The sequence below is a fragment of the Burkholderia sp. IT-111MI5 genome (genome assembly GCF_949752865.1).
GTDB classification, from domain to species: Bacteria; Pseudomonadota; Gammaproteobacteria; order Burkholderiales; family Burkholderiaceae; genus Burkholderia; species Burkholderia pyrrocinia_C.
Genome location: NZ_CATKIF010000002.1, coordinates 1 through 230,686, shown reverse-complemented (window position 1 = coordinate 230,686; position 230,686 = coordinate 1). Strand labels below are relative to the sequence as shown.

Annotated in this window: 159 protein-coding genes, 6 pseudogenes and 2 riboswitches (1 of these 167 cut by a window edge); of the genes and pseudogenes, 87 read left to right on the top strand and 78 right to left on the bottom strand. The window is 64.6% G+C overall.

Annotated features, from left to right (window positions below; genetic code table 11):
• Window positions 1–3,380: the 3' portion of a YadA-like family protein gene (locus tag ACM6JT_RS01950; RefSeq protein WP_414855896.1), read on the top strand. 214 nt of this gene lie to the left of the window's left edge; 3,380 of the gene's 3,594 nt are visible here — the last part of the coding sequence; its start codon lies off the left edge, out of view; it ends in the stop codon at window positions 3,378–3,380.
• A gap of 179 nt (window positions 3,381–3,559) precedes the next feature.
• On the opposite strand, the gene ACM6JT_RS01945 is transcribed toward ACM6JT_RS01950, so the two are convergent.
• On the bottom strand, window positions 3,560–3,979 hold the full coding sequence (locus tag ACM6JT_RS01945) for a DUF1810 domain-containing protein (protein ID WP_034182299.1): 420 nt from the start codon (window positions 3,977–3,979) through the stop codon (window positions 3,560–3,562).
• Between the two features lie 326 nt (window positions 3,980–4,305).
• Between ACM6JT_RS01945 and ACM6JT_RS01940 the strand changes: the two genes are divergently transcribed.
• Entirely contained in the window at window positions 4,306–7,065 is a 2,760-nt protein-coding gene (locus tag ACM6JT_RS01940; protein WP_414855895.1) for a UPF0182 family protein, read from the top strand.
• Between the two features lie 19 nt (window positions 7,066–7,084).
• On the opposite strand, the gene ACM6JT_RS01935 is transcribed toward ACM6JT_RS01940, so the two are convergent.
• Together ACM6JT_RS01935 and ACM6JT_RS01930 are read right to left on the bottom strand one after the other, a co-directional pair.
• Window positions 7,085–8,455 (bottom strand): MFS transporter, encoded by a 1,371-nt coding sequence (locus ACM6JT_RS01935; RefSeq protein ID WP_034182297.1) that lies wholly within the window; start codon window positions 8,453–8,455, stop codon window positions 7,085–7,087.
• A gap of 132 nt (window positions 8,456–8,587) precedes the next feature.
• Window positions 8,588–9,121, bottom strand: coding sequence for a toxin (locus ACM6JT_RS01930; RefSeq protein ID WP_034182296.1), 534 nt, complete (start codon window positions 9,119–9,121; stop codon window positions 8,588–8,590).
• 197 nt (window positions 9,122–9,318) lie between these two features.
• Here ACM6JT_RS01930 and ACM6JT_RS01925 point away from each other — a divergent pair, with 197 nt between their 5' ends.
• The 4 genes from ACM6JT_RS01925 (at window position 9,319) to ACM6JT_RS01910 (ending at window position 20,104) form a co-directional block, all read left to right on the top strand.
• Window positions 9,319–9,771, top strand: a complete 453-nt coding sequence (locus tag ACM6JT_RS01925; RefSeq protein WP_131946031.1) for a type II toxin-antitoxin system HicB family antitoxin — start codon at window positions 9,319–9,321, stop codon at window positions 9,769–9,771.
• A 50-nt stretch (window positions 9,772–9,821) separates the two neighbouring features.
• Window positions 9,822–18,452, top strand: coding sequence for a GH36-type glycosyl hydrolase domain-containing protein (locus tag ACM6JT_RS01920; RefSeq protein ID WP_414855894.1), 8,631 nt, complete (start codon window positions 9,822–9,824; stop codon window positions 18,450–18,452).
• A 160-nt stretch (window positions 18,453–18,612) separates the two neighbouring features.
• Window positions 18,613–18,831: a glycine zipper 2TM domain-containing protein gene (locus tag ACM6JT_RS01915; protein ID WP_034182587.1), complete on the top strand. Its 219-nt coding sequence runs from the start codon at window positions 18,613–18,615 to the stop codon at window positions 18,829–18,831.
• Window positions 18,832–18,922: 91 nt separating this feature from the next.
• Window positions 18,923–20,104 carry a fatty acid desaturase gene (locus ACM6JT_RS01910; protein ID WP_034182294.1) on the top strand — a complete coding sequence of 394 codons (1,182 nt, stop codon included), beginning with the start codon at window positions 18,923–18,925 and terminating at the stop codon, window positions 20,102–20,104.
• A 301-nt stretch (window positions 20,105–20,405) separates the two neighbouring features.
• On the opposite strand, the gene ACM6JT_RS01905 is transcribed toward ACM6JT_RS01910, so the two are convergent.
• Window positions 20,406–20,678, bottom strand: coding sequence for a hypothetical protein (locus ACM6JT_RS01905; protein WP_243567431.1), 273 nt, complete (start codon window positions 20,676–20,678; stop codon window positions 20,406–20,408).
• 537 nt (window positions 20,679–21,215) lie between these two features.
• Between ACM6JT_RS01905 and ACM6JT_RS01900 the strand changes: the two genes are divergently transcribed.
• Window positions 21,216–21,530: a hypothetical protein gene (locus tag ACM6JT_RS01900; RefSeq protein ID WP_414855904.1), complete on the top strand. Its 315-nt coding sequence runs from the start codon at window positions 21,216–21,218 to the stop codon at window positions 21,528–21,530.
• Between the two features lie 135 nt (window positions 21,531–21,665).
• Here the strand turns inward: ACM6JT_RS01900 and ACM6JT_RS01895 are convergent, their stop codons facing one another.
• Window positions 21,666–21,842 (bottom strand): CsbD family protein, encoded by a 177-nt coding sequence (locus ACM6JT_RS01895; protein ID WP_131946028.1) that lies wholly within the window; start codon window positions 21,840–21,842, stop codon window positions 21,666–21,668.
• A gap of 591 nt (window positions 21,843–22,433) precedes the next feature.
• Here ACM6JT_RS01895 and ACM6JT_RS01890 point away from each other — a divergent pair.
• The gene (locus tag ACM6JT_RS01890) at window positions 22,434–22,580 is read left to right on the top strand and encodes a DUF3096 domain-containing protein (RefSeq protein WP_081938516.1); all 147 of its coding nucleotides are present in this window, start codon (window positions 22,434–22,436) and stop codon (window positions 22,578–22,580) included.
• Window positions 22,581–22,773: 193 nt separating this feature from the next.
• Here ACM6JT_RS01890 and ACM6JT_RS01885 read toward each other — a convergent pair whose 3' ends face one another.
• The gene (locus ACM6JT_RS01885) at window positions 22,774–24,063 is read right to left on the bottom strand and encodes a cation:proton antiporter (RefSeq protein WP_414855893.1); all 1,290 of its coding nucleotides are present in this window, start codon (window positions 24,061–24,063) and stop codon (window positions 22,774–22,776) included.
• Window positions 24,064–24,412: 349 nt separating this feature from the next.
• Here ACM6JT_RS01885 and ACM6JT_RS01880 point away from each other — a divergent pair, with 349 nt between their 5' ends.
• On the top strand, window positions 24,413–24,631 hold the full coding sequence (locus ACM6JT_RS01880) for a hypothetical protein (protein ID WP_081938515.1): 219 nt from the start codon (window positions 24,413–24,415) through the stop codon (window positions 24,629–24,631).
• Between the two features lie 44 nt (window positions 24,632–24,675).
• Here ACM6JT_RS01880 and tkt read toward each other — a convergent pair whose 3' ends face one another.
• Together tkt and ACM6JT_RS01870 are read right to left on the bottom strand one after the other, a co-directional pair.
• On the bottom strand, window positions 24,676–26,751 hold the full coding sequence (gene tkt, locus ACM6JT_RS01875; RefSeq protein WP_414855892.1) for a transketolase: 2,076 nt from the start codon (window positions 26,749–26,751) through the stop codon (window positions 24,676–24,678).
• 81 nt (window positions 26,752–26,832) lie between these two features.
• Window positions 26,833–27,618 (bottom strand): PRC-barrel domain-containing protein, encoded by a 786-nt coding sequence (locus ACM6JT_RS01870; RefSeq protein WP_105390913.1) that lies wholly within the window; start codon window positions 27,616–27,618, stop codon window positions 26,833–26,835.
• 433 nt (window positions 27,619–28,051) lie between these two features.
• Here ACM6JT_RS01870 and ACM6JT_RS01865 point away from each other — a divergent pair, with 433 nt between their 5' ends.
• The gene (locus ACM6JT_RS01865) at window positions 28,052–28,234 is read left to right on the top strand and encodes a hypothetical protein (protein ID WP_407972883.1); all 183 of its coding nucleotides are present in this window, start codon (window positions 28,052–28,054) and stop codon (window positions 28,232–28,234) included.
• Window positions 28,235–28,491: 257 nt separating this feature from the next.
• Window positions 28,492–28,920: a PRC-barrel domain-containing protein gene (locus ACM6JT_RS01860; RefSeq protein ID WP_034182584.1), complete on the top strand. Its 429-nt coding sequence runs from the start codon at window positions 28,492–28,494 to the stop codon at window positions 28,918–28,920.
• Between the two features lie 95 nt (window positions 28,921–29,015).
• Here the strand turns inward: ACM6JT_RS01860 and ACM6JT_RS01855 are convergent, their stop codons facing one another.
• The 6 genes from ACM6JT_RS01855 to ACM6JT_RS01830 form a co-directional block, all read right to left on the bottom strand.
• A complete protein-coding gene (locus ACM6JT_RS01855; RefSeq protein WP_034182288.1) occupies window positions 29,016–29,735 on the bottom strand; it encodes a Crp/Fnr family transcriptional regulator in 720 nt (239 codons plus the stop codon).
• A 467-nt stretch (window positions 29,736–30,202) separates the two neighbouring features.
• A complete protein-coding gene (locus tag ACM6JT_RS01850) occupies window positions 30,203–30,790 on the bottom strand; it encodes a YSC84-related protein (RefSeq protein ID WP_034182583.1) in 588 nt (195 codons plus the stop codon).
• Window positions 30,791–31,495: 705 nt separating this feature from the next.
• Window positions 31,496–32,047, bottom strand: a complete 552-nt coding sequence (locus tag ACM6JT_RS01845; protein ID WP_034182582.1) for a DUF1003 domain-containing protein — start codon at window positions 32,045–32,047, stop codon at window positions 31,496–31,498.
• A 175-nt stretch (window positions 32,048–32,222) separates the two neighbouring features.
• The gene (locus ACM6JT_RS01840; protein WP_034182581.1) at window positions 32,223–32,642 is read right to left on the bottom strand and encodes a hypothetical protein; all 420 of its coding nucleotides are present in this window, start codon (window positions 32,640–32,642) and stop codon (window positions 32,223–32,225) included.
• 71 nt (window positions 32,643–32,713) lie between these two features.
• On the bottom strand, window positions 32,714–33,196 hold the full coding sequence (locus ACM6JT_RS01835) for a Spy/CpxP family protein refolding chaperone (RefSeq protein WP_254640707.1): 483 nt from the start codon (window positions 33,194–33,196) through the stop codon (window positions 32,714–32,716).
• A gap of 233 nt (window positions 33,197–33,429) precedes the next feature.
• Window positions 33,430–35,412 (bottom strand): AI-2E family transporter, encoded by a 1,983-nt coding sequence (locus tag ACM6JT_RS01830; RefSeq protein WP_414855891.1) that lies wholly within the window; start codon window positions 35,410–35,412, stop codon window positions 33,430–33,432.
• 598 nt (window positions 35,413–36,010) lie between these two features.
• Here ACM6JT_RS01830 and ACM6JT_RS01825 point away from each other — a divergent pair.
• The 12 genes from ACM6JT_RS01825 to ACM6JT_RS01770 all read left to right on the top strand — a co-directional run bounded on the left by ACM6JT_RS01825 (window position 36,011) and on the right by ACM6JT_RS01770 (window position 44,097).
• A complete protein-coding gene (locus ACM6JT_RS01825) occupies window positions 36,011–36,166 on the top strand; it encodes a DUF3309 family protein (protein WP_034182285.1) in 156 nt (51 codons plus the stop codon).
• Window positions 36,167–36,407: 241 nt separating this feature from the next.
• Window positions 36,408–36,854, top strand: coding sequence for a hypothetical protein (locus ACM6JT_RS01820; RefSeq protein WP_034182284.1), 447 nt, complete (start codon window positions 36,408–36,410; stop codon window positions 36,852–36,854).
• A gap of 298 nt (window positions 36,855–37,152) precedes the next feature.
• Entirely contained in the window at window positions 37,153–37,599 is a 447-nt protein-coding gene (locus ACM6JT_RS01815; RefSeq protein WP_161785066.1) for a BON domain-containing protein, read from the top strand.
• Between the two features lie 216 nt (window positions 37,600–37,815).
• A complete protein-coding gene (locus tag ACM6JT_RS01810) occupies window positions 37,816–38,067 on the top strand; it encodes a hypothetical protein (protein ID WP_105390911.1) in 252 nt (83 codons plus the stop codon).
• 299 nt (window positions 38,068–38,366) lie between these two features.
• A complete protein-coding gene (locus ACM6JT_RS01805; protein WP_105390910.1) occupies window positions 38,367–38,837 on the top strand; it encodes a PRC-barrel domain-containing protein in 471 nt (156 codons plus the stop codon).
• 141 nt (window positions 38,838–38,978) lie between these two features.
• Window positions 38,979–39,152 (top strand): CsbD family protein, encoded by a 174-nt coding sequence (locus ACM6JT_RS01800; protein ID WP_034182579.1) that lies wholly within the window; start codon window positions 38,979–38,981, stop codon window positions 39,150–39,152.
• A 760-nt stretch (window positions 39,153–39,912) separates the two neighbouring features.
• Window positions 39,913–40,083, top strand: a complete 171-nt coding sequence (locus tag ACM6JT_RS01795) for a hypothetical protein (protein ID WP_175749121.1) — start codon at window positions 39,913–39,915, stop codon at window positions 40,081–40,083.
• 247 nt (window positions 40,084–40,330) lie between these two features.
• Complete coding sequence (locus tag ACM6JT_RS01790) at window positions 40,331–40,525, top strand: hypothetical protein (RefSeq protein ID WP_175749120.1); 195 nt, start codon at window positions 40,331–40,333, stop codon at window positions 40,523–40,525.
• A gap of 201 nt (window positions 40,526–40,726) precedes the next feature.
• Window positions 40,727–41,152 (top strand): PRC-barrel domain-containing protein, encoded by a 426-nt coding sequence (locus ACM6JT_RS01785; RefSeq protein ID WP_034182280.1) that lies wholly within the window; start codon window positions 40,727–40,729, stop codon window positions 41,150–41,152.
• A 178-nt stretch (window positions 41,153–41,330) separates the two neighbouring features.
• Window positions 41,331–41,519 (top strand): CsbD family protein, encoded by a 189-nt coding sequence (locus ACM6JT_RS01780; protein WP_034182279.1) that lies wholly within the window; start codon window positions 41,331–41,333, stop codon window positions 41,517–41,519.
• Window positions 41,520–41,605: 86 nt separating this feature from the next.
• On the top strand, window positions 41,606–42,541 hold the full coding sequence (locus ACM6JT_RS01775) for a hypothetical protein (protein ID WP_034182278.1): 936 nt from the start codon (window positions 41,606–41,608) through the stop codon (window positions 42,539–42,541).
• 158 nt (window positions 42,542–42,699) lie between these two features.
• Window positions 42,700–44,097 (top strand): phospholipase D-like domain-containing protein, encoded by a 1,398-nt coding sequence (locus ACM6JT_RS01770; protein WP_235212525.1) that lies wholly within the window; start codon window positions 42,700–42,702, stop codon window positions 44,095–44,097.
• Window positions 44,098–44,234: 137 nt separating this feature from the next.
• Here ACM6JT_RS01770 and ACM6JT_RS01765 read toward each other — a convergent pair whose 3' ends face one another.
• Window positions 44,235–45,266: an ABC transporter substrate-binding protein gene (locus tag ACM6JT_RS01765; protein WP_243567385.1), complete on the bottom strand. Its 1,032-nt coding sequence runs from the start codon at window positions 45,264–45,266 to the stop codon at window positions 44,235–44,237.
• 136 nt (window positions 45,267–45,402) lie between these two features.
• Window positions 45,403–45,525: riboswitch (guanidine-I (ykkC/yxkD leader) on the bottom strand.
• 468 nt (window positions 45,526–45,993) lie between these two features.
• Window positions 45,994–46,129, top strand: a riboswitch (guanidine-I (ykkC/yxkD leader).
• Window positions 46,130–46,187: 58 nt separating this feature from the next.
• Here ACM6JT_RS01765 and ACM6JT_RS01760 point away from each other — a divergent pair.
• The 6 genes from ACM6JT_RS01760 to ACM6JT_RS01735 all read left to right on the top strand — a co-directional run bounded on the left by ACM6JT_RS01760 (window position 46,188) and on the right by ACM6JT_RS01735 (window position 55,225).
• On the top strand, window positions 46,188–46,943 hold the full coding sequence (locus ACM6JT_RS01760) for an urea amidolyase associated protein UAAP1 (RefSeq protein ID WP_217590984.1): 756 nt from the start codon (window positions 46,188–46,190) through the stop codon (window positions 46,941–46,943).
• A gap of 11 nt (window positions 46,944–46,954) precedes the next feature.
• Window positions 46,955–47,608 carry an urea amidolyase associated protein UAAP2 gene (locus tag ACM6JT_RS01755; RefSeq protein ID WP_034182276.1) on the top strand — a complete coding sequence of 218 codons (654 nt, stop codon included), beginning with the start codon at window positions 46,955–46,957 and terminating at the stop codon, window positions 47,606–47,608.
• Window positions 47,609–47,690: 82 nt separating this feature from the next.
• Window positions 47,691–51,287 carry an urea carboxylase gene (gene uca, locus ACM6JT_RS01750; RefSeq protein ID WP_414855890.1) on the top strand — a complete coding sequence of 1,199 codons (3,597 nt, stop codon included), beginning with the start codon at window positions 47,691–47,693 and terminating at the stop codon, window positions 51,285–51,287.
• Entirely contained in the window at window positions 51,284–53,242 is a 1,959-nt protein-coding gene (gene atzF, locus ACM6JT_RS01745) for an allophanate hydrolase (protein WP_414855889.1), read from the top strand. The genes uca and atzF overlap by 4 nt, the downstream gene beginning before the upstream one ends.
• 48 nt (window positions 53,243–53,290) lie before the next feature.
• Complete coding sequence (locus ACM6JT_RS01740) at window positions 53,291–54,265, top strand: ABC transporter permease (protein ID WP_414855888.1); 975 nt, start codon at window positions 53,291–53,293, stop codon at window positions 54,263–54,265.
• Between the two features lie 45 nt (window positions 54,266–54,310).
• A complete protein-coding gene (locus ACM6JT_RS01735) occupies window positions 54,311–55,225 on the top strand; it encodes an ABC transporter ATP-binding protein (RefSeq protein WP_105390957.1) in 915 nt (304 codons plus the stop codon).
• Between the two features lie 72 nt (window positions 55,226–55,297).
• Here the strand turns inward: ACM6JT_RS01735 and ACM6JT_RS01730 are convergent, their stop codons facing one another.
• The 3 genes from ACM6JT_RS01730 to ansP form a co-directional block, all read right to left on the bottom strand.
• Entirely contained in the window at window positions 55,298–56,140 is an 843-nt protein-coding gene (locus ACM6JT_RS01730; RefSeq protein WP_175749115.1) for a formate/nitrite transporter family protein, read from the bottom strand.
• A gap of 336 nt (window positions 56,141–56,476) precedes the next feature.
• Window positions 56,477–57,832 (bottom strand): nitrate- and nitrite sensing domain-containing protein, encoded by a 1,356-nt coding sequence (locus ACM6JT_RS01725; protein ID WP_414855887.1) that lies wholly within the window; start codon window positions 57,830–57,832, stop codon window positions 56,477–56,479.
• A gap of 112 nt (window positions 57,833–57,944) precedes the next feature.
• Window positions 57,945–59,435, bottom strand: coding sequence for an L-asparagine permease (gene ansP / locus ACM6JT_RS01720; protein WP_034182575.1), 1,491 nt, complete (start codon window positions 59,433–59,435; stop codon window positions 57,945–57,947).
• Between the two features lie 229 nt (window positions 59,436–59,664).
• On the opposite strand from ansP, the gene ACM6JT_RS01715 reads away from it, so the two are divergent.
• Window positions 59,665–59,910 (top strand): hypothetical protein, encoded by a 246-nt coding sequence (locus tag ACM6JT_RS01715; protein WP_414855886.1) that lies wholly within the window; start codon window positions 59,665–59,667, stop codon window positions 59,908–59,910.
• Window positions 59,911–60,026: 116 nt separating this feature from the next.
• Here the strand turns inward: ACM6JT_RS01715 and ACM6JT_RS01710 are convergent, their stop codons facing one another.
• Both ACM6JT_RS01710 and ACM6JT_RS01705 read right to left on the bottom strand, forming a co-directional pair.
• The gene (locus tag ACM6JT_RS01710) at window positions 60,027–61,724 is read right to left on the bottom strand and encodes a M4 family metallopeptidase (protein ID WP_034182269.1); all 1,698 of its coding nucleotides are present in this window, start codon (window positions 61,722–61,724) and stop codon (window positions 60,027–60,029) included.
• 558 nt (window positions 61,725–62,282) lie between these two features.
• Window positions 62,283–63,674, bottom strand: coding sequence for a PLP-dependent aminotransferase family protein (locus ACM6JT_RS01705; protein ID WP_105390903.1), 1,392 nt, complete (start codon window positions 63,672–63,674; stop codon window positions 62,283–62,285).
• A 381-nt stretch (window positions 63,675–64,055) separates the two neighbouring features.
• On the opposite strand from ACM6JT_RS01705, the gene ACM6JT_RS01700 reads away from it, so the two are divergent.
• From ACM6JT_RS01700 to ACM6JT_RS01645, 12 genes are all read left to right on the top strand, one after another.
• Window positions 64,056–64,538: an MSMEG_0572/Sll0783 family nitrogen starvation response protein gene (locus ACM6JT_RS01700; protein ID WP_006405208.1), complete on the top strand. Its 483-nt coding sequence runs from the start codon at window positions 64,056–64,058 to the stop codon at window positions 64,536–64,538.
• 19 nt (window positions 64,539–64,557) lie between these two features.
• On the top strand, window positions 64,558–65,580 hold the full coding sequence (locus ACM6JT_RS01695) for a Nit6803 family nitrilase (RefSeq protein WP_414855885.1): 1,023 nt from the start codon (window positions 64,558–64,560) through the stop codon (window positions 65,578–65,580).
• Window positions 65,573–66,643, top strand: coding sequence for an MSMEG_0568 family radical SAM protein (locus ACM6JT_RS01690; RefSeq protein WP_407973054.1), 1,071 nt, complete (start codon window positions 65,573–65,575; stop codon window positions 66,641–66,643). The genes ACM6JT_RS01695 and ACM6JT_RS01690 overlap by 8 nt, the downstream gene beginning before the upstream one ends.
• 2 nt (window positions 66,644–66,645) lie before the next feature.
• Window positions 66,646–67,206, top strand: coding sequence for an MSMEG_0567/Sll0786 family nitrogen starvation N-acetyltransferase (locus ACM6JT_RS01685; RefSeq protein WP_105390900.1), 561 nt, complete (start codon window positions 66,646–66,648; stop codon window positions 67,204–67,206).
• A complete protein-coding gene (locus tag ACM6JT_RS01680; RefSeq protein WP_414855884.1) occupies window positions 67,203–68,189 on the top strand; it encodes a sll0787 family AIR synthase-like protein in 987 nt (328 codons plus the stop codon). The genes ACM6JT_RS01685 and ACM6JT_RS01680 overlap by 4 nt, the downstream gene beginning before the upstream one ends.
• A complete protein-coding gene (locus ACM6JT_RS01675; RefSeq protein WP_414855883.1) occupies window positions 68,186–69,370 on the top strand; it encodes an MSMEG_0565 family glycosyltransferase in 1,185 nt (394 codons plus the stop codon). Before ACM6JT_RS01680 ends, ACM6JT_RS01675 begins: the two co-directional genes overlap by 4 nt.
• A 9-nt stretch (window positions 69,371–69,379) precedes the next feature.
• Window positions 69,380–69,664 carry an MSMEG_0570 family nitrogen starvation response protein gene (locus ACM6JT_RS01670; RefSeq protein WP_105390897.1) on the top strand — a complete coding sequence of 95 codons (285 nt, stop codon included), beginning with the start codon at window positions 69,380–69,382 and terminating at the stop codon, window positions 69,662–69,664.
• A 56-nt stretch (window positions 69,665–69,720) separates the two neighbouring features.
• Complete coding sequence (locus ACM6JT_RS01665) at window positions 69,721–71,022, top strand: MSMEG_0569 family flavin-dependent oxidoreductase (protein WP_414855882.1); 1,302 nt, start codon at window positions 69,721–69,723, stop codon at window positions 71,020–71,022.
• A gap of 5 nt (window positions 71,023–71,027) precedes the next feature.
• A complete protein-coding gene (locus ACM6JT_RS01660; protein ID WP_414855881.1) occupies window positions 71,028–71,861 on the top strand; it encodes a Pnap_2097 family protein in 834 nt (277 codons plus the stop codon).
• Window positions 71,858–73,999: a methylmalonyl-CoA mutase gene (gene scpA, locus ACM6JT_RS01655; protein WP_414855880.1), complete on the top strand. Its 2,142-nt coding sequence runs from the start codon at window positions 71,858–71,860 to the stop codon at window positions 73,997–73,999. The genes ACM6JT_RS01660 and scpA overlap by 4 nt, the downstream gene beginning before the upstream one ends.
• A gap of 468 nt (window positions 74,000–74,467) precedes the next feature.
• Complete coding sequence (locus tag ACM6JT_RS01650; RefSeq protein ID WP_414855879.1) at window positions 74,468–75,790, top strand: sensor histidine kinase; 1,323 nt, start codon at window positions 74,468–74,470, stop codon at window positions 75,788–75,790.
• The gene (locus tag ACM6JT_RS01645) at window positions 75,790–76,815 is read left to right on the top strand and encodes a response regulator (protein ID WP_131946417.1); all 1,026 of its coding nucleotides are present in this window, start codon (window positions 75,790–75,792) and stop codon (window positions 76,813–76,815) included. The genes ACM6JT_RS01650 and ACM6JT_RS01645 overlap by 1 nt, the downstream gene beginning before the upstream one ends.
• Before the next feature lie 42 nt (window positions 76,816–76,857).
• On the opposite strand, the gene cqsA is transcribed toward ACM6JT_RS01645, so the two are convergent.
• Together cqsA and ACM6JT_RS01635 are read right to left on the bottom strand one after the other, a co-directional pair.
• Window positions 76,858–78,135: an alpha-hydroxyketone-type quorum-sensing autoinducer synthase gene (gene cqsA / locus ACM6JT_RS01640; protein ID WP_414855878.1), complete on the bottom strand. Its 1,278-nt coding sequence runs from the start codon at window positions 78,133–78,135 to the stop codon at window positions 76,858–76,860.
• A 254-nt stretch (window positions 78,136–78,389) separates the two neighbouring features.
• Window positions 78,390–78,556, bottom strand: a pseudogene (locus ACM6JT_RS01635) (IS110 family transposase); the annotation flags it as partial.
• Window positions 78,557–78,566: 10 nt separating this feature from the next.
• Here ACM6JT_RS01635 and ACM6JT_RS01630 point away from each other — a divergent pair.
• Together ACM6JT_RS01630 and ACM6JT_RS01625 are read left to right on the top strand one after the other, a co-directional pair.
• The gene (locus ACM6JT_RS01630; protein ID WP_034182265.1) at window positions 78,567–79,286 is read left to right on the top strand and encodes an autoinducer binding domain-containing protein; all 720 of its coding nucleotides are present in this window, start codon (window positions 78,567–78,569) and stop codon (window positions 79,284–79,286) included.
• Window positions 79,287–79,444: 158 nt separating this feature from the next.
• Window positions 79,445–80,650 carry an MFS transporter gene (locus ACM6JT_RS01625; RefSeq protein ID WP_034182264.1) on the top strand — a complete coding sequence of 402 codons (1,206 nt, stop codon included), beginning with the start codon at window positions 79,445–79,447 and terminating at the stop codon, window positions 80,648–80,650.
• Here ACM6JT_RS01625 and ACM6JT_RS01620 read toward each other — a convergent pair.
• Window positions 80,647–81,540, bottom strand: a complete 894-nt coding sequence (locus tag ACM6JT_RS01620) for a LysR substrate-binding domain-containing protein (RefSeq protein WP_217590994.1) — start codon at window positions 81,538–81,540, stop codon at window positions 80,647–80,649. The genes ACM6JT_RS01625 and ACM6JT_RS01620 overlap by 4 nt on opposite strands.
• Before the next feature lie 95 nt (window positions 81,541–81,635).
• Between ACM6JT_RS01620 and ACM6JT_RS01615 the strand changes: the two genes are divergently transcribed.
• From ACM6JT_RS01615 to fumC, 5 genes are all read left to right on the top strand, one after another.
• Entirely contained in the window at window positions 81,636–82,832 is a 1,197-nt protein-coding gene (locus ACM6JT_RS01615; RefSeq protein ID WP_414855877.1) for an MFS transporter, read from the top strand.
• 37 nt (window positions 82,833–82,869) lie between these two features.
• Window positions 82,870–83,691, top strand: coding sequence for a hypothetical protein (locus ACM6JT_RS01610; protein WP_131946411.1), 822 nt, complete (start codon window positions 82,870–82,872; stop codon window positions 83,689–83,691).
• Window positions 83,692–83,819: 128 nt separating this feature from the next.
• Window positions 83,820–85,049: a pyridoxal phosphate-dependent aminotransferase gene (locus ACM6JT_RS01605; protein WP_414855876.1), complete on the top strand. Its 1,230-nt coding sequence runs from the start codon at window positions 83,820–83,822 to the stop codon at window positions 85,047–85,049.
• A gap of 124 nt (window positions 85,050–85,173) precedes the next feature.
• Window positions 85,174–86,004 (top strand): hypothetical protein, encoded by an 831-nt coding sequence (locus tag ACM6JT_RS01600; RefSeq protein ID WP_131946409.1) that lies wholly within the window; start codon window positions 85,174–85,176, stop codon window positions 86,002–86,004.
• Between the two features lie 177 nt (window positions 86,005–86,181).
• Window positions 86,182–87,567: a class II fumarate hydratase gene (gene fumC, locus ACM6JT_RS01595; RefSeq protein ID WP_414855875.1), complete on the top strand. Its 1,386-nt coding sequence runs from the start codon at window positions 86,182–86,184 to the stop codon at window positions 87,565–87,567.
• 175 nt (window positions 87,568–87,742) lie between these two features.
• On the opposite strand, the gene ACM6JT_RS01590 is transcribed toward fumC, so the two are convergent.
• Window positions 87,743–89,491, bottom strand: coding sequence for a cholesterol oxidase substrate-binding domain-containing protein (locus tag ACM6JT_RS01590; RefSeq protein ID WP_414855874.1), 1,749 nt, complete (start codon window positions 89,489–89,491; stop codon window positions 87,743–87,745).
• A gap of 1,289 nt (window positions 89,492–90,780) precedes the next feature.
• Here ACM6JT_RS01590 and ACM6JT_RS01585 point away from each other — a divergent pair.
• A complete protein-coding gene (locus ACM6JT_RS01585; protein ID WP_414855873.1) occupies window positions 90,781–91,593 on the top strand; it encodes a helix-turn-helix transcriptional regulator in 813 nt (270 codons plus the stop codon).
• 10 nt (window positions 91,594–91,603) lie between these two features.
• Here the strand turns inward: ACM6JT_RS01585 and ACM6JT_RS01580 are convergent, their stop codons facing one another.
• Together ACM6JT_RS01580 and ACM6JT_RS01575 are read right to left on the bottom strand one after the other, a co-directional pair.
• Complete coding sequence (locus tag ACM6JT_RS01580) at window positions 91,604–91,795, bottom strand: hypothetical protein (RefSeq protein ID WP_414855872.1); 192 nt, start codon at window positions 91,793–91,795, stop codon at window positions 91,604–91,606.
• A 110-nt stretch (window positions 91,796–91,905) separates the two neighbouring features.
• Window positions 91,906–92,931, bottom strand: coding sequence for a helix-turn-helix transcriptional regulator (locus tag ACM6JT_RS01575; RefSeq protein WP_414855871.1), 1,026 nt, complete (start codon window positions 92,929–92,931; stop codon window positions 91,906–91,908).
• Here ACM6JT_RS01575 and ACM6JT_RS01570 point away from each other — a divergent pair.
• A pseudogene (locus tag ACM6JT_RS01570) lies at window positions 92,900–93,025 on the top strand (AMP-binding protein); the annotation flags it as partial. The gene ACM6JT_RS01575 and the pseudogene ACM6JT_RS01570 sit on opposite strands and share 32 nt — an antisense overlap.
• A gap of 135 nt (window positions 93,026–93,160) precedes the next feature.
• Here the strand turns inward: ACM6JT_RS01570 and ACM6JT_RS01565 are convergent.
• From ACM6JT_RS01565 to ACM6JT_RS01495, 15 genes are all read right to left on the bottom strand, one after another.
• Window positions 93,161–94,861, bottom strand: coding sequence for a cyclic peptide export ABC transporter (locus ACM6JT_RS01565; RefSeq protein ID WP_414855870.1), 1,701 nt, complete (start codon window positions 94,859–94,861; stop codon window positions 93,161–93,163).
• Between the two features lie 16 nt (window positions 94,862–94,877).
• Window positions 94,878–95,357, bottom strand: coding sequence for a hypothetical protein (locus tag ACM6JT_RS01560; protein WP_414855869.1), 480 nt, complete (start codon window positions 95,355–95,357; stop codon window positions 94,878–94,880).
• 63 nt (window positions 95,358–95,420) lie between these two features.
• Window positions 95,421–96,077: a glycosyltransferase family 25 protein gene (locus tag ACM6JT_RS01555; RefSeq protein WP_407972840.1), complete on the bottom strand. Its 657-nt coding sequence runs from the start codon at window positions 96,075–96,077 to the stop codon at window positions 95,421–95,423.
• On the bottom strand, window positions 96,074–105,574 hold the full coding sequence (locus tag ACM6JT_RS01550; RefSeq protein WP_414855868.1) for an amino acid adenylation domain-containing protein: 9,501 nt from the start codon (window positions 105,572–105,574) through the stop codon (window positions 96,074–96,076). The genes ACM6JT_RS01555 and ACM6JT_RS01550 overlap by 4 nt, the downstream gene beginning before the upstream one ends.
• Before the next feature lie 87 nt (window positions 105,575–105,661).
• On the bottom strand, window positions 105,662–114,748 hold the full coding sequence (locus tag ACM6JT_RS01545; protein ID WP_414855903.1) for an amino acid adenylation domain-containing protein: 9,087 nt from the start codon (window positions 114,746–114,748) through the stop codon (window positions 105,662–105,664).
• Window positions 114,745–118,659, bottom strand: coding sequence for an amino acid adenylation domain-containing protein (locus ACM6JT_RS01540; protein WP_414855867.1), 3,915 nt, complete (start codon window positions 118,657–118,659; stop codon window positions 114,745–114,747). The genes ACM6JT_RS01545 and ACM6JT_RS01540 overlap by 4 nt, the downstream gene beginning before the upstream one ends.
• On the bottom strand, window positions 118,647–120,263 hold the full coding sequence (locus ACM6JT_RS01535; protein ID WP_414855866.1) for an MBL fold metallo-hydrolase: 1,617 nt from the start codon (window positions 120,261–120,263) through the stop codon (window positions 118,647–118,649). The genes ACM6JT_RS01540 and ACM6JT_RS01535 overlap by 13 nt, the downstream gene beginning before the upstream one ends.
• A gap of 10 nt (window positions 120,264–120,273) precedes the next feature.
• Window positions 120,274–133,671 carry an amino acid adenylation domain-containing protein gene (locus tag ACM6JT_RS01530; RefSeq protein ID WP_414855865.1) on the bottom strand — a complete coding sequence of 4,466 codons (13,398 nt, stop codon included), beginning with the start codon at window positions 133,669–133,671 and terminating at the stop codon, window positions 120,274–120,276.
• Entirely contained in the window at window positions 133,668–136,991 is a 3,324-nt protein-coding gene (locus ACM6JT_RS01525) for a type I polyketide synthase (protein WP_414855864.1), read from the bottom strand. The genes ACM6JT_RS01530 and ACM6JT_RS01525 overlap by 4 nt, the downstream gene beginning before the upstream one ends.
• Window positions 136,988–141,391 (bottom strand): beta-ketoacyl synthase N-terminal-like domain-containing protein, encoded by a 4,404-nt coding sequence (locus ACM6JT_RS01520; RefSeq protein WP_414855863.1) that lies wholly within the window; start codon window positions 141,389–141,391, stop codon window positions 136,988–136,990. The genes ACM6JT_RS01525 and ACM6JT_RS01520 overlap by 4 nt, the downstream gene beginning before the upstream one ends.
• Before the next feature lie 196 nt (window positions 141,392–141,587).
• On the bottom strand, window positions 141,588–142,574 hold the full coding sequence (locus tag ACM6JT_RS01515; RefSeq protein WP_414855862.1) for a TauD/TfdA family dioxygenase: 987 nt from the start codon (window positions 142,572–142,574) through the stop codon (window positions 141,588–141,590).
• 78 nt (window positions 142,575–142,652) lie between these two features.
• Entirely contained in the window at window positions 142,653–143,963 is a 1,311-nt protein-coding gene (locus tag ACM6JT_RS01510) for a diaminobutyrate--2-oxoglutarate transaminase family protein (RefSeq protein WP_414855861.1), read from the bottom strand.
• Window positions 143,964–144,161: 198 nt separating this feature from the next.
• On the bottom strand, window positions 144,162–145,112 hold the full coding sequence (locus ACM6JT_RS01505) for a UDP-glucuronic acid decarboxylase family protein (protein WP_034182242.1): 951 nt from the start codon (window positions 145,110–145,112) through the stop codon (window positions 144,162–144,164).
• A gap of 156 nt (window positions 145,113–145,268) precedes the next feature.
• On the bottom strand, window positions 145,269–146,108 hold the full coding sequence (locus ACM6JT_RS01500; protein WP_414855860.1) for a thioesterase II family protein: 840 nt from the start codon (window positions 146,106–146,108) through the stop codon (window positions 145,269–145,271).
• 796 nt (window positions 146,109–146,904) lie between these two features.
• Window positions 146,905–147,549 (bottom strand): TetR/AcrR family transcriptional regulator, encoded by a 645-nt coding sequence (locus ACM6JT_RS01495; protein WP_131947384.1) that lies wholly within the window; start codon window positions 147,547–147,549, stop codon window positions 146,905–146,907.
• 265 nt (window positions 147,550–147,814) lie between these two features.
• On the opposite strand from ACM6JT_RS01495, the gene ACM6JT_RS01490 reads away from it, so the two are divergent.
• The 10 genes from ACM6JT_RS01490 (at window position 147,815) to ACM6JT_RS01445 (ending at window position 155,763) form a co-directional block, all read left to right on the top strand.
• Entirely contained in the window at window positions 147,815–147,973 is a 159-nt protein-coding gene (locus ACM6JT_RS01490; RefSeq protein ID WP_347813512.1) for a hypothetical protein, read from the top strand.
• Between the two features lie 74 nt (window positions 147,974–148,047).
• The gene (locus ACM6JT_RS01485; RefSeq protein WP_096476076.1) at window positions 148,048–148,836 is read left to right on the top strand and encodes an SDR family NAD(P)-dependent oxidoreductase; all 789 of its coding nucleotides are present in this window, start codon (window positions 148,048–148,050) and stop codon (window positions 148,834–148,836) included.
• 40 nt (window positions 148,837–148,876) lie between these two features.
• The gene (locus tag ACM6JT_RS01480; RefSeq protein WP_414855902.1) at window positions 148,877–149,731 is read left to right on the top strand and encodes an alpha/beta fold hydrolase; all 855 of its coding nucleotides are present in this window, start codon (window positions 148,877–148,879) and stop codon (window positions 149,729–149,731) included.
• Between the two features lie 463 nt (window positions 149,732–150,194).
• Window positions 150,195–151,445, top strand: coding sequence for an NADH:flavin oxidoreductase/NADH oxidase family protein (locus tag ACM6JT_RS01475; protein WP_096476425.1), 1,251 nt, complete (start codon window positions 150,195–150,197; stop codon window positions 151,443–151,445).
• Window positions 151,446–151,488: 43 nt separating this feature from the next.
• The gene (locus ACM6JT_RS01470) at window positions 151,489–152,070 is read left to right on the top strand and encodes a TetR/AcrR family transcriptional regulator (protein WP_414855859.1); all 582 of its coding nucleotides are present in this window, start codon (window positions 151,489–151,491) and stop codon (window positions 152,068–152,070) included.
• Between the two features lie 72 nt (window positions 152,071–152,142).
• Entirely contained in the window at window positions 152,143–153,129 is a 987-nt protein-coding gene (locus tag ACM6JT_RS01465; RefSeq protein ID WP_126365540.1) for an MDR family oxidoreductase, read from the top strand.
• A 23-nt stretch (window positions 153,130–153,152) separates the two neighbouring features.
• Window positions 153,153–154,016 (top strand): alpha/beta fold hydrolase, encoded by an 864-nt coding sequence (locus tag ACM6JT_RS01460; protein ID WP_131947381.1) that lies wholly within the window; start codon window positions 153,153–153,155, stop codon window positions 154,014–154,016.
• 187 nt (window positions 154,017–154,203) lie between these two features.
• Window positions 154,204–154,365, top strand: a complete 162-nt coding sequence (locus tag ACM6JT_RS01455) for a zinc-binding dehydrogenase (protein WP_226229036.1) — start codon at window positions 154,204–154,206, stop codon at window positions 154,363–154,365.
• Window positions 154,366–154,421: 56 nt separating this feature from the next.
• A complete protein-coding gene (locus tag ACM6JT_RS01450; RefSeq protein WP_414855858.1) occupies window positions 154,422–155,423 on the top strand; it encodes an NADP-dependent oxidoreductase in 1,002 nt (333 codons plus the stop codon).
• A gap of 115 nt (window positions 155,424–155,538) precedes the next feature.
• Entirely contained in the window at window positions 155,539–155,763 is a 225-nt protein-coding gene (locus ACM6JT_RS01445; RefSeq protein ID WP_414855857.1) for an alpha/beta fold hydrolase, read from the top strand.
• 239 nt (window positions 155,764–156,002) lie between these two features.
• Here the strand turns inward: ACM6JT_RS01445 and ACM6JT_RS01440 are convergent.
• The 8 genes and pseudogenes from ACM6JT_RS01440 to ACM6JT_RS01405 form a co-directional block, all read right to left on the bottom strand.
• A pseudogene (locus ACM6JT_RS01440) lies at window positions 156,003–156,578 on the bottom strand (alcohol dehydrogenase catalytic domain-containing protein); the annotation flags it as partial.
• Window positions 156,579–156,751: 173 nt separating this feature from the next.
• Window positions 156,752–157,276: a DUF2147 domain-containing protein gene (locus ACM6JT_RS01435; RefSeq protein ID WP_096476069.1), complete on the bottom strand. Its 525-nt coding sequence runs from the start codon at window positions 157,274–157,276 to the stop codon at window positions 156,752–156,754.
• A 222-nt stretch (window positions 157,277–157,498) separates the two neighbouring features.
• Entirely contained in the window at window positions 157,499–158,227 is a 729-nt protein-coding gene (locus ACM6JT_RS01430; protein WP_096476068.1) for an OmpW/AlkL family protein, read from the bottom strand.
• A 246-nt stretch (window positions 158,228–158,473) separates the two neighbouring features.
• Window positions 158,474–160,138, bottom strand: coding sequence for a GMC oxidoreductase (locus ACM6JT_RS01425; RefSeq protein WP_414855856.1), 1,665 nt, complete (start codon window positions 160,136–160,138; stop codon window positions 158,474–158,476).
• Window positions 160,139–160,258: 120 nt separating this feature from the next.
• The gene (locus ACM6JT_RS01420) at window positions 160,259–161,125 is read right to left on the bottom strand and encodes an SDR family oxidoreductase (RefSeq protein ID WP_243566885.1); all 867 of its coding nucleotides are present in this window, start codon (window positions 161,123–161,125) and stop codon (window positions 160,259–160,261) included.
• Between the two features lie 151 nt (window positions 161,126–161,276).
• Window positions 161,277–162,740 carry a class I adenylate-forming enzyme family protein gene (locus ACM6JT_RS01415; RefSeq protein ID WP_207921085.1) on the bottom strand — a complete coding sequence of 488 codons (1,464 nt, stop codon included), beginning with the start codon at window positions 162,738–162,740 and terminating at the stop codon, window positions 161,277–161,279.
• A gap of 38 nt (window positions 162,741–162,778) precedes the next feature.
• Complete coding sequence (locus tag ACM6JT_RS01410; protein WP_131947002.1) at window positions 162,779–163,711, bottom strand: alpha/beta hydrolase; 933 nt, start codon at window positions 163,709–163,711, stop codon at window positions 162,779–162,781.
• Window positions 163,708–164,682: an enoyl-CoA hydratase/isomerase family protein gene (locus ACM6JT_RS01405; RefSeq protein ID WP_096476065.1), complete on the bottom strand. Its 975-nt coding sequence runs from the start codon at window positions 164,680–164,682 to the stop codon at window positions 163,708–163,710. The genes ACM6JT_RS01410 and ACM6JT_RS01405 overlap by 4 nt, the downstream gene beginning before the upstream one ends.
• Window positions 164,683–165,050: 368 nt before the next feature.
• Between ACM6JT_RS01405 and ACM6JT_RS01400 the strand changes: the two genes are divergently transcribed.
• Both ACM6JT_RS01400 and ACM6JT_RS01395 read left to right on the top strand, forming a co-directional pair.
• A complete protein-coding gene (locus ACM6JT_RS01400; RefSeq protein WP_126365528.1) occupies window positions 165,051–165,770 on the top strand; it encodes a TetR/AcrR family transcriptional regulator in 720 nt (239 codons plus the stop codon).
• Between the two features lie 207 nt (window positions 165,771–165,977).
• Window positions 165,978–166,360 (top strand): annotated as a pseudogene (locus ACM6JT_RS01395) (TetR/AcrR family transcriptional regulator); the annotation flags it as partial.
• Window positions 166,361–166,532: 172 nt separating this feature from the next.
• Here the strand turns inward: ACM6JT_RS01395 and ACM6JT_RS01390 are convergent.
• Window positions 166,533–167,297 carry a TetR/AcrR family transcriptional regulator gene (locus tag ACM6JT_RS01390; RefSeq protein ID WP_414855855.1) on the bottom strand — a complete coding sequence of 255 codons (765 nt, stop codon included), beginning with the start codon at window positions 167,295–167,297 and terminating at the stop codon, window positions 166,533–166,535.
• A gap of 342 nt (window positions 167,298–167,639) precedes the next feature.
• Here ACM6JT_RS01390 and ACM6JT_RS01385 point away from each other — a divergent pair, with 342 nt between their 5' ends.
• The 7 genes from ACM6JT_RS01385 to ACM6JT_RS01355 all read left to right on the top strand — a co-directional run bounded on the left by ACM6JT_RS01385 (window position 167,640) and on the right by ACM6JT_RS01355 (window position 177,983).
• On the top strand, window positions 167,640–168,806 hold the full coding sequence (locus ACM6JT_RS01385; protein WP_131947003.1) for an efflux RND transporter periplasmic adaptor subunit: 1,167 nt from the start codon (window positions 167,640–167,642) through the stop codon (window positions 168,804–168,806).
• Entirely contained in the window at window positions 168,803–171,973 is a 3,171-nt protein-coding gene (locus ACM6JT_RS01380; protein ID WP_414855854.1) for an efflux RND transporter permease subunit, read from the top strand. The genes ACM6JT_RS01385 and ACM6JT_RS01380 overlap by 4 nt, the downstream gene beginning before the upstream one ends.
• The gene (locus ACM6JT_RS01375; RefSeq protein WP_414855853.1) at window positions 171,973–173,439 is read left to right on the top strand and encodes an efflux transporter outer membrane subunit; all 1,467 of its coding nucleotides are present in this window, start codon (window positions 171,973–171,975) and stop codon (window positions 173,437–173,439) included. Before ACM6JT_RS01380 ends, ACM6JT_RS01375 begins: the two co-directional genes overlap by 1 nt.
• A gap of 128 nt (window positions 173,440–173,567) precedes the next feature.
• The gene (locus tag ACM6JT_RS01370; RefSeq protein ID WP_243566889.1) at window positions 173,568–174,902 is read left to right on the top strand and encodes a paraquat-inducible protein A; all 1,335 of its coding nucleotides are present in this window, start codon (window positions 173,568–173,570) and stop codon (window positions 174,900–174,902) included.
• 36 nt (window positions 174,903–174,938) lie between these two features.
• Window positions 174,939–176,534, top strand: coding sequence for an intermembrane transport protein PqiB (locus ACM6JT_RS01365; RefSeq protein WP_414855852.1), 1,596 nt, complete (start codon window positions 174,939–174,941; stop codon window positions 176,532–176,534).
• On the top strand, window positions 176,531–177,166 hold the full coding sequence (locus ACM6JT_RS01360; protein ID WP_243712286.1) for a membrane integrity-associated transporter subunit PqiC: 636 nt from the start codon (window positions 176,531–176,533) through the stop codon (window positions 177,164–177,166). The genes ACM6JT_RS01365 and ACM6JT_RS01360 overlap by 4 nt, the downstream gene beginning before the upstream one ends.
• 298 nt (window positions 177,167–177,464) lie before the next feature.
• Complete coding sequence (locus ACM6JT_RS01355) at window positions 177,465–177,983, top strand: TetR/AcrR family transcriptional regulator (protein WP_414855851.1); 519 nt, start codon at window positions 177,465–177,467, stop codon at window positions 177,981–177,983.
• 144 nt (window positions 177,984–178,127) lie between these two features.
• On the opposite strand, the gene ACM6JT_RS01350 is transcribed toward ACM6JT_RS01355, so the two are convergent.
• Window positions 178,128–178,877 carry a TetR/AcrR family transcriptional regulator gene (locus ACM6JT_RS01350; protein WP_131947009.1) on the bottom strand — a complete coding sequence of 250 codons (750 nt, stop codon included), beginning with the start codon at window positions 178,875–178,877 and terminating at the stop codon, window positions 178,128–178,130.
• A 136-nt stretch (window positions 178,878–179,013) separates the two neighbouring features.
• Here ACM6JT_RS01350 and ACM6JT_RS01345 point away from each other — a divergent pair, with 136 nt between their 5' ends.
• The 14 genes from ACM6JT_RS01345 (at window position 179,014) to ACM6JT_RS01280 (ending at window position 196,031) form a co-directional block, all read left to right on the top strand.
• Window positions 179,014–179,424, top strand: coding sequence for a hypothetical protein (locus tag ACM6JT_RS01345; RefSeq protein WP_243712288.1), 411 nt, complete (start codon window positions 179,014–179,016; stop codon window positions 179,422–179,424).
• Window positions 179,425–179,436: 12 nt separating this feature from the next.
• A complete protein-coding gene (locus ACM6JT_RS01340) occupies window positions 179,437–180,507 on the top strand; it encodes a VOC family protein (RefSeq protein ID WP_414855850.1) in 1,071 nt (356 codons plus the stop codon).
• Window positions 180,508–180,544: 37 nt separating this feature from the next.
• Window positions 180,545–181,501 carry a fumarylacetoacetate hydrolase family protein gene (locus ACM6JT_RS01335; protein WP_414855849.1) on the top strand — a complete coding sequence of 319 codons (957 nt, stop codon included), beginning with the start codon at window positions 180,545–180,547 and terminating at the stop codon, window positions 181,499–181,501.
• A complete protein-coding gene (locus ACM6JT_RS01330; RefSeq protein ID WP_414855848.1) occupies window positions 181,498–183,492 on the top strand; it encodes an acyl-CoA synthetase in 1,995 nt (664 codons plus the stop codon). Before ACM6JT_RS01335 ends, ACM6JT_RS01330 begins: the two co-directional genes overlap by 4 nt.
• 114 nt (window positions 183,493–183,606) lie before the next feature.
• A complete protein-coding gene (locus ACM6JT_RS01325; RefSeq protein ID WP_243566898.1) occupies window positions 183,607–184,344 on the top strand; it encodes an OmpW/AlkL family protein in 738 nt (245 codons plus the stop codon).
• Between the two features lie 55 nt (window positions 184,345–184,399).
• Entirely contained in the window at window positions 184,400–187,378 is a 2,979-nt protein-coding gene (locus tag ACM6JT_RS01320; RefSeq protein WP_414855847.1) for a molybdopterin-dependent oxidoreductase, read from the top strand.
• A gap of 10 nt (window positions 187,379–187,388) precedes the next feature.
• Window positions 187,389–188,258 (top strand): 4Fe-4S dicluster domain-containing protein, encoded by an 870-nt coding sequence (locus ACM6JT_RS01315; RefSeq protein ID WP_414855846.1) that lies wholly within the window; start codon window positions 187,389–187,391, stop codon window positions 188,256–188,258.
• Window positions 188,259–188,401: 143 nt separating this feature from the next.
• A complete protein-coding gene (locus tag ACM6JT_RS01310; RefSeq protein WP_414855845.1) occupies window positions 188,402–188,647 on the top strand; it encodes an NAD(P)H-dependent oxidoreductase in 246 nt (81 codons plus the stop codon).
• Window positions 188,648–189,087: 440 nt separating this feature from the next.
• On the top strand, window positions 189,088–189,687 hold the full coding sequence (locus tag ACM6JT_RS01305; protein ID WP_414855844.1) for a LysE family translocator: 600 nt from the start codon (window positions 189,088–189,090) through the stop codon (window positions 189,685–189,687).
• 562 nt (window positions 189,688–190,249) lie between these two features.
• Complete coding sequence (locus ACM6JT_RS01300; protein WP_347814859.1) at window positions 190,250–190,429, top strand: hypothetical protein; 180 nt, start codon at window positions 190,250–190,252, stop codon at window positions 190,427–190,429.
• Window positions 190,426–192,042: a tryptophan halogenase family protein gene (locus tag ACM6JT_RS01295; RefSeq protein ID WP_217589260.1), complete on the top strand. Its 1,617-nt coding sequence runs from the start codon at window positions 190,426–190,428 to the stop codon at window positions 192,040–192,042. Before ACM6JT_RS01300 ends, ACM6JT_RS01295 begins: the two co-directional genes overlap by 4 nt.
• Window positions 192,042–193,127 (top strand): monodechloroaminopyrrolnitrin synthase PrnB family protein, encoded by a 1,086-nt coding sequence (locus ACM6JT_RS01290; protein WP_414855843.1) that lies wholly within the window; start codon window positions 192,042–192,044, stop codon window positions 193,125–193,127. Before ACM6JT_RS01295 ends, ACM6JT_RS01290 begins: the two co-directional genes overlap by 1 nt.
• Before the next feature lie 51 nt (window positions 193,128–193,178).
• A complete protein-coding gene (locus ACM6JT_RS01285) occupies window positions 193,179–194,879 on the top strand; it encodes an NAD(P)/FAD-dependent oxidoreductase (protein WP_414855901.1) in 1,701 nt (566 codons plus the stop codon).
• A 24-nt stretch (window positions 194,880–194,903) separates the two neighbouring features.
• Window positions 194,904–196,031: a Rieske 2Fe-2S domain-containing protein gene (locus ACM6JT_RS01280; RefSeq protein ID WP_034184325.1), complete on the top strand. Its 1,128-nt coding sequence runs from the start codon at window positions 194,904–194,906 to the stop codon at window positions 196,029–196,031.
• A gap of 311 nt (window positions 196,032–196,342) precedes the next feature.
• Here ACM6JT_RS01280 and ACM6JT_RS01275 read toward each other — a convergent pair whose 3' ends face one another.
• From ACM6JT_RS01275 to ACM6JT_RS01160, 24 genes and pseudogenes are all read right to left on the bottom strand, one after another.
• Window positions 196,343–198,508: a glycoside hydrolase family 70 protein gene (locus ACM6JT_RS01275; RefSeq protein WP_414855842.1), complete on the bottom strand. Its 2,166-nt coding sequence runs from the start codon at window positions 198,506–198,508 to the stop codon at window positions 196,343–196,345.
• 561 nt (window positions 198,509–199,069) lie between these two features.
• A pseudogene (locus ACM6JT_RS01270) lies at window positions 199,070–199,201 on the bottom strand (carbohydrate-binding module family 20 domain-containing protein); the annotation flags it as partial.
• Between the two features lie 222 nt (window positions 199,202–199,423).
• Window positions 199,424–199,861 carry an Lrp/AsnC family transcriptional regulator gene (locus ACM6JT_RS01265; protein WP_414855841.1) on the bottom strand — a complete coding sequence of 146 codons (438 nt, stop codon included), beginning with the start codon at window positions 199,859–199,861 and terminating at the stop codon, window positions 199,424–199,426.
• Window positions 199,858–200,787 carry a homocysteine S-methyltransferase family protein gene (locus ACM6JT_RS01260; protein WP_414855840.1) on the bottom strand — a complete coding sequence of 310 codons (930 nt, stop codon included), beginning with the start codon at window positions 200,785–200,787 and terminating at the stop codon, window positions 199,858–199,860. Before ACM6JT_RS01260 ends, ACM6JT_RS01265 begins: the two co-directional genes overlap by 4 nt.
• 104 nt (window positions 200,788–200,891) lie before the next feature.
• The gene (locus ACM6JT_RS01255; RefSeq protein ID WP_414855839.1) at window positions 200,892–202,796 is read right to left on the bottom strand and encodes an ABC transporter permease subunit; all 1,905 of its coding nucleotides are present in this window, start codon (window positions 202,794–202,796) and stop codon (window positions 200,892–200,894) included.
• A gap of 13 nt (window positions 202,797–202,809) precedes the next feature.
• A complete protein-coding gene (locus ACM6JT_RS01250; protein ID WP_407972819.1) occupies window positions 202,810–203,487 on the bottom strand; it encodes an ABC transporter permease in 678 nt (225 codons plus the stop codon).
• Window positions 203,488–203,559: 72 nt separating this feature from the next.
• Window positions 203,560–204,339 (bottom strand): transporter substrate-binding domain-containing protein, encoded by a 780-nt coding sequence (locus ACM6JT_RS01245; protein ID WP_414855838.1) that lies wholly within the window; start codon window positions 204,337–204,339, stop codon window positions 203,560–203,562.
• A gap of 31 nt (window positions 204,340–204,370) precedes the next feature.
• A complete protein-coding gene (locus tag ACM6JT_RS01240) occupies window positions 204,371–205,168 on the bottom strand; it encodes an ABC transporter ATP-binding protein (protein WP_407972817.1) in 798 nt (265 codons plus the stop codon).
• Window positions 205,169–205,249: 81 nt separating this feature from the next.
• Window positions 205,250–206,680 carry an aldehyde dehydrogenase family protein gene (locus ACM6JT_RS01235; protein ID WP_414855837.1) on the bottom strand — a complete coding sequence of 477 codons (1,431 nt, stop codon included), beginning with the start codon at window positions 206,678–206,680 and terminating at the stop codon, window positions 205,250–205,252.
• Window positions 206,677–207,756, bottom strand: coding sequence for a homoserine dehydrogenase (locus ACM6JT_RS01230; protein WP_414855836.1), 1,080 nt, complete (start codon window positions 207,754–207,756; stop codon window positions 206,677–206,679). Before ACM6JT_RS01230 ends, ACM6JT_RS01235 begins: the two co-directional genes overlap by 4 nt.
• Before the next feature lie 151 nt (window positions 207,757–207,907).
• On the bottom strand, window positions 207,908–208,405 hold the full coding sequence (locus ACM6JT_RS01225) for an Lrp/AsnC family transcriptional regulator (RefSeq protein ID WP_407972814.1): 498 nt from the start codon (window positions 208,403–208,405) through the stop codon (window positions 207,908–207,910).
• Between the two features lie 31 nt (window positions 208,406–208,436).
• On the bottom strand, window positions 208,437–209,117 hold the full coding sequence (locus tag ACM6JT_RS01220; protein ID WP_414855835.1) for a hypothetical protein: 681 nt from the start codon (window positions 209,115–209,117) through the stop codon (window positions 208,437–208,439).
• 531 nt (window positions 209,118–209,648) lie between these two features.
• Window positions 209,649–209,993, bottom strand: coding sequence for a DMT family transporter (locus tag ACM6JT_RS01215; RefSeq protein ID WP_414855834.1), 345 nt, complete (start codon window positions 209,991–209,993; stop codon window positions 209,649–209,651).
• A 218-nt stretch (window positions 209,994–210,211) separates the two neighbouring features.
• Window positions 210,212–211,915, bottom strand: coding sequence for a GMC family oxidoreductase (locus tag ACM6JT_RS01210; RefSeq protein ID WP_414855833.1), 1,704 nt, complete (start codon window positions 211,913–211,915; stop codon window positions 210,212–210,214).
• A gap of 94 nt (window positions 211,916–212,009) precedes the next feature.
• Entirely contained in the window at window positions 212,010–212,849 is an 840-nt protein-coding gene (locus tag ACM6JT_RS01205) for an ABC transporter permease (RefSeq protein ID WP_414855832.1), read from the bottom strand.
• A gap of 4 nt (window positions 212,850–212,853) precedes the next feature.
• Window positions 212,854–213,261, bottom strand: a pseudogene (locus tag ACM6JT_RS01200) (ABC transporter permease); the annotation flags it as partial.
• A 219-nt stretch (window positions 213,262–213,480) separates the two neighbouring features.
• Window positions 213,481–215,151, bottom strand: coding sequence for a phage integrase family protein (locus ACM6JT_RS01195; protein WP_414855831.1), 1,671 nt, complete (start codon window positions 215,149–215,151; stop codon window positions 213,481–213,483).
• Window positions 215,152–215,248: 97 nt separating this feature from the next.
• On the bottom strand, window positions 215,249–215,653 hold the full coding sequence (locus tag ACM6JT_RS01190; protein WP_414855830.1) for a hypothetical protein: 405 nt from the start codon (window positions 215,651–215,653) through the stop codon (window positions 215,249–215,251).
• Between the two features lie 91 nt (window positions 215,654–215,744).
• Window positions 215,745–217,370, bottom strand: coding sequence for a hypothetical protein (locus ACM6JT_RS01185; RefSeq protein WP_414855829.1), 1,626 nt, complete (start codon window positions 217,368–217,370; stop codon window positions 215,745–215,747).
• A 46-nt stretch (window positions 217,371–217,416) separates the two neighbouring features.
• Window positions 217,417–217,704, bottom strand: coding sequence for a PAAR domain-containing protein (locus ACM6JT_RS01180; RefSeq protein WP_082729073.1), 288 nt, complete (start codon window positions 217,702–217,704; stop codon window positions 217,417–217,419).
• A gap of 11 nt (window positions 217,705–217,715) precedes the next feature.
• Window positions 217,716–218,756, bottom strand: a complete 1,041-nt coding sequence (locus ACM6JT_RS01175; RefSeq protein ID WP_414855828.1) for a T6SS immunity protein Tli4 family protein — start codon at window positions 218,754–218,756, stop codon at window positions 217,716–217,718.
• A complete protein-coding gene (locus tag ACM6JT_RS01170; protein WP_414855827.1) occupies window positions 218,750–220,690 on the bottom strand; it encodes an esterase/lipase family protein in 1,941 nt (646 codons plus the stop codon). Before ACM6JT_RS01170 ends, ACM6JT_RS01175 begins: the two co-directional genes overlap by 7 nt.
• Before the next feature lie 35 nt (window positions 220,691–220,725).
• Window positions 220,726–223,512: a type VI secretion system Vgr family protein gene (locus ACM6JT_RS01165; protein ID WP_414855826.1), complete on the bottom strand. Its 2,787-nt coding sequence runs from the start codon at window positions 223,510–223,512 to the stop codon at window positions 220,726–220,728.
• A 91-nt stretch (window positions 223,513–223,603) separates the two neighbouring features.
• Window positions 223,604–224,443: an Imm75 family immunity protein gene (locus ACM6JT_RS01160; RefSeq protein ID WP_414855825.1), complete on the bottom strand. Its 840-nt coding sequence runs from the start codon at window positions 224,441–224,443 to the stop codon at window positions 223,604–223,606.
• A gap of 50 nt (window positions 224,444–224,493) precedes the next feature.
• On the opposite strand from ACM6JT_RS01160, the gene ACM6JT_RS01155 reads away from it, so the two are divergent.
• The 3 genes from ACM6JT_RS01155 (at window position 224,494) to ACM6JT_RS01145 (ending at window position 225,607) form a co-directional block, all read left to right on the top strand.
• Window positions 224,494–225,069, top strand: a complete 576-nt coding sequence (locus ACM6JT_RS01155) for a recombinase family protein (RefSeq protein WP_414855824.1) — start codon at window positions 224,494–224,496, stop codon at window positions 225,067–225,069.
• Window positions 225,050–225,292 carry a hypothetical protein gene (locus ACM6JT_RS01150; RefSeq protein WP_414855823.1) on the top strand — a complete coding sequence of 81 codons (243 nt, stop codon included), beginning with the start codon at window positions 225,050–225,052 and terminating at the stop codon, window positions 225,290–225,292. The genes ACM6JT_RS01155 and ACM6JT_RS01150 overlap by 20 nt, the downstream gene beginning before the upstream one ends.
• Window positions 225,293–225,358: 66 nt before the next feature.
• Window positions 225,359–225,607, top strand: coding sequence for a hypothetical protein (locus ACM6JT_RS01145; RefSeq protein ID WP_414855822.1), 249 nt, complete (start codon window positions 225,359–225,361; stop codon window positions 225,605–225,607).
• A gap of 195 nt (window positions 225,608–225,802) precedes the next feature.
• Here ACM6JT_RS01145 and ACM6JT_RS01140 read toward each other — a convergent pair whose 3' ends face one another.
• The 3 genes from ACM6JT_RS01140 to ACM6JT_RS01130 form a co-directional block, all read right to left on the bottom strand.
• A complete protein-coding gene (locus tag ACM6JT_RS01140; protein ID WP_414855821.1) occupies window positions 225,803–228,736 on the bottom strand; it encodes a Tn3 family transposase in 2,934 nt (977 codons plus the stop codon).
• 155 nt (window positions 228,737–228,891) lie between these two features.
• Window positions 228,892–229,758 carry an ABC transporter permease gene (locus tag ACM6JT_RS01135; protein WP_414855820.1) on the bottom strand — a complete coding sequence of 289 codons (867 nt, stop codon included), beginning with the start codon at window positions 229,756–229,758 and terminating at the stop codon, window positions 228,892–228,894.
• A gap of 17 nt (window positions 229,759–229,775) precedes the next feature.
• Window positions 229,776–230,686: extracellular solute-binding protein (locus tag ACM6JT_RS01130; RefSeq protein WP_414855819.1), on the bottom strand; the 911-nt coding region annotated here is incomplete at its 5' end.

Below are 230,686 nucleotides of genomic sequence, written 5' to 3'. Positions count from 1 at the left end.
CGAATGCCAGGGCCGGTACCAGCGGTATCGCGATCGGCGACCAGTCGAATGCAAGCAGCAAGGGCGGCAGCAGCAGCGGCGGTGCAATCGCGATCGGCGTCGGCTCGCAGGCGCTGGCGAACTCGGCCATGGCGATCGGCACGGTGGCGGTCGCGCAAGGCAATACGTCGCTCGCGGTCGGCCGCCAGTCGGCTGCGGTCGGCGATTTCTCGATGGCGCTCGGCAACGTCGCGGATGCGCACGGCACGAGCTCGATCGCGCTCGGCCACTCGGCGCTGGCCAGCGGCGATCGCTCGATCGCGATCGGCGGCGCCAACCCGACGTCGAGCGACGGCGTATCGAACGGCGCCGCGTACGACGCGGCGACGCAGACGCGCGCCGGCGGCACGCAATCCGTGGCGATCGGCGCGGGCGCGCAGACGAACGACAACAACCAGGTGGCGATCGGCTCGGGCAGCGTCGGCGCGAACAACGGCGGCACGCCGGTATTCGGCGGCACGGCCGCACCGGTCGGCGGCGCGGTGTCGTTCGGCGCGATCGGCAGCGAACGCCAGCTGAAGAACGTCGCGGCGGGCGCGGCCGATACGGACGCCGTCAACGTCCAGCAGTTGAAGAACGTGAACAGCACGCTCAGCACGGGCATCGGCAATGTCGACGCACGCGTGACGTCGGTCGGCAATTCGTTGTCGACGTCGATCACGAATGTCGACCAGCGCGTGACCAATGTGGGCAACAGCCTCAGCACGAGCATCGTGTCGGCAACGCAGAACGTCGTGAAATACACCGACGATTCGCATGCGGCGATCGCGCTCGACGGCAGCAACGGCACCACGATCGGCGGCGTCGCGGCCGGCGTGGCCGATACCGACGCGGTGAACGTCGGCCAGTTGAAGGGCAGTGTCGCGCCGCTGCAAACGTCCATTTCGACGGCGGCTTCGAACATCGCGAACCTGCAGAACAGCGTCTCCGGCATCAACACGTCGCTGAGCACGGCCGCCTCGAACATCGGCAACCTGCAGGCGGCCGATACGCGCAACGTGAAGTACGACGGCGCGAGCGGGTTCGACTCGGTGACGTTCGCCGGCACCAACGGCACCACGCTGCACAACGTCGCGGACGGCAAGGACGTGCACGACGCCGTCAACGTCGGGCAACTGAACGGCGGCCTCGCATCGCTCAGCACGAGCGTGACGAACAACCTCAGCACGACGCTCGGCAACCTGAGCACGTCGATCACCAGCCAGATCGGCGCCGCGACGAAGAACGCCGTGCAGTACGACGACGACGCGCACGGCGGCGTCACGCTCGGCGGGCAGGGCGCGCAGGCGCCGGTCGGCCTGCACAATGTCGCGGACGGCATTGCCGCGGGCGACGCGGTGAACGTCGGCCAGCTCGGCAAGGCGACCGACACGCTCAACCAGTCGATCACGACCGTCGGCAACCAGGTGACGACGAACACGGGCAACATCGCCGCGCTCCAGCAGGATGAGCTCCAGTGGAACGCAAGCCTCGGCGCGTACGACGCGCGCCACGGCGGCAACGGCCCGCAACTCATCAGCAACGTCGCGGCCGGCAAGAACGGAACCGACGCGGTCAACGTCGATCAGTTGACCGCAGCGATTCACGACGGCACGAGCCAGCTCGATGCGCTGGCCGTGAAGTACGACGATGCGAGCAAGCGGCAGGTTTCGCTCGGCGCGGGCAACGGCGGGAGCCCGGTGCGCGTGACCAACGTCGCGGAAGGCAACGTGGCGTCCGGCAGCACGGACGCGGTGAACGGCGCGCAATTGCGCCGCGCGATCGACGGCACCGCGGCCGCGCTCGGCGGCGGCGCAACGGCGAATCCGGACGGCTCGATCGGCGCGCCGGCTTATAAGGTCGGCGGCGGCTCGTTCAACAACGTCGGCGACGCGCTGACGAACCTCGACGGCCGCGTCGGCAGCAATACGACGACGCTCGAGAATCATGAAACGCGCCTCGGCAATGCCGAAACGAACATCGCCGGCAATACGGCCGCGATCGCCGGGCTGCAGCAGGACGCGCTGCAGTTCGACCCGAAACTCGGCGCCTACAGCGCGGCGCGCGGCGGTGCACCGACCAAGCTGACGAACGTGGCCGACGGCAACGTCGCCGCGGGCAGCACGGACGCGGTGAACGGCGGCCAGCTGTCGGGCGTGAAATCCGCTCTCGAACAGCAGATCACGCAGGTGTCGAACCAGACCGGCGAAGCCGTGAAGAACGTCGTCAAGTATGACGTCGACACGAACGGCAACCGGCTGAATTCGGTTTCACTCGTCGGCGGCGACACGAACTCGGCCGTCGTGCTCAAGAACGTCGCGGCGGGCACCAGCGACACCGACGCGGTGAACGTGAAGCAACTGAAGGACGTGCAGTCGAATCTCAATCAGCTCGGCGCGCTTGCGGTGCAGTACGACGACAGCTCGAAGAGCACGATCACGCTCGGCGGTGCCGGCGGCACGCGCATCACCAACGTGCAGGCAGGCACGCTCAGCGCCACCAGCACGGATGCGGTAAATGGCTCGCAGCTCTACGCGACCAACCAGCAGGTGTCGAAGAACACGACCGACATCTCGAACCTGCAGGGCAGCGTGACCAACATCGCGAACGGCAAGGCCGGCCTCGTGCAGCAGCAGGACCCGAACGGTGCGATCACGGTCGGGAAGGACACGGGCGGCACCAGCGTGAACTTCTCCGGCACGGCGGGCGACCGTACGCTGACCGGTGTCGCGGCGGGCGTGAACGACAACGATGCGGTCAACGTCGGCCAGTTCAACAATGCGATGAAGAGCGTGGCGGCCAACGACAAGATCCGCACGGCGGCAACCGATGCGAACACGACGTGGATCGCGCGTGCCGATGCGGGTTCGATCGGGTCGACGGCGACCGCGACCGGCAAGAATGCGGTGGCGGTCGGCCAGGGCTCCGTCGCCGATCGCGACAATTCGTTCTCGGTCGGCGCGAAGGGCAGCGAACGCCAGATCACGAACGTCGCGGCCGGAACGGCGCCGACCGACGCGGTGAACGTGCAGCAGCTGAACGACAACCTCACGGCCGCTTCGACGCAGGCGAAGAGCTACACCGACCAGCGCATCGGGCAGGTGTACAACTCGTTCAACGACCTGAAGAAGGACATGTACGGCGGCGTCGCGTCGGCGATGGCAGTGGCCGGCCTGCCGCAGCCGACGGGTGCGGGTCGCTCGATGGTGTCGGCGGCAACCGCGAACTATCACGGTCAGCAGGGTTTTGCCGCCGGCTACTCGTACGTGACGGAGAGCAACCGCTGGGTCGTCAAGGCATCGGTGACGGGCAACAGCCGGTCTGACTTCGGCGCGGTGGTGGGCGCGGGTTATCAGTTCTGACGTCGTTCGCGCGGCGTAGCGCGATCGGTGGTGCCGGGCAATGCATGCGATGCCCGGCACCCCGGCGGGACATCCCTGGCCCGGGGTCTGTCGGTTGACCCCGGGCCATCGTTGTTCGACGCGTCGCTCAAAATCACCGCCCATGTTGTTACGTGGAGGTTCATTCGCGCCGCCCCCGCCTAGATTCGCGCGAGCGTGTCGTGATCGGCCTCACCGCCGAAATATTTCTCGAGCGCCTCCACGAACACCGCGTTGTCGGCAGTCGCATGCGCAAACAACGTGACCGACGACCGGAATTTCAGGTAGTCCGGATACCCGAAAATCGTCTGGATCGAACTGCCTTCGACCTGATTGACCAGCCGTGTGCATTCCCGCAGCCTTTCGCCGAGCAGCGGATGCTGAAGATACGCGACGGCTTCGGCCAGTGTCGCGATCGCATACCGTTGCGCCATCGCGCTGTTGCCAAGCCCTTCGATCTGCGGAAACACGAACCACATCCAGTGGCTTCGCTTGTGTCCGTTCTTCAGCTCGTCGCATACCTGCGCATACACCGAATCCTGTGCGTCGACAAAGCGCTGAAGATCATGGGGATCGTCCATTTCGCCCTCCGTCCGTTCCGGCGCGGCAAGCCGCCCGAACGCTCATTGTGAGCGTGACCCGGATGGCGTGCAAACGCCCCGTTGATCGTGTGCTCACCCGGCTTCGCATCGCGTCCCGCGAGTGGGAGCGAGCGGATTTGCTGCAGTGCAGTGCACTGCGATCGATCGCCCGCGAGTGACGTCGCGCATGCCGTCGGATGGCGACGTGCCGGCAACGAGCGTAGCATTCAGACATGCGGCCGGCCGCGATCCCGACCGACGGATCGGCGGCACACCCCGATCCGGCCGCAGCCGGCCTCGCATGACGGCCCGGCAAAGGAGCATCGATGCGCTCGCAAGCAATGTCCGTCTCGCGCCTGAGGCGCTATGGGATCATGGCTGCGGTCGTCGTCGCGTGCCTGATCGTCATCGGGCGCATCACCGGTATCCTGGTCGACTGGCTTTGGTTCTCGTCGATCGGCTATGCCGGCGTCTTCTGGACGATCCTGTCCGCGAGGGTGCTGCTGTTCGTCGCGGTGCTCGCCGTGTCGGCGGCCGCGATCGGCGCGTCGGGGTTGCTCGCGCATCGTTTTGCAAGGCCCGTCGATGTCTGGCAGGTAGAGGAAGCTTCGTCGACGCGTGCGGAGGATGTCCTTCGGGCGCTTGCAGCCGAGGTCGCATCGCGCGTTCCATGGCGCGCGGTCATCGCCGCGGGTGCCGTCTTCCTCGGGCTTGCGATCGCCGCCGGTGCGATGTCGAGCTGGGATGTCGCGCTGCGCTTTCTGCATCGGGTGCCGTTCGGCGCGCGCGATCCGATCTTCGGCAACGACATCGGTTTCTATCTGTTCGCGCTGCCCGTCTGGATCGTACTGAAGAACCTGCTGCTGCAAGTGGTCGCCTGCTGCGCGATCGTCGCAGGCAGCGTCTACTGGCTGCGCGGCGACATCATGCTGCGCCCGCAGAAGGGGCTTTCGTCGGCTGCCGCCGTTCACGGCTCGGCGCTGCTGGCGCTGTTCTTCCTGCTGAAAGCCTGGTCCTGGTGGCTCGAACGCTTTCTGCTGCTCTACGACAACAACGGTGTCGTGGTCGGCGCCGGTTATACCGATATCCACGTGATGCTGCCGGTGCTGTGGCTGCTCGTCGGCCTCGCCACTGCGTCGGCCGTTGCGATGCTGGTCAACCTGCGCCGGCCCGGCTATCGGCTGCCGGGCGCTGCGGTGCTGCTGGTGTTCGGCACGTCGTTTGCGCTCGGCATCGTCTATCCCGCGCTGTTCCAGCGCTTCTACGTCAAGCCGAGCGAGCTGCAGCTCGAGACGCCCTATATCCAGCACAACATCGCGTTGACGAGGCAGGCTTACGGTCTCGCGCAGATCGAGGTCAAGCCGTTTGCGGCCGGGCAGGGCCTGAATCTCGCGTCGCTGCAGGCCAATCGCGCGACCGTCGACAACATCCGGCTGTGGGATGTGCAGCCGCTGATGGATACCTATGCGCAGTTGCAGGAGATCAGGACTTACTACAAGTTCTTCTCCGTGGATATCGATCGCTACCGGCTCGACTCCGGCTACCGGCAGGTCATGCTGTCGGCGCGCGAGCTGGAGCAGTCGATGCTGCCGGAGAACGCCCGAACCTGGGTGAACCTGCATCTGCTGTTTACCCACGGCAACGGCGTCGTGATGTCGCCGGTCACCGAGAAATCCACGGAAGGCCTGCCGTCGCTGTATCTGCGCGACATTCCGCCTGCCGCGGACGGCGGGCCGGCGATCCACGAACCGCGCATCTACTTCGGCGAAGGCGGGCAGGGTTATGTGATCGTGAAGGGCAGCATGCCCGAATTCGACTACCCGAAGGGCGACAGCAACGTCTACACGTCCTACAGCGGGCGCGACGGTGTCGCGATCGGCGGCGCGGCGCGGCGCGGCCTCTTCGCATGGCAGTTCGGCGATCCCAACATCCTGCTGACGCACTACATCACGAACGACAGCAGGATCCTGTTTCACCGCAACATCCGGGACCGGATCCGCACGATTGCGCCGTTTCTCGCGCTCGACCACGACCCGTATGTCGTGGCAAGCAACGGACGCCTGTTCTGGATGCAGGACGCCTATACGACCAGCCGCTGGTTTCCGTATGCGCCGCCCGGTGTCGGCGACGGCGCCAACTACATTCGCAACGCAGTGAAAGTGGTGGTCGACGCGTACAACGGCACGGTCGACTTCTACGTCAGCGATCCTTCCGATCCGCTGGTGCGGACTTACGCGCGCATCTTCCCCGGCATGTTCAAGCCGCTCGACGCGATGCCGCCGGATCTTCGGCAGCATATCCGCTACCCCGAGGATCTGTTCCTGATCCAGGCGAACCTCTACCGTGCTTATCACATGGATGCGCCGGAAGTGTTCTATAACCGCGAGGACCTCTGGCAGTTTCCTCGCGCGCTGGGCGATATCGACGGGGGCGACGCAGCGAACGCGCAGATGGCGCCGTACTACACGATCATGAGGCTGCCCGGCGACGCGCAGGCCGGCTTCGTGCTGATGCTGCCGATGGTGCCGAGCCAGCGCGAGAACATGATCGCGTGGCTGGCCGCACGTTGCGATCCGCCCGGGTACGGCAAGCTGATCGTCTACGCGTTCCCCAAGGACAAGCTGATCTACGGGCCGTACCAGATCGAGGCGCGCATCCAGCAGAGCACGGAAATCTCGCAGCAGATCTCGCTGTGGAACCAGATGGGCTCGCGCGTGATCCGCGGCCATCTCGTGGTCGTGCCGATCGAGAATTCGATTCTGTACGTGTCGCCGCTTTATCTGCGCGCGGCGTCGGGCCAATTGCCCGAGCTGAAGCGGGTGATTGCGGCCTACGGCGATCGCGTCGTGATGGAGGAAAACCTGAGCGCAGCGCTCGCGGCGCTCTTCAAGGAGACGGGGCCGGGGCCGGTGGCGGCGCCGGCCCGCGGCGCGGCGGATGCACGCGCCCGCGAAGCGCTGGCCCATTACGACCGCGCGATCGAGCGGATGAAGGCGGGGGACTGGGCCGGCTTCGGCGCGGAACTCGATGCGCTCCGGCCGTTGCTCGAAGCGCTGGGCGCCGTTCGCGCGGACAACAAGAAGTGAGGGGCGCGCGGCCGGGCCGTCAAGTTACCGGCGGCGCGTGTCCGTGATCCCCCAGATCCCGCGCTTCGTCGTATTCCCGCGAAATATCCTTGTTCGTGTAATCCCCGAGCTTCGACGCGGCGACCAGGCTCAGCACCGCACACACCAGCACGTACACCGCGATCGCATACCCCGAATGGTAGTAGGCAAACAGCGCCGTCGCGATCAGCGGTGCCGGGCCGCCTGCGATGACCGAAGCGAGCTGATACCCCATCGACGCACCGCTGTATCGCAACCGCCCGGTAAACGACTCGGCAATCAACGCAGCCTGCGGCCCGTACATCATCGAATGCGGGACCAGAGACAGCACGATGGCCGCGAAGATCCATACCGGATTCCGGCTGTCGACCATCGCGAAGTAGAGGAATCCGAACACACCGACGGCAGCCGCGCCGATCATGTACATCCGCCGCCGCCCGATCAGATCCGACACGTGCCCGAACAGCGGGATGGTGACGAATTCGACCACGGATGCAACCAGCACCGCCGTCAGCAGCAGTTCGCGCGTGACGCCGAGCGCCGTGATCCCGTAAGTGAACACGAACGCCGTAAAGATATAGAACGGCGCCTGTTCGGCCATCCGCGCGAACGCCGACAGCACGATATCCCTCGGCTGCTTGCGCAGCACTTCGAGCATCGGCGTCTTCTCGATCCGGCGCTCGGCCAGCAGCTTCGCGAAGATCGGCGTCTCGAGAATATTCAGGCGGATATAGAGCCCGATCGCGACCAGCAGGATGCTGAGGAAAAACGGCACGCGCCAGCCCCACGCGAGGAAACTGCTGCCGGAAAGCCAGCTCATGGCCAGCACGGCGAGGTTGGCGAGGAACAATCCCGCCGGCACGCCGAACTGCGGCCACGACGCGACGAAGCCGCGATGCGCATTGGTGCGCGCCCATTCCATCGACATCAGGACCGAGCCGCCCCATTCGCCGCCGACGCCGACGCCCTGGATGAAGCGCAGCACCGTGAGGAGAACGGCGCCCCAGATGCCGATCGTCGCGTAGGTCGGGACGAAGGCCACGGCGAACGTGGCGAGCCCCATCAGCAACAGGGTCACGATCAGGGTGGCCTTGCGTCCGATGCGATCGCCGTAATGGCCGAAGATCGCGGCGCCGACCGGCCGCGCGACAAAGCCGACCGCATAGATCAGGAACGCCTGCAGCGTGCCGACGAGAGGGTGGGACTGCGGGAAATAAAGCTTTGCGAAGACCAGGCCGGTGACCGTGCTGTAGAGGAAAAAGTCATACCATTCGATCGTGGTGCCGATCGTGCTGGCGATGACGGCGCGGCGCAGCTGGCGCCGGGCTTCCTCGTCGGAGAGGGGCGTGGCCGCGGATTGCATGGCAGCCATTTCGATATCTCCCCAAAAAGGGCGACAGAGAAATAAACCATACGCCCGGCGATGGGTTCCGGCAAGGGCAGGCCGCGAATGGTTTGCACGGCGTCCGGGACTTTCAGTCAGAAGTCCTGATATATCGAATGCTCAACTGCCGGCGCGGGCGTGCCTTTCGATGAACGCGCGGGTACGCGATGGCCCGGTGATCTCCGTCCATTGCAGATGCGCGTATTTCGGATCGTCTCGCAGGGCGGCGAATTTGACGCGGTTCCTGGCGAAGGTGGTGTATGACCACAGCAGTACCGAGTCTTTGGAGCAGAACGCCATCCGCAGCGACTCCCGGTTGCCGTGAAAAAGCTCGGTGCGCATGAGCCCGCGGCTTAGCGTGCGCCAGAGCACCCGGGAGAACACAGTCCATCGCCCGAAGTTGAGCCAGACGACGTGCGTGGCTCTCGACCAGAGCACGTCGCGTACGGCGCTGTAGTTCCCGTCGGCGACCCACCGGTCGCCTGCCGTCGCGGCAAGCACGGCATTCTCGAACTGTTCGGGCGGTACGGCTGTCCAGTCGGGGCCCCAATAGAGTTGATCCAGTTCGATGTATGGGCAACCCGCAGCGGCCGCCAGCGCACTGGAGAAGGTGGATTTCCCCGACCCGCTTGTTCCGACGACGACGAAGCGCATGTGTTTGACCGCGGTCGAATTTCTCAGCCGCGTATTGTGCCTGATGCGTCGAAGCGGCGGATCGTCACCGATCGGTTCCAGGCCATTCGAGAAGTCACCACTAAACCTGCCCCGAAGACTGTTCTTCAGCGTACCGACTCACCGGGCGGTCGCGATGCACGATAACGTTCGTCGCATTCTTCTGTCTGGAGCGGTTCATGAAATATCCGATCTATATCACGCGGCACGGGAATCCCCGCTATCGCGGCGCGCTTGCGGATTTTCCCGAGGTCGACGTGGAGGGCGACTCGTATGGCGAGTTGCAGGCGGCCGCCGCGCAGCGGGTCGTGGCCCGTTATGACCGGTCCGCGCGTCTCATTCCGCCGCCGACCACGGACATGTCCGTATTGCAGGCGTCGGAGGTCGATGCCGGCGACGGGATCTGGCGGTTCTTCGACATCGACCTGACCGGGGTGACGTCGAGTTCCGTGCGGATCGAGCTGTGCCTGCCGAAGCGCATCGTGCACGACATCGATCGGACGGCGGGCGCGCTGCACACGACCCGCGATGCGTTCGTGTCGATGGCGTGCGAGCACGCCGTCGACCGATCCGCGCAGCACGGCGGCTTGCGTGGCGAACCTGTCGCGACATCGCTGTCGGAAGCGGTTTGACGGCCCGGGCGCGCCTGGCCGAGCGGTGCAGCCATCTGGGAGAAAGCCTGTTGAAGATTCACGTTGCGCGCGTTTCGCGACGCCGGACCTCGCCGTGGAGCAATGCCCGGCCGATTCGCGAGGAGTTCTTCGGCGACGAGCGACTCGCGCAGCATGCGGGCAGCCTGGCTCGCGCGCAGAAGGTGTTGCCCGGTGCGGCGTCGGGCCCCTCGCTGGCCACACGGCTGAAGGACAATGCGGATCATCTGCTGAAGGCCTACCGGAACACGGTGGCCGCAGATGCGCGCGGCGAGGAAATCACGCCCGCGGCGGAGTGGCTGCTCGACAACTACTATCTTGTCGCGGAACAGGTGCGGCAGATCCGCGACGATCTTTCCCCTCGCTATTACCGGCAACTGCCCAAACTGAGCAACGGCCCGTTCGCCGGTTATCCGCGCGTGTTCGGGATCAACTGGTCATTCGTCGCCCATACCGACAGTCGTTTCGATCCCGATGCGCTATGCCGTTTCATGCTTGCCTACCAGGCCGTGGAACCGCTGACGATCGGCGAACTGTGGGCGGTGGCGATCACGCTGCGGATCGTGCTGATCGAAAACCTGCGGCGGCTCGCGGATCAGATCATCGACGACCGGCGCGCGCGGCTCGATGCCGACGCGCTCGCCGATCGCCTGCTCGGCGAAGGCGGGCAGGCGCGGCTGGAGACGGCGCCGCTCGTCGCCCGTTATGAGCAGGCCGTATTGCACGATGCGTTCGCGGTGCAGCTGATTCAGCGGCTGCATGATCCCGATCCGGCCGTCGCGCCGGCACTCGCGTGGCTGCATCGGCACCTGGCGGCGCGCGGCGCGACGCCGGACCAGATCGTTGCGTCAGTCAACCATCAGCAGGGCGCCGCCAGCCTGACCGTGCGCAACGTGATCACCAGCATGCGGCTGATTTCGGAGGTGGACTGGACCGATCTGTTCGAACGCATCAGCCTGGTCGATCAGGTGCTGCGCAGCCACCCGGGTTTCGCGGAGATGGATTTCCCCACGCGCAACCTGTATCGCGACGCCGTTGAAGCGCTTGCGCGCGGCGCGCCGGTCAGCGAGCTCGAGATTGCCCGCCGCGTCGTCGCCGATGCGGCAGCCCGCGCACCGGCCGCAGGCGCGGTGCCGGGCCGCGAGACCGACCCCGGTTACTACCTGCTGGCCGACGGCCGCGCCGCACTGGAAGCGGAGATCGGCTATCGGCCGCCCGTTGCGTTGTGGTTGCGGCGCCTGACGCGCCACGCCGGCCTCGGCGGTTATCTCGCCCGTATCGGGCTGATCGCCGCACTGCTGCTGGCGGGCATGCTGGCGTGGCTCACGCGCGTCGAACCGCCCGGCCACTGGCTGATCTGGCTCGGCCTCGCCGGCCTGCTGCCCGCGCTCGACGCCGCGCTCGCACTCGTCAATCGCAGCGTGATGCGCGATGTCGGCGCGAAGATCCTGCCCGGCCTCGCATTGCTCGACGGCATCCCGCCGGACCTGCGCACCCTGGTCGCCGTGCCGGTGCTGCTGACGACGGAAGCGGCGCTCGCCGAGCAGATCGAGCAACTGGAAATTCACCATCTGGCGAGCCCCAACGGCGCGCTGTACTTCGCCTTGCTGTCCGACTGGGTGGACGCGCCCGCCCCGCACGCCGACAGCGACGACGGGCTGCTGGCATTCGCGGCGGCCGGCATCGACCGGTTGAATCGCCTTTATCCGGCGGCACCGGGTGAAGGCGAGCGCTTTCTGCTGCTGCACCGCAAGCGCGTGTGGAACGACGGCGAACGGTGCTGGATGGGCTGGGAGCGCAAGCGCGGCAAGCTGCACGAGCTGAACCGCTTGCTGCGCGGAGCGCAGGACACGACGTTCGTCGCGCGGGAAGGCCGGCCGCCGCGCGTGCCGCCGGACGTGCGCTACGTGATCACGCTCGATGCCGATACGCGGCTGCTGCGCGATACCGTGCGCCGCCTGGTCGGCAAGATGGCGCACCCGCTCAACCGGCCGGTATTCGACTCGGCGAGCCGGCGCATCGTCGAAGGCTACGGCGTCCTTCAACCGCGCGTCACGTCATCCCTCGCGAGCGGCGACGAGGGCTCGCTGTTCCAGCGCGTGTCGTCGAGCGCGCACGGCATCGATCCTTACGTGTCGGCCGTATCGGATGTCTATCAGGACCTGTTCGACGAAGGCTCGTATGCGGGCAAGGGCATCTACGACGTCGATGCGTTCGAGGCAGTGCTCGCCGGCCGCGTGCCGGAGAACACGGTGCTCAGTCACGATCTGTTCGAAGGCATTTTCGCGCGAGCCGGGCTGGCGTCGGATGTCGAGGTCGTCGAAGCGTCGCCGTCCCGCTACGACGTCGCGGCCGGGCGCCTGCACCGATGGGCGCGCGGCGACTGGCAGCTCCTGCCGTGGTTGATTTTCGGCCATGAGCCGCTGACGGCGGTCGGCCGCTGGAAGATGCTGGACAACCTGCGCCGCACACTCACGGCGCCCGCGATGATGGTCGCGCTGCTGGCTGGATGGATGCTGCCGCTGCCCGTGTCGCTCGCGTGGAGCGCGTTCGTGCTGACGACGATCGCGCTGCCGTTCCTGTTGCCCGTGTTGAGCGGGCTGGTGCCGCGCTGGCGGCGCACGCACGTCAAGATGACCACGCGCAGCGTGCTCTATGCATGGTCGATAGAGCTGCGGTTCGCGTTGACGCGGTTCGGCCTGTCGATCGTCATGCTGCCGCAGCAGGCGTGGTCGATGGGCGACGCGATCGCGCGCACGCTGTTTCGCGTGGGGATCAGCCGTCGCCACCTGCTCGAATGGACCACGGCGGCCGAAGCCGGCGCGCGCGAGCGGCGGACCCTGGCGTTCACCTATCTGCAGATGCGCGGCGGCGTGACGCTCGCGCTGCTGGCTGCGGCTGCCGGCCTGGCGGCGGGCTGGCGCTTCGATCGTGATGCGGGCTGGCTGGCCGTTCCGTTCGCGCTGGTCTGGCTCGCGGCGCCCGCGATCGCCTACTGGCTGAGCCGCGCACCGCGGCCGGCGGGCGAGCTCGCGGTGGCGCCGCACGATGCGCGCCAACTGCGGCGCGACGCGCGCCGGACCTGGCGTTATTTCGAGACCTTCGTGACGGCGGACGATCAGATGCTGCCGCTGGACAATTTCCAGGAGGACCCGAAGCCCGTTGTCGCGCACCGGACCTCGCCCACCAATATCGGGCTGTACCTGCTGTCCGCCGTCAGCGCCCGCGAGTTCGGCTGGCTCGGCACGCTGGACGCGGTGTCGCGGCTGGAGGCGACCCTCGCGACGATGCGGCTGATGGCGCGCTATCGCGGCCATTTCTACAACTGGTACGACACGCGCGACCTGCGGCCCCTCGAGCCGCGGTACGTGTCGTCGGTCGACAGCGGCAATCTCGCCGGCCACCTGATCGCGCTCGGCAACGGTTGCCGCGCGTGGGCGAATCAGCCCGCCGGCGTGGGGCGGCAGGCCGCGTATGAAGGGATCGGCGATACGCTCGCGCTGCTGCGCAACGCCGTGTGCCGGGAAGGCGACGCCCGCACGGCCTTGCACGGCGAATTCGAGCGGGCCGCGACCGAGCTGGAGGAGGCGCTCGCCGCGCCGGCCGGGGACGACGCCGCACCGGACGGCCGCGCCGCGCCGGAATGGCCCGCGATCACGGTCCTCGCCGCGACGGTCGCCGATGTCGCGCGCGCGCTGATGGACGATATCGGCAGGGTGCGGGGCGGCGACGTCGACGACGTGCTGTTCTGGGCGCAGGCGCTGGAGCACACGGTGCAGGGACATGGTCGCGACGCGACGCGCACGCCGGACGAAGCGGACGTGTTGAACAAGCGTCTTCATGCGCTGGCCGATACCGCGTTGCAGATGGCCTATGCGATGGAGTTCGGCTTTCTGCTCGACCCGGTGCGGAATCTGCTGTCGATCGGTTATGCGGTGGCCGACGGACGGCTCGATCCGGGCAACTACGACCTGCTGGCGTCGGAGGCTCGGCTGGCGAGTTTCGTCGCGATCGCGAAGGGCGATGTCCCGGCGCGGCACTGGTTCCGGCTCGGCCGCCTGGCGACGCCGATCGGGCACGGCGCGGCGCTGATCTCGTGGTCGGGATCGATGTTCGAATACCTGATGCCGTCGCTGGTGATGCGCGCGCCGGACAGCAGCCTGCTCGCGCGCACCAATCACCTGGTGGTGCGTCGGCAGATCGCCTATGCCGACGGGCTGCGCTTGCCGTGGGGCATGTCCGAATCGGCATACAACACGCGCGACATCGAGCTGACCTATCAGTATTCGAGCTTCGGCGTGCCGGAGTTGGGGCTCAAGCGCGATCTCGACCAGAACCTGGTGGTCGCGCCCTATGCGACCGCGCTCGCGGCGATGGTCGCGCCGGACGCCGCCGCGCGCAACTTCGAGCGGCTGCGCGCGGCCGGCGCGTGCGGGCGCTTCGGCTTCTACGAAGCGCTCGACTACACGCCCGCACGCGTGCCGGAAGGCATGCCGGTGGCCATCGTGCGGGCGTTCATGGCGCATCACCAGGGCATGTCGATCGTGTCGATCGCCAATGCGCTGCTGGGTGGACGCATTCGCGCGTTCTTCCATGGCGAGCCGGCCGTCCGCGCCACCGAGCTGCTGTTGCAGGAGCGGGTGCCGGGCCGGGTCGCGGCAGGGCGGCCGCGGGTCGACGCGAGCCCGGCCGGCAGGATGCATGGCATCGATGCCGGCGTCGCGCGGCGCCTGCTGTCGGCGGACGATCCCGCGCCCGTCACGCATCTGCTGTCCAACGGCCGCTACGCGGTAATGCTCACGGCCGCGGGTTCCGGCTACAGCCGCCGCGACGATCTGGCCGTCACGCGCTGGCGGGAAGACGCGACGCGCGACGATTGGGGCAGCTATCTGTATCTGCGCGACGTCGACAGCGGCGACGTCTGGTCGGCCGCATGGCAGCCCACCGGGGTGGTGCCGGACAGCTACGAAGTGACGTTCACCGAGGATCGCGCCGAGTTCGTGCGGCGCGACGGCACCTTGACGACGTCGCTCGAGGTGGTGGTCTCCGCCGAGGACGACGCGGAGGTGCGGCGGGTGTCGGTGGCCAATGCGGGCACCCGGGCCCGCGTAATCGAATTCACGTCCTACGCGGAAATCGTGCTCGCACCGCCCGCCGCCGATCACGCTCATCCCGCGTTCTCGAAGCTGTTCATCGAGACCGAGTACGTGCCGGCGTCCGGCGCGATTCTGGCGACGCGGCGCAAGCGCGCGCCGAACGAGGCGGAGGTCTGGGCCGCCCATCTGGCGGTGACGTCCGGCGAAACCGTCGGCGCGGAAGAATTCGACACCGATCGATTGCGTTTCATCGGGCGCGGGCGCGGCGTTCGACTGCCGCTTGCGCTGACCGAACGGCGTGCGCTGGGCGCTTCCGAAGGCGCGGTGCTGGACGCGGCGTTCACGTTGCGGCGGCGTCTGCGCATCGAGCCGGGCGCGAAGGCGAGCATCGTCTACTGGACCATCGTCGCGGATTCGCGCGCGCAACTGCTCGACCTGGTCGACAAGCATCGCGACGGCGAATCGTTCGCGCGTGCGGCGATGCTCGCGTGGACCCAGGCGCAGGTGCAATTGCGGCATAGCGCGGTGAGCCTCGACGAGGCCGCGTTGTTCCAGCAGCTGGCCGGATACATGCTCTACAGCGATGCGTCGATGCGGCCGGGTTCCGCCGCACTGCTGCGCCATGCGGCGGCGGTGTCGGCGGCGGGCGGCGTGGGCGCGTCGCCGCTGTGGACGCATGGCGTATCCGGGGATCTGCCGATCCTGCTGGTGCGGATCGACGACATCGAGCACATCGCGATGGTGCGGCAGTTGATCCGCGCGCACGAGTATTGGCGGATGAAGCGGCTCGAGGTCGATCTGGTCATCGTCAACGAGCGCGCGGCGTCGTATGTGCAGGATTTGCAGGCGGCGCTCGAGGGGCTGGTGCGGGCCCGGCAGCAGCCGGACGAAGCCGGGCGCGGCAGTATTTTCGTGCTGCGCGACGACCTGATGGCGGCGGCGGCGCGCGCGCTGTTTCCGTCGGTCGCTCGCGCCGTGCTCGCCGCGCGCAACGGCCGGCTGGTGGACCAGTTGCGACGGCTCGCGGGTTCACCGCTGCCCGCCCGCGCGGATGCCGCGCACCCGCCGCTGCCGCCCGCGTTACTGCCGCCGAAGGGGGCGCAGGCCGGCGCCGGTCTCGAATACTTCAACGGCATCGGCGGTTTCGCGCGCGGCGGCCGCGAATACGTGGTGATTCTGCAACCCGGTCAATGCACGCCGATGCCGTGGGTCAACGTCGTCGCGAACCCGTCGTGCGGCTTCCTGAGCTCGGCGGAAGGGGGCGGCTATACCTGGGTGACGAACAGCCGCGAGCATCCGCTGACGCCATGGTCGAACGACCCGGTCACCGATCCGCCCAGCGAGGTGTTCTATGTTCGCGACGACGAAACCGGCATGCGCTGGGGGCCGCAGGCGAACTCGATCGGCGACGATGCGCCGGGTGCGACTCCGTTCGTGGCGAGCCATGGCCAGGGCTACAGCCGGTTTGCGCATACCGCCGCCGAGGTCGCCGTCGAATTGCTGCAGTTCGTGCCGCTGGCCGATCCCGTCAAGATTTCCCGCCTGACCCTGCGCAACCTGTCGGACCGGACCCGCCGGCTGTCCGTCGCAACCTATGCGGAGTGGGCGCTGGGCGCGTCGCGCAGCGCCGCGGCGCCGCACACCGCGAGCGAGATCGATCCGGCCACCGGCGCGCTGTTTGCCCGCAACGACTGGAGCCACGCGTATCGCGGCAGGGTGGCGTTCGCCGATCTGTGCGGCCTGCAAACCGCCTGGAGCGCGGACCGGCGCGAGTTCATCGGCCGCAATGGCGTGCTGAGCGATCCCGCCGGTTTTCCGGGCAGCGTCGGCGCGCCGCCGCTGTCTGGCCGGGTCGGCGCCGGGCTCGACCCGTGTGCCGCGTTGCAGACCACGGTCGATCTCGAACCCGGCGGTGTCGTCGAAATCGTCTTGCTGCTCGGCGAAGGCGCCGATGCGGCGGCGGCGCGACAGTTGGTCGAGCATTACCGTCAGGCGGATCTCGATGCGATATTCGCCGCGGTGACGGCGTTCTGGGACGAGACGCTCGGCGCGCTCCAGGTCGAGACGCCGGACCGCGCGATGGATCTGATGCTGAACCGCTGGCTGCTGTACCAGACGCTGTCGTGCCGGATCTGGGCGCGTGCGGGCTTTTACCAGGCCAGCGGCGCGTACGGTTTTCGCGACCAGCTGCAGGACGGCATGGCGCTCGCGGCCGCCCGCCCGGCCCTGACGCGCGAGCATCTGCTGCGGGCGGCGGCGCGCCAGTTCCCGGAGGGCGACATGCAGCACTGGTGGCTGCCGGAAAGCGGCAGCGGCGTACGCACGCGGATCTCCGACGATCGTGTCTGGCTCGCCCATGCGGTCGCGCACTACGTCGACGTCAGCGGCGACCGGGCGATTCTCGATGCGTCGATCCCGTTCATCGACGGGCGACCGCTGGCGGCGGACGAGCAGGACGCGTTCTTCGTCCCGCGCATCTCGGAAACGAGCGCGTCGCTGTTCGAGCATTGCGTGCGCGGGCTGGAATCCAGCCTCGCGCATGTCGGCGAGCATGGCCTGCCGCTGATCGGCACGGGCGACTGGAACGACGGCATGAACCGCGTCGGCGAAGCCGGGCGGGGCGAAAGCGTGTGGCTCGGGTGGTTCCTGCATGCGACGCTCGCGGCGTTCGCGCCGCTCGCCGCGGCGCGCGGCGCGGGCGAGCTGGCGGCGCGCTGGCTGACGCGCGCCGACGCGTTGCGCGACGCGCTCGCCGATGCGGGATGGGATGGCGAGTGGTATCGGCGCGGCTACTTCGACGACGGTACGCCGCTCGGCTCGGCCGGCAACGCCGAATGTTCGATCGACGCGATCGCGCAGTCGTGGAGCGTGCTGTCGGGCGCGGCGGACCCGGCGCGCGCCGCGCAGGCGATGGATGCGCTGGACGCGCGGCTGATCCGCCGCGACGATGGCCTGGCGCTGCTGTTCGCACCGCCGTTCGATCGTTCGCCGGTCGATCCCGGCTATATCAAGGGTTATCCGCCGGGCATCCGGGAAAACGGCGGCCAGTACACGCATGCGGCCACGTGGTCGGTGCTCGCGTTCGCGCAAATGGGTGACGGCGATCGCGCCGCGAAGCTGTTCGCGCTGCTCAATCCGGTCAATCGCAGCCGCACGCGCAGCGGCGCGAATCGCTATCGGGTGGAGCCATACGTGGTCGCGGCCGATGTCTATTCGGTCGCGCCGCATGTCGGCCGCGGCGGATGGACCTGGTACACCGGCTCGGCGGGCTGGCTGTATCGCGCGGGCGTCGAAGGGCTGCTCGGCCTGCGCAGGCATGGCGACATGCTGTCCATTCAACCGTGCATCCCGCGATCCTGGCCGGGCTTCCGGGCAACGCTGCGTCATGGCGCGTCGCACTACGACATCGTCGTCGAGAATCCGGACGACGTCAGCGGCGGCGTGTCGCGCTTCGTCGTCGATGGCGTGCGGCTCGCCACCGGCGAAGCGGCGGTGCGGCTCGTGGACGACGGTCGGCGGCACAGCGTGGTCGTGACGCTGGGGGCTGCGCAAGCGGTGCTGCTGTGAGCGGCAGGCCGGCATCCGGGCCGGTACGTTAGCGGACGGACTGTGCGCGATTCACCGTCCATCATGAACCGACGTCTCGAATTCCATCGGGATGTCGGCGCATGGGTTTCCATGCGTCGTGCCGGATCGGCCGACGCGGCGGCAACCCGAGGAGATGATCATGAGAAAGCTACATTCCGTTGCAGTCGAGATGACGATAGTCACCATGACGATTGTCGTGCTGGCGGGTTGCGGCGATATGTCTCGCCGCGGAAGGGATACCGTGATCGGGGCCGGTGTCGGCGGCGTCGCCGGTGCGGTCCTGACGGGCGGCAGTGCGTTGGGCACGGTGGGCGGCGCGGCCGTCGGCGGGGTTGTCGGCAATCAGGTCGGGAAATAGGCCGGCCGGTTGAAGGGCAGGGAATCGGCACGCGCATGCGCCGTTACGGCGAAGCGCGCGCGATACGCGCGTGGCTTGGAGTACGACCGGTATGTCGGCATTTCTCCTGAACGGCGAGCTGAGGCTGTCCTGGTGGCAGCTTGCGTGGGTCGTGCTCGCGCTCACGCATGTCACCATCATCAGCGTGACGGTGTACCTGCACCGCTGCCAGGCGCACCGGGCGCTGGATCTGCACCCGGGCGTCAGTCACTTCTTCCGGTTCTGGCTGTGGTTGACGACCGGCATGCTGACCTCGCAGTGGGTCGCGGTGCATCGCAAGCATCACGCGAGGAGCGAGACCCCGGAAGATCCGCATAGCCCGCGCACCCGCGGCCTCGCGGCCGTGCTGCTGCGCGGCGCGGAACTGTATCGGGCGGAAGCGCGGAACGAGGAAACGCTGCGCAGATATGGCTCGGGTACGCCGGACGACTGGCTCGAACGCCATGTGTATGCCCGCTATCCGAATCTCGGCGTCGGGCTGCTGGCCGTGCTCGACGTCGGGCTGTTCGGGCTGCCCGGCGTCGCGGCGTGGGCGATCCAGATGATGTGGATTCCGTTCTGGGCCGGCGGCGTGGTCAACGGTTGCGGCCACTTCAGCGGTTACCGGAATTTCGCGACGCCCGATGCGAGCACCAACCTTTTCCCGCTGGGCATCCTGATCGGCGGAGAAGAGTTGCATAACAATCACCACGCATACGTGACGTCCGCCAGGCTGTCGAACCGCTGGTTCGAGTTCGACATCGGCTGGCTGTACATCCGCCTGCTGGCGGCGTTGAGACTCGCGACCATTCGGCGAGTCGCGACGAAGCCGCGCCTGCTCCCGCACAAGGCGGTGGCCGACGACGCGACGCTGCAAGCGATCATCCGCAACCGGCATGCGGTGTTGGCCGCCTATGCGCGCATGCTCGAGCCGGCCTGCCGGCGGGAGCTGCGCCGCATCGAGGACATGAGCCGCGACGACAAGCGCGCGTTCGCGCTCGGCATGAAACGCTGGCTGCGCCAGGCCTGGGGCCATCGGGACAAGCCCGATCTACGGGCGCTGACGAGCCCCAATGCGAACCGGCGAATACGCGTGTACGTGGATATGTACGAGACGTTGCTCGAGCTATGGACGTGGTCGCACGCGTCGCACGAGCAATTGCTGGTTCAGTTGCAGGATTGGTGCCGTAGTGCGGAGCAGAGCGGCATCAAGGCGATCGCCGATTTCTCGATGCGCCTGCGCCGGTATGCGTGATCGCGGCACGCCGGCGTGCCCGCGATGCGGGATCGGCGTGCAACGGTGCGCAGTTCATCTCGCCCGATTGTCGGGACGCGAATAACGCCACTTGCTCGCATTGGAATCGATGCCGGCATCGTGTCGGATGCGCTTTTCGGCGCGTTCGACGTCGGCACGGGCCAGATCGTCCCGCTGCTTTTGCCGGGTCGCGTCATCGCGCCGGTCCATCGAGGGGCCTGAGTAAGATTTCATGGATCGCTCCTGAGTGAGGTGTGCTCGCGTCGCGAGACGCCGCGTCGAGCCGGATGCGGCGGACGGATCAGATCGCCGTAGCGGCGATCTTGCCGTCCACGATGTCCTTGCCGAATTGCATCGCCAGGTCGAGTGCGAGCGCCGCCGTTTGCGGAGCGCCATGCTCGAAAATGGTCGAGTAACGCGGTGCCGTTGCCGAGGTCGCCGGAATCGTGTCGATGCGCACGATCGAACCGAAGCGCTTCAGGCCGGGGGCGTGGGGATCGCCGAACGGCGGGAACAGGATTTGCGAATAGACACGGAGTTCACGTCCGCGATATTCGAGAGTGGGGATGGTCATGATGTGCTCCTGACAGAGCAACCGTTGGCGCCGAAGGATTCGAGGGCGCCGATGCCTTGACAACATACCGGCAGGTGTCTTCAGTGTGCGCGCTCAATACCGGTTTGGCAACGAACATATCGGATGCCGAATCATATTTCGATGCAGATGAATCACCGGTTTGCAATAGGCAGTCAATTGCGCTGCAGGAATACCCGATTCCGAATAGTCGATACCGTACAGACGCCGGCGTGTCGTGCGGTTCACGATGAACTCAACACCGAGGAGGCAGCCATGTGCATCCCACTTTCACCCGAGGTCGTCGAGACCCTCAAATCGCTTGATCGAATTCCGGATTCCCAAGCGGATATTCCACGCACCATAGCCAACGAACTGTTGACTCACGGGCTTGCATACGAGTCGCGCACCGGCGGCTCGATCAATATGACGGCCGCAGGCCGGCTATGGCTGAATCGGTGCGCCGATTAGCGCGCGCATTGACCGGACGAGACGGGAGTTTTGTCGCGTACAACGCTCCAATGGACAAGTGAGGCAATGATGAAAATCCAATCTACACGATGGTTTCCGCTGGACCGATATGCACCGGTTCGCGACGGATGGTATGAGGTTCGACTGGTGAGCGGCGACACGGCATTTGCGAAGTTCGGCGGCGGCGAATGGACCGAAAAGCCGGTGCTCGCCTTTACGCGCTGGCGAGGCTTGTGCTCCGATCCGGCCAAGTCGGGCGACCAGGAGACGTTTGCCGCGGATGCGACCGCAGCGAAAGGTGTCCGGGACGCGTGGGATGCATTCTTTCCCGGCGTCGGAGACGAGCAGCACAAACCACGTGCCACGCACGGCGATCACACCTGACGCATTGCGGCATCGTGACGCTCGGTCGGGAAGCGGGTATCGCCGGATGCATGCACGCACGCGCCGTCGACGCCCGCCGAATCCGCGGCATGCTGCCCGATCGCGCGGCGCTTCGGAACCGTTCGCGCGAACGCCCTACGGCCGCTTCTTGAAGTGCTCTTTCGCGTCGCCGAATGACGCCTGTGTCTTGCCGACGACCTGCTCGACCTTGCCCTGCATTCTGGTCGAGCGATTTCCCATGACCTTGCCGACCATGACCTTCAGCTTGCCTTTCGCTTCCGCGATGCGGCCTCTCACCTGATCCCTGTTCATGACATTGCTCCTTGACATGGGGCGCCCGTTTCACCGGTACGAAACCCGGAACCATCGAAGCGTCGTATCGGGCGCTTTGGCGCGGGACACTCAGGACGCCCGAAAACACACTGCGCGCGATCGTGACGGAAGTCGGTACGATGCCGTACGCGAGTCGGCGCCGGCGCACCAGCGGATGCATGCGGGCGGCGATCGGGGCGATCGCCGCGACGAGGGCTTGTATAGGTTGTCTGTTTTAGCACGCTCGGTACGCTTTCGTACCGCATTCGCATTCGCCCGTGTGTAGCGTCAGTATATCCACGAACAATCCGTGGCGAATCAGGCTGCGACGAACATTTCCATGAGGTGCGCCGGGATCGATCCTTGCTATCGGTGTAGTAGTTCCGGGATGCACGACGACCGGCACCGCCGACGCCAGTGGCAGCCAGATCGACCAACGCCACACCATCGACGCGGGCGCCGGCCCGACCCTTGCGCACCGTTGCACGACTGCCGAAGGCTCGCGTGTCGCCGGGCTCGAGCCGCTGTCACGAACGTCGGAGGCGGGGCGGCTTTGTATTCATGTGTTGTTTTCAATCTTGCGGAGGGCGTATGAACATCCTCACGAGCGCGGGACCACTGGTTTCGCTGATCGCCGGCATTCTGATTCTTGTGGTGCCCCGTCTGTTGAATTACATCGTCGCGATCTACCTGATCGTCATCGGGTTGCTCGGGCTGTTCGGCGGACATATCCACTGAGCCGGGCCAGCCACGAAAAAGCGGGTTTCGAACCTTGCAGGCGGCACCCGCGATCGTCGAACCGCTGCCGTCGCCAGGTCTGCACGGAGTCGACCGCGCAACGATGTGCCGGTGCGTTGCCCGGTTGCGCCGTCGCGTGCCGATTGCAATCGAGGTCGCGCGGCCGGAATGATGCGCCGCGACGTTCGCGATTTCACGCATAGCGGCGCATCAGCGGCGCCGCTGAAATGCCGTGCAGCACGATCGACACGGCGATGATGGCCAGCACCCACGGCACCAGCGGCAACAGGTCCGCGCGCGGCCCTTGCTCGAGGGCCAGCATCAGGTAATACAGCGAACCCACGCCGCGAATGCCGAACCAGCTGATCAAGCGGCGCTGGCGGTGCGACGCCCGGGACCCGATCAGCGCGAGCTGGATGGCTGCCGGCCGGATCACGAACAGCAGTGTCGCGACCACGGCCACGCCCGTCCAGGTCAGCATGCCGGCCCAATAGCGGGACACGAGCGCGCCGATCAGCAGGATCAGCACGGCTTCGGCGATGTGTTCCAGCTCGGCCGTGAATCCCATGACCGATTCCGCGACGAACGCATGGGCTTTGTCGGGATCGGTGGCGGTGGCTTCGACATCCTCGCTGTCCACGACGCCGACCGTCTCCTTCGGCGTCTTCCGGCCGCTCGTTCGATGCTCGACGCGCCGCATCGCGACGCCCGCCGCGAATACGGCCAGGAACCCGTAGCCATGAATGGCGAGCGTCACGCCGTACGACAGCATGATCAGGCCCAGCGCGAAGAACCCCTCGAAGCCGAGCGCCTGGCCGTGACGGCTGCGCAGGAATGCGACGAGCCGGGCGGTGACGAAGCCGAACAGCCAGCCGGTGCCCACGCCGGACGCGATGCCCCATGCAATGCCGCCGACCATGCTCCAGTGAAGCGCCGACGTCGTGCCGGAGCTGCACAAAAGCAGGCCGAGTACCGCGCACGGGTAGGCCGTGCCGTCGTTGATCCCGCCTTCGCCGGACAACGAAAAACGCACCAGCTCGACGTCGCCCGCGTCGCGCACGCCGACGTCATGAGCAAGTACCGGGTCCGTCGGCGCGATCATCGCGCCCAGCAGTACCGCGACGCCGACACTCAAATGCAACACCAGCACGCCGAGTGCGGCGATCGACGCGACGGTGAAGATCATCGCGACGACGCCGAGTCGCAGCGGCAGCATCCAGCGGCGATCGGCGGGCGGGACACGCAGCTTCAGGCCGATCGCGAACAGCGAGATCAGCAGGCCGATTTCGGCGGCGATGCGCAACCGCGCGACGTCGTCCGGCAATGTCATGGACAGGATGCCGATGCCGGCCGGGCCGATCAGAAAGCCGATCCCGAGATACACCATGGCCGCACTCAGCGGCAGGCGCTCGAGCGACGATCCGATGAGTCCCATGAAAATCAGCAGGGCTCCGAAGATGAGGCATCCGATCGTTTCGGTCAATTTGCATTCCCCGCATGAATAACGTCGCGCTCGCCGCGCTTCGGTTGCAGGTCGCCATGTGGCGTCGTGGAGCTGTACGTGGGGCACGCTCGGGGCGTCGAGGCCTCGCACTCATCGCACAGTATCGCGCCGATCGTCCCACGTTCGCAGCGAGGCGGTTCGGCGTCGGTCGGATGGCGGACAAAGGACCGGGCATGACCATTGCATTCGCCGCCACGCGTGCCCGCGGCTGAAGCGCTCGGGAACGCGTACCCGAAACGGCACGCATACGATGTACGGTAGCGGGCAGAGCGGCGCCGTGGGTCGTCATAGACTGTTCCCCGACCCTGACGACCACCGGAGCACTGCCATGGCCCACACAGCAATCGAGGGAGACCTGCGTTCGCTCGAACGACTCATTGCACGCGTCGCGCCCGGTGAGCCTGCGCCATGGGCACTCTGGCGAATCCGGCTGGAATCGATTCTGGAACACGGCAGTCTGACGCCGTCGGAACGCACGCATTTCGTCAGCATCATCGCCCTTATCCTCATGCTCGAGCGTCGAGCGGGCAAGCCGGCCGCGCATTGAGCACGGCCGGCCATCGGGTACCGGGGATCTCTATCGCCGATGGCTCAAGCGAGCAGTTTCATCGCGCGGTCGCAGACGTTTTCGACCGTGAAGCCGAAATCGCGCATCAGCTCGGCGCCCGGCGCCGACGCGCCGAAACCCGCGACGCCGAGCACGTCGCCACGATCGCCGACATAGCGGTGCCAGCCTTGCGACACCCCCGCTTCGATCGCCAGCCGCGCGCCGACCGCCTTCGGCAGCACGGCGTCCTGATACGGCTGGGGCTGGGCGTCGAACAATCTCCAGCAGGGCAGCGACACCACCCGAACCGCCACGCCGCGCGCGAGCAGTTCGACTTGCGCCGCCAGCGCCAACGCGACTTCCGAGCCCGTCGCGATCAGGATCAGCGCGGGGCGGCCGTCGGGGGCATCGGCCAGCACGTAGCCGCCGCGCCGCAAGCCCTCGGCCGGCGCGAAGCGGAGGCGATCGATGGTCGGTACGTCCTGACGGGTCAGGACCAGCGCGGTCGGCCGCTCCCGCGCTTCGAGCGCCACCCGCCACGCGACGGCCGTCTCGTTGGCATCGGCCGGTCGAATCACCAGCAGGCCCGGGATCGCGCGCAGGCCGGCCAGCTGCTCCATCGGCTGATGCGTCGCCCCGTCCTCGCCGATCGCGAGGCTGTCGTGCGTGAATACATAGATCACCTGCAGGCGCATCAACGCGGCGAGCCGGATCGGCGGCCGCATGTAGTCGGAAAAGATCAGGAAGGTCGCGCCGAACGGCAGGATGCCGCCGTGGGTCGCCAGGCCGTTCAGGATGGCGCCCATCGCATGCTCGCGCACGCCGAAATGCAGATTGCGGCCGCTGCGGCTCCAGCCGCCGCCGTCGGAGCCTTGCCGGTCGAGCGCATTCATGCCGGCGGCCTCGAAATCGCCGTGCCCGGTCAGCGCGGTGAAGGTGGAGGGATTCAGATCGGCGGAGCCGCCGACCAGCGACGGTACGCGGGAGGCGAGGGCATTCAGCACCTGGCCGGATGCGACCCGCGTCGCGATGCCTTTCGGATCGGCCGGAAAGACCGGGATATCGCGGTCCCAACTGTCGGGCAGCGTGCCGCGCACCGTCTTCAGCAGCATCTCGGCCAGCTCGGGAAACGCGCGCGCATAGGCGGCGAATCGCGCGTTCCAGTGATCTTCCCGTGCCCGCCCCTCCGTCAACGCACGACGAAAATGCGCGAGCGCCGGTGCGGGGATATGAAATGCGGGGTCGGGCGGCCAGCCGAGGTTGTGCTTGGTCAGGCGCACCTCGGCATCGCCGAGCGGCGATCCGTGAGCCTGGTACGTGTCCTGCCGGTTCGGCGAGCCGTAGCCGAGATGCGTGCGCACGAGGATCAACGACGGACGCAGCTTCTCCGCACGTGCGTTGGCCAGCGCCGCGTCAATGGCGGCCAGGTCGTTGCCGTCGTCGACCGTTTCGGTATGCCAGCCGTAGGCGTCGAACCGTTGTGCGCGATCTTCGGTGAAGGTGATCGCGGTGCCGGCGGACAGCGTGACGCGATTGTCGTCGTACAGGCAGATCAGCTTGCCGAGCCGCAGATGGCCGGCAAGCGATGCGGCTTCCGCTGCGACGCCTTCCATCAGGTCGCCGTCGCTGACGAGTGCGTAGGTGTGGTGATCCACGATCTCGAAGCCGGGACGGTTGTAGCACGCGGCGAGCTGCGCTTCCGCCATCGCCATGCCGACGGCGTTGGCGAAGCCCTGGCCGAGCGGGCCGGTCGTCGTCTCGACGCCCGGCGTGAGGCCGCGCTCCGGATGGCCGGGCGTGAGGCTGCCCGATTGCCGGAAGCGCCCGATCTGATCGAGCGGCAGGTCGTAGCCGGTCAGGTGAAGCAGGCTGTACAACAGCATCGAGCCATGTCCGGCCGACAGGATGAAGCGATCGCGATCGAACCACGCCGGGTTGGCGGGGTGATGCTTGAGATGGCGCATCCATAACGCATAGGCCATCGGTGCGGCGCCGAGCGGCAAGCCTGGATGGCCGCTCGCCGCTTTCTGCACGGCATCGATCGACAGGAAGCGCAGCGTATTGATGCAGAGTGCATCGAGTGCCGAACCTTCGGTTGGCGGGAAATCGGTTGAGGTCATGCAGTTGCTCCCTGGCGTCCGGTCACGGGATATCCCGCACGGGATGGTGGTTGCGTTGGCTAGCCATTGCGCGGGTCAGCGTTATCGGTCGCCGTGCCAATAGCCGTGCTTGCCGTAGAACTCGTGCAACTCGATCTCGTAGCTGCGATGCACGAGCTGCGAGTCGTCGTATGGAGGGCTGCGGCGGATCGCGTCGCGCGTGAGCGTGGTCGATACCGTTTCCGTCGGCCAGTCCACCTGGTCGAGCCAGTGAGTCGCGATCAGCACTTCCTTGCCGGTCGACCACCAGCTCGACGTGTCGATCGCCAGATAGCGGATCACCCAGGCTTCATCGTCGTAAATGAAGTCGGACACGTGGCCGATATGTCCGTCCTTGACTTCGAGCCGATATCCGTCGACCTCGCGGGTGCTGTGCAGATGCGTATCCGCCGCTGCGCTGGCCGGCGCGGTGCGAGAGACGAGCGGATCGCCCGCTTCAGGATCCTGCGACGGCCCGGCGGGATCGAAAGCCGGATACGCGCCCATCCCCCAAAGGTTCGGGCCGCCCCAGTAAGTCGGGTAGTTGTAGTAACGCAGGTACTCGATCTCGTGCTGGCGCGATACCGGTTTGTGCGTGTCCACGTTCGGGCTGTCTCTCACCTGCTGTTGCGTGAGGCTGACGTATAGCGTGCGGGTTTCGGGGTCGGCATGCGTGACGGAATACGGCGAGACCAGCACCTGCCTGTCGTGCAGCCAGTCGCCCGTCTCGACGACGAGGTAGCGGATGCACCAGTTGTCGTCGTCGAAGTAGGCCTGGTGGATGCGCCCGATATCGCCGTCCTTCGCTCGAACCGTGTCTCCGTGCAACCTTCGGATGCTTCGTAACATGATGTCCTCGCCAGATCGATGCTCGGCACGTCGGTGATCCGGCTGGCATGCCTGCCGTGCGGCGGCGTCCAGCCGTTCGTCCGTCGGTGCGGAGCGATTCCTGCCGAGCGCGTCCCCTCGGATGGCCGGCATGCTTGAGACGCTACACGCGACGAATGGCCGATGCGGTACGAAACCGTACAAAGCGTGTGCGGGGGCGATCCGGCGGCGAACCGTCCCCCTCCCGACATGTCGCGAAACATCCTGTCGATTTTTTGTCATCAGGATCACGAAGCGGTGAAGATCGCCGGGGTCCGCTCGTGCCCTGCGTAATTTTCAAATGGGGCCTATGCTGGCGTCGTGACCGGCGGTATTCCACATTGGCGGGCCGGCCGCAGGCGGCCAGTCGAATCCGGGGCAGCCCGGTCCGACCATCAGCTCCATGGAGGCGGTTATGCGCAGCAGGTATCGAGAGCAGCATACGAACGGCAGCAAGAGCGAGCGCAATGTCGACGACGCGGTCGAGGGGACGTTCCCCGCCAGCGATCCGCCGTCGATAGGCGGTGTCACCCGGATGATTTCCCGCCCGGCCCATCGAAAGCATCACCGGAAATCGTCACACATCAAGCACCGTTAGCGCAGGTTGCGCGATGCGTGCCAACGCCTTGCGTGACCGGGATCCATCGAGTCGTCGCCGGCATTTAGCGATATCGATGAACGCGGAGGCATCAGTCAGAGCGACGGCGAGCCGATATTCCCGGTCTTCCCGGGTACGGAACCGTACCGACTTCCGATGCCGGTGCGCGCAGCGTTTTCTCGTGCGTCGAGTGTCATTGTCGATGTCGACGCTGCGCACGAGACGGATATTCCCGGATCTTGTCCAAGGAGGACATCATGACGACGCTTCACCCCCCCGATCGACCTGTGGATGACGGCAACGGGGGCAAGCTTGTCGAACGCGATTCAGGCGACGAGCCCGGTCCTATGGTGAGGACTGCGGATGTACTGAAGGGCAGCAAGATCGTTGCGTCGGACGGTGAGGATGTTGGAAGTGTTTTCGACATCGTGCTCGACTTGCACCACGGCAGAATTGCCTATGCGGTTGCTTCCAGCGGAGGAACGGGCGAGATGCTTTGCGCCATTCCGTGGAGTGCGATGAAATACGATATCGGCGACAAATCTTTCCATCTGGATGTGACCGCCGCGCATGTCAAAGGCACCCCGGGCTTCGACGACGAGCATTGGCCGGTGATGACGCAATCACGGTGGGGAATGTCGCTTCACCAGTACTACAACCGGACGCCGTACTGGGTAGCCGGATGAAACGATGTCACGCAGAGGTTTCGTCGCGCCGACAGTCGTATGCTCACTGAATATCGCATTCGGGCCGTTCGCGCCACGGTGCGTCGCAGTCGCGGCTAGAGGCGCTTCAGATCAGGAAGCAGGCGATCGAATTCGCGTTTGACCACGCTGTAGCATTCGCACACGCGCTTTTCGAGCCCCGGCCGATCCAGCACCTCGATATGACCGTAGTTGTAGCGGATGAGGCCCGCGTCCTGCAGCTTCAATGCCGCTTCCGTCACGCCCGACCTGCGCACGCCCAGCATGTTGGCGATCAGCTCCTGCGTCATGCGCAGCTGGTTCGACGGCAGACGGTCGAGGCTGAGCAGCAGCCAGCGGCACAGTTGCTGATCGATCGAGTGATGCCGGTTGCATACCGCGGTCTGAGCCATCTGCGTGATCAGCGCCTGGGTATAGCGCAACAGCAGGCGCTGCATTGAGTTGCCGCGCCGGAATTCTTCTTTCAGGATGCCCGCGTCGAGCCGGTAGGCCTGCCCCGCGCTTTGCACGACGGCTCGGCTCGGCGTCGTTTCGCCGCCCATGAACAGCGACACGCCGATCATGCCTTCATGGCCGACGATCGCGATTTCCGCGGACGAGCCGTCCTCCATCACGTACAGCAGCGACACGATCGACGTGGTCGGAAAATAGACGTGATGAAGCTGGCCGCCCGACTCGTACAGCACTTTCCCCAACGGCATGTCGACGAGCGTCAGGTGTGCGGCGAGGTGGGCGCGCTCGTTTTCCGGCAGCGCGGCAAGCAGGTGGTTTTCGATAATGGGCGGGTTGTCCTGCATGCGTGGCTCCTGCGCTTGCACTCGGTTGACGATGGAGACTCCGGCCGACGTGGATGCAGCGGGAATCGGTGGGAGCGGCCAACCATCATACGTTATCGATCCGGCGACCGGACGGGAGGGTGACGACAATGTGTCCCTTTTCCCGATGAGTTCGGGATGACCGACCGTTCGAATGCGAATCGACCTTCAAAAATTATAGTGCCGATACATGTCTCATCAAGGTACGCGCAATCGCGCGCGCTCGATACGGAACCGATATCTCACGGCGCGATTGACGGGAAATCGCGGTCGCCAGGCCTGGGCGGCGTCGACCGCGGAATGACGCGCCGCGATGATTCGCGTGCATCAGGTACATTGCCGGACAAGCGCCACGCACGAACACGCTTGCGCTTACGTGCGTATCAGGCGAGTTGAGTCCAGATTCGCCGCCGCGTTGGCCGCTCGTTCGCCTGGCTGGCTTTTGAGCGCTACAGCGCCGTCAGCTTGGTGATCTTCGTTCCTTCAAGCGTCACACCCGCCATCAATCCGCTGTTCGTCAGCACGAACGCTTCGATCGGCGCGGTCGCGGTGCTGGTGTCGATGTTGCCGTTCGCGCCGACTTTCAGTACTGCCACCGATGCGTCGCCGCCCACCGACCAGCCTTCGCTGTTACGGAACCGGTCAAGCGCGTCCTGGGTCATGAACAGGAAAATGATGGCCTTCGATTGCGCGCCGATCTGCAGCCCGATCGAGCCGGTCGTGGTGCTGTAATACCCGACCGTGCTGCCGGCAACGCGCAGCGAGCCTTCGCCGTACTGACCGCCGATCCAGAATCCGGCCGCGATGACCGACGGGAACACCAGCACGCCACGCGCCTTGCCGACGAGTTCGCGCGAGCCTTTGGCGCTGGTGTAAAGACGTGCGAGGGTCGAGTCGACGCCTGCATCGATGGTGTGGCGCTTGTCGACCTGGTGGCCGCTCGCGTCGGATGTACCGGTCGTCGTGCATCCCGAGACCGCGAGGCCGATCGCCAGGATGGATCCCGGCGTGCCCCACAGGAATGTTCGTCGCAGCATCATCGTCTCCTGGTTGTTCGTGGAGCTTCGACGCTACGCCAGGGCGGCCGCGGACGCGGTACGACAGCGTACAAAGACGCGACATCCGCGTCGGCCGGTGTGTCGTTCAGCTTCGCAGCACGTGCGTCGTGTGCGGGTGAATGTCGGTCGATGTCGCGCAACCGGCCCGCCTCCGCAAGCGTCCTTCACCGTACAGACACGCGATCTCGTTGACCGGAGGATATCTGCTGAAACCATCCATTCGTGCGTGATCTTTTCACGAACATCGACGTGGGTCACATCGGCGGCGAACGATTCCGTCATGCGTCTCCGGTCGATCGAACGAAGCGCCACACTCGAATGCGACTGGCAAGGAGAGCAACATGCGTGCGTCTATCTATGTCTGTCTTGCGGCTATTGCAACCGTGCTTGCCGGATGCCTTTGGGTACCCGGCGACGGCTATCGCGGTGATCGAAATGGGGGGTACGGCGGCGCGTACGGCGGCGGTTACGAAAGCGGATGGAACCGAGGCGGCGCTTCCCGCGACCACATGAATCATTCCTGGCATCCCGATGACCGGTGGCCGCATAAGGACGGGCAGCGGGAAGGATGGTAGGTCGGCCGCGGTCATCACATGAACATCGCCGGTCAGCGTTCGCCCGGCGCGCGTCATCATGACCGATTCGCGTCGTTTCGCGACGCTGGCGAACCTGATGCCCCATCGCTCACGTCCTGCCGGACTCGAGCAGGTTCTTCAGCGCCGCCATCTGTTCCTTCTGCATGTTCAGCAATTCAGTCCATTGCTCCTCGCGCAACCCGTCCAGCTTTTCATGGAGCAACATGATCTCGAGTTCGGCCTTCAGATTGATTTCGTAATCATGTTCGGCAGACACCCGGTCCTTGTATGACTGCCTGTTCTGGGCCATCAGGATAATGGGTGCCTGGATCGCTGCCAGCATCGAGAGAAACAGGTTGAGCAAGATATACGGGTAAGGATCGAAGGCCTTGCTGTACGTTGCCAGAATCAGCGAATTCAGGCCGACCCACACGACCATGACGACAATAAAGCACGTGATGAATATCCACGACCCGCCGAAGGCGGCAACGGCATCTGCCGCGCGCTGGCCGCGCGTTGCCGCTGCATCCAGTTCTTTCGTGGAGTCTCTCGCTATGCGCTTTCGTTCCGAAACGAGACGTGCAACATTCTTCGCGCGCTCGTCCAATGATTCATAGGGTACGCCAAAGAATTTTTCGGCAAGCTCCGCAGGTTTATGCATGTTGTCCTCCGCGCGGTCGCGCAATCCGAACAGAATGGAATCGCAATAAGGTCACCGCAAAAGGCTGGTTGCGCGGCAATCGCGAAGCAAAGAAACCGAGACAGCCCGAACAGCGGTCTCTCCCGGTTTCGCTGCCATCCGACCCAGCGGACAAAGCCCCGTGCGATCCCGCACCCTACCGGAACCGGAGCGGTATGAACAGGCTGACGCCCGGCGACGACTGCGGGGCATAGACCACGGGTGGTGGCGCATACACCACGGGTGGTGGTGCATACACATAGTCCCGGTTGTCGTAGTAGTCGCCGCGACGGTAGTCATTGCCCGGATGTCGATAAACCTGCCGATTGCGGTGATCCCACTGATGCCCGTGGTTCTGCCAATAACCGTCACCCATGCGATGTTGCTGTGGTTGGCTTGGGTAACGCTGATAGCCGTCATTCGCGCCATACTGCTGTTGGTTCTCGTAGTTGCCGTAGTCTGCGCCGAAAGCCGGCGCCGTGGACATGCCGCCGATAGCCAGGGCCAAGCCGACCGTCGTCATGATTCTGGTCGTCATCGAGCCTATGAACGCGGTGTGTACTTCTGGGATTTTCATGATGCTCTCCTGTCTGAGATCCGGAACCTGACTGCGGCGCCGGTCCGCTTCCTGCTGCGGGTATCTCGAGATCACCCCTTCTTTGCGGAGTGTTGATGGTCAGTCCGGAAAATCAGATCGGCATTCTTCTTCTGGGCGTCGGACATGCTGTCGTACAGCGCCTGAAACGCAGGAGTGAGCTTTCTGATGCCGTCCGCATGGGCGTCGGCGACCTGGCCATAGGACTTGAGATCGTCGACGGCGCTCATGCTGTTGGCGTGACTGGTTCGCGCCTGTCTGAGCGAGTCCATCGTGGCCGCGTTTTCGCGCATGACCTGCGCGACCTTGCGCCAAAGTTCTTCCTGCGCGGCGGTGATCTGAAGCCTGTCGTGAAGGTTATTGATGCGTGTATCGATCTGGTCGTGGGTCGCAACGGTCATCGCGCTTGCAGGTGCTTGAGTCTGCACGGTGGAGGCAGCGTTCGCAGGATTGGCGAATGCCGTTATCGCGAGAAAAACCGCTATCGCGAGCGCCGATGCAGTTCGCGGTCGGGATGGGGGGGCAATGAGGCTCATGATCGATCTCCAAAGGAATTCGATGGACTCGCGAAGGGATTGCCGTCATTGCGCGCGAGTTCGATCGAATAGATCATCTGTGCGCCGACGCCCGACCGGCGTCTGTCCGGTGCCGGACGCTTGCGCGCCGCCGTTGCACGACCGGATCGACGGAGCAGCGCGTGACCCGACTCGAAGACCGGCGCTTGCGCCGCAAATGCAAGCAGCCACACGTCCTTGTCGCCGTATGCCAGTTACGCTGCAACGCCGTCAGGCTTCGGCTCGGGTCCGAACACGCTTGCCGTGCCGGTCGAGACAATGCATGCGTCGACCATATCCCTGATCGAAGTGGCATAGTGATCGGCGCCGATCGCACTCTGGAGATCCTCGGGCCACTGATCGGTATCGCCTGCCTGCCAGAGGCCGACGACGATCAACGCGTCCGGCAAGCGCTGCCGCACGCGTCGCAAAAGGTAACGCAGGTGGGACGGGATTCCATTGATGTCTAGATAAAAAATGCACACTATCGTCACTGCGGTGACGTCCAGATCGTCGATCCGGACGCGCGAGGCCGCGTCATGGTTGACCACCCGGCAATCGAGATCGTGCTTGCCGAGAAGCTGGACGAGAATGGCCGACGCCAACTCGTCGAGCGGCCCCCGGCCTGCTATGCAAAGGACCTGATTGTCAGCATGCCGAACCGGGCGAGCTTCGATGCCAGGCGAAGGAACGTTCTGAGCCGGTTGGCACGATGCCTTTTGTCCGGCAGCAGGCGCAGCCGGTGTGCCCCTGTCGGCTGCTGCTGCATCGATAGCCGGATCGGTGTCCGCGAAACCATCGAGGCCCTCGATGAGGTCGTTGACCGTAGTCTCGATTCGCGCCAGTTGTGCCGGCGTTACGCCGCCGCGCAAGACATCGTCGGCCGCAAGCTGCAAGCCCTTGAGAACGATTTCATCGTAATAGGAGGATAGCGGCCGGTCGCGAAGCAGTATCCCGGCTTGCTCTACTGCGTCATCGGGGTCGCCGGCGAGCGCTCGCTGGTAGAAATTTTCGACTGGAGACAGCGCGGGCTGGTCGCCAAGCAGCACGTCGAGAAATTCGAGCCGCGTTACGTGGCGACCGAGGACCAGCAGGCAAAGTGTCAGCGGAGTGGACAGGATGAGCCCGATTGGCCCCCATATCCAGCTCCAGAAGATTGCAGCGACGACGACCGAAAACGGGGAAAGGCCGGTGCTATGGCCGTACAGCAGTGGCTCGACGGCCTGACCGGCCAGCAGCTCGACGGTCACGAAAAGCACCATCGACCAGATCGCCATCGTCCATTCCGGACTGACGGCTGCGGCGAGTGCGGTAGCCAGAATGGCGGAGATCCAGATTCCGACGTAGGGGACAAGACGCAACAGCGCGGCCAGAATCCCCCACAGCACCGGGCTGGGTACGCCAATGATGAACAGCCCGGTTCCGATCACGACGCCCACGCCCGCATTCAAGCCGAGTTGCGAAACGAAATATCGACTGAGGCGCCGCGCGGCTTCGTCCATTGCGGTGGTGGTCCGATGGAGATCTCTCGAACCGAACAAGCGGATAGCCCGGTCCCGAAGATCATCGCGCTGCAACAGAATGACGATGGTGACGACAAATACGATGAAGGCCGTCTCGAGTGGACTGACGACGGGAGACAGTATGCGCCGTGCAAGCTGGAATGGTGTCTGGGCCGGCTCGCGCACCTCGACGGGAAGCGCCGCAGGCGGTTGGGCGCCGAACGAGGATGACGAAGATTCGCGGATCGTTTTCGGCTGATCGACGGTTGCCCGTTGAAGCGCCTGACCGGCGGTACCCGCCAGTTGGTTCAATTTTCCGACCGTGAGCCCATGCACGACAGAGATCTTCTTGTCGATCGTCGCTTGATAACGGGGGATGCCGACAGCGAGGTCCGTGATCTGGGTGGCGATTATCCCCCCAAGCACGACGATCACCGAGACCGACATCGTCACCGCAAGGAGAACCGAGGCCACGTGGCCAAGCTTGATGCGGCCAAGAAGATTGGCGAGGGGAGCGACCAGGAAGCTGAGCAGAATCGCCAGCGTGAACGGGATCAGGATCTCGCGCGCAAAATAGAGCGCGGCGATGACCGTGACGCCAACGGCAAGCGTAATCAAACCCTGCACGCTGGGTGTTTCAGGAGGCTCGATGCGCGCTGCTGGCCTCGCGGGGCGCAATTCCTTGAAATCGAACATGACGGCTAACGCCCGCGATATCGTCCATTCTGATGGGTGCTTTCGGCGCGGATGCGTCCCATGCAGGCCGAAAAACTCGACTTGCCAACCCAACCCCATTGGCGATCGGCCCGTCGATTCAGACACTGCGACGGGCGATCGACGCGTTGCGTCAGCGATCACTCTCGTGCATGTCACGCGGCGCGGCGTGGCGGGAACGATGAAAGTAAGACGGGACGATACGTATCGAACGCGATAAAACAGACACTTCGAGCGTACGGCCTACGTTGCTCGCCGTCTGGATTGAAGTCGGTACGGTGCCGTACCCGGGACACAGTCATGCCAGCGCACGCTGACGACGCGAGGAGTCGAGTTCGCTGCGGCGTTGCTGATCCCGGGGCGGCAAAACGGATATCTCGATGTCCTCCACCGTACCGACTGCGTGGCTGATCGATGTCAATTTCACTTTGCCGGGCAGGTTTCTCACACACATTGCAGATGTCCAACGGCATCAAATTGAACTGTGCGGCGATACCTCGCGCAAGGCCCGGAAGGTTCCGGGTCCCAAGCGCGGGCGGCGACGGGTTCGTCGAAACACTCAGTCGAAAGGAGAAGGTCCATGTTGGGAACAATACTGATTGTCGTGCTGGTGCTCATATTGATCGGTGCGATGCCGACCTGGCCGCACAGCCGTTCGTGGGGCTATATGCCCAGCGGCCTGCTGGGCGTGGTGCTGCTCGTCGTAGTTGTGCTCCTCCTGCTGGGGCGGATATAGGAGGCTCGAGAATCCTGTCGGGAAAGATCCCTTCGTGGATCATCGTTGGCGTACCGTTGCATCTCGAAACGGGTGGCCGCCGCGCATCCGTGAGACCGGGTCGGCGCGCTTGCGGTTGCCGGGTATGACGCGGCAAGCGCCGCCTTGCGCAGATCGCCCGCAATCGATTCCGACGCAAGGCGGCCGGGCAGGTGGTACGGCTAACGAGCATGGCGGACTTATCAGGTCCGCGCAGACTGTCATGAGAAAAACCCTCCTCAACGCGCTGGCCGCATGCTTTGCAGGCGGAGTCGGGCTCACCCCCGCGCCGAGCCAAGCCTATGCGCTGGACGCGCAGTTCGACTGCACCACCGACGCGCACGCGTTCATCGTGCGCCTGTTCAATCACGGCTATATCGATCGCGATCCGATGCGGGTCGAACAGAATTCGGTCAACGCGTTCCGACCCACCCGCGACGCAGCGCTCACGGTGTTCGGCTTCAGCGTCTATGCCGTGTTCGCCTATGCGCAGTATGACGCGCTGTTCAGGCAGGGAACCGGTCGACCTCTGCCGGGTTCGATTTACGGCGTCGTCGTCAAGGCGCCGATCGATTCGGTCGAAGCGCATTCTCGGTTAGCGGGCAGCAAGGCCGTCGCGCATCAGGTCATTCCGTTCATCCTCACTGCCGTCGTCTGTGCAAGGCCCTGAGACTGGCCGGTTCGAGCAAGTACGGAGTCCGCTCCGGTTCCGCGCGCCGCGCGCGCGAGCAAACCGTCCGGCATTGGACAGACTGAGCCCGTACATCCCGTGCATAACTACGCGCCGGACCGAGATTGGCTCGCAGCGATGCGATTCTGTCGTCACGAGATCCGCGAGGATTTCGCCGCTGCCAACGGGCTGCGGCATCGCTGCACATCGGATGCCGATTGAACCGTACGTTTCGATACCGGGAGATCGTGCATGTTGTTCGGATCAAGTCGTTCATACGACGCATTGGAGGCAGCTCGTGAAAAGGATCTTGTCGAGTCATACATCGATCCGCACTGCACTGATTGCAGTCGGGCTGGTGGCCGGTTTGGGCACCGGCGCGGCGTGCTTCGCTGCCGGCGAAAGTTCGATGTCCAAAACTGCCAGCAGCGTCGGTACCGCGATCGACGACACCGCCATCGCGGCGAAGGTCGAAGCCAGGCTGATGGGTGAAGAGGGTCTCGGAAAATCCGATATCAGCGTCACCACCGTCGACGGCGTGGTCACACTCGACGGAACGGTAAGCAGCTTGCACGCGAAGTCGGTGGCCGAATCGGCGGCCCGGTCGGTCGACGGGGTTCAGCGTGTCAGTGACAACCTCGCGGTGCCGGTGGATGCCGGCAAGCCGGCCAAACCTGGCGCCGTCGCGAAGACGGAGCGCGCGGTGTCCGATAGCTGGATCACCACCAAGGTGAAATCCAAGTGATCGCTATGTTCGTTTTCATCTGAGGATCGGCTCCGATCGGCATGCGGTCGAGTGGGGGCGCCGATCGTTATCCAGTGCGTCTGTCGAGCGAGCGCCTCTCAATCGCTCTGGCGGAACTCCGGCTACAAGCTCGGTCCACTCGTGAAGAAGCAGTGCTCGAACATCCGATAGCTGAACTTGGCCGATGCTCGAACGTCGGCATGAACGCTCGGCCCGATGACCGAATCCGGCTGCGGATTCAACCGCCCGCTCTCCCGTATTGTCCTCACGGCAGACGTCGCCGCTGCCATGCTGTTGTGGATCCGCCAGTTCCTTTTCGCGGCCCCGTACGGCGCCGTACCGACTTCCTATCCTGGCTACGCGCATTGTTGCGATTCGCTCTCCATCTTCAATGTCCTGGATCTCCCACGTGAACGGCGGGCGCGCAGTGCACAGGGCGGCGAGATGCGATGCCTGTACGACACGTAACCGTCGGCATTGTGTGTACCCGACGCCATCACGGCCGGGACAGCCGGCGAATTCTGATGCCGTCGTCAACGGCAGGTCTGCAAACCGGGCGGTGGGCAACGACTGCTCCGGTAGCGCGTGCCGCTGCGGAAAGGCTGTTTGAACGTAACACTCGATCTTGCTCGTGTAGTGGCGGGCATTGGCAGACGACGCGAACGGCGGCCATGCGACGCATATCGCGTGACCGGTGTGTGTGCCGTCCATCACGGCGAGCCGGCGATCCGCGCCGGCGTTCCGCGAAACGAACCCAGGAGGGAATCATGACGATACCAGACCAGACCCATCGGTCATCGACCAGCGATACAGGTGCCTCGATTGTCGGCAGCGGGACCGGCGAGGGACCAGGCCCCAACGTGATGGAGGCCGATACGCTCAAGGGCAATAAACTCTTCACGTCCGACCGGGTGGACATCGGGAAGATTACAGAAATCATGCTGGACGTACGCAGCGGCCGGATCGCGTATGCCGTGCTGTCGAGCGGGGGCTTTCTCGGCATCGGCGGCAAACTTTACGCGATTCCGTGGAGTGCGCTGACCCTGGACACGGACGAAAAATGCTTCCGGCTCGACGTTACCGCGGACCACGTAAAAAATGCCCCCGCGTTCGACAAGGACCATTGGCCGTCGATGGCGGACGAGCAGTGGGGGGCGTCGCTTCACAAGTTCTACGATCGGCAGCCGTACTGGATAGCGACGCGCGACGTTGTCACGAATCGTCCGCCGCAACACTGAAGCGCACTCGCCAGCCGGGCGAACGATCTGGATAACAGAGGATTTTCATCGAATGCCGACCCATCGGTCGGACCGTGTCATCACCCGACGGCAAAAGATCGCTGCATCATCCACGAACCCGTTACGTATTGGAGCTCTACCATGAACAAGGATCAAGTCAAGGGAACTGCCGAGAAGGTAAAAGGCAAGGTGAATGAAGTCATTGGCCGGGCCACGCACAACACGAAACAGGAAGTCAAAGGCGATCTCCAGCAAGCGGCCGGCCAGGCCCGAAAGAATCTTGGCGACGCGAAGGAATCTGTCAAAAAGACCTGATTGAATACGGGGGCTTCACGGGCGGGGGGGCATTCCCCCTCGCACCGTGCTTCACGAAACGGGTTACATCCGACTGGCATGGGGTCGGCCGTGTGCGATCGAACATCGCGACGCGAATCGGAAGAATAAAAATAGAAGCCCCCGGCTCGGCAACGGCAGCGGGACCAGGCACCACATCGCGAATATGCGTCGTCGACGAGCGCCGCATGCTCCATTGACGCAGCCGGCCGTCGGTCATGGCCATTCGGGTTCGTATACCTGGCGAGGGATGCGCTCAAACCGAGTTGGCGAATGCATATCGTACGGAACGCATCGCGACCTCACTTCCGCTACTACCGTACAGACATACGCTGCCGCATGCGAGAACGTGACGTTGCGTCCTTCGCGCACCGGGATTCCAGGATCTCGGTCGCGAGGCGCGCATTTGAACCGATAACCGGCGCAACCGCGCAAGCCTTTGTTGCGGCAGAACGCCGGGTATCGCTGCAAGTTCCGCCCGTGTGGCCCAGTGGCCCACCAGTCGCGCAACCGAGCAGGCCAGTGTCTAACTTGAGGGGAGGTTTGTCATGTACAACATCGTCTGGCTCGTTGGAGCCGTGGTCATCGTTCTGTTCGTCCTCGGCTATTTCGGATTGAGATAGGGCGTCGCGTTCACGTGCTCGTCATGCGATGGCTGGTCAACGGCGGCGATCTCATCCGTGGCAGTGAAGCCGCAAGATGATTCAGATCGCGACAGCCATCGTTTATGGCAGGAGGCGAAATGAAGACGCTCAGGATCATCGGCTACGCGGGCCTCATGGCAGTCGCGATCATGTTGTTCGTCGCGATGTGCGCGGTCCTGGAGGACGGCATGATTTCTAGCGATGCGCATCGACAGGGGCTGACTGGCAACACGCTTTCCAGCCCCGGATCGCTGAATCGCTTCAGTTAAGCCGCCGGTCACCGATTTGCCCGACATATTTGGAGCGACTCAGGCATTCGAGGGGCAGAGGCGTGTGCGCCATTCTCGATGTCCGCATGCGTCGAAAATCGGCTTGCCATTTGCAACCGACGCTTGAGGCCGCGACAGCGCCGCCACCGGCGCCGCGATCGCCTTACCGCTGCTCCCCGCATGGGTACGGCAGCGTACCGACTTCAGGACTGGTCGCGCATAGGGTAGGTTGACCTGATTCGAACGCATGTCGCGCCAGTTCGGATGTGTCCTCCTGCCGCATACGCGCGATGCGAACAGAACACGCATCGGTGCAGAACACCTTCGACAGGGCACCTCGACGAGCATCGTTCATGCGCCGCGCTTCCAATGTCATCGCCTCGACAACTACGGATACCGGGACCGCGAAACGATGGCGCTCAAAGCGATGCTCGGGCTGTGAGCAGGTCACGGCAACCCGCGCGCATGCCGGCACGAAACACTCGAATCGGGCATGTTTTTCGGCCCGCATGACGGCGGCCGATTGCAGGCGAAGCGTGCGGCGCGCTGGCTCGAAACAGAGCCGGATCGGCGCGAGCGTCGCACCGTCACGCTAGCCGGCGACGCGCGCCGGCATTTCGCGCAATGAACACAGGAGCAGGTCATGACACTCGTTTCTCCCAGCAATCAACCGCCGAGCAACAGCAGCGGCGCCCGGATCATCGGTCACGCAACCAGCACAGGCGGGGCCGGCCCCAACGTCATGGCGGCTACCACGCTGACCGGCGACAAGGTTCTATCGTCCGATGGCAAGGAGATCGGAAAGGTTATCGACATCATGCTGGACGTATGCAACGGCCGGATTTCGTATGTCGTGCTGTCTTGTGGCGGCTTTCTCGGGATGGGCGACAAACTTTTTGCCGTGCCTTGGGGAGCGTTCACCCTGGATACCGACGAGAAATGCTTCCGGCTCGACGCAACGGAAGAGCGGATGAAGAGCGCCTCCGGATTCGACAAGGACCATTGGCCTGCGATGGCGGATTCGCAATGGGCGTGGGCGCTTCATTCGGGTAACACGCCGCCGATGTAGTGGTACGCCAGCAGCAGGCTTGGCCGGCTTTCCGCCATGCACGCGTCAGCGTGACTGCGGAATGCAGTGAGCGATTGCTGATTTTTTCAGATTCTGCCGTATCGCGCGCATCGCTCAACGCGCTGCTCGCGACGGGCGGCAGATCATCCAGGCAACAGGTGTAACCGGAGCGTTCATCATGAACAAGGATCAAGTCAAGGGTGTCGCAGAGAAGGCGAGGGGCAAGGTCAACGAGGTAGTTGGCCGAGCCACTGGCGACACGAAGCAGGAAGTCAAAGGCGATGTCCAGCAAGCAGTTGGCGAAGCGCAGAAGAAGTACGGCGACGCCAAGGAAGCGATCAAAAAGCAGGCGAAGAAGACGCATTGATCGCAGCGTCAGTCGCGATACAGGGACGCCGCGATACTGCGGCATCCGATCGCCGCACAATACCGTCGCGAGCCGGAGCATAACGAATGAGTGCATCTGCCGGAAACCCAGCCAGCCACGCGCTACGCAAGGCGGCGTTGATGGCGTCCGTGCTGATGGCGTGCTCCCTGCCATGCATGGGAGGGACGCCTGCGGACGGTGCGGACGAGGCGGCCAACTTGCGCGAAGCGTACCGGAAGCTGATTCCCCGGCTCGATCACAACCAGTTCAAACGCCCGTTGTATCTCGATTCGGAAGAATCGTCTTCCACGCTCAAGGGCGAGGTCTACGCGGTGATGGCCTACCCGTTCGCGGCCGTCAACGGCGCGTTCAACGACCCTTCGCGCGGCCCGTCGAACTGGTGCGACGCATTGATCCTGCACCCCAACATCAAGTATTGCCGAACCACCAGCGGCCGCGGCAGTACGCTGATCGTGAACGTCAGCGAGAAAGAAGTTGCCGAAGAACTCGGCACGACCTACCGGGTGCAATTCGAATACGACGCGGCGACCACCGGCCCGGGCTACTTGCAGGTCAAGCTCCATGCGGACCGAGGACCATTGAACACCCGCGATTACCGGATCGCGCTGGAAGCGCTGGCGCTTGACGGCAACCGCACGTTCCTGCATCTGACCTACGCCTATAGTTACGGCGTGATCGGGCGTCTTGCGATGAAGGCCTATCTGGCCGCCTTCGGTCGCGGCAAGGTCGGCTTCACCGACATCGCCGATCCGTCCGCGGCTCAGGCGGAATACATCGGCGGGGTGCGCGGCCTCATGGAGCGCAACACGATGCGCTACTACCTGGCCATCGATGCGTACCTCGGCGCGCTGTCCAGCCCGCCCGACAAGCGGCTGGAGCAACGCCTGACCGACTGGTTCGACGCCAGCGAGCGATATCCGCGACAACTGCATGAAATGGATCGGCAGCAGTACATGCAGATGAAATACGACGAATACCAGCGCCAGCAGACCAAGCAGTAGCTTCGGGTGGACGAGCCGGCGAGATACGCAGGCGCCGGCCCCGGTGCACTGCGATTCGTCATGGAAATTGACGCGCAAATGCGAGGATGGCAGGTACGTTGCCGCGTCGTGCGATGAGATAAAGCCAGGCACGCCGCACCGGTTTTTCGGAACAGTCGATGATGATTCGCGCACTGACAGGGATTGCGACAGCCGCCTGCGGCCTGGCGATCGCAGGCGGTTGCACGAGCTTGCCCGATACGCAGTTCCTGAGCGGCCGCTACGCCACCCAGGCGGCACGCTTTGAAAGCGCCTGGGGACCGTTATCGGCGAAGCGTAGCGCCACCATCGTCAAGGATCTGAAGCGCAGCGCCGGGGGCACAGTGCTTCTGGACAAGCAGATCGCACTCGAGCAAGCCATCAGTGGCAGCCCGCTCGTGGTCGGCAATGAGGTCCGCTTGTTGCAGGATGGTCCGGCAACGTACCAGGCCATGTTCGAGGCCATGGCCGCGGCGAAAGATCACATCAACCTGGAGACCTTCGGCATCGACGACAGCGACGTAGGGCGGCAATTCGCCGATGCGATGATCGCGCAGCAGTCGCGCGGCGTCCAGGTGAACCTGATCTACGACAGCGTGGGTGCACTCGGCACGCCCAGCACCTATTTCGATCGTCTGCGGGCCGCCGGAATACGGGTACTGGAATTCAATCCGGTGAATCCGTTGTCGACGCGCAAGCCCTGGGCGTTGAATCATCGCGATCACCGCAAGCTGCTGATCGTCGATGGGCGTACGGCATTTCTGGGTGGCATCAACATCAGCAGCGTCTACTCGAGCGGCTCATCCGGCAGGCATCGTTCGGCCTCGACCGACGAGGCCGGCGCGGCACGCGGGTGGCGCGACACCGACGTGCAGATCAGCGGCCCGGTCGTCGCCGAATTTCAGAAACTGTTCCTGCAGACCTGGAGCACGCAGAACGGAAAACCGCTGGCCGAGCGCCACTATTTTCCCAAGTTGCGGCCGCAAGGTCCGGAAATCGTTCGCGCGGTCGGAAGCACGCCGGATGATCCGTTCAGCCTCATTTATCTGATGCTCATCGCGGCGATCAGCAATGCGGAGCAACGTGTGTATCTCACCAACGCCTACTTCGTCCCCGATCCGCAACTGGTCAACGCGTTGGTCGACGCGGCCAAGCGTGGCGTCGACGTCCGAATGATCCTCCCCGGCCGCTCCGATTCGGCATTGGCATTTTATGCCGGCCGCTCGCACTACGAGGATCTGCTGGATGCAGGCGTCAAAATCTATGAGAGGCGGGGCGCGCTGCTGCACGCCAAAACCGCGATCGTGGATGGCGTCTGGTCATGTGTCGGTTCCAGCAACCTGGATTGGCGCAGCGCGTTGGACAACGATGAAATCAATGCAGTCGTCCTGGGCCAGACATTCGCACAACGAATGGAGAGCGCTTTCGACGAGGACATGGCCGCTTCCGACGAGATCGGCAGGGAAAGCTGGAAGCACAGGTCGCTGCTGCTGCGCGTCAAGGAGTGGACAGCCCGGCTGTGGGGCCATTTCTTGTAGTCGCGCGAGGGCGTGGCGTTCGCCCGGCAATCCACCGCCTTCACGCCTGCGCCGGGCTCCTCGACACCTTTCGGATCCCGGCGGCGGCCGCTCGATATCGACAGATGACATCGTTCCGGGCGGCCCGCCCGCCGCCTTCAGTGCGATTCGACGAGACGCGGATCGATATACGCGTCGATGTCCTGCGACTGCTTGTAGACCGCGTTGCGCACGTTGAATGCATTCGCGTTGCGGGTCGATCCGTAGATCGAATCGAGGCCGTCGCCCTTGCGGAACGCCTGCTTCGCGGCCGCGGCATCGAGCAGGTGCGTGCCCTTCAGCAGCGGCAGATACTGCGCCGGCGCGAGGCCCACGCGGGCGGACATGATCTTCACCGCGTCGGCCTGCGTCTTCGGATCGTTGATGTAGGCCACGCAGCGATACCAGACCTTGACGACCTTCGCCCAGTCGGCCCGGCGCGCGGCGAGGCTGGTCGGCGTCACCGTGATCGCGTCGTAGATCAGCCCCGGCGCATCCGCCGACGTGAAGATCGCGCGCGCACCCGGCGCGCGTTTCAACGCCTCGCCGGCATTCGGCTGCCACGCCGCGACCGCCGCGATGTCGGACGATGAGCCGAGCACCTGCGGCAGTTCGTTGGTCTTCGCGTTGACGAGCGTGACGTCGCCGTCCTTCAGCCCGTGCTTCTGCAGCGCGGTTTCGAGCAGCAGGTGATCGACGAGCCCGAGCTCGACGCCGACCTTCCTGCCCTTCAGGCCTTCGACGGTCCGCAGCGGCGGCTTCGCGATGATCATGTCGTTGCCCGCCGAATAGTCGGTGAGCAGGATCATCACGTTCTTCGCGCCGGACGCGCCCGTGACGAGCGCATCGCCGTTGGTCACCGCGACCGCGTCGAGCTTGCCCGCGGAGAATGCGTCGAGCGACGCCGAGTAATCGAACCATTCGAAATCGACGTCGACGCCGGCTTCCTTGAACCAGCCCTTGTCGAGCGCGACCTGGAACGCGACCCAGCCGGGCCAGTCGCTGTAGCCGATTTTCAGCGGTGGAGCCGCATGCGCGGCGGGCGCGGCGAACAGCGACGTCGTGACGGCGACGGCGGCAAGCGCACGGTGGACGGAACGAAGGTGCCGGGAGGACAGCAGGCGGCGGAACGGCGAGGCGAGGCGGGTCATCGTTTTCTCCAGGAGACCGGGATCGGGATCGTCGGCACGGGTCGCGCCCATGCGCGATCCGGCCGCGTGACCGGTTCCTGCGGATGCGGGACGAACGACCGGCCACGGAGAGGCGCGACGGCCGTCGCCATCGCCAATCTCCCGGGCTTTTGTCCCGCCGTGTAGCGCCATGCGCGCGCGGTCAGACGACCGTACGCACCGACGCCGGGCTGCTCTCGGACCAGACGTTCGACGAACCGGAACCCTAGCATCCCTAAGATGCGACTCCGCCGCACCTCTCGGCATCGGAGCGAGCGAGAAGCATGCCAGCGATGTGATCCGGCCGCTGACGTGCGTCGGAAACGCGCCGTTCAGCGACTGCGCGCCGCACGCTGAAGTTCGATGAAACGCGCGGAAAACAGCGCGGCCAGCGCGCGCCGAAGCAGGTCGAGTTTGTTCATGAGCGATCGGTGGACAGAGTGACGGTGTGCGTATTCAGCAATGGCCGTGCCATTGCGATCGCACGCGGTGCGCGTGCGTATTGCTGGCCCGCGGCTGCCCCGCGCTGGTGCCGGCCGCGTTCGAGTGGTGCGCACGCTGCCCAACGGGAGGGCGGGCCGATGCGCGTGCATGGCGCGCCGTTCGTCCTCGCATGCCCCGCCGAACGGGGCCGCGCGTGCTCGGATGCATGCGCTGGCACGCAACTCGCTTATTCACCGTCCGAGAGGTGCGAAGCAATTTGCATCATCTTCAGGATCGCTAGGGTTCCGGTCGCAAGGCGTCACACGCCGCGCGATGCCTGGTCCGAGAGCAATCCGGTCTTGCCGCCTGCCTTGTCACGAGGATCCGGCGAGGCTCCACGGAGGGACAAAAGCCCGGGAGGTCGCGATGTCGTTCGGTCGCCCTCTCACGCCTTTTGTCCAACCGATCCGAGGAGCCGCCATGTCGCCGAGCCCCCAAGCCCCGCTTGCCCCGTTGCCGCACGTCGTGTGGGAAACGGTCGTTCCCGCCGGAACCCACTGGTCCGGCATCCTGCGCCGCGGCCTCGCGCTGCGCGTCGTCGATCTCGACGGCGGCGCGAACCTGTCCGCCGTGTTTCATCGTCACGAAGATCCGCTCGAACGCTACAACATGGCCGATACGCTGAAGGCGCAGCACACCGCGCACCTGACGCGCGGCCACGCGCTGTATACGGACATGGGCCGCGTGATCGCATCGATCACGGCCGACACGCTCGGCTGGCACGATCCGCTCGGCGGCATCGGCGATGCGCGGCTGTTCGCGCGCAAGTACGGCGAGTCGTCGTATCAGGCCGATCGCAACGCGATGATCCGCAACGGCCGCGACAGCCTCGTGCTCGAACTCGCGAAATACGGGCTGTCCGCGCGCGACCTCGTCGCGAACGTCAATTTCTTCAGCAAGCTCGCGCCGCGCGACGACGGGTCGTTCGACTTCGTCGCGGGCCACTCGCCGGCCGGCAGCGCGTTCGACCTGCGCTTCGAGATGAACACGCTCGCCGCGTTCTCGACCGCGCCGCATCCGCTCGATCCGCAGCCGGCCTATGCGCCGAAACCCGTGAAGTTGATCGCATACCGCGCGTATCCGGCCGACGGCGCCGCGCCGGACGACGATCCGTGCCGCACCGCGTGCGCGGAGAACACGCGCGGCTTCGTCAACACCGACCGACTGTTCGCTTGAGGAGACCCGACATGCCGATCATCGAAAGCCGCCTCGACCCGCGGCACGCGATCTACGACACCACGCTGAACGCCGGCGAACCGTGGCTGCACGACGTGAAGCGCGGGCAGGTGCTGCGCATCCTCGACCTCGAAGGCAACCAGGCCGTCGACACGCTGTTCTATCGCACCGACGCACCCGACGAGCGCTACAGCGCGCAGGACACGATCCGCGAGCAGCGCAACCTGTACCTGAGCGCGGGCAGCGTGCTGCTGTCCAGTCTCGGCAATCCGATGGTGACGATCGTGGCGGACACCTGCGGCCGCCACGACACGCTCGGCGGCGCGTGCGCGGCCGAGAGCAACACGGTGCGCTACGCGCTCGACAAGCGCCACATGCACAACTGCCGCGACAGCTTCCTCAACGCGATCGCGCACTGCGCATGCGGCACCGGCGCGCGGCTGACCAAGCGCGACCTCGTCGGCAACGTCAATTTCTTCATGAACGTGCCGGTCACGCCGCTCGGCGGGCTGACGTTCGAGGACGGCATTTCCGCGCCCGGCAAGTATGTCGAGATGCGCGCGGAGATGGACGTCACGGTGCTGATCTCGAACTGCCCGCAGCTCAACAACCCGTGCAACGGCTACAACCCGACGCCGGTGCGGCTGACGATCTGGGAGGCATGATGAACGACCCGCACGCTCACTATTTTTCGCTGCCCCCCAAGGGGGCGGTTGCCTGCCTTGGGGCGGCCCGGCGGGAGGCAACATGAGATTCGCAAAAGTCCTCGTCGCGAACCGCGGCGAAATCGCCTGCCGCGTGATCCGAACGCTGAAGCGGCTCGGCATCGCGTCGGTCGCGATCTACTCGGAAGCCGATCGCGATGCGCGTCACGTGACGCTCGCCGACGAAGCCGTCTGCGTCGGCGCCGCGCCGGCGGCCGACAGCTACCTGAACGTCGCCGCGATCCTCGCTGCGGCGCGCGCGACCGGTGCGCAGGCCGTGCATCCCGGCTACGGCTTTCTGTCGGAGAACGCCGAGTTCGCCGACGCATGCGAGGCCGCCGGCCTGCGCTTCATCGGGCCGAGCGGCGCGCAGATGCGCGCGTTCGGCCTCAAGCACACCGCGCGCGAACTGGCACGCGAGCACGACGTCGCGCTGCTGCCGGGCACCGGGCTGCTCGCGGATGTCGCGACGGCGCTCGCCGAAGCCGATGCGATCGGCTATCCGGTGATGCTGAAGAGCACGGCGGGCGGCGGCGGCATCGGCATGTCGCTGTGCCGCGACGCCGCGCAGCTCGCGGCGGCGTTCGAATCCGTCGTGCGGCTCGGCAGCGCGAACTTCGCGCACGCGGGTGTCTATCTGGAGAAGTTCGTCGAGCACGCGCGGCACATCGAGGTGCAGATCTTCGGCGACGGGCGCGGCGGCGTGATCGCGCTCGGCGAGCGCGACTGCTCGGTGCAGCGGCGCAACCAGAAGGTGATCGAGGAAACGCCCGCGCCGGATCTCGCCGACGGCGAGCGCGCCGCGCTGCACGCAAGCGCGGTGCGGCTTGCGCGCGCGGTCGCCTATGCGTCGGCCGGCACGGTCGAGTTCGTGTTCGATGCACGCGAGCGCCGCTGCTATTTTCTTGAGGTGAATACACGGCTGCAGGTCGAGCATTGCGTGACGGAAGCCGTGACCGGCATCGATCTCGTCGAATGGATGATCCTGCAGGCCGAAGGCGACCTGCCGCCGCTCGATATGCTCGCCGTCGCGCCGCGCGGCGCGAGCATCCAGGTGCGGCTCTATGCGGAAGACCCCCACCAGCAGTTCCGGCCGAGCGCGGGCGTGCTCACGCATGTCGCGTTTCCGGATGCAGTGCGCGTCGATACGTGGATCGATGCGGGCACCGAGGTCAGCGCGTATTACGATCCGCTGCTCGCGAAACTGATCGTGCGCGGCGATACGCGCCGCGATGCGCTCGCGGCATTGCGCGACGCGCTGGCCGCCACCGAGCTGTACGGGATCGAGACCAATCTCGACTACCTGCGCGCGATCGCCGGTTCCGACACGTTCGCGCGCGGCGCGCAGACCACCGCGTTCCTGTCGCGTTTCGCGTTCGCGCCGCACACGATCGACGTGCTCGACGGCGGCGTGCAGACGACCGTGCAGCAAACGCCGGGCCGCGTCGGCTACTGGGCCGTCGGCGTGCCGCCGTCCGGGCCGATGGACGATCGCGCGTTCGATCTCGCGAATGCGCTGCTCGGCAATCCGCGCGACGCCGCCGGCCTCGAGTTCACGATGGTCGGCGCGACGCTGCGCTTCAACACCGACACGCTGTTCGTGCTCGGCGGCGCGCCGCTCGCGGCGACGCTAGACGGCGCGCCCGCACCGTTCTGGCAGGTGCTGCGCGCGGCGCCCGGCGCGGTGCTGAAGCTGGGCGGCGTGACGGGCGCCGGCGTGCGCGCGTGTCTCGCGGTGAAGGGCGGGCTGCAGGTGCCGGACTATCTGGGCAGCAAGGCGACCTTCACGCTTGGCCAGTTCGGCGGCCACGCGGGCCGCGCGCTGCGCAAGGGCGACGTGCTGCACCTGCATGCGGATGCGGGGCGCGGCGAAGCCGGCGCGACGCTCGCCGAAGCCGACCGGCCCGCGCTGACGCATGCGTGGACGCTCGGCGTGCTCGACGGCCCGCACGGCGCGCCGGATTTCTTCACGGCGGACGACATTGCGATGCTGTACGACACGCGCTGGACGGTCCATTACAACTCGAGCCGCACGGGCGTGCGGCTGATCGGCCCGAAGCCGCAATGGGCGCGCGCGGACGGCGGCGAGGCGGGCCTGCATCCGTCGAACATCCACGACAACGCGTATGCGATCGGCGCGGTCGATTTCACCGGCGACATGCCGGTGATACTCGGGCCCGACGGGCCGAGCCTCGGCGGCTTCGTGTGTCCGGTGACGGTCGTGCGCGACGAGCTGTGGAAGCTCGGGCAGTTGCGGCCGGGCGACACCGTGCAGTTCGCGCGCGTGGCTGCGGCTCCCGAATGCGCATCGCCGGCACCGGCTGCTTCGTCGAACGCGGCTGCGCCGGACGACTGCGTGCTGTACCGTGATCCGGCAGCCGGCAACGGCATCGGCGTCGTCTACCGGCGCTCGGGCGACTGCAACGTGCTGATCGAATACGGCCCGCTCGTGCTCGACCTGAACCTGCGTTTTCGCGTGCACGCGCTGATGTGCTGGCTCGATGCGCACCGGCTGCCCGGCATGCTCGACCTCACGCCCGGCATCCGTTCGCTGCAGGTGCATTTCGATGCGCACGCGCTGCCGCTCGATACGCTGCTCGCGCATCTGCAGGCAGCCGAGCGCGAATTGCCCGACGTCGCCGACATGCGCGTGCCGAACCGGATCGTGCATCTGCCGCTGTCGTGGGACGACCCGTCGACGCGCGTCGCGATCGAGCGCTACATGCAGTCGGTGCGGCCGGATGCGCCGTGGTGCCCGAGCAATATCGAGTTCATCCGCCGGATCAACGGCCTCGACAGCATCGACGACGTGAAGCGCATCGTGTTCGACGCGCGTTATCTGGTGATGGGGCTCGGCGACGTCTATCTCGGCGCGCCCGTCGCGACGCCGCTCGATCCGCGGCACCGGCTCGTGACGACCAAGTACAACCCGGCGCGCACGTGGACGCCGGAGAACGCGGTCGGCATCGGCGGCGCTTACCTGTGCGTGTACGGGATGGAAGGGCCCGGCGGCTATCAGTTCGTCGGTCGCACGGTGCAGATGTGGAACCGTTACCGGACGACGCGTGCATTCGAGCCCGGCAAGCCGTGGCTGCTGCGGTTCTTCGACGAGATCCGTTTCTACGAGGTCAGCGAGACCGAGCTGGCCGAACTGCGCGCGGATTTCATCGCGGGCCGCGCCGAGCTGAAGATCGAGGAATCCGTGTTCGATCTCGGCGCGTACAACCGCTTCCTGCGCGACGAAGCCGAATCGATCGCCGCGTTCAAGGCGATGCAGCAGGCCGCGTTCGATGACGAGCGCGAGCGCTGGCGGGCCGCCGGCCACGCCGAGTATGCGGGCGAAGCCGGGCAGGGCGACGCCGGTGCCGGTGCAGCGGCGGCCGGCGACACGCTCGCCGACGAACAGCGCGGTATTACCGCCGACGTGTCGGGCAGCGTATGGAAGGTGCTGGTCGAAACCGGCGCGCGGGTGACCGAGGGGCAGGTCGTCGCGATTCTCGAATCGATGAAGATGGAGGTGTCCGTGGTGGCGATGGAAGACGGCGTGATCGAGACGGTCGATTGCGTGCCGGGCGCGGCGGTCGTTGCCGGGCAGCGGCTGATGGTGATGAAGGCCGGCGCGGCCGAGGAGGTCGCATGAAGCCCTTCGATCGTCATCCGCTACCCGACCTGCGCTCGATCGCCGCGCTGCGCGCGCGGTACGAGGCCGGCAGCCTGACGCCGCATGCGCTCGTCGATGCGATCGCCGCGCACTTCGACGCGGGCGATCCGCATCATGCGTGGATCCGGCCGCTGACGCACGACGAAATGACACGCTACGCGGATGCGCTGGCCGGACGCGACATCGCCACGCTGCCGCTGTATGGCGTGCCGTTCGCGATCAAGGACAACATCGACCTGGCCGGCATTCCGACGACGGCAGCGTGTCCTGCTTACGCGTATGTGCCGGCGCGCAGCGCGCCGGTCGTCGAGCGATTGATCGCCGCCGGCGCGATCCCGATCGGCAAGACCAATCTCGACCAGTTCGCGACCGGGCTGTCCGGGCAGCGCTCGCCGTACGGCGCGTGCCGCAATGCGCTCGATCCGCGTTATGCGTCGGGCGGATCGAGTTCGGGATCGGCGGTGGCCGTCGCGCTCGGCGTTGCCGCGTTCGCGCTCGGCACCGACACGGCCGGATCGGGCCGCGTGCCGGCCGCGTTTCACGGGCTCGTCGGGCTCAAGCCGACCAAGGGCGTGCTGAGCACGCTCGGCGTGGTGCCGGCCTGCCGGTCGCTCGACTGCGTGTCGGTGTTCGCGCATGGGCCGGGCGACGCGCGCGCGGTGTTCGCCGTTGCGCACGGTGTGACGGACGGCGATCCGTACGGACGCACGTGGCAGCCGTTGCTCGATGCGAGCGGCAGCCATGCGCGGCCCGCCCGGCCGCTCGCCAGCATGCGCTTCGGCATGCCGCGCGCCGATCAGCTCGAGTTCTTCGGCGACGCGTCGTATCGGGCCGCGTGGCAGGCGGCCGTCGAACGCCTGCGTACGGCCGGCGCACGAATCGTCGAGATCGATTTCGGCGCGTTCCTCGCGACCGCGCGGCTGCTGTACGAAGGGCCGTGGGTCGCCGAGCGGCTGGCTGCGATCGGCGCGTTCTTCGCGGAACGGCCCGACGCGCTGCATCCGGTGATTCGCGAGATCGTCGGCGGCGCGGCGCGTTTCAGCGCCGCCGACGCGTTCGCGGCGTTCGACCGGCTCGCCGCGCTGCGCGTCGACGCGGCCCGTGCCTGGGACGACATCGACGCGATCGTGATGCCGACGTCGGCGACGACCGCGACCGTCGACGAACTGGAAGCCGATCCGATCGTCGTCAACGCGCGCTTCGGCTATTACACGAACTTCGTGAACCTGCTCGACCTGTCCGCGATCGCGGTGCCGGCGGGCGTCTGCGAAACCGGACCGCATGCTGGTTTGCCGTTCGGCATCACGTTCGTCGGCCGCGCGCACGACGACGCGATGCTGCTCGATCTGGCCGACGCGTGGGGCGCTGCGCAGCACGGCGCCGCCGCGACGGGCGAGGGCGCTTGCAACGCCAATGCCTACGCCGATGTCGATGCCGACGATCGTGCAAACGCAGGCGCGAACGAACCTCATGCCGCCGCGCGCGACAAGCGTTCCGGTGCGATCACGCTGCCGCTCGCCGCGCCGGCGGGCGTCGTGCGCGTGGCCGTCGTCGGCGCGCATCTGCGCGGCGAGCCGCTGAACGGGCAGCTCACGCAGCGCGGCGCGCGCTTCGTCGCAGCGACGACCACCGCGCTGTCCTACCGCCTCTACGCATTGAGCGCGGCCGTGTCGGGCGGCGTCGCGAAGCCGGGCCTCGTGCGCGTGCCGGAAGGCGGTGCGGCGATCGCGGTAGAGATCTGGGAGATGCCGGTCGCGGCTTATGGCAGCTTCGTTGCCGGCATCGGTGCGCCGCTCGGCATCGGCACGCTGACGCTCGCGGACGGCGCGCAGGTGCAGGGCTTTCTCTGCGAACCCGCCGCGCTCGACGGCGCCGTGGACATCACGCGCTTCGGCGGCTGGCGCGCCTACCGTGCGAACGGCGCGCCGCACTGAACGCCCGGTCGCCCGCGACCGGCAAGCAACACGATACGGAGATTCACCATGTCAGTGACCCGCAATACGACCGACTGGCTCGCGGTGCGCCGCGAGCTGTCGACCCGCGGCAAGTGGACGCTCGGCGTCGCGTCCTTCCTGCTGCCGCTCGCCGTCTGGTGCGTGCTCAGCTACGTGCCGTTCGTCTGGCATCCTCAGGTGCGCATCACGAACCCCGGCAGCGTCGATTATTTCCAGCCCGGCATGCAGATCGACCGCGACGTGTTCGACGACGAGCTCGCGCATGCGCGAGCGTCGCATGCGGCCGTGCCCGAAGGCGAGCGCGCGAACCCCGTGTACCTGCCCGCGCCGCATCAGGTGCTGCGCGCGTTCTATACGGCGTTCACGACACCGCCGGCTTCGCGCGACGGCGTATGGCTGCACGAAAGCCTGTGGCACAGCATCCGCATCATCTTCTGGGGCTTCGTGATCTCGTCGGCGATCGGCGTGCCGATCGGCATCGTATGCGGCACCTTCAGCGCGCTCGCGCGGCTGCAGGAGCCGTTCTTCGAATTCTTTCGTTATCTGCCCGCGCCGGCGTTCGGCGCGCTGATGGTGGCGATCCTCGGCATCTACGACGCACCGAAGATCGCGATCATCGTGATCGGCACGTTCTTTCAGCAGGTGCTGATCGTCGCGAACACCACGCGCAAGCTCGAGTACGGGCTGTTCGAGGCGGCGCTGACGCTCGGCACGAAAAAGCCGGGGCTGATCGCGCACGTCGTCGTGCCGGGCATCCTGCCCGACCTGTATCGCGACCAGCGGATCCTGCTCGGCTGGGCGTGGACCTACCTGATCGTCGCCGAACTGGTCGGCACCAGTTCGGGCATCACGTGGTACATCAGCCAGCAGGCGCGCTACCAGCATTTCGACAACGTCTATGCAGCGATCCTGATGATCGGGATCATCGGCCTCGGGACCGACATCGTGCTCGCGCTGCTCGGCCGCCGGCTGTTTCCATGGGACCGCACGCTGAAGGCGTGACGGCTGAAGACGATGACCTACCGCATCCTTTCGGAAGAAACGATCATGCAGAATCCGCACAGCCTTCCCGACTACCTGCTCCAGTCCGACGCCGTGAGCGAACGCTTCGCACGCCTGAAGGCGCGCGACGTGATTCTCGACGTGCGCCATCTCGGCAAGCGCTTCCGGTCGCCGCAGGGCGAAGTGGTCGCGCTCGACGACATCAGCTTCCGCACCCACCGGCGCGAGTTCGTCTGCGTGATCGGGCCGTCCGGTTGCGGCAAGTCGACGCTGATCCGCATCCTGGCCGGGCTCGAGTCGCAGACGAGCGGCGACGTGCTGCTCGACGGCAAGCCGGTGCAGGGCCCCGGCGCCGATCGCGGGATGGTGTTCCAGGGTTACACGCTGTTTCCGTGGCTGACCGTGAAGAAGAACGTGATGTTCGGCCTGAAGCGCAACGGCAGCAGCAGCGGCGAGGCGGAGCGCGAGGCGCTGCAGTGGCTCGACCTCGTCGGGCTCACGCGCTTCGCGGACGTGTATCCGCACCAGTTGTCGGGCGGGATGAAGCAGCGCGTCGCGATTGCCCGCGCGCTCGCGAACCGGCCGCGCATCCTGCTGATGGACGAGCCGTTCGGCGCGCTCGATGCGCAGACCCGCGCGAAGATGCAGGCGCACCTGCTCGACATCTGGCGCAACATCGACGTGACGGTGCTGTTCATCACGCACGATCTCGACGAGGCGATTTTGCTAGCGGACCGGATTCTCGTGCTGAAGGCCAATCCGGGCAAAGTGCAGGAGCTGATCGAGGTGCCGGTGCCGCGCCCGCGCGGTTATTCGCAGTTCAATACGCCGGAATTCATCGCGACCAAGGCTCGGCTCGAAGCGCTGATCCATCCGGAGCCGACGGGCGACGCGCCGGACGAAGACGCGGTGCGCCCGCACATGATCCGGATGACGGACGTGACGGACAACGTCGAGTGACGTATGCCGCCCCGCTGCGCGACGAACGCAGCGGGGCGGCCTGTCACGGGTTGACGCGGGGCCGCAGGGCGGTCAGGCCTTGCGCGCGACGACGCCCACCGGCGAAGCGGGCACGCGTTTCGGCGCGGTCTTGTAGTGCGTGCTGTACAGCGCCGCGCCGACGAACAGCAGCCCGCCGACCAGGTTGCCGAGCACCGTCGGGATCTCGTTCCACAGCAGATAGTCGGCGATCGTGAAGTGGGCGCCGAGCATCAGGCCGGACGGGAACAGGAACATGTTCACGACCGAGTGCTCGAAGCCCATGTAGAAGAACACGAGGATCGGCATCCACATCGCGATCACCTTGCCGGGAACCGACGTCGACATCATCGCGGCGACCACGCCGGTCGATACCATCCAGTTGCACATCACGCCGCGCACGAACAGCGTGAGCATGCCGGCGGCGCCGTGCGCCGCATAGCCGAGCGTGCGCGCTTCGCCGATGCCGCCGATCTTCTGTCCGATCGCGTTCGGCGCCTCCGAAAAGCCGAACGTGAAGATGATCGCCATGAACAGTGCGACCGTCAGCGCGCCCGCGAAATTACCGAAGAACACCAGCGTCCAGTTGCGGAACACGCCGCCCCAGGTCGCGCCGGGCCGGCGGTCGATCACCGCGAGCGGCGCGAGCGTGAAGACGCCGGTAAGCAGGTCGAAGCCGAGCAGGTACAGCATGCAGAATCCGACCGGAAACAGCAGCGAACCGACCAGCGCGTTGCCGGTGTTGATCGTGATGCTGACCGCGAACGCGGCCGCGAGCGCGAGGATCGCGCCCGCCATGTACGCGCGGATCAGCGTGTCGCGGGTCGACATCGACAGTTTCGATTCGCCGGCGTCGACCATCTTGGTGACGAACTCGTTGGGCGTGAGGTAGGCCATGGTGTGTGCTCGCAAGGTTGGACGGGCAAAAAAAATCCGCGCCGGGCACTCGCTCGACATGCGAGTGCCCGGCGCGGACGCTGTTATCCACGGGATCGTCCGCCATGGTTCGACATGGCGCGACCGTCAGGCCGCCATTAGCCCGACGAACGTGTTGTTCGCAACTTTCATACCAGTGGCGGGGAAATCGCGATGCAGGCAGGCGGGGCGCGACATGCCGGGGGCGCCGGCCGCGAGCCGATCGCCGCGAATCGCACTCGCGCGGTGCAATTCGCGCCTCCTGCACGCGCTGTGGGCGCTACCGCGGTGCGTGGCGCGGCGCGCGCTCCGGTCAGGTCAGGTCGTGCCGTCGTCGCGCGGTGTCTTCGGCGCGCTTCGCTGCGTACGTCGCCGCGCGGCGGGCTGCGCGTGCTCGTCGACGAATCGCTCGGGCGACGTCAGCGCGTCTTCCGCGATATCGGCAAGCGGCCGATTGCGGTCCATCGACGCTTTCTGCAGCATCCGGTACGCCTCGTCCTCCCGCAGGTTGAAGCGCGTCATCAGCGTGTTTTTCGCGCGCTGCACGAGCTTGCGTTCGTAAAGCGCGCGACGTGCGGCGTCGAGTTCGACCTCCGCGCCGGCCAGTCGCGCCGATTGCGATTCCAGCAGGGATTTGAGGCTGGCGAGCGTCGACGGGTCGGCGCCGGAGAGGCGCTCCGGCAGTTCGTGAACCGCCGCGCGCGCCGACAGCGGATCGCCGGCGAAGAAATGGGCGAGCGCCTGGATATGCGGCGGCGGATTGTTCCGCAACTGCGCCATCAGGCGCTCGGAGTCGCGCAGCGTCCGATGCGCGTCGTCGATCCGGGCGTCGCACGTTTCCTGCACCTGCAGCGTCAGCGCGATCTGAAGGTGCCAGAGATCGTCGATGCGGGCGCTTGCGGCGTCGAACCAGGCTTCGCTCAGGCCCGTATCGAGCGTGTCGCCGGCCTGCGCCGTGCAGAGTATGCGTCGCAGCTTCTCGAGCGCCGCCACGTGCGGCCCCGTCATGCGCGTTTCCCGCCACGCGTTTTGCTCGGCGCTCGCGAAATTCGCAAAGACTTCGAGACTGCGCTCCTGCGCCGCGATCAGATACAGCAGGCGCTGCTGCTGGTCCGCCGAAAACGCGCCCGCCGCGAACATGTGCGCGCCGACGGCGCGTTCCTGCCCCGCTTCCTCCTTGCCTTCGACGACGTGGACGAGCGCGATCAGCATGCGCGACACCGACGGATCGGCCGCGCTGTCGGCCAGCTGGAAAATCAGCTCCACCAGGCCGCCGATCACGGTGCTGAATGCCTGGACGGAATCCGGCGCGGACAGCGCGATGCGGTCGATCCGTGCCCGCAGCGCATCCAGCGATTCCAGGTCGAGCAGCACCCATGCGATCAGCGACAGCAGGCGCGACGTCGAGCCGCGCGCGGGCGCCAGTTCCAGATCCAGGCGCTCGCGCAGCTGCGCGACGAGCGGTGCGGATTCGTCGCGTGCCGCCGCGCGTTCCGCGACGAAACGCCGGCCGAGCGACGCCAGATAGATGCTGGTCGCGCCGCGCTCGCGCTGCAGCGCGTGGATCAGGCGGCCGAGCAGGTCGATCAGCTCGATCTGTTCGGCCACGCGGCGCAGCGACGCGATTTCCTGCTGCTTGGCGAGCAGCGCGAATTGCAGGGCGGTGGCGGACATGGCGGCGTTGAACGGCGGCAGGGGCTAAGTGCAGTGTAGTGCGGACAATAAATGTCGTTGTCGCGGGATTTTTCTGAACTTTGCACGGCCGCCGTCCGCTATCGGGCGTCGCCTAGTTGTCGCCTTTTTCGAGGACGCTCTGCGTGAGCGTGACCGACGGAATCGTCGGTTTGAGCGACGCACGGCGCGCGCGGCCGCTCAACCACTTCCAGCCGGCGACGAGCAGCAGTGCGACCAGCGGAATCGACGCGATCGTCCACGTGCCGTTCGGGTAGTCGAACGCCATCAGGACCAGCACGCCGAGCAGGAACAGCAGCGTGAGCCACGACGTCACCGGCGCGCCGGGCATCCTGAACGGCACGTCGTCCACTTCGCCGCGTTTGACGGCCGCCCGGAACTTCATCTGGCAGACGATGATGAACCCCCACGTGCTGATGATGCCGAGCGACGCGATGTTCAGCACGATCTCGAACACGCTCGACGGCACCAGATAGTTGAGCAGCACGCCGATCACGTAGATCGCGACCGTCACGAGAATGCCCGCGTACGGCACGGATTGCGCGCTCATCCGCCCGAGGAACGCAGGCGCCGAGCCGCCCATCGACAGCGAACGCAGCACGCGCCCGGTCGAATACAGCCCCGAGTTGAGACTCGACAGCGCCGCCGTCAAAACCACCAGATTCATCACCGAGCCGATACCGGGAACGCCGAGCGCGCCGAAGAACGTGACGAACGGGCTTTGCCCCGCCTTGTACGCGCTCCAGGGCAGCAGGCAGACGAGCAGGACGACCGACGCGACGTAAAAGATCGCAATGCGCCAGATCACGCTGTTGATCGCGCGCGGCAGCACCTTGCGCGCATCCTTGCATTCGCCGGCTGCCGTGCCGACCAGTTCGACGCCGGCGAACGCGAACACCACGCCCTGCACCAGCACGAGCGCCGGCATCAGTCCGTGCGGGAAGAAGCCGCCGTTGTCGGTGATCAGGTGCATGCCCGTGTCATGGCCCGCGACGTGTCCGCCGGTGCCCAGGATCACGGAGCCGATGCCGAGAAACAGCACGATCGCAGCGACCTTGATCAACGCGAACCAGAACTCCATTTCGGCGAACCACTTCACGCCGATCAGGTTCATCGTGGCGACGATGCAGAGCGCGATCAACGCGAAGATCCATTGCGGAATACCGGCGAACGGCGTCCAGTAATGCATGTAGAGCGCGACCGCGGTGATGTCGACGATGCCGGTCATTGCCCAGTTCAGGAAATACATCCAGCCCGCGACGAAAGACGCTTTCTCGCCGAGGAATTCGCGTGCGTACGACACGAAGCTGCCGCTGCTCGGCCGGTGCATCACCAGCTCGCCGAGCGCACGCAGGATCAGGAACGAAAACACGCCGCACACCAGGTAGACGATAGCGAGCGACGGCCCCGCAGCCTGCAGTCGCGCGCCGGCCCCGAGGAAAAGCCCCGTGCCGATCGCACCGCCGATCGCGATCATCTGCACCTGTCGATTGCCGAGTGTCTTGTGATAGCCGGCCTCGTGAGATTCGAGCCAGCTGCGTTTGTTGGTTTCGCCGGTCGGCGACGGTTCAGGAATCGATGCCATGGCTGCCCCCTCTTGCATTTGCGTGATCGCATTCATCCGGATCGCGTGACGATCAGGACCCACCGGCACCTGCGACCACGACGCGTAGAGACACGTCGGGCATCCTGGTCGCGGCTCGCCGGCAACAGCGAGGGGCACGGTCAGACACGAAAGTATTCAGCCGTAATTCCGCTCACAAACAGCATGCAAATTTGGACTGAGCCTGTTCGAATCTGTGCATACGGGGGTAATGGAAAGCTTTTTGTTATATGGCTTCCCGTTTTGGGTGCGTTGCGTTCGACGGTGCGCCATTTCGGCTTCTGCGCCGAATTTCGACAACCGTAACTTCGATGGCGAGCGCGGCCGCGATCGTGCAGATGATGCCGATCGAGTTGCCGACCATCTTCGGATTGCAGAACACGCGATCGGCGACGAGCGCAATCAGCGTCGGGCCGAGTCCGAAGCAAATCAGCCGCCTGCAGTCGCAGGCAGCTGATCGGCACCTGCCTTTCTCGTGCCCGAGCGCCGCGTGAGCTCGATCGACTCGCTTTCCTCCGAAGCGAAGGACCGCCACGCGGCTTTCCGGCGTTCAATACGCCCACCCAAGCGCGATCAATTCACCCCGACCGCACTCCACGCGCGCGCGACCGTGGCGCTCTCGGTCGAGTTCGCGCCATACAGGTCGTTCGCCGCCTGGATCGACGCACGCCGCGCGCTCGGGTAGCTCGAGTTGGCGTTCAGGTACACGGTCAGCGTCCGGTACCAGATCTTGCCGGCCTTCTCGCGGCCGAGGCCGCTGAAGGTCGTGTCGCCGTTGCAGACCAGCTGCGTCCTCGACAGGCCGGTGTCGGTCGACGGCACCGCCGGGCCTTCCGAAAGCAGGTAGAAGAAGCGGTTGCCGACACCCGACGTGAAATGCGGATCGTGGCGCGGATTCGACCACGAGAAACCGCCGGACGGATAGCAGCTGAACGACCGGCCGTCGAGATCCTGCTTGTACATCTTGCGCAGGCCGCCGCTCACCACGCGCGCGCCGATCACGTAGTTGCCGGGATCGTTCGGGTTATTTGCATAGAACTTCACGAGCGTGCCGAAGATGTCGGACGTCGATTCGTTCAGGCCGCCCGCGTCGCTCGAATAGTTCAGGTTGGCGGTGGCCTCGGTCACGCCGTGGCTCATCTCGTGCCCGGCCACGTCGACCGATACGACCGGCTTCGGCAGGCTCGTGCCCGACTGGCCGTCGCCGTACACCATGATGTGCGACGGCATCCATGCCGCGTTCGCGCCGGTCGTGCCGCTGCCGGTGTCGAACACTACGTGCGCGAAACTCTTCACGCCGCGCCCGTCGTTGAAGATGCCGTTACGGTTGTGCGTAGTCCTGTAGTAGTCCCAAGTCAACGCGAGGCCGTAGTCGATATCGGCGGCGACGGTTTGCCGGTCGGTGGTCGAGCTGTTGCCCCACACGTTCGTGCTGCTCGTGAAGATCGGCAGGTCGCTCGCTTGCTCGACATCCTCCGCGATCAGCCCGCGGCCGTCGTAGACGGAGCCGCTGCCGCGGGTCGGATCGAGCATCCGGTACGCGTTCGTGCCGGTCTGGTCGGTGGTCAGCGTCAGGTTGCCGTAGTACAGCGAGCGGCCGGTGCCGGTCGCGGCGGCGGTCTTGATCAGGTCCTGCGCGTCGAGCACGGTGCCCGTGCGCGCGTCGACGTAGTACAGCACGGCGTCGCCGTGCGCGTCGGTCGCCTTGCCGTATACGCGCACCGCGTAGGCCAGCGTCGGCGTGACGTCGCGCGCGAACACGACGAGCTCCGCGTCATCGATGCGGCGCACGTCCGAGTTGAAACGCGCGGCCGCGATGCGCTTGACCCTGGCCGCACCCACGTCGGGCGCGTTGCGCACCACGAAGCGGTCGCCGACCTTGCCGATCTTGCCGGCGAGATCGATCGGCGCGGGCTGGGTCAGGCTCGCTTGCTTCAGCTGCCCCTGGTTCGAATGGACGACGACGTCGCCGCCGATCACGGGCAGACCCGCGTAGAAGCGGTCGAAACGCACGTGCTCGGTGCCGTCGGGATCGACGATCACGTCGCGCACCCGGAACTGGTCGCCGTCCGTCGGCGCGCTCGCCTGCGGCGCCGCGAACTTCAAGGTGCGAGCGGCGCTGCCGGTAGCCAGGCTGAAGGCGGACGGGTTCTGCTGGATCAGTTGCAGCGCCCTGTCGACCGCGGCCGGCTGGTCGCCGGCTTGGGCAAAAGCGCTGAGACTGGCGAGGGTAATCGCGGTGATGGACAGCAGACGAGACAGTTTCTTCATGTAATCCCCCAGATTATGAATAAAAGCGTGATTTTCGAGGAATGCATCAAGGAAAAACTTTGATGTGAGACATGTCGCGAACCGCAGGGGCATGCTAGAAGGTCGTTTTTATAATTACAAGATATTTTCTGTCAGGTTAATGTTTTATCCTTTCGATGTTAATCAAGTCGGGATTTGGTGAGAAATATGAAATGATCTTGTCGGCCGCGTTGGCGGTATCGGCAGCATTGCGCTGGCGGAGTGCGCTAGGGGAGGGGCGGGTGACACGGGGGCGCCGCTCGAGCGGAACGGGCGATGTGGAGCGGAGCGACAACGACGGCCATAATTTACTTTATTAAATATTCTTTATTCTCACTATGGCGCTATCGTTATTCGGAAGTCGATGATCGGAAAATGTGCCGGCATGGATACTGGTAGCCGGGACTGGCGGGCTGGTTCGAGGACGCAAACCAACATGAACGCAAATGAGGTCATCACGCATCACATCTGCGTACACCAGCGTTATGACACTTCAGATCGGCAATTCGAGTTCGAATGTCTTCGAGGCTGTATCGGCCGCTACATCGCCGCACCGTAAAGATGATGTGCGTCGACCAATGCATCCGCGACGAGCTGCAAACCGTCCAGGCATTGCTCCCGGCTCTGCGGCCCGCCGAGGCAGATGCGGATCGCGGCCGGCGGGTCGCCGTCCGTCGAAAATGCCGCGCTTGCCACGGCGGCGACGCTTCGACTCCGCAGATGCTGCGCCAGATCGGGGGCAGTCCACAGGCACTCGCGCGGAATCGGCAACCAGAGATGGAAACCGTCGGGATGAGCATCGAAAGGCCATGCGCCGAGAATCCGCCTTGCAATCGCCTGCCGTGCATGCGCCTCCGATCGAATCGCGGCCAGCATCTCGCCTGCCGTGCCGTCGTTGACCCATTGCGTGGACAGCAGCATCGTGAACGGACTCGGCATCACGGTCGTGGCGCGCAATGCACCGGCGATACGCTGTGCTTCGCGCACCGTCGGCGCCAGCAGGTAAGCGATTCGCAGCCCGGCGCCGAGGTTCTTCGACATGCCGGTCACATAGTAGGTCAGCTCGGGCGCCAGCAATGCCAATGGTGGCGGCGCGCTCTGCGGCAGCATCGCGTAGGCGTCGTCCTCGATGATGGGCACGTTGTAGCGCGTCGCGATATCGGCCAGCGCTTCGCGGCGTCTGAACGGTATCGTGAGCGTGCTCGGGTTCTGCAGGGTCGGGTTGCAGTACAGCGCGGCAGGCCGTCCGCTTCTGCAGAGCGATTCGAACGCATGCGGCAACGGTCCGTCGTCGTCCCGTGGCAGCGGCTGCAACTGCACGCCCAATTGTGACGCGATAGCCTTGATGCCGGGGTAAGCGAGCGAATCGAGGCAGATCGAATCGCCGCGGCGCGCAAGCCTGGAGATGAGCGCGACGAGGGCGCTGTGGATGCCCGGGCAGACCAGTACGGCGTCGCCGCTGCAGCCGGGCAGGCGATTGGCCAGCCACGCGCGTCCGGCGGCGCGATCCGCCGGTGTGCCGCCGAAATCCTGGTATCGCATCAGCTGGTAAGGATCCGCTGCATCGAACAATGCCGCAGCCGATTGCTGCAGCCGCCTGGCCATCTCGGGCGGCTCGGGCGGCATGTTCATCGACATTTCGATGCTGCTCCCGCCCGACAGCGGAATCGTTCGCGTCGGGCCGCGCACGAATGTGCCGCTTCCTGCACGCGAATCGAGCAAGCCGCGTCGGCGAGCTTCAGCATAAGCGCGGGCCACCGTCGTGTAGTTCAGGTTCAGCGCACTGGCGAGATCGCGTAGCCCGGGCAGGCGGTCGCGCGGTTTAAGCCGGCCTGCAGCGAGATCTTCCTCGATGAGGTCGGGGATCAGCAGATACGCCGGTTTCCTGCTTTCCAACAGGCGCTTCGACCAATGATGGATGGCGTAATCCATACCTGTTTCCATTTGATGATTCATCAAAACGTTAGCATGGCGCATTAATCGACAATATATATATCGCCACTTTGAAGTCGGATGATTGCATTGATCGCATCATGTATCGGATTGATGCATCGATGCACGCTGGATGCGCACCGGTTCACTCCTGCTGCATCAGTCAGGTGCGCCGTCTGGCCCGGTCAGGCCGGTTCCGGTCGGATCCGGATTGGGTCATGCAAGGATCGGACCGGCGGCAGCGGCATTTATCGACTGAATGATCGGAGAGTGATCGCATCAGGTCTGTGCCTGGTTGGCATATGCGTTGCGTTAATGAGGTCGCCCGGATTCGAAAGCGTTCGGGATCATCACTCAACTCATTTTCAAACGGAGCGTGCCATGCCCGCAGTGAATCAGCCTCTGCACAAGAAAGGAGATTTCCTCGTCGACTACGAGGAAAAAGTGTTCGAAGACGTCAAGGCGGAACCGGGCGAGAAGGCGCTCGTGACGTTCCACACGGTTGCATTCGAAGGGTCGATCGGCTTCGTCAACCTGCTGCAGGCGACACGCCTGCAACGCAAAGGGTTCGAGACGTCGGTGCTGCTCTACGGCCCCGGTGTGACGCTCGGCCTGCAGCGCGGATTTCCGACGCTCGGCGACGAGGCGTTTCCCGGTCACCTGAACTTCAACAAGCAGCTCGTTAAGTTCATGGAAGAAGGCGGGAAAGTCTACGCGTGCCGCTTTGCGCTGCAGGCGCTTTACGGGCACGGCGAAGCGTCGCTGATCGAGGGCATTCGACCGATCAATCCGCTCGACGTGCTGGATATCCAGCTGCTTCACCGCAAGGAGAACGCGCTGGTCATCCACACCTGGACCGTTTGATCGAATGACGGGTGCCAACATGTCCGACAAACGCATCGTCCGGGCGGCGGCCGTCCAGATCGCCCCCGATCTGGAACGCGCCGGCGGTACGCTCGACAAGGTCTGTGCGGCGATCGACGAGGCCGCCGGCAAAGGTGTTCAGCTGATCGTCTTCCCTGAAACGTTCGTGCCGTACTACCCGTACTTCTCGTTTGTGCGGGCGCCGGTCGCATCCGGCGCCGATCACATGCGGCTCTACGAGCAGGCCGTGGCGGTGCCGGGCCCCGTGACGCATGCGGTTGCCGAGCGTGCGCGCCTGCACGGGATGGTGGTCGTGCTCGGCGTGAACGAGCGCGACCACGGCAGCCTGTACAACACGCAGCTGATCTTCGACGTCGACGGACGCCTCGCGGTGAAGCGCCGCAAGATCACGCCGACGTTTCACGAACGGATGATCTGGGGACAGGGAGACGCGGCCGGACTCAAGATTGCGCAGACCGGTGTCGGGCGGGTCGGTGCGCTCGCGTGCTGGGAGCACTACAACCCGCTCGCTCGTTATGCGCTGATGACGCAGCACGAGGAAATTCATTGCAGTCAGTTTCCCGGTTCGCTGGTCGGCCCGATCTTCGCGGAACAGATCGAAGTCACGATCCGCCACCACGCGCTGGAGTCCGGGTGCTTTGTCGTCAATGCAACCGGCTGGCTGACGGACGCCCAGATCGAGTCGATCACGGGCGATCCGAATCTGCAGAAAGCGCTGCGTGGCGGATGCAATACCGCGATCGTGTCCCCGGAGGGTCAGCATCTGGCCGAGCCGCTGCGCGCCGGCGAAGGGATGGTGATCGCCGATCTGGACATGTCGCTGATCACCAAGCGCAAGCGAATGATGGATTCGGTCGGCCACTATGCGCGGCCGGAACTGCTGAGTCTTGCCATCAACGATCGGCCGGCGACGACGGTGACCCCGATGGGGAGCAGCGCGTCGGCCGCACGCGACTTCGAGGGAAATTGCCATGAGCGCGAACGCGAAACCGTCGGTGCAGAGCCGGCAATTGATGACTGAACTGCAATCGGTCGGGCTGCGCCTCACGGATCCACGGGTTGGTGCCGCGAGCCGGCGCGGCGGCGCCGGGCCATCCGATCACAAGGCCGTGACGGTCGACGGTGTGACCATCATGGTGCCCGTGCACACGAGCACCGCGTGGGATTCGCCGTTCGTCGCGGCGGAACCTGATGCGGCGGGCGTCAGCCTGCTCTCGCGCGGCACCATCCCGATTGCGAGCATCAGCTTTCCGTCGAGCCCGCGCTTCTACGCGTTGCAGACGCTGGAGGGCGTGCCGTACTCGCACATCGCGACGCTGCATGGCGCCGACGTGCTTGCGACCACGGTATTGCAGACTTGCATTCGCTACGAGAGCCGGCGCAAGACCTGCCAGTTCTGCTCGATCGGCCAGTCGCTTGCGGCCGGCCGCACGATCGCCCGCAAGACACCTGAACAACTCGCCGAGGTTGCGCGTGCGGCGGTCCTGCTCGACGGCGTCAAGCACATGGTGTTGACGACCGGTACACCGCCGACGCCGGATCGCGGTGCGCGCGTGCTGTGCGAAAGCGCGTTCGCGATCAGGGCGGCCGTCGATCTCCCGATCCAGGCGCAATGCGAACCGCCCGACGACGACGGCTGGTTCGACCGGATGAAGGCAAGCGGGATCGATACGTTGGGCATGCATCTGGAAGCCGTGACGCCGGCCGTGCGCGAACGGATCATGCCGGGCAAGGCGAGCGTGCCGCTGTCCCGGTATATGGCGGCATTCCGCGCGGCCGTCGGCGTGTTCGGCCGCGGACAGGTCAGCACCTACATCCTGGCCGGGCTCGGCGACAGCGCGGCTGCGATTCTCGACATGTCGCGCGAACTGATCGGGTTGGGCGTCTATCCGTTCGTCGTGCCGTTCGTTCCGATCAGCGGCACGCCGCTGGAGAGTCATCCTGCACCGTCGCCGGACTTCATGCGGGCGGTGCTCGAGCCGCTCGGTGCGATGCTGCGCGACGCCGGAATGCGCTCTGCCGACATCAAGGCAGGTTGCGGAAAGTGCGGCGCCTGCTCGTCGCTGTCGACCTACGAGGTGTGACCATGTACTGCGCAGAGATGGGCCTGGCCGACAGCCGCGGCACGTATCGGCCTTCGGAGTACCGGATCAAATGGGCGGAGCTTCCGTGGGAAATCGACGAGGCGTACAAGCTGCGCCGGGCCGTATTCTGCGTCGAGCAGGGGATTTTCGTCGGCGACGATCGCGACGATATCGATCGTCGCGCGCAATTGCTGGTCGCGGTCAGCTGCTGCGCAGGGCTGCCGGAGCAGGTGGTCGGCACGGTGCGGATTCATGAAACCGTCCCCGGAACCTGGATGGGTTCGCGGCTGGCGGTACACCCCGCGTTTCGCCGGCAGGGCAGGATCGGCTCGATGCTGATCGCGCTGGCCGTCAGCAGCGCGCATGCCGAAGGTTGCCGCACATTCGTCGCGCACGTGCAATCGCAGAACGTGCCGTTGTTTCGTCGGCTTCACTGGGATGCGCTCGGCGAGGAAACGTTGTTCGGCCGCCCTCACCAGCTGATGCAGGCGCAACTTGCGCACTATCCGCCGTGTGGCACGCCGTACGCGGGCTTCGTCCTGCGCTCGGAGGGGCGGCCATGAGTGTCGACGATCGTATCGCAACGCTGCGCGCAAGCCGGGGCTTCCAGCACAAGCACGACATTTCCGGCGTGGTTGCGTCGCTCGCAGCGGCATTGCCGAACGGCGAGCGGGATCTCGCTCAGGCCGTCGCGCTCGGTGACGACTGCGCGGCGATTCCGGACGCGGACGGCTACCTGTTGTTTGCGATCGAGGGCATGGTCGGCGATTTCGTCGAGTCGATGCCGTGGTTCGCCGGATACAGCGGTGTGATGGCGAATGTCAGCGACATCTACGCGATGGGTGGGCGGCCGATCGCCGTCGTCGATGCATTGTGGAGTGACGGAATCGACGCCGCGCGGCCGGTGCTTGCCGGGATGGCCGCGGCTGCGTCGGCGTATGGCGTGCCGATCGTCGGCGGCCACAGCAACACGCGCAGCGCGCAGGGGCAGCTGGCCGTATCGATCCTGGGTCGGGCGCGTGCGCTGCTGTCGAGCTTCAGCGCGCGGCCGGGCGATCGCCTGATGATGGCGGTCGACCTGCGCGGCGCGTTCGAGGATCCGTATCCGTTCTGGAATGCGTCGGTCGGCGCGCCGCCGGCCCGGCTGCGCAGCGATCTCGAGATTCTGCCGGCACTGGCTGAAGACGGGCTGTGCGATGCCGCGAAGGATATCTCGATGGCGGGCGTGCTCGGTACGGCGTTGATGCTCGTCGAGTGCTCGCGCGTCGGTGCGCGCATCGAACTCGACGCGATCCCGCGTCCGCCCGGCGTCGACTTCGATCGCTGGCTGACGGCCTTTCCGAGCTACGGATTCCTGATGGCGGCCCGGCCGGCGCATGTCGACACGATCGTGGAGCGCTTCGCCGCGCGCGGGCTCGCGTGCGCGGTGATCGGCGATATCGACGCAACCCGTGAGGTCGTCGTCGAAGAGGCTGGCAAATCTGCGGTGCTGTGGGATTTCCGGATCGAGCCGTTTATTACCGGCGTCAGCGGAGGTGCCCGATGAGTCGCGACGCGTTGCGCATAGCGCTTCTTACCCACTCGGTCAATCCGCGTGGCGGTGTCGTGCACGCACTTGAACTGGCCAGTGCGCTGCACTTGGCGGGAAGCGACGTCACCGTATTTGCGCCGGCCGCGCCGGGTGAGGCGATGTTCCGCGATGTCCCGTGCCGCGTCGTGCTGGCACGCGTCGATGGCCGTCCGCGCGGCGTCGCGGAAATGGTGTCCGCGCGGATTGCCGCGATCAGGCGCGCATTGCTGGAGCACGATGCGGGCGGATTCGACGTCCTGCATGCGCAGGACAGCATCACGGGCAATGCACTGGCCGAACTGAAGCAGTCAGGCGCAATCGACGGGTTCGTACGGACCGTGCATCACCTCGACGTGTTCGACGACCCGCGGCTCGAACGCTGGCAGGAACGCGCGTGGCGAGAGGCGGACCAGGTGCAGTGCGTGAGCGCTGCCTGGGCGGCCACGATGCGCGAGAAGTTCGGAGTCGACGCAGGCGTGGTGCCCAACGGCGTCGACGTCGCCCGGTTCGCTCGTGTGGACCATCGGGACATGCAGGCAGTGCGGCAGCGGTTCGGCCTGGGCAGCGGGCCGGTTGTCCTGGCGGTCGGCGGGATCGAGCAGCGAAAAAACTCGATCGCGTTGCTCGAGGCGTTCGCACGCCTGCGCAGCACGTTGCCCGGTGCACGGCTCGTGATCGGCGGCGGCGCGAGCCTGCTTAACCACGATGCGTACGCGCGCCGCTTCGTCGCGCGCGCCGCTGCGCTCGGGCTGGGGATCGGCGTCGACGAACCCGTCGTGACGACGGGGCCGCTCGACGACGCGGCGCTGATCGCGCTGATGCACTGCGCCGATGTGGTGTCGATGGTGTCGGTCCGCGAGGGATTCGGTCTGGTCGTGCTCGAGGGGCTCGCCTGCGGAAAGCCCGTCGTCGTGTCCGAAATCGAACCCTTTACCGAGTATCTGGACGAGCACGCGTGTGTGTGGGCCGATCCCGCCGATGTGGATTCGATCGCCGACGCGCTGCGCGATGCGCTCTCGGGACGGCGTGCTCCCGATTTCGCACATGCCGTCCCCGCATTGCTGAACCGCTTCACATGGGAAGCGAGTGCGCGCAAACATCTGGATATCTACCTGGACAGGCTGGCGCAGCGTGCGCAAGCGTCGTCCGTCGAATGAGGAGGAATCATGCCGGTCATGCATTTTCGGGTTCGTTGGCCCGATCAGTCGGAAACCAATTGCTATTCGCCTTCGACCGTCGTGTCGGAATTCTTCACGCCCGGCACGCGATACACGCTCGACGACTTCGTCGAGCGCGCCCGACGCGCGCTGGGTATCGCGTCCGATCGCGTACGCGAGAAATACGGGTTCGCGTGCTCGGCCGCGATGGACGAGCTGGCACGGATCGAAGCACACGCGGAACGATTTGCGCCGCAGGGCGATGCGACCGTGACCGTCATCGAACTCGTTTGAGGCATCCGCCACGCAGGAATCCATCGTCGTCTTAAACACATATTCAGGACTGCATCATGTCAAGCGAACCCGTTGTTTCATCCAGCCTCCCGAATATCGATGCCCATCTCGGCGTAGCCGTCATCGGCGGCGGACAGGCAGGACTGTCGATCAGCTACTACCTGAAGCAGGCAGGCATCGATCATCTCGTATTCGAAAAAGAGACCGTGACGCACACGTGGCGCAAGCAGCGCTGGGACGCGTTCTGTCTCGTGACGCCGAACTGGCAGTGCGCGCTGCCGGGCTATCCGTATCGCGGTGCCGATCCGCACGGCTTCATGACGAAGGACGAGATCGTCGACTATCTCGACGGCTTCATCCGAAGCGTCGATGCACCTGTGTTGGAACACACCGCCGTCGAACGTGTGACGCGCGACGCGGACGGACGCTATCGCATCGCGACGTCGCGCGGCGCGTACACCGCGGATCAGGTTGTCGTTGCATCCGGCGGCTACCATCGACCGATCGTGCCGCGGATGGCCGAGCGGCTTCCGGCAACGATCGTGCAGATCCAGTCGTCGGAATACCGGAATCCAGCCGCGTTGCCGGACGGACCGGTTCTCGTGGTCGGATCGGGACAGTCGGGCGCGCAGATCGCGGAAGACCTCCATCTCGCCGGGCGAAAGGTGTTTCTCGCGGTGGGCGATGCGCCTCGCTGTGCCCGTTTCTACCGGGGCAGGGACGTCGTCGACTGGCTGGCCGACATGCAGTACTACGACATGCCGGTCGATGCGCATCCGCTGCGCGAAGGCGTGCGCGACAACACCAACCACTATGTGACCGGCCGCGATGGCGGGCGCGATATCGATCTGCGCCGCTTTGCCGCCGAAGGGATGGAGCTGTATGGCCGGCTGGAGGATTTTGCCGACGGGCAGTTACGATTCTCCGCGGATCTGTCGGCGCAGCTCGACAGCGCCGACGATACGTACAACAGGATCAATGCCGGCATCGACGCCCATATCGAGAAGTATGGGATCGCGGCGCCGCCTGCGACGCGCTATGAACCCGTGTGGCGTCCGGCCGCCGAGCGCACGGCGCTCGATCTCGCGGCCAGCGGCATCGCATCGGTCGTCTGGTGCATCGGCTTCACCCCGGATTTCAGCTGGCTGGATGCACCGGTATTCAACGGCCGCGGCTATCCCGCGCACCGGCGCGGCGTGACGCCGGTTCCGGGGCTCTACTTCGTCGGGCTGCCCTGGCTATACACGTGGGGTTCGGGGCGATTCTCCGGGGTTGCGCGCGATGCCGCCCATATCGTCGACCAGATCCAGGCCGAGATGACGGCCGCGCGGCGCTCTGCCGAAAGCGTGGCCGCCTGACGCCGATGCATACCGCCATCCATCGCTATCGGGCCGGCATGCCGCAACTCGCGCACACGGGGCTCGCGGAAAACTGGCTGCTCAAGGAGTGCGGGCAGCGTCACTGGGACGCGCTTGCCGCGCATAGCTGCCGCGATGTCCCCGAGTTCTTCGACGATGAGGGGCGGCGTGCCTATGCATCGTTCGTTGCGGTGCGCGTCGACATGAACCGCCGTCATGCGATTCGCGAGAACGGCACATTCGCGCTTCATGTCGCGCTTCGCAGGGTCGGCCCGATTCGCCATTTCAGCGAGCAGCGGATCCGGTGCGGCGACGACGAAGTCGGTATCGTGCGGATGATGTCGGCGTTCGTCACGCGCGAACATGCCGGCAGCAACCGCTCGGTGGCGAAGGCGCGGATGAGCGGCGTCGACGGCCGCACCGGTCCGGTGCCTGCCGATGCGCTGTCGATGGCGGAACACGCGAAGAAGTTGCGGGTGCGGGATGCGTCGATCGTGCCGGCGCTCGCCGGCCTCGCGGAGGGCGATGGCGCAAGCGTCTCGTTCCTGCCGTGCCCGAACATGGATTTCAATGGTGCGGACCTGCTTTACTTCGCCAGCTTTCAGGCATTCGTCGACCGCGCGGAATGGCAGCATTACCGCTTCGAGCACGCGCCGGTATTGGCGGCGCGTCAACTGTACTTTCATGGGAATCTCGACATTGGCGATTCGTTGACCGTGCGTTTCGCGCGCGCACGATCCGATGCCGGTGGCCTGCTGCACTGGAGCGAAATCGTGCGCGACAGCGACGGGGCCAAGATTGCCGACGTGATCACGCAAAAGCGCTGGAGTCGGCCATGAACGAAGCCGCATTCATGGAGCCGGGCGCCGACGTGGAGAACGTCGCGCCGAACGGTCGAGACGCGCGCGCGGTGCCGCTGCGGAAACTCTACACGCAGAGCGATCTCGAAGGCATTGCCCATCTCGACGGCATGCCCGGCGCGTGGCCCTATGTGCGCGGGCCGTACGCGTCGATGTATACCGATCGCCCATGGACGATTCGCCAATACACGGGGCACGCGGACGCAGCGGATTCCAATCTCGCGTTTCGCACGGCGCTCGAGCAGGGCGCGCAGGGACTGTCGGTGGCATTCGACCTGGCGACGCAGCGAGGCTACGACTCGGATTGCGCCGAGGCGCGGTCCGATGTCGGCGTGGCCGGCGTCGCGATCGATACGGTCGAGGACATGGTGCGGCTGTTCGACGGCATTGCGCTCGACAGCACGACCGTGTCGATGACGATGAATGGCGCGGTTTTGCCGATCATGGCGGCGTTCATTGTGGCCGCCGAGGCGCAGGGCGTGCCGCCCGCCCGGATCGGCGGGACGATTCAGAACGACATCCTGAAGGAGTACATGGTCCGCAATACGTGGATCTTCGAGCCGGCGCCGTCGATGCGGATCGTCGCCGATGTCGCGTTGTGGCTGGCGCGGCATGCGCCTCGTTTCAATGCGCTGTCGGTGTCGGGATATCACTTCCAGGAAGCCGGTGCCGATGCCGTGCTCGAACTCGCGTTGACGCTGTCGAACGCGCGCGCGTACGTCGACACGCTGGCCGCACGCGGCATGCCTGCGGATGAGGCCTGCTCCCGTCTGAGCTTCTTCTTCGGCGTCGGCAGCGATTTCTATACGGAAATCGCCAAGCTGCGCGCGGCGCGTCTGCTGTGGGCGGAGATCGCACACGCGTGCGGCGCGCGTTCGCCCCGGGCGTGCGCACTGCGCATGCATTGCCAGACATCGGGATGGTCGTTGACGGCACAGGAGCCGGAAAACAACATCGTTCGCGTGACGGCGCAGGCGATGGCTGCGGCGTTCGGCGGCACGCAGTCGCTGCACACGAATGCATACGACGAAGCGCTAGCGCTGCCTTCCGCGGCGGCGGCGCGCCTCGCACGCAACACGCAGCTGATTCTGCAGCATGAAACGGGGCTGTGCGACACGATCGATCCGTGGGCCGGCTCGTACATGATGGAGTCGCTGACGGATGGCATCGCGACACGCGTGCGCGCCGAGCTGGCTGCCATCGACGCGCAGGGCGGCGTGATCGCCGCGATCGAGTCCGGCTGGGTCAAGCGGCGCTTGCAGCGTGCTGCGGTCGCGACGCAGGCGCAGGTCGATTCCGGGCGCCGGACCGTGGTCGGCGTGAACCGTTTCGTCGCGGACGAACCGGCGGGCGAGCTCATGGTGCGCGAGACGGACGGCCGTCACGTTCGGGCCGTGCAGGCGCGGCGGATCGCAGCCGTCAAGGCCGCGCGCGATCCGGCGCGGGTGGCGACGGCGTTGCAGCGGCTGACCGACGCGGCGCGCGACGGCGCCGGAAACCTGCTCGCACTGGCGATCGACTGCATGCGGGCACGTGCGACCGTCGGGGAGTGTACTCGCGCGCTGGAATCGGTATGGCCGCGGCATGCCGCGGCGGTGGAAGCGGACGGTGAGGGCGTCTACGGCGAAAATCGGCGAGGCGACGCCGCCTGGAGGGCGGCGAAGGGCTGCGTCGACCGACTGGCGAAACGTGTGGGACGCAGGCCGCGCATCGTGATCGCCAAGCTCGGCCAGGATGGACACGACCGCGGAGCGGCCGTCGTCGCAGCCGCACTCGAGGACGCCGGATTCGATGTCGTCCGCCTGCCGCTGTTTCAGCAGCCGGCATCCGTGGCGGCTGCCGCACACGCGCATGGCGCCGATATCGTAGGCATTTCGTCGTTGTCAGGCGCTCACCTCGAGCTCGTCGAAGGGCTGCTCGACGAACCGGCATTGCATCGCGCCGGGATTCCGGTGGTGTTGGGCGGAATCTTTCCGGCCGCGGATATTCGCCATCTGAAGGCGAAGGGCGTCGCGGCGGCTTTCGGGCCGGGCACACCGCTCGACGCGATCGTGGAAGCGCTGTGCGCATGTATCGAGCGGGCTCGGTGTGCACGCCCGGCGGATGGCGAGAACTGACGCGGGTCGGCGGGCCGTCGAGCCTGGCTGGAGTCCGATGATATCCGCCGTAGGTCGAAGCTGACCGGGTAGCGCCATCGTGGCAACGTGTCGCAGGCCTGGCCGCGAAGCTGCCGGTCTGAGTCAATGCGAGTGTGTCAACTAATCCTCACGCAGCCTGGCATTCGCCGGGACCGCGGCCTAACCTGTAGGCCATCGAGATACCCACGCTAAAATGGGCCGAACGGTAAAAGCGCCGCTGGCTTCTAAAATCAATCGGCAACAACACTCGCCGGCCGAAGCAGAAGCTCTGCCGGTGCCGACTAATCAGCCGAGAGAGGCGTTTGTGGCGACGCTTTGCTGATAACATGCTGGCGAGGGAACTGCGGGAAGCCAGTATATTTGCCAATGCCTGAATTCTTCAAATTTCGACGAGGGCGAATAAGGCTGAAGGCATATCAAAAACACAAATTTGGAGAGAGAAGCAGCATGCACGTTCAGCGCCGGAGCAATTCGCTGCAGCGCAGCATCCATAAAGCGTTTGAACCGGCATTGCGCAATATGCAATATGTCGAGGGGCGACTGCGTCCGTTCGCGATCGTCGCCATTATCGGCTTTCCGCTCTATTACTACATCTGGCACGAAGTCTTTCCGCAACGCTACGAGAATCTATCGCTGCGGCTCATCGGATCGATACTCTTTCTGCCCGTCCTGTTTCATCACCGCTGGCCGGCTGCCGTGCGCGGGTTTCTGCCCTACTATTGGTACGCCATTATTCTCTATGCGCTACCATTTTTCTTCACGTTCATGTTGTTGAAAAATGATGGCTCGCAGGTTTGGGTCGAGAGCAGCCTGATCGCCGCGTTCGTGGCGGTGCTGCTGCTTGATTGGCTCATGCTGCTACTTAGCTTCGTCGCGGGCGTCAGCCTGGCCGTCGTCGCCTATTGCCTGACCACGACGCCGGTTCATTTCGGCACGCCTTATTTCGCGCATCTCGCTATCCTTGCGTTCGCGATCCTCATCGGTGCCGTAGCCAACTACGACACGGCACGCATTCGATTCGAGCAGGAGCGCGCGATGGTCGCCACCGCGGGCAGCGTCGCGCATGAGCTTCGCACGCCGCTCCTGGCGATCCGTGCCGGCGCAGCGGGGCTGAGCCGTTTTTTGCCTCAGCTTCTCGCCAGCTACGATCTCGCGCAGCGCAGCGGCCTTCACATTCCGAAAATCCGCTTCGCGCATCTGTCGTCGATGCACGGCGTACTTGAACGGATCGAACAAGAGGCGTTGCTGTCGAATTCGGTGATCGACATGTTACTCGTCAATGCGCGTTTTACCGGCGGCTTCGATCAAAGGCCCGAGCGCTGCTCAATCGCGCGCTGCGTTGAAACGACCCTGCATCGCTACCCGTTTCGCGGAGTCGAGCGCGACCAAATTCGCTGTGATCTCGTTGACGACTTCGAGTTTCAAGGTTCGGAGACGCTGATAGTACACGTGCTGTTCAATCTCATCAAAAATGCGCTGCGCTCGTTGAGCGGCATCGACAATGGCAACATTTCGATTCGGTTCTACCGCTCGGAGCAGGCGAACCGTCTTGTGTTTCGCGATAACGGGTCGGGAATCGAGCCCGACGCGCTGCCTCACATCTTTACGCGTTTTTACACCTCTTCGGTGATCAACGATGATGTCTCGCTCGGTGCCGGGATCGGATTGGCCTTCTGTCGTGATGTTATGCGGGCAATCGGTGGAACGATCGAGTGCACTTCGACGAAGAACGCGTACACACAGTTTGTACTGACCTTCCCGTTACCCTGATGATCATGATCGAACCCTTCGCATTCCCGACCACGGTCGGCTTCATTGACGACAGTGCATCCTTTCTCGCCAATCTGAGCTTGCAGCTCGACACGCAATTGGCATTTCGCTTCTTCCATTCGGCAGAGCGCGCGATCAGCGTTATCAACGACGAAGCGATCCAGCCGCTCGCCGCCGAAGACTTCCTGTGCCGCTATCACGATCGGACGGAACAGAGCGACGCCCACGAGGTGATCGCAATTCGGATCGACGCGATCCGGCGCCAAATGCACAACGCGCGGCGATTCGAGCGGACGTCGGTTGTCGTCGTCGACTATGACATGCCGGGCATGAACGGCCTGGAAGTCTGCCGGCGCATCGCCAATCCGGCCATCAAGAAGATCATTCTTACCGGGAAGGCCAATGAACAGCTGGCCGTCAAGAGCTTCAACGAAGGCCTCATTGACCGGTTCATTCGCAAACAGGATGTTCACGCCGTTTCCGTCCTCAATGAAGCGATCGACGAGCTGAAGCGCGCGTATCTGCACCAGACGCAACGCACGGTCATCGAAGCGCTCGGCTTGTCCGAGTACCGGTTTCTGGTTGATCCGGCATTCGCCGCGAAGGCGACGGAAATCTTTCGCGAGCTCGGCATTGTCGAGCATTACCTGTCGACGCGCCCGACGGGGCTCGTGATGCTCGATAGTGCAGGCACGCCTTATCTGCTTCTCGTGCACACCGAGGATGCGCTGCGCGCGACCCGCGAAATCGCCGTCGAGCGTGGCGCGCCCGCCGCGTTTCTCGCCGAGCTCGACAGTGGCCATCGTGCGCCTTACTTTCCAGATTCGGAGGGGTACTATCCTATCGCATGCACGTCGTGGCAGTCGTACATGCATTCCGCGACGGTCGTGCGAGGCCAGCAAGTCTATACGTGCAGCGTCATCAAGAATCCGCCTGGCCTCGAGCTGGGTTCCGTCGTTTCCTACGACGACTATCTCGACCGCCTTGATCGACATATAGATGAAAAAGGGGATTCACGGGCGTGAATCCCCGGATCAATGTGATTGACGCCTAGGCGTTCATGTTGCTTACACTGCTTGCCTGATGGCCGCTATCCGGTCGATCGCGCGTGCACTGGCGCGCATCCGCTGTGTTGACGGCCAGTCATCGAGCTCGACCTCATCGCGAATCGCTTCGCAGGCTTGGACGATCCGCCGCAACTCGTCGTGAGTAAGTGCTGCATGAACGGACAGCCGAATTAGCGCGCGGTTTTTCGCCGTGGCAGGCGCGCAGAAGACCGAGCCGAAAATGCCATGCGACTCGAGCGCGTCGCGTAGTTTGATCGTCCGTTGCTCCGTGCCGGACTCGAGCGCGATGATTTGAGTTTCACTCCCATTCAGGTTATAGCCGAGTCGCGTGAGTCGCTCGCGCAGGTACCGTGCATTTTCTGCGACCTGCGTGCGCCGCCACGCTTCCTTTTCGATCACGAGGATCGCGGCCTCCAAGGCGGCGGCTTCATGCGGAAGCAATGTCGAGCTGAAGATCGCCGGACGCGATTCGAACTTGAAATACTCCTGGAATCGGCTCGAGCAACTGATCACACCCGCGCGGCCGGCGAACGCTTTTGCGAGACTCGCCGTGCGGAAGTGCACACGATCGGTCAGCCCCAACCCGACGACGAGCCCTGCGCCATCCGGCCCATGCGTGCCGAGCGAATGTGATTCGTCGACGACCAGCACGCAGCCGGCCGTTGTCGCCACGTCGACGACGTCGGCCAACGGGCAAACGCTGCCGTTCGTGCTGTAGATCGAGTCGACGACCACGATGCCCGGGCCATGACGACGGATTTGCCGGGCGAGATGGTCGACATCGTTATGGGCAAAGCCGACCGCTTTCGCGCCTGAGCTTTGCACGCCTTCCCATAGCGACATATGGGCCATCATGTCGAGGTATACGGGCGTTTCAGCGGAAGCGATTGACTGAAGCAAGCCGGTATTCGCTGCATAGCCGGATTGGCAAAGAATGGCCGATTCCGAGCCCATGAAGCGGGCGAACCTGTCTTCGAGATCAAGCAGCGGACATGCACCGTGCAGAAATATGCCAGACATCAGCATCCCGTTACCGTCGGATTTTATGCTTGCGCACATCGATTCGAGGATATCGGGGTGTCGGGCGATCGACAAATAATCGTTGCTCGACAAATGCAACGCGTCGGGGCCAGGCAGACGTCCTCGCATAATATGGCCACCGTTCCAGTTTTCTTGAACGCGTTCGCGATAATAGCGTGTGACACGTTCGGCAACGAATTCCGGAAGCGAGACTTCGCCAACGTTCGACCGGGATTTCCATTCATAATGTTCGTACACTTTAAGCTCCTTATGGTCAACTGCACGGTTGTGCAGCGCTGCATAATGAGCCACCTGCTTGTTATAAAAAAAGTCGCGATACTCTTAACAGAGAGATGCCGTCTATCCTTTCCGTATTGTAAAATTTATGCCATTAAAGGATTTTTCATTTTTTTTGTAAGAAAGTGATGGGCAGGTAAATATCGTTCGCCGAGTATCTGGAATATTTATGTAAGGCAGTCAGGCCTGGCGATCGCCGCGCCGGATTCGGCGATAATTGCCGATGAGCGCCTGGAGTGGCGTTGCCCTTGCTGGATCTCGCGCATGTAATATGCCCATGAGACGGGGTTTCGCAAGGCTGGGCAGGTGGAGAGGAGCAGGGCGCGCTTGAGCATCTTGTTGCCGCGGGGGATGGATGTTCGCCTCGGACAGGCGAGTTAGCCGGAGAACGAATGGAGCTGCGCTGGCAGGACGCCTACCATCAATTCAGCGCCGCGGAGAACGAGCAGCAGCTCTTCCAGCGGATCGCCGCGTATTCGAAGCGCCTGGGCTTCGAATACTGCTGTTACGGAATCCGGGTGCCGCTGCCCGTGTCGAAATCGGCCGTCGCGATCTTCGACACCTATCCGGACGGCTGGATGGCGCACTATCAGGCGCAGGACTACATCAAGATCGATTCGACGGTCCGCGACGGTGCGCTCACCACCAACATGATCGTCTGGCCGGACGTCGACGAGGTCGCGCCATGCCCTTTGTGGGAAGATGCGCGCGAGGCCGGGTTGTCGGTCGGCATCGCGCAGTCGAGCTGGGCCGCGCGCGGCGCGTTCGGCCTGCTGAGCATCGCGCGCCATGCGGATCGCCTCACGCCTGCCGAAATCGACATGCTCACGCTGCAGACCGACTGGCTCGCGAACCTGTCGCATTCGCTGATGAGCGGCTTCATGGTGCCGAAGCTCGCGCCAGCGGCAAGCGTCGTGCTGACGGCGCGGGAACGCGAAGTGCTGTGCTGGACCGCCGAAGGCAAGACGGCATGCGAGATCGGTCAGATCCTCGGCATCGCGGAGCGGACGGTGACTTTTCACGTCAACAACGTCCTCGTGAAGCTTGGCGCGACCAACAAGGTGCAGGCGGTCGTCAAGGCGGTCTCGGCGGGGCTCATCGATATGTTCTGATCGAGGCGAGGCGCCTGGGTGTCACTACAATGGCATCCGACCGCATTCGAGTCTGGCATACCTGACGCCCGACCCGTTCAAGCAGCAGTAGTGTTCAAGCGGATCACCCCACGAGTTACAGCGCACTGCAACCGACATTCCGAACAACAATAGACGAAATGAGCGATTTGAAAAGCGAACTCTCTCTTGAGGCACAGCATGACCCCGATGCGTCCCGTCGCCGCTCGCTGGTGGCCGCATGCGTCGCGCACGCCGTACACGACGGGTTGACGGACGTCATCTACGTGCTGCTGCCCATCTGGCAAGTGCAGTTCGCTATCAATTACGCGCAGATCGGCCTATTACGCGGGCTCTATTCCGGCGTGATGGCGGGTTTCCAGTTGCTCGCGAGTCGGGCAGCGCGGCGATGGGGGCGGGAGCGCATGCTGGTGGCGGGGACCGCGCTCGCAGGCGTTGCCTACCTGATCGCCGGTCAGGCCGCCGGGCTGGCGGTGCTGCTGGTCGCACTGGTGCTGGGCGGACTGGGCGCGAGCACGCAGCACCCGCTCGCGTCCTCGATGGTCACCGATTCGTACGAGGCAGGCGGGGGCGTGAAGGAGGCGCTGGCCCAGTACAACTTCTCCGGCGACATCGGCAAGACGCTGATACCAGGCCTGATCGGCCTTCTGTTGACGGTCGTCACGTGGCGCACCGGCGCGACGCTGATCGGTGTGCTTGGCGTGGTTTCAGCAGGCCTGCTGTGGTGGCTGATTCCGTCGCGCGGCGCGCCGCATGCGGCGCGCGAGACGATGCCGAAAGCGGCGAGCGGCAGCGGTTCGTCCGGCGGCTTGCGTGCGCTGCTCGCGACCGGCACCCTCGACAGTGCCGTGCGGATGGGCTTTCTGACGTTCCTGCCGTTCCTGCTGAAAAGCAAGGGTGCCGGCACCGCCGGTATCGGTCTCGCGCTGACGTTGCTGTTCGTGGGCGGCGCATTCGGAAAGCTGTTCTGCGGCTATCTGGGCGTGCGGATCGGGATGATGAAGACGGTGTGGCTCACGGAGTCTGCCACGTCGCTGCTGATCGTGGTCGCGGTGTTCTCGCCACTCTTCGCAATGATGGCGATTCTGCCGCTGCTGGGACTCGCGCTGAACGGGACGTCGTCGGTGCTCTACGGAGTCGTGCCCGAGCTGGCGGGTGCCGGCAAGCGCGAGCAGGCGTTCGCGTTGTTCTATACGGGCACGATCGGCGGCGGCGCGCTGTCGCCGGTCCTGTTCGGCCGTCTGGGCGACATAGCGGGTGTCCCGACCGCGCTGCTCGCCCTGGCGTCGATCCTTCTGCTGACGCTCCCGTTATCGTGGTACGTACAGAAGGGGCTGGACGCCTAGCGTAATGCGATCGACCTGGCGAACTCGACGAATCGTTCGACGCAGGTCGACGAGAACGGTTCGGACCACGTGACGACCAGTTCGAGAACGTGCGGCCTGGCGAGCGGCACGTAAGCGACGCCCGAGCGTTGCAACGTCGACGTGAAGCTGGGCACGATCGCGACACCGCGTTCCGCGGCCACAAGCGACACGAGCGTCGTAATCTGAGACGCGGTCGCCCCTATCCGCGGCGATACGCCCGCATGCGCGCAAAGATCCTCCAGCGCCGCGTTCAGCGCGGAACCGTACCCCGACGGGAACGTGACGAAACTCTCCATGGCGAGTTCGCGGAACTCGATCGTCGTTTTGCCCGCATAGGTGCTCTGGGCGGGCACCACGGCGACGAGCGGCTCCCGCGAGACGACGAGGGACCGGACACGCTCCCCGGATGTCTTCGTCGCTGACCAGCCGAATCCGATGTCCATCGTGCCGTCGCTGATCTGCTGTCGCTGGTTGGCGGTCGACACTTCCCGGAATGCCAGTTCCACTTCCGGCATGCTGCGGCTCACATTGCGGATGATGTCCGAGAACGCGTCGGACATCGGAATAGAGCTCGCATAGCCGATCACGATTCGGCCGGCCATACCGTGCGCCATCTTGCGCGCTGTCTCCTCCGCCTCGCCGACCGCATGAATGACGCTCCTCGCATGTTCGAGAAACAGCGCGCCTGCCGGCGTGAGCTGGACCGCGCGCGTTGACCGTTCGAACAACCGGATACCGAGGTCGGCTTCCAGCGCTGCGATATGGCGTGTCAACGGCGGCTGGGCGATACGCAAACGCAATGCCGCGCGCCCGAAGTGCAATTCATCGGCGACGGTCACGAAATAGCGGAGGCGGCGCAGGTCAAGCATTTATGTCTTTTCGGTATCAATAGCCACGAAAACAGTATTGGCACGCGTTTCGCCCACTCGTCAGACTGTCACACAAACTAGATAGGGCGTTACCAGTGGGCAACAGAACCATCCGATTCGCATTTTTTCTGTGCGGATTCGCGGCTTTTCTCAATCTTTATTCGACTCAGGGCATCCTGCACGAACTCGCCGCGACATTTAACGTGAGCGCCGAGCAAGCAGGCCAAGGCGTCAGCGCTACCACCTTGGCGGTCGCCATTATCGCTCCGTTCGTCGGTGCGCTGGCAGCCCGCTTCGATCGCCGGACAGTAATTTCGTGCGCGGCAGTGGCGTGTGCGCTTCCCGTCGTCTGGTCCGCGCATGCGGCGAGCTTTTCATCGTTCCTCAGCGCCCGCTTTGCCGCGGGCGTGCTGATGCCGTTCATCTTCGCGATCTCGATCGCCTGTATCGGTGAGATCTTCAGCCGCGATGCGGCAACGGAGGTCAGCGCGCTCTTCGTCGCCGGCACGACGCTCGGCGGATTCGCCGGGCGCTTCGTTACCAACGTCCTGACGTCCGAATTCGGCTGGCGCCACGCGCTCGATTTCATTGCGTTCCTGTGCCTCGCGACGGGCCTCGCAATCCACGCGAGCCTGCCGGCGTCCGGCGCCGCGCGTCCGGACGACGATGGCGCGTCGACGCCGCGCTGGAAGCTCATGACGCGCGGCCCGCTCCTGGCGTCGTTTTTGGTCGGGGCATGCGTGCTCGCATCGCAGGTCGCGACGTTCACCTTTGTCGGACTGCGACTCGCCGGTGCGCCGTTTGGCTTCAATACGGTCGAGGTCGGCGCGATCTACGCGGTGTTTCTCGTCGCGGTCGTCGTCACGCCGCTCGCAGGCCGCGTCGCGGCGCAACGCGGCCCGCGCGACCTCGCGCTCGCGGCTGCCGGGCTCGCAATTGTCGGCGCATTGATGACGCTGTCGAGCAGTGTCACCGCGATCCTGATCGGTCTCGCACTCAGCTCAACCGCGGTGTTTGTCGAGCAGGCGTCGGCCAACGCGTTCATCTCGAGAGCGGCACTGGGGGCAAGATCGACGGCGATCGGCATCTACCTTTCCTTCTATTACTTTGGCGGAAGTCTCGGCTCGGTCCTGCCCGTTCCCGCTTGGAATCGCTGGGGCTGGCCCGGCTGCGTCGCATTTGTCGCCGGCGCACAGGCGATCGCAGGCGTGCTCGTGTTTTTCTTCTGGCGCGGGAATACCGCAGCCGGCGCGGGCAACCCGCGTTCGCATGAAATCAGTCTGACTCGGTAGTTCATTTCAAACCACACCTAGAACCGGAGAGAAAGGGATGGAAGCGTTTCAATCGCAAGCGGGGTTGCTCGATATCGTCACGCCTGTGCTTCACGAGATGGAGAGCGGAGTCCTGAAGGATGCGCTGGTCGCGGCCTTCTCGGCCGAACAGGGGGCGCTTCAGGACATTGAAAATGCATTCCATCGATTGACGGAGCGTCGGCATCCGGCGCCGGCCCTTCGCACTTTTTTCTCCAGTTGGTCAAGGACCAACAATTCCGCGGCGAGCGTTTCCGGGCTTGCAAACCGGATCACGCTGCTCGCGCGCTCCGACACCGGTTCGGCGGCGTCGAAGCAACTCCATGACGTATGTGCCAGCCTGCAGCGCATCACCGACGAGGATCTCGGCGCGCTAGGCGGTGTGCTCCATGCCGACCTCTTCTATACGATGGCGACGGCTGCGTGCGGCGACGACACATGGCTGCTGAAATCCTCGTGCCTGCGGTCCGCGCAGGCGTTCAAGGACTGGACGGACCGTCAGCGTCTGAAGGAACGGGATCTCCTCCTCGGCCTCCTCACCACGTTGGTTCACGAGGTCTACACGCACGGCGAGGTCGAGTTCATCCACGACCTCTACAAATCGTGGTTCCACACGCACGTCGGCATTCCGGCCGATCGCGTGCGCCACATCGTCGCGTGGGTCACCGTCCATACCGGCGGGACCGAGAGCAACCACTTCGGTCATGCCGTACAGGCGGTCAACGCGTTCGCAGACGCGATGCAGGTAACGATCGACGAGGCGACCGCGAAAGCTCTGTTCCAGGACTACCTGCGTCGCAAGGCGACCGTCATGCGCGAGTGCGCGCAGGCGCTCGTCTGACGCCGGGCAGGGTCTGGCGCGTCGCCGCACCTGCCGGTCGCCGGTCGTGCGCGTGAGCGCGATGCACGGCCGGCGACCGGCTCGCCTTTCCGCCACGCCTGATTTCATTGGTTTTCGCATACAACGATATGAATACACGCGACATCCCGAAAATCGAGTTGCCGTTGTCGGACCGTGCGCGGGGCGTTACCGCACCGGGGACGTCAAGCATGCGCAGCAAAGCAAACGCATTGAAGGATTGCGGCGTCAAGGTGATCAATTTCGCCGCCGGAGAGCTTTCTTTCGATGCCTGCCCGCCAATGAAGGCGGGCGCGATTGACGCAGTGGAAAGCCGACGTAATCGCTATACGCCCCCGATCGGATTGCCCCAGCTTCGTGAAAAGCTGGCGGAAAGCGTCAGCCGGCGATGCGGCGTCGGGTTTACGGCAGACGAGATCGCCGTCACCGCGGGCGCGAAGCAGGCGCTCTTCAACGCATCGATGGTGCTGCTGAACCCCGGCGACGAAGTGATTGTCCCGACACCCTATTGGGAGACCTTTCCGACCCAGATCCGGCTCGCCGGTGCGACGGCCGTCTGCGTCGACACGCAGGCCGATCAGTACCGACTGACCCGGCGTGCGGTCGAAAGCGCGCTGACGGACAGAACCCGCATGATCGTAATCAACACGCCGAACAACCCGACGGGAACCGTCTATCAGCGCGAGCAGTTGCTTGGAATTGCGAAGCTCGCGTTCGACCGCCAGATCTGGGTGGTGTTCGACGAGTGCTACCGGCATCTCGTCAGGCACCCTCATGAGCATCACAACATTCTGTCGCTGTTCGAGCCGCTGAGGCGACAGACAATCCTCGTCGACTCGTTCTCGAAAAGCCAGGCCGTGACTGGCTGGCGTGTCGGCTACGCGTGTGCACCAGCACACGTGATATCCGCGATGCACAACCTGCAGGGGCATACGACGTCAAACCCCAGCAGCCTGTCGCAGTACGCGGCGCTGAGCACAATCACGTTCGGCTCCGAAGCATTCATCGCAGAGATCAACCGGTTCCTCGAACAGCAACTGAACACGGCACGCGCGCTTCTGGACCGGATCGCGGGGATCACCTATGCGCCACCGGAAGGCGCGTTCTATCTGTTCGTCGATGTTTCCGAAAAGCTGGGCCGCCATTACCGCGGGCAAAGGATCCGCGACGTCGACCATCTCGGCGAGCTGCTACTGACGGAAGCGCACGTGGCCGTCGTTCCCGGCGCCGGCTGCGGTGATCCGAACTGCATTCGAATCTCCTATGCAATCGAGCACGAAGAGCTGGTCGAAGGTCTGACGCGTCTCCAGCGGTTCGTTGCGGAGATCGACGCCGACTGAATGCGACGGCCGAGTTGATGCCGGCACCCGGCTCGATCGGCTCGCCGGGAGGCCCTGGCCTGGGCGGCACTAGCGGGGCAAATCTCGTCGGGATCGACCCGATTCATCAATCGAGGAGGAAGACATGGAGCATCCGGTGCATGCATTCATCGATTACGTCAACGACGCACTGATCGATGTGGAGGACAGGCAACTCGTCGACGCGCTGCTGACCGGCTTTGAAAACAATCGCGACAGGTTGCACGAATACCGAAAGACCTATGAAGGCATCACGTCGGGCAAATGGTCGACCGACTCGCTCTGTACGTTCTTTTGCGGCTGGCGCAGCCCCGACGGCGCCGCCCATGCCGTATCGAGCATCATCGTGCGCATCCTGCAGGAGTCCGAGTCACTCGATGCCGAACGGAACAAAATGAAGCTGCTGACAGCTGCACGACACTGCGGCGAGATCATCGTCGAGGATATCGGCCTCGGTGAGTTGCATGGACATCCGCACCACTCGAAGCTGTATCACCGGATGGCAACGGCCATTTGCGGCTCGGACAATTGGCGTCTACAGGACCGATTTCTCGATCCCGTCACGAAGGAATTCTCTGCATGGGTCGGACAGAAGCGCCCGCTCGCGCCCGACCTGACCGAGGCCATCGAGATGATGGCGATGACCGAGCTGTTCAATACGGGCGAATACAACCTGATGACGCCGATGTGGAAGAAATGGATCCGCGAGTCCTTCTCCGTTACGGCGACCGAGGTCAACCGGATAGCGTCATTTCTGAGCGTGCATTGCGGAAGCGTCGAAGCGCGGCATTTCAGGCACGCGGCCGATGCGTTGACGCTCTATGCGGATGCATCGAACCAGAAGATCAATTACCGTCGCATCGGCATGCTGTCCGACGAGTATGTGATCAGGGCCTGCGAGCACCTTGGAAAAATGGCATCGGTGCTCCGGGCCTAACCGGTCGGCGAAACAAATCGAGCGGGTCGCACACTTTCGCGATTCGCGATGAGACCGCCAGCAAGGCTGGCGCCGACAGTCGCGTGCGTCGCCCGGCGAATGCATCCGGACCGTGCTTCGCCAACGGAACAAGTTCAACGCTCGCTGCTGCGAGCCATTCAATCGAGGTCAATGAACATGCGTATCGAATCGGATTCGATGGGTTCCATCCAGGTCCCGTCGAACAAATACTGGGGCGCACAAACCGAGCGTTCCATCGTCAATTTTCCGATCGGCCAGTCCCGCTTCAAATGGGGGCGGTCGATCATCCGTGCAATGGGCATCCTGAAGAAGGCCTCGGCACTCGCGAACCTCGAGCTCGGCGAGTTGCCGGAGTCGATCGCCATCCCGATCTCGGAGGCAGCGGATGAAGTGATTGCAGGGGCGTTAGACGAGCATTTTCCGCTCGTGGTGTTTCAGACCGGCTCGGGAACGCAGTCGAACATGAACGTCAACGAGGTCATCTCCAATCGCGCGATCGAAATGAAGGGTGGCGTGCTCGGCAGCAAGACGCCGATCCATCCGAACGACCACGTCAATCGCGGCCAGTCGTCGAACGACACCTTTCCGACTGCAATGTATATCGCGGTCGTCACGGAACTGTTCGATACGTTGCTCCCGAGCGTCACGGAGTTGCGCGATACGTTGTTCGAAAAATCCGAGCAGTTTTCCGACGTCGTGAAGGTGGGCCGCACGCACCTGCAGGACGCGACGCCGATCACATTCGGGCAGGAGATCGGTGGCTGGGTGGAGCAGATCGACTATTCGCTCGCGTCGATCCGAACCAACCTGACCGGGCTGTACGATCTCGCGATCGGCGGAACGGCCGTGGGCACGGGCCTGAACGCGCATCCTCTGTTCGGCGGCAGGTGCGCGGCGATCATCGGCGAACTCACCGGACATCCGTTCCGGTCGTCGCTCAATAAGTTCTTTGCGCTGTCCGCCCACGATGCGCTCGTCAGCACGTCCGCGGCGATCCGGACGCTAGCGATGGCGCTGCTGAAAATCGCCAACGATGTGCGCTGGCTGGCAAGCGGGCCGCGCTGCGGGATTGGTGAGATCCACATTCCCGAGAACGAGCCCGGCTCGTCGATCATGCCCGGGAAGGTCAATCCGACGCAATGCGAAGCGCTCACGATGGTGTGCACGCAGGTATTCGGCAACGACGCGACTGTCGCGTTCGCCGGGAGTCAGGGGAATTTTCAGCTGAACGTGTACAAGCCGGTGATGGTCCACAACGTGCTGGAGAGCATCACGCTGCTCGCCGACGCGTGTCGCGCGTTCAACGTGCATTGCGCGGTCGGCATCGAGCCCAATCTCCAGCAGATGGGTGACAACCTCGAAAAGAACCTGATGCTCGTCACCGCTCTCAATCGTCACATCGGCTACGACAACGCGGCGATCGTTGCGAAGACGGCCCACCGCGAAGGGAAATCTCTGCGTGAAGTCGCGAATGCGCTGGGGTTCGTTACGCCGACGGATTTCGATCGATACGTCGTGCCGCTGGACATGACGCATGCCTGATAGCGCCCGCTTCGGTTTCCTTCCATTGAGATGCAAGTCACCGATTATGAGAAAGGGGGGCCTGTGTCTCGTCGAGGCGGCAACCTGAATCGGGCAGAGACCGGCCGTGCGTCCGGGTGCGGCGTCGGCGCACGGCGCGCATGGCAGCGCGCCGCGCCGGCTTCCGCCGGGATCGCTACGGCATCAACCGGTCGAGCAGCGGCGACCGGAAGATCCGGTGCGGGTCGTAGCGTTCGAGGGTCGCGCGCGCCGCATCCCAGCTGCTCGACGGCGGCTGGCCTTCACGATGCAGGTTCGGGATCGTGGTGGCGAGCATGGTGCCATCCTGCCAGGCGGCCGTGTCGGTATAGCCCCAGCCCTTCGACCATTCGGGACGCAGCGTCGCATACGAACCGGTGTAGTTCGCGAGCATCCATTGCTCGATCTCGCGATAGAAGCGACCGGCGCCAGGCGTGCCCGGTAACGTCAGGATATCGAACCATACGGCGATGTCCCATTCCGGGTGATCGGGGCGCGGCTTGAGCGCGGACAGCGTGGGAACGACCGCGCCGGCGCCGGCATCGGCCGGCTTGTCGAGGCCGGTGACCCGGATCTCGACGGGGCCGTTGATCGGGTACTCGCCGCGTGCCTTGTATGCGTCGATGCGATTCTGATAGAACTGCACGAATTCGCTGATCACGCGTTGTACGTCGGCACGCCGCGCCAGTATCGCGTAGCCGTTCGCGGTGACGCGCAGCGTCGTCGGCCGAATGTACTGCAGCACGGTGCGCGACCAGCCCCAGATGTCCCCGCTGAGCGTGAGCGCGAGGCCGGCGGTCGTGATCGCCAGTTGCGTCTGGCCGAACAACGGCGTCAATGCACCTTCTCCGTTGATCACGATCCGCTTGACGAGATCCGAGATGGACTGCGAGATCGAATCGGAGAACGGATAGTTGTACGGCTGCGTGACGGTGCGCGACAGGAACGGCTTGCTGGGCGTCGGCGTCCAGACCTTGAGCCACGGGCACGTCGTGAACGGGAACCAGATCGCTTCCATCCGGCCCGCTCGATCGAGAAACGACGCGATCGTTCGGCCCGACGTGCCGGCCGGTGCAAATAGTTCGGAAGACGGAATGTCGACGAAGCTCTGGCAGCGCAGCCGCTGGTTCGGTCCTGCCGTCAGCGTAACTTCGACGACGAACGCCATCCCGATGTGCGCGAGGAACGCGCCGATCTCGGGATCGCTGCGCTCGAACCGGCGCAGCACGTATTGCTGCCGGGCCGGATCGAACACGATCGCGGTCAGCGCGACCACGAGATTGCTTAGCGAGCCGTAGGTGTGGCCCGGTTGCAAGGTTTCACCGGCCGCCGGTACGGCGGTGCCGTGCGCGTCGATCGCAAGCGCACCGCCGAGCGTGATGCCGCCCGGCGCAGGCACCGCGACCATGCCGAGGCCGGATTGCTCGAGCGTCGCGAGCAGCGACTCCAGCGACACGCCCGTTTGCGCGGTGACGCGCGCCGGGCTCGTCGACGTGTCGACGGAGACGGCCGTCAACGACTTCGTCGTATCGAGCAGCACGAGGTTCGCGGCGCCGGCGCTTGGGTCCAGCGTCAGGGGCGACCAGTTGTGCATGTAGCCGCGCGGACGTACCCGGTAGCCGTTCGCGCGGGCCCAGTTGACCGTCGCAACGACGTCGTCGGCGGAGCGTGGCGCGGCGGTCCATACGTCCTGCACGGCGATCTCGCCGCTCCAGTTCTGGAACGCCTGCTTGTAAAGCGGAATGTCGGCCGGGAAGCCGGGCGGTGTCGCGCCGGCCGTCAGCGCGTGCGCCGCAACCTGGTAGACCGGTGTCCAGCCGGTGACGACGCCGGCCGCCGCGAGTTTCGCCATGTTGGCCAGGAAGGCGCGACGCGGCGCAGGTTCGTCTCGAAAGTCGTGACTCATGGTGTGCTCCAATTTCTCGGAATTGTTTTACGGATTGGAAAGACGACAAATGACGCGTTGAAGCCAGCGTGGTAATTCGAGCAGGCGTGACGCGCGGGCAGCGTTGCGCGTTGACGGGCCGGGATTGAAAAGAGGACGGTGCATTCGACAATGCGCGGCCGCTCGTCATCACGGACGTCTGGAAGGGAATCGGAAAACCTCCGGCGACTTCTGCAACTGGCCGTCGGTCTGTCCTGCCGGCAGCTGGATATGGAGATTCGGCTGAATAGCGTGAGACGAAGCGCTAGCCGTGACGATCGATAAAAGATGATTGCACGTGCATATTAATTTCCATGTTTCATTTTTTTAAATAAACCCGCTTGCAGTTCAAAATCGGGCGAAGTTTTGTCGTTTATTTCGCTGAAAAAGCGTAGCAATTTATCTGTCGGGCGGCAACGGGCGGAGTGGGTAAATTGCGTGCGCTTCAATATGGATATTTTATGACGGTCAATGATTTTTCCATTTGTTGATATTTTGCAACGCCCGTGTCGGCGGTACTGGAAATGTTGTTTGTGGCGATTTTTATCGCCTGAAGGTGTAATCGACAGCGTGCTGCCGCAAGTAGGCAGCGAAAATTATGCCTTTCCATCACGCAGATTGAATCGATCGTTTATCGAATCGAAACAATGCCCGGAGGAAAGTGCTCGAGGCCACGTGGCGAGCGGGAGTGACGTAATGAAATTATCTTATTCTTCTCTCGAACAAGACCTCTTTGACGAAAATCCATGGTATACGGCGCTCGGGTGACTATTACAGGATTTCGGGGTAAATAAAGGTAAATTCGTATGGCCTACCATAATTGTGCTCGTGAGTGGCTTGCAAATTTATCGACTTCCGTTTTGCAAGCGGCGCAATTTAAAAAAACGAATGTCACGATAAATGCAGATATTTTAAATCGTCGCTATCATACGCGGCTGGGGTATTCGTGGATCAAATTCAATGGAAAGGATTATCTCGGTTTTTGTTCGTGATTATTCGTTGAATCCGCCGGGAACGCGCCCGCTCCGGGCCGGCGCAGGGTTTTCCAATTCAGGCGTTCAGCGCGTCCGGCGGCAGTGCGTTTTCACCGCCCTCGTCCCCGCGCGCGATCTCGCATCGAACTGAACAGAGCACGGCGCGCCGCCGTTTCGCGTGAGCCGAACATATCGGCACGCGACGAAACGCGCGCCGCGCAAACCGCGCCGGCTCGCCCGCGCTGGCGTTGCGCCGCCGTCCTCAAGCACGCACAACAAGGAAACAAGGAGAGTCAGATGTTCGCGATGTTCTCGAAGCTCGGGAAGGTGATTTCGAGCGCCGGCAGTGAGCGGTTCGCATCCGACATGCATGCATTGCTGGTCGAATCGATTCCGCTCGCGATCACCCGGATGACTGAATGGACGCTCGACGAGCCGGCGGGCGAAGTCGTCCACGTGCAATCGCTCGGCGCGTTCGGTGCGCCGGGTGACGACGGGCGCGGCAGCGGGCCGGCCGCGCATGGCGAGCGGCAGCCGGCAGCGCATCCGCTGTTGAACCGGATCGTGGCTGCTTGCGACCGGCAGCTCATTCACATCAATCCGCTGATGCGCAGCGGCAATGGCAGCGAAGTCGCGCCGCTGCGTGGGCCGGGCGGGGGATTTCAGTGCCATCTCGTGTCGTGCAAGGCGAATCGCCGCTACGTGATCTCGCTGCATCGAACGGCGTCGCATTGCGACTTCTCGTTGCAGGAGATGTCGTTCCTGAAGAATTTCGCCGATACGCTGCTGCCGCTCGTCGAGTGGCATGCGTCGACGCGCCGGCACGGCGACCCCGAAGGCACGACGATGCCCGCCGTCGAGGCGCTGCGCCAGGAGTTCGAATCGCGGCTTGCGCGCGCGGCGGTCGTGCTGTCGGCGCGCGAAAGCGAAGTGTGCCTCGGCCTGCTCGCGGGCAAGATGCTGCGAGAACTGGCCGGCGAGCTCGGTGTGAAGGAGAGTACGGTCGAGACGTACATCAAGCGCGCGGCGGTGAAGCTCGGCATCAGCGGCCGGCACGGGCTCACGAAATGGATGATCGACGATTACGTACCGTGCGCGTCGGCGGCGTGATGCCGTCACGCTAGGCGCGGGCGCCGATGCCCGACACGCGACCAGCGCCGCCGGCCGACGTGCCGGGATTGCTGGCGCGCGTGCGCGCGCCGACGCTCTCGTCGCGGGCGATGACGACGATGTCACCGGGGGCGGCGGCTCGGCCTTCGTCGTCGGCGTGATTGCCGGCGTGTGGCTCGAGGGGGAGACCGGCGGCAGCCATCCGATGCTGTTTGGCACGCAGCCCGCGTCAGCGTCGCGCAGGCTGCAGTTCCTTGCGCGCCGCGGTGCCAGCACGCGCTTTCGGACCGCCAGCCTTCGGATGCCGACGCTTCAGGTGCCGATGATGTACGGCGATGCGCGGTCGCGCCGCACGCTTCTCGTGCCGTGTCGGCGTGCTCCAGTCGCGGCCTCGCTCGCGGCCCCTGCGGCCTCGTCGAGCATCCAGCGCGTGAGACCATGGCGCCCGCCGAAGCCGAGCTTGACGGCCGCCCGCTTCAGGTAGGTCTCGACGGTGCTTTCGCGCAGCGCGAAACGCACGGCGATGGCGGGCACCGTGTCGCCGGCCAGCAGCGCCGTGCATGCCTCGATCTCGCGCGTCGACAGCTTGACGCCGGCTTGCCGCAGACGGTCGGCGAACCGCCGCGCCACGCGCTCCCGGCCCGATTGCGTCGCCGGCGGCGCGGCGGCCGCGTGGGCGGGCGGCGGAGCCGAATCGAGCGCCGCGACATGGGTCTCGACGATCGGAAACAGCACGTGCGAGAGTTCCTTGAGGACGGTCTGCTCCCGCGGCGAGAAGTCGTCGAACGTGTTCGTTCGATACAGCGAGATCAGGTAATAGTGGCCCCGCTTGCGGGTCAAGAGGTGGAATTGCGCGCAACGCAGCGGCACGATCGCAGCCTGCATGAGGGCGAAGCGATGGAGCAGCGCGTGGGTCGGGCCGTGGCCGGCGAGCGTGTCATCGACGTGCAGGCGGCTCGCGCCCGGGCGCGGCGGCATCTGCGGCCCGTAACAGGCGGCTGCCGGGCCGGCCTTCGCGAGCGCCGCGCCGACCGCGCCGAGGCTGCGCACCTGGAGATCGCCGTCAGGCGTCGCGTCGACCGCGAGCTCCGAAATGCGGATCTCGTCGACGGGGACGGCCGCAGAGATCAGGCTGTACATCACTCGGGGAAAGCGTCGGCTCCCGCTGCTTGAGATCGCTTCGCCGACGTGTGCGAACAATCTGCTGAACTCCATGAACGGATTCCTGATGAGACGTTGAAGCTGCGCTTGCGCGCATGGTTGCCGACATGATTTAAACACCCGGCGGCGAACGCGTCTGTAACGGATAGCCGGGACAGGCGACGCATCGCCGGCCACCGACGGCTACGGCTACGTCGAACCGGCGTCGCGCGTTGACGATCTCGCCTGCGCGATCTACACGTCCGGTTCGACCGGTAAACCGAAGGGTGTGATGGTCGAGCAGTCGCTCGCGTGGTTCGATTTCGACTCGTCCCACGTGCGGTCGCGGTTTCATTCGATCGTGGGACGGTGTGGCGGATCGGATCTGCGCGGAGCTGCAACGCGCGCACCGCATCCGGATCGCTGCTCATCCTGCGGCTTCGGCTTGGACGGCACACATGGCCGTATCGGAGAAGATGCGGCCGCTATCCAGGCGAATGACCCGATCTGCGAGCTTGAAGTACTGATCGTCGTGGGTAATGATAATGACGCATTTCCCGCGGGATTTCAGATCGGGAACCAGCACTTCATAGAAAAATCTCTTGAAGACCGGATCCTGATCGGCAGCCCATTCGTCCAGGATGTAAATCGGGCGATCCTCGATGTAGGCGCAAAGCAGCGCCAGTCGCTTGCGTTGCCCTGTCGATAGGGCTCTGGTTGTCGAGTAGTCCTTGCCATTGATCTCTACTTTGTCGGCCAGTTTCAGGGTTTCAAGATATTTGCGGGCAAGCTCGATGCTCGAATTTTCGCGGTCCGGCCCGATGATGCGGTTGAACAAATGGAAATCGGTAAATACGGCGGAAAACAGATTGCGGTACCGTTCCCTGGCAGCGTCGTCAACGACTTTTCCATCGAGGGCGATGTGGCCTTCGGTAGGCACGTAGAGGCCGCTGAGTACTTTGCCCAACGTGCTTTTGCCGCTGCCGTTTCCACCGATGACATAGACGAGCTCTCCGGCATGAATCGTCATATTGATGGGGCCGAGCACGAAATCGACCGACGAATCATTGTCGCGGTAGTTCATCTTCACATCTTTCAGCTCAATGAATTGCCATGAATTCGCCGAGGATTCCCTGGTGCGCGGATGGGGCGTTTCCTTGCGTGAATCCTCCCCGTCATCGATCAAAAAACCGAATTCCGCCAGCCGGGCGAGCGCGGTTTTGCCTTCGGCCACGATCGGCAGAATACTGATCAGCATGGTCAACGGCCCCATCATGTAGAGCACGGCCAGAATGCTCGCCGTAAGCACGGACGGGTCCACGACGCCGAACGAAGGTACGCCGAACAGCAAGAATCCGAGCAGGACCGCTACCGTGATCTGGCCAATGGTGTCGCCGCTCATGAACCAGAAGCGTTCTATGTAATTGAATCCTGCCACGCGCTTCGATGATAATTCGATCGCAGCCCTGGTAAACCAGCGTCGTCTGGCCCTGTTGAGCTTGAGTTCCTTGATGCCGAACACGAGGCCATGGGTATATTCATTGAACTGGACGAATTCATCGCGAACTCTTTCCGTGAAATTGACCGCCCTTCGATAGAAAAACAGATAAAGCGCCAGGCCGACGATTGTCAGGGTGATCGTCGAAGCGAAAACGATCCACGACAGATAGGCGAGATAGACGATGCTGCATACCAGGACGACGGACTGAACGATGATCGTCGGTATGGTGAGCAGGGTCTGGCTCAACTGCGGAATGTCCTGCGTCAGCATGGTCAGGATATTCGGGGCGCCGCGCCGGTCGATTTCGTCCAGTGGGGTCGCCAGGATCCTTTTGCACAGGTTGACGCGCAACCTCGTCATGACTTTCATGCAGGCATAGGAGGGCATCACGGCAGCGCTGCTCCTGCAGACAACTGCGATGACGTTCACCGCAATGAATATCATCAGCAGCGTCTGTCGGTCGTTCTGGTCATGCAGCACCCTGCTGATCAATCCGACGCCCACGATCGACGCAATGCCGCTGACGAGGCCCGTAAGGACCGTGCCCAGGGTCAACCAGGGATGACTGCGCCACATCAGGGTGGCGGCCGAATGCCACGGCGGCGATTTACTTTGAGTGGAATCCATGAGTCGCCAATATTGCTCAGTTGATCAGGTGGCTGAGTTCGACGTTTCTTGCCGCTGATCTCAATCTCGACGAGGTTTCGTGCTTGCCCAGGAACGCGATGCTTTCCACGATTTCCAGCGGCGAGTCGGAAAACAGGATGCAGCACTTCAGCAAGCGCTGCGCACGTTCCCAGCCGAGGCCCGATGCATCGGCCACGCCACGCAACGCAGCCTCGACCGACGCGACCGTCCAGCTGTCGTTCCGTGTCAACCGCGCTTCGATCAGTCGAAGAAACTGCAGGAGCGTGCGGGGATTCCTTTCTATGCTGTACATCAAGATGTAATCGACCCGCCGTGTCTTCGTGATCAACGGAAAAATCAGATCGATCACGTCGTCGATCGATTCGCATTTCCCATAAGCCAGCGAAATTGCCTCGCCGAGCTTGCAGTCCCGGTGAAGCGAATCGAGCGCGGACTTGACGAACTCCGCTTCGAGGTCAACGGTGATGGTTTTCATGAGCGTCAATGGCCTGTTGAGATAGGGACCGCAGGGGATCGCAGCGAGCGCCGGCCGCAGGCGTTACCAGCCATCCGGAATCGGAAGGGAATAGGTCAGCGGCTTTTCCGGCATGACTTCGTCCATGATGTCGGAGTAACCGGACTCCTGTCCGACCAGATTGGGTTCGAAGCAGTAGCAATTGAACTTCTGCTGCAGCACGAGGTTGTTGCGGTCGTTGATCGCCGGCGGGTTTTCGTTGATCGCGATGAATGCGTCGTAAAGCGAGTCCCTGACGACGTAGGCATGCGCGGTGAGCGTCTCCACGGCCTTGACGATGTTCGGCGCGACGGGAATGGGCGGCGTGAAGTGATAGGCGCCCAGAAACAGCATGTGCCAGTCGTTCGGCACTTGCGCGATGAACTCGGGAAAGCGCGCGGCGAAGTCGGGGTCGAAGAAGGCGTCGTCCTCGAAGATCAGGACTTCGCTCGCGCCCGCGGCCTTGGCCTGTTTCACCGCGGCTAGATGGCTCATCGTGCAGCCGTAGTCCTGCGCACGCATATGGCTCAGGGATTCCGGCACGGTCACCAGCCTTGCATCGACGGCGGGCAGTCGTTCCACCGTGAGGATGTTCTGCTCGGCGAATTTTCTTTGCATCGCTTCCCAGCGGTCGGGGCGCCGGTCCAGATTGATGCAGACCTTGCGGGCGAAAGCGTTGTCGATCGTCGGTGCTGATTTCATGAGTGTTTTTTTTCCAGGAACTGATTGACGCGGGTAGCGAGGACGGCGACGTGCGGGTCGAGCAGCATGGTCAGGTGGTCGCCGGGTACGTCCATCACCTCGACGGGCAGCGCCGAGAAGCGGGACCACCCCCAGCTCGGGTCGAGGCGGAGCTGCGCTATCTCGGGCGACGGATCGTAGTCGCCGGGATCCCGCTCGGTGCTGCGGAACAACGCGATCGGCACGGGAAGCGGGGTGGCTTGCGGCGCGTAGCGCGATTTGAAGTTGGCCTGATAGACGCGCAGATAGGCGCGCAGGCGGTCGGCTCCGGCATCCGCAAACCAGTTGCCGCGGTTGCCGATTCTGTCGAGGATCAGGCCGGCCTGGCCGTCGGGGTCGAGCGGGGCGAGGTCTGCTCGCGTCACCTGAAGGTCGGTCCCGAGGAAGGTGCCGATTTCGTGGGCGATCGCGACCAGCCATTCGGTGTCGTCCCAGTCTTGCCAGTAGGCTGCGGCCGAGCTGTCGATGGGCGCGGAAGCGTCGAAGATCGCCAGCAGTTCGACGACGGCGCCCTTGGCGACGAGTTGCCGGCTCATTTCGAGCGCCACCTGCGCACCGAACGAGTGGCCCGCCAGGTAGTACGGACCCGCGCCCACCAGCGGCCAGATGCATTCGATATGACGGGCCGCGATGTCTTCGACGCGGGTGAGCGGCAGGCAGGAGCCGTCGAGGCCGAGCGCTTCCAGGCCGTGCACCGCGTGAGCTTCGGTCAGGCGGTTCGCGAGCGGGTGGAAGTAGACCACGTTCCCGCCGGCGCCCGGAAGCAGGAAAAGCGGCGCGGCGGGACCGCCGTCCCGGATCGGCACGAGTCCGCCGGCGGGGGCGGCCGGCGCTTTTCTGGCCAAGGCCGCCGCCAGTTTCTCGACGGTCGGATTCTCGAACAGGCACGAAATGGGCAGCCGGCGATCGAACGCCTTTTCGACATTGGCCATCAGCTGGATCGCGATGATCGAGTGTCCGCCGAGGTCGAAATAATTGTCGCTGACCGTGATGTCGTTTCTTTTGAAGATCCGCTGCCAGATCTCCAGCAACGTGCTTTCGTCCGCCGTCGGCACGCCGGTGCGGGCCGCCGTGGCCGCACCGGCCGCAGGTTCGACGTCGGAGGCGGACGCGCCGCGCGGCGCGCCCGGCTGGCCGCCGGCGGCCGGCATCGGCGCATCGGCGAGCTGGCCGGTCAGCTGGGCCGGGTCGTCGGCGAATCGTTCCAGCAACGCGCGGATGATGTCCAGCATCTGCCGGACCACCTCGGGGGCGACGCGGTGCGCATCGTGCGTGATATGGAAGCCGAGGCGCGTATCCGGGTGTACGGTCAGGGTCAGCGGGTAATGCGCTTCCGCGAACGCGCGGGTGTCGAGGATCTCGATGTCGTCGGGCCCGAGAGCGGGGGCGGCGGCAACCGGGAAGTTCTCGAACACCAGCAGGCTGTCGAACAGGCTGTCGCGGGCAGGCAGTTCGCTCCACGACTGGATATCGACCAGCGAACTGTACGAATGCGGCTCCATCGCCGTCTGGGCTGCGTGAACCGTCGCCAGCCATTCGACGAACGGGCGTTCCGGCGCGATGCGCACGCGAAACGGCAGCGTGTTGATGAACAGGCCCACGATCGACTCGACGCCGTCGAGCTGCGGCGGGCGACCGGACACGGTGACGCCGAAGACGACGTCGTCGGTCCCGGCGCGGCGCCGCAGCACCAATGCCCAGACCGCGCGGATCAGGACGTTGAGGGTGAGGCGATGGGTTCGCATGAGCGTTTGCAGCCGAGCGGTCAGCGCCTCGTCCAGCAGGAATTGCTGGGTCCTGCGTTTGTCCTGCCGTGCGGCATCGCCGGAGATCTGCCCGGCCGGATGGGCCACGATCGGCGTGGCGGCATGGAACCCGGCCAGTTCGGCGCGCCACCAGGTTTCGTCGGCCGAACGAGGATGGCGCGCGAGCCAGTCGATGTACCTGCGGTATCCCGGCGCCGACGCGGCGAGCGCGGGCATGCCGGTGCGGGCGAGCGACAGGTAGTCGTCGAACACTTCCTTCATCAGGGTGGCGGTGCTCCAGCCGTCGAGAATGATGTGGTGCGCGCTCCAGCAGAACCGATGGCGTGTCTCCGTTTCCTGAATCAGCGTGCAGCGGAACAACGGCGCCCGCTGCAAGTCGAAGCCGCGCCGCCGGTCGTCGGCGAGGAATGCATCGAAGTCCTGCGCGCGGCGGGATGCATCGCGGTGTCGCCAGTCGAGGAACGTCCACGGCAGATCGACCGTGTGCCGGACGGTCTGGACCGGATGATCGCGATTGGCCCACGCGAACGCGGTACGCAGCACGGCATGGCGCGCGAGCGCATTGGCCCAGGCTTGCCGGAGCGCCGGCACCTGGAGCGGGCCGTTGACGACGAAGCTGAACTGCTGGAAATACGCGACGGGATCCAGTTCGTACAGCGAATGGAACAGGATGCCCTGCTGCAGGGACGAGAGCGGGTAGCTGTCTTCGAGGTTGTCCCACGCGGTGTCGGGAACCGACGCCGCGAAGTCGAGCAACCGGTCCTTGAAGTGCGCGGCCAGGTTTTCGACCGTCTGCCGCTGGTGGAGACGCTCGCCGTAGCGCCAGTCCACCTGAAGTTTGCCGTCGGAAACGGCGGCGACGATCTCGAACGCATGCGTGCGCAGGGACCGCTCGGAGCGCAGCGAACCGAGGTCTTCGGCAGCCGGGCTCCAGCCGTCGGATTGCTGCAGCACGGTATCGAGCTGGCCGTGATAGTTGAAGAGGATGTCGGCATTCGGCAGCGCGGCGAGGCTGTCGCGCACGGCGGCGTCGGGGCCCAGGTAGCGGAGCAGCGAATAACCGAGGCCTTCGGCCGGAATCCGGCGCAACTGCTGCTGCGCGTCGCGCAGCGCTTCCTGCGGCGTCTGCATCGCGTCGACCTCGAGGACGATCGGATAGATGGAGGTGAACCAGCCCACCGTCCTGCCGACGTCGATCGGCGCATCGGAGACGTGGCGGCCGTGACTTTCGACATCGATCCGGGTGCGGGCGTTGCCCGTGACCATGCTGCATGCTTGCGCGAGCGCGACGAGCAGGACGTTGTTGATGCGGGTGTCGTAGGCCCGTGGCAGCCGGCGCAGCAACGCCGCGGTTTCGGCTTCGTCCAGCTCGAATGAAACGGATGCCGCGTCGCCGACCGCGTTGTGGGCCGCGCCCGCGGCCGGATAATCGACCGGCATGGGCTCGACGTCCTGCGAGAGGAGGGCTTGCCACAGCGGGGCTTCGGCGCCGATGGCAGGCGACCGGGCCAGTTGCTGCAGATGCAAGGCCCATTCGCGGAACGAAGTCGTCTTCTCTGACAATGGCTGGCCGTGGTAGGCGGCATGCAGGTCCTCGAGCAGCACGCGCCATGACACGCCGTCCACCGCAAGGTGATGAATCGACACGAACAGGCGGGCGAGCGGCTCGCCGGCAAAGCAGAACAGCCGGGCCGCCAGCAACGGGCCATGCGTGATGTCGATGCCGCGTTCCGCTTGCGCAGCGGCAGCGCGCATGGCTGCGATGCGCTCGCCGGCGTCGCCCGCGATCGCTTGCTTCGCGAAGAGCGCCGGCATCTCGCCACCGGCGACGACCTCTTGCGTCCAGCCGCCGGCGCTGCGCGAGAAGCGCAGGCGCAACGCATCGTGATGTTCGTAGACTTGTCGGAACGCGTCGTCGAGCTTCGACGCGTCGATATCCGACGGCACCTGAATCAGGACCGTCTGATTGTAGTGCGACGGCGCATCGATCTCCTGTTCGAAGAACCAGTGCTGGACCGGTGTGAGCGGCGCATCGCCCAGCGGGCTGACGCTCGGCGCATGCGCCGCCCGTTCTTCAGGCGCGGCGGCCAGCTGGGCGATCGTCTGATACTGGAACAGCTGTTTCGCCGTCACGCGAAGTCCCGCCTGATTGGCGCGCGAGATCACCTGGATGCTCAGGATGGAGTCGCCTCCAAGTTCGAAGAAATTGTCGTGGATGCCGACGGATTGCAGTTGCAGCACGTCTTGCCAGATAGACGCCAGCAGGACTTCCCTGGGTGTGACGGCAGGCGCGTGCAACCGGGCCGCGTCGACCGTGTCCGCCGGGACGGGCAGCGCCTTGCGGTTGATCTTGCCGTTGGGCAGCGTCGGCAAGGATTCGAGCGCGACGAACCTCGACGGCACCATGTAGTCCGCCAGCTTGCCGCTCAGATGGCCGCGAAGATCGGCGATGTCCGGCGATGCGGTCGCGACATAGGCGATGAGGAACGTTCGGGCTCCGTCGGTTTTCGCGATCACGACACAGTCGTCGACCGACGGATGTTCGCGCAGCGCGGCCTCGATTTCACCGGGTTCGATGCGCAGGCCGCGCAGCTTGATCTGATGGTCGATGCGGCCGAGGAACTCGACGTTGCCGTCGGGCCGGTAGCGCGCGAGATCGCCGGTGCGGTAGAGGCGTGCATGCGGGTCGGTGGAGAACGGATCGGCGATGAACTTCCCGGCGCTCAGCTCGGGTTCGCCGTGGTAGCCGCGGCCGACCGGCGTGCCGCCGATCAGCAGCTCGCCCGCCACGCCGACCGGCACGGGTTGCAGCTGCGCGTCGACGATGTAGAGGCGGGTGTTGGCGATAGGCCGGCCGATCGGCACGCCGCGGTGCGGGTCGTCGCACCGGCACTCCCAAGCGGTCACGTCGACGGCAGCCTCGGTGGGACCGTAGAGGTTGTACAGCTTGGCGTCCAGACGCGCGAAGAAACGCTGCTGGAGGTCATAGGGCAGGGCCTCGCCGCTGCATACGACGCGGCGCAGCGACGCGCAGTGTGCATCGAGGTCCGGATGGTCGAGAAAGGCGCGCAGCATCGACGGCACGAAATGGATCGTGGTGATCCGTTCGCGCTCGATGAGTTCGACCAGATAGTCGGTGTCGCGCTGGCCGCCGGGTCGGGCGAACACGAGGCGCGCACCGACGATGAGCGGCCAGAAGAATTCCCAGACAGAGACGTCGAAGCTGAACGGGGTTTTCTGCAGCACGGACTCGTCGGCGCCGAGCGTGTAGGCATGCTGCATCCACAGGATGCGGTTGGTGATTGCGCGATGGGTGTTGAGCGCGCCCTTGGGCCTGCCGGTCGAGCCGGAGGTGTAGATCATGTAGGCGAGGTTGTCGCCGCTGAGCGCAGGCGCGGGGTTGGACGCGGGCGCGGCGTCGAGCTCGAGCGTGTCGCGATCGACGACGATCACGCGGGCATCGGTGTCGGGCAGCGCGGCAAGCAGATGCTGCTGGGTGAGGAGCCAGCGCAACTGCGCGTTGTCGATCATGAAACGCACGCGCTCGGCGGGGTAGTCGGGATCGACGGGGACGTAGGCGCCGCCGGCCTTGAGGATCGCGAGCAGCGCGACGATCATGTCGAGCGAGCGCTCCATCGCGACGCCGACGAGAGCATCGGGAGCGACACCGAGCTCGATGAGCCGGTGGGCGAGGCGATTGGCGCGCAGGTTGAGTTCTGCGTAGGTGAGCGAGGCGTCGTCGCAGACGGCGGCGACGGCGTCGGGCGTGCGCTCGACCTGTTGCTCGAACAGCCGATGCAGCGGTTGCGTGGCGTCGGCGCCGAAATCCGTTTCGGTCCGATTCCATTCGACGGTCAGCAGATCCCGCTCCGCATCGCTCGACAACGAAAGCTCGCCGAGCGGCTGGTCCGGATCGGCGACCACGGCATCGACGAGCGTGCGGAAGTGTTCCGCCATGCGATCGATCGTGTCGGCGTCGAACAGGTCCAGGTTGTATTCCAGCGAGCCCGCGAGGCCGTGCTCGGCATCCTGGATATGCAGCGTGAGGTCGAACTTGGCGGTGTGGGTCTCCACCGACACCGGCGTGGCCGTGAGACCGGGAAAGTTCAGCGCATCGGGCTGCGCTTTCTCATACGCGAACACGGCCTGGAACACGGGCGTGCGGCTCAGGTTGCGGTCGAGCTTGAGCGAGTCCACCACCTGCTCGAACGGAATTTCCTGGCGACTATAGCCGTCCAGCGCGACGCGCTTCACGCGCGCCAGCAGTTCGCCGAAGGTCGGATTGCCCGACAGATCCACGCGCAGCGCGAGCATGTTCGCGAAGAAGCCGATCAGCGGCTCGGTCATGCTGGAACGCCGATTGGCGATCGGGGAGCCGATGACGAGGTCTTGCTGGTTGCTGTACCGCGAAAGGAGCAGCGCATACGCGGCGAGCACGACCATGTACGTGCTGGTGCCGGACGCGCGCGCGATCGCGCGCAGGCCGTCGGAGCGCTCGCCGTTCAGCTGGAACGGCAGAACCGCGCCGCGGAAACGCTGGATCGCGGGGCGGGGGCGGTCGGTGGGCAGTTCCAGCAGGTCCGGCGCGTCCGCCAGCGCCGCGCTGACGAGCGCCAGTTCCCGATGCGTGTCGGCGGATGCCAGGCGTTCATGCTGCCAGCCGGCGTAGTCCGCGTACTGGACGGCCAGTTCCGGCAGTGACCGGCCGGCATAGAGCGCGGCCAGTTCGCCGATGAGGATGCCCGACGACCACGCATCCGAAATGATGTGATGCATCGTGATGCCGAAGACATGCAGGCGCGCGTGCACGCGATACAGCACGACACGATAGAGCGGGCCGGTGGCGAGATCGAATGGGCGGTCGGCTTCCTCGGCGAGCAGCGCGAGCGTGTCGGACTCGGTGTCGACGTCGATCACGTCGAGCGCGACCGGTGCCGGTGGGGCGATGCGTTGAACCCCGCGGCCGTCGACCGCGGGAAACGTGGTGCGCAGGATCTCGTGACGCCGGCTGATTTCGGACACGGCGGCGCGCAGGCGCGGGATGTCCAGGTCGCCGTCGAAACGCAGCGCGCTCGAGATGTTGTAGGTCGCCGACGGACCTTCCAGTTGCGCGAGGAACCACAGGCGCTGCTGCGGAAAGGACAGCGGCAGGTCGTTCGCGCGCGAGCGGGGCTGGATGTTGCCGGCCATCGAACCGGTCCGGGGCGACGATGCTTCGATCAGGTCGGACACCGCGCCGATGGTCTGGAGTTCGAAGATGGCGTCGATGCCGATCTCGACGGAGAAACTGCCCCAGATCCGCGAGACGATCTGCATGGCCTGCAGCGAATCCCCGCCGTAGTCGAAGAAGCGGCCGGTGAGATCGACGGCCGGATTGTCGAGCACTTCGCGCCAGATGCGCACCAGCTCGAGCTGGATCGGCGTTGCGTCGAGACTCGCGGCCTCCGGCGCGGCGGCAGGCTCCATGGCCAGGAGCGCCGGGCGATCCAGCTTGCCGTTGGCGTTGAGCGGAAATTCGGCGATTGGGAAAATGTCGGACGGGACCATGTAGTCCGGCAGTTTCCTGGCCAGGAAGGCCCGCAAGTCCGCAACGCTCAAGCTCGCGGAACCCTTGACGTAGGCCGCCAGCTTGCGCACCCCCTGGGCGGTTTCGCGCAGCATGACCGCTGCGCCGACGACATCCTCATGCGCGGTGAGCGCGGCCTCGATCTCGCCCAGTTCGACACGGTGCCCGCGGATCTTGACCTGGTCGTCGACGCGTCCGTAACACTGGATCCGCCCGTCGGGCAACCAGCGGCCGATGTCGCCGGTGCGATAGACGCGCGCTTCGCCGGGAAAGGGATGCTCGACGAATTTCGCGGCGGTGACGTCCGGCCGCTGGTGGTAGCCGCGCGCGAGGCCGTCGCCGGCGATGCAGATTTCCCCCGGCACGCCGATCGGAACCGGCCGCAGGGCGTCGTCGAGCATGTACACCCGGGTGTTGGCGATGGGCCGGCCGATCAGCACCGTGGACGGCGCGTCCTCGACGCGCTCGACGATACAGCCGACCGTCGCCTCGGTGGGACCGTACTCGTTGTAGATTTCGATCGCGGGATCGATCTTCCGCAGCGTGGCGATGTGCTGGGGCGTCAGTTCCTCGCCGCCGACGATCACCTTGCGCACGCCGGAGCGTGCCAGGTTCATGTATTCCAGCAGGTGAATGTGGGTGGGCGTGAGCTTGAGGGTGTCGACGCCGCTGCCGGGCTGGAACATCCGGGCCAGGATGGTGTCGATGCTTTCCGACTGCGGATAGATGCGCAGCGTCTTGCCGCGCACCAGCGGGCAGAAGATGTTGGTGAGCGTGAAATCGAAGCAAAGCGAGCTGTACAGGCCGAAGCTGCCGGTCGTGCTTTCCGGAAAGTAATACCCGGCGGCCCAGGCAATGTAGTGGGCCAGGTTCCGGTGTTCGAGCAGGCAGCCTTTCGGTCGCCCGGTCGAGCCGGACGTGTAGATCACGTAGGCCAGCTGCGACGGCTCGGCGCGGCGCGGCGGATTGTCCGGCAGCGGCGTCCAGCCGGGCAGTTCCTGATCCAGCAGCAGCGTCGCGCCGGAGAATTCATACCACTGCGCCAGTTGACTCGATTGGGTCACCAGCAGCGACAGGCCGGTGTCGCCGAGGATGTGATTGATCCGTTCGGCCGGATACGCCGGGTCCAGCGGAACGAACGCCGCCCCCGCCTTCAATATGCCGAGAATCGCGACGATCATCCATTCGGAACGGTCGAGCATGACGCCGACCAGCGATTCCGGCCCGACGCCGTAGCGGTCGCGCAATTGATGCGCGAGGCTGTTGGCGCGGGCGTTCAGGTCGGCGTAGGTCATCAGCGAACTGTCGGTGACCAGGGCCGGCGCCGCCGGCGTGCGGGCGACCTGCGCTTCGAACATGTCGACGACCGTGAGATGGCCGGGCCCGGCCGCCGCGGTTTCGTTGAAGGCGGCCAGCAGCCGGCGCGCTTCCGGCGGGCTCGACTCGATGTCGCCGACGGGCTTGTCGAGGTGTTCGAATGCCTCCAGCACCGCGCCGAGGCTGCTCGCGAAACCGTCGATGACGAAAGGCTCGATGGCGCCGGTAAAACGGAGCTCGATTTCGCCGCGCGCGAGCCGCAGGTGCAGCTGCAGGTCGTCGTCCCGACCGGTCGGCGCGTGGTGCACCCGATCGTCCACCAGCGCGACTTTCGTGAGCTGCGCGAGATCCATGTCCTTTTCGTTGCGCACGAGCGTTTCCAGCGGGAAATGGGGCTCGGCGTAGCTGTCTTCCACGATCCCGGCCACGCGCGACAGGTAGTCGTCGATGCGCTCGTCGGGACGTACCTCGATGATCAGCGGAACGGTGGCGGCCCGGGCCGGCGGATGCTCGGCAAGCCCCGGCGTTCCGAGCACCGTGACCGGAATCCGGAAGTATTTCCACAGCAGGAACGCAATGCCCGCGGCCGTGACGGCGAATTCGGCAAGCTCGCCGTCGCCGATGCGCCGCAACAGGTCGAGCGACGCGGGCGTGAGCGGCACCGTGCGGGACAGCAGGCGAGCCGGCTGCTGTCCCGGCGCGTGCGCTGCGATCCGGTAGCTGCCTGCGACCAGGGAAAGGCTTTCGCGCCAGAAACGCGCGGTGTGCGCATAGCGATGGTCGGTGACCAGCACGTTATTGTCTTGCACAGGAAACTCCTTGAGACGTTTTGTTCACCTGAAACAACCCGAAGCAGCGCGCACGGCGCGCGCCGCCCGAACTCCGGCCGGCCCGCATCACGTCTTCTCCTCGAGCGCGTCGTCGGCCGTGACTTCGGGCGCGCGCGTCAGGCGCAGGCCGACCCGGACCCGTGGGCTGGCGGCGGGCGCGTCGCCGGAGAGCGGGATGCGATCGACCGGCGTGGCCGGATCGCGGCGGAAGACGTCGTGGATCGCGAGCAGTCGATCGCGCATCGCGGCGATGGTCGCGGGGCGGAACAGGCGGGTGTTGTAGATGAACTGGATAAGGTGCCTGCCTTCGCTTTCCACGATCTGGAAGGACAGGTCGAACTTGGCCGTGCTGTCCGTCCGCGAGATGTCCGTGATGCACAGACCGGGCTGCGGCGCGGGTATCGAAACGTAGTTCGCTTGAATGTCGAAGATCGGGAAATGGTTCGCCGGGGTGCGGATCTTCAGGTCTTCCAGCAGCACGTCGAACGGATAGGACGCATGCTCCAGCGCTTGCGTGGAGGCCTTCGCCACACCGTCGATCACCTCGGCGACGGTCGCGGATTTCCGCACCGGGACGCGCAGCACGACAGTGTTGAGGTACACCCCGATCTGCGATTCGAGCTGTTCGCTGTCGCGCCCGGCCGTCACGCTGCCGATGACGATGTCCTCACGCCCCGTGTAGCGGTGCATCAGCACGCAGAACGACGCCAGGAGCACCGCGTAGAGCGACGTATGGTGAGCGCGGGCCAGCGTCGCGAGTCCCGCCGCCTGCGGCTCCGACAGTTCGACTTCGAGCGTCTGCCCGGCATGACCGAGCCGCTTGGGACGCGGGAAATCCGACGCCGGTTGCAGGCGGGGCAGCGGCGGCGCCAGTTGCTCGAGCCAGTATGCGCGATGCGCGGCGGCGCGCGGACCGGCGAGGCTCGCGTTGTGCCACGCGGCGTAGTCGCGGTACTGGATCGACAGCGGCGGCAGGTGGCGTCCCGCGTACAGCGCATGCAGGTCGTCGGTCAGCACGCGGATCGACCACGCATCCGATATCGCGTGGTGCATGTTCAGCAGCAGCAGATGTTGCATCGGCGAGAGCCGGACTAGCTTGACGCGAAAGAGCGGTCCCGACGCGAGATCGAACGGCTGCTCGCTTTCCGCGCGAATCAGCGCATCGATCGCTTGCGGCCCGGCATCGTCCGCCAGATCCATTTGCTCGACCCGGAATCCGGACGCCTCGCGGGTGAGGATGCGTTGCCGCAGCTCGCCTTCGATCATCGCAAACACCGTGCGCAGGCTCTCGTGGCGATCGACTAGCCGGTCGAACGCAAGGACGAGGCGTGCCGTGTCGACGGCGCCGTCCAGCTGCAGTGCGCCTGCCATGTTGTACGTGGACGGATCCGCGCTGCGGCTCGCGAGCCAGATCCGCTTCTGTGCGCGCGACACCGCGTAGGACGGCTGCACGGCAAGCGCCGGGATGATCGCGTCGGCGCCGGCACCGTCGGCGGGCGTGGCAGCCAGCTTCTGCGCGAGCGCGCGCGGCGACGGCGCATGGAAGATGTCGGCGACCGCGACGTTCAGTTTCAGTTCGCGCCGGATCCGGCTGACCATCTGGATCGCCTTGAGGCTTTGGCCGCCATGCTCGAAGAAATCGTCGTCGATGCCGTTCGGCCGGCGGCCGAGCACCTCGGCGAAGATGCGCAGCAGCGCCGCTTCGACAGGCGTCTGCGGTTCGGCCGGCACGCCGTCGGGGACGGACGCGGCATCCGGGAGCGGCAGTGCGGCGCGGTTGATCTTGCCGTTCGGCATGACGGGCAGCGCCGGCAGCAGCATTACGGTGTCGGGCACCATATGCGCCGGCAGTTTTTCGCGCAGTGCGTCGCGCAGGCCTTTGGGCGTCCAGCCGGTACCCGACGCGTAGCCGCACAGGGTCGTTTCCGAGTCCGGCGTCTCGCGGGCGACCACGACGGCGTTGGAGATGCCTGCGAGGCCGGTCAGCGCGGCTTCGATTTCCCCGAGCTCGATGCGATACCCGCGGATCTTGACCTGGAAGTCGCGGCGGCCGAAGAAATGGAGGTTGCCGTCCGGCCCGAAGCAGCCGATATCGCCGGTGCGATACAGGCGCGCGCCTGGTTCCGGACTGAACGGATCGTCGCGGAACACCGCCCGGGTGCGTGCTTCGTCGAACAGGTAGCCGCGCCCGACACCGACGCCCCCGATGCAGATCTCGCCCTTGACGCCGGCCGGGCACGGATTCATGTCGGCATCCACGACGTAGACGCGCAGGTTCTCGATCGGTCGGCCGATCGGAATCGCCGGCAGATCCGGCGCACGCGCCATGCTGTAATGCGCGACGGAGTCCGACGCTTCGGTCGGCCCATAGGCGTTGATGAGCCGGACCGCCGGATTCAGGCGGAACCAGGCTTGCGCGGTGGCGGGCTGCAGGGTTTCGCCGATCGTCAGCAGCGTTTCGAGGTGCGGGAAGGCCGGCGCCGCGTGCCGTTCCAGCTCGCCGAGAAAGGTCGCCAGATAGGACGGCACGAATTGCATCGCCGTGATGCGGTCGCGGTGCAGGCTGTCGATCAGGCGCGCGGGCTCGAGGATGACGGCATCGGGATAGATCACCGTCGTGCCGCCCGACACCAGCGCCGCGAAGCACTGCCAGACCGAAATGTCGGAGCAGTGCGAAGCGGTCTGGGCGACCGCGCTCTGCGCGCCGAGCCCGACCCTGCGCGCCATCGCGAGCACGTGATTGAGCATGCCGCGATGCTCGACCATCGCGCCCTTCGGTTGGCCGGTCGAACCCGACGTGAAGATCACGTAGGCGAGGTCCGTGGGCCGGCAGCGCGGCGTCGGTGCCCCCGCGTCGCGATGGACGGGCAGGCGGGCGGGATCGACCAGCGGGATCGACGCCAGCGCCGGCGGCGGCTGGCAGTCGGTGCCGACGATGATGGCCGGCCGGGCCAGCGTCAGGATGGTCTCGACCCGCTGGGCCGGATAGGCCGGATCGACCGGAACATACGCCGCGCCGCACTTCCAGATGGCCAGGATCGTTTCCAGCATCAGCGGCGAGCGCGGCATCCAGACGGCGATCCGGTCGTCCGGCCGGATCGGCGCCGTCTGCAGAAGATGGCCGGCGATCCGGTCGGCGCCTTCGACGAGGTCCCGATAGGTGCGAACCTCCATGCCGCAGCGAACCGCAATGCGCTCGGGGTGCGCGGCAGCCACGGCCTCGATCAGTTCGGCCAGCGTCCGGTCGGACGGAATCGGCGCGAAGGTATCGTTCCAGCCCAGCAGGATGGCGTCCCGCTCGGCGTCGGTGAGGAGCGCAACGCTGCGGTTCGGGCGATCCTCCTCGCCGGCCAGGCCGACCAGCAGGGTTTCGACATGGCGCAGCAGGCGGACGATCGTTTCGCGATCGAACCGGCCGTCGTCGTACAGCACCTGCAGCGACAGGTGCTTGCCCGGCGTCACGACCAGCGTCAGCGGGTAATTGTTCGGATCGGACACCTGGAATTCGCCGATCCGCAGGCCGGGCAGCGCATCGGCCAGTGCTTCCTCGACCGGATAGTTCTGGAAGATGAGCAGGCTTTCGAAGAGCGGCACGCCGGGCGGCAGGCCGGCGAATTTCTGGATGTCGGCCAGCGGATAGTGCGCATAGTCCTCCTGCTGCGCGAGATCCATCTGCAATTGCGCCAGCCACGCGGACGTCGGGCGCGCGTCGATGCGGACCCGCACCGGCAGCGTGTTGATGAACAGCCCGACCATCTCGTCCGACGCCGGCAGCGACGCGGGGCGACCGGAAACGATCGTGCCGAACACGACGTCCGCTTCGCCGCTATAGCGGCTCAGCAACTGCGCCCACGCACCCTGCGCGAGCGTGTTGAGGGTGACGCGATTGGTTTGCGCGAACGCGACGAGCCGTTGCGTGTCGCTTTCGGACAGCAGCAGCGGCTCCTCCACATAGGCGCCCGGCGCGGCCGTGCCGTCGAGTTCGGGGCGGCCCAGCACGAGCGGCGTCGTCGCCGGGAAATCCGCCAGCTTCGTCTTCCAGAAGCGTTCCGCCGCCGCGGCGTCCTGGCGCGCCAGCCAGCGCACGTAATCGGCGAAGGCGGGCGGCGCGTGCCGCTCCGGAGCGCCTTCGGCCGGCAGCGCTTGATAGGCGGCGGCCACTTCGCTCAGGAGCCGCGCGGAACTCCAGCCGTCGAGCAGCAGGTGGTGGTGGCTCCAATGGAAGCGCCATGCGTGATCGCCCACGCGGAACAGCGCGAGCCGCATCAGCGGCGCGCGGGTAAAGTCGAAGCCGCGCGCCCGGTCTTGCGCCACGTAGGCTTCCCGACGCTGCTCGGCCTCCGCGGCGGACGCCGCGCGCAGATCCTCGTCGTGCCAGGGCAAGTCGATACGGCGATGCACGACCTGCACGGGGCTTTCGATTTCTTCCCAGTGAAACGAGGTTCGCAAGATGTCGTGCCGGTGCGCCACGGTATCCCACGCGCGGCGGAACCGTTCGACGTCGAGCGCCCCGTCGATACGGAAATTCAGGCTGCTGAAATAGGCATCCGACGCGGGTTCGTACAGGCCGTGGAACAGCATGCCCTGCTGGGTCGGCGTAAGCGCGTAGACGTCGGCGATCTCGTCCGGCATGACCGAGGCCGGCGCCTGCGGCAGACCGGCCGCGGGCCGGGTCGATGCGGACTGGACGGCATGGTCGGCGACCAGGATTTCGAGCGCCGCGATATAGGCTTGCGCGACGCGCCGAATGGTGTCCGGGTCGTGGCAGGCCCGGCTGAATTCCCACGCAACGAGCAGGCGGTTGCCGGTCACGTAGGCGTTGACGTCGAGCAGGTGCTCGCGCAGCTGGTTCGCATTGCGGCCGTCCCCGCTTGGCTCCGCGGCCTGTTTCCAGTCGCGTGCGGCGGTGAACAGCTGGTCGGTCTGGCCCAGGTAGTTGAACAGCAGTTGCGGCTGCGGAGCCGGGCCGTCGAGCCGGTCTTGCAGCAGGCCGCAGGTGATGCCCGCGGTCGGCACCGCGCGCAGTCGCGTCTTGATCGACGCAACCAGGCGAGCCGGATCGTGCGAACCGGCATCGACCGTCAGCACGACCGGGAAGACGGACGTAAACCAGCCCACCGTGCGCGAGATGTCGAGGTCTTCGATCAGTTCCTCGCGACCGTGCGCTTCGAGATCCAGCAGGACGTCGGCGCATCCGCTCCAGTCGCTGACGGCACGTGCGAGCGCGGCAAGCAGCAGGTCGTTGATCTGCGCGTCGTAGGCGCGGGGCGCTATGCCCAGCAAGGCCGCGGTGGCGGCTTCACCCAGCTCGACCACGATCGTTTCGGCGGACGACACGGTATTGGCATCGGCCGACGCGGCGCGATCGAGCGGCAGGTCGGGCAGCGCGGAACGCGCCAGCGCTTGCCAGTGGGCGAGGTCGGCGTCGGCGGCGCCGGAGCCGGCCCAGTTCGAGATGGCCCGGGTCCATGCGGTCCACGTCGCGCTGCCGCCCGCGAATTCGGGCGCCTTGCCGTTGCGCAGGCGGGTATAGGCGTCGTACACGGTTTCGAGCAGTGCGCCCCACGACACGCCGTCGACGACCAGATGATGGGCGACCAGCAGCAGACGAAGCGAACGGCCTTCGTCGATGCGGAACAGGTCCGCGCGCAAGACCGGGCCGTCCGACAGATTCAGGCTCGCATGCGACTGCGCGACGTGCTGCGCGAGCCGATCGCGCGGAATGTCGAATACGCCGACGGGGACCTCCGGATCGTCGACGACTTCCTGGACCCAGCCGGACGCGCCCGCGCGAAAGCGCAGCCGCAGCGCGTCATGCCATTTGACCGCGTGCCGGAGCGCGTGGCGCAGCAGGACCGGATCGAGATCCGCCGGCACGTCGAGCAGGACCGCCTGGTTGTACTGGTCCGGGTCGTCGTTGCGCTGCGCGAAGAAACGCTTCTGGATGGACGTCAGCGGCAGCGGGCCGGACGACGCGACGAACTCCGCCGCGCCGGCCGTGCCGCGCGTCGCCACGGCGGCGAGCTCGGCGACCGTCGGATGCTGGAAGATGAGCCGGGTGGTGAGCTTCAGGCCCGCCTTGGCGGCCAGCGACACGATGCGCATGCTGAGAATCGAATCGCCTCCCAGCGCGAAGATGTTGTCGTGGATGCCGGGCGACGGAATCCCCAGCGCTTCTCCCCAGATGCGGCACAGCAGCGTCTCGGTGGGCGTGCGGGGCAGCGTCGGCGCGTGTGCCGCGGCGGACAGCCGCGACCGGTCCGGCGGGGGCAGCGCCTTGCGGTCGATCTTGCCGTTGCTGCTCAGGGGCAGCGCGTCGAGCACCACGTAGATGCCGGGCACCATATAGTCCGGCAGCGTGGCGGACAACGCGGCGGCAATCCGGGCGTCGCTCAGCGACGCGCCGTCGCGGAACGCGACATACGCGCACAGCGCGGCGCGGCCGGTCTCGTCGCGATAGTCGAGCGCGGCCGCCTGGCGGATTTCCGGAATGGCGGCCAGCGCGTTGTCGATCTCCGCGAGCTCGATGCGGTAGCCGCGGATCTTCAGTTGGTGGTCCTTGCGGCCGTGCAGCACGATCGTTCCATCGGGGAGATAGCAGCCGATGTCGCCGGTGCGATACAGGCGGACACCGCGGTCCGGATGGAACGGATCCTCGACGAAAGCCTCCCGCGTAGCGGCTTCGTTGTTCAGATAGCCGCGGCCGACGGCGACGCCGGACACGCAAAGCTCGCCGGGAATCCCGATCGGGCACAGGTTCAGCTGCGGGTCGACGACGTAGAGGCGCACGTTGCGGATCGGCTTGCCGACCGGTACGTAAGGCGTGGTCGGCGCGCACGTCATGCGGTGCTGCGCGACGTCGTCGGACGCTTCCGCCGGGCCATAGGCGTTCACCAGCGCGATGTCCGGGAACACGTCGAACCACTGTTTCACCAAAGCCGGGCTGACCATCTCGCCGGTGACGAGCAGGTGCCGCAGGTGCCGCATCAGCGCCGGCCGTTCCGATGCGCGGTCGAGCACGGCGGACAGATAGGACGGCACCAGTTCGACGATGCTGATCCGGGTGGCTTCCAGGGTCGTGACGAAACTCGCGGGATCGCGAATGCATTCGTCGTCGACGATCACGGTCCTGCCGCCGACGAGCGGCGCCGTGAAAAATTGCCACACCGAAATATCGAAGCAATGCGGCGCGGTTTGCGCGATCACCGACGACGCCGAGATCGAAAATTCGTCGATCTCGGCGAGCATGTGGTTCAGCATGCCGGCGTGCTCGACCATCGCTCCTTTTGGCTTGCCGGTGGAGCCGGACGTGTAGATCACGTAGGCGAGGCTGTCGGGCGATACGGGGCGGCCCGGATTGGTGTCGTCGACGATATCGGTGGCGGCGTCGAGCGACACGACCGGTGCGAGCGCGGCCAGCTCGGGAGGAAGCAGGCCGTCGCAGGTAATCACGAGGGCGGCGCCGGAATCCTCGAGAATGGTGCGGATGCGGGCCACCGGATAGTCGGGGTCGATCGGAATATAGGCGGCGCCGCACTTCCACACGGCGAGGATCGCCTCCATCAGGCGCGCCGACCGGTGCATGCAGATTGCGACCAGCGCGTCCGGCCCCAGCTCGGCGGCGGCCAGCAGGCGGCGAGCGGTGCGGTTGGCGCGCGCATTCAGTTCGCCCGCGCTCAGGACGTTGCCCCGGTACTCGACCGCGGGCCGCTCGGGATGGTCCGCGGCGGCCTGCTCCAGGCGATGCACGACGGTGCGCGCGGCGTCGAACGGCACGGCGGTGTCGTTGAAGGTCTCCAGCAACTGCCGGCGTTCGGCCTCGGGCAGTATCGGCAGGCGGCCTAGCAGCCGGTTCGGATCGGCCGCGAAGGCGTCGAGCGTCGCGGCCACGTGGCCCAGCATCCGCTGCATGGTGTCTTCATCGAAGCGCCGCGGGTCGAACGACAGTTCCATCTGCCAGTCGTCGCGCGCCGTCACCACGAATTCGAGCGGAATGTCGGCGCGGTTGTAGAGCAGCACCTCGTCGACCGCCAGCCCGTGCGCGCCATGCGTCAGCGACGCGTCGAGCGGGTAATTCATGAACGTGATGTTGCTCTCGAACAGCGGTGTCGTCAGCGGCACTTCGCTGCAGCGCTGAATGTCGGGCAACGGGGTGTGCTCGAACTGCGCACGTGCGGCCACGCGCGCCTGGATCATCTTCAGCCACGGCACCAGCGGCTGCCTCGGATCGACCCGCACCCGCACCGGCACCGTATTGATGAACAGGCCGAGCATGGTTTCGATCCCCGGCAGGTTGGCGCCCCGTCCGGACACGACGGCGCCGAACACCACGTCGGTCTCCCCGCTGTAACGCGACAGCACGAGCGCCCAGGCCGCTTGCGCGAGGGTATTGAGGGTGACGTGATGCCGGGCCGCGAATTGCCGCAGGCGTGCGCTCAGGTCGGCCGACAGGTCGGCCTGCACTTGCGCGAGGCCCTGGCCGAAGCGCTCGCCCGCTTCCGCGCGCGCGGCCGTGGGCAGCGGTGTCGGCGAGTGGAAACCTTCGAGATAGCGTGTCCAGTACTGCTGCGCGGCTTGCGGCTCGCGCTGCTGCAGCCACTGGATATAGTCGCGATAGGGGCGCACCGCGGGGAGCGCCGGCGGCACGCCGCGCGCGAGCGCGCCATAGACCTGGAAGATCTCCTCGATGACGAGCGACAGGCACCAGCCATCGGCAAGGATGTGATGGTGGCTCCAGCTGAACAGGTATGCGTCGGCGGCGACGCGCACCAGGCGACAGCGCACGAGCGGCGCGCGATCGAGCGCGAAGCCCTCGGCCAGGTCGTCTTCGAGATGCGCGCGCCACCGCGTGCGCTGTTCGTGTTCCGGCAGGTCGCGCCAGTCGTCCTGCACCCACGGCAGCGTGGCGTGCGCGTGCACGACCTGCATGGGCTTGTCGAATTCCTCCCAATGGAACGACGTGCGCATCACCGGATGCCGATCGACGAGCTGCTGCCATGCGGCATGGAACAGCGCGGGATCGAGGTTGCCGGTGATCCGGCAACCGAGCTGGTTGAAGCTGCTTCTCGTGCCGGGCGAGTGCACGGCATGAAAGAGCATCGCCTCCTGCATCGGGGAGAGCTCGTAGATATCGGCGATGGTGGGGGATGTCACGATTTGATCCTTGAGACAAGGGCGTCCAACGCTTCCTGGCTGATGCGCGCGGCCGGAAAATCCGACGGGCTCAGCCCGCGCGGGCCGTCGCCGCCGGCCGCGACGATCGACAGCAGACGGCTGCGGTAGCACTGCGTCAGCTGCTCGATGACGCCGGGTGCGCAGGCCTCGCGGTTGTAGTGCCAGGTCAGGCGCAGACGCCCGTCGAACACCATCCCGTCGATCTCGAACAGATGGCCGCGACGCGCGCGCGGGCTGTGCTCGGGACTCTGGAAGTCGAGCACCGGCTTCCAGCCCGTGTCGTCGGCCAGCACGCGATCGACCTGGCCGAGATAGTTGAAGCGCACCGGCGCCGGCGGCTGCCGTTCCAGCGCCGCCGCGATGCCGGCGTCGTTGCCGAGGTAGCGGGCGATGCCGTAGCCGAGCCCGCGCATCGGCACCGCGCGCAGCTGCTCCTTGACGTGGCGCAGCGCCTCGACCGCCACGGTGGCGTCGCCGGCGTTCAGGAACACCGGATAGTGCGCGGTGAACCAGCCGATCGTGCGTGACGTATCGACGCCGTCGAAGAGGTCCTCGCGGCCGTGGCCTTCGAGATCGACGACCAGCGACGCGTTGCCGGTCCAGTCGCCGAACGCGAGCAGCAGGGCCGTCAGCAGGACTTCGTTGATCTGGGTATTGAACGCGCGCGGCACGTCCTGCAACAGCGCGAGCGTTTGCTGCGCGTCGAACTCGATGACCGCCGTGCCGGCTTCGGCGACGGTGCCGACCGGCATGTCGTCGAAGCACGCGTGCTCGTCGGCGTTCTCCCGGAGCCAGTAGTCCAGCCCGTCGAGCGCGGTCGCGCCGAGTTCGGACAGACGCGCCGACCAGTCGCGCCAGGCCGTCGTCCTGGCCGGGAGCTGCACCGCTTCGCCCGCTTCGAGCTGGCGACACGCGGTGTACAGGTCTTCGAACAGGATGCGCCACGAGACGCCGTCGATCACCAGATGGTGCGCCACGACGAGCAGGCGCTGCGGTTCGTCGGGACCGAACCGGAACAGGTGGGCGCGCAGCAGCGGCGCCACGGACAACGTGAAGCTCTCCTGCATGCGGGTGGCGGTCGCGAGCATCTCGGCCTGCCGTGCGGCGGGCGCCGCGCCCGCCAGCGACGTGACGTCGAGCGGGATCGCCAGCGGCGGCGCCGCATGCGATTGCTGCCACGCCCCGGCGACGCGCTCGAAACTCAGCCGCAGCGCGTCGTGATGCGTCGCGACGGCCGCCAGCGCGCGCTCGATCACGTCCGGCCGCAGCGACGCGGGCACCTCGATCATCGTCGACTGGTTGTAGTGGTGCGGATCCGCCACGTCCTGCGCGAAGAACCAATGCTGGATCGGCGTCAGCGGCGCGGGGCCGACCACCGGCTCCTGCGCAATCCGGATCGACGGCGCCTCCACCGCAACCTGCGCCAGCTCGGCGATGGTCGGATGCGCGAAAAACTGGTCGGCGGTGAATTTGAGGCCGATTTGCTGGGCCAGCGACATCACCTGGATGATCAGGATCGAGTCGCCGCCCAGTTCGAAGAAATTGTCGTGCACGCCGATCGGCTCGCGGCCCAGCACCTCGGACCAGATCTTGCCCAGGCGCGCTTCGACGTCATTGGTCGGCGCGGCGTACGCGGTTTCGCTCGGCACGGGCGCCAGTTCCAGCGCGGCGAGCGCCTTGCGGTCGGGCTTGCCGTTCGGCGTCAGCGGCAGGCGTTCGAGCGTCACGATCGACGCCGGCACCATGAACTCGGGCAGACGTTCCTTCAGGTGTTCCCGCAGGCTGGCGACGCTGGCCGTCGCCGTTGCGACGCAGGCCACCAGCTGCTTGTGCTGCGGCGCGTCCTCGCGCACGAACACGATCGCGTCGGCGACGTCGGCGTGCTGCCTGAGCGCCGCTTCGATTTCGCCCATCTCGATGCGATAGCCGCGAATCTTCACCTGCGTGTCGCGGCGCCCGGTGACTTCCAGGTTGCCGTCCGGCAGCCAGACACCGAGGTCGCCGGTGCGATAAAGGCGCTCGCCCGCGTCGAACGGGTGGTCGACGAAAGCGGCGGCCGCCAGGTCGTCCCGGGCGACATAGCCGCGCGCCAGTGCGATGCCGGACACGCAGATCTCGCCCGTGCAGCCCTCGGGGGCCAGCGCCCCGTGCTCGTCGAGCAGGTACAGGTGCGTGTTGTGGATCGGGCGGCCTACCGGCAGGCAGGTGCCGTAGGCGGTTGCCGGGTCGACCACGTAGTCCGCGACGCACACGGTTGCCTCGGTGGGGCCGTACGAGTTGTGGCACGTGCGGGTCCGGGCCAGCTCGCGCAGATCCGCCGCGCGGGCGCTGTCGCCCGCGCTGATGACGCGTTTCACGGTGCCGAGCGCGTTCCAGTCGAGCGCGGCGAGATAGGCGGGCGTCGCGTTGAGGGTGGTGACGCCCTGCTGCGCGATATATTCGACGAAGCGCGGCACGTCGCGGATCACGGCGGGCTTCGCCAGCACCAGGCGCGCGCCCGCGAGCAGCGTGACGAAAATCTCCATGATCGAGCCGTCGAAGCCCGGCGAGTAGAACTGGACGAACCGGTCGGCGGCATCGAAACCGAAGGCGTCCACGTGGTACTGCGCCATGTTCAGGAGCCCTGCGTGTTCGAGCACGACGCCCTTGGGCACGCCCGTGGAGCCGGACGTGTAGATGATGTACGCCGCATCGTCCGGGCGGACCTCGACCTGCGCCGCCGCCGATGCAGGCGCCAGCGTGTCGAGCTGGAAGTCGAGGGCGAACATCGGGATCGCCCAGAAATCGGCGAGCAACGGCAGGTGTTCCGAGTGCGTCAGCAGCGCCTTGACCTTCGCGTCCTCGATCATGAAGCGCAGCCGCTCCCGCGGAAACTCCGGGTCGAGCGGCAGATACACCGCGCCCGCCTTGAGGGCGCCGAGCATGCCGACGATCCAGCGCTCGGAACGGTCGGCCACCACGCCCACCACGTCGCCGCGTTCGATCGCGTATTCCGCGAGCAGGAAGCTCGCCAGCCGGGACGCCTGGTCGTCCAGTTCGGCGTAGGTCAGCGATGCATCGGCGGTCACCACGGCGATGCCGTCCGGCGCGGCCGCGACCCGTTGCGCGAACTGCTCCAGGAAGGTTCCAGGTACCGCGACGGGCGCCGCATGCGAACGAAGGCGCGCGCGTTCTTCGTCGTCGAGCAGCGAGACGGTGTCGAGCGCAGCGTCCAGCGTGCCGAAGCCGGCCAGCACGTTGCGCAGGTGTCGCGCGACATGCTGGAGATAATGCAGCGTGAACACCGTCGGCCGGCCCGTCAGCACGATCTCGTAGCGCTCGCGATGGCGGATCTCGATCGACAGGTCGTAGTCGGCCGACGCCCAGGCTTCGTGCAGACCGTCGAAGCGCACGCCGACGTTGGTCGTGCGCCGTTCGCCATGCAGCTTGTGCGCGAGGGCGGCGATCGGAAAATCCTGATACGAATAGCTGCGCTGCACCCTGTCGCGCACCTGATTCAGATACGCGCGAACCGTGGGGCCGGGCTCGATGGCGTCGAGCAGCGGGACGGGATCGGCGGGGCCGCTCGCGGGTCCGGCGATCAGGCGCGGCGTATCCAGGAACAGGCCGGCCGCGCCGTTGTAGCGCCCCAGCACACGGAACAGCGCCGCCAGCAGCACGACGAACGCGCCCAGCTCGTTGCCGGCGGCGAGCTTCTCCAGCACCGGTGCCGCGGCGCCGTCGAGCTCGAACGTCAGTTCCGGCGCGGGGCCGAGCGGCAGCGCATACGCCTGCCACGCCTGCTGAAGGCGGAAGTCTTCGTCGATGCGACCGAGCGCGTCGCCCCAGAACGCCACGTGTTCCTGGTATTGCCCGCTGGTCGAGAGCGCGTTGAGATTCAGTTCTGACAAAGCACGATCTCCCTCGTCGCGTACAGGATTTCGGAAGCGATGCCCTTGGCCTTGCAGTGCGCGACGAACTGGGTGGACTGGATATGGCTGGGCGAGTTTTCGTCGAAGGTGTTGTCGAGGAGGTGGTTCAGCCACGGCTCCTGACCCATCGCATAGACGTACGCCGCGTTGAACGCGAAGTCGTCCACCAGCGCGGCGGCCTCGCCGAACTGGCAGCCCCGCGCACGGCGCGACCGATCGATGTCGCGCGGCAGCGCGTCGGGAAACAGCGGGCCATAGACCCATGACGGCGGCGCGCCCTCGGTTTCCATCCCGACGAACAGCGTGTCCGGCTTGCCGGCGAGGCGGAAGACATGTTCGTAAAGGCGCGGGTCCAGGTTGCACGAATCGGCGATGCACAGCACCGAACGCGTGCCGAAGCGGATCATGAAGCTCTGCTTGCTCTGGATCGCCAGGTCGTTGTGTTCGCCCAGGAACGGAATGGCGGTGATGGCCCCGTTGGGAAACTTGATTTCCTGAGCATCCCGAACTTCCCGCACGTCGTCGAAGCCGAGCTTGCGCAAGGCCAGTTCCAGCGACGGATCTTGCGGAAAGCCGTCGAGGTTCCTGCCGACCACCACGGTCTTGACCTTGTGGCGAAGCTGCAGCAGCGTTTCGAGCACGATGTGATCGTGATGGCTGTGCGTGATCAGCACGTAGTCGATCTGGTCCGGCAGGTCGGCGAACGTATAGCGCGGCAGCGCGGTGTCGTAGCCGTAGCTGATCACCGGATCGATCAGGATGCTCACGCCCCGGCTCTGGACCAGCAGGCACGCGTGGCCGTAGTAGCGGATGCGGATGTCGTCGCCGTCGAACGAACGATCCGGTTTCGGTGCCGGCGCCTGTTCGACGAAGAACGAGCGGAACAGCGGCTCGTCCTTCTCCTCCACGCGCATCAGATCGACGATTTTCGCGTAGCTGCCGGGCGTGTCGCGCATGCGGAACAGCGCGTCGAGTGCGCGATCGTCGAAGGCCATGTTGCTGAACAGCGTGCGCTCGTCGCTGAGCCGGGGCGTGCTGAGAATGAATGGCCGCGGCGTGTTCTCCTCGATCGCCGACAGCGCGATGCTCTGCGCATCGCGCGCATAGAGCGGGCTCGCGTACAGCAGGCTTTCGAACACCCGGAAGGACGGGTTGTGGTTCAGGTCGTAGTAGATCTCGACATAGCCTTTCAACACCTCCGGAATCTCGGGGTAGAGCGGGTCCGAAGCCATCCCCTTGGCCTGTTCCAGCAGCAGCGTGGAGAACGCCTTGTAGGCCTTCGCCAGTTCCAGCTGCAGGGTCGCGCGCCGGGTGGTCTGCTCGATCAGCGCGCGGATTTCGTCGACGCGCTTGCCGCCCAGGTCGAGGAACGGGCCGCCGCGCATCGCCGGATCCTTGCAGGCCGCCGCATGCATCATCGGCGATGCGGCATAGGACTTCATCAGCGGCAGGAACCGCTCGGCCACGTTGAGGGCGGCGGTCAACGGCGGAAGCGTGTGAAACCACGCGTACCAGCCGTTGATCAGCGGTTCGAACTGGATGTTTTGTCGCAGGTAGACCTGCGTGTTGGACGAAATGGTCAACGAAGGCTCCTTAGAATGCGCTGAGTTCGACGGTGGGCTGGCGCGCTTCGGCGTGCAGCGCGCGTTGTCCCAAGGTCAGGTTCCGGATGCGAACGCCCGGATCGGCAAGCACTTCCCCGATGACGGACGTCAGTTCGTTGGCGAGGCCTTGCACCAGGGCCTCGCTGAACCGCCCGGCGTGATAGACGACGCTGATCGCGAGGCCCTCGGCGCGCGGCTCGGCCAGGAACCAGAAGTCCGTCGCGGCTTCCGGGTCCGCGCGCTGCAGGTCGTGGTCCGGCAGCTCGGCAATGCGCACTTGCCCCGCGTAGCGATCGACGGCGCCTTGTCGCTGGTTCTGCAGCGTCAGGCCGATGTCGAAGAGCGGATTGCGTCCCGCGACGCGTTTGATGTGCAGCGCGTCGAGCAGGCGATCCAGCGGATACAGCGGGTGGGAGAACGCTTCGATGGTGGTGTCCCGCACCCGGGTCAGCAGCGTATCGAAACGATCGTCGCCGGCGACGCGGTCGCGCAGCGCCAGCACGTTCAGATAGGGGCCGACCTGCGACTCGAGTTCGGGCAGCTCGCGGCCCGCGACCGGCGTGCCGACGACGATGTCCTCCTGGCCGGAACGGCGGTAGAACAGCGCCTTGATCGCGGACAGCAGCGCGATGAACAAGGTCGCGCCGTGGCGCTTGCCGAGCGATTCCAGCGCCGTCGTCTCGGCGGCGGGCAGTTCGAATCGCCAGGATTTCCAGCTCGGCGCGGCCGGCTGCTCGAGGTCGCCCGGCAGTTCCAGCGCGCGCAGGCCGCCGCCCAGCCTGGTCAGCCAGTATTCCTTCATGCGTTCGCCGTCCGGCCCGGCGAGCAGGCGATTCAGCCAGCCGGCGTAATCCTTGTACTGGATCGGGAGTGCGGGCAACGGATTGTCGCGACGCTGGACAAACGCGTCATAGATCTTCGACAGGTCGTCGAGCAACACCTCCGTGGACCAGCCGTCGCTGACGATGTGATGCATCGTGCAGATGCAGACGTGACGGACTTCGGAGAGCCTGAGCAGCTTGACGCGGAACAGCGGACCGGTGGCGAGATCCATCGGCGCGAGCCGTTCGCTCGCATGGATCGACATGGCCTGCGCATCGCGGTCCTCGGCATCCTGCAGATCCACGACCTCGACCGCGAAGGCGGCTTCGCCGGGCGGCAGCACTTGCTGGACCGGCTGATTGCCTGCCAGCACGAAACGCGTGCGCAGGATCTCGTGACGTTCGCTCAACGCGCGGAACGCCCGCACGAGCGCATCCACGTCCAGCACGCCCTCGAACAGCAGGGACGTGGGCAGCGGCCCGCCGGCTTGCGCCGCATTGAGGCGATCCTGGACCCACAGCCGCGTCTGCGCGGGAGAGAGTTCGTAGTGCGCCTGCGCCGGCAGCGGCGTCACCGGCGCGTAATCGATCGGCTGCGTATCGGCGATGCGCTTCGCGAGGCTCGAAATGGTCGGGTGTGCGAACAGGCTGCGGATTTCCAGCTTCGCATGCAGATCGCGACGGATGCGCGCGACGACCTTCGTCGCGGACAGCGAATTGCCGCCCAGCTCGAAGAAATTGGCGGTCGTGCTGATCCGCGCCTGGCCGAGCACTTCCTGCCAGATTGCCGTCAACTGCGCTTCGAGCGCGTTGACGGGCGCAACGTGGTCCAGGTTGTCGCCGGGTTCGGGCAGCCTGGCGCGATCGAGCTTGCCGTTGGGCAGATGCTCGAACGCGGGCACGACGACGAACGCGGACGGCACCATGTAATCCGGCAGCCGCTGCCGCAGGTGGCCGCGCACCGCTTCGATCAGTTCGGCTTCGGGGTGCGACGAGTGCAGCCATGCGACGAGTCGCGCGCCGTCGTCCACGCCGCGCAGCGCCACGACGGCGGCGTCGACCAGCGGGTGCGAAGTCAGCGCGGCCTCGATTTCACCGGGTTCGATGCGCAGGCCGCGCAGCTTGATCTGATGGTCGATGCGGCCGAGGAACTCGACGTTGCCGTCGGGCCGGTAGCGCGCGAGATCGCCGGTGCGGTAGAGGCGTGCACGCGGGTCGGTGGAGAACGGATCGGCAATGAACTTCCCGGCGCTCAGCTCGGGCTCGCCGTGGTAGCCGCGTCCGACCGGCGTGCCGCCGATCAGCAGCTCGCCCGCCACGCCGACCGGCACGGGTTGCAGCTGCGCGTCGACGATGTAGAGGCGGGTGTTGGCGATGGGCCGGCCGATCGGCACGATGCGGTGCGGGTCGTCGCGCCGGCACTCCCAGGCGGTCACGTCGACAGCGGCCTCGGTGGGGCCGTAGAGGTTGTACAGCTTGGCGTCCAGACGCGCGAAGAAGCGCTGCTGGAGGTCGAACGGCAGCGCCTCGCCGCTGCATACGACGCGGCGCAGCGACGTGCAGTGCGCGTCGAGGTCCGGATGGTCGAGAAAGGCGCGCAGCATCGACGGCACGAAATGGACCGTGGTGATCCGTTCGCGCTCGATGAGTTCGACCAGGTAGTCGGTCTCGCGCTGGCCGCCGGGTCGGGCGAACACGAGGCGTGCGCCGACGCTGAGCGGCCAGAAGAATTCCCAGACCGAGACGTCGAAGCTGAACGGGGTTTTCTGCAGCACGGACTCGTCGGCGCCGAGCGTGTAGGCGTGTTGCATCCACAGGATGCGGTTGGTGATCGCGCGATGGGTGTTGAGCGCGCCCTTGGGCCTGCCGGTCGAACCGGAGGTGTAGATCATGTAGGCGAGGTTGTCGCCGCTCAGCGCAGGCGCGGGGTTGGACGCGGGCGCGGCGTCGAAGTCGTGCGCGTCACAATCGACGACGATCACGCGGGCGTCGGTGTCGGGCAGCGCGGCAAGCAGATGCTGCTGGGTGAAGAGCCAGCGCAACTGCGCGTTGTCGATCATGAAACGCACGCGCTCGGCGGGGTAGTCGGGATCGACGGGGACGTAGGCGCCGCCGGCCTTGAGGATCGCGAGCAGCGCGACGATCATGTCGAGCGAGCGCTCCATCGCCAGGCCGACGAGAGCATCGGGAGCGACGCCGAGCTCGATGAGCCGGTGGGCGAGGCGATTGGCGCGCAGGTTGAGTTCTGCGTAGGTGAGCGAGGCGTCGTCGCAGACGGCGGCGACGGCGTCGGGCGTGCGCTCGACCTGTTGTTCGAACAGCCGATGCAGCGGTTGTGCCGCGGCATCGCCGAAATCCGTTTCGGTCCGGTTCCATTCGACGGTCAGCAGATCCCGCTCCGCATCGCTCAGCAACGGCAGCCGGGCAACGGCAGCCGACGCATCGTCCGTGACACGCATCAGCAAGGTCCGGTAGATGGCGAGGAATCGCTGCACCGTGCTCGCGTCGAACAGATCGGTGTTGTAGTCGCAATCGATCAGCAGTTCCTGCCCCGCGTCGAGCACGTTGACGTTCAGATCGAACGCGGTATAGCGGATCAGCGGGGCGACCAGGCCGACCGTCAGGCCGGGCAGTTCGGGCAGCGCCGACACGGGTTCGAGGTTGAAGACCGCCGATACCAGCGGCGCGGCGTTGAGATCGCGCTGCGCGCCGATTTCGCGGACCAGCTCGGCGAACGGATAATCCTGGTGCTCGAGCGCGTCGAGCAGGTTCTGGCGGGTGCCGGCCAGGAAGCTGGCCACGGTGGCCTGCTCGGGCAGCGTGGAGCGCAGCGGCAGCAGATGCGTGCAGTAGCCGGCGAGGCGATCGCTGCCGGCCACGGAACGGCCGGTCACCGGGATGCCGGTGACGATCTCCTGCTGGCCGGCGATGCGGTGCAGGAACATATTGAAGCCCGCGAGCAGCATCATGTAGAGCGTGCAGCCGTTCTGACGGGCGGCGGCGCGCAGCGACGCGGCCTCCGCCGCGTCCAGATGCACGGACACGCGCTCGCCGTGAAACGTCTTCACCGCGGGCCGCGGGTAGTCCAGCGGAAGATTCAGCGGGTCGGCCCGGTGCGCGCATTGCGCGAGCCAGTACGCGCGATTCGCCTTCGTTTCCGGGCTGTGGCGCTGGCCGTCGAGCTGCTTCAGGTACTCGCGGAACTGCAGCGGCGCCGCGGCCGGTGCAGCACCGGCATAAGCGCGGGCCAGATCCTCGAGCAGGATGCCGAACGTGGAGCCGTCACAGATGATGTGATGGGCCGTCATCACCAGCAGGTGACGCTCGCTGTCCAGGCGCACCAGCGCGGCGCGAAACAGCGGACCGTTCACCAGGTCGAACGGCTGGCGGCTTTCGTGGTCCCGCCACGCGTCCTGGTCCGTGTCGATCAGCGGAATCCGAAGCGTCAGCGACGGATGCACGATCTGGCCCGACCCGTCCGGCGTCAACGTGGTGCGCAGCGCTTCGTGCCGATCGACGAGACCCTGGACGGCCGCGCGCATGGCGGCCTCGTCGAGCCGGCCATTCAGCTCGAGGGTGGTGTTGACGTTGTACGCCAGCGATCCTTCGGGATCGACTTCCGACAGGATCCACAGCTGGCGTTGCGCTTCGCTCAGCGCGGCCACCGTGCCGTGCTTCGAGTGCGGCCGGATGAAACCGCCCCGGCGCAGGTCGGCGACGCTGTCCTTCACCGCCCGGATGAACCGGTCGATATCGGCATCCGTATGCGCGGTGGAGAGGAAGCAGGTGCGCCATTCCCAGATGTAGATGCCCTTTTCGAGCATGTGATAGAAGAACAGGTCGAGGTTCTCGGTGAATTCGAAGCGGAACATCGAGCCGAACCACGTCACCTTGATCGGCGCCTCGGCCTCCGCGAAGAACGCATTCAACGTCTCGGCGATTTGCGCGGTCCGTTCGTTGAGCGCGGCCTGCAGCGCCGGGCCTTCCTGTTCGATCTTCTCCAGCACGGCCAGCGCGGCCGCCATCGCGAGCGGATACTGGCAGAAGGTGCCGCCGAACGCGGTGCGGTCCGCGGCGGGGAACGAGTGGTCGCCGTAGGTCCACATGCCGCCGTCGATGGCGTCCATGAAGCGGCTGGTGCCGGCGATGACGCCCAGCGGCAGGCCGCCGCCGATGATCTTGCCGTACGTCGCGAGATCGGCCCGGATGCCGAACATGGCCTGGGAGCCGCCCGGATGGACGCGGAAGCCGGTGATCATTTCGTCGAAGATCAGCGCGACGCCGGCCTGCTCGGTGATGCGGCGCAGTTCCTTGAGGAATGCGACGGGCTGCAGGGACGGGTTGCGGCTCTGCACCGGCTCCACCATCACGGCGGCAAGGGTCGACGCCATGCCGCGAATGGCCTCGAGCGCGGCGTCGCTGCCGTACTCGAGCAGGATCATGTTCTCGACCGAGCCGAACGGCACGCCGGGGGCGATGGTTTCCGTCACGCCTTCCGCGTTCGCCGCGGCGAGCGTGCCGTCGGCATGGCCGTGATACGAATGCGTGAACATCACGATCTTGTCGCGCCCGGTCACGGCGCGCGCGAGCCGCATGGCGGTCATGACCGCCTCGGTGCCGGTGTTCGAGAACGCCACGCGATCGAGGCCGGTGACGCGGGCAAAGCGCGCGGCCACTTCGCCGACGAGGCTGGAGCGCGCGCCCAGTTCGAGCGGGCGCTGCCATTCGCGGGTGACCTGCTGCTGGATGAAGTCCGGCGTGTGGCCGAACAGATGCACGCCGAAGCCCATCGTGAAATCGATGTACTCGTTGCCGTCGATGTCCCACAGCCGCGAACCGGCAGCGCGATCGCCGACGATCGGATACAGCATCTCCTTGGTCGAAAAGCGGAAGCCGACCGTGGCACGGCTGTCGGCCAGCACCGGGCGCGACGCCTGCACCGAGTCCTTCGATTTCCGGGTGCGCGTCGTGTAGCGCACGATCAGCGCTTCGAGATGCTCCTGCTGCACGGCGGACAAGCCGCGCGCCCGCTGTTCGACCGGGCTGCCCCACGGCATCATCGGCTTGGGCGGCCGATCGTCCGCCGCGGCCGCAGCTGCAGGCGCGGGCTTCGCTGCTGGCGCGGCGGCCAGGGTCGCGGTCGCGGCCGTGGGTGCGACGCTCGCCGTGCTCGCGACGGCTTGCGCGGCGACCGTCGTCGGCCGCACGCCGGCCTGGCCGGTCAGCGACGTGCGCAGCAGTTCCATCTGCTGGCTCATCACGCGGGACAGCAGTTGATTCTGCTCCCGCAACACGCGCTCGACCGTGGAGCCGCCTTCGGCCGCCACCCATTCCGCCGGGGCGGCGGCGAGCGGCGCAAGCACCTCCGCGGACTGCGCGACCGCGACCGCCGCCATGGACGGTCCCGCGACGGACTCGGCCTCGGACGGCGCGGCGGCCGCCGGCAGATTGTCCGCGACATACTCGGCGAGCGCCTGCACCGTCGCCAGGTCTTCGAAGAAGCGGCGCATGGCCAGCTTCACGCCGTACTGCTTCTCGATGTGCCGGATGGCCTCGATCAGCACGATCGAGTCGGCACCCATCTCCAGGAACGGCAGGTCGATGTTGATGGTGGCGGGATCGGCCTGGATCAATTCGCCGATCTTGCCGCGAAGCCATTCGAGAACCTCGCCGCTACGATTGGGCGCCGGCGTTGCGGCGATGGGTGATGCGCTTGTCTGAGTCATGGACGTGTCCGCTTTCTGGAACCAGGTACGGCTGCGTTGGAAGGGATAGGACGGCAATGCGACGCGCGTGGGCGCGGGTGTTTCGGTCGAGGCCCAATCGACATCGACGCCGCGGGCATACAGGCTCGACAGCGTTTCGACCAGCGCTTGCTGCTCGGCTTGCGGCCGCTGCAGGCCGAGGAACTGGATCCCGGCGTCCGGTGCACAGCACGCGCGGGCCAGGTTGACGAGCACCGGCTTGGGGCCGATTTCGACCAGCACGTTGAAACCGGCTTCGGCGAGGCGCTCGACGCTGCTCGCGAACTGCACCGGCTCCCGGCAGTGACGGCGCCAGTACGCGTCGGTCGGCGCGTCGTCCATCACGGCGCCCGTGAGATTCGAATAGAACGGGATCGCCGGGCGCGCGACGCGCACGGCTTTCGCGACGGCCTGGAAGCTGTCCAGCATCGGCTCGACCAGCGGCGAGTGGAATGCGTGCGACGTATTGAGCAGCACGGACCGGATGTCCTGCGCAGCGAACGCGTCGACCAGCATCGCGATGCGCTCGCGCCTGCCGGAGATCACGATGCTCGCCGGACCGTTGACGGCCGCCACCGCGACGTCGTGCGGACAGGCTTCGATCGCGCGCTCGACCGTCGCGAGGTCGGTGAAAATGGCCGCCATCTCGCCGTCGCGGGGCAACGCCTGCATCAGCCGGCCGCGTTCGGCAATCAGCCGCAGGCCGTCTTCCGGCGAGAAGACGCCGGCCGCGCAAGCCGCCGCGTACTCGCCGACGCTGTGGCCCATCACGGCGTCGGGCACCACGCCGAACGACGCCAGCAACGTGGTGAGCGCGAACTGCAGCGAGAACAGGGCCGGCTGGCTGTAGCCGGTCTGGTGGATCTCTTCGCCCTGGGCGGACAAAACATCGAGCAACGGTTTGTCGAGCAGCGGATCGGCCACCGCGCGGCAGCGGTCGATGGCGTCGCGGAACACCGGATACGCGTCGTACAGACGGCGGCCCATGCCGGCGTATTGCGAGCCCTGGCCGGTGAACAGGAATGCCATCTTCACGCGGGGGGCGGGCTGCGCCGCGCCGGCGGGTTCCTTCGCCTGGAACGCGCGCAGCTTGTCGATGGCGTCCTCGAGCGACGTCACCGGCAGCGCCAGCCGATGCGCGAAATGCGAGCGGCCGGTCGCCGCCGAAAACGCCACGGCCGCGATATCGAGACCGGGTTCGGCTTCGAACCGCCGCTGATAGCGCCCGGCAAGCGCTCGCAATGCCGCCGGCGTCTTGGCCGACAGCACCAGCGGATGCACCTTGTGTTTCGACGGCGTCGCCGGCCGCGCCGGCGCGGGCGCTTCTTCCAGCACCAGGTGGGCATTGGTGCCGCTCGCGCCGAACGCGCTGACGCCGGCTCGCCGCGGCCGCTCGCCGCGCGGCCACGCGCTCGCCTCGGCGCAGATCTCGATCGGCAGCGCGTCCCACTGCACCAGCGGGCTCGGGTGGCGGAAATGCAGGTGGGCGGGAAGGCGGTCGTGGTTCAGCGACAGCACGACCTTGATGACCCCCGCGATGCCGGCAGCGGATTCCGTGTGGCCGATGTTGGTTTTCACCGAGCCGACGCGCAGCCGCCGGCCCCCGTCGCGGCCTTCGCCGAACACCGTCGCCAGCGCCTGCACCTCGACGGGATCGCCCAGCGGGGTGCCGGTGCCGTGCGCTTCCACGTAATCGATGGATGCGGCGGGAAGCCCGCCCAGCGCCTGGCGGATGACGGCTTCCTGCGCGCGTCCGTTCGGCGCGGTAAAACCGCTCGACGCGCCGTCGTGGTTGACGGCCGAGCCACGCAGCACGGCCAGCACGCGATCGCCCGCGGCGAGCGCATCGGACAGGCGCTTGAGCACCAGCGCGCCGCAGCCTTCGCTGCGCACGAAGCCATCCGCCGCCGCGTCGAAGGTCTTGCAGCGGCCGTCCGGCGCCAGCGCCCGCGTGCGCGAGACGGCGATGGAGTTGTCCGGCGACAGGATCAGATTGACGCCGCCCGCAATCGCGAGATCGCACTCGCCGCTGCGGAGATTCTGGCTGGCGGTATGGATCGCGGTGAGCGACGACGAGCAGGCGGTGTCGATCGCCATGCTCGGCCCCTGCACGCCCAGCCCATAGGAGATGCGGCCGGCTGCCGTGTTGAGCGGATTGCCGGTGAAGAAATAGCCGTCGATGCCGCTGCCGCCGCCGTTGCGAAGCTGCAGGTTCGCGTAATCGTTGGTGGTGATGCCGACGAAGACGCCGGTCCGGCTGCCCTTGAGACTGTCGACGGGAATGCCGGCATGCTCCAGCGCTTCGTGACTGACTTCGAGCAACAGGCGCTGCTGCGGGTCCATCGCGGCCGCTTCGCGCGGCGTGATACGGAAGAAGGCCGGATCGAACTGATCGACGTCGTCGAGAAAACCGCCGAAGCGGCAAACCATCCGCCCCGGCGCTTCCGGATCGGGATCGTAGTACGCGTCGACATCCCAGCGCTCGCGCGGCACTTCGGAGATCGCATCCACCCCGTCGTTCAGCAACCGCCAATAGGCGTCGAGATCGTGCGCGGCGCCCGGAAACCGGCAGCTCATGCCGACGATCGCGATCGGTTCCGGCGTGCCGGCCTCGCGCGCCTCGATGGCCGGCGCGACCGCCCGCGGCTGCGCCGGCACGGCCTGCGTCGGCGCCGCGTGCGCGTCAGGCGCGGTGCCGGACGACTGCTCCGCCAGGAAATCCGCGAGCGCGTTGACCGTCGGATGATCGAACAACAGCGCGACCGACAACGGGATGCCCAGCGCTTTTTCGAGGTGCGTGCGCACGTCCAGCGCCATCAGCGAATCCATGCCCATCTCGAAGAAGCCGAGGTCGCGATCCAGCGTCCCCGCTGCGTAGCCGAGCACCTGGGCAACCGCGCGATCGATGCTGTCCGCCAGCAGGCGCTTTCGCTCGCGCGGCGATGCGTCGCTCAACGCCGGCATCGCCGGCGCGCGTGGCGGGCTTCCGCCCACTCGCACGCGATCGAGGAACGGCTTGGGTCCGCGTGCCTCGTAGGAGCCCTGGAACAGCGCCAGGTCGATATCGACGACCGCCACCTGTGGCACGGCGGGGAGGTGATCCAGCACGTCGAGCGCGCGATCCGCCGCCAGCGAGCGGATGCCGACACGCCGCAGCAGTGCTTCCGCGTCGGGGAACGTCATGCCGCCTTGCGCCCAGGGCCCCCAGTTCACGCTCAGGGCCGGCAGGCCCCGGCTGCGGCGATGATGCGCGAGCGCGTCGAGGAATCGATTCGCGGCGCTGTAGTGCGCCTGCTCGCGCGAACCCCACGCGGACGCGATCGACGAAAACAGGATGAAGAAATCGAGCGGGAAGTGCTCGCTTTGCTGATGGAGCAGCCACGCGCCGGCGACCTTGGGTTGCAGGACCGCGTCGAGCTCCTCGCGCCCGACCTGCATGATCGGCTTGTAGCCGACGATGCCGGCCGCATGCACGATGCCCCGCAGCGGCACGCCGTCGCGCCGGAGCGCAGCAAAAAAATCGGTGACCGCCACCGGGTCGGCGATATCGACGCGCTCGCAGCGCAGCGACACGTTCCGCTCACGCAGCTCGGCGATCGCCCGCCGGCTCTCGTCGCTCGCGGCCCCTTGCCGGCCGACCAGGATCAGCGTGCCCGCACCGCGCGCCGCCAGCCACCGGGCAGTGTGCAGCCCGAGCGCGCCGAACCCGCCGGTGATCAGGTAGGCCGCGTCCGGGTCGACCCGCAGCGCGGCCGTTTCGGCTTGCGCGAGCGGGCTCAGGCGCGCGACATGGCGCGCGCCGTGCCGCAGCGCCACCTGTTCTTCGCGGCTCTCGCCGAGCATCTCCTGAAGCAGCGCCTGCGTCTCGTCCTCCGGCGCGGCCGGATCGAGATCGATCGCGGTTTCGAACCATTCCGGATGCTCGATCATCGCCCCGCGTGCCAGGCCCGACAGCGCAGCCTGTGCGAACCCCGATACGAGCGGCGCTTCGCCGGCTTCTACCGCGTCGCGCGTGACGACCCGGATCCTGGGCCGGGTCGAAGGCGTCCACTCGCGCTCGCTGCCGACCAGCGCGTGCACGAGATGCAGCAGGGCAGTGGACATGCGCGTCTCGCCGACGGCTTCGTCCAGCGCCCATAGAAAGACGATGCGCTGGCCGGGGGCGGCAGTCTCGTTCAGCAAGCGGACGAAATCGTCCGGCCGCTCGGGCGCGATCTGCCGGCCCGCTTCCGCGCCGACGCCAAAATCAAGGCCGGGGCGCACCAGCGAGCAGGATGCGCCGCGCTCGCGCAGCAGCGCCGCGAGCCGTTCGCCGACACCGCTCTCGTCCGCGAAGATCAGCCACGGCGACGCGTCGGCGGCGAACCGGGCCGCCGGCAACGCGGCCTGCGGCTCCCACACCACGTGATAGAGCGGGGGTGCGGTCGGGGCGGCGGTTTCGGCGGGGGCGAACGCAGTCCTGAGCAGGTCCGGAAAGGCGTTCAGCACGTCCTCCGAGTACTTGCCGGACGACTTGAGGTGCCGCAACGCTGCGTCGATGCTGCCGGCATCCATGCCGACGATCGGCGACGGGATCTTCTCCAGGCTGAAGCGCTGCCGCTCGAACGGGTAGTTCGGCAGGGGCGTGGCGGGCTGGGCGGGCGCCGGGAACAGCGCGCTCCAGTCGAACTGCCAGCCCTGCACGTACAGCACCGCGAGTGCGCGCTCCAGTGCATCGCCGGCGCATGGCGGCGGCAGCCAGCCGTCGGCGAGCCCCTCCGGCGTGTGCGGCGCGTCGGCTTGCTCCGACGCCCCGGCAAGCTGCAGCCAGTACTGCGGATGCGTCACCTCGTCGGTCACTTCGGCACCGAGACAGCCGGAGATCAGGCGGACCGACGGCCGTGCGAGCGGCGTGTCCTGAAGCGCGGCGCGCAACGCTTCGGCATCCGACCGGGCCGCCACGAGGCGCAGCGCGTCGGCAACGCTCACGACGCCCGCCACGCAGGCCGCGACATATTCGCCGACGCCGTGGCCCGACACGACGGACGGGCGGATGCCCCAGCCCTTCCACAGTTCCGCCCACGCGAACTGGATCGCGAAGTGGCCCGCGTCGGTATCGAGGGCTTCCAGCGGCACCGAGCAGCGCGCGAACGCGTCGCGGAACAGCGGTTCCGACGCGTGAAGCTCGCGCGCGACGCCGGTGTCCGGCGCGCCGAACCTGAAGCCCATGCGCAACGCCTTGCCCGTGCGCGCCGCTGCCGCCGACGCTTCCTTCACGCCCGACACATAGGCCGCGCGAAACGGATAGTGACTCCGTCCGGTGGCCGCGGCGCGGCAGATGGCGGCCAGCTCCCGCGGCGTCGCGCCGTCAATCGCGCGCTCGTAGCGTTGCGCGAGCGCCGCCAGCGCCGCTTCGGATTTGGCCGACAGCAGCAGCAGCCCGCGCTGCGCGGCATGCGCCGGCGCGACGGGCGGTTCCTCGACGATCGCGTGGGCATTGGTGCCGCTGAATCCGAACGCGCTCACCCCGGCGATTCGCCTGCGTTCCCCGCGCCGCCACGCGACCGGATCGGCCGCGACGCGGATCGGGATGTCCTGCCACGGCGTATGCGGATTGGGCTGCGTGAAATGCAGGTGCGCCGGAATCCGGTCATGCTCGAACGACAGCAGGACCTTGATCAGGCCGGCGATGCCGGAGGCCGATTCCAGATGCCCGATATTGGTCTTGACCGAACCGATCACGAGCGGCTCGGTCGCCGCGCGCCCGGGGCCGTAGACGCCGGCCAGCGCTTCGACCTCGATCGGGTCGCCGAGCGACGTCCCGGTACCGTGGGCCTCGACGTAGGAGACGTCGCCGGGCGCGAGGCCGGCCTGGTTCAGTGCGCGGCGGATCACCCGTTCCTGCGAATCGCGGCTCGGAACGGTCAGCCCGCCGCCCGCACCGCCCTGGTCGACCGCCGTGCCGCGCACGATGCCGAGCACCCGGTCGCCGTCGGCGAGCGCGTCGGCGAGGCGCTTGAGCACCACCATGCCGCACCCTTCGCCGCGCACATAGCCGTCCGCCGCTGCGTCGAAGGTCTTGCAGCGTCCGTCCGGCGACAGCATGCGCGCTTGCGAGAAACTGACCATCACCTCGGGCGACAGCATCAGGTTGACGCCGCCCGCGAGCGCCATGTTGCTTTCGCGCGAGCGCAGGCTTTCGCAGGCCAGGTGCAGGCAGACCAGCGACGACGAGCAGGCGGTATCGATCGCCATGCTCGGGCCGGTGAGGCCCAGCACGAACGACAGCCGGCCCGCAGCCATGTTCAGCGCGCTGCCCGTGCCGGCGTAGCTGCTCGACGGCATCGACGCATTGGACACCTGGATCGCATGATCGAAGCAGGTAATGCCGACGTACACGCCGGTGGCGGACTGCCGGAAGCGCTCGGGCGCGAGATGGGCGTTCTCAAGCGCCTCCCAGGCCACTTCGAGCAGGAGCCGTTGCTGCGGATCGAGGTAGGTCGCTTCGCGCGGCGCGATCCCGAAGAACGCCGCGTCGAATTGATCCACACGTTCGAGAAAGGCGCCGCGGCGGGTTGCCATCTTGCCGGGCGTGGCCGGATCGGGGTCGTAATAGCGATCGATGTCCCAGCGTTCGCCCGGCACTTCGGTGACGGCATCGCGCGCGTCATCGAGCAATTGCCAGAACGCGTCCGGCGTATCGCTGCGGCCGGGGAAGCGGCAAGCCATGCCGATGACCGCGATCGGCTCGTTGCGGTCCGAACGCAGCGCCGCGATTTCCGCGCGCCGCAGGCGCAGTTCGTCGAGCGCGGCTTTCAGTGCATGCGTGGCCTTGGCGTTCATTGGGCGCCGATCTCCTGGGCAATCAGTTCGGAAAGGTCGTCTTCGTCAAGGTCTTCGGATGCTTCGTCGACGACAGGAGCAGGAAGCGAAGGCGACAGTTCGTTGAGCACGTATTGGGCGAGCGTTTGCAGGTTCGGATAGGAAAAGAACAGCGTCGCGCGAAACGGCCTGCCGAACACCTTGGTGAGGCGGTCGGTCAGTTCGAGCGCGATCAGCGAATCCAGGCCGAGATCGAGCAGCGATTGCTCGGGCGCAATGGCGTCGGTGCTGGAGAGCCGCAGCGTCTCGGCCAGCATCTTCGCGAGCGTGTCGGTGATGAGCTCGATCCGCTCGCGCGGCGCGCACGCATGCAGCTGGCGCAGCAATGCCGTCTCCTGCTGCGCAGGCTGCGCGGCCGGTTGCGCGAGTTCGGAAAACAGCGCCGACCCGGCGGCCGGCGCATCGACCCGGAACAGGGTCGGCCAGTTGATGCGCGCCACCCCGGACTGGGCGACGCCCGACGCCATCAGCCGTTCCAGCGTCGCGATGGCCAGTTCGGGCGGCAGCGTGCCGACGCCGAGCGCAGCCAGTTGTTCGTGCGCGCGCCGTCCGTAGTCGGTGGCGGCATGGCCGATGTCCGCCCACGGCCCCCAATTGACGCTGAGGCCCGGTTTCCCCTGCGCGCGCCGATGCTGCGCGAGGGCGTCGAGAAAGCTGTTCGCCGCCGCGTAGTTGCCCTGGCCCGGCATGGTGATCAGCGCGGCCATCGACGAGAACAGGACGAAATGGTCGAGCGGCAGATCGGCCGTCAGTTCGTGCAGATACCAGGCGCCATCGGCCTTGCCGCTTCCGGCGCGATGGAAGAAATCGTCGTCCTGGCGCGTCAGCAGCGCATCGTCGAGTGCGCCCGCGAGGTGAAAGACCCCCTTGAGCGGCGGCATCGAATCCGCGATTTCATCGAGCGCTTGCGCGACGTCCTCGCGACGCGACAGGTCGGCGCGAACGAACCGCGCGTCGAGCGTCCGCAGGATTTTCTCGGCTGCCGGGGAGGGCGCGCCGCGCCCGAGCAGTACGACTTTGCCGGCGCCGTTGGCGGCGAGCCAGGACGCGAGCCGCAGGCCGAGCCCGCCGAGCCCGCCGGTCACCAGATAGGTCGCGTCATGGTGGAACCTGATCGGACGGTGGCTGACGAATTCGCGATCGTCGCGGGCGATACGCGCGACGTAGCGCTGTCCGCGGCGAAACGCGATCATGTCTTCACGGCCGCCAGCCTGTACCGCTTGCACGATGTGCGCCGCCGACGGCTGCGCGGGGTCGAGGTCGACCAGCCCGCCCCACATCGCCGCATGCTCGACGGCGATCGCGCGGCCCAATCCCCACAGGGGCGCCTGTGCGACGGCGGTCGATTCGCCGTCCAGCACATTCATCGCACCCGACGTCACCAGCCACAGACGCGTCTGCCGGGCTGCCGGTGCGCGAGACGCGAGCGTCCTGACCAGTTGCAGCACGCTCGCGCTGGCACGCCGTCGCGCCGCGATGTCGGCGGGCGCGAGATCGAGACTCCACAGATGAACGATGCCCTTCAGCGGCCGGTCGAGCGCGGACGGTTCCGGCGTCGCGTCGGCGAAGCGCAGCGTGCACGTATCGCCGGCGCTCTCCAGCAGGCCGGACAGTTGCGCGCCGACGCCGCCACGGTCCGCGAGAATCAGCCACTCGCCGTGCGCCGAACCGCCGGTTGCCGCGTCGACGCTCGACGGTCTCCACACGCGCCGATAAAGCAGCGCGGACAAATCGTGCCGCTCGACGGTTCGCCCGGCGCGCACATGCTGCAACCGCAGCGCATCGATCTCGATCAGCAGTCGCCCGGCGAGGTCATGGACGCGGATATCGCCCTCCAGCGCGCCGTGCCCGCTCGGCTTGCGCAGCGTGGCGTGACTCCACGCATCTGCCGACGACGGCGGCTGATGAACGCGTACCGCGCCGATCGAACTGGGCAGGTACAGGTCGCCCGCCTCCAGCGCGTCCGGATCGATCGCGGCGGCGAGCACGCGGCTGCACGCGTCGAGAAAAGCGGGGTGCACCTGGTATTGAGACGATGCCAGCGCGTCCGCCGGCAGGCTGATTTTCCCCAGCGCCTCGCCGGCCGTGCGCCAGATCTGCTGGATGGCGTTGAACACGCCGTCGATCTGCACGCCGTGCTGCCGGATTTCGCCATTGAAGTCGGCGCCCGAAGTCGTTTCGGTGCAGCGGGCCTGCACCGCGGCGGCATCGAATCTCGTCGGCGCGGCGGCTCGCCTGGGAGCGCACATCTCCCGGAGTCGACGCAACTGCGGAAGATTGCCGAGGATCAGCTCGACCGGCGGACCGAAATCGAGCAGGCAGGCCACTTCATCCACGCCGATCGACTCGAGATCCCGCACGAGTTCGACGCAGGTTTCCGGCGTGCCGATGAGGCCGCGCGATTGCGCGAAGCGTTCATAGAGAAACTCGACGAACTCGTCCAGCTCGCGCGCGCCCATCGCGCGCACGTCCACCGACTGGCCGCGGCTCTGCGCCAGCCCGTTCAACAGCCCGATATTGCTGCGGATGTAGTTGCAGAACGGCGCGCGCGCCTGCTCGCGTACCCGCGCCGCATCGTCGCCGACGAACGTGTGCAGCATCACGGACACGGTGCCGGCCGCCGGATCGAAGCCGTGTTTTGCGCGCGCGTCGCGGTAGAGGGCGATCTTGTGCGCGAGCTGGTCCCGATCCTGGTCGAGCACGTGGGTCAGCAGGTTCGCGCCGGCTTCACCGGCGCGCACGAAGGTCTGCGGATTGCTCGCGGCAGTCACCCAGACCGGCAGTTCCGGCTGCACCGGCGTCGGATAGATGCGCAACTGCACCGGCTTGCCGACGCCATTGCGCGCATCCAGCGTACCGCCGCGCCACAGATGCTGGACGGCGCGCATCGTGGTCAGCATGTCGTCCTGCCGGCTCGCATATTTGTCCGGCGCGAACACGAAGTCGTCCGGATTCCATCCGGACGCGAACGACACGCCCACGCGGCCGTTCGACAGGTTGTCCACCATCGACCATTCTTCCGCGATCCGGATCGGGTTGTGCAGCGCTGCGACCACGCTGCCCGCGACCAGCTTCACGCGTTGGGTGGCAGCGGCAAGCGCGGCGTGCAGGACAGCGGGATTCGGGTACAGCGAACCGAATTCTGTGAAATGGCGCTCCGGCACCCAGACGCTGGAAAACCCGTTCGCATCGGCGAAACGCGCGCTTTCCATCACGAGCTGGTACTTGTTGCCGGACAGCGCCTCTTCACTGCTGGCGAAGAACATCAGGCCGAATTTCATGCGTGGCTCCGATCCGATTCGTGAATTTCGGCACTCGCGCACATCTGCCATGTCGCGGCGGCGCTGGTGTCGTCGATCCGGTGATAGACGGCAAACGAAAACGGTCCCCAGGACTGGCGGCTCAGCACGGTCTGCACGGTGCGCGATTCATGCGGATGCAGCGGCAACGGCGCATGCAGTGCGAGGTCCTTCAACGTGGTATGGCTGGCGGCGCCGATTTCCGACGTTGCCGCCAGCGCCATTTCCACGTAGGCGGAATAGGGCAGCACGGGCGATCCCTTGACGCGATGACCGCTGAGAAAGGTGGCTGCCGGAGCGTCAAGACGCGACTGCCAGATCCACGTGGCCGGCGAATGCGCGTGCGGCTCCATGAGGCGCCCGAGCAACGGATGCCGGGGCGCGCGTGGACTGATCCAGAAGCCGCGACGCTCGAACGGGTAGGTCGGCAGGGCGAGCCGGCGGCGCGGGGCGTCCTGCTCCACGGCATCCCAGTTGATGGACGCGCCGCGTACGTAGAGCTCGGCGAGCGTGTGCAGGATCGTGTCCCACGCGGCCGTGTGCGCGCCGATTTCGATCACGATGCCGGGGTTTCCCGCCGCACCGCCGTCCGGCGCCTGCGGCACGCCCGCCAGCGAGGCTGCGGCGCGATGCCCGTCGCCCGTGCTGCTGACGGCGCCCGGCGTAATGCCGAAGGACATCCACAGTTGCGCCAGCGCGCACTGGAATGCCGTGAACCCGGCTTCGGCGCAGGCCTCGGATTGCCGCTGCAGCAGCGCGCCGAAGGCGGGGCTGGCCGAACGCAATTGCCGAACCGCGTCGGCGCTGCCGCCGTCGTCGGCGCAAAAGTGGAAGGTCACTGCAGGCGGTGTTTCGGCGGGCTCGCCGGCCGAAACGGCGTCCAGTTGCGAACGCAACGTATCGAGACTCGATGCGACGATCGCCGCTCGCCGCGTGAAGTGGGTGCGCCCGGTATTTGCCGTGAACGCGACATCCCGCACACGGACCTCGGGATGGGCGTCGAGATACGCCGCATAGGACGCCGCCAGCGCTTGCAACGCGTCGGGCGTGCGCGCGGAGAGCGTCACGACGCGCGCCGCGGGCGCCGCCGAGTCGGCTTCGATCTCCGCGGGCCGTGGCGCTTCCGACAGGATCATGTGCGCATTGGTGCCGCCGAAGCCGAACGAACTCACGCCGGCCATGCGCGGCCCGTGTTCCCGATGCCACGGCGTGACCTGCTGCGGAATACGGAAGGGCGTGCCGTCGAGCGCGATTTGAGGATTGATCGACCGGAAATGGAGGTTCGGCGGAATGGCACGATGGTGTAGCGCAAGGGCGGTCTTGATCAGGCTGGCGATGCCCGCCGCCGACTCCAGATGGCCGATGTTGGTCTTGACCGAACCGATCCAGCAGTGATCGTCCGGCCGACGAGATTCGCCCAGGACCGCCGTCAGCGAGTTCAACTCAATCGGGTCTCCGAGCGGCGTTCCCGTACCGTGCGCTTCGACGAAGCCGATGTCCTGCGCGCGTACGCCGGCATCGTGCAGCGCACTGCGAATCACGGCCTGCTGGGCCGGGCCATTGGGCGCGGTCAGGCCATTGCTGCGCCCGTCCTGATTCACCGCCGAGCCGCGGATCACGGCGAACACGGTGTCGCCGTTCTCGCGCGCATCGTCGAGACGCTTGAGCAGCACCATGCCCACGCCTTCGCCGCGCACGTAACCGTTGGCTGCCGCATCGAACGCCTTGCATCGGCCGTCCGGCGAAAGCATGCCCGATTGCGTGAAGGAGGCGCTCAATTGCGGCGCCAGAATCAGGTTGACGCCGCCGGCAAGCGCCGCATCGGACTCGCCGCGCTGCAGCGCGCGGCACGCCTGATGAACCGCGACGAGCGACGACGAACACGCGGTATCGACCGCCCAGCTCGGGCCGCGCAAATCGAGCGTGTAGGAAATGCGGTTGGCGGCGACGCTGAGCGCATTGCCGGTCGCGACATAAGGGCCGACATCCGCGACTTCTTCCTGCGCCAGACGGATGTAGTCCGAATTGCTGATGCCCACGATGACCGCGGTGCGTCCGCCGGCGAGACTCCGGGGCGCGATCCCCGCGTGCTCGAGCGTCTCCCACGCAACCTCGAGAAGCAGACGCTGTTGCGGATCCATCGATTCGGCTTCGCGAGCGCTGATGCCGAAGAACGCCGCATCGAACAGGTCGACCTGTTCCAGCAGTCCGGTGGGCGGAAGGTCGCCGGCGCGCTGCTGCAACGCGCCGACCGCGTCGCGGCCCTGCAGCAGCAGCTGCCAGAATGCGTCGGGATGACTGGCGCCGGGGAAACGGCATCCCATGCCGACGATGGCGATATCCGCGCGTGCTTCGGCTGAACCGGGCGCCTGGCCCGGCATGGCATTCCCGGTGCCGCTCAAATGGCGCGCCAGCAGGGCAATACTCGGAAAATCGTAGACGACGGTAGGGGAAACCGGCCGCCCGAGCCAGTCCTGCAACTCGCCCGAGAGCATGATGGCGTCCTTCGAATCGAGCCCATAGATGCTGAACGGCGCGTCGGGGTCGATATTGCCGGAATCGATTCCCGACAGACGCGAGACACGCTCGACGCACCATTGCACCAGCGCTTGCGTGTCGCGTGCCGCTGCCGCGGAGGGCGCGACCTCCGCGGAAAACGAACGCCGCCACTCGCCCGCAATCGCGAGCCCCTGTCCGTCGAGGAATGCCAGCCTGATTCGGCTCCGCTGGATTTTTCCGCTGGACGTGCGCAGGATCGTCGCGGGCTTCAACAGGATCGCCGCATACAGATCGACGTCATGCTCTTCGGCGAGCTTGCGCCGGATCTCCGCGGCGACGGCTTCGGCGTTCAGCGTGTTGAGCGCTTCCCGGCGCACTTCGCATGCGATGACGACCCGCTCCACGTCGTCGACGTTGATCGAGAAAGCCGCCGACGCGTTGGGCGCCAGCGCGGGGTGGCTTCCTTCGGCGGATTGCTCGAGATCCTGCGGGTAGTGATTGCGGCCGGCAACGATGATGAGGTCTTTCAAACGGCCGGTGACGAACAGGTTCTCGCCATCGACGAAGCCGAGATCGCCCGTGCGCAGGTAACGCGCGTCATCGCCATCCAGCTTCGCGCGAAAGGTGTGCTCCGTTTCGTCGACGCGGTTCCAGTAGCCGACACCGACGCTCGGGCCCGTCAACCAGATTTCGCCGATCCGGTCGGGCGGGCAGCGCTCACCGGTATCCGGATTCACGATCTGCAGGCGGTGCTCCGCCCAGGTCCGACCGCATGAGACCAGCGCGTGGCGCTTGCCGCGCTCGCTTCTCGTCGCCACGCCTTGTGCGAGGCCGTCGGCGTCGTAGTCCGCCACGAGCGGCAGCGAGCGTGCCGGCTGACCGGAGATGAACAAGGTTGCCTCGGCCATGCCGTAGACCGGGCGCATGGTTTGCGCGTGGAAGCCGCACGCGGCGAATGCGCGCGAAAAACGTGCCACCGACTCCGCGCGCACCGGTTCCGCGCCGTTGAATGCAACCCGCCAGCTGCTCAGATCCAGCTGCGCGCGGGCTTCATCGGATATCTTGCGCGCGCACAGGTCATACGCGAAATCCGGCGCGGCGCAATGCGTGCCGCGATACTTCGTGATTGCCTGCAGCCAGCGGAGGGGTTTCTGCACGAACGCCGCGGGCGCCATCAGCACCGACAGCACACCGAGATAGATCGGCAGCAGCACCTTCCCGAAGAAACCCATGTCGTGAAACACCGGGAGCCAGCTGACGAACACCGCCGACGCATCGGCATCGCTCGCCTCGGCGATGACCGCCATATTGCTCAGGATGTTCGCGTGGCTGATCATCACGCCTTTTGGCGTACCGGTGGAGCCTGACGTGTATTGCAGCAGCGCCAGCGTCTGCGGCGTGATGTCCGGTGCGCGCCATTGTTCGGCCGGTGCGTCGAAGCCCTGGTCTGTCGCCAGGATCTTCAGTTCCAGCGTGTCGGAATAGCCGTCCGCGTGATGCACGATGCCGTCGAGCGTGGCTGCGTCGGTCAGCGCGACGACCGGCCCGGCGTCGGCGACGATGGCCTTGAGACGATCCGCCGGACGATGCCTGCGCGGAGGATAGGCAGGCACGCCGATCAGGCCGGCATACAGGCATCCCACCCATGCGCAGATGAATTCCAGTCCGGGCGGATAGACCAGAAGGACGCGATCGCCCGGTTGCGCCATGCGTTGCAGCCTGGCGGCGATGCCGCGAGCCCGCTTGTCCAGGTCGCCGAACGTGAGTCGAGTCAGTTCCGATTCGCCGTTCTCGAGAAAAATGAATGCCGTCTTTTCCGGTTCGACCTTGCCGCGAAATATCAATATTTCTGTAACAGTCCTGAATTTTGTATCGGGAAGCATACTCAACCTTCGTTGTCTGCCAAACGTTGAATTCCTCAGGACCAGTTGCGGCGATCCCGCCAAGCTTGCTTGCTGAATTGGATGGTATTGAAATTAGAGCATCGCTCTAATCCGCCGTCTGCCCCGTAATCCATGGACATGGCGTTTCGCGCACTTGATCAATCCGGATTTTTATTGATTCGTACGCTCGCGCCGGCTAACGGTCGGCGATTTCTTCGCTGTCGGGGGAGTACGGGTCCAGCAGCGACACGACGACCTTGCGCTCGCCTTCGAACGGGTTGCGTCCATGCGCGAAGCGCATGTTGTCGACCAGCAGGACGTCGCCTCGTTGCCATGGAAACGTGATGGCGCATTCGCGGAATGCGTTGCGGATCTGCTCGATGTCGGCGAGATCGAACGGACTCCCGTCGCCATAGAAAGCGTTGCGCGGGATTCGGTCATTGCCGAACAGGCTGACGATCGAACTGGCGAGCGATGCTTCCAGGTTCGAGATATGGAACAGATGTGCCTGATTGAAGAACACCCTGTCGCGGGTTACCGGATGGTAAGCCACACCCTGGTTGATCTGTGCGGTGCGTAACGTGTCGTCGTCGAGCCATTCGAGCTCGATGCCGTTGTCTGCGCAGAAGGCCGCAACCTGGCCGCGGTCGGAGGTCTGAAAGACGGTTTCCCACGGAATGTCGACGTGCCGCCGGTAGTGCCTGACATAGCGGACCTGTTTCGCCTCGAAGTTCTGCAGGATGCGCGGCCCGATCCTGCGGCTCACCTCGCGCATGTCGGCAATCGGCGTTTCGCCGCCGGTCGTGGCCGGAGTGAGGCAACAGAATGCCACGCTCAGCGGCCAGCTTCGTTGATACGCGTTTTCGCAATGAAGTGCGATCGTCTCGCTCGGCGGATACTCGGTTGCGGTGAATATGCCGTTGCCGATCGAGGTGCGCGGAGTGGAACGATAGACGTAGTCGGACTTATGGGCCGAAATCGCGTTGGCAAACGCTTCGAAGGCGCCCACGGATGAAACGTCGAAGCCGCGAAACAGCAGCGCGCCATGTTCGAGAAGCCGGGATTCCAGCTCCGCCCGGTTGTCGTTCACCGCCAGCACGATATCGCGCCCGTTCGACGCAGGCTCCAGCAGCCACGGAGAGCTCCCGTCGGCAAGCAGCTTGCGTTCCGTCATGCCCAGCATGGTCGATAGTCCCTTTTCTGAACGTGGATCACGGCGAAACCCGCACCGGTCGGTCTGCGTGGTCGCGCCGCGGTGTGGTCATGCACGGCAGGCCGTTTCCACGGCATGCTCGAAGCGATTGAGAATCTCGTGGATATCCGCTTCCGAAACGATCAGCGGCGGCAGGAACCGGAGTACCGCGCCGTTGCGGCCGCCGGTTTCGATGACGAGTCCGTTTCGCAGGCAGTTCTGCTTGATGGCTTTTGCCAGTTCTGCATGGGTCGGGCCGGTTTGGCCATGTGGGCCGGGCATGACGACTTCAACGCCGATCATCAGGCCGCGGCCGCGTATCTGGCCCAGGCAGGGGAAGCGTTCGGCAACCCCCTCGAGGCCGGCAACCAGCAGTTTTCCGACTCTGTCCGCGTGCGCCGGCAGACCGTCTCGTTCGACGATGCGCATGGTCGACAAGCCGGCCACCATCGCAATCTGGTTGCCTCGAAAGGTGCCGGCGTGCGCGCCGGGCGGCCAGGTGTCGAGGCGCTTGTCATAGACCACCACCGACAATGGATAGCCGCCGCCGAATGCCTTCGACAACACCAGTACGTCCGGCTGGATGCCGGAATGTTCGATCGCGAACAGCGCGCCGGTTCGACCGAGTCCGGTCTGCACTTCATCGACGATCAACGGGATTTCATGCCGCAGCGTCAGGTCGCGCAACTCGATCAACCAGGCGTCGGAAGCGGGGATGCAACCCCCTTCGCCTTGCACGACTTCGACGATGATTGCCGCCGGTTTCGTTATCCCGCTCTCGGGATCGGACAGGACGGTCCGAATATAGTTGATGCTGAGTTGATCGGTCGCCGAGCCATCGGTGCCGAACGGGCAGCGAAAAGCATAGGGATAGGGCAGGAAATGAACGTCGCGTCCGTTGCCGCCGGCCGATTTAGGCTTGAGATTTCCCGACACCGCGAGTGCGCCGGCCGTCATGCCGTGGTAGGCGCCGTGGAACGCCATGATCGTCGAGCGGCCCGTATGGTGCTTGGTCAGCTTGATAGCCGCTTCGACGCCATCCGCGCCGCTGGGACTGCAAAACTGGATCTTGCCGGATTCGGCGATCTTCTCGGGCAACAGCGAGAAAAGCTGCTCGACGAACGCGTGCTTTTCCGGCGTCGCCAGGTCGAGTGCCTGCTGCATTTGATCGGACGACAGAAACCGCATGACGGCTTCATTGACTTCCGGGTGATTATGTCCGAGCGCGAGCGTACCTGCATTTGACAGACAGTCGATGTATTCCTGCCCCTCGGAGTCGCGTACGCGTATGCCTTTGGCATGGGTAAACAGCCGTGGGAAAGATGTCGCGTAGGTTCGCGCCTTCGATTCGACATGCTTCAGATACTCGAGTTTTTCCATGCGCGGAGATCCGGCTTGCGAGGCGGATTGATGGACACTGGCATCGCTGCATCCTGGCCAATGGCGTAACGGTACGGCCTGATTGGACCATGTAGTCCATATCGCGTCTGTCACGTAAAAATGGGACACCGGCGATGCAACGTCACGACGTCATGGCATCGCATCCCGATCATCGAAGCGTGGTTTCCGGACGCGGCGTCAAGCCGGCATGGTCGCGCGAAAATAGTCGATGGTCCGCCGGAGCCCCGCTTCGAGCCCGACCGTCGGCTCCCAGTCGAGGTGGGTGCGTGCGAGGCCGATATCGGGGCAACGTTGTGTCGGATCATCCTTCGGCAGCGGACGGAATACGAGCCGCGACGTCGAGCCCGTCAGGCGCAAAATGATCTGCGCAAGTTCGCTGACCGCGATCTCGTGCGGATTGCCGAGATTGATCGGGCCGGTGAGGTCCGCGGGCGTGGCCATCATCCGGATCAAACCGTCGACCATATCGTCGACATAGCAGAACGCCCGGGTCTGGCTGCCGTCGCCATACAGCGTGATGTCGTCGCCGCGCAGCGCCTGCACGATGAAGTTGGAAACCACGCGGCCGTCATTGGGATGCATGCGCGGCCCGTACGTGTTGAAGATGCGTACCACCTTGATTCGCACGTTTTGCTGGCGGTGATAGTCGAAGAACAGGGTCTCCGCGCAACGTTTTCCTTCGTCGTAGCAGGCGCGCGGCCCGAGCGGGTTGACGTTGCCCCGGTAACTCTCCGGTTGCGGATGCACATCGGGGTCGCCGTACACTTCGCTTGTCGAGGTTTGCAGAACGCGTGCGTGCGTGCGCTTGGCGAGCCCCAGCATGTTGATCGCGCCCATCACACTGGTCTTGGTGGTCTGCACGGGATCGAATTGATAGTGGATCGGCGAAGCCGGACAGGCGAGGTTGTAGATCTCGTCCACCTCGACGTACAACGGAAAGGTCACGTCGTGGCGCAGTGCCTCGAAGCTCGGGTTGCCGAGCAGCGCAGCCACGTTCTGCTTGGTACCGGTGAAATAGTTGTCGACGCACAATACGTCGTGACCGAGTTCGACCAGACGTTCGCAAAGATGCGAACCGAGGAAACCCGCGCCGCCTGTTACGAGGATTCGCTTTCGATTACGTTGCACAATGGCACTCCAGGTATCGCGCGCAAGGAAGCGACGCGCGGCCTCCACGCATGCTCGACCGGCCCGCGGCTCCGGCATGGAAGCCGAGAGGACGCGCAAGCCTCTTCATTCGACGGTCACGGCACCGCCGGCACGCCGATCGCGAGGATCGGCCCGTCATGCCTGCAGTGCGCTTGACGCAACGTGTTCCGCGCGCCGCAGGCGCGCCGCGATGATGCCGGCCATCGCCCGCATTTCGCTTCTCATAAAGAAATGATCGCCTTCGATGACGTGAAAATCGAACTGCCCGGTCGTCTCGGCGCCCCAGCCCGCAACGGAATCAACGGGGACCTGTTCATCCGCGCGGCCCGCGAATGCGGTGATGTCCACCGTCAGCCTGCGCCCGGGCACGGGCCGGTAGTTTTCGATCATCGTGAAATCCGCCCGTAGCGCAGGCATCAGCAGCGCCATCAGTTCGTTGTTGTCCAGCACCGGCTTCGGTGTGCCGCCCATCTCGTGCAGTGCATCGAGGAAAGCGCGGTCGTCCAGCGCCTGCATGCGTCGAACAGGTCGCTCCTTGCCCGGTGCGGCGCGCCCGCTCACGAACAGATGCCGGAGGTTCGGTTGCGCCTGGGCCGGAAGCCGCAGCGCCAGTTCGACGGCAATAGCCGCGCCCATGCTGTGTCCGAGCAGTGCGAAGGGACGATCGAAGCAGTTGTCCAGGTCGCGCAGCAACGCGTCGATCAGCGTCGGCATGTCTCGTACGGCAGGCTCGGACAGGCGGCTGCCTCGGCCTGCAAGTTCATGACGGCGCACTTCGATGCCGGGCAACAAGGCGTGCAGACCACGATAAACGGCGGCCGAGCCGCCCGCGTAGGGGAAACAGATCAGGCGCATGCGAGCGGGTACTCGAGCGGCTCGCTTGCTACTGGCGCGCATGAGATCGCGCTGCGGAAATTCACGTGTTCGGCGTTTTTCACCATTAAAGTTCCGGTCATGGTTGCCATGGCGATGCATCGGCAATCTTCACTTGGAGAGAAACGGGCGCGACAGCCAAGCGCGCCGCGGTTCACACGCCGATAGCCGGTTCGTCATCGCTGTACCAAGGCAGTGCGTGAAGCGCACCGGAAGTCATGGAAGCATCGATTTGCTTCATGAACATTCAAGGTGCGTGCCGCCCGGATTCGGAATACGCCCGATCCGGTTTGGCATGAGTTAAACATGAGGTCGCGTGGATGTATGTCGTAGGAAAAGGGGACGCGCATGGTCGAAAATGTCGAGCCCACCCGCTGATGTCATACCCAAATTCGGATGTGCATCTGCCGGCCATTTAAAAATGTCCAGGTTTAAGGCTGGTTTTGTTGGGCTTTTTCCTCTCCGCGGCTCGCCACGGCATCAGACGCTGCTCGATCACGGCTTCCACGACCTTCAGACGATCCAGCCCCCGCATGCTCATGGTGATCAGTCCAGGATGCCCCACGATTTGGTCCGGCAGTCCAAACCGCCGCCAGCATGCCAGCAGTCAAAAACACGACATTAGGATATGGCTGCTACAACCAAAAAAATCGATCATCAGCATTATGTAAAATCAAAGGCTAACAAACTTCAGCATCGGTCACGATTGCATTCCTCGACGTTGGCGATATCGTGATCTGCGGCCTCTCGGATTGCAGCCTAATGGGCACGAGTTAGCACTGCACCAGCTTCAATCATTTGCCCGCCGTCCCAAACTGGCTGCGCCATGCCGATTCCGCAAAGTCCATTAATACCGCGCATCAATACGCTACGCCGTGACTCAGATTCTGGTGACCGGCTACCCACTCGAGCTCGGGGAGCAACTATCGTTGCGCTTGCGCGTAGTTGCGCGCATTTTCGCAGTCGAGCACACAGGCGGACTCAGCGACGCGCGGATCTCGTTGCGGCAAGCCGCCAGAATCTCGTCGGCCAGCGGCGAATCGTCCGGGCAGGCGCGCGACAAGACAATGGCGCCGACCGCATGAGCAAATATGTCGAGCAACTTGGCTCGCCCCTGCCCTGAGTCTGCACCGTTCAATACAGCGCCCTCGCCGCTCAACGCAGCCAACAAGCTTTCGATGCCGTCCGCGAACGTCGACCGGACCACTTCCGGCTGACGTGCGGCGTCGCCGCCCAGTGCCGCCATGGTGCATCCGGTGGACCGGGCGTCGCGGTGCTCACGCGAGACATACTGCTCGACGAACTGCAAGGGATCTACCCCCACGGTGAGCGCTGCTGTCTGCGCCATGCCGCAGGCGGCCGACTCCGCCATTAGATCCGTCTTGGAGCCGAACTGCCGGTAGAAGCCTCCGTGCGTGAATCCAGCCGCAGCCATGAGATCCGCGACTCCGACCCCATCGTAGCCCCGTTCGCGAAACAACTTGGACGCTGTCTCGACAACCAGCGCCCGGTTCGCCTGCGCTTGCGCCTTGGTGACCTTCATGTTTACCGCCGTGAATTCATGACTGCTAGGCCGTCACTATACATTGATGTCACTCAAAATCAAAACGTTGACATATTAGATTATGATCGTCATCATAACGGTAATTCAACACGACGAGCAACTGCGCCATGACCGAGAAGACGCTTTTTGAGCCATACACCCTGGGCGGCCTGACCCTTGCCAATTGCATCGTCATGGCACCGCTGACGCGTATCTGAAAGAGATTAAGCAGCCCACGCTGGTGGTCAATGGACGCGAGGACATCATGGTGCCGAGCATCAACTCGTTCACACTGCAGCAGCACATCCCGAACGCCCAGCTGATCCTGGGCCCGGACTCGGGACACGGCTCGCAGTTCCAATATCCCGAGCCGTTTGTCGCCCACACGGCCCTGTTCCTGGATCAGCCGGGCCCTGCGTCCTGAGCGGGCACCAAAGATCTGCTTCTGGCGCAATCACCACTGCCCAATCCAACCTGACACCGACAAGGAATCAAATCATGAGCACACTGCCTACCGTCCTCATCACCGGCGCCTCCAGCGGTATCGGTGCCACCTACGCCGAACGCTTCGCCAAACGCGGCCACAAGCTCGTGCTCGTCGCCCGCGACAAGGCGCGACTGGAAGCCTTGGCCGACCGCTTGCGCGCTGAAGCCAAGGTGTCCATCGACGTGCTGCCGGCCGATCTCAACCAAGAGGCCGACATCGCTGCGGTCGAAGCACAACTGCGTGACGATGCCAGCATCGGCGTCCTGATCAACAACGCCGGCACAGCACAGTCCGGTGGCTTCCTGCAGCAATCGGCCGAGAGCATCGAGCGGCTGATCGGGCTCAACACCACCGCGCTGACGCGCCTGGCTGCCGCAGTCGCGCCGCGATTCGCCCAGGCGGGCATCGGTGCGATCGTCAACATCGGTTCGGTGGTGGGTTTCGCACCCGAGTTCGGCATGTCGATCTACGGTGCGACCAAGGCGTTCGTACTGTTCCTATCGCAGGGCCTGAACCTGGAACTGGGTTCCAAGGGCGTGTACGTGCAGGCCGTTCTACCGGCGGGCACCCGCACCGAGATTTGGGACCGCGCCGGTATCGACGTCAAGACGCTCCCCGACTTGATGGACGTGGGCGAGCTGGTCGATGCGGCGCTCGTCGGCTTCGATCGCCGCGAACTGGTCACGATCCCGCCGCTGCATGCCGCCGAGCGCTGGGACGCGCTGGACCGCGCACGCCAGACGCTGCTGGGCGACATTCGCCAGGCCCACGCGGCCGAGCGCTATCGATCGCACGACTGATTCTCGCCTCTTGTTTCTCGCCGAGCCTTCGCCCATTCCAATGGAGACAGCATGTCTCACCCATCTCAATGCGCCCACCCGTTATGTCGAGGTTGACGGCGCTCGATTCGCCTACCGGCGCTGGGGCAACACGGGCACCTCGCAGCCCCCCTTGTTGATGTTGCAGCACTTTCGTGGTGGCATGGACCATTGGGATCCCTTAATGACGGATGGTTTGGCCGAAGGTCGGGAGGTTATCCTGTACAACGGCCGGGGCATCGCCTCTTCCGGTGGAACCCCTCGCACCCGCATCGAAGACATGGCCGACGACGCGGCAGCCGTCGTTCGAGCCCTTGGCTCGCAGCAGGTTGACGTCCTGGGCTTCTCGCTCGGTGGCTTCCAAGCGCTGGACCTGACTTGGCGCCATCCGAAACTGGTGCGCAAGCTCATGCTGTTGGGTACCGGCCCGCGCGGTGGTGATCCCGACATGGAGCCGAAGGTACTGTCGACGGCGCCTCGGCCCGTACCGGTATTCGAAGACTTCGAGTACCTGTTCTTTGGTCGCTCCGAAGCGGCAAAGAAGGCCGCGCGCGAGTTTTGGGAGCGCCGCCACCAGCGCGCTGACCAGGATCCGCCGTCGTCTCAGGAGGTGGCCGCTGCGCAGATCGAAGCCAACATGCATTACCTGCCCAGGGTTTCGGAAGACGACCCGTTCGCGTACCTGCGTGGCATCCAACAACCGACGTTCATCCTGAACGGCGTGCACGACGTGATGATCCCGACCGTCAACTCGTTCTACATGGCGCGCAATATCCCCAACGCACAGTTGTTCATCTATCCCGATGCCGGGCACGGTGCGCAATTCCAATACCCGAAGCGCTTCCTGCACCACGCCGTGCACTTCCTCGGCGAATGACGGCGCCACCGACACTCCTGCACGAGCGCTGATCCACCTACTCCCGAGGCCACCGACCATGCTCAAATTCAAGTTCCTGCTGTGGATGTTCACTCGGCTGCTGCAGCGCCAGCTCAAGAACAATCCCGATTGTGCCAGCTACGTCGCTGGTAAGGACTTGGTGTTCCAGATCCACACCGAGGCGGGCGTCGGTCGCACGTTCTTCATCCGCAACAGCGCCATCCACTCCGTATCAGGCCTGCTGGATCAGCCTCGCTTCACTTTCAGCTTCAAGGATGCCGGCAAGGGCTTTGAGATTCTCTCGGCCAAAGACAGCCAGAATGCCTTTCTGAAGGGCCTGGGCAACAAAGAGCTAACCATCAGCGGAGATTTTCAGGAGGTGATGTGGTTCCAGGGGCTGACGGCCTTCCTGCAGCCACCCAAGAAGATCGCGCCCTACGACCGCACAGCCTTTGAGTCGCCCATGGAAACAAACCTGCTGAACCAACCCCTGCGCCTGCCCAACGGCAGCGTACTGCGCAGTCGCCTTGCCAAGGCAGCCATGAGTGAAACGCTGGGCACCTACGACAATCGCCCGACCAAGGATCTGGTGCAGTTGTACCGGCGCTGGGCCAATACGGGTTTGGGCTTGATCATGACGGGCAACGTAATGATTGATCGTCGCGCACTGGGCGAACCCGGCAACGTGGTGATCGAGGACGAGGCGGACCTGCCGATGCTGCGACAGTGGGCACAGGCCGTGACCGGACAAGGGGCGGCTATCTGGGCCCAGCTCAACCATCCGGGCAAGCAGTCGACCAAGGGGCTGAACGCTTACAACCTCGCGCCCTCGGCCGTACCGTTCCGCGAGGACATGGCCGCTTTCTTCGAGACCCCGCGCGAAGCCACCATCGCCGAAATCCAGGACATCATCACGCGCTTCGGGCGTAGCGCGGCCATCTGCAAGAAGGCCGGATTCAGCGGTGTCGAAATCCACGGCGCCCATGGCTATCTGGTCAACCAGTTCCTCTCCCCGCACCACAACCGACGCACCGACGAATGGGGTGGCAGCCCAGAGAAGCGGCGGCGCTTCGTGCTGGCCGTCTATGCAGAGGTCCGCCGCCAAGTGGGGCCGGATTTTGCGGTGGGGATCAAGCTCAACTCGGCCGACTTCCAGCACGGTGGCTTCACCGAGGACGAGTCGATCGAGACGATCCACGCATTGGTGAATGCAGGCATCGATCTGATAGAGATTTCCGGCGGCACCTACGAGGCACCGGCCATGAGTGGTGCGATGCAGGAGCCGAAGAAGGCGTCCACCGCAGCCCGTGAAGCCTACTTCCTCGAGTTCGCCGAAAGGGTGCGCGCAGCGGTGAAGGTGCCGCTGATGGTCACCGGTGGCTTTCGCACGGCGATCGGCATGAATGACGCCCTTCGCTCCGGCGCACTCGATGTGGTCGGCCTGGCGCGGCTGCTGGCGATCGACCCTGACGCGCCTGCCGCCCTGCTTCAAGGGCGCGACAGTTCGCAGCATGTACGCCCCATCAGCACGGGGCTCAAGGCGGTCGACCGCATGGGGATCATGGAGGTGCTGTGGTACACGCGCCAGCTCAAGCGTATTGCAAGAGGCCAGTCGCCGCGTCCCGACGAGGGCGGGTTGTCTGCATTCCTGAAGTCTGCGCTCCACAGCGGTTGGGGCACGTTCCGCACGCGGCGCCTGCGGGCGCGCGGGTGAGCGTGGCCCGTTTACGGCCAGCACGCGTACAGATAAACATTGCATGAAACGACCCACCACCCGATCCAAAGAGAGTACGCACGAACGCATCGTTGATGCGGGCGCACGTGCGATCCGCCGCTTCGGCTTCGACGGGATCGGCATTGCCGACATCATGAAGCTGGCCGGCCTGACCCACGGCGGGTTCTATGCGCACTTCGCCTCCCGTGAGGTGATGCTTGCCGAGTTGGTCGACCGCGCTGGCGCAGAAGCCGTCGAGACCTTCCTGCGCATCGTGGCTGCAGCTCCGACTGGCAAATCGCAGCAGGCGTTGCTGCGCGCTTATCTGTCGCAAGAACACGTGAAGAATCCCGAGTCCGGCTGTCCGGTGGCTTCGCTGGGAACGGATCTATCTCGTCAGTCGCCGGCGATTCGTCGCGCCACGACGCGCCGCATCAAGGACCTGCTGAGCATCGTATCCCGGCATGCCACCGACAGGGAGCAGCCCGATGCGGATGCGCGTGCTCTGGTGACCGCCGCCACGATGATTGGCGCAGTCGTGCTGGCGCGCGCGGTCGACGAAGAAGCGCTCTCCGAAGCCGTGCTGTCCGCGACGCGGGCGCACCTTGTCCCTGAAACGGATTGAGATGCCATCTATTTTTTGCCCTCGCACGTGAAGCCCAGATACTGAACAAGGGACCAACCAAGAGCAATGACCATGACCTTCAAAGCACTGCTGAGCACCAAGACAGGTGACTCGATTTCCACAGATGTTGTCGATTTCGACGAAGCCGACCTAATGCCAGGCGACGTTACCGTCGCGATCGACTATTCCACCGTCAACTACAAGGACGCGATGGCGATCAGTGGCCGCGCGCCGGTGATTCGCAAGTTCCCTCTTATCCCCGGGATCGACTTCGCAGGCACGGTGGAAACCTCCTCGCATCCAGGCTTCGCGGTGGGCGAGAGTGTGGTCGCCAACGGCTGGGGGTTGAGCCAAACCAACCACGGCGGTTTCGCACAGAAGGCGCGAGTACCGGGCGACTGGCTGATCAAGCTGCCCGAGACGTTCTCGACGCACGACGCCATGGGCATCGGAACGGCCGGGTACACCGCGATGTTGTCCGTGCTCGCGCTGGAGCATGCGGGGGTAACACCGGACAAAGGCGATGTGCTGGTGACCGGCGCCGGCGGCGGAGCCGGCTCCATTGCCATCGCTTTGCTGTCGAAACTGGGCTACCGGGTGGTTGCATCGACCGGTCGGCTGGAAGAGGCCGACTACCTGCGCGAGCTGGGTGCAGCCGAAATCATCGACCGCCGCACGCTGTCCGAGCCGGGCGCTCCGATCGCCAACGAGCGCTGGGCCGGTGCGATCGACTCGGTGGGCAGCCATACGCTTGCCAACGTCCTCGCTCAAACTCAGTACCGCGGAGCGGTGGCTGCCTTCGGGCTGGCTCAGGGCGCGGACCTGCCCGGTTCGGTGCTGCCCTTCATCCTGCGTAACGTGACGCTGGCGGGAATCGACTCGGTCAATGCCCCGCAGGACTTACGGCAGAACGCATGGGCGCGTTTGGCTGTCGACCTGGATCTGGGCAAGCTTGCACGGACCACGCAGGTGGTGGGGCTGGCCGAAGTCCTGGTCCTTGTGGACCCGATGCTGCAAGGCCAGGTGCGTGGCCGCACCATCGTGGATGTCAACGCCTGAGGCCGGGCACCAAGGAGTCAACCATGTCGAGTTCCAGTGTCCAGAGTGAATCGACCACCCCCTACGCCCACGTCAAGACCCATTCGGTCGCCGCGGCGGGAACCACCTTCGCCTACCGCGAATTGGGTCCGGCAGGCGGTATTCCCGTGGTGCTGCTGAACCATTGGGGCGCCGTGCTGGACAACTTCGATCCACGCATAGTCGATGGCCTCGCTCGCCAGTATCGTGTCATCGCCGTCGACTACCGTGGGATTGGTGCATCCGGTGGCACTGCACCTGTGACCGTCGACGAGATGGCCCGCGACACCATCGCCCTGATCCGCGCGTTGGGTTTCGATCGTGTCGACCTGCTGGGGTTCTCACTGGGTGGGTTCGTCGCACAGGACGTGGCGCTGAAGGCTCCGCAGCTGGTACGCAAGCTCATCCTCACGGGCACTGGTCCCGCAGGGGGCCCAGGCATCGATCATGTCGGCGCCGTGTCCTGGCCCCTGATGCTCAAGGGCTTGCTGACTCTGCGCGACCCCAAGGCCTATTTGTTCTTTACGTCCACGGCCAATGGCCGGCAGGCCGCAAGCGCCTTCCTGAAGCGGCTCAAGGAACGCAAGTCCGGTCGCGACAAGGAGCCAACGCCTCGCGCATTCCTGCGCCAGCTCAAGGCGATCAAGGCCTGGGGCCAGCAAGCGCCGCAACGCCTTGGTCATTTACAGATGCCGGTGCTGATCGCCAATGGCGATCACGACATCATGGTGCCGACCGCCCTGAGCCACGACATGGCCCGTCGCATTCCCCAGGCGCAACTCGTCATCTACAAAGACGCGGGCCACGGAGGGATTTTTCAGTACCACGCCGACTTTGTGCCCAAGGCGCTGGCGTTTCTGTCGCAATGAAGGCTGACAGAACTTGATTCGAAGCAAGTCCCATTGCAGACAGACATGACCAACACCACCACAATTGGAGAAGCAGGATGAAAGCAGTCAGATTCCACACGACCGGCGGGCCGGACGCCTTGGTCTATGAAGAGGTTCCAGATCCGGCCATCGAAGACGACGACGTGCTTACCTGGCCTTCCCGGAATTGATCCAGTCCACGCTGACAGAACTCATCGGCCTGGTCCTGTCCGGCAAGGTGGTACTACAGCCGGGAACGGTTTTGCCACTTTCGCAGGCCGCCGAAGCACATCGCCTGCTGGAAGGACGACAGACCACCGGCAAGGTGGTGCTTCAGCCATGGGCGTGAGCATCGTTCCTTCCAGACGCAAAACCACCATCAATCACACTCGAAGTCCCAACATCATGAAAGCACTCACCTTCAAACGCTACGGCAAATCGCCCGAGATAGGGTTCGCTGAAGTTTCTTTCCCCACACTCAAACCCGACGAAATGCTCGTGGAGGTTCATGCCGTGGGGCTGAATCCGATCGACAACATGATCCCGACCGGCATGTTCAAAGCCGTGCTGAAATTCGAACTACCGGCCACGATGGGCAGCGACCTTGCCGGCGTGGTGAAGGAGGTCGGCAGCCGCGTGACGCGCTTCCAGCCAGGCGACGCAGTCTTCGCCAGCCTCTTCGACTTGGGCACCGGCTCGCTCGCCGAATTCGCCGTGGTGCCCGAACGCGTTGCCGCCCCGAAGCCGGCCAACCTGGACTTCGTGCAGGCGGCCTCGGTTCCTATGGTCGGGCTGACGTCGTGGCAAGCCCTGAAGGAACGCGCGAAAATTCAGAGGGGACAGAAAGTGTTCATTCCCGCAGGGTCCGGCGGAATCGGTACGTTTGCGATCCAACTGGCCAAGCACTTCGGAGCCAAGGTGGGCACGACCACCAGCACGGGCAATGTACAACTGGTGAGTGGCCTTGGCGCAGACGAGGTGGTCGACTACACGAAGCAGGAGTTCGAGAACGTGCTGCGCGGCTACGATATGGTACTGGGCACCGTGCGCGGCGACTCCATCGAGAAGTCCGTCGGCATCCTCAAGCCAGGGGGCAAGATCGTGTCGCTCATCGGTCCGCTGGACGCGGCGTTCGCCAATGCTCGCCGGTTGAACTTCGTCCTGAAGTTCGTCTTCGGACTGATGAGCCGAAAGATCAGGCGCCTTGCGGCAAAGAAGGACGCCACCTACTCGTTCCTCTTCGTACGCGCCGACGGCGCGCAATTGCGTGAGATCGGCGAGTTGTTCGAATCGGGACGCATTCGACCGGTGATCGACAAGGTTTTTGCATTCGACCACGCCAAGGAAGCGCTTGAGTATTTGGCGCAAGGACGTGCGAAGGGTAAGGTCGTTGTCGAAGTCAAATGAATTGACCAGGGGACTTGGGGAAGAGTGATTTGGTAGGCATATACAAGGTAAGCCCTCGGTGAATTCATCTTGTCTATTCCACTGCACTTCATGACACACAAAGTTTCGGATAGGCTTGTCCTGGGGGCAGAAAGAACCCGCGGACCTGTCCGTCGCGAAGTGCTTCGAGTTCGTCGCCAACGGCGATAACGACCGGATGATCCCGAGCAAGGATTCCGAAGACCTAGCGCGACGTCTGCCCAACAGCCGTCTCGTCATCTACGCGGATTCCGGCCACGGAGCGATATTTCAGTTCCACGACGACTTTGTCCCGAAAGCGCTCGAATTCCTGGCTCAGTAGTCCATCAAAACAGCTCGCAATTCGGCGCTCAATATCCTCCATGTTTCCTCGAAAGCGCGATTCCCATGGCGTACTTTGGGATCCGTCTGGAGCGCCGATCCATCCGGGGCGGCGTTTCCTGCCGCCCAAGCGCGATCATGTTCCCGGATGGACGATGATCTTACCCATCACCTCTCGGGCCGCCATCCTGGCCATAGCATCGGCCGCACCTCCCAAAGGAATGCGCTCGGTATTGACTGGGCATAGTCGATCGTTTCGTCCGCTCCCGAGTCGCGGCACAACGCCAGTTTGTCGCGCGTCGATGCCGCTGCGATGACGCGTGCGCCCATCGCCTTCGCGATCCCGATCGCAGCAAGACCGACCCCACCGGCCGCCCCCATTACAAGCAGCGTTTCGCCGGATTCGAGGTAGGCACGATGCCGCAGCGCGTGTAGCGATGTGCCGTAGGTCAGCATGAACGATGCACCCGAATCAAAGTCCATGCCGGCCGGCAGTCTCATGAGATGGCGCGCGTCGGCGACACAGTATTCGGCGAATGCGCCGTAGCCAGTCGAGCCGACCACTGCGTCGCCGATTTGCCAATTGTCGACGCCCTCGCCGACGGCGTCGACCACGCCGGAAAATTCGGCGCCGGGAGAAAACGGCAACGGAGGCTTCAACTGGTAAAGGCCCTGCACGATCAAGGCGTCCGGGAAATTGAGCGAGGCGGCCTTCACGCGAATTCGGACCTCGCCAACCGCCGGCTCGGGTTGCGCCACATTTTCGAGCAGCAATTGATCGATAGGCCCGAATGCCTTGCATACCAGCGCTTTCATATTGTCCAGCCTCCTCGTGTCATCAAACACGCCATGCCCTGCTCTCCCGGCCTGCGTCGCGAAAACGCGCGGCGACGCGATTCGGGCAGAGTGCTCATGCGTTTGACTGGCCAGGGAGCGCGTGTGACCACATGCAGCTGACATGTGCAACACGCTGCTCGCTGTCCAGGAAATCAGTTCTGCGCGCCCGATTCGGCGACATCGCCATGACGGGTCCAGATCTGCGAGCGGCCCAGCAAGGACACGCCAATATAGCCGCGCACCACAAGCTTCTGCCCCCCGGCCTCGACGCGCATCTTGCAGCTGTACTCGTTGCCGTTCATCGGGTCGAGGATCCTGCCACCGTCCCATCCGTCGCCTTGTTGCCGCATACCCCGGACGACAGTCATGCCCTGGATCTTTTGGTCCTTGCGTTCATCCGTACACTGCGTGCAGCGGCGATCGGGCGAGTTGTTTGCATTCAGTCCCTTGATTATCTTGCCGCTGAGCGTACCGTCACCGTTCTGCGTAATCTGTACCAGTGCGGTGGGCTGGTGAGTGTGATCGTCGATCGTCTGCCATATGCCGACCGGCGTGCCGGAAACGTCGGCAAAAACCGGCATCGCACATGTCAGCAGTGCGCCTGCGATTGTCATGCTTGCCCAGCCGCGCTTGACTGCGCCGGCGGGCTTTGTGTCGACATGGTTCGAAGAATGCATAACGCGTCATCCTGTTGGGTTATTCGTCCGCCGCTTTGTTCGAGCGGCTGCATGAGTTGGCAAAATGTCGCGCGCCCCGCGAATTCGAAATGGAGACGCACGAACGAGGGTTTCATCGGCATGCCGCACCACGACCGGCACGAACCTGCCGCTCGCTTTCCGCGCTCGATTCATGCGATAGGGGACACGGTGTGTCCCCGCCTCGTACGACACGAGTGATCATCAAAACCGATACCCGACGGATACAAACGAAACGACAGGATTGAGCTTGAGCTTCGTACTGCTGGTCACGACGCCACGCGGCGACTGCGTCGTCAGCGTGGCCCGGGAAGAAAGCCACATATAGGAAAGCGATGCATCGACCGACCAGTGCTTGTTGATGTTGTAGCTGAGTCCCGCATTGATAACCGGCGCGAACGAACTGCTCAGCCTTGCGGTGGTCGGTCCTTCCAGCGCGTGACCGAACGTCGGCGAATACAGGAAAGCACCGCTGGCAGTCGCAGGTTCCAGTTTCACTCCGCTGAACCAGACGTACGACGCGCCCGCGCCAAGGTAAGGGCGAAATTTGCTCGTGGCATCGTTGAAGAAGTATTTCAGTAGCAGCGCCGGGCTCCACTCGTATGCAGAACCGATCCGGCCGAGCGCACTGAGGGATCCCGTGCCCGTCAGCCGGTACTTCGGTGGTATGCCGAGCGCGGCGCCTGCGGCAATGTGATCGGTGATGAAGTAGGTCGCGGTGAGCCCGAAGGTATCCGAATCGTCGACCGACGCGCCAGTGCCTGCAACGGTCGCGCTCGTGCCGAATGCGGAAACCGTGAGCGGTCGGCTGGAATCCTGCAGCGCGAAGTGAAACCAGCCGGCGTTCACGACCAGGTCTCCCGCACTCTGCGCGTGCGCAGTCGTGGTCGTCAGCAGCACGGCGGTAATTGCAAAAGCTCTATTCTTCAACATCCTGTCTCCTCCGGTTTTGGCATATGTGACTGATTGAGTGAAGCGGCACGGCGATTGCGAGGTTGGCCGGCCGGCGCTATCCAGCGCGCATCGACATGCGTCCGCAATTTTTTGCCGTGGTTTGCCATCGCACGACACTCGGTGAATGTGCCGATCAACTTTCGATGACAATCGGCGATCCGATTCGGTGAGTCACGTCACGCGAAGCCCACGCGTGACACGTCCGGCTTCATGCGGCGACTTCGTTCATCGCGCGGCCTCGCGCTCGGACGATCCATCGAGCCGCTCCGGGCTCGCTGCCGGTATCTGCGCCATCGCGTACTCGGCGAGTGCAGTTATCGTCAATGCCGGGTTGACTCCGGGATTGGCCGGCATTGCCGCACCGTCGCATACCAGCAAGTTCCGATATCCGAACACGCGCATGTGCCTATCGACCACGCCGCACGCGGAACTTGCGCCGATGACGGCGCCGCCCAGCACATGGGCAGTGGTCGGGATGTTGGCCAGCGCTTCCAGAACGTTGCTTTGAGCAACACCGCCGGTGCGGCTGGCCAGCCATTGGGCTGCCCGATTGCCGATTTCGATGTACGTCGGATTGGGGCGGTCGCGATTCTGTTCGGTTGAGAGGCGGTAACCCCGCCCTATCCACCGCTTCCTCGCGCGCAGCACGATCGCGTTGTCCAGCGCCTGCATCACCAGCAGCGTGACCATGTGGCGGCTCCATCCCGCCGGCCACAACGTCCTGAGCCACTGCCACGGATGTCGAGCGATGTTGGCGAGCCATTTCAACGGCCGGGTCAGGCGATTGCCCTTGCCGACCAGGACCGTGTACATCAGGCCCATGAGGTCGGCGTGGCGGCCATACGTGAGGAACTCGATCTGGGTGTCGTCGTCCAGGCGCACACTGCTGCTGGCCGTGACGTCGTTCCAGGTCTTCAGATCCTTGGGAAGACGGACATTCAGCACCGACTCGCTGTTGGTGCGCGCCAGCTCGCCGAGGCGGTTGCTGATCCGCGGCAGCGAACCGCTGAGCTTGCAGGTGGCAAGCAGCTCGTTGGTCCCCAGTGTCCCGCCCGCAAAGACCACGCCACGCGCGGTATGCACCTTGCGATCCCGGCGGACCAGTAAAGCGCCAGGGCGTTGCGTGACCACACGATACCCGTCGCTGCCGTCGGCGGCCCCCAGCGGACTCACGTCGACGACCTCGCGCTCGGCTGCGATCCGCACGCCGAGCCGCTCTGCGAACCACAGGTAGTTCTTCGTCAACGTATTCACGGCACCGACCCGACATCCCACCATGCAGGCGCCGCAGCGCGTGCAACCGGTGCGATCAGGGCCTTCGCCCCCGAAATAGGGATCCTTGACAGTCTTGTCCGGTTCTCCGAAATACACCCCGGTGGGAGAGAGAACGAAGCCGTCCTCTTTGCCGAAGTGCCGCGCCATTTCCCGTGCCAAACGCTGATTGGTCGAGTCGAACGGCACGGTCCTGGCGCCGAGCATGTGCTCGGCCACCGCGTAGTGCGGTTCGAGCAGTCGCTCCCAGTCACCGAGTTCTCGCCACTGCGAATCGTCGAAGAAGCGCCGACGGGCACGGTACAACACGCCACCGTAGACGGTGCTGCCGCCGCCGACCGCCGACTGGCTGGGAAAGAACACATGGCGAAACACGCGCATGCGCATGACGCCCTTCAGGCCAAGCATGGGTGCCCACAGGAACCTGCCGAGTTGCCACGCGGATTCGGGCAGGTCTTCGTCGCGAAAGCGCCGGCCGCGCTCGATTACGCCAACTCGATAGCCCTTCTCCGCCAGGCGCAGCGCCGAAACACTGCCGCCGAATCCTGAACCGATCACAATCCAGTCGTAATCGAATGTAGTGCTAACCAAATTAGATTCCCCTTCTCCATGTTTCATCGGGCGCTGCTTTCCCGGCGGGCAATCCGGGACATCCACGATCCGGCCTCGAACCTCAACGTGTTGTCGGCCGCGCGAATGCAATCGAATCGACGCGCGAGCACCGGATCGAGGTTCCGCTCACTGCGCAATGCGCCGGACGACCCACCGCGTGAGTGCGGACGGCGCGAGTCGCGTGGCGAGCGCCAGCATTCCCGCTTGCAAGCCGACGGTCCAGTGAGTTCGATGGAACAAGCTTCTGCTCGTCGCGCAGGCCCACACGGTTGCCGCGACGTCGGCCGGCACGAGCCGAATCCCGAGCGATTTCGCGCTATGGAGCTGGTTGAAGCCGTCAGCCATCGCGGTGTTGACGAAGCTCGGCCAGATATCGCTCACGCGGATGCCGAATTCGGCCCACTCGAGATCGAGCCCTTCGGTGAATCCACGCACGGCGAATTTGGTGCTCGAGTATGTCGCGAGCGCCGGTTGGCCATAGATCGCAGTCGCCGAAGCGATATTGACGACATGGGAACGGGGCGTTTCTCGCAGATACGGGAACGCACTATGGCAGCCAGTAACCATGCCCCGGACGTTGACGTTCAGCATCGCGTAGTGTCGGGTCAACGGCACGTCCTCGAATCGCCCGGACGTGAGTATTCCGGCGTTGTTGAGCAGCACGTCGAGCCGTCCACCACTGCTCGTCCAGAATGACGAAAGCGCTCGCTGCCATGCTTGCGGATCGCTCACGTCCAGTGCGCCAGAAACTGCATTTCGCTGGCCCAGGGTGGCAGCGACTGTGGCTGCGCCGTCCGCGTCGATGTCGTATACGCCTACAAACCATCCGCGCCGCGCAAACAGCTCGGCGCACGCGCGGCCGATCCCCGAAGCTGCGCCTGTCACGAAGATCGAGGGTCGGGCGTCCGGACTGCGGGCGTCAACTGGCGGCCGCGGCGCTCGACGGTCGTGCGCCACGGTGAAGTGCGTCTTCATGTCGATAGGCTCTTTCATCGGTCGGAGATCCAGAAACAGTGCGGCAAGGAGCGCGATAACACGTGTCGGACAGATTGCGGGCCGGCTTACCACGGTCGCGGTGATCGTAAACGCGCCTGTGGCGCGTTCCCTCTCGAGGCAAGCGCCGTTCCCGGCTTGCCAGCCAGGGTCATCTGCTGGCGGTCGACCACATGTCGCGCAGCTTCAGCTTGTCGATCTTCCCCACCGCGTTCTTGGGGAGGCTGTCGACGACGTTGATCGCCACGGGTCGCTTGTAGCGCGTCAAACGGACCGCGCAGTGTTCCTTCAGTTCGGCCTCCACGCACGTGAATCCCGGGCGGGATGCGACGTAGGCAATGACGATTTCGCCGAACGTCTCGTCGGCGGCGCCGATCACAGCCGCTTCGAGCACGCCCGGGAATTCGGACAACGCGTCTTCGATTTCCTTCGGATAGATGTTTTCGCCGCCGCGAATGATCATCTCTTTCAAGCGTCCGACGATGGAAAGGTAACCGTCCTCGTCAATACGCCCGATGTCACCCGTGTGCAGCCAGCCGTCGACAATGGTCTTCGCCGTTTCCTCGGGCCTGCCGAGATAGCCGCGCATGACGTTGGGGCCCTGGATCAGCACTTCGCCAGTCGAACCCTGCGGCAAGTGCGTTCCGTCAGGATCGGCGATCGCAATCCGTTGACCGGCGAATGGCAGGCCAACCGTACCGGCCTTGCGCACGCCGTCGAACGGGTTGATGGTCGAGCCACAGGTGCCTTCGGACAGTCCGTACCCTTCGATCAACGGAAACCCGTAGCGGATCTCGAAGCTTTTCAGTAGATCCGCAGGCGCGGGTGCCGCGCCGCAGATCCCGTACCGCAGGCTCGACGTGTCGGGTTTGACATGGTCTGGCAGCGCGTTGAGCAGCGCGTAGATCGTCGGTACGCCGGAAAAGAACGTCGGTCGACATCGCTCGACATCGTCGAAGAATGTGTCGATGTCGAACCGCTCGCGCAGCGTGACGCGGCCACCGGCGATAAGCGGCATGAGGGTACTGACCATGATGCCGTTGACATGGAACAGCGGCAAAACCAGCATGCTGTGGTCCGCCGACGTGACGTCGAGCGAGCGCAGTCCCATTTCCGACATGGCTTCGACGTTGGCATGATCCAGCATCACGCCCTTGGGTAGGCCGGTCGTGCCGCTCGTGTAGATCAGCAATGCCAGTGCCGCAGGATTGTCGAACGGCTCCCGGGTGTCGCGCGCTACCCTCCGCAGTGCTGCAACCGCCACGGAATTAATACCGGGAACGACCTCGTCACCGGCCACGTCGATGACGAGCTTCGCGCCGGAATCGACGATTTGATGGGTGGCCTCCTTGCTCGTCAGACTGGGCTTGACAGGCGTGACTGCAGCGCCCAGACGCCATGCGGCGAACATCGCCACGACGAACTCCACCCGGTTCGGCAGCATGACCGCGACGACGTCTCCCGCCCCTACGCCCAGATTCGCGAGCACCTCTGCCGCCTCGACGACGCGGGCGTGAAACTCCCTGTTGGACAGTGCGGTAGAGGCATCCGCGATACATGGCGCGTCGGGCGCCGACGCCGCGCGCAGGTCGGGAAGTTTGGAAAAGCGCATCATTGCTCTCTCTAGGTAGTTTGGTACGTTCGGCATCCGAATCAGCGCGCCGAGGATCCGAGCAGGTGTTCGGTCAAGAAGCGAACCTGATCAGACACCAGGCGTTCGAAGGGCTCGCCCAGATAGAAGTCGAAATGTCCGGCACCGTACAGCTTGATTTCGCCGCGCGGCGCGTGCTTGACCAGCGCGATGGTCCGATCCGCCGGAGTAACCGTATCCGTCGTGCTGACACAAAATAGGATGGGCGACCGGACCTTCGCAGCCGAGCGTCCGGGCCGGTAAGTCGCAATTTCAGGAATCACTCTCGCCGATACGTGATTGACGAACTTCAGCCCCTTGGGCACCAGCGCCAGATAACCCGACAGCGCATCGTGTGCGTTCATCAATGCCGGCTGGCCGGGCGTGGCGGCTATCGGCACCATCACGGGCGGACGGCCAAACAGCTTCGCCGCGAAATCACGCATGACGACAGGGGTCATGCGCATCGACGCCCGCACGCCCAACGCAAGCGCGGAGGCCAGACCGTCTGTAAACGGACACTGGCTAATCGCTGCCAGCAGTTCGGGATGACGGCTGGCCACGCGAATGGCGTGCCCCCCGCCGAAGGAACTCCCCCAGATCGCGACGCGGTTTCCGTCGACGTCGGCACACCCTTTGACGAAATTCAGTGCCGCGTCCCAGTCGGCAAGCTGACGTTTCACAGACATCAGTTGCCTGGGTGTGCCGCCGCTGTCGCCAAAATAACGATACGTGAACGCCAATGCGGCTATGCCTGCCGCTGCAAACCGTTCGGAATAGGCATCCAAACGCATTTCTCGAACCGCGCCGAGCCCGTGCCCGAGCACGACGACCGGCGGCCGCTTCACGCCGACCGGCAGGTAGAGCCACGCCGTGCAGTAAGTTTCGCCGGAGACGAACTGCACTTCCCGGCGCGTGAACCGGTGAGGCGTCTGTGGGATTGAAAGGGTGCTCATTTTTTTGAACCATTGCTGTGCAAAGGGAAACGGCCGCTCTCGAGCGCTTCCTTGTAGACGGCCGGGTCGTACAACGGCAGATCACCGTCGCGAGCGGTACGTTCGAGGTATTCGACCATCAAGGATTGCGCGGTCTCGGTCGGCGAGATAGAAATGAATTCCGTGCGCTCGACATGCAGGCCTTCTTCAAGCGACATGGAGCCGCCGAGGTACACCGCCCGTTTGATCGCTGCGATTGCGTCACGCGGACGGGAACTCATGTATCGCGCAAGTTCGACGGCCCGATCGAGCAGTTCGTCGGGCGATACCACTTCATCAACGAGGCCGATTTCGAGCGCCTTTCTCGGCTGCACCGGGCGCCCCTCGAGCATCATCATGAGGGCACGATGGGCGCCCACCAGTCGAGTCAGGCGTTGCGTGCCGCCGCCGCCGGGATTGATGCCGAGCAGTATTTCCGGCTGCCCAATGAAGAAATCACCATCCGCCATCAGGCGGACGTCGCACGCCTGTGCAAGCTCGCTGCCCAGGCCGAGCGCCGACCCATTGAGCGCGGCAACGAAGATGATCCCGCACCGATTCATCCGCAGGAACGTGTCGTGCAATGCATCCAGTTGCATCCCGCCCTCCATCGGCGTGACGGAGGCGACGGCCGCCAGCGGAGGCACGCGTCGAACTGCGGCGGAGGCGCGCGCGATCGCGGAGGCAAGACCCAGCCCCACTTCCGGTATGCTCTTGCCACCCTCCTGCAGCCAACGAACGTCCGCGTGGCCGATGAATCGCCCCGGATGCGTTCCTGTCAGGACGACTGCTTTGACGGAATCGTCAGATTCCACTTTGTCCACCAGCGCGGCGAGCGCGTTGGCCATGTTCAGTCCCATCAGCCCCAGCGGACCGCCGTCCAGTCGTACGATCAATACGGTGCCTCGGGCTTCGATATCGAGGCGCCCGGGCATCGCAGGTGTCATTTTCATCTCCGAATCCTCTGAAACTTGAAGAGCCGATACGCTCTTCGTGGGTCTATCACGGCACGCGCCTCTCGAGGCGGCTTCGATTCGATGATCGAAATTCGCGCTGTTGCAGGCATTCGCCGCTGGTTCCACGTGGAAGACAATGACGGCCTTCAGCGTCGCATTGGCTGCGCGAAGGGAAAGCGCCGACACAGCGAATTCAAGCGCTCTTCCCTATCGTTTCGCATTACTTAATACCAAGCCAATGCTGCATGTCTGTCATCGAGGGCTGCGTGACGGGCATGACGTCCATTCAGCCTTTTGCCCGCTCGAGGTCACTATCCATAACTTCGTTATTTGGTAGAATAACTTCGTTATGAGGCCTCCGCAATATGTCCACTGATAGGTCAAACCCTGATGTCCGCACCCGTCTCATCGAAGCGACGATTCGTTTGCTTGCGACGAATGGGCCCTCCGAAGTCAAGGCGCGCTCGGTAGCGAACGAAGCAGGCCTGTCCACGATCGGCGTTTACAACTATTTCGGCGGTGTTCCGGAATTGCTTCGGGCCGTTGCCGACGAGGGGCTTCGAAGGCTGGTCGCCGCATTCGAACAGGTTCCAAAAACTGACGATCCGTTGGCCGATCTGTGCGCGATGGCGCTGGCGCATCGGGATGCTGCACGATGCAATGCGCATTTGTACGACTTGATGTTCGGCCTCTCAATCCACAGCAGATATGGTCCGGCTCGGGCTGGCGCGAATGCGGTCCCGAGCGTACATTCGTCAGCGTTCAAGGCGGCATTTGCCCTTCTGGTTGATACATGCGCTCGTCTGGTGGAAACCGGGTGCGTGCGGCAAACCGATCCCGTTCACATTGGCCTGCAACTTTGGGGCGCGGTGCATGGATTCGTCACGCTCGAGCTGGCGGGTCACTTTGCCGACGTGGCGGATCCGCCTTCGGAGATCCTGGTGCCGATGTGCAACAACCTGGTCGTCGGCCTCGGCGCGACGCGCGCGAGCGTCGAGGCCGCCACGAGCCGCGTCGTAGGCATGCGGGCGAGCACACAGGAAGTCGAATCGACCGCGCCGACACGTAAGCGAAGAGGGACCTGACACGACCAGGCATCCCGGGCCGAATTGCTCGTTCGGCCGCCCGGCATGGGGCCTCGCCAGCCCCGCCAGCGGGAGCGTCGGCAAGAGGCCCGAATAAACTATGAGACGGTAGCGCCTGCTGATCCGCGCCTAGACGCGGAACTGGTATTTGATACACATCATTTCAATGCGCAGCTGTTTCCACCAACCGCATCTCGACGCAAGGAACTGACCAACCAACGCATTGTCGGAGCGCGCCGCGCGCGCGATCCGGCGCAGCGGCTATGACGGCACCGGTGTCGCCGACATCATGAAGGAAGCCGACCTGACGCATGGCGGCTTTTACGCCCACTCCCCGTCACGCGACGCGATGCTGGCCGAGGCGGCGGACCGTGCAGGGGCCAAAACCGTCGCCGTGTCGGCCGGCATTGCGGCCAACGCACCGGCGGAAGAGGCATTGACGTCGCTCGTGCACGCGAATTTGTCGAAGGAGCACGTAGAAAACGCAGCGATGGGGTCCGGTGGCGGCCCTCGATTCAGAAATGCCCCGCCAGGCGTCCAAAGTGCGACGTTTATCCATGCGACACATCGAGGAGATGATCGATCTCCTTATTGCCCTCAGAACAGGGTAGTCAGCAACGCACTGATTCTTAAAGATTTCTATTTAGGGCTGCAAGGCAAGGCATTGCTGGGCCAAGCGACCTGTAACCGGAAAAATGCACGGAGATCGAAGGGATCCCTACCTAGTGGATCGGCCGGACCTGTGTCGGCGGCGACCGCCGGTCAACCGCTCTCCGCTGCGGCGAAGTCGCCGGGCGGCAACGGTCGGTTCGCCACGTCAAGTGCCTCGGCACACGTCAGGCCGAGCGTCTGCAATACCATCGCCGCAGCCCGCTCGGGGAGCCGGCCCTCGTCCCCCATCGGCTTTCGCGCCGCGCCCGCAGCCGCGTCGCCCGCGTAGGACTCCGCCGCGATTGCCGCCAAGATCGTCCCCGTCATCGCGAGCACGCTCATGAACGGATCGCCGACGACGAAGCGGCGTGCCGCGATTCCGCGCTCGCTGTCCCGCCGCAAACGCCGGCCCAGCCCGTGGCCGAGCGCGCGCGCGGAAAGTCCCTCCCGCATCAGGAACCGCGCCCAGAGCCGCTCGCGGCGCGCGCGCATCAACGTGTGACGCACGCAAACCGACACGACCTCGGCCGGATCCGACAAACCGCTCGCAAGACGCTCGAGTCCGTCCGCAAAATCGTCGAACACCCACTCCGTCAGCGCGGCGAAGATGCCGTCCTTCGATTCGAAGTGGTAGTAAAACGAGCCGAACCCCACATCCGCAGCCTCGGTGATCTCGCTGATCGCGACGTTGTCCCTGCCCTTTTCCGCCATCAGACCGAACGCCGCCCGCAGCAAGCGCATACGTGTCGCCTCCTTGCGCCGGGCACCGCGCGGTTGACGCTGTTCCGCTTCAGCCGCTGACGCGTTCGGGCGACGCGGCCGGACCGGTTTGTCGTCCACAAGCGCACCTTCCCTTTCCATAAGAATTTTCTGCATGACGCAATTCTAGATTATTCACTCATACTTGACAATATTATCAGTTATGAGTCTAATCTCGAAAATCGCAGAACCGGTTCCTGTCCAGACACTGTTTCGGACCCACGCCAGCGAGCGTCGGTGACGCGCAGGCGGCCCCGTCGGCACACTCGACGGCCATCGCCGTGCGCAAGCCGTGTCATGTCGGCAATCGGAACGATCTGGACCTCAAACGTCGGAGTACTGATTGATCGTCATGCGCACCGTCGGCGGAGACGCCCGCGCGCATCTGCATAAACCGAGGTGACCCGCCGTGGTCGCCGCCCCCTTTTTAGTTTGACCCTCACTTGTCTTGGAAGCATCGTGAAATCACCCGGTCTTGACGCGCGGACTTCAACGCGCCCGTTTCTGACACGCATCGCGCCACCGCTTCGGCGCGCCCCGATCGCGTTCGCCTGCTGTGCGATTCTCCTCGCGGCTTGCCACCCGCACGAGGCCCCCGCGCCCGAACTGCAACCGGTGGTCGCGCTGCCAGTTCATGAGGACAACGGCGCAGTGCAGCGCGTGTTGCCCGCACAGGTTCAAGCGCGATATTCGACGCCGCTGTCGTTTCGGGTCGGCGGCAAGCTCGTTGAGCGGCGCGTACGCATCGGCGACACCGTCAAGGCCGGCCAGACCCTCGCGATGCTCGATCCCGCGGATCTGCACAACACGCTGCTGAACGCGCGCGCCCAGCTCGATGCCGCCGAGCATCGCGTTGCCTATGCGAAGCAGCAGCTGGATCGCGACCGCGCCCAGGCTCAGGCCAACCTGATCGCACCCGCGCAGCTCGAGACGACGCAGGACGCGTATGCATCGGCGGTCGCGCAACGCGATTCCGCCCTTGCGCAAATGGCGCTCGCGGGCGATCACCTACGCTACGCGACGCTGATTGCGGATCACGACGGAGTCGTCACGTCGGAAGACGCAGATACCGGGCAGAACGTTGAACCGGGCCAGGCGGTGTTTCATCTGGACTGGAGCGGGGACCTCGACATCGTCTGTGACGTCTCGGAGCGCGACCTGCGCGATCTCGCGGTCGGCCGCACCGCACACGTCAGCCTGACGGCACTGCCGGGCAAGGTGCTGGACGCACGCGTGCGCGAAGTCGCGGCGGCCGCCGATCCGCAGAGCCGCACCTGGCGCGTGAAGCTGACGCTGCTCGCACCGGGGCCGGATGCGCGCTCCGGGATGACCGCCAGCATCACGTTCGACGGCGCCACCGACATCGCCGCGGACCACGCGATCACGCTGCCGGCCACCGCCCTCTTTCATCGCGGCGACGCGCCGGCCGTCTGGGTCGTCCGCAAGGGCAGCGACACGCTGGAACTGCGCCCGGTGTCGGTCGGACGCTACGACGAACGCACGATCACCGTCACGTCGGGGCTCGCGGACAACGAACGTGTCGTGATGCAAGGCGTCCATACGGTCAGTACCGGCCAGCACGTCCGCGTCGTGCCGCCGCTGCATGCGGAGGACTTCACGTCATGAATGCCCCAGAACACCGACCCTCGACCGACGGCGCGCTCGGTGCACGAACCGGCGCGGCATCGCACGACGACGGCCGTTTCAACCTCTCCGCATGGGCGCTGAAGCATCAGCAACTGGTGATCTTCCTCATCGGCCTCGCGACGATCTTCGGCGTGATCGGCTATACGCGTCTCGCACAGTCCGAGGATCCGCCGTTCACGTTTCGCACCATGGTGATCCAGACGTACTGGCCGGGCGCCACTGCGCGCGAAGTGCAGGAACAGGTCACGGACCGGATCGGCCGTCAGCTTCAGGCCGCGCCTTACGTCGACAACATCAAGAGCTACTCGCGCCCCGGCGAGTCGATGATCTTCTTCGCGATGAAGGATTCGGCGCCGGTCGACCAGGTGCCGGAAACCTGGTACCAGGTGCGCAAGAAAGTCGGCGACATCCGCGCGACGCTGCCCAAGGGCGTCGTCGGCCCGTTCTTCAACGACGAATTCGGTGACGTCTACACCAACATCTATGCGCTCGAGGGCGACGGCTACTCGCCCGCGCAACTGCACGACTACGCGGACAAGCTGCGCTCCGTGCTGTTGCGCGTGCCGGGCGTCGCGAAGGTCGACTACTTCGGCGACCCCGCCCAGCATGTGTTCGTCGAAATCTCGAATGCGCAGCTGACGCGCCTCGCGATCACGCCGCAGCAGCTCGCGCAGGCCATCGACGCGCAAAACGCCGTCGCCCCGGTAGGCACGGTCACGACGGCCGACGATCGCGTGTTCGTACGACCGAGCGGTGCGTTTAAGGACACGCAGGCGCTCGCCGACATGCTCATCACGGTGAACGGCCGGACGTTCCGGCTCGGCGACGTCGCGAAGGTCACGCGCGGCTACGACGATCCGCCGGTCACGCAGATGCGTACGAACGGTCACGCAGTGCTCGGCATCGGTGTGACGATGCAGAAAGGCGGTGACGTAATCGATCTCGGCAAGGCGCTCGACGCGAAGGCAGCCGAGCTGCAGCGCGGTTTGCCGGCCGGTCTGAAGCTGGCCGCGGTGTCCAGCATGCCGCATGCCGTGAAGCACTCGGTGGACGACTTCGTCGAAGCGGTCGGCGAAGCCGTCGCGATCGTGCTCGTCGTCAGCCTCGTGTCGCTAGGCTTGCGCACCGGCATGGTCGTCGTCATCACGATTCCGATCGTGCTCGCCGTGACGGCACTGTGCATGCACGCGTTCGGCATCGGCCTCGACAAAGTGTCGCTCGGCACGCTGGTGCTCGCGCTCGGGCTGCTGGTGGACGATGCGATCATCGCCGTCGAGATGATGGCGGTGAAACTCGAGCAGGGCTGGAGCCGTGCACGCGCCGCGGCGTTCGCATACACGAGCACGGCGTTCCCGATGCTCACCGGAACGCTCGTCACGGTATCGGGTTTCCTGCCGATCGCGCTCGCGAAATCGAGCACCGGAGAATACACGCGTTCGATTTTCGAGGTGTCGGCCATCTCGCTGATCGTGTCGTGGTTCGCGGCCGTCGTGCTGGTGCCGCTGCTCGGCTACCACATGCTGCCCGAGCACGCGCATCGCGACGGTCACGCGCATGGTGACGAGGTGTACGACACGGGGTTCTACCGCCGGCTGTCCGGCTGGATCTCGGTCTGCATCGAGCGCCGCTGGGTGGTGCTCGGCGTCACCGCCGTGCTGTTCGCGATCGCGATGGCGGCATTCACGCGCGTGCCGCAGCAGTTCTTCCCGAATTCCGAGCGGCCCGAATTGCTGGTCGACGTGCGCCTGCCGGAAGGCGCTTCGTTCGACGCGACGCTGCGTGAGGCGAAGCGGCTCGAAAAGGCGCTCGACGGTCGGCCTGAAATCGATCACGTCGTCGACTTCGTCGGCACGGGCGCGCCGCGCTTCTATCTGCCGCTCGACCAGCAGCTCCAGCAGCCCAACTTCGCGCAGTTCGTGATCACGGCCAAGGACGTCGAGGCGCGGGACCGACTGTCGCACTGGCTTGAGTCGACGCTCGCGACCGGGTTCCCGACCATGCGCACGCGTGTGGCGCGGCTCGAAAACGGGCCGCCCGTCGGCTTCCCGATCAAGTTCCGGGTCAGCGGCGACGATATCGCGACCGTGCGCGACATTGCCGAAAAAGTGGCGGACAAGGTGCGCGCTGATGCCCGCACGCGCAACGTGCAGTTCGACTGGGACGAGCCGGCCGAGCGGTCGGTCTCGTTCGAGATCGACCAGCTCAAGGCACGCCAGCTCGGCGTGACGTCGGAAGACGTATCGGGTTTCCTTGCGATGACGCTGTCCGGCTATACGGTCACGCAATATCGCGAGCGCGACAAGCTGATCGACGTCGACCTGCGGGCGCCGAAGAGCGAACGCATCGACCCGTCGAAACTCGCCGGCCTGGCGATCCCGACGCCGCACGGTCCGGTGCCGCTCGGCACGATCGGCCATGTGCGCGACACGCTCGAATATGGCGTGATCTGGGAGCGCGACCGCCAGCCGACGGTCACCGTGCAGGCCGACGTGCGCGGCGAAGCGCCGAGCATCGGCGTGACGCGCGACATCGACGCCGCGCTGTCGAAGCTACGCGCCACTTTGCCGACCGGTTACCGGATCGAGATCGGCGGCGCGGCCGAGGAAAGCGTGAAGGGCCAGACGTCGATCAATGCGCAGATGCCGCTCATGATCATCGCGGTGCTGACGCTGCTGATGATCCAGCTGAAGCGCTTCTCGCGCACCTTCATCGTCGTGCTGACGGCACCGCTCGGCCTGATCGGCGTCGTCGCAGCACTGCTGCTGTTCGGCAAGCCGTTCGGCTTCGTCGCGCTGCTCGGCGTGATCGCGATGTTCGGGATCATCATGCGCAATTCCGTGATCCTGGTCGATCAGATCGACCAGGACATCGCGGCCGGGCAGCCACGCTTCACCGCGATCGTAGGCGCAACGGTGCGCCGCTTCCGGCCGATCATGCTGACGGCCGCCGCCGCGGTACTCGCACTGATTCCGCTGTTGCGTTCCGGCTTCTTCGGCCCGATGGCCACCGCGCTGATGGGCGGCATCACGATCGCGACCGTGCTGACCATCTTCTTCCTGCCGGCGCTCTACGCGACCTGCTTCAAGGTGCGCGCCGACGAACGCGAGTCGCGCGCATTGGACGTCGCGTCCTCGGAGACATGCTGATGAAACCCTCTCGTATCACATCGATGCTGGCCGCCAGCGCGGCGCTTGGCCTGGGCGGCTGTGCGATGGCCCCGAGCAGTACGCCGCCCGCGATGCCGTCGCCGGCGTACTACGGCGCGACGCCTCAGGCATCGCGCACCGCCGAGGCGGCGGGCGTCGCGCAGCAATTCGACGTCGGCGCCGTGCCTGTCCCCCAATGGTGGCGCCTGTATCGCTCCAGCGCGCTCGACGCGCTGGTCGATGAAGGCCTGCGCGCGAACCCGACGCTGGCCGCGACGGAAAAGACGCTCGCCGCCGCGCAGGAGGAACTGCGCGCGCAGATCGGCGCGTCGACGCTGCCGTCGATCGACGCGAACGCGCAGGTGGCCCGCACGCGCACGCCGGACATCTCAGGCGCAGGCGCGCAAAGCCTGCGCTACAACGTCTTCGTCGGACAACTGCAGGCGCATTACACCTTCGACCTGTTCGGCGCCACGCGATATGCGAACGAGGCGAGCGCCGCGCGCGTCGACGTGCGCGGTTGCGAACTCGAAGCGGCAAGGCGTGCGCTGGCGGCCAACATCGTCGGCACTGCCATCCGCGCCGCGGCGCTCGACCGCCAGATCCTGCTGACGGAGCGCCTGGTCGCCGTCGCCGAGGCATCCGCACTCGAAGACCAGCAGCGTTACGCGCTCGGCGCGGTGTCACACGTGCAAGCGCTGGCGTCGACGCAGGGTGCGGCGTCGCTTGCCGCGACGCTGCCGCCGCTGCGCCAACAACGTGCGAGCGCGGTTCACGCGCTGGCGATCCTGCTGGGCCGCACGCCCGACGCACCGCCGCCGGTCCCGTCTTTCACCGGCCTGTCGCTGCCGGAACATGTGCCCGTGGCGGTGCCGTCCGACCTGCTGAAGGCACGCCCGGACATCCGCGCGGCCGCGGCAGCCGTGAAGGCGGCATCGGCGGACGTCGGCGAGGCGACCGCCCAGCTGTTCCCGAGCCTGTCGCTCACCGCGACGATGGGGCGCGGCGGCTTCAGCTGGCCGGCGCTGTTGTCGGGCGCGGGCGGGCTGTGGGCCGTCGGCGCCGGGCTGTCGCAGCCGATCTTCCACGGCGGTGCGCTGCTGGCTCACCGGCGGGCGTCGCGCGATGCATACGACGCCGCAGTGCTGCAGTACAAGGCGGCGGTGCTGTCCGCATTCGGCGACGTCGCCGATTCGCTCGCCGCGCTGGACAACGACGCGCAAGCGCTGGCCGCGAACGAACTCGCGGCGCGCGCGGCAAGCGAAGCGTTCGACGAAACGGCGCAACGCCGCACGTTGGGTGCCGTTCCGATGTCCGCGCAACGGTCGAGCGAGCAGACCTATCTGAACGCGGAACTCGACGCGGTGCGTGCCGCGAGCCGCCGGATGACCGATACGGCGGCGCTGCTGCAGGCGATGGGCGAACTGCCGCCCGACACCGGCACGACGGTCGCGGCCCGGCAGTAGCCGCTGCGTGAGTCGACGGACCGGCCGCGCGCCTTCGGGCCGCGCTGGTCCGCAATCTCGACGCGCGATGCCCGGCGTACCGTGCATCGCGCGGTGCCGGCCTTCGTTACCCGCATGATTGATTCCCGATGAAATCCGACAACCTGGTCGCCTGCCACGAATGCGACCTGCTGCTTCAGCGTCCGCCGCGCCTGCGCGCGCTGACGGCACACTGCCCGAGATGCCGCGCGCGCGTGAGCGGTGCGGCGCACGGCCGCCAATCCCTCGACCGGATGTGCGCATTGACGGTTGCCGCGCTGGCGACGTGTTGCATCGCGCAAGCCTTCCCGATCGTCGCGCTCGATGCCGCCGGCATTGCGTCGCGCGCGACGCTCGGCGACGCGGTTCGCGCGCTATGGTCGAACGATCAGCCGTTGGTGGCTGCGCTCGTGTTCTGCACGACGATGCTGTTTCCGATACTCGAGCTGGCCGCATGGCTGTACCTGCTCGTGCCGTTGCGTGCGGGCCGCGTACCGCGCCACTTCGCGTCGGTGCTGCGCGGCATTCACCGATTGCGGCCGTGGAGCATGGTCGAGGTGCTGATGCTCGGCGTGCTCATCACGATCGTCAAACTGACGAGCCTCGCACACGTGCTCGCCGGGCCTGCGCTATTCGCGTTCGCCGGGCTTACCGTGATGCTCTGCCTGCTGTCGACGGTCGAACCGGCCCGACTGTGGGAAGCGCACGACGAACTCGCCGCTCTGCAGCCGGGCGACGCCGACCATACGAAACCGCCCCGCCCCGACATGACGCGACATGCGTTGCCCCGGACAACCGAAAGCAGTGGGTCGGCGGGCATGACGGCCCGCACCGCGGGATTGATCGCCTGTCACCACTGCGCACGCGTGCAGCCGGCCCACGCGTGCGGCCAGCGCTGCACGCGCTGCGGTTCGCCGCTGCACGCACGCCGCCCGCGCAGCGCCGCCCGCACCGGCGCGCTCGTCGCCGCCGCCGCCCTGCTTTATATCCCGGCGAACCTGTTGCCGGTCATGCACGCGACCTCGCTCGGCCGAGCCGAGGACGACACGATCCTCGGCGGCGTCGCGTACTTCTGGACGTCCGGCGACTGGCTGCTCGCCGCTATCGTGTTCATCGCGAGTGTGCTCGTGCCGATGCTCAAGCTCGCGATCCTCGCATTTCAGGCGATCGCCGCCCATCGCGGCGTGCAATGGCGGCCGCTCGAACGAGCCCGGCTGCACCGGCTGGTCGAGCGCGTAGGCCGCTGGTCGATGCTCGACGTATTCGTCGTCGCGCTGACGATCGCACTCGTGCATTTCGGCTCGTTCGCCGACATCACACCAGGCCCCGGCGCGCTCGCGTTCGGCGCCGTGGTCGTGCTGACCATGTGCGCGTCGATGCAGTTCGATCCGCGGCTCATCTGGGACGGTGCGCCGCGCCCGGCCGCCGCCAATCACCAACCCTGAACCGGCTCCGCCCACTTTCTCGCGAATTCCAAAACGATGTCTCCGTTTGATTTTCCTCCACCTGAGATCCGGCCGCGCAGCCGCTGGATTCCGTCTCTCGTCTGGATCGTGCCGCTCCTGTGCGCACTGATCGGGCTGTCGCTCGTGATCCGGACCGTCGCCGCCAACGGTCCGACGATCGCGGTCACGTTCGCCAACGCCGAAGGCCTCGAAGCCGGCAAGACCAAGGTCCGCTATAAGGACGTCGATATCGGCTCGGTCCAGACCATTACGCTCACTCCCGACTTCAAGCGTGTGATCGTCAGCATTCAACTGACGCGCGACGCCGCACGCTTCGCGAACCGCGACACGCGCTTCTGGGTCGTCCGACCGCGCGTGGGCGCCACCGGCATTTCCGGTCTCGGCACGCTGCTCTCCGGCGCATTCATCGGCGCGGATCTCGGCCACTCACCGCAGAAGCAGACAGATTTCACCGGCCTCGAGACGCCGCCTGCCGTCACCGCGGACCAGCAGGGCCGACGCTACCTGCTGCACGGCGACTCGCTCGGCTCGATCGACATCGGCTCACCGGTGTTCTATCGGCATCTGCAGGTCGGTCAGGTGGTCGGCTTCTCGCTCGACAAGGACGGTACCGGCGTCGATGTGCAGGCATTCGTGAGGGCGCCCTACGACAAATTCGTCAGCGTCAATACGCGCTGGTGGCACGCAAGCGGCGTGGATCTGCGGCTCGATTCGAGCGGCCTGAAACTCAACACGCAGTCGCTGGCTACCGTGATCGTCGGCGGTCTCGCGTTTCAGTCGCCGCCCGGACAACCGGACGCGCCGCAGGCCGCCGACAATGCGCCGTTCCGGCTCGCCCCCGACGAAGCCGACGCGATGCGCGACCCAGATGGCACGCCGCTGATGGTCGTCATGCGCTTCGACCAGTCGCTGCGCGGGCTGTCGGTCGGCGCGCCGGTCGATCTGCGCGGCATCGTGCTCGGTCAGGTCACGAACATCGGCATCGAGTACAACGAACACTCGCGCAACTTCAGCATGAAGGTCACGATGGCGCTGTATCCGTCGCGACTGAGCCGGCACAGCGATACGGCGCTGCCCGCGCCCGATACGGCCGGCGGTCACGAACTGATCGAGCACCTGGTGGTCCAGGGGCTGCGCGGGCAGTTGCGCACGGGCAGCCTGCTGACCGGTCAGCTCTACGTAGCGCTCGACATGTTCCCGAAGGCGCCGCGCGCGAGCGTCGACGCGCGCCGCACGCCGGTTGAGCTACCGACCGTGCCCAATACGCTCGACGAACTGCAAGTACAGATCGCCGACATCGCGCGCAAGCTCGATCAGGTTCCGTTCGACCGGATCGGCAACAATCTGAACGGCGCGCTGGCGCATGCGAACCAGTTGTTCGGCCACCTCGACGAGCAGGTCGTGCCGCAGGCACGCGACACGCTGGCCGCCGCGCAACGCACATTCAACGCGGCGGAGTCGACGTTGCGGCAGGATTCGCCAATGCAGTCGGACGTGCATGAGGCGATGCAGTCGCTCACGCATACGCTGCAGTCGTTGAACGCGCTCGCGGACTATCTGGAACGTCATCCCGAGTCGCTGCTGTTCGGTAACAAGGGGGACCATCAATGAAAGCGCGTGCGTTTGGTCGGCTTCGCACGTCGGCGCGCATCGCGACGTGCATCGCACTCGCGGTGCTGAGCGCGTGCGGTTCGCCGCCGGTGCATTTCCATACCCTCGCGGTGGCAGACGATGCGAGTGCCGAGACCACCGCCGCGCATCCCGCGTGGCTGATCGACATTCAGGCCGTGCACGTCGCGGCGCCGGCGGACGGCAACCGGCTCGTCGTGCAGCGCGCCCCCCAGCGCGCCGACATCCTGGAGCAGGAGCGCTGGGCCGCGCCGCTCGGCGACGAGATGCGCGACGGACTGTCGACTCGCGTCGCGTCCGTGCTCGGCACGATCGATGTTCACCGCGTCGCCCACCCGGACGGCACGCCTGTCTACCGGATCGCCGTGGACATGCAGCATGTCGAGTCGTGGCCGGCGTCGCACGTGCTGCTCGACGCGGCCTGGAGCGTGAGTTCCGGGGCCGGACTGCCGGCGCTGACGTGCCGCAGCATCGTTCGGGCCGATACGTCGGCGGGCTACGATGCACTCGTCGATGCGTATCGCCGCGCGCTCGATGCGCTCGCGCTTGGGATCGCCGCGGGAATCCGTGCGGAAGTCTCGCACGTTGCGCCGCCTGCCGGATGCCGCATGTGAACACTCGATCGTCGAAGCGCGCTACCCGCCATCGATTGCGGTGCGCCGGACCAACTGGTCGATTGAATTGGCCCCTACGACGCGGCGAGTCGAATCGGGCGATTGACTTTGTTTCGGTAGCGGCTGTGCGGTCCGGTGCTCTCGCACGATCAAGTCACATCGTTATAAGAGAGTGTTCTGATGAACAGCGGACCGACGCAGCGTTCTTTTCCTGTGTCGATCCGACGTTTCGCGGGATGCGGTGTTGCGCCCCTTGTTGCACCCCTTCAATCATTTCCGCCAACATGGACCACACAGGATGAAGCGCACGCGCCTCACTCGCGAGCAACGCAGGCTCGACACCCGCGAACGGCTCATCGCCACTGCTCGCGCACTATTCATCGCGAAAGGCTTTGCCGATACGAGTGTCGAACATATCGCAGAGGGCGCCGGCTACACGCGCGGCGCGTTCTATGCACACTTCGAACACAAGCGTGAACCGTTGATCGAGATCCTTCGCCGTGACCATGATCGAATGATCAAGAGGCTTCGGTTGGCGGCGCCGGAGGGCGACGGTTACTGCACCGTCACCGACGCCGCGGACATCGCCGCCGGCTGGGAATGTTTCCCGCTGTGGGTCGAGGTGTATCTGTACGCGCTGCGCGATGCCGGATTCCGGCAGATCATGGACAGCATGCACGCCGAACCGGTCGCGCCACCGAACGCGGCAAGCGGCGCGGCGCCCCCCTCTGACCGCATGTCATCGTCGGCCGAACTAGCGGCGGTGCTCGGCGTCGTGCTGTTACGTACTGGCGCACGGCGCGACGAGCCGACGTAGTACGCCGCGATGCGCATGCCCTGCCGTCCGTCTTCGACACGCGCCGGCTGGACCGTGCCCGACCGGCTAATCGACCCGGTCAACCGATGGGTACCGCACGAGCACTCGAGGTGACCTCGCCGCCGCCTGTGTCACCCCGTTGCGTCACTGTGCTGTCTCGGCCGCATCCACGACGGGCAGCGGCCGGCTTGCGATCTTCTCGGCTTCCGCGCGCTTGAGCCCCAGCGTATGCAGCAGCGTCGCCGCCGTGCGTTCCGGAAAATGCTCTCCGCTGAAGCCGAGTTCCTTGAGAACACCGGCTGCCGGTGCGCCCGGAGCGACGAAGTTGAGTTCGGCGGCAATTGCGGTCAGCACCGTACCGCCGACTGAAAGGAAGCCGACGAATGGGTCGGCGACCACGAAGCGCTTCTCCGCGATACCGCGCTCCATGTCCCGCAGCAGGCGTTGACCCAGGCCAAGCGTCAGGACGCGCGCCGAAAAGCCCTCGCGTATCAGGAAGTGTCCCCACACCGGCTCGCGCCGCGCGCGCATCAACGTATGTCGCACCGAGACGGAAATGATTTCCGCCGGGTCGGACAAGCCGCTGGCCAGGCGATCGAGCGAATCCGCGAACTCCTCGAATACCGATTCCACAAGGGTCGCGTAGATCGCCTCCTTCGATTCGAAGTGGTTGTAGAACGAGCCGAAGCCAACGTCAGCGGCCTCGGTGATCTCGTTGATGGCGACGCCTTCCATGCCCTTTTGCGCCATCAGTCTGAGCGCGGCGTCCAGCAGGCGGGCACGGGTCTCACGCTTGCGGCGCGCACCGCGCGGCTCACGCTCTTCGGCGACCGCTGGACTGGATGCTTCCGGAGCGGAGCGCTTGGGTGCCCGGCGACTCGGTGTATTCGTCATGACGTTTCCGATGCTTGTTCGTGCCCAAGTATAGATTCAAACGTCTACATTGACAAAATTATCATCTATGACTTTAATATCACACAAGGTGGCTGGCAAACCCTCAAGAACCGATCGAACGACGAATGGAGATACGGTGGAGACACAACTGCACACGGGCGCCCGCGCGTCCATTAACGACAACTCGCGCTCCTCAACGGAGCGCGCGCTGCCTTTCGCGCTCGACGCACCGATCGCAGGATTCGGGTCAATCGGCACCACAATGGCCAATCGGCGGGCCCGTCACGAAGTCGACGTCTTGATCGTCGACAAGGCTGCCGAGATACGCGCCGCCCCACGCGCGATCGCACTCGGCGACGAAGCGCTGCGGACTCCCGGCACCTGCGACGGGGAGCGCCGCCTCCATGCGAAATCGACGATCGACTTCGCAATATTCGCGGGCCGGCCAGGTATGTCGTGCGGCGGTTCGATCGCACGCCTGCCGTTGCGCGGCAAGCCCCTCGGTGCGACGGCGTGTGCCTTCGCGAGCACCATTCGATCCGCCTGACTGTCATCCGCCATGAAACTGACCACCACACAACCGGCTCGCCACCCTCATCCCACAACGAAGGCATCGGCGCTCGCCTATCTGATCTTCGATCGTCCCGATCTCGACGAGGCGGAGCACTTCCTCAACGACTTCGGTCTCCGAACGGTGATGCGGGATGACACGCAATTGCTGCTGCGCGGAACGGGCACCGCACACTTCTGTTATGTCGTTCGCCACGCGCCGAAGGCACGCTTCGTAGGCTTCGGATTGCGGGTCGACAGTCGTGCCGATCTGGAGGCGCTCGCCAAAGTCCCTGGCGCGTCGGAGATCGAGGCGTCGAATTGGCCAGGCGGCGGCCATCGGGTGCGGCTCGCCGATCCGTCGGGTTTTCGGGTCGATGCGATTGCAGGCCAGACACGGGCCGAAACGTTGCCGCATCGTGCTCCGCTCCCGTTCAACTCGGTCGACACGCCCGTGCGGATCAACGAGACGCAGCGGCCGCCGGCGCACGCGCCCGAGATCATTCGGCTCGGGCACGTCGTGCTCGAACTCGCCGACTACCAGGAAACCTGCGCGTGGTACACGCAGCATTTCGGGTTCATCCCCAGCGATGTCCAGGTGCTGCCGGACGGCTCCCCTGCGGTTGCATTCATGCGGCTCGATCTCGGCGACAGGCCGGCCGATCACCATACGCTCGCGCTCGCTCAAGGGTTCGTGCCGACTTATAGCCACAGCGCATACGAACTGGTCGACGCCGATGCCGTCGGCATGGGCCAGCGCGTGCTCCGCGACAACGGGTGGGCGCACGGGTGGGGCATCGGCCGGCACATTCTCGGCAGCCAGATCTTCGACTATTGGCAAGACCCATGGGGCGACAAGCACGAACACTATTGCGATGGCGACCTGTTCACGGCCGACGAGCCGACGGGCGTGCATGCAGTCAGCCGCGAAGCGATGGCGCAGTGGGGCCCAACGATGCCGCGCAGCTTCACGAAGCCCCGGTTCACGCCGTCGAGCCTCGCGGCGCTGTTTCGCAACCTGCGCCGCAGTCCCGATCTGACGATCAGCAAGCTGCTGACCCTGGCGAAGCTGTTCGCCTGATCCCCCTCCGCCTGTTCGACTCACGAGAGACCCAGTCATGTCACTGCATGTCCTGCACTTCCGGCATAACGGCCGCGCCCAATGGGGTGTGGTCGCCAACGGCGCCGTCACGCCGATTCCCGGCGACTTCGAAACAACCGCGAGCTTTCTCGCGGCGAATCCGGTTGAGCGACTCATCACGCTCGACGGATCGACGATTCCGGAGTCGGACGTGGAGTGGCTGCCACCGGTGACAGCCAACCAGCAATTCGTTTGCCAGGGCGCGAACTATCGTCGGCACATGATCGAATCTGGCATGGATCCGGACGCGAAAAAGTTCAACTTGATCTTCACGAAGGCGACGAGTTGCATCGTCGCTGCCGACTCACGGGTCGTGAAACCGCGGCACGTCCGGTTTCTCGACTACGAAATCGAGCTCGGCCTCATCCTCAAACGCGACATCACGTCTCACCGGCAGATCACGGACGCGAACCTGCACGAGTATGTCGCCGGCACCGTGATCGTCAACGACTATTCCGCGCGCGATGTCCAGATCCCGCAGATGCAGTTCTACAAGGGCAAGAGCTTCCGGACCTTTGGCCCGGTCGGCCCGTATCTGTGCCTGCTCGAGCGGCGTGACTTCCCGAAGCTGAAGGCGCTCGACCTGACGTTGACCGTCAACGGCGCGGTGCGTCAGCAGGACTCGACATCGAACCTCGTCTACGGTCCGGCGGAAACACTGACCGAGCTGTCGGGCGTGCACGACCTTCGCGCCGGCGACCTGCTCGCGACCGGCACGCCGGCCGGCTGCGCACTCAGCATCCCGTCGCCGCTCAAGCAGCGAGCCGTTGCGCTTTTTCCCGAATCCGTCAAATGGAAGATGTTCATGAAGGTGCAGGCGGGACGCGCGCAGTATCTGAAGGCCGGAGATATCGTCGAAGCCCGGATCGCGAGCCGCGACGGGACGATCGATCTGGGCGTGCAACGTAACGAAATCGTGGACGAAGCAGCATGAACGGCATCGCGACCCGGGACGACGTACTGGCGATCGAAGCGCAGGGCCTTCCGCCCGACCTTCCGGCCAGCACGTACGAGATGATCTGCGCCGGTGCGGCCATCGATCCGTCCGCCCCTGCCCTCTCCTTTTTCATGACCGCCGACGCGCACCGCGACGCGGAGTGCTGGACCTATCGCGAACTGGTCCGTGACATCACGCGCACGGCCAACATGTTCGCGCGCCTCGGCGTGAATTCGCAGTCGGTGATCGCTTATTTGTTGCCCAATCTGCCCGAAACGCATTTCGTGATCTGGGGCGGACAGGCGACCGGCATCGTATGCGCGATCAATCCACTGCTTGAGCGCGAAGCGATTGCCAATCTGCTCAAAGCGGCCGGTGCCAGCGTGCTCGTAACGCTCACGCCATTTCCCGGGATCGATCTCTGGCAAAAAGTCGCGGATATCCTTCACGAGGTCGAGCCGCTGCGGCATCTCGTGCTTGTCAATTTGGCCGATCGCGTGCGGGGCACGGCGCAGTCGACGATACAAAAGCTCCAGCATGACGCGTGTGCGCAGCAATACGGCGATGGCGGTTTGCGCAGCGCCGTGCCTGCGCACATCCAGATTCACGACTTCGGTACGGCAATCGCGCGGGAATCCGGTACGGCGCTCGACAATGCGCGCCGCATTCAACCTGGCGACATGTCCTCTTACTTCTGTACCGGTGGAACCACCGGGCTGCCGAAAATCGCGATGCGCAGCCACGGCAACGAAGTGGCGAACGCATGGAGCGCCGCGCGGTTCTTCGGCGACAGTATCGGCCCCGGCAAAACGACGTTTTGCGGCTTGCCGCTCTTTCACGTCAATGCTGCGATGGTGACCGGCCTTCTGCCGTTCTCGCGCGGCGCCCATGTCGTGCTCGGCACACCGCAGGGTTACCGGGGCGACGGCGTCGTCAAACGTTTCTGGGAAATCGTCGAACATCATCACATCAATTTCTTCAGTGGCGTGCCGACACTTTATGCTTCGCTGCTCGACATTCCTGCCGACGGTCATGTTATCGACTCGCTCGAATACGGCTTGTGCGGTGCCGCGCCGATGCCGGTCGGCGTCTTCAGGGCCTTCCAGGAAAAAACGGGCATCCGGATTCTCGAAGGCTACGGCCTGACCGAAGGAACGTGCGTGAGCAGCGTCAACCCGACGACCGGCGAGCGCCGGCTCGGATCGATCGGGCTTCGCATCCCCTTCCAGGAGATGAAGGCAGTCGTCGTGGACGATGCGGGACGGTATCTGCGCGATTGCGCGGCCAACGAGGAGGGGCTGCTCGCCATCTCCGGGCCGAACGTTTTCACCGGCTACACGCGTGCCGACCAGAACAAGGCCCTGTGGCTCGATCTCGGCGACGGCAAGCGCTGGCTCAACACCGGCGATCTCGGTCGTTGCGACGTCGACGGTTACTTTTGGCTGACCGGCCGCAAGAAGGATCTGATCATCCGCGGCGGACACAATATCGACCCGGCGACGATCGAGGAACCGCTGCATCGACACCCGGCGGTCCGGATCGCCGCGGCAATCGGGCGCCCCGATGCATATGCCGGTGAGTTACCGGTCGCGTATGTCCAGCTCAAGCCGGGTATGACCGCTACCGAACACGATCTGGAAGTATTCATGCAGCAGGAGATCGCCGAACGCGCCGCGCTGCCCAAGCACGTCCGAATCGTCGAAGCAATCCCGCTCACGGGCGTCGGCAAGATATTCAAACCGGAACTCAAGCGCCGCGAGACGGGTTACGCGCTCCGCGCGGCATTGGACCAGGGCGGAGCCCCCGGCGCATCGATCGACGTCGCGACCAATGATTCGGGCGGCATGTCGGTCCTGGTCGAGCTGAGCGATCCCGGGCTCGAGACTGCGGCGCGCTTCGTGCTGGGGCGATTTCCGTTTGCGTTCTCGATTTCGATCGCCGCGAGGCCGATACGATCGACCGGACCGACAGCGACGAATCTGCAGTGACGGACGAGCGCGACTAGCCGGGATAACACAAACCCAGAAAGCGGCTCGTCATGCTCAATAAGGTATCCAAATTAATTTTTATTCGTTAATCGGATCGAGACAGAGGAGACAAAGATGAATTTCACGCGAACGATGCGTTTCGCAGGCATGGCGGTTTGTATCTGCTCGGCTGCACTTGCCGACAATGCAGATGCACAGACGGCAGGAAGCATCACCACATCGGTGGGATGGCTGCACATATCGCCACAGGGCGACGCAACGCCGCTGACCGTGCAAAGTGTCGGTGGCGTGACGGTGAATCAGCAACTGGCCGGTACCGGGGCGCATGCCAGTTCGACGGATACGATGGGCATCACCACCGAGTACTACGTCACCGACAACGTTGGTGTCGCCATGCTGTTTGGACTGCCACTGACAGTCAATCTGGTCGGTGACGGGACGTTGCAGAAGTATGGAACCCTCGGCACGACAAGGCCGATGCCGCCGGCCATCGAACTTCGATATCACCTGTTTTCGGCCACATCGAAATTCCGTCCATACGCGGGGCTTGGCGTGAACTACACGTGGTTCACTCAGGTTCGGGCGACCAATCTCCAGTTCGTCTCCGACAGCTTTGGGCCGGGCGGCTCGGTGCGCGCGACACTCAGCGCATCGTGGAACCCGGTGTTCGAGCTCGGGGCGAGTTACGCGATGACCAAACATTGGTCTGTCGGTACTTCCGTCGGCTACATGCCGGTGAAGACTCACCTCACGTTATACGGACGGACCGCGACCGGGACGCAGATCGTTTCCACATCGACGCTCCGACTCAATCCCGTCAACGTTTTCCTGAACGTCGCTTATACGTTCTAGCGGGTGCGCCCGGATGCCAGTGCCCCCGCATAGAAGCAACACTCTGGATCGAACGATGAAACGACAGGCTCTCAAGACCATTCTTTTTGCCTTGCCCAAGGTTCTGGACCTGACGGCGCGCCGCTTCCCCGCCTATCGCGATCGCCTCAAGGAGCGCAATCTCGTCGCGTGGATCGGGCTCACGGATCAAAGCATCGGTCGCGCCATCGAGTTCAGGAATGGCCGCATTCGGTCGCGCGCCGGCAAGCATCCGCGGCCCGACGTGCGCATGGCCTTCAAGGATGTCGCCACCGCGCTGAAGTTCCTTTCGCCCAACCCGGACCAGGGCGAAATCGTCCACGCTGCCAAGAACTTCAAGGTGGTCACCGAGGGCGAGGACGAACTGCTGGTCTGGCTCATGCAAACCCTGAGCATGATGTGCACCGTCGGCCTGCCGATGGGCACGCCCATGCGCGACGGCACCCGACGCTACACCACCTGTACCAATGGCGGGCCGTTGTTCGTCTACGTCAAGGATGGCCGCATCGTCCGCGTGACCCCCATCGAGCTGGACGATACGGATGCGAAAAGTTGGGTGATCGAGGCACGTGGGCGCCGCTTCAGCCCGCCACGGCGTGGATTGGTCGCGCCTCACGCGTTGACCCTCAAGTCGCTGGTCTACTCGGACAAGCGCATCCTTCACCCGATGAAACGGGTCGACTTCGACCCCGACGGCGAGCGCAATCCCCAGAACCGCGGCAAGTCCGGCTACGTACGTATCAGCTGGGACGAAGCCCTGGACATCGTCGCCAAGGAGATCAACCGGCAGAAGCGTGTTCACGGCCCCGGCTCCATCACTTTCCCGATGTCGTCCCACCACCAGTGGGGCAACGTCGGCTACTACCTCAGCGCGCTGACGCGATTCGCCAACCTGATCGGCTTCACCCGGGTCGCCGCGAATCCGGACAGCTGGGAAGGCTGGTACTGGGGCGCCATGCATCATTTCGGCAACTCGATGCGCGTCGGCGTGCCCTCCGGCTACGGCGGCCTCGAGGATGGTCTGAAGGAAGCCGAAATGATCGTCTTCTGGTCCTGCGACCCCGAAAGTACCAACGGGGCCTACGCAGGATTCGAGGGAACGCCACGCCGCCTGTGGGCCAAGGAACTCGGCATCGAGTTCGTTCATATCGACCCGCACTGCAATCCGACCGCACAGCTGCTGGGCGGCCGCTGGATCCCGGTCCGGCCGCAAACCGATGCCGCCCTGGCTACCGCCATCATGTACGTCTGGACCGTCGAGGGCCTGTACGACAAGGATTACGTCGCGACGCGCACGACCGGTTTCGACGATTGGAAAGCCTACCTGCTGGGCGAAACCGACGGTACCGCCAAGACTCCCGAGTGGCAGGAGAGCGAGACCGGCGTGCCGGCCAAGGACGCCCGCGCACTTGCGCGCCTATGGGGAAAGAAGAAGGTTCATCTCGCTGTCGGGATGACCGGTGCGGGATTCGGCGGTGCGGGCCGCGGGGCGACCGGGGCGCAATGGGCGCGCTGCATGATCATGATGATGTCCATGCAGGGCTGGGGCAAGCCGGGAGTGAATTTCGGCTGCCTCGAAATCGGCGCCCCGCACGATCTCCAGTTCTACTTCCCCGGCTACGCGGACGGCGGCATTTCAGGCGACCTGGCTTGGACCGCGAATGCGGTGGACAACTACCAGCGCATGCCGCACATCCTGACCATGAACCCCGTCAAGCAGATGGTGCCGCGACAGCAGATGCCCGATGCGATACTCAACGGTCACGCCACCGGCTATCTCTGGGACGGCATGTCCCAGGAAGCCCAGTTTGCACCGTTCACCTACCCGATGCCCGGCTATTCGCCGATCCACATGATCTATCGCTACGGCGGATCCGCGTTCAGTACCGTGACGAATTCCGGACGCTGGACGGAGGCCTACCGGCACTCGAGCATCGAGTTCGTCGTCAATCAGTCGATCTGGATGGAAGGCGAAGCCCAGTTCGCCGACCTCATCCTGCCCGCGTGCACTTCGCTGGAGCGTTGGGACATCGGAGAATGGGCGAATTCGGGCGGCTACGCCCACCATGGGTATGGCACGGTCAACCATCGCATGCTGACGCTGCAGCACAAGTGCATCGAGCCTTTGGGCGAGTCCCGCTCCGACTATGACATTTTCACCGCCATCCTGACTCGGTTGGGCCTGGGTGGCGTTTTCACCGAAGGCTGCGGCGATCTCGACTGGGTCAAGCGCGTCTTCGACTCGTCGGATCTGCCCGATCACATTTCGTGGCGCGAATTCTGCCGCAAGGGCTACTTCGTCGTGCCGTCCGAAAAGCCTGAGCTGCGCCATCCCGTGGACATGCGTTGGTATGCGGAAGACAGGAGGAAGGACCTGCCGGAACCTCATCCGCTGCCGTCGCAGTTCTCGGAAAAGTTCGGCCGGGGCCTGCAGACGCCGAGCGGCAAGCTGGAGTTCGTGCCCGAGTTGCTGAAGCGGCACACTGCGGACAATCCCGAGCGGCCAGCGCTCAACCGCTATATCCCCTCCTGGGAGGGCTTGCGCTCGGACCTGGCTCGGCGCTACCCGCTGCAATTGATCGCCACTCACAGCCGCTACAGCTTTCATACCCATTGTGACGGCAAGAATTCCGCTGTGAACGGCATCGACGATCATCGCGCGCTGATCGCGGGGCACCGGTTCTGGCTGCTGAGGCTCAATCCGGCCGACGCCGCCGTTCGACGCATTGCCCATCGCGATCTCGTCAAGGTGCACAACGACCGCGGCGCCGTGATCTGTGCCGCCGATGTCTCGCCCCTGGTAAATGCCGGAGTGGTGAAATCCTACGAGGCGAGCGCTGAATTTCAGCTGATCGAAATCGACGGCGAGCAAGTCGAGATTGGCGGTTGCATGAACATGCTTACCCCCGACCGGCCGCAGACCTCCGGCACCAGCAGCATGAGCCCGAATTCCTGCCTGGTGCAGGTCGAGAAATGGCGCGGTGCCGAGGCGTTCATGCTCGGTCGCGCAGCGTGAGGAATTTCAAATGAGCAAGTGGAACCTGATTATCAAAGTCGGGCGTTGCGAGAACTGCCAGAACTGCGTGATCGCCGCGCGAGACGAACACGTCGGCAACGACTTCCCCGGTTACGCCGCACCCGCCGCGGCCAACGCCGAGAGCCCCGTCCGCATCCTGCGTCGTGTACAGGGCGCTTCGCATATGGTCGAGACCACTTATCTGCCGGTCATGTGCAACCATTGCGACGACGCGCCCTGCATGCGTGCGGGCGGCAGCGCCGTTCGCAAGCGTGCCGACGGCATCGTCATCATCGATCCGGACAAGGCGCGAGGCCGAAAGGACATCGTCAAGGCCTGCCCCTACAAGGCAATCGTCTGGAACGAAGAGCTGCAACTGCCGCAGATCTGGATCTTCGATGCTCATTTGCTCGACCAGGGTTGGTCCCGCCCGCGTTGTCAGCAGTCGTGCCCCACCGATGTCTTCGAGACGGTCAAGCTCGACGACACGGCGATGGCCGAAAAGGCCCGACGCGAGGGACTCAAGGTATTGCGACCCAACCTGGGCACGAAGCCCCGCGTCTGGTATAGCGGCCTCGAGCGTTGGGAAACGTGCTTCGTCGGCGGAAGTGTCAGTGTCCAGGCAGGAGACGTGGTCGAGTGTGTCACGGATGCGGTCGTCGCCTTGTATGTAGGTAATCTGCAGGTAGCCGAAACCGTCTCGGACGGCTTCGGCGATTTCCGGTTCGACGGCCTTGCCAGCGGCAGCGGCCTCTACCGAGTCAAAATCCGACATGCCCTCGGCAACGCTTGGCGCGAGTGCGAATTGGGCGACAGCGCCTACTTGGGCGAGATCAGGCTCAGTCAGTCGACAAACGCCGTGGCGATCGAGTGCTCATGATCCGGGCAAGGCTGGCCGCTACAGCAGTCGCACCGATCTCCGTAGCACCGCCCTCGCGTTTCATGAGAACTTCACCGGCCACGGCCAGGCGGCTACCGTCTCCTGTGGCCGTGACCAAACTTCATTGAATCGGGAGTATCGGGATGACACTACTGCATGCCGATTCCAGCATCATCGGCGATCAATCGGTAAGCCGACTGCTCACGGCTTCGATCGTCGCATCTCACAAGAAGGTCAATCCTTCAATTGAAATTGCCTGCCATGACCTTGCTGCCGAGCCGCTCGACCATCTCGACAGTCCCGAGTTCGCCGTGGTACGAGACTCGGAGCCGATCGCTGGCCCCACTGTATCGCATAGTCAGCAAGTCCATGATTACTTTGACCATTAAATTTGGGCCTTGATGCAAAGTACCGCCAGGCTGAGGTGGATATAACCGGAAAATTGCATAGAAATCAAAGTCCCCCAAGATGCCGATGATTTGTTCTTCGGTGAATCGTTTTTCATTGCCGTTGCTCTCGGGAACGGACTCTACACTGTCACCGTACTAAACGCGGGGAGCAGGTCAAAAGGACACGACTGACGCGCTGGCAAAGTTAGTGAGCAAAGCTATCATTATTTGTCGCGCAACGGCAACGCCGTGACAAATGCACCATTTCCCCCAACCCCTTGAAACCAGGCGATTTTCGCTTGATCGCCGTTAGCATGATTACTGAGCGCCGCTAGCGCTTATCATGAACGCCTACAGCTGCCCGAATGCAGAATGACTGACAACTGATACGACGGTTCGCCCCGACGCGTGGCGATCGTCATCGACACCAAGGAAGCAAGATGCCGACATTGCAAGTGATGTTGAAGATGGCACTTTACGTTTCGCTGGTCCTGGCCACGCCAGGGCCGACAAATACCCTGCTGCTGTCCTCAGGGATCAAGGTCGGCTTCCGGCAATCGTCGCCTCTCCTGGTTGCAGAGGCATTGGGCTATGGCTTCGCGATATCACTGTGGGGTTTCTTCCTGGCGACATTCGCGGCCACACGGCCGTGGCTTTACGATGTGCTGAAGCTGGGGAGCTCGGCCTATATTTGCTATCTCGCCCTGCAGCTGTGGAAAAGCCCACGCTTTGAAGACATCCAGTCGGGTGCCATCGGCTTTCGCGACATGTTCGTCGCGACGACCATGAACCCGAAGGCGTTATTGTTCGCCACTGCGATCTTTCCCCCGCAGGCTTTCGTATCGGTTCCGTTCTATCTCTGCTCGATCGCGGTCTTCACGGCGCTCGCCGTGACGATCGGTTCGATGTGGCTCACCATCGGCGGCGCCTTGACGGCGCGCCGGTCTCTGACCACCCATACCGGAACGCTGCTTCGCGGTGCGTCGGTAGTGCTGTTGATGTTCGCGGGCACGCTGGCGTTTTCCGTCCTCAACCGCTAGATCTTGTCAGCGGCAAAGTTCATAACACCCTATAAACGCTGGGAGCAGGTCAAGACCACCGAAATGCGCAAAGGTTGAAATCTTTGTTTCAGAAATGGCGACGACCCCATTTCTTCTATATGAATTCAGTCGTTCATTTCGTATTTTTATACAATAAATTCGTCACCACGCACGATCAAAAATTTAAAACAGGATTTCATTTTTAAAAAAGTAAATAATTTACCGGAAAATATTGCGTCGATATTTTCCGGATTGAGTATCTCTCTGGATCAATTGAGATTGATATGAAATTTTGCGAGCTGTGCCATCGTGAACACTGCTATGGTGTGTCGCAGAGGTTACGTGCATGGTATGGCAAGCCTCGGGAAGCTGACGTTGTCCGAGCATCTCGATGCGCTAATGGCGATTAGCCGCATCGGCAAGTCAATCTGTTGATTCGGTATCCATTACGCGGTGTGCCGCCGATGCGATGGGCGCCTCGCATTGTTCGATTGTGCTTCCATTTGAATTGAGAAGAGAACAGCCTCGGATCAAACTCTGGGGACGCAAGGATGTCCGGATATTGCGTGGAGGGACGTCCTCCATTTTGCCGAACTTCGCTGCGATTCACCATGCCTTCCCGCTGTCATTTGTCGTGATGAGCCAGACACGTTATGACGCGTTACCGGACGAGTTGCGAGTTCAGCTCGACAAGGCGGCACTATCCATTCAGGTTTCAAATCCTATGAGAAGCGTGTCATGAGCAACCCGATCAAGAATATCGTCATCGTGGGCGGCGGCACCGCGGGCTGGATGGCCGCCTCGTACCTCGTCCGTGCGCTCCAGCAGCACACGAACATTACGCTCATCGAGTCTGCGGCGATCCCCCGGATCGGCGTGGGCGAGGCGACCATCCCGAGTTTGCAGAAGGTGTTCTTCGACTTCCTCGGGATACCGGAGCGGGAGTGGATGCCCCAGGTGAACGGTGCGTTCAAGGCCGCCATCAAGTTCGTGAACTGGAGGAAGTCGCCCGAGCGCTCGCGCGACGATCACTTCTACCATTTGTTCGGCAACGTGCCGAACTGCGACGGCGTGCCGCTTACCCACTACTGGCTGCGCAAGCGCGAACAGGGCTTCCAGCAGCCGATGGAGTACGCGTGCTACCCGCAGCCCGGGGCGCTCGACGGCAAGCTCGCACCGTGCCTGTCCGACGGCACCCGCCAGATGTCCCACGCGTGGCACTTCGACGCCCACCTGGTGGCCGACTTCCTGAAGCGCTGGGCCGTCGAACGCGGGGTGAAACGGGTGGTCGACGAGGTCGTGGAGGTTCGCCTGAACGACCGCGGCTACATCTCCAGCCTGTCCACCAAGGAGGGGCGCACGCTGGAGGCGGACCTGTTCATCGATTGCTCCGGCATGCGGGGGCTCCTGATCAACCAGGCCCTGAAGGAGCCCTTCATCGACATGTCCGACTACCTGCTGTGCGACAGCGCGGTCGCCAGCGCCGTGCCCAACGCCGACGCGCGCGTGGGGGTCGAGCCGTACACCTCCGCGATCGCCATGAATTCGGGGTGGACCTGGAAGATTCCGATGCTGGGCCGGTTCGGCAGCGGCTACGTCTTCTCGAGCAAGTTCACGTCGCGCGACCAGGCCACCGCCGACTTCCTCAACCTCTGGGGCCTCTCGGACAAGCAGCCGCTCAACCAGATCAAGTTCCGGGTCGGGCGCAACGGGCGGGCGTGGGTCAACAACTGCGTCGCTATCGGGCTGTCGTCGTGCTTTTTGGAGCCCCTGGAATCGACGGGAATCTACTTCATCTACGCGGCGCTTTACCAGCTCGTGAAGCACTTCCCCGACACCTCGTTCGACCCGCGGTTGGCGGACGCATTCAACGCCGAGATCGTCCACATGTTCGACGACTGCCGGGATTTCGTCCAGGCGCACTATTTCACCACGTCGCGCGACGACACGCCGTTCTGGCTCGCGAACCGGCACGACCTGCGGCTCTCGGACGCCATCAAGGAAAAGGTTCAGCGCTACAAGGCGGGGCTGCCGCTGACCACCACGTCGTTCGACGATTCCACGTACTACGAAACGTTTGACTACGAATTCAGGAACTTCTGGTTGAACGGAAACTACTACTGCATCTTTGCCGGCTTGGGCATGTTGCCCGACCGGTCGCTGCCGCTCTTGCGGCACCGACCGGAGTCGATCGACAAGGCCGAGGCGATGTTCGCCCGCATCCGGCGCGAGGCCGAGCGTCTGCGGACCAGCCTGCCGACGAACTACGACTACCTGCGGTCGCTGCGTGACGGCGACGCGGGGCTGTCTCGCAGCCAGCCCGGATCGACGCTCGCGGCGCCGGAAATCCTGTAGTGGAGCGCACCCTGGACCGGGTATGCGCATTCGAGGCCACGCACGCCGCGGTGGCGGCCTGCGATCCGCTGCGGGCGCGGGCACTCGTTCTGCAACTGCCTGACCTGAACCGTAAAAAGGACGTGCCCGGCATCGTCGGCCTGTTGCGCGAGTTCCTCCCGGCGCGCGGCGTGCCCTCCGGCTGGGGCTTCGTCGAAGCCGCAGCCGCGATGCGGGACATCGGGTTCTTCCTGGGGTCGCTCAAGCGGCACGGACACGAACCCGCGGACGTGGTGCCCGGGCTCGAGCCGGTGCTGCTCGACCTGGCGCGCGCGACCGACCTGCCGCCGCGCGAGACGCTCCTGCACGTGACGGTCTGGAACCCCGCGGCGGCCGACGCGCAGCGGAGCTACACCGGGCTGCGCGACGAAGGGCACCTGCTCGAGAGCGTGCGCATCTCGATGGCGGCCCTCGAGGCGGCCATCGAAGTGACCGTCGAGCTGTACGACGTGCCCCTGCGGTCGCCCGCGTTCGCGCAAGGGTGCGACGAGCTGGCGGCCTATCTGCAGAAAATGGTCGAATCGATCGTTTACGCTTACCGCTTCATCTCGGTACAGGTCTTCTACAACGAGCTCCGCCCCTTCTACGAACCGATTCGAGTCGGGGGCCAGAGCTACCTCGGCCCCGGGGCCGTGGAAATGCCCCTCTTCGTGCTGGAGCACGTGCTGTGGGGCTCGCGATCGGACCACCCAGCTTATCGAGAATTCAAGGAGACGTACCTGCCCTACGTGCTTCCCGCGTACAGGGCGGTCTACGCCCGGTTCGCCGGGGAGCCGGCGCTCGTCGACCGCGTGCTCGGCGAGGCGCAAGCGGCCGGCGCGCGGGGCGAGCCCGTCGGGGCCGGGCTGGCGGCCCTCGACCGGGTCTTCGAGGTCCTGCTGCGCTTCCGGGCACCTCACCTCAAATTGGCGGAGCGGGCGTACGAAGCCGGGCAAAGCGGCCCCGCCATCGGCAGCGGGGGGTACGCGCCAAGCGCGCTCGTCGATCTGCTCACGCTCACGCGTGCCGCGCGGTCCCGCCTCCGCGCCGCGCTCGACGAGCCCTGACGCCGGACGCGTGCGGCGATGTGTTCCATCTCACAAGGAGAGTGTGCCCCCATGACTCAGAACAGCCCCGCGAACGGGCGCGACAGCAACCACTTCGACGTGATCATCCTCGGCTCGGGCATGTCCGGCACCCAGATGGGGGCCATCCTGGCCAATCAACAGTTTCGCGTGCTGATCATCGAGGAGTCGTCGCACCCGCGGTTCACGATCGGCGAATCGTCGATCCCCGAGACGTCTCTCATGAACCGCATCATCGCCGATCGCTACGGCATTCCGGAGCTCGACCGCATCACGTCGTTCTACTCGACGCAGCGTTACGTCGCGTCGAGCACGGGCATCAAGCGCAACTTCGGCTTCGTGTTCCACAAGCCCGGCCAGGAGCACGACCCGAAGGAGTTCACGCAGTGCGTCATTCCCGAGCTGCCGTGGGGTCCGGAAAGCCATTATTACCGGCAGGACGTCGACGCCTACCTGTTGCAAGCCGCCATCAAATACGGCTGCACGGTCCGCCAGAAGACGAACGTGACCGAATACCACGCCGACAAAGACGGCGTCGCGGTGACCACCGCCCAGGGCGAACGGTTCACCGGCCGGTACATGATCGACTGTGGAGGCCCCCGCGCGCCGCTCGCGACCAAGTTCAAGCTCCGCGAAGAGCCGTGTCGCTTCAAGACGCACTCGCGCAGCCTCTACACGCACATGCTCGGGGTCAAGCCGTTCGACGACATCTTCAAGGTCAAGGGGCAGCGCTGGCGCTGGCACGAGGGGACCTTGCACCACATGTTCGCGGGCGGCTGGCTGTGGGTGATTCCGTTCAACAACCACCCGCGGTCGACCAACAACCTGGTGAGCGTCGGCCTGCAGCTCGACCCGCGTGTCTACCCGAAAACGGACATCTCGGCGCAGCAGGAATTCGACGAGTTCCTCGCGCGGTTCCCGAGCATCGGCGCGCAGTTCCGGGACGCCGTGCCGGTGCGCGACTGGGTCAAGACCGACCGCCTGCAATTCTCGTCGACCGCCTGCGTCGGCGACCGCTACTGCCTGATGCTGCACGCGAACGGGTTCATCGACCCGCTCTTCTCCCGGGGGCTCGAGAACACCGCGGTGACCATCCACGCACTCGCGGCGCGGCTCATCAAGGCGCTGCGCGACGACGACTTCTCCCCCGAGCGCTTCGAGTACATCGAGCGCCTGCAGCAGAAGCTTCTGGACCACAACGACGACTTCGTCAGCTGCTGCTACACGGCGTTCTCGGATTTCCGCCTGTGGGACGCGTTCCACAGGCTGTGGGCGGTCGGCACGATCCTCGGGCAGTTCCGGCTCGTGCAAGCCCACGCGAGGTTCCGCGCGTCGCGTGACGAGGGCGACCTCGATCACCTCGACAACGACCCACCGTACCTCGGATACCTGTGCGCGGACATGGAGGGGTACTACCAGTTGTTCAACGACGCCAAAGCCGAGGTCGAGGCCGTGAGCGCCGGGCGCAAGCGGGCCGAGGAGGCCGCGGCGCGGATTCACGTCCTCATCGACGAACGAGACTTCGCCAGGCCGATGTTCGGCTTCGGGTACTGCATCACCGGGGCCAAACCGCAGCTCAACAACTCGAAGTACAGCCTGCTGCCGGCGCTGAAGCTGATGCACTGGACGCAAACCAGCGCGCCGGCAGAAGTGAAAAAGTACTTCGACTACAACCCGATGTTCGCGCTGCTCAAGGCGTACATCACGACCCGCATCGGCTTGGCACTGAAGTAGTCGGCCGACATCTACACAAAAACGATGAACGACGTTCAATTGGATCAAGCGGTCGCCAACGAGCATACCCCGGGGGCGTACGACGCGACCACGCGCCTGGCCGCGAGCTGGTACGTCGCGATGCGCTCGGACGACCTCAAGGACAAGCCGACGGAGTTGACGCTCTTCGGCCGTCCGTGCGTGGCGTGGCGCGGCGCGACGGGGCGGGCCGTGGTGATGGACCGCCACTGCTCGCACCTCGGCGCGAACCTGGCTGACGGGCGGGTCAAGGACGGGTGCATCCAGTGCCCGTTTCACCACTGGCGGTACGACGAGCAGGGCCAGTGCGTTCACATCCCCGGCCACAGCCCGGCGGTGAGCCGGCTGGAGCCCGTCCCGCGCGGGGCGCGCCAGCCGACGTTGGTCACCGCCGAGCGATACGGCTACGTGTGGGTCTGGTACGGTTCCCCGCAGCCGCTGCATCCGCTGCCCGAAATCGCCGCGGCCGACGTCGACAACGGCGACTTCATGCACCTGCACTTCGCGTTCGAGACGACGACGGCGGTCTTGCGGATCGTCGAGAACTTCTACGACGCGCAGCACGCGACCCCCGTGCACGCGCTCCCGATCTCGGCCTTCGAGCTCAAGCTCTTCGACGATTGGCGCCGGTGGCCGGAGGTCGAGTCGCTGGCCCGGGCGGGCGCGTGGTTCGGTGCCGGGATCGACTTCACCGTGGACCGGTACTTCGGGCCCCTCGGCATGCTGTCGCGCGCGCTCGGCCTGAACATGTCGCAGATGAACCTGCACTTCGATGGCTACCCCGGCGGGTGCGTCATGACCGTCGCGCTGGACGGAGACTTCAAATACAAGCTGCTCCAGTGCGTGACGCCGGTGAGCGACGGCAAAAACGTCATGCACATGCTCATCTCGATCAAGAAGGTGGGCGGCGCCCTGCGCCGCGCGACCGACTACGTGCTGTTCGGGTTGCAGACCAGGCAGGCCGCGGGGTACGACGTCAAGATCTGGAACGGGATGAAGCCTGACGGCGGCGGCGCATACAGCAGGTACGACAAGCTCGTGCTCAAGTACCGCGCGTTCTACCGGGGCTGGGTCGACCGCGTCGCCGACGCGACTGCTCGACCGCACGTGCCCTCACCTTGGTCGCGATCGTAATCGAGTGTCATCTCGGGTCACCCATCCCTCGGGCGAAATCATGCGGCCGCACAGCAGCTCGGTGAAGCATGCCGGCGAACAAAGCGGCACGGCGATGAGCAGAACGTTGATCCATTCGCGAATGGTAAAACCGTGTGCGTTCAGTCAGGGACAGGGGCGATCGGCAAAGGACCAGAACCGATCCTCTGTTTCGCGAGACCCTCGCTCGTTTCCGCCGGCTCCGGCTCGTGTAGTGTGCCCCCCGATGGTTTCGAGCCGCCGCGGCGCGATCGAAGGATCGCGCCGCGGTGCTCGTCATTGAGCCACGTCTATCAGCTTGCGTAACCCATCATCGAACCCTCCCCCTCGGAAGTCGGCACCCAGACGCCGAGATAGCCGCGCACTTGCGGTGTCGAGGATCCAGTGACATGTACGGTGAGCACGCCGCGTCCATCGGTCTGGAGGCGTTCAGGCCACTGTCCGAACATGTTGGTGAAGGTCTGGTTGGCGTGCTGCAGCCCCATGTCGACGCGAATCGTTGCATCCGTCGCCGGATTGTTGCCGATCACGGTTGCGACGCCTGTACCTCGATCCGTCCCGACGCGCACACTTGCGAGCAGATCTTGTCCGGCTACGGACGGCGACGTGTTCGTCTTGTAATACGTCACAACTTGCGCACCCGCCACGAATTTCTGGCGGATCTTGAGCAGTCGCGTGATTGCGTCGTAATACGGCGTCTTCGTCGACACGTATGCCTTGTCGCTCTCATAGAGGTCGCCGTAGAAGACGGTAGGCACCGTGTCCTTGTTCGTCAGAAGCACGGCATAGGCGGAGGGCACGTTGTAAGGGGCGTATTGCTTGACAGCCTGTTTTCGATCGTTGTCGTAGATCGACATTTGTGCGAGCTGAATTGCCGCGTCCGGCGTGTACCCGGCCTTCTGCGTCGGCGGCACCGGGATCTTCTCGATCACGTTGTGCTCCTGGTCGTGGTTCGTGACGAACGACCAGTTCGGAATGGCCCTGCCGGCACCGAAGCGGGCCTGCCCGACGATCGACTTCGCGAAGATATCGCTGAGCGGCCCCCCCGGGTTCGCCTGTTCCAGGGTGTTGTACATCGTGTAATAAAGAGTGCCGTCGTAGGCCAGCTGGCCGTTCCCGTTGCTGTTCTCGAAGGCGATCTGGGGATCGACGTACGATTCGATCACGCTCAAGTGATTGTTCATGTCGTGGCCGTAGCGTCCCGACATCAATTCCGCCGACTGCCTCAGGATGTCCGTGTTGTAGTGGCCGGCTGCATCGAATCGGAACCCGTCAAAACCATACTTGTCGAGCAGGAACCGCTGCCAGTTCAGCGTCTCGGTCTGCACGGTGGCGTTGCTGTTGTCGATGTCGGAACCGAGCAGGAATTCATATTGGAGGACGTTCTTGTTGACGTTCGCGTTACTTGGCTTGTTGAAGCGGAATGCCGCAGCACCCGCTTCCGATGTCGCCGAATAGCCCGGCTGCAGCGCAAGGTAGTCGTTGGTCGCCTTCGTCACGGCGTCGGCATTGCCGTTGATGATGCTCTGGCGCACGGCGTCATCGCTATTGCCCGGGAAGCCATGTGCGCGCATGTACGACAGGTAGGGCTGAACTGTCGCGTCGCGACGCGGGTCGACATAGTAAAGCAGATACGGTCGATATACCGGGATGGCCGTGGCAGCGCTTTGCGCAGCGTAACTGCCATCGACCGACAGGTAGGTATCGATCGTGTTGAGCGCACCAACGCGTGCCGCATCGGTCGCCGCGAGCCATGCCGGAAGATGGTTTCGCGCATCGCCTGGCCCGTAGTAGCGGTACGGCGCGCCGGCGCCGTCGACCATGATGCGATCGATGCCGAGTGCCTGCGGCGACGTGCCGTTTTCATACTTCGCCTGCCACTGCTTGATTACGCCGTATTGCTTCTGACCAAGACCGCCGCCCTTCGAATACCCCGGGTACAACACATTGCTGGCGGACGGATTGGTCGGATTTCCAAAAATGTCGACTGCCGTCACGCTCGCCACTTCGCGTTGCGAGAAAAACATCTGGTTCGGGACGATGTCGGCTATTGCATTGATGCGCTGCCGGTGCATGCTTTCGATCGCCTCACGAAGTTGGGCACCGGTTCCATATTTCGTCGCAATGGCGTTGCCGCGCCCCTGCGGGAATTCGCCAAGATCGTAGCGGTCGATCACTGCGTAGCCTTCACTGAATCGCCCGTCGTTCAATGCGCGATATGGCGGCGCAAACCAGACGTCCGTGATGCCGAGATTACGGAGTTCCGGTGCTTGCCGTGCAAGCGTCTTGTAGACGGTTCCGTCGTAAGGCTGATAGAAGGCAAAATCCTGATAAATCACATGCTTGTCCAGCATGGCGTTTGATACGAAGATCGGTGCAGTTGCATCTCCTGCAGAGGCAGTAGCCGATGCAAGAAGCCCGACAGCAACCGCAACGACTTTCTTCGATGTGCGAATCATACGTTCTCCAAACCATGTGTGCGACGATTTCCCCTCAAGCTGTGGCGCAGGCCGCACATCGAGAAATGGCGAGCCGTGGCCGCGCTGTTCGGATCGGGGCATGCCCGAACAGCGGCCCTGTGTCGCCTCTTTGTTCCTCGTCGGAATCGACTTTTGTTGTATGAATCGGATGACGCTCGGAAGGACGTCGCTTTTCGATATCCTTGCGCGAGCGGATTGAATGTCGGATGGTTAAAATCTGCTTGACGAATAGAATCACACCTCTAATTTTGTGTCAAACAATTGAATTGATTCGGAAATTTCAATTGGATTTATCGTTCAAACATTGATTCACCGGCGACTTGCACCGCCGCCTCGTGGCAGCTCTGGTGTTGTGCCGGACGCGTCGATCCCGGAAATAAATGCCGCCATAAGTTCTAGCCGGAAATTTAGTCGGAAATTAATTCTGGATTTAACTCTCGATTCAAGTTCATGGCGACCGTCGTAGTCGCGATTCTCCGACAGGAGTGAATTAGCGACTGCCCCGTATCGGCGCACGGGCACCACGACGCTCGCAAGACATCACCAGTTGACCTTGTCGTTCAACGTCACGGCACCTGACGCTGGCGTCGTCAGCATGCGGTTGCGACTGCCTGGAGGGTTTTCCCACGTCACGCCGCCATCGCCGTTCTTTCGATAGTATTTGTACTGAATCGGCGTGTTTCCCACCCAAACGTAATGGCGAAAGCGGACAAACAGATCCCACGGTTCGAACGCTGATCCACCGTCCGTGAGCCGCGCTGGCGAAGTATTTCAGCGAGGTGCGCTGAATCCAAACGATGATGTTGAAGCGCAGCGTAGGCGTGCACGGGCTAGTCTTCGGTGCAAAACGGGCCTCTCTTCGTGCCGATATCGCGACGCTTTCGGGAATTGCCGTCAACGCTTGTGGACAATCGAATCGAGCACAAAACTGGTCGTCATATTCTGCACGCCGTCCATTGCACTAATCGTCGCCCAGATGTCGCTGATGCGCTCGTGCGTGGGCGCTTCTATCTGCACCAACAAATCGACCTCGCCACTGAGGACCGCGCAGTCGCGCACCTCGGCGATCCGCTCGAGTGCGGCAAGCACGTCGGCGCCGCGCATCCGGTCCTTGCGGTAGACGAGCATCACCGCACGCACGGGTGCGACATCGTCGGGCAACGCGAGCCGCACCGTATAGCCTGCAATGATCTTCAACGCCTCAAGCCGGTCGATCCGGTTCCGGACCGCCTGCCTTGACAGGCCGATCCTGTCGGCCAGCACCGCGAGCGGAATCCGCGCATCGGCACACAACGCGTCGATTATCTTTTGGTCCAGGCCGTCGATCTTCATTCGCCGAGCCCGGTGTGCCGGGCGCCGCGTACGTCGACCGCGTCGCGCAATGCCGCGATGTGGCCGGGACCGATTCCGCAACACCCGCCGACGATCTGCGCGCCCAGCGCAAGCCACTGCTCCGCCCATCTTGCATAGCCTGGCGGATCGATGTCACCGCGCAAACCGTGGAGTTCCTCGTTTGCACGCGCATCGGCACGCTGAGGCGGAAACGCGTTCGCATAGGCGCCGATCGCGAGCGACGTTCCCGTTCGCGCGAGCGTGCGCTGCGCCGTCTCGATCGCCGCACCCATCGCCTCCGGCTGGCTGCAGTTGAACAGCAGCGCGGTCGCGCGCGCGGCCACGGCGGCGTCGATCGCTTCGTCGAGCGTCTGCCCCGACCGCAGGACCGGCGTGGCGCCTGCTTCGACGTCGTCGCGCAGCGTGAACGAGACCCAGAGCGGCTTCGGGCTCTCACCTAGCGCGCGCCGGACCGCGCAAATTTCGTCGGTCAGGCTCTGCGTCTCGGCCAGCCAAAGGTCGACGTATGGATCGAGCCCATCGACGAGCGTCGCCAAGATCGCATCCGCGCGCGCCGCGTCGAACAGGTCGGGACGGTAGGAACCGCCCGTCGGCGGAAGCGATCCTGCGACGCGCACCGGCCGCCCCGCGCGATCGGCGGCTTGCTGCGCGAGTTGCCCGGCTAGTGCCGCGAGTGCGACACCGTCGCAACGGAACCGTTCCTCGCCGATATGGAACGGCACGACCGCGTAGCTGTTCGCGGTGATCACGTCGGCACCCGCCGCGACGAATGCGTCGTGCGCAAGGCTGACGTAATGCGGCGCTTCCATCAGCGCGAGCGCCGACCATTCCGGCTGTCTGAACGGTGCGCCCATCCGCGCCAGTTCGCGCCCCATGCCGCCGTCCAGTACCGTGATGTCATGCATAGTCCGTACTCCGTGGTTGTATTGCGCGCATCTCGTGTCCGGATCGATTCAACGTTCGGCGCGACGCGCGCGGGGCGTCGATCGAGCATGCGCGACGGTCCATGTCAGATCTGCTCCAATGCTTGCGCAATATCGCTTTTCAGGTCATCGATGTGCTCGATGCCGACTGAATAGCGGATGAAATTGAGCGGGATGTCGGCTGCACGCATTTGCTCCGCCGACATCGTGCCCGCCCACATGGATGCCGTATGGATCGCGAGCGAATCGACGCCGCCGAGATTGCCTGCATTCAGCGGCAAGCGCAGCGCCTCGACAAAGCGCTGCGCTTCGCCGTAGCCTCCCCGCACGCCGAACGCGACCACGCCGCCGAAACCGCGCATCTGCCGGCATGCGAGCCCATGCTGAGGATGGCTGCGCAGGCCCGGATAGAACACGCGCTCGATCTTCGCGTGAGCTTCCAGGAATTCGGCGAGCGCCTGAGCGTTCGCATTGATCCGCTCGACGCGCATCGGCAGCGTGCGCAGCCCGCGCAGCAGCAGCCACGCGTCCATCGGGGACAGCACCGAGCCGAGCGTAATGTGCGTATGCCAGATCTGCTCGGCGAGCGTGCGGCTCGTGCAGATCACGCCGCCCGTCAGGTCGTGATGGCCGCCCAGATACTTGGTCGCGCTATGTACGACGATGTCGACACCGAGCCGGTGCGGCTGCTGGTTGACCGGCGACGCGAACGTGTTGTCCGCGAGCGTCAGGATGCCGCGCGCTCTTGCGATTTCAGTCACCGCCGCGATGTCGGTCACGAGCAGCAGCGGATTGACCGGCGACTCGAGCACGATCAGCCGTGTGTTCGGCCGGATCGCGCGATCGAACGCGGCCACGTCGGTCTGGTCGACGAACGTCACCTCGACGCCGAACCGGCGCAGCATGTCGTCGAGCATCTTGGTGGTGCTCATGTAATGACGCGTCTGGCCGACGACGTGATCGCCGGCCTTCACGACACTGAGGATCGCGGTCGCGATCGCGCCCATTCCGGATGCCGTGACGAGCGCGGTCTCGGTGCCCTCGAGCTCCGCCATGATCGCCTTCACGCGCTCGTGAACCGGATTGCCATAGCGGGTGTAGTTGCGCGGATGCTGCGGCACGCTCGACATCTCCGCGAATTCCTCGCTGCCGGCTGCCTTGAACACCGCCGAATAGTGAATCGCCGGTGCGACCGACTTCTCGTCGGTCACGTCGCGGTCCGCAGCGAGAGCCAGCGTTTCAAGTTTGTATCCCATGTCGTCCTCGGATCGTTCGTTATGTCGCGTCATGTGGCGCCCGTCACGCACGCTGCCCAGATGGCGATTCAGCAGACCTTCGATGCGTTTGAGCACGGTCGAAAGTACAGCCGTGATGCCGACGTACACGATGCCGGCCACCATCAGCGCGTCGGTCGTATAGGTTTCGATGGAGATGCGCCGCGCGACACCGGTCAGGTCGAGCACGGTAATCGTGCTGGCAAGCGCAGTCGACTTCAGCTGCAGCACGATCTCGTTGCCGAGCGTCGGTGCGACGATGCCGATCGCACGCGGCACGATCACGAACCAGGTGAGCATGAAGCGGCTCATCCCGAACGCGAGCGCGGCCTCCTTCTCGCCGGCCGGGACGCCGGCGATCCCGCCCCGGATGTCTTCCGCCATGTATGCCGCGAGATTGAGCGTCAGCGCGCACAACGCACACGAGAACGATCCGCCGACCAGCAGCCACAGAGGCGACGCACGCACGATCGAGAACTGCGCGAGCCCGTAATACAGCACGAAAATCTGCACCAGCAGCGGCGTGCCGCGAAATACCGACATGAACAGGCGGCTCGGTGTCGACAGCCACCGGCACGCCGACGTGCGCGCGACAGCCAGCGGCACCGCGAGCGCGAACGCAAGCGTGCATGACAGCACCAGCAGCTCGAGCGTGATCCATATGCCGCGCGCGACGTCCGGGCCGGACTGCACGATGAGGGTAAGAATGTCGTTCATCACGTGGTCCTCGTCAGGTACGTTTTGCGTAACCGCGGCCCGCGATGCGCTCGAGCCACGCGAACACGGGGTTTGATGCGGCGAGAAAGCCGAAATAGACGATTCCGACCGTCACGTAAAAAACGAACGGCTGCTTGGTGAACTGCGCGGCGATATTGGCCTTGCGCAACATGTCCTCGAGCCCGACGATCGACACCAGCGACGTGTCCTTCAGCAAGTTCTGCCACATGTTGTTCAGGCTCGGCAGGCAGATGCGCCATGCCTGCGGCAGGCGCACGTACCACAGTGTCTGCAGGCGGGTCATCCCGTACGCGCGCGCTGCCTCGATCTGCCCGACCGGCACCGCGATGAACGCGCCGCGGAACATCTCCGACGAGTAGGCGCCGAACACCACGGCGAGCGCGATCACGCCGGCGGCGAAGGGGCTGAGGACAAAGGCACCATCGAATTGCGCGTTGAGAAAATGCGACAACCCGAAGTAGCAAATCAGCAGGATCAGGAACTCGGGAATGCCGCGCAGGAAATTGGTCAGCGCATAGGTCGCATGTCTGAGCCACGCCAGGCTCGACAGTTTTGCCGACGCACCGGCGATGCCGAGCAGCATGCCGACGCACAGCGCGGCGACTGCAAGCTCCAGCGTGACGAGTGCGCCAGCCGCGATCTGCGCGCCGTAGTTCACCAGGATATCCATCGTAATATCGCTCCGTGTAGGACCCGGATCGCCCAGGCCGCCGTCCGGCGCCTGCGCGGTCCCGATGCGCTGCTATTGCGGCGCGATGCTGAACGGAAAATAGCGCTTGTTGGCTGCGGCGAACGTGCCATCCGCCTGTACCTGCGCGATACCCTTGTCGAACAGCGCCTTCAGCGGCGCGTCGCCCTTGCGTACCGCGATCGCCGTACCGTCGCCGAAGATCTCCGCATCGGCGATCGGCTTGCCGACGAAGTCGAAGCCCTCCTTCCTGCCGGCCTTCGTCAGCCAGTCGTACGCGACCGTGTTGTCGGCGAACACCGCATCGACGCGTCCGGCCTCGAGATCGAGCCACGCCTCGTCGAGCGTCTGATAGACCTTCACGTTGATCCCCGACTTGCCCGCCGGCAGGCGGCGGCGCAGATAGGATTCGTGCGTCGATGCCGTCTGAACGCCGATCGTCCTGCCACGCAGCGTGGCGGCGTTGTCCGTGATGCCCGAGCCCTGCTTCGCGACGAGCTGCACGGGTGCCGTCGTGAAAATGCGCGTGAAGTCCACCGACTGCTCACGCTCCGGCGTCTTCGACATTTGCGCGAGCACCGCATCGATCTGCTTCGCCTTGAGTGCCGGAATCAACGCGTCGAAGTCCATCGTCACCCATTGGCACTTGACCTTCATCGTGTCGCACATCTTCTTGCCGATGTCGATTTCCATACCCTGCAGCTTGCCGGACGCATCCTTGTATTCGAATGGCGCGTAATCGGCGAGCGTGCCGATTCGCACGACCTGCTCGGCATGCGCGACCGATCCGAGCAATGCCGCGCCCGCGCACAACAACTGAAGCAGCTTCTTCATGGTTTCCCCTCCGGTTGACATTGAATCCGCATCAGATGATGCTGGACAGAAACTTCTGGAAACGCGGCGACTTCTGGCGCGCGAACACCTCGTCGGGACTGCCGTCTTCCTCGATTCGTCCCTGGTGGACGAACACGACGCGGTTCGCGACTTCGCGCGCAAACCCCATCTCGTGCGTGACGACGAGCATCGTTCGTCCCTCGTCGGCCAGCGAGCGCATCACTTTCAATACTTCGCCGACAAGCTCGGGATCGAGCGCCGACGTCGGCTCGTCGAACAGCATCACGTCGGGGTCGGTCGCGAGTGCACGTGCAATCGCGACGCGCTGCTGCTGGCCGCCCGACAGCTGGTTCGGATAGTGTTCGCACTTGCCGGCGAGCCCGACCCGTTCGAGCATCGCGATCGCCTTGTCGCGTGCATCGCGCTTCGGCATGCCGAGTACGCGCACCGGCACGAACATCACGTTCTGCAGCACGGTCATGTGCGCCCAGAGATTGAACTGCTGGAACACCATCGCGAGCTTGCGGCGCACGCGCATCACTTGCTGCGCATCGGCCGCGACGAGCGTGCCGTCGCGGCCTGCCGGCTTCAGCGCGAGCGTTTCACCGTTCACGCAGATCCGGCCGCGGTCGGGCATCTCCAGCAAGTTGATGCACCTGAGGAACGTACTCTTGCCCGACCCGCTGCTGCCGAGGATCGACACGACCTCGTGATTCCTCGCGGTCAGCGAGATGCCCTTCAGCACCTCGACACCGTTGAACGACTTGTGAATGTCCTCGACCACCAGCGCGTCCGCCGCCGGCTTGCATGCAGGAATTGCTGCTGGCATCCTCGACTCCTTCTTCAATACATTGCACACACCGCTCCGGTTCGCGCCGCGCCGGCACCGCCAGGTGCCGGCGCTCGCGCATCAGCTCGACAGCCGCCGGTTGCGCCTGAAGCAGACCACCTTCGGCTGCGTCATTTCCGTCATCGCGAACCGAACGCCTTCGCGGCCCAGCGACCCATGCTTGAACCCGCCGAACGGCATGCCGTCGAAGCGGTAATCGGACGAATCGTTGATCATCACGCCGCCCGCCTGCAGACGCTCCGCCGCGCCGAGCGCCACTTCCAGCCGGCTGGTGAACACGCCTGCATGCAGGCAGCTCTCCGACGCGTTGGCCGCGTCGAGCGCCTGCTGCAGGTCGGTGAATTGCTCGATCGTCACGACCGGCGCGAATACCTCGTCGGTCCATACACGCGCGTCGTGCGGCACATCCGCGAGCACCGTCGGTTCATACAGCGCCCCGCGCCGCCGATGGCCGGTCAGCACCGTCGCACCGCACGCGACCGCTTCGTCGACCCAGCGTTCGACGCGGATCGCCTGTTCCTCGCCGATCATCGGCCCCATGTCGGTTGCATCGTCCAGTGGATCGCCGACGACCATCCTGCCGGTCAGCTCGACGAAATACCGAACGAACGGCTCGTACGCGGCCTCGGCGACAAAGATCCGCTGCGTGCCGATGCAGTTCTGTCCCGCGGCCCAGAACGCGCCCGACACGCAGGATTCGGCGGCCTCCTTCAGGTCGCAGTCGGCCATGACGATCACCGGCGCGTTTCCGCCCAGGTCCATCGCGATCTTCTTGAGTCCCGCATCGCGCGTGATGGCTTCGGCGGTCTGCGGGCCACCGGTAAAGGTCACCATCCGGATCCGCCGGTCGCGCACCAGCGCCGACGCGATGTCCGCGCCGCCGTGCACGATCTGCAGCGCGTCGCGCGGCGCACCGGCATCCCATAGCACCTCGACGAGCGCCTGTGCGGACAGTGGCGCGAGCAACGAGGGCTTCAGGATTACTGCATTGCCGGTCGCGATCGCCGGCCCGAGCTTGTGTGCCACGAGGTTCAGCGGGTCGTTGAAGGGCGTAATCGCGAGAATCACGCCCAGCGGTTCCAGCGTGTAGTAGCCGCTGCGATCCTCGGAGCCGGGATACCCGTCGAACGGGATCGTCTCGCCGTTGAGTCGTTTCGCTTCCTCGCCCGACAGGCGCAGCGTGTTCACGCAGCGCGCGACTTCCTTACGGGCCTGCCGCAACGGCTTGCCCGCTTCGAGCGCGATCGTGCGGGCAAATGTCTCCGCTTGTGCCTCCACGCTCGCGGCTGCGCGAAACAGGATGTCGGCCCGCCCGCTGCGCGGCATGGTTGCGGCCGCGCGCGCGCCGTCGAGCGCACGCTCGACGAGAACCGGCGCCGCATCGGCACGCGACAAATGAACCTGGCCGACGATCGAGCCGTCATACGGCGACCGAACATCGGCTACACCGGCTCCCGTGCAGTCGCTCATGACCGCATCGCGCGCGCTCATGCTGTCACCTCGTGCGAAGCTGCGCCGATTCTGTCCGCGAGTTCGATCAGGTCGGAGAGGATCGCAAACGCCGTCTCCTCGCGCCCCGCACCCGGCCCGCTGATCGTCACGCCGCCGAGCACGTCGGTGTCGAACGTAATCGCGTTCGTCACGCCGCTCGCGGCAAGCAGCGGATGGCCGGCCGGCAGCTTGCGCGGTTCGACACACGCGGTAACGGTGCCGTCCGGATGGCGGGCAGCAGAACCGATCAGCCGCCAGGACATGCGCTCCGCCGCCGCCGCGCGCACGTCGTCCTCGGTCAGCTCGACGATGCCGCGGCATGTCACGTCGCCACGCTTGAGTCCGGCATTCCACAGTGCGTTGGCCAGAATGACGACCTTCAGCTGAACGTCCGAACCGTTGACGTCGGCCGCCGGGTTTGCCTCCGCATAGCCGCGCTGCTGCGCATCGCGGATCGCCGCATCGAAGCTCGCGCCGGCCTCGACCTCGCCGAGCACGTAATTCGACGTGCCGTTCAGGATGCCGGCGAAGCCGTTGATGTCGCAGCCGCGCAGCGACGTCGCGAGCTGCCGCAGCACCGGCGTGCCGCTCATCACCGTGCCCTCGTACATCACGCAAGCACCCGATTGCGCGGCGATCCGCGCCAGTGCCGGCTGCGCGAGCGCGATCGGCCCCTTGTTGGTCGTGATCACGTGCTTGCCGCATTCGAGCGCGGTACGGCAATGCGACAGCGCAGGCTCACCGGTGTTCGGATCAGTGAAGGTCGCCTCGATGACGACATCCACGTGGTCCGATGCGATGGCCTTCAGTACCGCACCGAGGCCGACGTCCGGCGACACCAGCGTGCCGGGATCGCGGCGCAGCGCATCGGCATCGACGCCCCGTCGAGCGGTTTCGTCGAGGACGTCCAGCGCGATCCCGCGAGGATTCGTCGCGATCCCGAGCCGCAGGTCGGCGACCATCGTCACCGATACGTCGAGTCCCGCCGCACCCAGCATCGCGCGCTTCTTTTTGAGCAGTTCGACCAGTCCCTGATTGACTCCGCCGAAACCGACCAGTGCCAGTTTGAGTTCCATCTTGATCATCTCCTGTTCATTGACTACATGACACAGGTTAGTTATGCGAATCGATTTTCAAATTAGGCGTTTCGCCCGATTCAGGCAGTCACCCGTTGCGGTTTGTCACGCGGAACGGGCAGATCGACCGTCGCCGCGCGAAAAAGGCGTGTCAGGTGACCGACGGTTCGTCGTCGCCATCCTTGTCGACCGGCACGAACAGCCCGACCTTGACCGCGCTCAGCACGACGTTCGTGTTGATGCGGCGAATCATCGGGTTGCTCTGCATGATCCGCGCGGACAGTCGGTCGTACGCCTCGACGTCGCGTGCGGTGATGATCGCGATCAGGTCGACGGACCCGGTCACGTAGTAGATCTGCTGGATTTCGTCATGCGCCTTCGACCACTCGCGGAACCTGGCGACCGTCTCGTAGTTTTCGCGTTCGATCTCGATCGCAGCGATGAATGTCATGGGTCGGCCAACCGCCGCGCGATCGACCACCGCGATTTCCGCCGAAATGATCTTTTCGGTGCGCATGCGCTTCAGCCGCTTCTGCACGGCCGACGTGGACAGACCGATCCGTTCGGCAATGGCGTCCGCAGTCGCGGTGCAATCGCGCTGGACGATATTCAGGATCTTGCGGTCGAAGGAGTCGAGTGCGTCGGTCATGGCGTGGCCTGCCGGAGAACGGGTGCTTGCGTCAAAGATAGAAAGGTCGGGCCGATCTGAGCCCGACCAGATGCCGGACACGGTCGAACGCGGTGACGAGCTTTTCGCGCCACTGCGCCACCGGCCCGCAGATGCGTACCGGTGCGAAATGGATCGTATCCACACCTGCGGGAATGCGGAACGGACGTTCGATGCCATCGTCCGATTCGGTCACGAGTGCGGTGCCGTCGACTTCGGTCAGGCTCATCAACAGATGGGCGGGTGCAGTCGCACCCAGCAGGTCGCGCAGAGGCGACTCGTTCGCGGACAACTGCTCGAGCAGCGGCAACTCGTACGCGCCGGGCCACCAGGTGTCGTCCTCGTCGAGCCATGGGCCGACGCCCGGCATTCCGACCATCTCGAGGATCCGGTTCGCACCGAGATGCGCATAGGCGCGACACCGGCCGGCCCCATCGGTCGAAGAGCGCGCCAGCCAGCCGCCGGCGCTCGGGACAGGGTCCGTCAACACGACGTTCGCAGGCTTCAGTTGGCCGAGCATTTCAGCCGCGCTTGCAGCGGATCGGTGCCCTTCGCAGGACCTCTGTGCGTGATCCGGGACGATGCTGCACACCCACTTGGGACCATCCTGCAAGGCGGCCGGGACGTCGCCGGCCCGGACTTGAGCGGTTCGCCTGCGGGCGTGTTCAACGATGACGATTGGCGTGTCCGGCATATAACTCTCTCGTGCTTGCGGGGCCGCGTCGTAGAGATCCTGGCGCACTTCGTGGATTGGCAACGATGTTGGGGGCTGAGGAAATAATATCGCGGGGATGCGACCAAAAAAATCTCAACAGCCATGAATTTCGACGCAAAGCGTCGAAAAACGTGGACAGCTGGACGTTTGGCATTCATCCGGGGTCTCGGCAGGTCCGGTGACGGGTGCGGGCGGGAAGATGACAACATCCGCGAGCAGGCCACCACGCTCCGCGGGCGCCCGATGGCGCGAGGCAAATCTGCTATCGGCCATGGGTGGCTCATACCACGAAGCAACCCCGCCGAGCACGGTGATTGCTTGAGCATCGGATCGCCGAGAAAGCCCGCAATCATGAAGGAGACGGGCACGCACCGGCCGCCGATATCGGCTCACGCCGGCTGCCACGCTCAGGTATCCGATGAACGGGGCCTAATGGTAGGCAACCGAACGAACACGCGCAGCGGCGATGAATTGATGCCTTATTCCATTGATTTACATCGATACGCTGAGCTACACGCCTTCCTGCAGTTGCAGACCTACGATGCCCACGACTACGAGAGCAATGCAGATCAGCCGCCCGACGAAGGCGGGCTCATGGAACCAGACGACGCCAACCAAGGCCGTTCCCGCTGCACCAATGCCTGCCCATACGGCGTAAGCGTCTCCTAGCGGGAGGACTGTCAATGTGAGACTCATTAGCCACACGCTCAGTACGGCTGCCACGATCGATATCCCGCCGGGCAGTACTTTTGTGTAGCTCTCAGAGAGCTTCATCGTCACGGAGAAGACAACTTCCAATAAGCCGGAAGCGACAACGATCGACCAGGCAGCAAGCGGACTGGAGACGACAAACATGGGCCCCGCCTTCAGGTTGGATGTGGTCGACAGAGCGTATCAAAGTATTTCCTCTCACGGAAATCGGAATCGAAGAAAGCGGCTGACTGGCCAGTCGCGGATGTTATTTTTCACTTGACGCCGGACCCGTCAAGAGGCCTCAACTCAAATGCCAATGCCATGGACGACCGGGATTCCGGAGTGACAACGTCAATTTTCTGTACGCCAGTACCTGTTCTTTATGTCGACAATACTCCGCCACGAATTGTCTCCGCCGACCTGGCTTCCCGCTTTCGATCTGCACGAATCATCTCGCTAGCGCGCTCCGCGATCATCAGCGTCGGCGAATTAGTATTGCCGGACGTGATCGTTGGCATGACCGACGCATCGACGACTCGCAAGCCGCTCACGCCGCGCACGCGAAGCCGGGAATCGACGACCGAGCCCGGATCGTCCGCCCTTCCCATCCGGCAGGTTCCAACCGGATGAAAGATGGTTGTTCCGACGTTGCCGGCCGCATACTGCAACTCCTCCTCGGTCTGGAACTGAATGCCGGGCAATATTTCCTGCGGGCGAAACCGCTCGAGCGCGGGTGCCGCAACAATGCGCCGGGTCAACCGCAGCGCGTTGGCCGCGACGTGGCGGTCTTCCTGAGTCGACAGATAGTTGGGTGCAATACTCGGTGCCATCAGCGGATCATTCGACGTGATGTGTACGCTACCTCGCGACGACGGACGCAATTGACAAACGGACGCCGTAAACGCGTCGAACGGATGCAGCGGTTCGCCGAACCGTTCGAGCGACAGCGGCTGTACATGGTACTGGACGTCGGGGCGCGTCAGCGTCTTATCGTTCGGGTCCGACTTTGCAAACACACCGAGCTGCGACGGCGCCATCGCCATCGGCCCGCTTCTGAACAGTCCGTATTCGAGTCCGATCATCAGCTTGCCCCACCAATGTGCACTGAGCGTGTTCAAGGTCCGCACACCTTCTACCTTGAATGCCATGCGCAATTGCAGATGATCCTGCAGATTCTCGCCGACGCCGCGCAGATCTTCCACCACCTCGATTCCAAGCTTCGCCAGACGATCGGCATTTCCGATTCCCGACAATTCCAGCAATTGCGGAGAATTGACCGCGCCGGCACACAGGATCACTTCACGCTTTGCCTTGGCAATGCGCGGTCCGTCGCCGAGACGAAACTCGATTCCGGCGCAGCGCTTGTTCTCGAACAGGAGTCGTCGGGTCTGCGCGTTCGTCAGAATCGTCAGGTTCCCCCGCTTCGCTACGGGTCGTAGATAGCCTTTCGACGCATTCCAGCGAATGCCGTGCTTCTGATTGACGTCGAAATATCCGACGCCGGTGTTGTCGCCGCGATTGAAATCGTCCGTTGCGGGTATGCCGGTCTGCTCAGCGGCTTGCGCGAACGTTTCGAGAATGTCCCATTTCAGCCTCTGCTTTTCTACCCGCCACGGGCCGCCGGCGCCATGAGCATCGCTTGCACCGCCGTGATAGTCCTCGCTCACCTTGAACGTTTCGAGCACCGAGTCCCATTGCCAGGACGAGTCGCCCGTCATTCGCGCCCATCCGTCGTAATCCTCTCGCTGACCGCGCATGTAGATCATGCCGTTGATCGACGAGCATCCACCCAGAACCCGGCCTCTCGGATAGGACAGCGCCCTGCCGTTCAATCCGGCCTCGTCACGGGTCTTGTAACGCCAGTCGGTCCGTGCGTTTCCGATGCAATAGAGATACCCCACCGGAATGTGAATCCAGTGGTAGTTATCCTTCCCACCCGCCTCGATCAGCAGCACGGATACGTCTTCGTCCTCGCTCAAGCGATTCGCGACCGCGCAGCCAGCCGTACCCGCTCCGACCACGATATAGTCGAACTCGCCAACCGATTGCGTCGCGCGGGCTTCATTGACCTCTCCTGCCGACATCTTGCCTCCTGGATTATTTGCATAACACCTGCGCGTCGTTCCGGACACTTGCCGCCACCAGAGCAAATCCGATCACCTACCGGCACAGGCAACGTCAGGTCAACATCTGCCTCGCGACGGATCGGGAACGCAACCATTCCATGGTGATCAGCAGCAGACTTGAGAAGACGATGAAAATGGACGCGAGCGCAGCGACCGTGGGCGTGATGTTTTCGCGAATCCCGATGAACATCTGAAGCGGAAGCGTTCCCTGCGTCGGACCGGCGATGAACATCGTGATCACGACGTCGTCCAGCGACGTAGCGAACGCAAACAGCGCGCCGGAAATCACCCCTGGCGCAATGATCGGCAACGTAACGGCAAAAAATGTTCGTACCGGCGATGCCCCCAGGCTCAGGCTGGCTCGCACATAGTTCTGGTTGAAGCCGGCAAGCGTCGCATTGACCGTAACCACGACGAACGGCGCGGCGATCACCGTATGCCCGAATATCAGTCCGGTATACGTTCCGGCCAGTCCCCATCGTGCAAACAGCAGGTACATCCCGACGCCGGTGACGATGACCGGGACGATCATCGGCGAGATCAGGATGGCGACCAGCAAACCCTTGCCCCTGAACGACGCCTTGTTCAATCCCAATGCCGCCAGCGTTCCGAGGACGGTCGCAACGATCGTCGCTATCGGCGTCACGATGAAGCTGTTTGCGCCGGCGCGTGCCCAGTCCGTGGACGTGAACAGATTGTGATACCACCTGAACGAGAATCCGTGTATCGGATAGACGAGAAATGAGTTCTCGTTGAACGAAAGCGGAATGATCGCCAGGATCGGCAAAATCAAAAACAGTAGTACCACGACGTTTGCCGATCGCAGTGCGTAATGCCATACGATTTCCGGCGTCGACATGTAGGGCGCGAAACGCGGCACGTGAGTTTTCATGATGCTAAGCCACCTTGATTTCCGAACCGACGATCCTTCGATAGAGCGCGAAGAGCACCAGCGTCACCAGGAGAAGGACCGCACCGAGCGCGCAGGCCATCCCCCAATTCAGGGCCACGTTGGTGAAATACGCGATGTAGTAACTGACCATCTGGTCGCCGGCGCCACCGAGCAGCGCGGGGGTGATGTAGTAGCCCAGCGAGGTAATGAATACCAGCAACCCGCCCGCGCCGACACCGGGAAGCGTCTGCGGCACGTAGACTTTCCAGAATGCCCCGAATGGATGACTGCCGAGAGAAATGGCCGCTTTCGTGTAACTCGAAGGAATCGACTTCATCACGCTGTAGAGCGGTAGGATCATGAATGGCAGCAAGATGTGCGTCATCGCGATCAACACCCCCGTCCGGTTGAAGGGGTAATCGTCCTTTTCGTGCAAAATCTGGCGGTTTCGCTCCGAAATCCATTAACAATCAACAATATAAAGAGATTCCGATTTCGCTGGGCGACGTCCTTCAGATGCGAAATCTGGCGCTTAGTGGCCGAACATGAAAAGCGCGATTTCCTATCATAAGCCTCACGGTTATGGAAAATCGTTCGCTTATCCTCAAATCGCTATAAAACCGCCGCCCGCTCATTTTCGTGCGGCAAACGCCTGATCGAACTGCCGAGCGCGCCGCACTTCGTCGCTATGCAGATAGGTCGATGTCGTCGAGATCGACGCGTGGCGCAGGTTGTCGCGCACCATGATCAGCTCGGCGCCCCGCGCCAACGCATGCGATGCATGCGTGTGGCGCATCCAATGCGGACTCGCGCGGCGCAGTTTCTCCGCCGTTGCCGGCCGCTCGTTCTGAATCACCTCGGCCGCCAGCACGAAGAATCGCCTCAGCACGCGCCAGAGTCGCGTGCTTTCGATGCGAGCGCCATCCTCCTCGAGACTCGCGACAAGCGGTGTCGCTGGGTTCCAACGCACTGGCGTGACCGGCAGGCCGCGCTGCACAAGGTACTGGTCGAGCGCCGTCCGCGCCAGTGCCGGCAACGTCACCTTCCCGCGCTTGCTGCCCTTGCCGAGCACGTGCAGCCAATGATCGCCGTGCTCGTCCCGGCGTATATCGGCGAGCGTCGCGCCGACCAGTTCGCTCGCGCGCAGGCCGGTTGCGTAGCCGAAGTCCAGCAGAAAGCGCAGACGCTGAGCGGCTGGCACGCTCCAACCGTAGGACCACTCGAGGCCGTCGGCAAGCGCACGGATCAGCAGCCACTCGCCCTCGGAGAACCCACGCGACACGTCTAATCCCGCGCGTGGCGCATGGTTCTTGACCTTCACGCCGGCGAACGGATTCGCGAGTACGTAGCGCTGCTCCATCAGCCAGCGGAACAGCGCCGACAGGACATTCAGTGCGTAGGCCGCGGATCGTGCCGATAGCGGGCCAGTGAATGGCCGCCATTCGGTACTGTGCCGCGGGCGCGACGGCCCGACCCAGTGCTCGCGAGGTGTGGGCCGGCGCAGGAACGCGCGGTACGCGATCGCATCGTCGGTGGTGAGCGACGACAGCGCGCGGCCGCGCTCGATGATCGCCCACAGAATAAGGCGATCTGCTTCCTTTCGGTACGCGCGTTGCGTGGCGGCCGATTCGTGCAGCGACAGCCAGGACTGAATCGCTTCGTAGTCGTTGGACGCATTTAGCAGGCAGGCGGTTTGTGGGGCGCGGAACTGTCCGTGCGAGCCGTCGACTTCGTGCGGCACGCGCAGCTGTTCCCACGGCACGATGTCCCCTGCGGGCGCCGCGACGATCAAGGCCCGTGCCCGCTCAGTCAACGCTGGGTGGGCGGCGAAGAATGCCTCCACGTGGCGCGCGCCGGCGACGCCGAGTCCGTCGATCGCAGTCCACCAGCGGCGCCGGCGCGGAATCCGCACGGTCAGCTCGGCCAGCGTCCGAATGCCATGCGCCCGCAGCGCGGCCATGACGCGAGGCGGCAACCATTGATCGATGGCGTCGGCGATGTGCGGTTCCGGCGCCGGCAGGTTGCGTAACGTCTCGATCGCGCGCGCGATGGTGTCGGCCGACGCAGCGGACCGATCGCTGAAGACCTCCGCCAGATCGCCTCGGTGTCGGCTCGTCGCGAACGCGGCCAAGGCGCGCCGGATTCGGCCGAGCACGCCGCGCGCGGATATCCCGGGCGCCTTGCGGTCGCCCAGATAGCGCGCGACGACCGCCCGAGTGTTGAGCCCGGCATACCAGGCACGCAGCGCGGCCAGTTCGGCGTCGTCAGGGAAGGTGACGGATTCGGTCTGACGCGTTTTCATACTTGCCAGTTTAGACCAAAAACAACTATGGGCAGATAAGAAAAGTTATCTGTCCATCGTCACTCTCATGCTGACAAACGCCTTTCAATCGTAGTTCTCAGGTACCCGCTGTGGCCGCAATCGGCGACCGCTTGCCGGCCACGATGTAGTGTTGCAGCCGTTTCCAGGCGTCTAGGTAGCGATGCCACGGGACAGCAGCCAGCTGTTCGTCGTGAACAACGAGAATTCGCTCGACGATCGCCAGTTCGTGGTCTAGCAGCAGGCAGCGCTCGCCTTGCTCAGCCCGCGTGACGCACGCATTGAGCGCCGCTTCGGCGCGCCGATACAGATCAAAATCCGCGCCGGCCGACGTCGCCTCCCGCAGATAGAACGCGAGGTACACGACGCGCACCAGGCAACTCACCTGATCGAGGTCGCCGCGGCCGCCACGCACGGTGGCCAGGGCGAGATGGTTCTCCAGAGACAGCGCTCGGATCTTTTCGGTCGGCAGCGGCAACAACATTTCTCTCGTCAGGCCCGATCGACCGGGCCTTTGCGACGAACTCTTCCTGCGTCCCATCTTATTCATTCACGACTCAATTTCGACCACCTCATCATGTCAGACCCAAACGATCCGCTCTGACGAGGGTCGGGCCGATGAAGACCAGTTTGCGCAATGACCGCTGCGGACCGTGGGGCTGCATCTTAAAGTGCGGCCGCCGCCAGTGACCCCGGACCTCCCGATGCGCACCATCCGATGGGGAAGATGGGGCGGGTGCGGCATCGAGCACGGCGGGTCCGATGACATGACGGTCGTACAGCATTTCGATTTGCGCCAGCCGCTCAGTGCGCTTGCGCTTGCCCAATCCGCCGAACTCACGCGGCGCGGTCGTGTAGGCGCGATCCTGTACGACTTGCGCCTCGCCAGTCGCCAGATATAGCAGCATCTTGATCGCGTAGTCGAGCACCCGTCTCCAGTGCTGCACCGTGGTGGCAGTCGTATCGGCGTCGGCTTGCTGTTTCTGCGTCAAATCAATACCGATGTCATCGAGAAATTGCCGAATGGTCTTTTGGGGATCGTCGAGTGGGATTGCGATGTAGCCTGTTTCGAGCCAGTCTTCGGCCCGGACATCGGTCCAGAACATCACATTGATGACGTCGCTGGTCGCGTATCCGGAGTGCGATCCCGGCCCGCGGCGAAGCAGCATGATGACGTCCAGTCCACCTCGATGCCCCCACCACGACGGGTCGGGAATAATGCACATCGTGTCGGCCGGCAACTCGATGGTGCCAACCGGCACGTCCTCTGCAATAAACGCATCGTCGAGCAAGTGGTGCAGCGGCGGTGTGGGCTCGAACAAGACGCCCTCGCACGCGTCGAACATTTGCCAGCACAGGGTGCCGTGGGCACGAGCGCGATCGTGAGTGCTTCGAAACAGTGTCGGGCTACCGTTGCTCCACCATTCGAGATAAGTGCCGAAATCCGATCGCATGAGCGAAATCGGGTCTTCCCGCAGCCGCTGGGTAAACTCGGCGCCTGACTGGCCCGCAGCCTGTCGAACGCGAGTCCAAGCGTCGAGCGCGCCACAGGCTCGGTAGCGCACCGGCATGGGCAGGCGCGCGAATCGGTCATCTGCGGCCTGCTCGGTTTTGAGCAGCGCCGCGCGAATCAGATCCGCGATCGACGGAGTATCGGGAACGAGGCGTGTCGGGCCTGGTTGCTTCACGCTTGCGAAGGGGGTCGTTGTGCGGTGCGCCTGCTGTATCAGTGGCATATCGTGCCGTGCGACGTGGAATCGGGCCACGATCACTGGGCTGTACTCGACACGAATACGCATGGCGTGCGGCGGCAGGACGGGTTGTCCGCTCGTTCGCGCCAAGACCACCTGCACGCCCGCCGTTGCCGTCAGCGTCACACATTCGTTCACTTCCAGGCGACCGTGTCGCTGGATCAAGACCTCGGCAACGGAACGCCATGCTTGGCTGCTGTATTGCATCAGCTCGGCCGGGCCACTGTCGGGGGGAAGCGGGCGAGCCTCAATCCGCATCGACAGTTCCGGCAGAAGGTCTTGGCAGATGACGGGCTTGCCGCGCAATTCGAGCGACGCCGTCATCGCCAGGCTGAAGAGGTCCGGCGTGTCGAGCGCATCGCCAAACACGTCCAGTTCGTGTCCCTCGGAGAAAAGCGGCTTGTCAGGCAAGGCAATCCCGCTGGGTTCCAGGAAATCGGGAGTCGTCATCGCGACGTTGGGATCGGGTGCATTAGCCAAAACTCGACGCCTCGGTTCAGACATCGACGTACGACACCGACTGCGACGCCACCAGTTTTGGTGGTGCAGGGCATGCGCACATGCACAGATCGTCACTCAATGCTGCCTCGCGCCCGTCCGGCCCGGTAGTGGAAATCCGCGGGCCGGTGCACGCGATCTTGCCCAACGTCTTGCAGACCGGGCACCACACCGGATCGTGCTCATAGGCTTGCTCTCGACCTCCGATCAAATCGGTGCCGTCACCGCCTTGTACGATACCGCCGACGGTCGTCGTGTCGCCCTTCACGATGTCGTAACGTCGCATGGCGTCTCCGTTCAGACGGCACCCGGCCGCAGGCGCAGGCTGTTCAACAGCGTCTCCCACGTTTGCAGCGCGCCTGCCTCATCGACCGGCGACGTCGCCTCGTCAGGCTTCAAATCGGGGCTGCTCGCACCGAGCAGCAACTGAATAGCGGTATGCGGTTTCGCCAACGTGCTCGGGTCGCCGGGCGCGAGCAGGTAGAAGCGGTAGGACGTGATCTCGCCTTCCTTCAGCGCAAACAGCACTTCCTCGGCGTCCATCCCCGCAACCGTGCGTTTGCCTTGTCGCACGATTCGGTAGCTGCCGCTCGACACCTGGTCCATTTTCGCGCGCAGTTCTGGAAGCGTCTTAGTCAACGGGCGGCCTTGGTCCTCGCTCATCGACTTGCGCATCTGAATCACCAGCAGCGCCGGACGTCCCGGTATCAGCGCGAACGACTGACTGACTTCTTCAGGGTAGGTCGAAGACCCCGTGACGATCCCACCGTCGAAGCAGAATCCCGATTCAGTCGGCACCGACCAGTTATCGCGCGCCTTGATGCGACGATAGAGATCGGTGTAGGTGGACTCAAACTTATCCAAACCACTTGAGCCAAATGACCCAGTTGTATGGAATAACGTGTTGTTTTCGTATGCATACCCTTCGGAATCGAAGGAAAGTTTAACCCCTTCTGTATAGGCATCTACGTAAACGAAAGCCTTTGAATCGTTTTTGGGCGATGTCTCTTTTTCCAGCCACGCGTGATTAACCGGCTTGTTATTATCACTCGGGTCGATGCGTTTGCTTGTTTTTAGTTTTCTTTCCAATTCGCCGACTTTTGCTCGGTAAGTGTCCAGCGACGCATTGTGCTGCGTCTCCAGCTTCTCTCCTCGAAACGCGTACCGCTGATTCGTGATTTTACTTGCCACTGGTCGATCAAACACGAAGCGACCGATGCACCATGGGCGCGACTTGGACAGCAAAGGATTTGTCATGGTCGGTTCCCCCGAAAACGTTATCGAACAGGCGCACACGCCCGCCACTAAAAATAGGAGTCGGCCAATACGCGTCAGCATGACGGCGCATCCTGTGCGATTTGCACGATGCTGTAGAGCAACGCCCAGCGCGCCCACGGATGGTTATAGCTTTCTTGATGCACATAGCCTCCTTGGTCAAATACCATTTGTACGCCGTGGGCTGCGCCGCCCTCGACACCGCGCGCGGGGGCTTCCGCCGACCAGACCGGCACAGTACCGTCGCCTGGGATGATGCCGTTCTTCTCAGGATCGGGCGCGTCACAGCCCGGCGGCAACTTCGCCACCTTCTGCACCTCGAATTCGATGGTGACGTTGCGCGAATCCAGGTGCACACGCAGCGTCCCAGTGTGTGAATCATCGTGTTTCTCGCCCAGGAACCGTGCCGCGCGCAGTTCTTCTTCCGTCACGCCGGGCGGTATATTCCCTTTCCAGATCACCGTGCCCCATGCCAACAGATCGTCGAGCTTCTCGCTTTTCTCGATCTTAGGTTTGCCGTGGCCGTCGCTCGACGTGGTTGATTCCTTGGGTGTCAGTGCCCCATCTCCATATGCAAAGTATGATTTATCATGGTAGATATATTTTATATTATTTTGGTTTTCCACCACCTTCTTCATTACCGTATTGAAGTTTTCTAAAACTGTATCCCCACGTCCCAAATCGTCCAGCCGCTTCTTGACGATGCCCGCTGGGTCGAGCAATGAAGTCGATTGCTCCGGCACCAGACCGTACCATTTCGAGTTGGTATAAATTTCCTTGTATGCGCTTCCTTCCTTCGGCAACTTCATCACCGGGGTGCCGTCGAGCCGCGCAAAGATCCACCACGCCTCGCCATTGTGATAATCAGGCATTGGCAACAGTTCGAGCGCACCCGGTGCGTTTGCGGCCACGGCCACGAACTCGTCCGCGTTGCTGCCGAGCAGCGCCCCGTTGATGAAGCCGTTTATCCCGCCTTCGCTGCCGCCACCGGTACGAAACCGCTTCGCCGCGATCGGCGCGCCCGTGGCCGGCAATACATTGTGGAACACGCCGTGCATCAGGTCCGCAGCGCCGTGCATCGCGATCGCCATGCGTGCGACCAGTCCGCCCATCGAGTGGGTCAGGATGATCGCCTTGCCGCTGTGGTTCTCCTCGATGATCTCCTTGATGCCCATCAGCCGAGCCTTCTTGCCGGTCTTCTTGTCCTCGAAATCCATGCCATCGATGACCTGCTGCGCTGACTTCTCATTCGATTGCAGCCAGTTGTAGCCGATTGCATACACCCGGTACCGGTATTTCGCGAAATGCTCGAACACGGCCGACTCTTCCGTGATCGCCTGGCCGCGTTTTTGCGCGCCAGCGTCGGTTGCCCCGTAGTCGGCTGGCTCCGTGCCGAGCACGGGTTTGAGCGTCCACTTCTTGCCGTCGGGGTCGGTTTCAATCCACGCGCCTTTGTGCTTACCGAGATATTTCGGCTCGTTCAGTTGCTCCTCGAGCCACGCCAGCATCGGTTGATAGCTCGATCGGTACACCGAGCCCCAGCCGCGTCGACGTGCCTCTGCCTCGTCGACATACTGGTCTTCCTTGTCATCCTTTTGGAGTTTGCCGGCACGGATCGGACCAAACGGAGTCACCTTGGCCACGGTCGCGTCGAATTGCGTTTCCCGTGAGGACGCGCCCTTGAACCACATGCCGATGAGTGCCGGCAATGCGCCCGCTTTCCCGAGCATACCGTCCGTGTTCGGCGCGAAAAACATTTCGTCACCAGTGTCCGCATTGACCAAGGGCGAGCCCATCACACCTGGCAGAAAGATTACCGGAATGATCGGCCGCACGTCGCACAGCAACTCCTTTTGCCGCGTGTCGCTCGCCGGCGTCAGCGTGAAGTGCCCCACCGACGCGCCGTCCTTGTCCGTGCGACCAACTTGCCGCACCACTTGCTCGGCGTCGTCGCTAAAGTCCGAGCCGCCACCGGATTGATTTGTGTTATCGCTCATTGTCGTTCGTCAAATTCGAGCATCGATTATCGGATTCATGCTGCAGGACCGTTCGGCGTCGGCCGCAATGCGCGCACCGCCAGCTTCTCGATGTCCTCGCTCTTCTGCTCGGTTATGTGCCCCAGCTCGTTCGTCGTCCCGGTCAGACGCGTACCGTCGCCGCGGATCAACTCGTACGGGTGGTTTTTCAGCACCTCGCCGGAGATGCGATCGCGCAGCACGTACGGATCGTTGAACTTGGCCGTCGGCAGGCTGTTCATGTGCTCAGCGACTGAGCTCGGCCCCTGTCGGCTGAACGACGCCGACTTGATCGTGCGGCCGCCGCGTGTGCCGTCCTCGATGCCGTCCTTCGTGATTCGGATATACGAGCCGCCGCACTTGAAAATCAGCTCCTCGGTCGCCTCGATCACGATCCGCTTCTTGCTGAACAGCGACGTATCCTTGGCCGAGTTCAGCTTGATTTCGTCGGTGTGGGCCGACACCTCGATTGGCCCCTTCGCAGCGAACAGCTTCATGCCAGCCTTCTGCACGAAAAGGCTGATTTTTTCTGCCGCGGCCGCGATCAGCGACTTGCCGCTCGCCAGATGGGTATTTTCGCCGCTGACCACGTTGACTTCCGCTTCCGCCACCACGTGCGCTGAGCGGTCCGCCAACGCGGCAAAGTCCGCCGGCGTTGCGATCACGATAACGGGTTTCGCGAAGCTGTTTGCGTTGCCGGTGCCGCCGCCCGCCGTGACGCCGCCCGACGTCTGTCCCGACACAGGATGCTGCACGGCCGTCGTCAGGTCCTTGAGCGCATCCTGTCCCGCCTCCAGCGATTCGGCCTGCGCGGTCGTGCTGGCGCTCGACAGCGATTCCACCAGCATGCCGGCTTGCTGCAACCGTGTGCGGGCTTCGTCGACGCTGAGCTGCTCGTCATCGTATCCCTTTGAGTGCGTGCTGATCGACAGGCCCTTGCTGGCCCGCATCGCGCCGTATTCGTCGGCGTGCAGCACAAACCCCTGGCCGAGATATCGACCGCGCGTGTTGCCGTCCTGCTGGATCAGGTAGCCCTGGGTGAGTGCCGCGTAGCTCTTGCCCGTGTAGCTGATGAGTCGCGTGCCGCCCTGGTTCGTTGCGTCGTCATGCACGAACGCGTTGTACGCGCCGGTGTTGCCGAAACCCTGCGACTGAAACCCTGACAGCAGCACGTTCGTGTGCCATTGCGATGGCGTCGTGCCGCCATTGACGCGCCCCAGAATAAAGGGCTTGTCACAGTCGTTGCTCCAGTAACCGATGAGCACCCATTCGCCCGCGCGCGGCACGTGCACCGCACCGTACCCGTTGCCCGTGTCGGACTGCATCGACGACAGCAGCGGCGACGCATTGAACGCGCCGTCCGGATTTTTCCGGTCCCATGCGAAATGCACGCGGACCTGATTCCGCTCGTTCGACCAGGCCTCGAATCCTTGCTGCGTGACGACGAGCGCATGCTCGATCGACATCGTCGGCTTCGGATGGTCGAATGGGCTGCGAAACTCGACTCGCGCGTCCTGCGCCTCGACCTCGAGCACGAAAAAGCCAGCCATACCGTCTTCGACGTGGCCTGGGGTCGTGAAGCGTGCACCGTGTGCCGCCTGCTGTTCGGCCAATGTCGCGCGCAGGCTCAGCGGAAATTCCGCCAGCGGCTGGCTGATCGGCACGTTGTTCTCGATGAACCAGCGCGCCTCGACCACCAGGAACGTTCGGTTGGCGTCGTCGCGTTCCGGATGGCGCGGGTGGTCGTTCAGCACGAAGCGCGATCCCGCATCGAGCCAGCGTAGACCGCCGACCCCAAAGTAGCGCCGGGCGCGCGCGTCCCAGCCCTGCACGCGTCGGCGCGCGCGAGCGCCGCCGCTGTCGGAATCGGGATAGCCATACGCGGTCGGCTCATAGACCGTCATCGGCGCATTCGGAATCTGGTTTTGCTGCGCTTGGTGCCGGCCATCGTCCGTGACGTAACTGATTGACGCGAGCGTACTCGCCGCTTCAAAGCGGGACGCAGGTCGTTTGTAATCGAACGCGCTGGACTCGTACCGCAGGCTCTGCATTATCTGCATCGCCGCCCAGTGCGTGAACCCGTTCACGACCTCGTTGTCGCCGGCGCCGTGCACGAAGTCGGCCGGCTTCGCGTCGGGCAGCGCCGCGACCTGGTCGACGATCACCAGCGTGGTCTTGGGTGTCTCGCCGTCACGGACCGGCTCGTGCGCCCAGTAGCAATACCAGCCTTCGTCTTCGAGCAGGCGGTGGAAGAAATGCAGATCCGTTTCACGCTGCCGGCACCACGAGCGCACCGCCGGCTCGCGATTCAGGTTGAAGCGGAATCGGCCCTGCAGCTGCGGATAGCGATTGAGAAGATCGGACACGATGTCCTGCGCCGTCTGTTCGAGCCAGCCTTCGTCGTTGTGCGTGCCGCCTAGGAACACCAGCGCAGACGAAAATTCGAGCTGGTACGTTGAGAGCCCACCGTCCCCGCCCAGGTAGCCGACCCGGTGCACGAAGCCGTGGACCGGACGATAGACGGATTCGGCAAACGGGGCGGTGGGCTGCTGGACCCACAACGTGACGGGCTGGTGCATCAACGACAGCAGCGCGGTGTCGTCGCGCAGCGACGCGACGTCGATCGTCCAGTTGTAGTCGCGGCCGATCCGGGCCGCGCCACGCGCGCGCAACGGAATCAGCGTGTTCGTGCCGAGTGGCGTGTCCAGCTTCAGCAGGCGGTTGCGCTGCAGCAATCCGCGATGAATCGCGTCGTACAGCTCGCGAAATTTCAGCTCCCCGAGCGCGGGCGGTCTGAGTACCATTTTTCTCTCAATGTTTTTCTAGAATTTGCCGCGCAAAAAGTGCGGCTAACCCATTTTAGACAACATAAATGGCGTAAAACTACAGCGATTGTTAAACAAACTTTTCTAAATTTCGTGAAGGCCGCCGCACGTCGACGACGATCGCCTTGATCTGCGCATCGATCTCGCCGGCCAGATTGCCCCATTCGGCGGTGACCCGCCGGGCGGACGCCGCCGTTTGAACCGCATGCAATCGTGTTGACACCTCGCGGCATCCAGCCAGCTCGATGCGCATCATGCCGCCGATCGCGGCCACTTCCGCCTGCTCGTCGTGGCTCAGCTGTCGCACGCGGCGGATTCGGTCCACCCAGTCGACCAGGTCGTCGGCCCAGTCGCGCAGGCGATACAATCGTCGCCCGAACGACGGTTTTCCCGCGAAATCGGGCAGGAAGTGAACCAGAAGCACCTCGTTCCCGGCCGCGGTCGTCACGACGAGGCGATCGATCCCCTCGTCAATGGCTTCGATCCGGGCGTTGTCGATGAACGTGGTTACCGTCGGCAGCAACTCGCGCTTGCGCTCGACCAAGGCACGCACTTCGGTCATGAACCAGCGCGCCATGTCCGTTGACGCCTGGTGGGGCGTCAACGGCTCGCAAGTCTGCCACAACCGTTCGATTTGCTGCTCACGCATCGGCATCTCAGGAAGCAGCGCAATATCCCATGCATAGAGACAGACCTGCGTGGCCTTGCGACGCCACTCAGCGCCCTGCATACCGAGCACGTGCGCCTGGACATAGGTTCGGAAGCATTCAGCCGGAGCTGCGCGCGGCAAGAACGGCTTCGTGCCCCCCGAGGAGGCTTCTTTCCCCATTTCCTTCCCCTTGCTGAAAGCAGCGAGCGGCTTTCCTGCCGAACGCGATACCCTGCCAAGGCGTCTGAATTCGGCTTCCATCTTTCAATGTCCGACTATACTGGATTTTTGTCGGACAAATTGGAATACGCATGCTGATCGGTTACGCCCGAATTTCGACCGACGACCTGCATCTCGATCTGCAACGTGACGCGCTCGCGCAGGCAGGCTGCGAACGCGTGTTCGAGGACACCGCCAGCGGCGCGAAAGCGGAGCGCACCGGATTGACAGCGCTTCTGGCGGCGCTACGCCCGGGCGATACAGTGGTGACCTGGCGGCTCGACCGGCTCGGCCGCTCGCTGAAAGACCTGATCTACCTCGTCGAGCGGCTTGATGCCGTCGGCGTCGGGCTGCACAGCCTGCAGGAAAACATCGATACGACGTCGACCGGCGGCCGACTTGTGTTCCCACTGTTTGGTGCGCTCGCCGCGTTCGAGCGCAACCTGATCCGTGAGCGTACCCAGGCCGGTCGCTCGGCGGCTCGGGCCCGCGGTCACAAAGGCGGGCGCAAGAAGCGGCTCGATCCCGAGCACGAGCAGCTTGCCCTGCAGCTTTATCACGAGCGTCGCCATACCGTAGACGAGATTTGTCGGTTGATGGGCATCGGCAAGTCTACCCTCTACAACTATCTGACCGCGGCGGAGCGCAATGCCCAGCGGGCGGCGTAAGTCGATCCCGCCCGACTCGCTGATGCAGTTGCGGCAGCGGCTCGACCGTTTGCCGCACAAGAGCCCGGAGCGCGCGGCGCAGGTCGCCGCAGTGGCCGAACTGTACGGTATCTCGAAGACGACCGTGTATCGCGCGCTGCATCGCCTCCATCAACCGCATTCCGTGCACCGCGCCGATCACGGCAAGCCGAGGGTGCTGCCGCAAGCGGACCTCGAACTGTGAGCTGATCGCGGCGCTGAAGCTGAGCACCACGAACAAGCAGGACGACATCTGGCGAAGGAGCGAACGATGGCGGTCGACACAACGCTGAGCTACGCGGTACTACTTGAACAGACCGAAACCGTAATGCGCCACCACCTCGAATGGGCGGCCCGGATCAAACCGCAGCTTGACCAGCGGCGATACCGCGCAATCGCAGTGAGGGCGTTTGTCCTGTGGCGTGAGCTTGCGAAAGGACTGACGGTAAATGCCGGTCTAGACGCCCGGCGTGCCTTCGATGCCGACAAGGATCGCCTGGGCCAACTGGTTCGATTCTGAGTTCGACCGCGGTGGCGATATTTATCCGCCCGACGATGCTCATGCAGATCACGTTTACCTACGAGCAGGTGACGCAACGCGCCGAGTCCGAGATCCGCGCGTGGATGACGCGCGCGGACCAGCCCGATCTATTGAAGAGCGACCGGGTTCGGTGTCGCGAGCGCGCGAATGGTGCACTGGCGCTTTGGTCGGCACTCACGATCCTGTGCCGCGTTTCCACGGCGCAGCTTCCAGCAAGACGTCGCTATATCGGTCGATGGGAAAGCTCAAGGTACCCCGGAAGTTAACATGCGCGAAATGTGCTGGGCCCATCCGGCGCAACCACTCGTCGTCGACCTGCCGCCCATTGTGGCGCCAGGCGTCCACGGTCGCCTGCATGCGCTGCGTGTTCCACGCGATCACGAGGTTCGTCAACAGCGTCAGCGAGCCGGAGATGGCGACCATTTCGTCGCGACGCCGGCCGCGCTCGGGGGCCACCCGGCCGGTGTAGATCGCACGCTGAAGCTGGTGGACCGACTCCCCGCGATTCAACAACGTATGCAGCTCCCGACGAAACGCCGGGTTGCTGAAGTAATCGCACAAGAAAAGCGTGCGCAGCAACTTGCCGAGGTGATCAGCGGCGCGGTGCACCGGGTCGCCCTGTGCGGCCCTGCCGAACCGCTGCAGCGCGACCACCGCACTGACACGGCCCGAGTGAATCGAGGCGACGAGCCTCAACAGTTCGTCCCAGCCGTCGCGAATAGCCTTGAGCGAAACGTCGTGGGCCACGACTGCCACCAGATCGTCGGAGACAGCAAATCCGCGCGGCAAATACAATTTGCGTTCGGCCAGATTGCGTAAGCCCGGACACAGGTCGAAGCCGAGCAGTTTCGACACGGCCATGCCGACGCTCGTGTACCCATGCGTGTCGACCGAGAGTCGCTGGAGACCGCCATCGTCGCGACTTTCGTTATGTCGCAGAACACCTTCGATGGCTACGCCCGCCTGACGTTCGTTCAGCACGATCGGTTGGTTATAGACAATACCGTGCTGATCCAGCACGTGCGTATAGATGCCGACCGCGTGGGTTCGGCGTCGCGGATCAACACGGGCATAGTAGAGATGGGGAGAAGTGTCCAGGCTCATTGAATCGCTGGATGCGTGCCGTCCTGTGCCCCACAGTTCCGTAATCGGATGGGCGCGCTGAAATTCGACCACGCGCTCGTTCGCCCGAGCCAATCGTCCGGGCATTTCGAGTGCCCGCATTGCCGTTGCGATGGGCGCCAAGTCGAGTTGTGGGACCATCGCGACGACGCTCTTCGCGTCGAGATCCGTGCCGTGCGCAATCAGTGCCGCATACAACGACACAAGTTCGTTCGCGTCGCGCGCGCGACGCGCCAGCAGCGTCTCGCTGAAGCCGGTGTGAGCATCCATCTCGATGAGCAGATCGGCTAACTGCGTGGTGCCGATTTCCTTGAACATCAAGTCCCGCGTGCGCCTCGGGACGCCATCGGTGGGCATCGCCTCGAGCGCCGACAGATGCAACGCGCCGTCGGCACCAATCGTGACACGTCCCGCCTTGAGCGCCTCGTCGAGCGCGGACAATCCCGCCTTCAGGTGATTCGTCAGCCGCTCCAGGAACGGCTCAGCCTTGTGGGACAAGTCAAGCGACGACAGATGCCGGGAGCGCTCGCGTTCCCACTGCGCAGGCGGAATCAGCAGTTGATCGCGGGAGCGGAACGACAGGCTATGGCTGATCCAAACCGATCCGCGCCGCAAGCCTTTGCGGAGTCCCGTGATCGCCGAAGCCTCGAGTGCTCGCATTGCACGGACGCGATCTTTGCCCTCGACGAGGTCTCTCCAGCTTGCGCTCACCGGTACCTCGCAGTCAGCGGGCAGTTCCGTTACGCCGCGGTCGTGCAGCGTGCCGAGGAGTTCGAGTTGTCTCAGGCTCGGCTCGGCCTCACGGCCGGACAATTCCAATTCGCGTAATGGCACCAGCAGATTGCGGATGCGATGATGATCGTCGGTGAGCGTTTCGCGGACGCTGGCCGCGTGACTCGTCGGTGGCTTGTCCGATAGATCCTCGAGCAGCTTGCGGATCTCGGTGAGCCGGTCCTGTGCGGAGCGGCTCGTATCGTCGACAAGCACTTTGATTGCGATCAGTTGCTGCCGGTACTCGACTGCAGACCGCGCCTGTTTAACCGTCGTCCGATCATAGGCGTGCCTGACGAGATCTGAGACACGGCGTCCAGTTTGATACAGCAGCACGTCGGTCAACTCCAGCAACATGACGTGCAGGAAGAAGATCAGCTCGATCGTGCGCGTCGATGCCTTGAGCTCTCGAACTTTGGCGGGCCGCCGGGCCTGTATGCGTAGCGCATAGGCACGCTGCTTCTCGATCGGCACCGCATTCAGATCCCATGTATGCGCGCCGAGCGACTTCAGGAAGCGGACCTTCGACAGGGTCTCGGTAATGGTCGAGGGACTGTGCCGTGCCGGCGGCGTCTTCAGCCATTCGAGCACGGTCATTCCCGAGGTACCGTGTTGCGTGGACAAAACCGCGTCGGCACGCACCAGTTGGGCGTCGCTGACGGTCGACTGGATCGTCGCGAGCAGGCCGCGTTCCGCTTCCGCCCAGATCGCTCGCCCCACGTCCCGCAAGGTTCGCTCGGCGGGGATCAAAAGCCGCCGCTCGTACAGCCAGTGATGCGCATGCTGCACCAGTTCGTCGAGCGTCAGCGATTCGGCGGCATCCTGCCGCATCCATGCTTCGAGTCCGGCCCACTGGTCGTTGCCCATCGACGTCAGCCCGAGGTATTCGCACGCCCACACCTGGTGCTCGTATTGAGTTTTGTAGCGTTGGTAGAGGGTGCGCAGCGACGCGATTGACGGAGTCGGCAGGCCGAGACGCTCGCCGACATACCGCAGTATTTGCCGTGGCAGGGTGCCGACGTGATCCAGTGTGTGGCCGCTGGCTCGAAGAAAGACCAGTTGAATTGCGGCGCCCGCGCGGCGATCGCGCCGGAAACGGTCGTTGATCGCGGCCACGTCGCTCTCGCTCAGCGCAAAGTACCGCTCGACGTCGAACTCCGACAGTCGCGCGGGCAAACGATCCTGCCCCACATACCGAAATTCCAGGCCTGGCATCTGCTGCCTCCCGTCACGGTCGCAATGGGAAATTGCGGGCGAACAGCTTACCGCAGATCACCGCGAAGAAAGCAGACGATAGTCGGAATCTCCGTGAAACCCGTGCCGAACAGGGCTCTCAGGGGAAACCGCCAGATTTTGCACGAAAAGGACGATTACCCCTTGAACAGGAGCGACAGGGGCGTCGAAATCGCCTGCAGCGCCATTAACGCCTTGTTGACGAGGCCCGCCCCCTGGAGAATGACGATCCACGCCGAGATCCGCACGAGAATCGATGTCCAGAACGGCAGAAGCACCGGGATCATGACGAGATTCGCCTTTCGAGCCGGCAGAATCGAGATCCAGTAGGCAAGCGGATAACCCAGCACCAGCGCCGCAAGCGTCACAAGCCCGCTGATCACGAAGGTCCGCATGAACACAGCGCGGTATGCGGACGCGCCGTTCTCGACCGGCACGATGCGGCCGTCCGAGTCCTCACGATAGTCGATCGTGGCAAGGAGATACTGGCTCGTGTAACGGGACGATACGCTCGCGATCGCCTGCCAGTAGCTCGTATCGGCCCAGCGTGGGTCGACTTCGATCAGCCGCTTTTGCATATCCTGCTCGGAAATCGCCACATCGTTATCGGTGAAGGGAAGCGCGCTGGTCGTCTTGTAAAACAACGACCGGAACCCATCCTTCAGGCCGTTCAGCCGACCAGCCGCGGTACCGGTATCGTTGTCTCCACCGTTGCTCTCCACGTCGAGCACCAGTGCACGGTAAGCCTCGGCAGGAACGGGTGACTTGCCATCCCAGTGGCGCAATGCCGAGGTCGTCTTCGGCAATGCGTCGACCACCTCGGGACTTTGGACCGATCGAGAAATCATCGATGCGACCGGCATCACGAACACAAGCAGGATGAACAGAACGAGGGGCGCCACCAGTCCTAACGCCACTACTTCCTTTCGAAACTGAACGGCTCGCAGCGACCGCTTGAGCTGGCGAGTATCCCAGCGCTGTTGCCGAGAAGTTATGGTGCTCATGCTTCTTCCCCCGGTCGTTACTTCGCGGCCCAAGCCGTAAAGCGCTGCTCCAGTGCGTCGCCGTGGTCCGTCCAGAACTCGCCACTGTTGGGAATGGCGGTTTTGCCATTCTTCGCTGAATTGGGAAGCGCTGCCTGTGTTGCCGCATCGAGCATTTTCAGCGCTGCCTTGTTGGTCGGACCATACGGAATCTTCTGCGCGAACGCGACTTGTGCCTGGGGCTTGAGCACATACGAGATGTATTTTTCGGCCGCGTCCTTGTTCTTCGAGCCCTTCGGAATGACGAAGAAATCGAGTTCGTAAATACTCTGATCCCACGCAATACCGAGATTCTTGTTTCCTTCACGCACTGCCGCGTCGATGCGACCGTTATATGCGGTCGACATCGCGACGTCACCTGCAATCAGGAATTGCGGAGGCTGCGCGCCAGCCTCCCACCACTGGATGTAGGGCTTGAGTTCGTCCATCTTCTTGAACGCGCGTTCGACACCCGCGGATGTGCCGAGCACCGTGTAGACGTCCTTCGGCGCCACCCCGTCAGCCATCAGCGCGAACTCCAGGTTATAACGAGCCTCCTTCTTCAATCCCCGCTTTCCCGGAAATTTCTTGACGTCCCAGAAATCCTTCCAGCCTTGCGGCGCGCCCTTGGTCAGCGTGGGGTTGTATGCGAGCACGGTCGACCACACGAACGTGCCGGCTGCGCAAGGCGTGGCAGCTCCGGCCATCAGGTCGATCTTGTTGGCGATCTTGGACCAGTCGAGTTTCTCGAAGAGACCATCCTGGCATCCGCGACCGACGTCCGCCGCTTCCACCTCCAAGACATCCCAGGTGACATTTCTGGCTTCGACCATCGCTTTGACCTTGGCCATGTCACCCGTGTACTGGATGGCATTCGTCGCTATGCCGCTTTCCTTCGCGAACGGGTCCA

Excerpts from the sequence above, each read along its gene's own strand:
- ACM6JT_RS01580 (WP_414855872.1), bottom strand. The coding sequence starts at position 91,795 with ATGGCTGCCGCCGGTCTCCCCCTCGAGCCACACGCCGGCAATCACGCC.
- ACM6JT_RS01770 (WP_235212525.1), top strand. The coding sequence starts at position 42,700 with ATGATGATTCGCGCACTGACAGGGATTGCGACAGCCGCCTGCGGCCTG.
- ACM6JT_RS01375 (WP_414855853.1), top strand. The coding sequence starts at position 171,973 with ATGAAACCCTCTCGTATCACATCGATGCTGGCCGCCAGCGCGGCGCTT.
- ACM6JT_RS01690 (WP_407973054.1), top strand. The coding sequence starts at position 65,573 with ATGACTGAACTGCAATCGGTCGGGCTGCGCCTCACGGATCCACGGGTT.
- ACM6JT_RS01840 (WP_034182581.1), bottom strand. The coding sequence starts at position 32,642 with ATGAAAATCCCAGAAGTACACACCGCGTTCATAGGCTCGATGACGACC.
- ACM6JT_RS01700 (WP_006405208.1), top strand. The coding sequence starts at position 64,056 with ATGCCCGCAGTGAATCAGCCTCTGCACAAGAAAGGAGATTTCCTCGTC.
- ACM6JT_RS01320 (WP_414855847.1), top strand. The coding sequence starts at position 184,400 with ATGAAACGACAGGCTCTCAAGACCATTCTTTTTGCCTTGCCCAAGGTT.
- ACM6JT_RS01215 (WP_414855834.1), bottom strand. The coding sequence starts at position 209,993 with ATGTTTGTCGTCTCCAGTCCGCTTGCTGCCTGGTCGATCGTTGTCGCT.
- ACM6JT_RS01235 (WP_414855837.1), bottom strand. The coding sequence starts at position 206,680 with ATGAGCGCGCGCGATGCGGTCATGAGCGACTGCACGGGAGCCGGTGTA.
- ACM6JT_RS01425 (WP_414855856.1), bottom strand. The coding sequence starts at position 160,138 with ATGAAACATGGAGAAGGGGAATCTAATTTGGTTAGCACTACATTCGAT.
- ACM6JT_RS01800 (WP_034182579.1), top strand. The coding sequence starts at position 38,979 with ATGAACAAGGATCAAGTCAAGGGAACTGCCGAGAAGGTAAAAGGCAAG.
- ACM6JT_RS01675 (WP_414855883.1), top strand. The coding sequence starts at position 68,186 with ATGAGTCGCGACGCGTTGCGCATAGCGCTTCTTACCCACTCGGTCAAT.
- ACM6JT_RS01555 (WP_407972840.1), bottom strand. The coding sequence starts at position 96,077 with ATGAAATCAGCACCGACGATCGACAACGCTTTCGCCCGCAAGGTCTGC.
- ACM6JT_RS01410 (WP_131947002.1), bottom strand. The coding sequence starts at position 163,711 with ATGAGCACCCTTTCAATCCCACAGACGCCTCACCGGTTCACGCGCCGG.
- ACM6JT_RS01855 (WP_034182288.1), bottom strand. The coding sequence starts at position 29,735 with ATGCAGGACAACCCGCCCATTATCGAAAACCACCTGCTTGCCGCGCTG.
- ACM6JT_RS01710 (WP_034182269.1), bottom strand. The coding sequence starts at position 61,724 with ATGAAGAAACTGTCTCGTCTGCTGTCCATCACCGCGATTACCCTCGCC.
- ACM6JT_RS01870 (WP_105390913.1), bottom strand. The coding sequence starts at position 27,618 with ATGTTACGAAGCATCCGAAGGTTGCACGGAGACACGGTTCGAGCGAAG.
- ACM6JT_RS01470 (WP_414855859.1), top strand. The coding sequence starts at position 151,489 with ATGAAACGACCCACCACCCGATCCAAAGAGAGTACGCACGAACGCATC.
- ACM6JT_RS01260 (WP_414855840.1), bottom strand. The coding sequence starts at position 200,787 with ATGCATGACATCACGGTACTGGACGGCGGCATGGGGCGCGAACTGGCG.
- ACM6JT_RS01645 (WP_131946417.1), top strand. The coding sequence starts at position 75,790 with ATGATCATGATCGAACCCTTCGCATTCCCGACCACGGTCGGCTTCATT.
- ACM6JT_RS01845 (WP_034182582.1), bottom strand. The coding sequence starts at position 32,047 with ATGCATAAACCTGCGGAGCTTGCCGAAAAATTCTTTGGCGTACCCTAT.
- ACM6JT_RS01935 (WP_034182297.1), bottom strand. The coding sequence starts at position 8,455 with ATGGCTGCCATGCAATCCGCGGCCACGCCCCTCTCCGACGAGGAAGCC.
- ACM6JT_RS01480 (WP_414855902.1), top strand. The coding sequence starts at position 148,877 with ATGGAGACAGCATGTCTCACCCATCTCAATGCGCCCACCCGTTATGTC.
- ACM6JT_RS01285 (WP_414855901.1), top strand. The coding sequence starts at position 193,179 with ATGACTCAGAACAGCCCCGCGAACGGGCGCGACAGCAACCACTTCGAC.
- ACM6JT_RS01435 (WP_096476069.1), bottom strand. The coding sequence starts at position 157,276 with ATGCATTCTTCGAACCATGTCGACACAAAGCCCGCCGGCGCAGTCAAG.
- ACM6JT_RS01160 (WP_414855825.1), bottom strand. The coding sequence starts at position 224,443 with ATGGAAGCCGAATTCAGACGCCTTGGCAGGGTATCGCGTTCGGCAGGA.
- ACM6JT_RS01780 (WP_034182279.1), top strand. The coding sequence starts at position 41,331 with ATGAACAAGGATCAAGTCAAGGGTGTCGCAGAGAAGGCGAGGGGCAAG.
- ACM6JT_RS01765 (WP_243567385.1), bottom strand. The coding sequence starts at position 45,266 with ATGACCCGCCTCGCCTCGCCGTTCCGCCGCCTGCTGTCCTCCCGGCAC.
- ACM6JT_RS01775 (WP_034182278.1), top strand. The coding sequence starts at position 41,606 with ATGAGTGCATCTGCCGGAAACCCAGCCAGCCACGCGCTACGCAAGGCG.
- ACM6JT_RS01755 (WP_034182276.1), top strand. The coding sequence starts at position 46,955 with ATGCCGATCATCGAAAGCCGCCTCGACCCGCGGCACGCGATCTACGAC.
- ACM6JT_RS01670 (WP_105390897.1), top strand. The coding sequence starts at position 69,380 with ATGCCGGTCATGCATTTTCGGGTTCGTTGGCCCGATCAGTCGGAAACC.
- ACM6JT_RS01865 (WP_407972883.1), top strand. The coding sequence starts at position 28,052 with ATGCGCAGCAGGTATCGAGAGCAGCATACGAACGGCAGCAAGAGCGAG.
- ACM6JT_RS01230 (WP_414855836.1), bottom strand. The coding sequence starts at position 207,756 with ATGGAACTCAAACTGGCACTGGTCGGTTTCGGCGGAGTCAATCAGGGA.
- ACM6JT_RS01795 (WP_175749121.1), top strand. The coding sequence starts at position 39,913 with ATGAAGACGCTCAGGATCATCGGCTACGCGGGCCTCATGGCAGTCGCG.
- ACM6JT_RS01500 (WP_414855860.1), bottom strand. The coding sequence starts at position 146,108 with ATGCATCGCCATGGCAACCATGACCGGAACTTTAATGGTGAAAAACGC.
- ACM6JT_RS01520 (WP_414855863.1), bottom strand. The coding sequence starts at position 141,391 with ATGCTTCCCGATACAAAATTCAGGACTGTTACAGAAATATTGATATTT.
- ACM6JT_RS01250 (WP_407972819.1), bottom strand. The coding sequence starts at position 203,487 with ATGGATATCCTGGTGAACTACGGCGCGCAGATCGCGGCTGGCGCACTC.
- atzF (WP_414855889.1), top strand. The coding sequence starts at position 51,284 with ATGAAGCCCTTCGATCGTCATCCGCTACCCGACCTGCGCTCGATCGCC.
- ACM6JT_RS01365 (WP_414855852.1), top strand. The coding sequence starts at position 174,939 with ATGTCTCCGTTTGATTTTCCTCCACCTGAGATCCGGCCGCGCAGCCGC.
- ACM6JT_RS01810 (WP_105390911.1), top strand. The coding sequence starts at position 37,816 with ATGACCGAATCCGGCTGCGGATTCAACCGCCCGCTCTCCCGTATTGTC.
- ACM6JT_RS01180 (WP_082729073.1), bottom strand. The coding sequence starts at position 217,704 with ATGCGACGTTACGACATCGTGAAGGGCGACACGACGACCGTCGGCGGT.
- ACM6JT_RS01305 (WP_414855844.1), top strand. The coding sequence starts at position 189,088 with ATGCCGACATTGCAAGTGATGTTGAAGATGGCACTTTACGTTTCGCTG.
- ACM6JT_RS01650 (WP_414855879.1), top strand. The coding sequence starts at position 74,468 with ATGCACGTTCAGCGCCGGAGCAATTCGCTGCAGCGCAGCATCCATAAA.
- ACM6JT_RS01175 (WP_414855828.1), bottom strand. The coding sequence starts at position 218,756 with ATGCTGACGCGTATTGGCCGACTCCTATTTTTAGTGGCGGGCGTGTGC.
- ACM6JT_RS01900 (WP_414855904.1), top strand. The coding sequence starts at position 21,216 with ATGAAAATCCAATCTACACGATGGTTTCCGCTGGACCGATATGCACCG.
- ACM6JT_RS01730 (WP_175749115.1), bottom strand. The coding sequence starts at position 56,140 with ATGGCCTACCTCACGCCCAACGAGTTCGTCACCAAGATGGTCGACGCC.
- ACM6JT_RS01850 (WP_034182583.1), bottom strand. The coding sequence starts at position 30,790 with ATGCTGCGACGAACATTCCTGTGGGGCACGCCGGGATCCATCCTGGCG.
- ACM6JT_RS01910 (WP_034182294.1), top strand. The coding sequence starts at position 18,923 with ATGTCGGCATTTCTCCTGAACGGCGAGCTGAGGCTGTCCTGGTGGCAG.
- ACM6JT_RS01835 (WP_254640707.1), bottom strand. The coding sequence starts at position 33,196 with ATGAGCCTCATTGCCCCCCCATCCCGACCGCGAACTGCATCGGCGCTC.
- ACM6JT_RS01225 (WP_407972814.1), bottom strand. The coding sequence starts at position 208,405 with ATGACCGACGCACTCGACTCCTTCGACCGCAAGATCCTGAATATCGTC.
- ACM6JT_RS01945 (WP_034182299.1), bottom strand. The coding sequence starts at position 3,979 with ATGGACGATCCCCATGATCTTCAGCGCTTTGTCGACGCACAGGATTCG.
- ACM6JT_RS01310 (WP_414855845.1), top strand. The coding sequence starts at position 188,402 with ATGACACTACTGCATGCCGATTCCAGCATCATCGGCGATCAATCGGTA.
- tkt (WP_414855892.1), bottom strand. The coding sequence starts at position 26,751 with ATGACCTCAACCGATTTCCCGCCAACCGAAGGTTCGGCACTCGATGCA.
- ACM6JT_RS01340 (WP_414855850.1), top strand. The coding sequence starts at position 179,437 with ATGAAACTGACCACCACACAACCGGCTCGCCACCCTCATCCCACAACG.
- ACM6JT_RS01450 (WP_414855858.1), top strand. The coding sequence starts at position 154,422 with ATGAAAGCACTCACCTTCAAACGCTACGGCAAATCGCCCGAGATAGGG.
- ACM6JT_RS01185 (WP_414855829.1), bottom strand. The coding sequence starts at position 217,370 with ATGACGACTCCCGATTTCCTGGAACCCAGCGGGATTGCCTTGCCTGAC.
- ACM6JT_RS01695 (WP_414855885.1), top strand. The coding sequence starts at position 64,558 with ATGTCCGACAAACGCATCGTCCGGGCGGCGGCCGTCCAGATCGCCCCC.
- ACM6JT_RS01820 (WP_034182284.1), top strand. The coding sequence starts at position 36,408 with ATGAGAAAAACCCTCCTCAACGCGCTGGCCGCATGCTTTGCAGGCGGA.
- ACM6JT_RS01275 (WP_414855842.1), bottom strand. The coding sequence starts at position 198,508 with ATGATTCGCACATCGAAGAAAGTCGTTGCGGTTGCTGTCGGGCTTCTT.
- ACM6JT_RS01415 (WP_207921085.1), bottom strand. The coding sequence starts at position 162,740 with ATGATGCGCTTTTCCAAACTTCCCGACCTGCGCGCGGCGTCGGCGCCC.
- ACM6JT_RS01170 (WP_414855827.1), bottom strand. The coding sequence starts at position 220,690 with ATGAGCGATAACACAAATCAATCCGGTGGCGGCTCGGACTTTAGCGAC.
- ACM6JT_RS01245 (WP_414855838.1), bottom strand. The coding sequence starts at position 204,339 with ATGAAGAAGCTGCTTCAGTTGTTGTGCGCGGGCGCGGCATTGCTCGGA.
- ACM6JT_RS01255 (WP_414855839.1), bottom strand. The coding sequence starts at position 202,796 with ATGAACGACATTCTTACCCTCATCGTGCAGTCCGGCCCGGACGTCGCG.
- scpA (WP_414855880.1), top strand. The coding sequence starts at position 71,858 with ATGAACGAAGCCGCATTCATGGAGCCGGGCGCCGACGTGGAGAACGTC.
- ACM6JT_RS01860 (WP_034182584.1), top strand. The coding sequence starts at position 28,492 with ATGACGACGCTTCACCCCCCCGATCGACCTGTGGATGACGGCAACGGG.
- ACM6JT_RS01475 (WP_096476425.1), top strand. The coding sequence starts at position 150,195 with ATGGAAACAAACCTGCTGAACCAACCCCTGCGCCTGCCCAACGGCAGC.
- ACM6JT_RS01420 (WP_243566885.1), bottom strand. The coding sequence starts at position 161,125 with ATGAAAGAGCCTATCGACATGAAGACGCACTTCACCGTGGCGCACGAC.
- ACM6JT_RS01930 (WP_034182296.1), bottom strand. The coding sequence starts at position 9,121 with ATGCGCTTCGTCGTCGTCGGAACAAGCGGGTCGGGGAAATCCACCTTC.
- ACM6JT_RS01330 (WP_414855848.1), top strand. The coding sequence starts at position 181,498 with ATGAACGGCATCGCGACCCGGGACGACGTACTGGCGATCGAAGCGCAG.
- ACM6JT_RS01360 (WP_243712286.1), top strand. The coding sequence starts at position 176,531 with ATGAAAGCGCGTGCGTTTGGTCGGCTTCGCACGTCGGCGCGCATCGCG.
- ACM6JT_RS01905 (WP_243567431.1), bottom strand. The coding sequence starts at position 20,678 with ATGACCATCCCCACTCTCGAATATCGCGGACGTGAACTCCGTGTCTAT.
- ACM6JT_RS01705 (WP_105390903.1), bottom strand. The coding sequence starts at position 63,674 with ATGGATTACGCCATCCATCATTGGTCGAAGCGCCTGTTGGAAAGCAGG.
- ACM6JT_RS01460 (WP_131947381.1), top strand. The coding sequence starts at position 153,153 with ATGTCGAGTTCCAGTGTCCAGAGTGAATCGACCACCCCCTACGCCCAC.
- ACM6JT_RS01630 (WP_034182265.1), top strand. The coding sequence starts at position 78,567 with ATGGAGCTGCGCTGGCAGGACGCCTACCATCAATTCAGCGCCGCGGAG.
- ACM6JT_RS01565 (WP_414855870.1), bottom strand. The coding sequence starts at position 94,861 with ATGGATTCCACTCAAAGTAAATCGCCGCCGTGGCATTCGGCCGCCACC.
- ACM6JT_RS01895 (WP_131946028.1), bottom strand. The coding sequence starts at position 21,842 with ATGAACAGGGATCAGGTGAGAGGCCGCATCGCGGAAGCGAAAGGCAAG.
- uca (WP_414855890.1), top strand. The coding sequence starts at position 47,691 with ATGAGATTCGCAAAAGTCCTCGTCGCGAACCGCGGCGAAATCGCCTGC.
- ACM6JT_RS01335 (WP_414855849.1), top strand. The coding sequence starts at position 180,545 with ATGTCACTGCATGTCCTGCACTTCCGGCATAACGGCCGCGCCCAATGG.
- ACM6JT_RS01465 (WP_126365540.1), top strand. The coding sequence starts at position 152,143 with ATGACCTTCAAAGCACTGCTGAGCACCAAGACAGGTGACTCGATTTCC.
- ACM6JT_RS01790 (WP_175749120.1), top strand. The coding sequence starts at position 40,331 with ATGTCGCGCCAGTTCGGATGTGTCCTCCTGCCGCATACGCGCGATGCG.
- ACM6JT_RS01390 (WP_414855855.1), bottom strand. The coding sequence starts at position 167,297 with ATGCAGAAAATTCTTATGGAAAGGGAAGGTGCGCTTGTGGACGACAAA.
- ACM6JT_RS01805 (WP_105390910.1), top strand. The coding sequence starts at position 38,367 with ATGACGATACCAGACCAGACCCATCGGTCATCGACCAGCGATACAGGT.
- ACM6JT_RS01210 (WP_414855833.1), bottom strand. The coding sequence starts at position 211,915 with ATGTCGGCAGGAGAGGTCAATGAAGCCCGCGCGACGCAATCGGTTGGC.
- ACM6JT_RS01610 (WP_131946411.1), top strand. The coding sequence starts at position 82,870 with ATGGAAGCGTTTCAATCGCAAGCGGGGTTGCTCGATATCGTCACGCCT.
- ACM6JT_RS01150 (WP_414855823.1), top strand. The coding sequence starts at position 225,050 with ATGCCCAGCGGGCGGCGTAAGTCGATCCCGCCCGACTCGCTGATGCAG.
- ACM6JT_RS01590 (WP_414855874.1), bottom strand. The coding sequence starts at position 89,491 with ATGAGTCACGACTTTCGAGACGAACCTGCGCCGCGTCGCGCCTTCCTG.
- ACM6JT_RS01830 (WP_414855891.1), bottom strand. The coding sequence starts at position 35,412 with ATGTTCGATTTCAAGGAATTGCGCCCCGCGAGGCCAGCAGCGCGCATC.
- ACM6JT_RS01605 (WP_414855876.1), top strand. The coding sequence starts at position 83,820 with ATGAATACACGCGACATCCCGAAAATCGAGTTGCCGTTGTCGGACCGT.
- ACM6JT_RS01295 (WP_217589260.1), top strand. The coding sequence starts at position 190,426 with ATGAGCAACCCGATCAAGAATATCGTCATCGTGGGCGGCGGCACCGCG.
- fumC (WP_414855875.1), top strand. The coding sequence starts at position 86,182 with ATGCGTATCGAATCGGATTCGATGGGTTCCATCCAGGTCCCGTCGAAC.
- ACM6JT_RS01155 (WP_414855824.1), top strand. The coding sequence starts at position 224,494 with ATGCTGATCGGTTACGCCCGAATTTCGACCGACGACCTGCATCTCGAT.
- ACM6JT_RS01740 (WP_414855888.1), top strand. The coding sequence starts at position 53,291 with ATGTCAGTGACCCGCAATACGACCGACTGGCTCGCGGTGCGCCGCGAG.
- ansP (WP_034182575.1), bottom strand. The coding sequence starts at position 59,435 with ATGGCATCGATTCCTGAACCGTCGCCGACCGGCGAAACCAACAAACGC.
- ACM6JT_RS01265 (WP_414855841.1), bottom strand. The coding sequence starts at position 199,861 with ATGAAGATCGACGGCCTGGACCAAAAGATAATCGACGCGTTGTGTGCC.
- ACM6JT_RS01585 (WP_414855873.1), top strand. The coding sequence starts at position 90,781 with ATGTTCGCGATGTTCTCGAAGCTCGGGAAGGTGATTTCGAGCGCCGGC.
- ACM6JT_RS01400 (WP_126365528.1), top strand. The coding sequence starts at position 165,051 with ATGTCCACTGATAGGTCAAACCCTGATGTCCGCACCCGTCTCATCGAA.
- ACM6JT_RS01560 (WP_414855869.1), bottom strand. The coding sequence starts at position 95,357 with ATGAAAACCATCACCGTTGACCTCGAAGCGGAGTTCGTCAAGTCCGCG.
- ACM6JT_RS01625 (WP_034182264.1), top strand. The coding sequence starts at position 79,445 with ATGAGCGATTTGAAAAGCGAACTCTCTCTTGAGGCACAGCATGACCCC.
- ACM6JT_RS01915 (WP_034182587.1), top strand. The coding sequence starts at position 18,613 with ATGAGAAAGCTACATTCCGTTGCAGTCGAGATGACGATAGTCACCATG.
- ACM6JT_RS01725 (WP_414855887.1), bottom strand. The coding sequence starts at position 57,832 with ATGTCCGCCACCGCCCTGCAATTCGCGCTGCTCGCCAAGCAGCAGGAA.
- ACM6JT_RS01530 (WP_414855865.1), bottom strand. The coding sequence starts at position 133,671 with ATGAACGCCAAGGCCACGCATGCACTGAAAGCCGCGCTCGACGAACTG.
- ACM6JT_RS01355 (WP_414855851.1), top strand. The coding sequence starts at position 177,465 with ATGAAGCGCACGCGCCTCACTCGCGAGCAACGCAGGCTCGACACCCGC.
- ACM6JT_RS01190 (WP_414855830.1), bottom strand. The coding sequence starts at position 215,653 with ATGTTGTTGCCGCTGCCGACCGAAAAGATCCGAGCGCTGTCTCTGGAG.
- ACM6JT_RS01880 (WP_081938515.1), top strand. The coding sequence starts at position 24,413 with ATGGCCCACACAGCAATCGAGGGAGACCTGCGTTCGCTCGAACGACTC.
- ACM6JT_RS01685 (WP_105390900.1), top strand. The coding sequence starts at position 66,646 with ATGTACTGCGCAGAGATGGGCCTGGCCGACAGCCGCGGCACGTATCGG.
- ACM6JT_RS01785 (WP_034182280.1), top strand. The coding sequence starts at position 40,727 with ATGACACTCGTTTCTCCCAGCAATCAACCGCCGAGCAACAGCAGCGGC.
- ACM6JT_RS01940 (WP_414855895.1), top strand. The coding sequence starts at position 4,306 with ATGCGCTCGCAAGCAATGTCCGTCTCGCGCCTGAGGCGCTATGGGATC.
- ACM6JT_RS01680 (WP_414855884.1), top strand. The coding sequence starts at position 67,203 with ATGAGTGTCGACGATCGTATCGCAACGCTGCGCGCAAGCCGGGGCTTC.
- ACM6JT_RS01715 (WP_414855886.1), top strand. The coding sequence starts at position 59,665 with ATGGAAAGCTTTTTGTTATATGGCTTCCCGTTTTGGGTGCGTTGCGTT.
- ACM6JT_RS01620 (WP_217590994.1), bottom strand. The coding sequence starts at position 81,540 with ATGCTTGACCTGCGCCGCCTCCGCTATTTCGTGACCGTCGCCGATGAA.
- ACM6JT_RS01490 (WP_347813512.1), top strand. The coding sequence starts at position 147,815 with ATGGTGCCGAGCATCAACTCGTTCACACTGCAGCAGCACATCCCGAAC.
- ACM6JT_RS01430 (WP_096476068.1), bottom strand. The coding sequence starts at position 158,227 with ATGTTGAAGAATAGAGCTTTTGCAATTACCGCCGTGCTGCTGACGACC.
- ACM6JT_RS01240 (WP_407972817.1), bottom strand. The coding sequence starts at position 205,168 with ATGCCAGCAGCAATTCCTGCATGCAAGCCGGCGGCGGACGCGCTGGTG.
- ACM6JT_RS01315 (WP_414855846.1), top strand. The coding sequence starts at position 187,389 with ATGAGCAAGTGGAACCTGATTATCAAAGTCGGGCGTTGCGAGAACTGC.
- ACM6JT_RS01665 (WP_414855882.1), top strand. The coding sequence starts at position 69,721 with ATGTCAAGCGAACCCGTTGTTTCATCCAGCCTCCCGAATATCGATGCC.
- ACM6JT_RS01515 (WP_414855862.1), bottom strand. The coding sequence starts at position 142,574 with ATGCTGGGCATGACGGAACGCAAGCTGCTTGCCGACGGGAGCTCTCCG.
- ACM6JT_RS01760 (WP_217590984.1), top strand. The coding sequence starts at position 46,188 with ATGTCGCCGAGCCCCCAAGCCCCGCTTGCCCCGTTGCCGCACGTCGTG.
- ACM6JT_RS01525 (WP_414855864.1), bottom strand. The coding sequence starts at position 136,991 with ATGAAATTCGGCCTGATGTTCTTCGCCAGCAGTGAAGAGGCGCTGTCC.
- ACM6JT_RS01280 (WP_034184325.1), top strand. The coding sequence starts at position 194,904 with ATGAACGACGTTCAATTGGATCAAGCGGTCGCCAACGAGCATACCCCG.
- ACM6JT_RS01890 (WP_081938516.1), top strand. The coding sequence starts at position 22,434 with ATGAACATCCTCACGAGCGCGGGACCACTGGTTTCGCTGATCGCCGGC.
- ACM6JT_RS01350 (WP_131947009.1), bottom strand. The coding sequence starts at position 178,877 with ATGACGAATACACCGAGTCGCCGGGCACCCAAGCGCTCCGCTCCGGAA.
- ACM6JT_RS01205 (WP_414855832.1), bottom strand. The coding sequence starts at position 212,849 with ATGAAAACTCACGTGCCGCGTTTCGCGCCCTACATGTCGACGCCGGAA.
- ACM6JT_RS01325 (WP_243566898.1), top strand. The coding sequence starts at position 183,607 with ATGAATTTCACGCGAACGATGCGTTTCGCAGGCATGGCGGTTTGTATC.
- ACM6JT_RS01510 (WP_414855861.1), bottom strand. The coding sequence starts at position 143,963 with ATGGAAAAACTCGAGTATCTGAAGCATGTCGAATCGAAGGCGCGAACC.
- ACM6JT_RS01380 (WP_414855854.1), top strand. The coding sequence starts at position 168,803 with ATGAATGCCCCAGAACACCGACCCTCGACCGACGGCGCGCTCGGTGCA.
- ACM6JT_RS01600 (WP_131946409.1), top strand. The coding sequence starts at position 85,174 with ATGGAGCATCCGGTGCATGCATTCATCGATTACGTCAACGACGCACTG.
- ACM6JT_RS01145 (WP_414855822.1), top strand. The coding sequence starts at position 225,359 with ATGGCGGTCGACACAACGCTGAGCTACGCGGTACTACTTGAACAGACC.
- ACM6JT_RS01195 (WP_414855831.1), bottom strand. The coding sequence starts at position 215,151 with ATGAAAACGCGTCAGACCGAATCCGTCACCTTCCCTGACGACGCCGAA.
- ACM6JT_RS01220 (WP_414855835.1), bottom strand. The coding sequence starts at position 209,117 with ATGCCGGACACGCCAATCGTCATCGTTGAACACGCCCGCAGGCGAACC.
- ACM6JT_RS01825 (WP_034182285.1), top strand. The coding sequence starts at position 36,011 with ATGTTGGGAACAATACTGATTGTCGTGCTGGTGCTCATATTGATCGGT.
- ACM6JT_RS01485 (WP_096476076.1), top strand. The coding sequence starts at position 148,048 with ATGAGCACACTGCCTACCGTCCTCATCACCGGCGCCTCCAGCGGTATC.
- ACM6JT_RS01135 (WP_414855820.1), bottom strand. The coding sequence starts at position 229,758 with ATGAGCACCATAACTTCTCGGCAACAGCGCTGGGATACTCGCCAGCTC.
- ACM6JT_RS01660 (WP_414855881.1), top strand. The coding sequence starts at position 71,028 with ATGCATACCGCCATCCATCGCTATCGGGCCGGCATGCCGCAACTCGCG.
- ACM6JT_RS01495 (WP_131947384.1), bottom strand. The coding sequence starts at position 147,549 with ATGAAGGTCACCAAGGCGCAAGCGCAGGCGAACCGGGCGCTGGTTGTC.
- ACM6JT_RS01370 (WP_243566889.1), top strand. The coding sequence starts at position 173,568 with ATGAAATCCGACAACCTGGTCGCCTGCCACGAATGCGACCTGCTGCTT.
- ACM6JT_RS01925 (WP_131946031.1), top strand. The coding sequence starts at position 9,319 with ATGAAATATCCGATCTATATCACGCGGCACGGGAATCCCCGCTATCGC.
- ACM6JT_RS01735 (WP_105390957.1), top strand. The coding sequence starts at position 54,311 with ATGCAGAATCCGCACAGCCTTCCCGACTACCTGCTCCAGTCCGACGCC.
- ACM6JT_RS01140 (WP_414855821.1), bottom strand. The coding sequence starts at position 228,736 with ATGCCAGGCCTGGAATTTCGGTATGTGGGGCAGGATCGTTTGCCCGCG.
- ACM6JT_RS01165 (WP_414855826.1), bottom strand. The coding sequence starts at position 223,512 with ATGGTACTCAGACCGCCCGCGCTCGGGGAGCTGAAATTTCGCGAGCTG.
- ACM6JT_RS01405 (WP_096476065.1), bottom strand. The coding sequence starts at position 164,682 with ATGAAAATGACACCTGCGATGCCCGGGCGCCTCGATATCGAAGCCCGA.